Origin of the sequence: Bifidobacterium simiarum, assembly GCF_002802905.1 — a bacterium.
Classification (GTDB): domain Bacteria; phylum Actinomycetota; class Actinomycetes; order Actinomycetales; family Bifidobacteriaceae; genus Galliscardovia; species Galliscardovia simiarum.
The window spans coordinates 1-200,952 of the sequence record NZ_PEBK01000006.1 but is presented as its reverse complement, the minus strand read 5'-3'; the positions used below and the strand labels follow the sequence as shown (position 1 = coordinate 200,952).

Annotated in this window: 173 protein-coding genes, 3 tRNA genes and 6 pseudogenes; 73 read left to right on the top strand and 109 right to left on the bottom strand. The window is 63.5% G+C overall.

Annotated features, from left to right (window positions below; translation table 11 throughout):
* Window positions 1–126: 126 nt before the first annotated feature.
* Window positions 127–384: a type II toxin-antitoxin system RelB/DinJ family antitoxin gene (locus tag CSQ87_RS07630; protein ID WP_100513273.1), complete on the top strand. Its 258-nt coding sequence runs from the start codon at window positions 127–129 to the stop codon at window positions 382–384.
* A 493-nt stretch (window positions 385–877) separates the two neighbouring features.
* Here the strand turns inward: CSQ87_RS07630 and CSQ87_RS07625 are convergent, their stop codons facing one another.
* The 3 genes from CSQ87_RS07625 to CSQ87_RS07615 all read right to left on the bottom strand — a co-directional run bounded on the left by CSQ87_RS07625 (window position 878) and on the right by CSQ87_RS07615 (window position 2,598).
* Window positions 878–1,204 carry a pyrophosphohydrolase domain-containing protein gene (locus tag CSQ87_RS07625; RefSeq protein WP_100513272.1) on the bottom strand — a complete coding sequence of 109 codons (327 nt, stop codon included), beginning with the start codon at window positions 1,202–1,204 and terminating at the stop codon, window positions 878–880.
* Window positions 1,205–1,206: 2 nt separating this feature from the next.
* Window positions 1,207–2,055 (bottom strand): hypothetical protein, encoded by an 849-nt coding sequence (locus tag CSQ87_RS07620; protein WP_133122372.1) that lies wholly within the window; start codon window positions 2,053–2,055, stop codon window positions 1,207–1,209.
* Between the two features lie 96 nt (window positions 2,056–2,151).
* Window positions 2,152–2,598, bottom strand: a complete 447-nt coding sequence (locus tag CSQ87_RS07615) for a hypothetical protein (RefSeq protein WP_100513270.1) — start codon at window positions 2,596–2,598, stop codon at window positions 2,152–2,154.
* 255 nt (window positions 2,599–2,853) lie between these two features.
* Here CSQ87_RS07615 and CSQ87_RS07610 point away from each other — a divergent pair, with 255 nt between their 5' ends.
* Entirely contained in the window at window positions 2,854–4,050 is a 1,197-nt protein-coding gene (locus CSQ87_RS07610) for an MvaI/BcnI family restriction endonuclease (protein WP_100513269.1), read from the top strand.
* Here the strand turns inward: CSQ87_RS07610 and CSQ87_RS07605 are convergent.
* A complete protein-coding gene (locus tag CSQ87_RS07605) occupies window positions 4,047–5,600 on the bottom strand; it encodes a DNA cytosine methyltransferase (protein WP_165776794.1) in 1,554 nt (517 codons plus the stop codon). The genes CSQ87_RS07610 and CSQ87_RS07605 overlap by 4 nt on opposite strands.
* Window positions 5,601–5,913: 313 nt before the next feature.
* Between CSQ87_RS07605 and CSQ87_RS07595 the strand changes: the two genes are divergently transcribed.
* On the top strand, window positions 5,914–7,176 hold the full coding sequence (locus CSQ87_RS07595) for a type II restriction endonuclease (protein ID WP_100513266.1): 1,263 nt from the start codon (window positions 5,914–5,916) through the stop codon (window positions 7,174–7,176).
* Window positions 7,177–7,238: 62 nt separating this feature from the next.
* On the opposite strand, the gene CSQ87_RS07590 is transcribed toward CSQ87_RS07595, so the two are convergent.
* The 5 genes from CSQ87_RS07590 to CSQ87_RS07580 all read right to left on the bottom strand — a co-directional run bounded on the left by CSQ87_RS07590 (window position 7,239) and on the right by CSQ87_RS07580 (window position 9,496).
* Window positions 7,239–7,526 carry a hypothetical protein gene (locus CSQ87_RS07590; protein ID WP_100513265.1) on the bottom strand — a complete coding sequence of 96 codons (288 nt, stop codon included), beginning with the start codon at window positions 7,524–7,526 and terminating at the stop codon, window positions 7,239–7,241.
* 82 nt (window positions 7,527–7,608) lie between these two features.
* Window positions 7,609–8,373, bottom strand: a complete 765-nt coding sequence (locus CSQ87_RS07585; RefSeq protein WP_243388881.1) for a LysM peptidoglycan-binding domain-containing protein — start codon at window positions 8,371–8,373, stop codon at window positions 7,609–7,611.
* 173 nt (window positions 8,374–8,546) lie between these two features.
* Window positions 8,547–8,693, bottom strand: a complete 147-nt coding sequence (locus CSQ87_RS10940; RefSeq protein WP_165776793.1) for a CynX/NimT family MFS transporter — start codon at window positions 8,691–8,693, stop codon at window positions 8,547–8,549.
* A gap of 15 nt (window positions 8,694–8,708) precedes the next feature.
* Entirely contained in the window at window positions 8,709–8,882 is a 174-nt protein-coding gene (locus CSQ87_RS10935; RefSeq protein WP_165776792.1) for a hypothetical protein, read from the bottom strand.
* A gap of 68 nt (window positions 8,883–8,950) precedes the next feature.
* On the bottom strand, window positions 8,951–9,496 hold the full coding sequence (locus CSQ87_RS07580; RefSeq protein ID WP_100513264.1) for a TetR/AcrR family transcriptional regulator: 546 nt from the start codon (window positions 9,494–9,496) through the stop codon (window positions 8,951–8,953).
* A 185-nt stretch (window positions 9,497–9,681) separates the two neighbouring features.
* Here CSQ87_RS07580 and CSQ87_RS07575 point away from each other — a divergent pair, with 185 nt between their 5' ends.
* On the top strand, window positions 9,682–11,094 hold the full coding sequence (locus CSQ87_RS07575; RefSeq protein ID WP_133122371.1) for a DHA2 family efflux MFS transporter permease subunit: 1,413 nt from the start codon (window positions 9,682–9,684) through the stop codon (window positions 11,092–11,094).
* A gap of 51 nt (window positions 11,095–11,145) precedes the next feature.
* Complete coding sequence (locus tag CSQ87_RS07570; protein WP_100513262.1) at window positions 11,146–12,165, top strand: lipocalin family protein; 1,020 nt, start codon at window positions 11,146–11,148, stop codon at window positions 12,163–12,165.
* 404 nt (window positions 12,166–12,569) lie between these two features.
* Here the strand turns inward: CSQ87_RS07570 and CSQ87_RS11330 are convergent.
* Both CSQ87_RS11330 and CSQ87_RS07565 read right to left on the bottom strand, forming a co-directional pair.
* Window positions 12,570–12,686, bottom strand: a pseudogene (locus CSQ87_RS11330) (hypothetical protein); the annotation flags it as partial.
* A gap of 27 nt (window positions 12,687–12,713) precedes the next feature.
* On the bottom strand, window positions 12,714–12,920 hold the full coding sequence (locus tag CSQ87_RS07565) for a hypothetical protein (protein ID WP_100513261.1): 207 nt from the start codon (window positions 12,918–12,920) through the stop codon (window positions 12,714–12,716).
* A 333-nt stretch (window positions 12,921–13,253) separates the two neighbouring features.
* On the opposite strand from CSQ87_RS07565, the pseudogene CSQ87_RS11230 reads away from it, so the two are divergent.
* Both CSQ87_RS11230 and CSQ87_RS07555 read left to right on the top strand, forming a co-directional pair.
* Window positions 13,254–13,451, top strand: a pseudogene (locus CSQ87_RS11230) (DUF2442 domain-containing protein); the annotation flags it as partial.
* A gap of 42 nt (window positions 13,452–13,493) precedes the next feature.
* The gene (locus CSQ87_RS07555) at window positions 13,494–13,706 is read left to right on the top strand and encodes a hypothetical protein (protein ID WP_100513289.1); all 213 of its coding nucleotides are present in this window, start codon (window positions 13,494–13,496) and stop codon (window positions 13,704–13,706) included.
* A 137-nt stretch (window positions 13,707–13,843) separates the two neighbouring features.
* On the opposite strand, the gene CSQ87_RS07550 is transcribed toward CSQ87_RS07555, so the two are convergent.
* Window positions 13,844–14,458: a hypothetical protein gene (locus CSQ87_RS07550; RefSeq protein WP_133122370.1), complete on the bottom strand. Its 615-nt coding sequence runs from the start codon at window positions 14,456–14,458 to the stop codon at window positions 13,844–13,846.
* Window positions 14,459–14,585: 127 nt separating this feature from the next.
* Between CSQ87_RS07550 and CSQ87_RS10805 the strand changes: the two genes are divergently transcribed.
* Window positions 14,586–15,464 (top strand): hypothetical protein, encoded by an 879-nt coding sequence (locus CSQ87_RS10805; protein WP_133122369.1) that lies wholly within the window; start codon window positions 14,586–14,588, stop codon window positions 15,462–15,464.
* Here CSQ87_RS10805 and CSQ87_RS07540 read toward each other — a convergent pair.
* The 8 genes from CSQ87_RS07540 to CSQ87_RS07505 all read right to left on the bottom strand — a co-directional run bounded on the left by CSQ87_RS07540 (window position 15,363) and on the right by CSQ87_RS07505 (window position 25,241).
* Window positions 15,363–18,008, bottom strand: a complete 2,646-nt coding sequence (locus CSQ87_RS07540; RefSeq protein WP_100513258.1) for a hypothetical protein — start codon at window positions 18,006–18,008, stop codon at window positions 15,363–15,365. The two genes, CSQ87_RS10805 and CSQ87_RS07540, sit on opposite strands and share 102 nt — an antisense overlap.
* A 218-nt stretch (window positions 18,009–18,226) precedes the next feature.
* Window positions 18,227–18,559 carry a hypothetical protein gene (locus CSQ87_RS07535; RefSeq protein ID WP_133122367.1) on the bottom strand — a complete coding sequence of 111 codons (333 nt, stop codon included), beginning with the start codon at window positions 18,557–18,559 and terminating at the stop codon, window positions 18,227–18,229.
* Between the two features lie 437 nt (window positions 18,560–18,996).
* The gene (locus CSQ87_RS07530) at window positions 18,997–19,689 is read right to left on the bottom strand and encodes an L-ribulose-5-phosphate 4-epimerase (RefSeq protein WP_100513256.1); all 693 of its coding nucleotides are present in this window, start codon (window positions 19,687–19,689) and stop codon (window positions 18,997–18,999) included.
* Between the two features lie 180 nt (window positions 19,690–19,869).
* Window positions 19,870–20,757 carry an L-ribulose-5-phosphate 3-epimerase gene (locus CSQ87_RS07525; protein ID WP_100513255.1) on the bottom strand — a complete coding sequence of 296 codons (888 nt, stop codon included), beginning with the start codon at window positions 20,755–20,757 and terminating at the stop codon, window positions 19,870–19,872.
* A 214-nt stretch (window positions 20,758–20,971) separates the two neighbouring features.
* Window positions 20,972–22,333, bottom strand: a complete 1,362-nt coding sequence (locus CSQ87_RS07520) for an MFS transporter (RefSeq protein WP_100513254.1) — start codon at window positions 22,331–22,333, stop codon at window positions 20,972–20,974.
* A 19-nt stretch (window positions 22,334–22,352) separates the two neighbouring features.
* A complete protein-coding gene (locus CSQ87_RS07515) occupies window positions 22,353–23,315 on the bottom strand; it encodes a sugar kinase (RefSeq protein WP_100513253.1) in 963 nt (320 codons plus the stop codon).
* Between the two features lie 252 nt (window positions 23,316–23,567).
* Window positions 23,568–24,245, bottom strand: a complete 678-nt coding sequence (locus tag CSQ87_RS07510) for a 3-dehydro-L-gulonate-6-phosphate decarboxylase (protein WP_100513252.1) — start codon at window positions 24,243–24,245, stop codon at window positions 23,568–23,570.
* Window positions 24,246–24,251: 6 nt separating this feature from the next.
* Window positions 24,252–25,241, bottom strand: a complete 990-nt coding sequence (locus CSQ87_RS07505; protein WP_100513251.1) for a phosphotriesterase family protein — start codon at window positions 25,239–25,241, stop codon at window positions 24,252–24,254.
* Between the two features lie 225 nt (window positions 25,242–25,466).
* Between CSQ87_RS07505 and CSQ87_RS07500 the strand changes: the two genes are divergently transcribed.
* From CSQ87_RS07500 to CSQ87_RS07485, 4 genes are all read left to right on the top strand, one after another.
* Window positions 25,467–26,435, top strand: coding sequence for a sugar-binding transcriptional regulator (locus CSQ87_RS07500; RefSeq protein ID WP_100513250.1), 969 nt, complete (start codon window positions 25,467–25,469; stop codon window positions 26,433–26,435).
* A 107-nt stretch (window positions 26,436–26,542) separates the two neighbouring features.
* A complete protein-coding gene (locus tag CSQ87_RS07495) occupies window positions 26,543–27,124 on the top strand; it encodes a xanthine phosphoribosyltransferase (protein WP_100513249.1) in 582 nt (193 codons plus the stop codon).
* 173 nt (window positions 27,125–27,297) lie between these two features.
* Window positions 27,298–28,692: a nucleobase:cation symporter-2 family protein gene (locus tag CSQ87_RS07490; RefSeq protein ID WP_100513248.1), complete on the top strand. Its 1,395-nt coding sequence runs from the start codon at window positions 27,298–27,300 to the stop codon at window positions 28,690–28,692.
* Window positions 28,693–28,984: 292 nt separating this feature from the next.
* Window positions 28,985–29,923, top strand: coding sequence for a 3-hydroxyacyl-CoA dehydrogenase (locus tag CSQ87_RS07485; protein ID WP_100513247.1), 939 nt, complete (start codon window positions 28,985–28,987; stop codon window positions 29,921–29,923).
* A gap of 51 nt (window positions 29,924–29,974) precedes the next feature.
* On the opposite strand, the gene CSQ87_RS07480 is transcribed toward CSQ87_RS07485, so the two are convergent.
* From CSQ87_RS07480 to CSQ87_RS07470, 3 genes are all read right to left on the bottom strand, one after another.
* A complete protein-coding gene (locus CSQ87_RS07480) occupies window positions 29,975–30,763 on the bottom strand; it encodes an SDR family NAD(P)-dependent oxidoreductase (protein ID WP_165776791.1) in 789 nt (262 codons plus the stop codon).
* Window positions 30,764–30,955: 192 nt separating this feature from the next.
* Window positions 30,956–32,653 (bottom strand): phosphate acetyltransferase, encoded by a 1,698-nt coding sequence (gene pta / locus CSQ87_RS07475; RefSeq protein WP_165776790.1) that lies wholly within the window; start codon window positions 32,651–32,653, stop codon window positions 30,956–30,958.
* Between the two features lie 250 nt (window positions 32,654–32,903).
* Window positions 32,904–35,381 (bottom strand): phosphoketolase, encoded by a 2,478-nt coding sequence (locus CSQ87_RS07470; protein ID WP_100513244.1) that lies wholly within the window; start codon window positions 35,379–35,381, stop codon window positions 32,904–32,906.
* A gap of 533 nt (window positions 35,382–35,914) precedes the next feature.
* Here CSQ87_RS07470 and guaA point away from each other — a divergent pair.
* The 6 genes from guaA (at window position 35,915) to CSQ87_RS07440 (ending at window position 45,632) form a co-directional block, all read left to right on the top strand.
* The gene (gene guaA / locus CSQ87_RS07465) at window positions 35,915–37,477 is read left to right on the top strand and encodes a glutamine-hydrolyzing GMP synthase (protein WP_100513243.1); all 1,563 of its coding nucleotides are present in this window, start codon (window positions 35,915–35,917) and stop codon (window positions 37,475–37,477) included.
* 498 nt (window positions 37,478–37,975) lie between these two features.
* A complete protein-coding gene (locus CSQ87_RS07460) occupies window positions 37,976–38,599 on the top strand; it encodes a PadR family transcriptional regulator (protein WP_100513242.1) in 624 nt (207 codons plus the stop codon).
* A gap of 79 nt (window positions 38,600–38,678) precedes the next feature.
* Window positions 38,679–39,530: an ABC transporter ATP-binding protein gene (locus CSQ87_RS07455; protein WP_243388879.1), complete on the top strand. Its 852-nt coding sequence runs from the start codon at window positions 38,679–38,681 to the stop codon at window positions 39,528–39,530.
* Window positions 39,531–39,571: 41 nt separating this feature from the next.
* Window positions 39,572–42,532, top strand: a complete 2,961-nt coding sequence (locus CSQ87_RS07450) for an ABC transporter permease (protein ID WP_165776789.1) — start codon at window positions 39,572–39,574, stop codon at window positions 42,530–42,532.
* A gap of 163 nt (window positions 42,533–42,695) precedes the next feature.
* Entirely contained in the window at window positions 42,696–44,177 is a 1,482-nt protein-coding gene (locus CSQ87_RS07445; RefSeq protein ID WP_100513239.1) for a DUF1846 domain-containing protein, read from the top strand.
* A gap of 210 nt (window positions 44,178–44,387) precedes the next feature.
* On the top strand, window positions 44,388–45,632 hold the full coding sequence (locus tag CSQ87_RS07440; RefSeq protein ID WP_100513238.1) for an acetate/propionate family kinase: 1,245 nt from the start codon (window positions 44,388–44,390) through the stop codon (window positions 45,630–45,632).
* 155 nt (window positions 45,633–45,787) lie between these two features.
* Here the strand turns inward: CSQ87_RS07440 and aroA are convergent, their stop codons facing one another.
* On the bottom strand, window positions 45,788–47,140 hold the full coding sequence (gene aroA / locus CSQ87_RS07435; protein WP_100513288.1) for a 3-phosphoshikimate 1-carboxyvinyltransferase: 1,353 nt from the start codon (window positions 47,138–47,140) through the stop codon (window positions 45,788–45,790).
* A 178-nt stretch (window positions 47,141–47,318) separates the two neighbouring features.
* On the opposite strand from aroA, the gene glgX reads away from it, so the two are divergent.
* Window positions 47,319–49,457 (top strand): glycogen debranching protein GlgX, encoded by a 2,139-nt coding sequence (gene glgX, locus CSQ87_RS07430; RefSeq protein WP_207761117.1) that lies wholly within the window; start codon window positions 47,319–47,321, stop codon window positions 49,455–49,457.
* A 133-nt stretch (window positions 49,458–49,590) separates the two neighbouring features.
* Here the strand turns inward: glgX and CSQ87_RS07425 are convergent, their stop codons facing one another.
* Entirely contained in the window at window positions 49,591–50,751 is a 1,161-nt protein-coding gene (locus CSQ87_RS07425; protein WP_100513236.1) for an ABC transporter permease, read from the bottom strand.
* Between the two features lie 206 nt (window positions 50,752–50,957).
* On the opposite strand from CSQ87_RS07425, the gene CSQ87_RS07420 reads away from it, so the two are divergent.
* Window positions 50,958–51,034, top strand: a tRNA-Pro gene (locus CSQ87_RS07420).
* Window positions 51,035–51,193: 159 nt separating this feature from the next.
* Here CSQ87_RS07420 and CSQ87_RS10930 read toward each other — a convergent pair.
* From CSQ87_RS10930 to CSQ87_RS11160, 7 genes are all read right to left on the bottom strand, one after another.
* The gene (locus tag CSQ87_RS10930; protein ID WP_165776788.1) at window positions 51,194–51,352 is read right to left on the bottom strand and encodes a hypothetical protein; all 159 of its coding nucleotides are present in this window, start codon (window positions 51,350–51,352) and stop codon (window positions 51,194–51,196) included.
* A 10-nt stretch (window positions 51,353–51,362) separates the two neighbouring features.
* Window positions 51,363–51,941 (bottom strand): phage major capsid protein, encoded by a 579-nt coding sequence (locus tag CSQ87_RS07415; protein ID WP_100513235.1) that lies wholly within the window; start codon window positions 51,939–51,941, stop codon window positions 51,363–51,365.
* A 57-nt stretch (window positions 51,942–51,998) separates the two neighbouring features.
* A complete protein-coding gene (locus CSQ87_RS07410; protein ID WP_100513234.1) occupies window positions 51,999–52,310 on the bottom strand; it encodes a hypothetical protein in 312 nt (103 codons plus the stop codon).
* Between the two features lie 281 nt (window positions 52,311–52,591).
* Window positions 52,592–52,954 carry a DUF2513 domain-containing protein gene (locus CSQ87_RS07405; protein ID WP_100513233.1) on the bottom strand — a complete coding sequence of 121 codons (363 nt, stop codon included), beginning with the start codon at window positions 52,952–52,954 and terminating at the stop codon, window positions 52,592–52,594.
* Between the two features lie 14 nt (window positions 52,955–52,968).
* Window positions 52,969–53,238: a hypothetical protein gene (locus CSQ87_RS07400; RefSeq protein WP_100513232.1), complete on the bottom strand. Its 270-nt coding sequence runs from the start codon at window positions 53,236–53,238 to the stop codon at window positions 52,969–52,971.
* A 14-nt stretch (window positions 53,239–53,252) separates the two neighbouring features.
* The gene (locus tag CSQ87_RS11355; protein WP_243388886.1) at window positions 53,253–54,491 is read right to left on the bottom strand and encodes a VG15 protein; all 1,239 of its coding nucleotides are present in this window, start codon (window positions 54,489–54,491) and stop codon (window positions 53,253–53,255) included.
* Window positions 54,418–54,930: a hypothetical protein gene (locus tag CSQ87_RS11160; RefSeq protein ID WP_100513230.1), complete on the bottom strand. Its 513-nt coding sequence runs from the start codon at window positions 54,928–54,930 to the stop codon at window positions 54,418–54,420. The genes CSQ87_RS11355 and CSQ87_RS11160 overlap by 74 nt, the downstream gene beginning before the upstream one ends.
* Before the next feature lie 376 nt (window positions 54,931–55,306).
* On the opposite strand from CSQ87_RS11160, the gene CSQ87_RS07385 reads away from it, so the two are divergent.
* Window positions 55,307–55,525 carry a hypothetical protein gene (locus CSQ87_RS07385; protein ID WP_100513229.1) on the top strand — a complete coding sequence of 73 codons (219 nt, stop codon included), beginning with the start codon at window positions 55,307–55,309 and terminating at the stop codon, window positions 55,523–55,525.
* Window positions 55,526–55,637: 112 nt separating this feature from the next.
* A complete protein-coding gene (locus tag CSQ87_RS10800) occupies window positions 55,638–56,057 on the top strand; it encodes a hypothetical protein (protein ID WP_133122365.1) in 420 nt (139 codons plus the stop codon).
* Here CSQ87_RS10800 and CSQ87_RS07380 read toward each other — a convergent pair.
* From CSQ87_RS07380 to CSQ87_RS07365, 4 genes are all read right to left on the bottom strand, one after another.
* Window positions 55,988–56,566, bottom strand: a complete 579-nt coding sequence (locus tag CSQ87_RS07380) for an RNA 2'-phosphotransferase (protein WP_100513228.1) — start codon at window positions 56,564–56,566, stop codon at window positions 55,988–55,990. The genes CSQ87_RS10800 and CSQ87_RS07380 overlap by 70 nt on opposite strands.
* Before the next feature lie 347 nt (window positions 56,567–56,913).
* On the bottom strand, window positions 56,914–57,195 hold the full coding sequence (locus CSQ87_RS07375; RefSeq protein ID WP_100513227.1) for a DUF4160 domain-containing protein: 282 nt from the start codon (window positions 57,193–57,195) through the stop codon (window positions 56,914–56,916).
* Complete coding sequence (locus CSQ87_RS07370; protein ID WP_100513226.1) at window positions 57,188–57,421, bottom strand: DUF7723 family protein; 234 nt, start codon at window positions 57,419–57,421, stop codon at window positions 57,188–57,190. The genes CSQ87_RS07375 and CSQ87_RS07370 overlap by 8 nt, the downstream gene beginning before the upstream one ends.
* Window positions 57,414–57,719 (bottom strand): DUF7724 family protein, encoded by a 306-nt coding sequence (locus CSQ87_RS07365; RefSeq protein WP_100513225.1) that lies wholly within the window; start codon window positions 57,717–57,719, stop codon window positions 57,414–57,416. The genes CSQ87_RS07370 and CSQ87_RS07365 overlap by 8 nt, the downstream gene beginning before the upstream one ends.
* 412 nt (window positions 57,720–58,131) lie before the next feature.
* Here CSQ87_RS07365 and CSQ87_RS07360 point away from each other — a divergent pair, with 412 nt between their 5' ends.
* The 3 genes from CSQ87_RS07360 to CSQ87_RS10925 all read left to right on the top strand — a co-directional run bounded on the left by CSQ87_RS07360 (window position 58,132) and on the right by CSQ87_RS10925 (window position 60,569).
* On the top strand, window positions 58,132–59,478 hold the full coding sequence (locus CSQ87_RS07360; RefSeq protein WP_100513224.1) for a Fic family protein: 1,347 nt from the start codon (window positions 58,132–58,134) through the stop codon (window positions 59,476–59,478).
* 131 nt (window positions 59,479–59,609) lie between these two features.
* Window positions 59,610–60,257, top strand: a complete 648-nt coding sequence (locus tag CSQ87_RS07355; protein WP_100513223.1) for a hypothetical protein — start codon at window positions 59,610–59,612, stop codon at window positions 60,255–60,257.
* 147 nt (window positions 60,258–60,404) lie between these two features.
* Window positions 60,405–60,569, top strand: a complete 165-nt coding sequence (locus CSQ87_RS10925; protein ID WP_165776786.1) for a hypothetical protein — start codon at window positions 60,405–60,407, stop codon at window positions 60,567–60,569.
* A 54-nt stretch (window positions 60,570–60,623) separates the two neighbouring features.
* Here CSQ87_RS10925 and CSQ87_RS07350 read toward each other — a convergent pair whose 3' ends face one another.
* Together CSQ87_RS07350 and CSQ87_RS07345 are read right to left on the bottom strand one after the other, a co-directional pair.
* Window positions 60,624–61,658, bottom strand: a complete 1,035-nt coding sequence (locus CSQ87_RS07350) for an NADAR domain-containing protein (RefSeq protein ID WP_100513222.1) — start codon at window positions 61,656–61,658, stop codon at window positions 60,624–60,626.
* Between the two features lie 72 nt (window positions 61,659–61,730).
* Window positions 61,731–62,687, bottom strand: a complete 957-nt coding sequence (locus tag CSQ87_RS07345) for a LysR family transcriptional regulator (RefSeq protein ID WP_243388878.1) — start codon at window positions 62,685–62,687, stop codon at window positions 61,731–61,733.
* Window positions 62,688–62,966: 279 nt separating this feature from the next.
* Here CSQ87_RS07345 and CSQ87_RS07340 point away from each other — a divergent pair, with 279 nt between their 5' ends.
* Window positions 62,967–64,430, top strand: a complete 1,464-nt coding sequence (locus CSQ87_RS07340) for an aspartate ammonia-lyase (protein WP_100513286.1) — start codon at window positions 62,967–62,969, stop codon at window positions 64,428–64,430.
* Window positions 64,431–64,475: 45 nt separating this feature from the next.
* Here the strand turns inward: CSQ87_RS07340 and CSQ87_RS07335 are convergent, their stop codons facing one another.
* From CSQ87_RS07335 to CSQ87_RS07285, 11 genes are all read right to left on the bottom strand, one after another.
* Window positions 64,476–65,396, bottom strand: coding sequence for a Nif3-like dinuclear metal center hexameric protein (locus CSQ87_RS07335; RefSeq protein WP_100513221.1), 921 nt, complete (start codon window positions 65,394–65,396; stop codon window positions 64,476–64,478).
* Between the two features lie 75 nt (window positions 65,397–65,471).
* Window positions 65,472–68,369, bottom strand: coding sequence for a DNA polymerase I (polA, locus tag CSQ87_RS07330; protein WP_100513220.1), 2,898 nt, complete (start codon window positions 68,367–68,369; stop codon window positions 65,472–65,474).
* 5 nt (window positions 68,370–68,374) lie between these two features.
* Window positions 68,375–68,986, bottom strand: a complete 612-nt coding sequence (locus CSQ87_RS07325) for an ANTAR domain-containing response regulator (RefSeq protein ID WP_100513219.1) — start codon at window positions 68,984–68,986, stop codon at window positions 68,375–68,377.
* 128 nt (window positions 68,987–69,114) lie between these two features.
* Window positions 69,115–69,188 (bottom strand) — tRNA-Leu (locus CSQ87_RS07320).
* A 167-nt stretch (window positions 69,189–69,355) separates the two neighbouring features.
* A complete protein-coding gene (pyk, locus tag CSQ87_RS07315) occupies window positions 69,356–70,798 on the bottom strand; it encodes a pyruvate kinase (protein WP_100513218.1) in 1,443 nt (480 codons plus the stop codon).
* Between the two features lie 179 nt (window positions 70,799–70,977).
* A complete protein-coding gene (locus CSQ87_RS07310; protein WP_100513217.1) occupies window positions 70,978–71,964 on the bottom strand; it encodes a TerC family protein in 987 nt (328 codons plus the stop codon).
* Window positions 71,965–72,055: 91 nt separating this feature from the next.
* Window positions 72,056–72,493: an ABC transporter ATP-binding protein gene (locus tag CSQ87_RS07305; RefSeq protein ID WP_100513216.1), complete on the bottom strand. Its 438-nt coding sequence runs from the start codon at window positions 72,491–72,493 to the stop codon at window positions 72,056–72,058.
* A 60-nt stretch (window positions 72,494–72,553) separates the two neighbouring features.
* On the bottom strand, window positions 72,554–74,665 hold the full coding sequence (gene uvrB / locus CSQ87_RS07300) for an excinuclease ABC subunit UvrB (RefSeq protein ID WP_100513215.1): 2,112 nt from the start codon (window positions 74,663–74,665) through the stop codon (window positions 72,554–72,556).
* 30 nt (window positions 74,666–74,695) lie between these two features.
* Window positions 74,696–75,322, bottom strand: coding sequence for a dephospho-CoA kinase (gene coaE / locus CSQ87_RS07295; protein ID WP_100513214.1), 627 nt, complete (start codon window positions 75,320–75,322; stop codon window positions 74,696–74,698).
* A gap of 306 nt (window positions 75,323–75,628) precedes the next feature.
* On the bottom strand, window positions 75,629–77,107 hold the full coding sequence (gene rpsA / locus CSQ87_RS07290; protein ID WP_100513213.1) for a 30S ribosomal protein S1: 1,479 nt from the start codon (window positions 77,105–77,107) through the stop codon (window positions 75,629–75,631).
* Between the two features lie 259 nt (window positions 77,108–77,366).
* The gene (locus tag CSQ87_RS07285; protein ID WP_100513212.1) at window positions 77,367–78,248 is read right to left on the bottom strand and encodes a bifunctional methylenetetrahydrofolate dehydrogenase/methenyltetrahydrofolate cyclohydrolase; all 882 of its coding nucleotides are present in this window, start codon (window positions 78,246–78,248) and stop codon (window positions 77,367–77,369) included.
* A gap of 119 nt (window positions 78,249–78,367) precedes the next feature.
* Between CSQ87_RS07285 and CSQ87_RS07280 the strand changes: the two genes are divergently transcribed.
* The 3 genes from CSQ87_RS07280 to CSQ87_RS07270 all read left to right on the top strand — a co-directional run bounded on the left by CSQ87_RS07280 (window position 78,368) and on the right by CSQ87_RS07270 (window position 81,154).
* The gene (locus tag CSQ87_RS07280; protein ID WP_165776785.1) at window positions 78,368–79,303 is read left to right on the top strand and encodes a metal ABC transporter solute-binding protein, Zn/Mn family; all 936 of its coding nucleotides are present in this window, start codon (window positions 78,368–78,370) and stop codon (window positions 79,301–79,303) included.
* A 121-nt stretch (window positions 79,304–79,424) separates the two neighbouring features.
* Window positions 79,425–80,327, top strand: a complete 903-nt coding sequence (locus CSQ87_RS07275; RefSeq protein ID WP_100513210.1) for an ABC transporter ATP-binding protein — start codon at window positions 79,425–79,427, stop codon at window positions 80,325–80,327.
* Window positions 80,324–81,154: a metal ABC transporter permease gene (locus CSQ87_RS07270; protein WP_100513209.1), complete on the top strand. Its 831-nt coding sequence runs from the start codon at window positions 80,324–80,326 to the stop codon at window positions 81,152–81,154. The genes CSQ87_RS07275 and CSQ87_RS07270 overlap by 4 nt, the downstream gene beginning before the upstream one ends.
* A gap of 74 nt (window positions 81,155–81,228) precedes the next feature.
* Here CSQ87_RS07270 and CSQ87_RS07265 read toward each other — a convergent pair whose 3' ends face one another.
* Together CSQ87_RS07265 and CSQ87_RS07260 are read right to left on the bottom strand one after the other, a co-directional pair.
* Window positions 81,229–81,726, bottom strand: coding sequence for a 2-C-methyl-D-erythritol 2,4-cyclodiphosphate synthase (locus CSQ87_RS07265; protein ID WP_100513285.1), 498 nt, complete (start codon window positions 81,724–81,726; stop codon window positions 81,229–81,231).
* Window positions 81,727–81,800: 74 nt separating this feature from the next.
* Complete coding sequence (locus CSQ87_RS07260; protein WP_100513208.1) at window positions 81,801–82,418, bottom strand: CarD family transcriptional regulator; 618 nt, start codon at window positions 82,416–82,418, stop codon at window positions 81,801–81,803.
* A 286-nt stretch (window positions 82,419–82,704) separates the two neighbouring features.
* Between CSQ87_RS07260 and glgB the strand changes: the two genes are divergently transcribed.
* The 3 genes from glgB to CSQ87_RS07245 all read left to right on the top strand — a co-directional run bounded on the left by glgB (window position 82,705) and on the right by CSQ87_RS07245 (window position 86,956).
* On the top strand, window positions 82,705–84,963 hold the full coding sequence (gene glgB / locus CSQ87_RS07255; RefSeq protein WP_100513207.1) for a 1,4-alpha-glucan branching protein GlgB: 2,259 nt from the start codon (window positions 82,705–82,707) through the stop codon (window positions 84,961–84,963).
* A 141-nt stretch (window positions 84,964–85,104) separates the two neighbouring features.
* Window positions 85,105–85,824 (top strand): response regulator transcription factor, encoded by a 720-nt coding sequence (locus tag CSQ87_RS07250; RefSeq protein ID WP_100513206.1) that lies wholly within the window; start codon window positions 85,105–85,107, stop codon window positions 85,822–85,824.
* A gap of 97 nt (window positions 85,825–85,921) precedes the next feature.
* Window positions 85,922–86,956 carry a sensor histidine kinase gene (locus CSQ87_RS07245; RefSeq protein ID WP_100513205.1) on the top strand — a complete coding sequence of 345 codons (1,035 nt, stop codon included), beginning with the start codon at window positions 85,922–85,924 and terminating at the stop codon, window positions 86,954–86,956.
* 26 nt (window positions 86,957–86,982) lie between these two features.
* On the opposite strand, the gene CSQ87_RS07240 is transcribed toward CSQ87_RS07245, so the two are convergent.
* Window positions 86,983–87,750: a ComF family protein gene (locus CSQ87_RS07240; RefSeq protein WP_100513204.1), complete on the bottom strand. Its 768-nt coding sequence runs from the start codon at window positions 87,748–87,750 to the stop codon at window positions 86,983–86,985.
* Window positions 87,747–88,571, bottom strand: coding sequence for an HAD-IIB family hydrolase (locus tag CSQ87_RS07235; RefSeq protein ID WP_100513203.1), 825 nt, complete (start codon window positions 88,569–88,571; stop codon window positions 87,747–87,749). Before CSQ87_RS07235 ends, CSQ87_RS07240 begins: the two co-directional genes overlap by 4 nt.
* A 107-nt stretch (window positions 88,572–88,678) precedes the next feature.
* On the opposite strand from CSQ87_RS07235, the gene CSQ87_RS07230 reads away from it, so the two are divergent.
* The gene (locus CSQ87_RS07230) at window positions 88,679–89,149 is read left to right on the top strand and encodes a metallopeptidase family protein (RefSeq protein ID WP_100513202.1); all 471 of its coding nucleotides are present in this window, start codon (window positions 88,679–88,681) and stop codon (window positions 89,147–89,149) included.
* Window positions 89,150–89,162: 13 nt separating this feature from the next.
* Here CSQ87_RS07230 and CSQ87_RS07225 read toward each other — a convergent pair whose 3' ends face one another.
* The 3 genes from CSQ87_RS07225 to CSQ87_RS07215 form a co-directional block, all read right to left on the bottom strand.
* On the bottom strand, window positions 89,163–90,713 hold the full coding sequence (locus CSQ87_RS07225) for a DUF5719 family protein (protein WP_100513201.1): 1,551 nt from the start codon (window positions 90,711–90,713) through the stop codon (window positions 89,163–89,165).
* Window positions 90,710–93,856 (bottom strand): glycosyltransferase family 2 protein, encoded by a 3,147-nt coding sequence (locus CSQ87_RS07220; RefSeq protein WP_100513200.1) that lies wholly within the window; start codon window positions 93,854–93,856, stop codon window positions 90,710–90,712. The genes CSQ87_RS07225 and CSQ87_RS07220 overlap by 4 nt, the downstream gene beginning before the upstream one ends.
* A 72-nt stretch (window positions 93,857–93,928) precedes the next feature.
* A complete protein-coding gene (locus tag CSQ87_RS07215; RefSeq protein WP_100513199.1) occupies window positions 93,929–94,282 on the bottom strand; it encodes a WhiB family transcriptional regulator in 354 nt (117 codons plus the stop codon).
* A 292-nt stretch (window positions 94,283–94,574) separates the two neighbouring features.
* Between CSQ87_RS07215 and CSQ87_RS07210 the strand changes: the two genes are divergently transcribed.
* The 3 genes from CSQ87_RS07210 (at window position 94,575) to CSQ87_RS07200 (ending at window position 98,402) form a co-directional block, all read left to right on the top strand.
* On the top strand, window positions 94,575–95,945 hold the full coding sequence (locus CSQ87_RS07210; protein WP_100513198.1) for an LCP family protein: 1,371 nt from the start codon (window positions 94,575–94,577) through the stop codon (window positions 95,943–95,945).
* Between the two features lie 98 nt (window positions 95,946–96,043).
* Window positions 96,044–98,035: an FtsK/SpoIIIE domain-containing protein gene (locus CSQ87_RS07205; RefSeq protein WP_243388876.1), complete on the top strand. Its 1,992-nt coding sequence runs from the start codon at window positions 96,044–96,046 to the stop codon at window positions 98,033–98,035.
* A gap of 88 nt (window positions 98,036–98,123) precedes the next feature.
* Window positions 98,124–98,402 (top strand): WhiB family transcriptional regulator, encoded by a 279-nt coding sequence (locus CSQ87_RS07200; RefSeq protein WP_093961469.1) that lies wholly within the window; start codon window positions 98,124–98,126, stop codon window positions 98,400–98,402.
* Window positions 98,403–98,576: 174 nt separating this feature from the next.
* On the opposite strand, the gene CSQ87_RS07195 is transcribed toward CSQ87_RS07200, so the two are convergent.
* Window positions 98,577–100,058, bottom strand: coding sequence for a sensor histidine kinase (locus CSQ87_RS07195; protein WP_100513197.1), 1,482 nt, complete (start codon window positions 100,056–100,058; stop codon window positions 98,577–98,579).
* A gap of 202 nt (window positions 100,059–100,260) precedes the next feature.
* Here CSQ87_RS07195 and trhA point away from each other — a divergent pair, with 202 nt between their 5' ends.
* A complete protein-coding gene (gene trhA, locus CSQ87_RS07190; protein ID WP_100513196.1) occupies window positions 100,261–101,163 on the top strand; it encodes a PAQR family membrane homeostasis protein TrhA in 903 nt (300 codons plus the stop codon).
* A 162-nt stretch (window positions 101,164–101,325) separates the two neighbouring features.
* Here the strand turns inward: trhA and CSQ87_RS07185 are convergent, their stop codons facing one another.
* The 14 genes from CSQ87_RS07185 to CSQ87_RS07120 form a co-directional block, all read right to left on the bottom strand.
* Window positions 101,326–101,808, bottom strand: coding sequence for a GreA/GreB family elongation factor (locus CSQ87_RS07185; RefSeq protein ID WP_100513195.1), 483 nt, complete (start codon window positions 101,806–101,808; stop codon window positions 101,326–101,328).
* A gap of 180 nt (window positions 101,809–101,988) precedes the next feature.
* A complete protein-coding gene (locus tag CSQ87_RS07180) occupies window positions 101,989–102,399 on the bottom strand; it encodes an FKBP-type peptidyl-prolyl cis-trans isomerase (RefSeq protein WP_100513194.1) in 411 nt (136 codons plus the stop codon).
* Window positions 102,400–102,526: 127 nt separating this feature from the next.
* A complete protein-coding gene (locus tag CSQ87_RS07175; RefSeq protein WP_133122364.1) occupies window positions 102,527–103,123 on the bottom strand; it encodes a 4-hydroxybenzoate polyprenyltransferase in 597 nt (198 codons plus the stop codon).
* A 74-nt stretch (window positions 103,124–103,197) separates the two neighbouring features.
* Window positions 103,198–103,277, bottom strand: a tRNA-Leu gene (locus CSQ87_RS07170).
* A gap of 113 nt (window positions 103,278–103,390) precedes the next feature.
* Window positions 103,391–104,398 (bottom strand): Ppx/GppA phosphatase family protein, encoded by a 1,008-nt coding sequence (locus CSQ87_RS07165; protein ID WP_100513192.1) that lies wholly within the window; start codon window positions 104,396–104,398, stop codon window positions 103,391–103,393.
* A gap of 70 nt (window positions 104,399–104,468) precedes the next feature.
* The gene (locus CSQ87_RS07160; RefSeq protein ID WP_100513283.1) at window positions 104,469–105,110 is read right to left on the bottom strand and encodes a DUF501 domain-containing protein; all 642 of its coding nucleotides are present in this window, start codon (window positions 105,108–105,110) and stop codon (window positions 104,469–104,471) included.
* An 80-nt stretch (window positions 105,111–105,190) separates the two neighbouring features.
* A complete protein-coding gene (locus CSQ87_RS07155; protein ID WP_243388875.1) occupies window positions 105,191–105,718 on the bottom strand; it encodes an FtsB family cell division protein in 528 nt (175 codons plus the stop codon).
* Window positions 105,719–105,928: 210 nt separating this feature from the next.
* Window positions 105,929–107,224: a phosphopyruvate hydratase gene (eno, locus tag CSQ87_RS07150; protein WP_100513190.1), complete on the bottom strand. Its 1,296-nt coding sequence runs from the start codon at window positions 107,222–107,224 to the stop codon at window positions 105,929–105,931.
* A 236-nt stretch (window positions 107,225–107,460) separates the two neighbouring features.
* Entirely contained in the window at window positions 107,461–107,979 is a 519-nt protein-coding gene (locus CSQ87_RS07145) for a GNAT family N-acetyltransferase (RefSeq protein WP_100513189.1), read from the bottom strand.
* A gap of 57 nt (window positions 107,980–108,036) precedes the next feature.
* Window positions 108,037–111,669 (bottom strand): transcription-repair coupling factor, encoded by a 3,633-nt coding sequence (gene mfd / locus CSQ87_RS07140; protein WP_100513188.1) that lies wholly within the window; start codon window positions 111,667–111,669, stop codon window positions 108,037–108,039.
* Window positions 111,659–112,258 (bottom strand): aminoacyl-tRNA hydrolase, encoded by a 600-nt coding sequence (pth, locus tag CSQ87_RS07135; RefSeq protein WP_100513187.1) that lies wholly within the window; start codon window positions 112,256–112,258, stop codon window positions 111,659–111,661. Before pth ends, mfd begins: the two co-directional genes overlap by 11 nt.
* Window positions 112,259–112,341: 83 nt before the next feature.
* Entirely contained in the window at window positions 112,342–112,878 is a 537-nt protein-coding gene (locus CSQ87_RS07130) for a GNAT family N-acetyltransferase (protein WP_217624134.1), read from the bottom strand.
* A gap of 166 nt (window positions 112,879–113,044) precedes the next feature.
* Window positions 113,045–116,272 (bottom strand): UPF0182 family membrane protein, encoded by a 3,228-nt coding sequence (locus CSQ87_RS07125; RefSeq protein ID WP_100513186.1) that lies wholly within the window; start codon window positions 116,270–116,272, stop codon window positions 113,045–113,047.
* Window positions 116,273–116,350: 78 nt separating this feature from the next.
* Window positions 116,351–117,124, bottom strand: a complete 774-nt coding sequence (locus CSQ87_RS07120) for a L,D-transpeptidase (protein ID WP_100513185.1) — start codon at window positions 117,122–117,124, stop codon at window positions 116,351–116,353.
* 193 nt (window positions 117,125–117,317) lie between these two features.
* On the opposite strand from CSQ87_RS07120, the gene CSQ87_RS07115 reads away from it, so the two are divergent.
* The 5 genes from CSQ87_RS07115 to CSQ87_RS07095 all read left to right on the top strand — a co-directional run bounded on the left by CSQ87_RS07115 (window position 117,318) and on the right by CSQ87_RS07095 (window position 121,896).
* On the top strand, window positions 117,318–118,616 hold the full coding sequence (locus tag CSQ87_RS07115) for a glycoside hydrolase family 3 N-terminal domain-containing protein (RefSeq protein ID WP_243388874.1): 1,299 nt from the start codon (window positions 117,318–117,320) through the stop codon (window positions 118,614–118,616).
* Window positions 118,617–118,741: 125 nt separating this feature from the next.
* Window positions 118,742–119,014 carry a hypothetical protein gene (locus CSQ87_RS07110; protein WP_100513184.1) on the top strand — a complete coding sequence of 91 codons (273 nt, stop codon included), beginning with the start codon at window positions 118,742–118,744 and terminating at the stop codon, window positions 119,012–119,014.
* 95 nt (window positions 119,015–119,109) lie between these two features.
* Window positions 119,110–119,877: a Fic/DOC family protein gene (locus tag CSQ87_RS07105; RefSeq protein WP_207761116.1), complete on the top strand. Its 768-nt coding sequence runs from the start codon at window positions 119,110–119,112 to the stop codon at window positions 119,875–119,877.
* A 169-nt stretch (window positions 119,878–120,046) separates the two neighbouring features.
* Window positions 120,047–121,318: an alpha-amylase family protein gene (locus CSQ87_RS07100; RefSeq protein ID WP_243388885.1), complete on the top strand. Its 1,272-nt coding sequence runs from the start codon at window positions 120,047–120,049 to the stop codon at window positions 121,316–121,318.
* A gap of 56 nt (window positions 121,319–121,374) precedes the next feature.
* Entirely contained in the window at window positions 121,375–121,896 is a 522-nt protein-coding gene (locus tag CSQ87_RS07095; RefSeq protein WP_100513181.1) for an NAD(P)H-dependent oxidoreductase, read from the top strand.
* 163 nt (window positions 121,897–122,059) lie between these two features.
* Here CSQ87_RS07095 and CSQ87_RS07090 read toward each other — a convergent pair.
* The 4 genes and pseudogenes from CSQ87_RS07090 to CSQ87_RS07075 form a co-directional block, all read right to left on the bottom strand.
* A pseudogene (locus CSQ87_RS07090) lies at window positions 122,060–123,568 on the bottom strand (DEAD/DEAH box helicase); the annotation flags it as partial.
* Between the two features lie 358 nt (window positions 123,569–123,926).
* On the bottom strand, window positions 123,927–124,631 hold the full coding sequence (locus CSQ87_RS07085) for an SDR family oxidoreductase (protein WP_100513180.1): 705 nt from the start codon (window positions 124,629–124,631) through the stop codon (window positions 123,927–123,929).
* A 105-nt stretch (window positions 124,632–124,736) separates the two neighbouring features.
* Entirely contained in the window at window positions 124,737–125,564 is an 828-nt protein-coding gene (locus CSQ87_RS07080; protein WP_100513179.1) for a histidine phosphatase family protein, read from the bottom strand.
* Window positions 125,565–125,824: 260 nt separating this feature from the next.
* Window positions 125,825–126,802 carry an AEC family transporter gene (locus CSQ87_RS07075; protein WP_100513178.1) on the bottom strand — a complete coding sequence of 326 codons (978 nt, stop codon included), beginning with the start codon at window positions 126,800–126,802 and terminating at the stop codon, window positions 125,825–125,827.
* 207 nt (window positions 126,803–127,009) lie between these two features.
* Between CSQ87_RS07075 and CSQ87_RS07070 the strand changes: the two genes are divergently transcribed.
* Window positions 127,010–127,489: a hypothetical protein gene (locus tag CSQ87_RS07070; protein ID WP_100513177.1), complete on the top strand. Its 480-nt coding sequence runs from the start codon at window positions 127,010–127,012 to the stop codon at window positions 127,487–127,489.
* On the opposite strand, the gene CSQ87_RS07065 is transcribed toward CSQ87_RS07070, so the two are convergent.
* Window positions 127,467–128,396 (bottom strand): DMT family transporter, encoded by a 930-nt coding sequence (locus CSQ87_RS07065; protein WP_243388872.1) that lies wholly within the window; start codon window positions 128,394–128,396, stop codon window positions 127,467–127,469. The genes CSQ87_RS07070 and CSQ87_RS07065 overlap by 23 nt on opposite strands.
* Window positions 128,397–128,503: 107 nt before the next feature.
* Between CSQ87_RS07065 and CSQ87_RS07060 the strand changes: the two genes are divergently transcribed.
* Window positions 128,504–129,301 carry an SDR family NAD(P)-dependent oxidoreductase gene (locus tag CSQ87_RS07060; protein ID WP_100513175.1) on the top strand — a complete coding sequence of 266 codons (798 nt, stop codon included), beginning with the start codon at window positions 128,504–128,506 and terminating at the stop codon, window positions 129,299–129,301.
* A gap of 16 nt (window positions 129,302–129,317) precedes the next feature.
* On the opposite strand, the gene CSQ87_RS07055 is transcribed toward CSQ87_RS07060, so the two are convergent.
* From CSQ87_RS07055 to CSQ87_RS07040, 4 genes are all read right to left on the bottom strand, one after another.
* A complete protein-coding gene (locus tag CSQ87_RS07055) occupies window positions 129,318–132,797 on the bottom strand; it encodes an ATP-binding protein (RefSeq protein WP_100513174.1) in 3,480 nt (1,159 codons plus the stop codon).
* On the bottom strand, window positions 132,794–133,543 hold the full coding sequence (locus CSQ87_RS07050; RefSeq protein WP_100513279.1) for a DUF4194 domain-containing protein: 750 nt from the start codon (window positions 133,541–133,543) through the stop codon (window positions 132,794–132,796). The genes CSQ87_RS07055 and CSQ87_RS07050 overlap by 4 nt, the downstream gene beginning before the upstream one ends.
* Window positions 133,544–133,554: 11 nt before the next feature.
* Entirely contained in the window at window positions 133,555–135,123 is a 1,569-nt protein-coding gene (locus tag CSQ87_RS07045; protein ID WP_207761115.1) for a DUF3375 domain-containing protein, read from the bottom strand.
* Between the two features lie 196 nt (window positions 135,124–135,319).
* The gene (locus CSQ87_RS07040) at window positions 135,320–135,637 is read right to left on the bottom strand and encodes a DUF2316 family protein (protein WP_100513173.1); all 318 of its coding nucleotides are present in this window, start codon (window positions 135,635–135,637) and stop codon (window positions 135,320–135,322) included.
* Window positions 135,638–135,744: 107 nt separating this feature from the next.
* Here CSQ87_RS07040 and CSQ87_RS07035 point away from each other — a divergent pair, with 107 nt between their 5' ends.
* Together CSQ87_RS07035 and CSQ87_RS07030 are read left to right on the top strand one after the other, a co-directional pair.
* A complete protein-coding gene (locus CSQ87_RS07035; protein ID WP_100513172.1) occupies window positions 135,745–136,110 on the top strand; it encodes a phage holin family protein in 366 nt (121 codons plus the stop codon).
* A gap of 59 nt (window positions 136,111–136,169) precedes the next feature.
* A complete protein-coding gene (locus CSQ87_RS07030) occupies window positions 136,170–136,952 on the top strand; it encodes an SOS response-associated peptidase (protein ID WP_100513171.1) in 783 nt (260 codons plus the stop codon).
* Between the two features lie 80 nt (window positions 136,953–137,032).
* On the opposite strand, the gene CSQ87_RS07025 is transcribed toward CSQ87_RS07030, so the two are convergent.
* The 8 genes and pseudogenes from CSQ87_RS07025 to CSQ87_RS06995 form a co-directional block, all read right to left on the bottom strand.
* A complete protein-coding gene (locus CSQ87_RS07025) occupies window positions 137,033–140,476 on the bottom strand; it encodes a Swt1 family HEPN domain-containing protein (RefSeq protein WP_100513170.1) in 3,444 nt (1,147 codons plus the stop codon).
* 27 nt (window positions 140,477–140,503) lie between these two features.
* Window positions 140,504–143,263, bottom strand: coding sequence for a DUF1156 domain-containing protein (locus CSQ87_RS07020; RefSeq protein ID WP_243388871.1), 2,760 nt, complete (start codon window positions 143,261–143,263; stop codon window positions 140,504–140,506).
* Window positions 143,264–143,306: 43 nt separating this feature from the next.
* A complete protein-coding gene (locus tag CSQ87_RS11320) occupies window positions 143,307–143,627 on the bottom strand; it encodes a type II toxin-antitoxin system YafQ family toxin (RefSeq protein ID WP_100513169.1) in 321 nt (106 codons plus the stop codon).
* The gene (locus CSQ87_RS07010) at window positions 143,620–143,856 is read right to left on the bottom strand and encodes a hypothetical protein (RefSeq protein ID WP_100513168.1); all 237 of its coding nucleotides are present in this window, start codon (window positions 143,854–143,856) and stop codon (window positions 143,620–143,622) included. The genes CSQ87_RS11320 and CSQ87_RS07010 overlap by 8 nt, the downstream gene beginning before the upstream one ends.
* Window positions 143,857–143,921: 65 nt before the next feature.
* Complete coding sequence (locus tag CSQ87_RS07005) at window positions 143,922–147,491, bottom strand: helicase-related protein (RefSeq protein ID WP_100513167.1); 3,570 nt, start codon at window positions 147,489–147,491, stop codon at window positions 143,922–143,924.
* Between the two features lie 19 nt (window positions 147,492–147,510).
* Window positions 147,511–148,428 (bottom strand): annotated as a pseudogene (locus tag CSQ87_RS11155) (glycosyltransferase family A protein); the annotation flags it as partial.
* A gap of 213 nt (window positions 148,429–148,641) precedes the next feature.
* Window positions 148,642–149,490: pseudogene (locus tag CSQ87_RS11150) on the bottom strand (nucleoside triphosphate pyrophosphohydrolase); the annotation flags it as partial.
* A 27-nt stretch (window positions 149,491–149,517) separates the two neighbouring features.
* Entirely contained in the window at window positions 149,518–149,934 is a 417-nt protein-coding gene (locus tag CSQ87_RS06995; protein WP_100513166.1) for a peptide deformylase, read from the bottom strand.
* A 264-nt stretch (window positions 149,935–150,198) separates the two neighbouring features.
* On the opposite strand from CSQ87_RS06995, the gene mmuM reads away from it, so the two are divergent.
* Entirely contained in the window at window positions 150,199–151,152 is a 954-nt protein-coding gene (gene mmuM / locus CSQ87_RS06990) for a homocysteine S-methyltransferase (protein WP_100513276.1), read from the top strand.
* 82 nt (window positions 151,153–151,234) lie between these two features.
* On the opposite strand, the gene CSQ87_RS06985 is transcribed toward mmuM, so the two are convergent.
* Together CSQ87_RS06985 and CSQ87_RS06980 are read right to left on the bottom strand one after the other, a co-directional pair.
* On the bottom strand, window positions 151,235–152,413 hold the full coding sequence (locus CSQ87_RS06985) for an MFS transporter (protein ID WP_100513165.1): 1,179 nt from the start codon (window positions 152,411–152,413) through the stop codon (window positions 151,235–151,237).
* A gap of 113 nt (window positions 152,414–152,526) precedes the next feature.
* Window positions 152,527–153,234 (bottom strand): nitroreductase family protein, encoded by a 708-nt coding sequence (locus CSQ87_RS06980; protein WP_207761114.1) that lies wholly within the window; start codon window positions 153,232–153,234, stop codon window positions 152,527–152,529.
* A gap of 120 nt (window positions 153,235–153,354) precedes the next feature.
* On the opposite strand from CSQ87_RS06980, the gene CSQ87_RS06975 reads away from it, so the two are divergent.
* Window positions 153,355–153,906 carry a DUF3592 domain-containing protein gene (locus tag CSQ87_RS06975; protein WP_165776783.1) on the top strand — a complete coding sequence of 184 codons (552 nt, stop codon included), beginning with the start codon at window positions 153,355–153,357 and terminating at the stop codon, window positions 153,904–153,906.
* Between the two features lie 93 nt (window positions 153,907–153,999).
* Here CSQ87_RS06975 and CSQ87_RS06970 read toward each other — a convergent pair whose 3' ends face one another.
* Window positions 154,000–154,620: a helix-turn-helix domain-containing protein gene (locus CSQ87_RS06970; RefSeq protein ID WP_100513163.1), complete on the bottom strand. Its 621-nt coding sequence runs from the start codon at window positions 154,618–154,620 to the stop codon at window positions 154,000–154,002.
* Between the two features lie 145 nt (window positions 154,621–154,765).
* Between CSQ87_RS06970 and CSQ87_RS06965 the strand changes: the two genes are divergently transcribed.
* Window positions 154,766–156,313 (top strand): MFS transporter, encoded by a 1,548-nt coding sequence (locus CSQ87_RS06965; protein WP_165776782.1) that lies wholly within the window; start codon window positions 154,766–154,768, stop codon window positions 156,311–156,313.
* A gap of 36 nt (window positions 156,314–156,349) precedes the next feature.
* On the opposite strand, the gene CSQ87_RS06960 is transcribed toward CSQ87_RS06965, so the two are convergent.
* The gene (locus CSQ87_RS06960) at window positions 156,350–157,300 is read right to left on the bottom strand and encodes a hypothetical protein (protein WP_133122363.1); all 951 of its coding nucleotides are present in this window, start codon (window positions 157,298–157,300) and stop codon (window positions 156,350–156,352) included.
* Between the two features lie 406 nt (window positions 157,301–157,706).
* Between CSQ87_RS06960 and CSQ87_RS06955 the strand changes: the two genes are divergently transcribed.
* Window positions 157,707–159,740, top strand: a complete 2,034-nt coding sequence (locus CSQ87_RS06955; RefSeq protein ID WP_100513160.1) for a hypothetical protein — start codon at window positions 157,707–157,709, stop codon at window positions 159,738–159,740.
* A 178-nt stretch (window positions 159,741–159,918) separates the two neighbouring features.
* Here the strand turns inward: CSQ87_RS06955 and CSQ87_RS06950 are convergent, their stop codons facing one another.
* Window positions 159,919–160,467 (bottom strand): hypothetical protein, encoded by a 549-nt coding sequence (locus CSQ87_RS06950; protein WP_100513159.1) that lies wholly within the window; start codon window positions 160,465–160,467, stop codon window positions 159,919–159,921.
* 58 nt (window positions 160,468–160,525) lie between these two features.
* The gene (locus tag CSQ87_RS06945; protein WP_100513158.1) at window positions 160,526–162,025 is read right to left on the bottom strand and encodes a hypothetical protein; all 1,500 of its coding nucleotides are present in this window, start codon (window positions 162,023–162,025) and stop codon (window positions 160,526–160,528) included.
* 248 nt (window positions 162,026–162,273) lie between these two features.
* Between CSQ87_RS06945 and CSQ87_RS10915 the strand changes: the two genes are divergently transcribed.
* From CSQ87_RS10915 to CSQ87_RS06930, 4 genes are all read left to right on the top strand, one after another.
* Window positions 162,274–162,429, top strand: a complete 156-nt coding sequence (locus tag CSQ87_RS10915; protein ID WP_165776781.1) for a hypothetical protein — start codon at window positions 162,274–162,276, stop codon at window positions 162,427–162,429.
* A gap of 182 nt (window positions 162,430–162,611) precedes the next feature.
* Entirely contained in the window at window positions 162,612–162,971 is a 360-nt protein-coding gene (locus CSQ87_RS06940; protein ID WP_100513157.1) for a hypothetical protein, read from the top strand.
* Window positions 162,972–163,012: 41 nt separating this feature from the next.
* On the top strand, window positions 163,013–164,557 hold the full coding sequence (locus CSQ87_RS06935; RefSeq protein WP_100513156.1) for a hypothetical protein: 1,545 nt from the start codon (window positions 163,013–163,015) through the stop codon (window positions 164,555–164,557).
* 246 nt (window positions 164,558–164,803) lie between these two features.
* Complete coding sequence (locus CSQ87_RS06930) at window positions 164,804–166,006, top strand: caspase family protein (RefSeq protein WP_165776780.1); 1,203 nt, start codon at window positions 164,804–164,806, stop codon at window positions 166,004–166,006.
* A gap of 19 nt (window positions 166,007–166,025) precedes the next feature.
* On the opposite strand, the gene CSQ87_RS06925 is transcribed toward CSQ87_RS06930, so the two are convergent.
* From CSQ87_RS06925 to CSQ87_RS06905, 5 genes are all read right to left on the bottom strand, one after another.
* Entirely contained in the window at window positions 166,026–166,727 is a 702-nt protein-coding gene (locus CSQ87_RS06925; RefSeq protein ID WP_100513154.1) for a hypothetical protein, read from the bottom strand.
* Window positions 166,727–169,258, bottom strand: a complete 2,532-nt coding sequence (locus tag CSQ87_RS06920; RefSeq protein ID WP_100513153.1) for a hypothetical protein — start codon at window positions 169,256–169,258, stop codon at window positions 166,727–166,729. Before CSQ87_RS06920 ends, CSQ87_RS06925 begins: the two co-directional genes overlap by 1 nt.
* A complete protein-coding gene (locus tag CSQ87_RS06915; protein WP_207761113.1) occupies window positions 169,258–169,740 on the bottom strand; it encodes a hypothetical protein in 483 nt (160 codons plus the stop codon). The genes CSQ87_RS06920 and CSQ87_RS06915 overlap by 1 nt, the downstream gene beginning before the upstream one ends.
* 153 nt (window positions 169,741–169,893) lie before the next feature.
* Window positions 169,894–170,982 carry a hypothetical protein gene (locus tag CSQ87_RS06910; RefSeq protein ID WP_133122362.1) on the bottom strand — a complete coding sequence of 363 codons (1,089 nt, stop codon included), beginning with the start codon at window positions 170,980–170,982 and terminating at the stop codon, window positions 169,894–169,896.
* A 127-nt stretch (window positions 170,983–171,109) separates the two neighbouring features.
* Entirely contained in the window at window positions 171,110–172,240 is a 1,131-nt protein-coding gene (locus CSQ87_RS06905; protein ID WP_100513150.1) for a hypothetical protein, read from the bottom strand.
* 303 nt (window positions 172,241–172,543) lie between these two features.
* Between CSQ87_RS06905 and CSQ87_RS06900 the strand changes: the two genes are divergently transcribed.
* Window positions 172,544–172,816 carry a hypothetical protein gene (locus CSQ87_RS06900; protein ID WP_100513149.1) on the top strand — a complete coding sequence of 91 codons (273 nt, stop codon included), beginning with the start codon at window positions 172,544–172,546 and terminating at the stop codon, window positions 172,814–172,816.
* A gap of 183 nt (window positions 172,817–172,999) precedes the next feature.
* Window positions 173,000–173,569 (top strand): hypothetical protein, encoded by a 570-nt coding sequence (locus tag CSQ87_RS06895; protein WP_133122361.1) that lies wholly within the window; start codon window positions 173,000–173,002, stop codon window positions 173,567–173,569.
* Window positions 173,570–173,776: 207 nt separating this feature from the next.
* Here the strand turns inward: CSQ87_RS06895 and CSQ87_RS06890 are convergent, their stop codons facing one another.
* The 4 genes from CSQ87_RS06890 to CSQ87_RS10795 all read right to left on the bottom strand — a co-directional run bounded on the left by CSQ87_RS06890 (window position 173,777) and on the right by CSQ87_RS10795 (window position 176,386).
* Window positions 173,777–173,959, bottom strand: coding sequence for a hypothetical protein (locus CSQ87_RS06890; RefSeq protein ID WP_100513147.1), 183 nt, complete (start codon window positions 173,957–173,959; stop codon window positions 173,777–173,779).
* Window positions 173,946–174,191 (bottom strand): type II toxin-antitoxin system RelB/DinJ family antitoxin, encoded by a 246-nt coding sequence (locus tag CSQ87_RS06885; RefSeq protein ID WP_100513146.1) that lies wholly within the window; start codon window positions 174,189–174,191, stop codon window positions 173,946–173,948. Before CSQ87_RS06885 ends, CSQ87_RS06890 begins: the two co-directional genes overlap by 14 nt.
* Before the next feature lie 149 nt (window positions 174,192–174,340).
* On the bottom strand, window positions 174,341–175,603 hold the full coding sequence (locus CSQ87_RS06880; protein ID WP_100513145.1) for a HipA family kinase: 1,263 nt from the start codon (window positions 175,601–175,603) through the stop codon (window positions 174,341–174,343).
* 252 nt (window positions 175,604–175,855) lie between these two features.
* On the bottom strand, window positions 175,856–176,386 hold the full coding sequence (locus CSQ87_RS10795; protein ID WP_133122360.1) for a TetR/AcrR family transcriptional regulator: 531 nt from the start codon (window positions 176,384–176,386) through the stop codon (window positions 175,856–175,858).
* A 211-nt stretch (window positions 176,387–176,597) separates the two neighbouring features.
* On the opposite strand from CSQ87_RS10795, the pseudogene CSQ87_RS11145 reads away from it, so the two are divergent.
* The 5 genes and pseudogenes from CSQ87_RS11145 to CSQ87_RS06855 form a co-directional block, all read left to right on the top strand.
* Window positions 176,598–177,302: pseudogene (locus CSQ87_RS11145) on the top strand (MFS transporter); the annotation flags it as partial.
* A 118-nt stretch (window positions 177,303–177,420) separates the two neighbouring features.
* A complete protein-coding gene (locus CSQ87_RS11140; RefSeq protein WP_341476083.1) occupies window positions 177,421–177,993 on the top strand; it encodes an MFS transporter in 573 nt (190 codons plus the stop codon).
* Window positions 177,994–178,560: 567 nt separating this feature from the next.
* The gene (locus tag CSQ87_RS11315) at window positions 178,561–178,683 is read left to right on the top strand and encodes a CocE/NonD family hydrolase (protein ID WP_423734782.1); all 123 of its coding nucleotides are present in this window, start codon (window positions 178,561–178,563) and stop codon (window positions 178,681–178,683) included.
* 78 nt (window positions 178,684–178,761) lie between these two features.
* Window positions 178,762–179,397, top strand: coding sequence for a CocE/NonD family hydrolase C-terminal non-catalytic domain-containing protein (locus CSQ87_RS06860; protein ID WP_100513142.1), 636 nt, complete (start codon window positions 178,762–178,764; stop codon window positions 179,395–179,397).
* Window positions 179,398–179,643, top strand: a complete 246-nt coding sequence (locus tag CSQ87_RS06855; protein ID WP_100513141.1) for a hypothetical protein — start codon at window positions 179,398–179,400, stop codon at window positions 179,641–179,643.
* A 13-nt stretch (window positions 179,644–179,656) separates the two neighbouring features.
* Here CSQ87_RS06855 and CSQ87_RS06850 read toward each other — a convergent pair whose 3' ends face one another.
* The gene (locus CSQ87_RS06850; protein WP_100513140.1) at window positions 179,657–180,472 is read right to left on the bottom strand and encodes an HAD family hydrolase; all 816 of its coding nucleotides are present in this window, start codon (window positions 180,470–180,472) and stop codon (window positions 179,657–179,659) included.
* A 90-nt stretch (window positions 180,473–180,562) separates the two neighbouring features.
* Here CSQ87_RS06850 and CSQ87_RS06845 point away from each other — a divergent pair, with 90 nt between their 5' ends.
* From CSQ87_RS06845 to CSQ87_RS10900, 9 genes are all read left to right on the top strand, one after another.
* Entirely contained in the window at window positions 180,563–181,777 is a 1,215-nt protein-coding gene (locus CSQ87_RS06845) for an MFS transporter (RefSeq protein ID WP_100513139.1), read from the top strand.
* A 236-nt stretch (window positions 181,778–182,013) separates the two neighbouring features.
* Window positions 182,014–182,712, top strand: coding sequence for a GntR family transcriptional regulator (locus CSQ87_RS06840; RefSeq protein WP_100513138.1), 699 nt, complete (start codon window positions 182,014–182,016; stop codon window positions 182,710–182,712).
* A 235-nt stretch (window positions 182,713–182,947) separates the two neighbouring features.
* Window positions 182,948–184,309, top strand: coding sequence for a PTS sugar transporter subunit IIC (locus CSQ87_RS06835; RefSeq protein ID WP_100513137.1), 1,362 nt, complete (start codon window positions 182,948–182,950; stop codon window positions 184,307–184,309).
* 162 nt (window positions 184,310–184,471) lie between these two features.
* Window positions 184,472–184,771 (top strand): PTS sugar transporter subunit IIB, encoded by a 300-nt coding sequence (locus tag CSQ87_RS06830; protein WP_100496667.1) that lies wholly within the window; start codon window positions 184,472–184,474, stop codon window positions 184,769–184,771.
* Between the two features lie 46 nt (window positions 184,772–184,817).
* A complete protein-coding gene (locus CSQ87_RS06825; protein ID WP_100513136.1) occupies window positions 184,818–185,144 on the top strand; it encodes a PTS sugar transporter subunit IIA in 327 nt (108 codons plus the stop codon).
* A gap of 32 nt (window positions 185,145–185,176) precedes the next feature.
* The gene (locus tag CSQ87_RS06820) at window positions 185,177–186,613 is read left to right on the top strand and encodes a 6-phospho-beta-glucosidase (RefSeq protein WP_100513135.1); all 1,437 of its coding nucleotides are present in this window, start codon (window positions 185,177–185,179) and stop codon (window positions 186,611–186,613) included.
* A gap of 60 nt (window positions 186,614–186,673) precedes the next feature.
* Window positions 186,674–186,934, top strand: a complete 261-nt coding sequence (locus CSQ87_RS06815) for an HPr family phosphocarrier protein (RefSeq protein WP_100513134.1) — start codon at window positions 186,674–186,676, stop codon at window positions 186,932–186,934.
* Window positions 186,934–188,559, top strand: coding sequence for a phosphoenolpyruvate--protein phosphotransferase (ptsP, locus tag CSQ87_RS06810; protein WP_100513133.1), 1,626 nt, complete (start codon window positions 186,934–186,936; stop codon window positions 188,557–188,559). Before CSQ87_RS06815 ends, ptsP begins: the two co-directional genes overlap by 1 nt.
* A 271-nt stretch (window positions 188,560–188,830) precedes the next feature.
* Window positions 188,831–188,992, top strand: a complete 162-nt coding sequence (locus CSQ87_RS10900) for a hypothetical protein (protein WP_165776778.1) — start codon at window positions 188,831–188,833, stop codon at window positions 188,990–188,992.
* Between the two features lie 91 nt (window positions 188,993–189,083).
* Here CSQ87_RS10900 and ychF read toward each other — a convergent pair whose 3' ends face one another.
* The gene (gene ychF, locus CSQ87_RS06805; protein ID WP_100513132.1) at window positions 189,084–190,178 is read right to left on the bottom strand and encodes a redox-regulated ATPase YchF; all 1,095 of its coding nucleotides are present in this window, start codon (window positions 190,176–190,178) and stop codon (window positions 189,084–189,086) included.
* A gap of 97 nt (window positions 190,179–190,275) precedes the next feature.
* Window positions 190,276–191,739, bottom strand: coding sequence for an alpha/beta fold hydrolase (locus CSQ87_RS06800; RefSeq protein WP_100513131.1), 1,464 nt, complete (start codon window positions 191,737–191,739; stop codon window positions 190,276–190,278).
* 64 nt (window positions 191,740–191,803) lie between these two features.
* Here CSQ87_RS06800 and CSQ87_RS06795 point away from each other — a divergent pair, with 64 nt between their 5' ends.
* Together CSQ87_RS06795 and CSQ87_RS06790 are read left to right on the top strand one after the other, a co-directional pair.
* Window positions 191,804–194,605: a sensor histidine kinase gene (locus CSQ87_RS06795; RefSeq protein WP_133122358.1), complete on the top strand. Its 2,802-nt coding sequence runs from the start codon at window positions 191,804–191,806 to the stop codon at window positions 194,603–194,605.
* Window positions 194,606–194,691: 86 nt separating this feature from the next.
* Window positions 194,692–195,408, top strand: coding sequence for a response regulator (locus tag CSQ87_RS06790; RefSeq protein WP_100513129.1), 717 nt, complete (start codon window positions 194,692–194,694; stop codon window positions 195,406–195,408).
* Window positions 195,409–195,553: 145 nt separating this feature from the next.
* Here CSQ87_RS06790 and CSQ87_RS06785 read toward each other — a convergent pair whose 3' ends face one another.
* The 3 genes from CSQ87_RS06785 to CSQ87_RS06775 form a co-directional block, all read right to left on the bottom strand.
* The gene (locus tag CSQ87_RS06785) at window positions 195,554–198,220 is read right to left on the bottom strand and encodes an ABC transporter permease (RefSeq protein ID WP_100513128.1); all 2,667 of its coding nucleotides are present in this window, start codon (window positions 198,218–198,220) and stop codon (window positions 195,554–195,556) included.
* A 69-nt stretch (window positions 198,221–198,289) separates the two neighbouring features.
* Window positions 198,290–199,243 (bottom strand): ABC transporter ATP-binding protein, encoded by a 954-nt coding sequence (locus tag CSQ87_RS06780; RefSeq protein WP_243388869.1) that lies wholly within the window; start codon window positions 199,241–199,243, stop codon window positions 198,290–198,292.
* Window positions 199,244–199,473: 230 nt separating this feature from the next.
* Window positions 199,474–200,370, bottom strand: a complete 897-nt coding sequence (locus tag CSQ87_RS06775) for an aldo/keto reductase (RefSeq protein WP_100513127.1) — start codon at window positions 200,368–200,370, stop codon at window positions 199,474–199,476.
* Window positions 200,371–200,521: 151 nt separating this feature from the next.
* Here CSQ87_RS06775 and CSQ87_RS06770 point away from each other — a divergent pair, with 151 nt between their 5' ends.
* Window positions 200,522–200,824: a YhbY family RNA-binding protein gene (locus CSQ87_RS06770; RefSeq protein ID WP_100513126.1), complete on the top strand. Its 303-nt coding sequence runs from the start codon at window positions 200,522–200,524 to the stop codon at window positions 200,822–200,824.
* Window positions 200,825–200,952: the final 128 nt, after the last annotated feature.

Genomic DNA, 200,952 nt, shown 5'->3' with positions numbered 1-200,952 from the left:
GGCTGGATGAGTCCGGTGCAATACCGCAAACACCTTGGACTGGCCGCCTAGCCATCCAAAAAAACATCCGCACCCCCAAAGCATTACAAAGTAATTACATTGTTGATTCATGTGGAAGGATCGAATATGGCCGACACCACGATCACTTTCCGTACCGATGCGGAGCTCAAGAACAGGGCACGCGAATTGTATGAGTCCATGGGACTGGATCTATCCACCGCACTCAACATGTTCCTCCGCCAGTCGATAGTGGACGACGGGATGCCGTTCCACGCCACACGTCAGAGTCCCACCTCAGCACAGGCCCGCCGCGAAGCCGAAAACCATGTCCGAACCACCCAGTTCATCCTCGCCAGAACCGGAACCCACGATCAGCTCTATTGACCCCACTAGAACCCGCCAATCCTTTTACGGCTTCCCTCCCCTTAGGCTGAGCCCATTAAGAAAACGCTGTGGGCGTTTTTAGGACTCAGGCAAGCCGGCATGCGAGCTGACGTGCGACCGCCGGCCGTCCACTCTTGCTGATGAAGTCGTCTGCCGCAGGCAGGCTGATGAGATATTGGACGAAGCAACCGAGCTATGAACTGCTCTGACCTGCTCTGACCTGACAACAATTCATCGATCAGATTACCCAATGACTGAGTAACCCCTTGTTATTTTGAAGGGTCGCTTCGCTGATTATCGTGAGCTTCGTCAGTTGCGTTTTCGTTGTAATAACGCCGGTTCTATTACCTTCATCAGATTCGTTGATTGCCCCTGATTTCACTGTTCTCAGGGGTCATCGTGTCTGAATCGTGTATGAGCTACAGACACGACGATGAGCATCATTCCAACTGCTGAAGCTACCGGATGACTGAGTATCAGTAATCCAACCTTTTCAGTCAGTGGAGCGCGGTGTCATGCGACCGCGTGCGTCATTCCGCGCCCGGCAATCCTCGATGGCCTGATGAATCTCATCGTCGGTGAACTCCATCGCGGCCATGAGATTGACCGTCGCTTGAATCACGTCAGCACACTCGTCAATCAGATCATGGCGCTGCTCTGCGGTCTGTCCGTGCTTGTTCCAATCTTTGAACGCTTCCACCACCTCCGCGGCTTCTTCAAGCACCTTCAACGCCTGCGGCTTGTCCCGATGCAGCAGATCAGCGCGGAACGGTTCCACGGCTCCGATATGTAGCTGTCCACTTTTAGCCATATGCGCCATACCTAATTCTCCTTCTCTATACAGTCTCTCAATGCGGCTACTGACGCGTTAAAGCGTTTCGCCAATTCACTTTTAGTCTTGACGATCTCTATTCCTTCAATACTGAAGTTATCTTGTATGAATCTCTTCCAAAGTAGCTCAGATTCATCCCAGTTCTTTTCATCAGCTCTCTCCTCAAGCACCTTTTGCCAAATATGGCCATCATAGTTAGTAAGAATGGTTTTCACATACGGAGAGACTCTTGTTGCACCAAAGAAATCTAACTGGGGCGGCACTTCATCGGGAAAGAAATTAGCGCAACTGAATACTTCTTGAATTTCTTTCGAAAACGTTCGATACATGATAAGGCCGGCATCTCGTTTTTGTATTAGGTCATACCGAGTCTTGGAGGAACTGCTTCTGATGTTTTCAACGGCTCCGTTCAATCTAGAAACGGCATCGACGAAATGCTGGTCAAAAGGAACCTCTTTTTCTGCATAAGCATCCATATACGAGAGCTGTTTCGCAAGGTACTCGCCAATCCGCAGGTTGGTATTGAATACCTTCGTCGCCAGAATCGTATATGACTTGAAAAACGTGGCGAAGTCAGAGAGTTCTTTGTTGCGGATTGCATCAGTCTCACGCCGCTCGGCAGCAACAGCGCGTCTCTCAGCTGCATCAGCGCGTTTCTCGGCGTTATCAGCCCTTTCTTCAGCTCGTTCTGCTCTTTTGCTATTGCCTGAAGCAATACACCATTGTCCGACAATACCGATCAAGGAGACTACGGCAGTAATCAAAGCTGCCTTAAAAACATCCGACAGATTGCCGAACCAAGATGCGATGCCGGAAAAGAAGGCCCACAGATTCATCATATTCCCTCGAACTCTTGTGTCGGGATGGCAGTGTCGAACAGGCAAAAAACTGCGTATCCTGCTCGTGCTTGTCAACCCTATTAAGCGTATTGTGCCTTAATCGACATCAGCCCATGTAATCGATTGCCTATAGCATTCAAGCATTTGACTCAATTCATCGTTGGCACGGATGAACTCCCGAAGATAATCTTCGCTGATCTCGAATTGTTCCTGTGTTTTCCTGTCCTTGGTTCCAAGAATCTGTTCCCCGGCCTTCGACGTAATACGGAAGCCATGAATAATACGATTACGGCGTACCACGATGTCCGAAAACTTCTTTTGAATGTCATCTCCCGCCACCTTGGTAATCGTAGCGGCGATAGCGGGCTTCAACTGCCCGGATTCCTTATCGATAAGGTCACGCCAAGATTGACTGGCATCAGTATGAATCACATTCTCGATGATGAACCCATTATTTGAGCTGAACACGCACATAGCAATGCCCAACAGACGGATGTATTCCTCCGACGGTAATGACTGATGTGTCAACGAGATGTCATACATGGCACATGCTCCAATCTTCACTCCGCATCCGACGATGGCCCGCAGCTGCCGATGCTCACGTTTGGGGATGACGGCAGCACACAGTTACGTCGCCTAATCCGAGCGAGCACCGCATCAGACACCCTGCGCTATCCTGCCTCCGGCTAAGCGCCTCCCATGATACCAACGCCATAGCTGCGTCATTCCGGTCTCTTACGGGCTGAAGCTCGTATGATGGGAACAACACCGCGTCAATGAAGCAAGCGAGGTCCCTAAATGCTCAGCATGTCAGACACCCCAATCGAGCGGTTCGCGCCGGTATTCGCTCGGCTCAACACCCCCGTAGCGTTCCTTGTTCCCACGCCGACCGGATACAAGAAGTCCATCATGGACGCCATCGCCCCGGTCCGAGAGCTCCTATACGACGCGCACGTACATGATTACCAGCAGCAGGCTCAAGGGACCGAGAACAAGCACGTCGTCCCGGCGTTTCTGGTGAAGGGCGATGGGTTGGTGGAAACGCAGGCCTCGCTGTACCGGCCGACGACAAAGCACGGAGACCCACGCATCTGGTTCTATGATCTCAAAAAACACTGCCGCCCGTGCAACCTACTGGCGCTCACGGTCATCGACGAGGCAATCTACGTCTTCAACCTTTCTGATCCGGAAGTCGCTGAATCGCTGCTGCAACAGGACTACGCGTACAGCATCCTGCAGCGCGGTGATAAGAGCAGCGTCATCGAGCAGCAGCTCCTAGCCCTCATCCGTAAGATCAACGCTGACGGTCCGCAGCGTTCAATCACGCCCGGCGACCCCGGTGTTGGAGATACGTTGGAGCACGCTCTGGGCATTCAGCGCAACAATTCCAAGAACCCTGACTACATGGGCATCGAGCTCAAGGCCACGCGACTGAGCCGCAACGGCAAGATGCGCACGCCCACCCGCTCGACGCTGTTCTCGCAGGTGCCCGATGTCGGCATGAAGTACAGGGAGATTGTGGAAAAGTACGGAAAGGTGCAGGTGCCTCGCGGGTCCAGCGAAGCCCGTCTCCAACTGTACGAGACCTTCCGAGTCTCCCGCCCCAATGCCTATGGTCTGGTTCTGGACGTCAACGAGAACGCCGACCGTCTTGATATGGAGTATCAGGACGGCGACAAGCGCAGCTATGTCGCTTCGTGGACGATGAAGCTGCTAAAGGAACGACTGCGCACCAAGCACCCTGAAACCTTCTGGGTGGGAGCCACCTCCGAAATGATTGATGGAGTGGAGTACTTCCGCTATGTCCGTGTGATGCACACCAAGAACCCGAACGCCTCCCTGCTGGGGCCGCTGCTCGAAGCCGACAAGGTGACGCTGGATCTCGCCGCTCACTTCGACGCTGACGGCAAGTGGCGAGATCACGGCGTCCTGTTCAAGATGGACAAGAAGAACTTCCCGTTGCTCTTCTCGGATCCTGAGGAGTTCGTCTTCTAAAGCGAAGACAGTATCGAAGAAACCACCTTCCCCAATGCGCGCCCCAGCAGCGGCGGTACGGCGTTGCCGATCTGCGTGTATTGGGGAACCTGATACCTTCTGCGCGCGCCGCCCGTGGTGGCGATGCCTCGGAACTCGAACGAATCCGGGAACGACTGGATGCGCGCCATCTCCCTGACCGACAGCGTGCGCGGCTCGGAGTAATGGGCCACGTCATCCGGAATCGACAAAGCCGCCGGTGCCGGCAACGTACTGACCAGTGCCCGTTGCGAGAACTTGCGCGTCTTCATACCGGCAAGATAATCGACCATTGATCCATGGTCGGTCGGCAGACCGTTCCCGTACTCCAGAAGGTCACGCTTCAGTAGCGCCTGATAGGTAGCGTCCGAGATGTCGGTCTTCTGCCCGCGCATAATCTTCTTGATTTCATCACCCACTTGCTTGGGCGAGTTGGCGATGACCTGATACACGCGGAACCGAGCCTGCACCTTGGGTGTACTGTTCGGATGACGAAGGTTCTGCATCTTCGGGTTCCCGCCCTCAAGGTAGTCGCCCAGCACGGAGTTGAGTTCCTTGACGTATTTACTGCGCGCCGGAGCATCCACGTCCTGAAGGTCGCGGATGGCATCGTATACCGTATGCTGCTTGGCTGGATCCCTGAACGCGACCAGCGGAGCGAACACGGAAACTTCCGCTCTGGAGGCGTCAGCTTCGTCAGTCAGGTCCCAATACCGCCACTCGTTCTTGTCGTATGCGGGATCCTCGCTCTTGACTGCTTCAATCAGCCGCACTCCCTGAGCGAACCATGGGGCGATGTCCTCGCTGAGGTTGGAGACAAGGTCTTCGCGAATCGCAAGCATGATGAAACGCGGACGGTTCTGAGCCACGCCGGCGAGGCGTGCGTTCACCAGCATCGGGCAGGTGGCGTATCCGATGTTCGCGAAGGCCTTGCACACCTCGAACCATGCATAATAGGTGGTACTGTCCAGCTTGAAAGGACGAAGGATTCCTTCGACGTTCTCAAGCAGTACCATGCGGGGGCGCTGCACATCGACGAATTTGGCGAACTCCCACGGCAGCTGGTTGCGCTGGTTGCCGAACTCACGGCGACCGGCAAGAGAGAAGCTTTGGCATGGCGGACCACCTGACACCAAATCCACCTCGCCGTGCACCAGAGCGCTGCCACGGTCCTCGATGAATGCGTTCAGGCGACGGATGTCGCCGACAATCAGGCGGCCCTCGAAGTCGTCAATGCCTGACAATTCCGCCATGTTGGTTTCGGGACGCTCGAACGGATTGTCCACAAGTCGTTCCGAAACGTCATCCGAAGACGAGTCAATCCACAGGACCTTGCGATCCTTCGGCTCGGTTTGCTGGAACTCGGAGGAACGCATATCGACGTTCATCAGGTTCAAAGCGAAGGTCTCGGCGGGCATGGAGGAAAGCTCGTTCGCCATCACTTCCCGGAAACCGGCCGAGCGCAGGCCAAGGCTCAGGCCGCCGCATCCCGCGAACAGCTCGATGAAGGTGGGGCTGTTGCCTTGCGTCACCTTAGTGTCTCCTTTGCTTGAATTTGCACGATGGGTCATCTTACAGCCTCCAGCCCCTATTTCTCAGAAAGAAGCCGCAGGAGCGCCTCTTCTAGAACGCTCTGCATGGTCATGTCATGCTCGGCGGCATAGATTTTCACGGCCCGTCGAGTACTCCGCCGCATCTTCAGAGATGTGGTCTCCCACGGGTCGTCGCTGGCGTCTTCATGCGAATGTCGGGGTTCCGTCATGGTCAGACTCCTTACAGTAGTAATACTATACTACTTTACTACTAACAATCGACGTCGACGCACCCGTTGGGTAAAATGAGCCCATGTCTAACTATGGGTTGCTCGGGGACTACATCGAAAAGGTCGCATCCAAGGAGCTTCAGCGCGTGGATGTTGATCCAGAGCGCAGCAATCAGCATGAGATAGGCGGCGTCACCAAGGCCATGCTGCCGGTCTTGGGAGACGTCGATCGAAAGGCTTCGGATGGCAACGGCATTCCCACCGTCGCCATGTATCTGTCCGACGACGATGATCCTGTTACGGAAGACATCTTTACGAGCTGGTATGACACCAGACGTAATAATCCGACCCGAAGCGCGGAATGGCGCTTGTACTATCAGGCTTGTGTGCCGATGAGACTGGCTTCAGCCGGCGACACACTGTACTGCGGGTATATGAAGGACGGACGTCTGCTATTGGCGATTGCGGCTGCCAGCAGCAGCGTTGATGCGGAGATGCGCTGGCTCTTCGGCATTAAGAATCTTGACGGCAGGTTCAGTGTATACGACCAGACGAAGGCATCCGTGGATGTCTTTGCGATTCAATTGCTGACGTTGCTTGGTTTCGAGCCGCAGCAGAAGGATGCTCTTCTTCTGGAAGACATGCTCCACAGATGGAACTACAGCTTCCCAACGGGACGCGAGTTCGCACAGTACGCGGAGGATTCCTTGACGGATGTAGACCCGAAAACCGATAACCCGGATGAAGTCGTATTGGCCTATTACGAGCGCGAATACCACTTGTTCAGTGTGCTGGAGGAAGCCATCATCCAGCACGAGTACGAGGCGACGCCTTTCGTTTCCAAGGATGGGAAGATAGACGTGCCTCAGTTCACCAAGTTCTACAAGCATGCCCGAAATCGACGTGTCAGTCGTGCCGGCACCAGCCTTGAACAGCATGTGCAGCGCATTCTTAACGAGCGAGGCATCCGTTTTACGCCGCAAGCGGTGACTGAAGAGAGCAAAAAGCCGGACTTCCTTTTCCCTGGCGTTGAAGAATATGCTGATGGCCGATACCCCTCTTCCAACCTTCGTATGCTTGCCCTCAAAACAAGCACCAAGGACCGGTGGCGTCAGGTATTGGACGAGGCCGACAGGATTAGTGAGAAGCACCTCTTCACCATTACGCCTTCTGGAATCTCATCCAAACAGAACAAGCAGATGATGGACAAGAATTTGCGCCTTGTCATGCCAAAGAGCATCCGAGATACACACTCCGAAGATGTCCAGAGGAACACGATCCTTTTCGCCGACTTCATCACAGAGGTAAAAGATCTTCCAACGTTAAAGAATCTGGGCCTCGATTAGCGAAGCAAGAAGTAAGGGGCTGACAGACGCTCTAAACTGTGTCCGACAGCCCCTTACTCTTCTTACTCAGACGGCAGCTCATCCTTGCTGAGCTTGCCGCTGAGCGCTTGGTTCACGAGCGTGTAGACGGCTTGTGCGACGCCGATGACGCCGGTCAGGATGATGCCCCAGCCGTAGCCGTGGAAGCCGTTGGTGGCGGAGATGGCGATGACGCCGAGCAGGATGCTCACGCCGAGGCTGGTCAGCCCCACGTAGTCGGCGGGGATGTACTTCTTGAACGCCTGCACCAAGGCGGGAGCGACGAGGGCGACGATGCCGGCGGCGAGGGTGGTCGCTGCGGAAATATCCATGAATCTTCTCCTTAGGTTGGTTTGGGTATGGAAGCGGCGGCCTCCGGCGCGGTGCCGAAGGCCGCAGACGGACAGTACGCGTCTAGTAGCGCAGCTGCTGTCCGGGGTAGATCAAGTTCGGATTCCGTAATCCGTTAAGCTGTGCGACGCGCTGCCATCCGGAAGCGCCGAAGATCCCGCTCAGCGTCTCGCCGCTTCTCACGACGTGGATCCGCGTGCCGGTGCCAGCGCTCGCGGTTGGCGTGCCGTTGCCGCGGTAGGTGACGGTCTGGCCGGGCCAGATGCGGTGGATGTTGCCAGAAGGCACGCTCCATGCGGTCACGGGCCACAAGCCGGTTCGTGCGGCGATGCCGCTGATGGTGTCGCCGGAACGCACCACCACGCTGTACCCGCTGCCCGTGTTCGGCCGAGACGGTTGCGGCGCGGGCTGCGGTTGCGGCGTCGGCGCGGGCGTGACTGTGGTGTTGCCGGGATTGGCGTACTTGTTCCACTGCGCGGTGGTGCCGCGGAAGTAGTTCAGATCCAGCGGCCCCGCATAACCTGCAATGCGGCCGTTGCTGGTGTACTGGCGCATGGCCTCGCCATATCGCCCGTAGTTCCACGGCCGCGTCTGGTAGCCGGTGGCGTTGTTGTTGGCGTACTGGGCGACCCACAATCCGCAATGGCTGCGCACGTCGGCCGGGATCTGGTACAGGTAGGCGGCGGATGTGTAGACGAGCGGCCATACGCCGGTCCTCTCGTGGACCCTGTTGACGAAGACGCGCTCCCAGTTGGAGTTGCCCCATGTGGCGTTATGGTAGCCTTCCCAATCGAGCACGAGGATCGCACGGCCGATGTAGGGGCGCACGGTGCATCGGACAGGGGCAATGTCACAGCCGAGGCGAACGCGGCCATGCCGGTCATGTATGCGGAGTACATGCCGGTGGCAAGTGATGCGTGACCGGGGTAATCGCGTTTGACTATGGCCGGCACCAGAACGTTGCCCACCGCGATCGAGCAACCGATGACGAACGTGCCGGCCTACAGTCCGATGGTGCCGCATGCCGAACGGATCACAATGCCGAGCGTCAGGAACACCATCGCGGCCAGCACGGTGCGTTCGATGCCGATGCGTCCGGCGACCCGGTGCGCCATCGGGGAGACGGCGGCGAACGCGAGGATAGGCAACGAGCCGAGCAGACCCTACATCGTCGCGTTGAGATGTTCGGACGCCCCTATCCGTGGCAGCAGCGGGCCGACGGATGTGAGCGGGGCTCGCAGATTCAGCGCGACGACGAAGACCAGCGCGGTCAGTATCGATGCGGCGAATCGCGATGCCGACGAGGGGATGAGATGACGTTCTGTTATCTGTTCCATGATGATCGACTAGATGATTAAAGAGTATCCGTGTGATGATGCCGTTGATTCGTATAGGGGGGTGTTCGTTATCGTCCGTCGGGGATCCGAGCGGCGATGGCGTTGAGGTTTTCGACGACCGCCGCGATGATCTCGTCGTCGCTTTGTCCGCCTTCCAGCTTGAGCAGGCCAAGCGAGTGGAGGGCCCCGGCGATGGAGAAGACGGCGGCGATGCGCTCGCGCTCGTTCGATGCTCGGGCGGAGTAACGTTCGACGAGCGTCGATTCGATTTTGCGGAACATGGCTTCGGGGCGGCCTGCGAACAGGACGCGCAGATCGTCGATCTGGCTGTCGATGGCCGGTCTCCAGCCATTGAGGAATGCGGGCGGATCGGACAGGATCTTGTCCTTGTCGGGGTAATGCTCCAGCATCGCGTCGATGGTTTCGTCCTCAAGCTTGTCGTTGAGGTCGTATACGTCGAGGTAATGCTTGTAGAACGTGCTCGGGTTGACGAGCGCAAGGTCGCAGATGTCCTTGACCTTGACCTTCGAGACCGGAACTCCCGATGCCCGTAGGCGCAGGAACGCCTCGCGGATTGCCTTGCGGGTTTTGATGATGCGCAGATCGGTCACCATGCTCCTTTCGTTCTGCCGGTAGCGTCATTCCCTCTCCGTCCCATAAGCCGTGGGTTGTTCGACGATTCAGGCGAATCGTCGAATAAGCGAGAAATGTCGCATATCGGTGGTTGCCGTCCGTTGCATTTCGATAATAATTGATGCTCGTTGAATAATCAATAACTATTGTTTATCGGAGTGTTATTGTGAAACTTGGCATCAACAGAAAACAATGGATCATGGTCATCGTGCTGCTCATGGGCACATTGCTGGCCGTACTCAACATGTCGGTGGTCACGCCGGCGCTGCCGTCCATCATGAAGGACCTCGGGGTGGATTCCACCACCGTTCAGTGGCTGTCCAGCGGCTATTCTCTGGTCGAGGCGATGGTCATCCCGCTCGCCGCGTTCCTCATGGGGCGCTTCTCCACCCGCAGGCTGTTCATCGGCTGCATCTCATTGTTCGCGGCCGGCAGTCTCGTCGCCGCATTCGCGTCGACCTTCCCCCTGCTCATGGTCGGCCGGGTACTGCAGGCCCTGTGCACCGGCGCGATCATGCCGATGGTCACCGCGGTGATCCTGCTCGTGTTCCCCAAGGAAAGCCGCGGTACGGCAATGGGCATCACAGGACTCGTCGTCGGCTTCGCCCCGGCGCTCGGCCCGTCCGTCTCCGGCGTGATCATCGACTCGTTCGGCTGGCGCACGCTGTTCGTCATCATGGCGGCAGTCTCGCTGATCGTCATCGCGTTGGCCGCCGTCTACCTGCGTAACTTCGACGGCTTCCAACCGGGTGCGTTCGACCCCGTCTCCGTGCTGCTCTCCTCGGTCGGCCTGGCATGCCTGTTGTACGGGCTGTCCACGTTCACGTCCACCGGCAACATGATGCTCACCGTCTCGCTGATCGTCGTCGGCGTGCTGCTCGTGGCCGTGTTCGTGCGCCGACAGCTCAAGGCGAAGGAACCGATGCTGCGCGTCGGAATCCTCGCCAACCGCACCTACGCGCATTCGGTGATCATCGTGGCATGCATGCAGGCGGCCCTCATGGGTTGCAACGTCATGGTGCCGATGTTCATCCAGACCGTGCTCGGCGCATCCGCCACCGCCAGCGGGCTCGCCATGCTTCCCGGCGCCCTCATCGGCGCATGCTGCGGCATCGTCTCGGGCCGCATGTTCGACAAATACGGCATCCGCAAGGTCGCCCTGCCCGGCCTGACGGTCATGACCATCGGCGGCGTGCTCATGGCTCTGCTCGGCGCGGACGCCTCGGTCATCCTCACGGCATGCGCCTACACCGTGCTCTACACGGGACTCATGTTCGCCATGACCCCGGTGAACACCTGGGGCATCAACGCGCTCGACAACGAAAACATCGGACACGCGCAAAGCGTGACCAACACCGTCGGACAGATCGCCTCCTCGATGGGCACAGCCCTCATCGTATCCATCTCCGCGCTGTCCACCACCCTCGCGCCCACCGCCACCGGACACGCGCAATCCATACTCGGCTCGACGCTGGCATTCGCCGCCATCGCGGTCATCCTCGCGGCCGCCCTCATCACGGCGCTTCTGGCGACTCGAACGCACCGAGGCACGACGAAACGGACTCTCGTCGGACAGTGACCGAAACGACAACGCATCAACAGACAACACAGAACCAAAACGAAACGAGACATGATGAACACCACGAACAACTCGCTGACCCACAACATCCGCACCTTCCACCACGGCACCGAACCGCTGGTGGATCCCATCCAAGACACATTCATACGCACCGACAAAGCCGGCAACTCATGGTTCTGGGTCGGTCATTTCGAGACGGGCGGCCACACCCTTGACTTCATGTACCACGTCAGCGTCCTGCAGTTCTCCAAATACCTGCCGGTACGCATGATCAACAGCGTGCTGTCCATCACCGACGAGACCGGGCACATCTACCGCCACGAAGACCGCTTCTACAAGGTCAGGCGAGGACAGGTCGCAGGGCAGGGACTGCACATCCACACCGACAAGGACGTCATCGAAGGCGACCTCGACGACATGCGCATCGCATCGGCCATGACGAACGGATCCATCCATCTCGACCTGCACGGCACCGGATACCCGCTTTACAGCCTCGGCACCGGCTACTTCCAGATCGCCGGAGTGCCCAACTACCAATACTCGTTCCCGCACATGGCAGCCAAAGGCGTCATCACTCTCGACGGCCAGCGCCACGAGGTGGAGGGCATGGTATGGATGGACCGTCAGTTCGCCGGCATGCCCAAAGGCAGAAGCCTCAAGGACGGCTACAACTGCAAATGGCTGTGGATGAACCTCTGCTTCGACAACGACCCCGACGTAATCAGCCTGTGGGGCGTAACCGAACTGGCCACCGGCAACGAACACTGCTGGGCCAGCGTCCTGCACCAAGACGGCACCCAATCCTTTACCGGCGTGGATCCGATGGTCGACGACTCCTTCAACGTGTGGGAAAGTCCCACGACAGGCATGAAATATCCGACCGGATGGACCGTCTCCATCCCCGAATGGGAAGCGAAACTCACCGTCACGTCCATCATGGACGAACAGGAAATCGCCTCGCCGAACCCCTCCGGCCGCAAATACGAAGGCGCGAGCAAGGTGGTCGGCACCTACCGGGGGCGCCCGGTGACGGGCCACTGCTGCCTCGAACTCGTCGGCGGATGGAACTGACAACACCAGCTTGCCTTCCTGAATCAACCAGCATCGGACCAACTCCGTCGACCCGCCGAAGAAAAACCGATGATCCTGTGAACAAGGGATTCGGGATGGATACTAAATAACCTTCAGGTTGGTTCCCACACAAGAAAAAGCCCGTCTCGTGCATGGCAACACGAGACGGGCTTAAATCATTGAGTGTATTCGGCTTCACTGTCTTTGCTGAGCTTGCCGCCGAACGCTTGATTCACCAAGGTGTAGACGGCTTGTGCGACGCCCCGATGACGCCGAGCAGGATGCTCACGCCGAGGCTGGTCAGGCCCACGTAGTCGGCGGGGATGCACTTCAGCTTCCAAAATCGTATCTGCCTGCTCTTCGTATCTTCTTATAAAGGTTTTCGAGTCTTCGACGAATAGAGTTCATCGTGCATACCAGTGCGGGACAGGACGAGCATCAACCGGTCTTCGTCGATGAATGTAGACGAACGCCCAATCGCCGTCGATATGTCGTTCCCGGAATCCGCTCCACTGCCCGGTTAGTGAATGATCTCAATGCCCAACAGTTCAGAGCGCATCGAAATACTCGTCCATGTCATCGACGGACTTAAAGGAATGCGTGTATTCTCCGTTCAACGTCTGACGTCGAGCATCCGCATTGCGCAGCTCCTTGGCCTCATCCTCCAATTCACGGAAATGGCGGTAATCGTGTTCGTTGATGATGGAATACACGGGCTCGTTGTTGCGCAGCACGGTGACGGTCAGCGTAGACATATCAAAGCCTCCATGCTCTAAACCATGTACATCCGCATGCTATCGCAACCTACCGCCCGCATAGTCTCTTCTCGTTCACCGGGATTTCTCGAGAACAGGGCCAGTGAACTTTCTCCAGATGAGACTATGACTTGACTGCGAGCGCGATTGGAATGCTTTGGAATTATCCACGACCAGTATGCGAATCGGGTATTAATGATTGTCTGGTCTAGATGGTTTCGGCGTTCTGACTATCATTGTCATTATCCATTCTTTTGCGATATGTGGTCAGTATGAGACTGCTCGTCTCCGTAAAAGTTTTTCTTGATAAAGGAGTTTCGTTTGAGTGATGACGTGATTCTTGTCACTGACGCCGTGCCTCTTGATCATTATCATGTGGCGGTTCGGTTCAGTGATGGATTTTCTGGTCTGCTTGATATGGCCAAGTATTTTCAGTATCCGGCCTATGCGTGTCTTAGGGATCCAAAGGTGTTCGCTACGGCGCGGGCCGAAGACGGTACTGTTGTATGGGGCGACGGGGACGTCGATGTCGCTCCCGAAGTGGCGTGGGAGGAAGCCACATCGTTTCAGGATCTGTCTCACAAGAAGTTTCTCAGTCTCAAGGAAATCGGCGAGCGCCTTGGTATCGTCAATCCCGCGTCGAAGGGATATCGGCTGCCTGAGCCTGATGCGCTGATTGGCAGGACTCGTGGCTGGTTGCCGGAGACCATTGACGCGTGGAACGCGTCTCGTCCTGGTCGTGGTGTGGGCGGTGGTCGTCCGCGCAAGCATCAGGTGGACGAGTAGTCATTGGGGAGGGAAAAGGTTAATGAATTTCCCTTACCCTGATTGATGCGGTCAAACCGAGAGAGAAAATCAGCTCGAAAGAAAAGGAGCGGCCCAGATACCGGTGACATAGCCCCGGTAGGAATCCGCTCCGTTTGTTAGTTGTAACCGATGAGCATACCGGCCAGTCGTCGGATCACTGAAAGCGGATGGTCCGGGAATGCGTCGTCGAATTGATCGTCTTCGGAGAGGTTCATGAGTATGCCTCTGCGGTAATCGTCATCGTACGGGTCTCGCGTCCAGCCTCTTCCCTGTTCGTCGACCCGTCCCCGTTTCCGTGCAAGCTCGTAGATCTGTGCGTCACGCATGCCGGTGATTCCGGTTTCGTTGGCGAATGCCTGTACCTGCAGCACGGATTCCGGATAGGCCAGATGCAGCGTCAGCCCGTATTGTGCGCCTTCGGTCCGAGAGACTGTTTTGACGATGCTCCAGATGACGTTGCGCTTGGCGTCGGTGGTGCCACTGACGACCTCGATCAGACCCTGATCATCGGCCAGACTCTGATGGATCCCGTTGATGACCGCTCGTTCGTCATTGAATGGCATGGCGTGTTCCGCTGGTATCGGCTGGAGGAACATCACGCAGTCAGCCTGTTCCGTCTGTGTTGCGTAAGCCACCATTTGCGGTGGATCATCGGGCATGCGGTTCAGTCGAGCATATTCCACCGGAATCGAAACGGTCAGGTTCCCTACTTCAATATTTTGCATATCCATCTGATTTCCCTTGGCTCCTTCATCGCAGCGATTACCGTAATGAGCATATCGGAGTCACCCCCCCGGCGCAAATCCGCCCAATATGCTATGTCGCCACGCTCTCCTTTTTGCCGATACACTGATTCCTATGGGGAATGGGAATATCGATGATGATCGGCCTTTCGAGACGACTGAGCGGGTGCGGTGGCGTAACCGGCAGGCGCGGGAGGATGCCGTCAACGGCCGGTATCACTCCGATAAGGGGATTCGTGATGAGTATGGTCGTCTGATCAGGCAGCCTGACATCCTGTTCGGGGAAGCTGAGGAGGAGCCGGCGGATGCGGATGTTCCGCCGGTTCGGCCGTCCGTCGGAGGAGATCGGTATATGCATGCCGATGAGTACGTCGACGGACGAGACGATCAGAGGAATGTTCGGGACGAGCCGCATCCCATGGCCGAGGCGATTGGCATGATGATCGGAGAGGTTTTCGTACAGATCCTGAATGATCCGCGGGTGCGGGCCTCTCTGCGTCGGACCGTTCGTCATGCGGGAGAACGACTGATCGGGTTCGCGGGCAAGGCAAAGTCGTACGTCAGCAATGTCTGGGTTGCCCGTAGGACGGAAACGGACTCGCGTGACGGTGAATCGACGGTTATGACGAAGACTTCAGCCGATGGTTCGGATACCGATGGGGAGATCATCGAAGGTGAGATCGTGCCAGATGAGTCGGTGACCATGACCAGTGACGAGTTCGCGGCCAAGCAGGAGGAGGCGCGACGTCTCGAGATGTTCATGCAGGCTGCGAAGAAGCGGCTTGCCCGGGTGCAGCACGATCTCGATCATGCGATCATCACGCCGGAGGAGGCTGGTGAGGAGACGACGCAAATCGTGCAACAGCTTATGAGGGAGCTGCCTCCGTCGCAATCACTGGCATTGGAGAACGGCTTGAGGAGCAAACCGTTCCCGCAGTCGGCGGTGGGCTTGGCGAAGCAGGTGCAGGAGGAGGTTGATGGTGTCGGACAGTGACTCCTGCTCGGCATAGTCGTCGTTCGCATCGTTGTCGTTGCGGGCTTGGATCAGCGTGGCGTGGGTTTCCTCGATGCTGTTCATGAGTGCCGATACGAGTCTGGGGCATGGGAGCGGGGTGTCGTCGAAGAGCGGGATCACACGGTCCGGCATGCTGGCGGCGAGGATCGTCAGGCCCAGGATGATGCGCTTCCCCTCCTCGCTTGGCTGTTCCTCGGGCAGGTCTTCGGCTTGGTTTTCGGTTTCGAAACCGTCAAGGTCTCCGAATTCGAGCATGCTGTCCATCACATATTGCTCGGCTTGGTCGAGGTCGTCGACGCGGGGCGCTTGGAAACCGGGGTTGAGGTGTTCCAGAAGACCGGACAGGGTCTTCAGGGCGATGCGACGGTCCGGACGGATACGGCAGTCGTTCTCGTCCGACGTATCCGACTCCCCCTCCTCACCCGATACGGTTCCCGTGGGATCCTGACGGTCGGGAGCCTGTTCCCGCAGCATTCGCAGACTCTCCCCTATCGCATTGTCAACGGCACGGTCAGCCGCACCATCGACCGTGGGATCGTCGCCGGCCCGGTCATCCGGTCCGCCAGGCATGGTCCTCGCCTCGAGCATGTCGGCGAGCACGTCGCCGATTGCCGTGGCCAGTCTCTTGTTCGCCAGGCTCTTCGACAGTTGGGCTGTCAGCTGTGGGTCGTGGCATTCCCGGTGGAGGAGGACGGTGGCTGCGGCGCATACGCCGATCTGTCCAATGGTCAGGCTTCGCCATTTCGTGCGCTGTCCGACGGTGACGGGTTCGTCGAAGAGGCCGTTCACGTCGATGGCGGTGCCGTCCAGTGTGTATCGGCTGCCGTATAGGGTTTGCAGTCTGTGGTTGAGTCGCTGTCGGAGTCGTTCGATGTCGGCTTTCTCGCTCCCCTCGCTTCCGTTGGGTTCGCTTCCGTTGGGTTCGCTTCCGTGATGTTGTGCGTGGATTCGGGATGCGATGCCGTTGGCGTGGGCTTGTGTCTTGCGTTGTTCGTTCTGTTCGATGAGGTGTTGGCGTATGGCGTTGTGGTCGGTGTCGTAGTCGCCGGTGAGCGTTACCGTGTCGATTTCGCTTAGGCATTGCAGTGCTTCGCGGAAGTCCTGCGGCTGTTCCCGTTGCAGGGTCGCGTCGTCCAGTGGTGGGGTGATGAGTCGTACGTCGTCTTCGGTGAAGAACGTTGTGGCGATGGGGTTGGTGTGTGGGGCGATGCCGTCGTAGGTGCGGCGGAGGATGGCGCTGAGTTCCCTGTCGAGGTCGTCCATGGTGAGGGTGTTTCGGACGGCTTCGATGAGGTCCCGGCAGATGGTGGCTCGTGCCGTGTCGTGGAATCGTTTCCTCAGGGTGATTCTGAAGGCGGCTTTTGACCCGCGTGCGGAGGCGGTCATGAGTGTGGTGCAGTCGTCGATGATGGGGTCGTGGTATCCGTTGGCGAAGAGGGCCGGCGCGATTTTTTCCGCCCTGTAGGTGAAATGTGCAATGTCGTAGTCGAGCCTGCTGTCGTAGCGTTGTTTCCAGTCGTTGGCGATCCGGCGCAGTGACCCGGCGTATTCGGGGTGGTCGAGGCTGATGGTCGCTTCGAGCCGTTGGATGCAGTGGCGGTCGACGTCGTGGATGGCGTTGCAGTAGGTGACGGCGTCGTCGGAGCGTTCGAAGACTCTGAGGAGATGCTCGTACGCGGGATTGGGAATGGGCCGGCGTTGGTTGTCTTCCCGTGGCTGGTAGTGCCGGGTGATGTCGTCGATGAGGGTGTTCAGTTGCGCTTCCCGCTCGCGGTTGCCGGAGAGCATCCAGCGTAGCCGGTCGACGTAGCGGCAGTCGGTGGGGTCCTTGCCTTGGATGAGGTACAGGGCGTAGAGGCGTATGAGATGCCTGGTGTCGCGGAGGCGTTCGTAGGCGGCTTCGAGCAGGGTGAGCCATCCGTGCGGGAGCGTGGCGTCAAGGTCGGGGGCATCCGGGTTGGGCCATGATTCGGTGGTGATGTCGGTGCTTTCCTCGACGGTGGGCATGCAGTTGCCGAGGAGCGTGTGGAAATGACGGTTGCCCAGCCATACGTCCCAGTTGTCGTCCCTGAAGTCCGTGAGGATTTCCAGTCCGTCCGCCATGGTGCGTACGGCATCGGTGTCGTATGGGATTTGGGAATTCAGCCGTTTCGACAGATACCATTCGACGATCGACGTGGTTTCACGGGGAATGGTGATGTCGTCTGATGACGACCGGTATCGGTGCCGGTAGAACAGCATGAAGCACAGGGCGCAGACGTGGACGCACCGGGAAGGCCGGGATTGCTTTCGCAGCGGGTCGGCGCAGGTGCAGGACATGGCGGTGATGGTTTCGCCGTCGGATCGGACCGTGACCGAGTATCGGGGTTTCCCGTTGACGGGGTCGACGATGTCGGCGGTCCATAGGCCGTTGCGGTTGATGATGTTGCGTAGTTCCGCGCATTCGTAGAGCCGTCGGCCGTCGCGAAGCAGCTGGCGATATGTTGCGGAGTCGGGCAGGTACAGCAATGTGCTGAATTCCATGACGGGTGTCGGTTCCACTGCGAACGTGCTCATGGTCATCAGCGTAATCCGAGGGGTGGAGCCTCCCGGCGTAGGGGAATTCGTCAAAGAAAAAGGGCGGCCCAGACACCAGTGAGTTAACCCAGGTAGGAATCCGCCCCTTGCTTAAGGGTGACAGATGATCGATTTGCGCGCCAGTATGACGTTGAGGAACACGTTGGTGTCGATCATCGGCCGGACTATCTATTCGGATCGTCGTCCGACGTGCGCGGCCAGATGCGGTCGAACATGCGATCGCAGGCGTCCATGGCGGACTCGACCGGATCGGCGCACTTCCCCAGTGCCGCATATCGTTCGAATTTCGCGGGATCCTCCTGCCGCATGCACTCCAGCCAGTCGCGGTAGCGTTCGGTCATGTAGTCGGAGGCCATGTCCCGTGCGGTGCGACCCGGATGATGGATCGCATGGTATGGGTGCCCCTCCGCGGCATCCTCCCAGTATCCGACGATGTATCCGGTGACGTCGTCCATCAGTTCGCGGCAGGCGCGGGTTCGCTCATTGACGGAAAGCATGGCCTCAGTGTACGCCGAGACACCGAAACAGATATCGAACATTTGTTCGATATCACCCTCGGTTTTCGGGCAAGAAAGGACGGCCGGCGGCCACGTTCCGTGAGCTCGCCTGTCGGCTCGCCTGAGCCCTAAAAACGCCACCAGCGTTTTCTTAACGGGCTCAGCCTAAGGGGAAGCTGTCGGCGGCAGCCGACTGATGAGGTGACCGGACGACACGTCGCTCATCACCTCATCCGACCGGCAAAGCCGGCCACCTTCCCCTCAAAGGGGAAGGCAGAACCTTCGCACCAGCGACGCATCAGCGCTGACGTGATGCGTGTGTCATCAAGCCAGCGACGCATCAGCGCTGATCTGACGCGTGCGGCCGCAAGGCGCAGGCAACGAAGGCGTACGAAGGTACGTCGAGTTGCCTGCAACGCCGCGGACGCTCCGTCAGATCAGTGCTGGCCGTAGACGTTCTGGTAGCGGTCGTTGAGCTTATCGATGTCGGACTGGTCGATCTCGATGATGTCGCCCAGCTGACGCGCCGCCCACATCGTGTGCGCGACCTCCTCGGTCATGGCCGCGGCCTTGACCGCACCCTCCGCGTCCTTGCCGATCGTGAACGGACCATGGTTCTGCATCAGCACCGCAGGCGACTTCGGATACCTCTTCAGCGTCTCCACCACGCCCTTGCCGATCGCCTCGGAGCCGATCAGACGGAACGGACCCACCGGCACCGGGCCGCCGAACTCGTCGCCCATCATCGTCAGACCGCACGGGATGTTCTGGCCCGTCGCCGCCCACGCGGTCGCGTACGTCGAATGCGTGTGCACCACGCCGTACACGTCCGGCATGTTCCGGTAGATGTACGCGTGCGACGCGGTATCCGAGGACGGGGCCTCGGCGCCGTCGACCACGTTGCCGTCCAGATCCACCACGACCATGCTCGACGGGGTCAGGTACTCGTAGCGCAGACCCGACGGCTTGATCACGAACAGATCCGCCGTATGCAGACGCTGCGACACATTGCCCGCCGTCCACACGACCAGATTCCACTTGATCAGCTGCTGATGCAGGTTCGAGACGACCTCACGAACCTGCTTGACCTCCGCACGGACCTCGGGACCGTAATCAGCGAGAGTAGCCATGTTTGCTTCCTTTCCATCGGTGTTTCATGAAATTTCGTGGGTTGCATGTGGAGTTCGTTTCATGACGCGGCGAACTCCCGTGCGTGATCGCATGATGCGTGCGTCCGCAAGGCGCGGAGGACGAAGGCGTGCGAGGGCACGTCGAGTCCTCCGCAACGCCGCGGACGCTCCATCATGCGATCACGCCGCGCGGCTCAGGATGGGTTCCTGGACGATGCCGACCCGTTCGAACAGACCGTCGAAGTAGGCCTTGGCCTTCTTCACTTCGGCGATGGGGTCCTCGGCCTTGCTGGTCCACATCTCCACGGTGTAGCTGCCGTTGTATCCGAGTCGGTGGAAGAGGCGGAGCACGGCCTCGAAGTCGACGGTGCCGTCGCCGAAGGGGACTTCCTTGAACTGTCCGGGGAAGTCTGGGGTGACGGGCTTGGTGTCCTTGAGGTGCACGGCGACGATGCTGTCGATGTTGGATTCGATCTCGTGCGCCACGTCGTTTTCGGGCCATGCGGTGAGGTTGCCGACGTCGGGGTAGGCCTGGAGGAACGGGCTGTGGATCTGAGTCTTGAGGTAGTCGACCTTGCTCAGGGAGTTGAGGAAGGGGTCGTCCATGGTTTCGATGGAGAGCATGACCATTTTCTTGGCGGCCATCTCCACGCAGGTCTTGAGGTTTTCGATGAACCATTCGCGGCTGGATTCGGTTTTCGGCTCGTAGTAGACGTCGTAGCCGGCCATCTGGATGTTGCGTACGCCGAGGTCGACGGCGAGGTCGATGGCCTTGGCCATCATGTCGAGGGCCTTGGCTCGGATGGCGGGGTCGGCGGAGCCGAGGGGGAAGCGGCGGTGGCCGGAGAGCATGAGGGTGTTGATGCGGCTGCCGGTCTTCCACATGGCGTTGCGGAAGTCGGCGCGTTCCCGTTCGGTCCAGTCGAGGCGGGCGAGGCGTTCGTCGCTTTCGTCGACGGAGAATTCGAGGAAGTTGAAGCCGAGTTCGTGGACGAGGTCGAAGGTCTCCTCCCAGCTCAGTCCGGTGGGGAGTGCCTTTTCGTAGATGCCGACGGCGTTGACGGTCATGATGGGGTCCTTTGGGTGTGGTGTGCGGTGGCGGTCCGGACGGTTGGCGAATCGTCCGGCCGTCCGGGATGGTTCCGGATGGTTTGGGGTTTCCGGGTGTTTTGGGTATGCGGGGCCGGACCGGCGCGGCCCGCTGGAGGTTGCGGGAGCCGCGCCGGCCGGCCGGTCTGGGTGATTGAGACGGTCTCGATGGTCGAGTCGGTCTCGATCCGGGTCAGAGGCTTTCGAGGTCCTTGCCCTTGGTCTCCTGGGCGAACAGGTAGGTGATCGCGCCGATGATCAGGCAGACGCCGAAGAAGGTGAAGGCGGTGGTGATCACGGTGATGTCGATGTTCTGGGAGACGAAGTCGCCGCCGACGAGCATGCCCATGAAGGCGGGGCCGATGATCTTGGCGGTGGCGCCGATGCCGTAGCCGAGGCCGAGGCCGGTGGAGCGCACGTCGTTGGGGAACTGTTCGCCGCCGAAGGCGTTGAGGATGCCGAACACGCCGTCCGCGAAGGTCATGATGACGAGCACGGCGATGTAGAACTGCCAGCCGGAGTCGTGGAAGAACGCGGCGTAGAAGCAGCCGGCGGCGCCGATGATGCCGAAGATGAACATGGTCCAGCGCCGGCCGATCACGTCGGCGAGCCAGGCGGAGCCGAAGCGGCCGATGCAGTCGGCGACGGAGACGCCCATGAACAGGTAGGCGACCATCTGGGTGGAGAAGCCGAAGGCGTCCTTCATGAGGGTCTGGCCCCAGGACTGGATGGCGAAGCTGCCCATGATGAAGCAGAACGAGCCGATGCTGACGATAAGCAGGGACTTGAGGTGACGGCTGAACAGCACGGAGTAGCTGACCTTCTGCTGCCGTTCGACGACGGGCAGAGCGCCGACCTGGTCGACGGGGATCTCCATGGCCCAGGCGAGGGCTTCGCGGGCCTTGTCATCCTGGCCCTTGGTCTGGTAGAAGCGCGGGGATTCGGGTACGGCGTGCAGCCAGATGAGCAGGAGCACGGGCACGGCGCCGAGGGCGAGGAGGATGCGCCAATGCTCGCCGATGGCGCTCTGGGCGACGGAGCCGAGCAGCAGGCCGAGCGGGATGAACACGGAGGCGAGGCCGGAGAGCATGCCGCGGTGCTTGGTGGGCACGAACTCCTGGACGTACGGGATGGAGGTGATGTTGAGTCCGCCGACGCCGATGCCCACGCCGACCCTCAGCAGGGCGAGCAGCACCCAGGCACGGTCGGGCAGGAACACGGAGAGGATGGTGAACACGACGAAGCAGATCACGCACCACTGGAAGGCGTGCTTGCGGCCGAACCGGTCGGCGAGACGGCCCCACATGATCGATCCGATCACGGTGCCGAGGCCGGAGCAGGCGAGGATCACGCCGGCCTCCATGCCGGTCAGCTGCCATGCGCTGGTGAGCAGGGAGACGACGAATCCGACGAGGAACATGTCGAAGAACTCGGAGATGTTGCCGGCGATCACCAGGCCGATGATGCTTTTCTGGTGGCCGCTCAGGGGCCTGGAGTCGATCTGCTCGTAGGCGGTCAGGCTCCGGGCCTGCGCGGCGTCGTTTGCGTTGGACATGCTATGTTCCCCTTCCGGCTCAGCGGTCGATGTCGGTGCCGAGCGGGATGTTCAGCTCGCCGGGGCGGACTCGGGTCAGATCGCCCTTGTGGGTGAGCGCCACCTTGGAGGCGTACTGGCCCCACTTGACGCCGTCGCGGATGCTGCCAGACAGGTAGCCGTGGATGGTGGCGGAGACGAAGGAGTCGCCGGCGCCGGGACGGTCGATGACGTTCACCGGCGTGGTGTGGTACGGGTAGAAGCCCTCGTCGCCGCGCAGGTAGGGGCCTTCGGTGTGGTTGGTGGAGACGATGTACTTGCAGCCGAACCGGTTCTTCAGCTCGGCGGTCACCTCCTCGGGACTGCCGGTGATGCCGAACACCTTCTCCGCGTCGGCGATGGAGCAGAACAGCACGGTTGCCTCCTTGGCGATGGGTTCGAGCACCTCCCGAGCCTTTTCGCCGCTCCACAGCTTACGCCGGAAGTTCACGTCGAGGATCACCTCCACCCCTCGGCGAACGGCCTCGTCGGCGGCGTAGCGCACCACTTCGGCGGTGGTGTCGGTCAGGGCGGCGGTGATGCCGGTGAGGAAGATGACCTTGGCGTTGAGGATCTCGTCCCAGTCGTAGTCGTCGATGCCGGTGGCGCGGAAGGTGGTCCATTCGCGGTCGTAGATCACGTTGGCGGGCATCGGGTATTCGCCGGGCTCCATGAAGTACAGGGCGGTGCGGCCGCCGGGGCGACGGACCATGGTGTCCATGTGCACGCCGACGGAACGGTATTCGGCGAGGATGTAGTCGCCGAGGTCGCCCTCGGGCAGGGAGCTGGTCCACAGGGTCTGGCGGCCGAGCTGGCTGAGCAGGCCGGCGACGTTGGCTTCGGAGCAGGCGGGGTTCATGTGGACGGATCGGGTGAACATCAGGCGCTCGCCGCGTTCGACGGTGAAGCGGATCTGGCCTTCGCCGATGGTGGACAGGTCGTACTTGGGTTCGGAGGCATTCATGGCGCACTTCCTTGTGACTATAATCGTCGTTGAGAATTCTTATTGGATGAGGATTTTCGTCGTGGGCGTTCCCGGGCAGGGGAACGCCCACGTTGCGTTTCGGATGGGTTGGGTTTTCGGATGGGGCTGATGGATCCCGGTGGTCATGTGGATCGCATGAGATGGGATCGGGAGTCCGCCGGCACTCCCCCGTTGGCCTGCCGGCGGACTCGGACTCCGCGGTCCCGTTCGGGCCGGACTACTCAGGCCGGACTACTCAGGCCAGACGGTCCTGATGGTGTTCTTCAGTTCGGTGGCCGCGGCCAGTGGGTCGTCCGCCTTGACGATGCCGCGTCCCGAGATGATCACGCCGACCGGGGCACCTTCGAAGAACGGGATGTCCCTGACGTTCACGCCGCCGGTGACGGTGACGGTGAAGCCCATGGCATGCAGCTCCCTGATGCGCTCGACGTCGTCCTCGCCCCACTTGAGGGTTCCGGCGGCCTCGGCGTCGCGCGAGCGGTGGACGATGACGTGCTTGGCGCCGAGTTCCTTCCACTTGCGGGCCTTGTCGGCGTCGTAGTCCTCGCCGAGCTCGATCTGCACCTCGCCGCCGAACTCGTCGGCGACCTTGACGACCTGCTCCACGGTGGTCAGGGAGGCGCCGGCCACGACGGACACCCAGTTGGCGCCGGCCTCGAAGCAGTTGCGGGCGATGAGGGCGCCGGCCTCGGCGATGCGCACGTCGGCCAGGATCGTCTTGTCCGGGTACAGGGCGCGGATCTCACGCACGGCCCTGAGGCCTTCGGCGATGATGAGGATGGTGCCGCATTCGATCACGTCGATCTGGTCGATCGCGGCGTTGAGGGGGCGCAGGGCGCTCGGCATGTCGGTGGTGTCGAGCGCGATCTGGAGCCTGGGCTGCGCGAGCTTCTCGGTTGCTTCCGCCATCTTGGATCAGCCCTCCTTCTTGAAGGTGAAGAACTCCTGGGCGTTTTTCATGAGCAGCTTGTCGATGTATTCGCGGTCGAAGCCCTCGTCGACCATGCGCGGGCCGTCGACGGCCGGGTTGTAGTCCACGCCGGAGGTGGCGCCGTAGGCCTTCTGGTAGCCGCGCTTGCCGGAGTCGGTGCCCAGCAGAATGCGGTCGGCGAAGCCGTCCTCGTAGAAGGCGCGCAGCTCCATCATGCGGTTGGAGTCGGGCTGGTACTTGATGCGGTTGGTGCCGTCGATCTCGAGGTACACGCCGAGCTTGAGGATCTGCTCGAGGTAGTAGACGTCGGCGTTGCGCTGGATGTGGCCGATGGCGATCTGGTCGGCGGGCACGCCCAGCTCGAGGAAGCCCTCGACCTGCTCGAGGCCGCAGGTGCCGTACGTGGTGTGCGTGTTGATCGGGCAGCCGGTCTCGATGGCGGCGATGGCGGCGGCCTCCATGCACTTGCGCTCGAACTTGGTGATCTTGCCGTACGCGGTGCCGACCTTGATCACGCCGGCCTTGTACGGGGTGCGCTCGACGATCGGGCCGGAGTAGTCGTTCTTGTCGATGCCTTCGCGGATGTCGGCGATGACCAGTTCGGCGACCTTGTCGACGCTGTAGCGGTTGATCCAGTGGGACTGGGTCTCGAGGTAGACGTGCTCGCGGTGGAAGCCGGTGGCGGCGATGACCTGCAGACCGTCGACGGCCTTGGTGACCTCGGCCAGCTTGTTGAGGTCGCGGCCGCAGTTGATCGGGCACATGTCGACCACGGTGCCGCCGTTGGGGCTCCACTTCTTGGAGGCCTCGGCGAAGTAGCCGCCCTCCTCGATGGCCTTCTCGACGGAGTCGAGCTGGTGGTCGCCGTCGATGTAGACCTCGCCGGCGCCGACGCGGATCAGGTGGTCGTGGCAGTCGACCACGCCGAGGGTGCTGGGATCGACGTCGCCGAAGATGGTGCGTGCGAATGACATGGTGGTACTCCTTTGTCCTTGGTGTGTTTGCCCTTGGTGATGTCCTTGGCTTTGACAATTCATAATCTACGGACGACACGCCGCGGATTCCACCCACCCCATGAACACATGTTCACCTGAACCGTCGTTCACGACGTTAATATTCCATAAACCCTTACTCTTCACTGAAGATCAGGCCGCAAAACACCATTGCCAAACACCACGAAAGAGCGGTAGCATGAACATATGTTCAACGACGACACTTCTCTGGCCACGTCCAGCTCCCGCAGGCACATCGATCTGATCCTCAAGGTGGCCCGCGACTACTATCTCGACAACATGACGCAGGCCGAGATCGCCCGCGACATCGGCTACTCCCGTCCCACCGTCTCCCGCCTGCTCAAGGAGTCGCGCGAACTCGGCGTCGTGCACATCACCATCGGACACGCGCTGGAACGCATGAGGGTGCTCGAGGACCGCCTCAGAAAGCGCTACGGCCTCAGGTACGCCCGCGTGGCCGAAGTGGCCCCCGGCGAGGATCCGAAGCAGATCGTCCCGCGGTATGCGGCGGCGCTGTTCGCCGAGAACTGCGCGCCCGATTCGCTGATCACCGTCTCCAACGGCGGCGCCGTGGCCGCGACGGTGCGCGAGGTGCCGGTGTGCGACTGGCCGAAGGCGAACGTGGCGCAGATGATCGGCACGCTCAGCCCGGAGAACACGATGACCGACTCCCCCGACATCTGCCGCATGCTCGCCCAGCGCATCGGCGGCACGTTCACCACGCTGCCGGTGCCGATGATCCTGTCGAACCCCGAACTGGCGGACGCCATGCGCCGGGAGCCGCAGATCGCCACGGCGCTGGCGCTCGGCGACGGCGCGGACGTGGCCATCGTCGGCGTGGGCGCGGTCACCAAGGTGCGCTCCGGCCACATCTTCGACGCCTACATCGACCAGCGCAAGGCCGCCGAACTGCTCGAACACGGCGTGGTGGGCCATATCTGTGGCCACCACATCGACCGAGACGGCAACCACGTGCGCACCGAGCTGTGCCGGCGGACGATCTCCATCGACATCGAACGGCTCAAGCGCATCCCCCTGGTGATCGGCGTGGCGTGGGGGCCGCTCAAGGTGCCCGCCATCCGCGCCTGTCTGGTCGGCGGGCTGATCTCCGCGATGGTGACCGATCAGGCCACCGCCGAGGCGCTGCTGGAGTGAGCGGGACGGCGACCGAAGCCGATCCCGCACGCCGATCCCTTGCGACGCGTAAGCTACGTAGTCATACAGGCGAACAGCCCATCCGTTTTCCCTACAGCGAGGTGAACATGAAAGAACTCGAAGACCGAATCCGCGAAGAAGGCACCGTCAAGGCGGGTGACGTGCTCAAGGTGGACACGTTTCTCAACCATCAGTGCGACGTGGCCCTGTTCGACCGCATGGGCGCCGAATGGGCCGAGCATTTCAGGGACCGTCCGATCAACAAGATCCTCACGATCGAGGCCTCCGGCATCGGTATCGCCTGTTCGGCCGCCCGTCACTTCGGCGACGTGCCGGTGGTGTTCGCCAAGAAGGCGCAGTCGATCAACCTCGAGGGCGAGCAGTACGTGACCACCATCTACTCGTTCACCAAGCAGCGTGAGTTCCCGGTGATCGTGGCGAAGAAGTTCCTGTCCGCGGACGATCACGTGCTGATCATCGACGACTTCCTCGCCAACGGCAAGGCGCTGGGTGGTCTGCTCGACATCTGCGACAAGGCCGGCGCCACCGTCGAGGGCATCGGCATTGCCGTGGAGAAGGGCTACATGGGCGGTGGCGACCGGCTACGCGAACGCGGCTACGACGTCGATTCGCTGGCGATCGTCGAATCGATGGACCCGGACACCGGCGACATCGAATTCCGCGCCTGAGCCACGCAACCGGCCATGCCGGTATGATTAGGGTCCTGTCCGACGGTTTGAGAGACGTCGGGCGGGACCTTCGTGCGTCCGCGGCGGATACGGGCCGATACGGCCGATGACCGCCCATGCCGTACGCACGGGGAACGACAGATCAAGGAAGCAACGCGAAAAAGGGAATCGCATTGGAAACTGAGAAGCAGAAGAAGTCAACAACCGGCATTTCGGTCGAGGCACTGACCTCGCTGGACGCGCCGGTATCGTTCTGGAGGGGCATCCCGTTCGGCCTGCAGCATGTGATGGCCATGTTCGTGGCGAATCTCGCCCCGATCTTCATCGTCGCCTCCGCGGCGAAGATGAGCGCCGAGCAGTCGGCGGCCGTGATCCAGGCCGGCCTGCTGGTGGCGGGCCTCGGCACCTGCCTGCAGCTGTACGGCGCATGGCGCATCGGCTCGCGACTGCCGATGGTCACCGGCATCTCGTTCACCTACGTGGCGGCCGCCGTCGCGATCTGCGCCGACAAGGGCTACGGCGCCGTGGTGGGCGCGGTCATGGTCGGCGGCCTGCTCGAGCTGGCGCTGGGCCTGACGGCCCGGTACTGGCGCCGGTTCGTCCCGCCGATCGTCTCGGCCATCGTGGTCACGTCGATCGGCTTCTCCCTGCTCACCGTGGGCGCCACCAGCTTCGGCGGCGGCAGCGGCGCCAAGGACTTCGGCAGCTGGCAGAACCTCACGCTCGGTCTGGTCTCGCTGGTCGCCTGCCTCGCGTTCCAGCTGCTGATGAAGGGCACCGCCAAGCAGCTGTCCGTGCTGTTCGGCCTCGTCGTCGGCTACGTGACCGCCATCGCCATGGGCAAGGTCGACTTCTCCGGCTTCAGCCATCTCGCCATCGTCTCCGTGCCGCAGTTCATGCCGTTCCGTCCCGAGTTCGACTGGGGCGCGATCATCTCGATCGGCCTGCTGTACGTGGTCTCCTCCGTGGAGGTGCTCGGCGACACCGCGGCCCTCACCAAGGTCGGCCTCGACCGTCTGCCCACCGAACGCGAGACCGCGGGCGCCATCGCCGGCGACGGCCTGATCTCCTCGGTCTCCGGCCTGTTCGGCTGCCTGCCGCTGACCAGCTTCGCGCAGAACATCGGCCTAGTGGCCATGACCAAGGTCGTCAACCGCAAGGTGATCCTCTCCGGCGGCGTAATCCTGATCCTCGCCAGCTTCGTGCCGGCCATCGCCGAGGTGTTCAACTCGCTGCCGCAGGCCGTACTCGGCGGATGCACGATCATGATGTTCGGCAACATCATCCTCTCCGGCTTCCAGATGATCTCCGAGGCGGGCTACTCGCAGCGCAACATCACCATCGCGGCGCTCAGCCTCACCATCGGCATCGGCTTCACCCAGGTGAGCGACATCTTCGTGCACTTCCCGGCCCTGTTCCAGCAGATCTTCGCCTCGAACTGCATCGCCGTGGCCTTCGTGGTGGCCGTGATCCTCAACGCCGTGCTGCCGAGCGAGGACCACTTCCTCTCCGCGCCCAGGGAATCCGACGGCGACGGGCAGACCGCGGACGACGCCGAAAGCAAGTGACGGCCAGGAACATGTGACACCCGGGCATCAGTGACGGAAATCCACGTCGCACCCCGTCATCCGATCCCCCGTCATACGATCCCCTCCGGCACGGTTCCGGAGGGGATTTTTCATGCCCTCGGACGGTTTCGCGGACCCATGTCGCGCGGATCATGCCAAATACCGGCAACCGGTTCCCGCCGTTCGGGGTCCGACCGGTTACTATGGGCGTTGTAACGCTTCGGGCGGATCCGCGCGATCATCGATGACCGCTCCCGGCCGGAGCCCATCCACACACAAAGGAGTTATGGATATGGACGTCAGGAAGGTCGTCGTCGCCGGAGGCGGCGTGCTGGGAAGCCAGATCGCCTATCAGTGCGCCTACAAGGGGTTCGACGTGACGGTATGGCTCAGAAGCGAGGCCTCGATCGGCCGCGCGAAGCCGAAGTTCGATCGTCTGCTCGGCATCTACCAGGGCACGCTCGAGGCGATGAAGACGAACCCCGCCGCCTACTGCCGCGGACTCGCCCCAAAGGACGCGACGCCGGAGCAGCTCGACGGGCTCAAGGCCCGGGCGCAGCAGGCCCATGACGGCATCGTATACACGACGAGCTACGAGGAGGCTGCAGCCGACGCCGATCTGGTGATCGAATCGATCTCCGAGAACCCGCAAGACAAGATCGCCTTCTACACCGAGATGGCGAAGCATCTGCCCGAGAAGACCGTGATCGTCACGAACTCCTCCACGATGCTGCCCAGCGCGTTCGCCGAGTACACCGGGCGCCCCGAACGGTATCTGGCGCTGCATTTCGCCAACGAGATCTGGCGCAACAACACGGCCGAGATCATGGGACACCCCGGCACCGACCCCGTCGTATACGATGCCGTGGTCGAGTTCGCGGAGCGGATCGGCATGATCCCGCTCAAGCTGCACAAGGAGCAGCCGGGCTACATCCTCAACAGCCTGCTCGTGCCGTTCCTCAGCGCGGCCGAGGCGCTGCTGGCCACCGACGTGGCCGACGTGGAGACCATCGACAAGACGTGGATGCTGGCCACCGGAGCACCCCTCGGCCCGTTCCGCATCCTCGACGTCGTAGGACTGACCACCGCCTACAACATCGGCATGCTGGATCCGCGCGCCAAGGATCCGGACAGCGTGCAGGGCAAGGTGGCCGCACTGCTCAAGCGGTACATCGACGAAGGCAAGACCGGCATCAACGCCGGCGAGGGCTTCTACAAGTACGGCAAGTGACCGGCAAGTGACCGTCGATGGCAAGTGACGTCGACGGTCCAGGTCAGTCCGTCAGTCCAACGAGGCGCCGCCGTCGACGTCGATGGTCTCACCGGTGATGAAGCCGGCCTCGGGGGCGGCGAGGAACAGCACCGCGCGGGCGATCTCCTCCGGCTCGGCCGCGCGCTTGATCCGCATGCCCGAGATGATCGCCGCACGCTTCTCGTCGCTCATCGAGTCGGTCATCGGCGTGTGGGTGAGGCCGGGCATGATCGCGTTGACGGTGATGCCCTGCGGCGCGTATTCACGGGCCGCACCGCGGGTGAGCGTGGCGACGCCGGCCTTGGAGGCGCCGTAGGCCACGTTGCCGAGGTATCCGCCGCCGTGCTTCGCCGCGATCGACGAGATGTTGACGATGCGGCCGTATCCGTTGTCGGCCATGTGCGGCGCCGCGTGGATGATGTTGAGGAACTGGGCCCTGAGGTTCACCGCAAGGATGCGGTCCCACTGCTCCGGGGTGACCTCCTGCAGCGGCTGGGTGAGGATGATGCCCGCGTTGTTGACGAGGATGTCCGCACCTCCCCATCGGTCGGCGATGACCTGATGGATGCCGGCCACCACCTCGTCGTCGGCGACGTCGCCGACGACCGGCATCGCCTCTCCCCCACGCTCGGCGATCACGGAGACGGTGTCGCGTGCGGTGTCGGCGTTGATGTCGTTCACCGCGACGCGTACGCCCTTGCCGGCCAGGGCGAGGGCGATGGCACGTCCGATACCCTGACCGGCGCCGGTCACCAGCGCCGTCTGCTCCTCCCACTGCCGTATGCTCTGCCGCGTGTTCCGTTCGTCATCCGTCATCATTCGCTCCTTACGGACATGGATCATACCGGTCCGGCTCATGCCATCATCGTGCGCCGATCGCCGTATATGCCGATCGCCATATGTCATCACCATTGAACCACCCGGGAACAGAAAAAGGGCCACGGCTTTCACACCGTGGCCCTTTCGCGTGTGACTCTTCGCGTCACACGGCGATGGCGGACGATCGGATCATCACTGGGCGGTGACGGCGGTCAGTGCCACGGTGTTGATGATGTCCTCGACGTTGGCGCCGCGGGACAGATCGTTCACCGGCTTGTTCAGGCCCTGCAGCACCGGGCCGATGGCCAGGGCGCCGGAGGAGCGCTGGACGGCCTTGTAGCCGATGTTGCCGGCGCACAGGTCGGGGAACACGAACACGTTGACGTGACCGGCGACGTCGTTGCCCTTGGCCTTGGTGGCCGCCACGACCGGCGACCAGGCGGCGTCGAACTGGATGGAGCCGACGACGTCAAGGTCGGGGGCGTTCTGCTTGACGATGGAGGTGGCCTCCTCGACCAGATCCACGTCCGGGCCCTTGCCGGAGCCGAGGGTGGAGTAGGACAGCATGCCGACCTTCGGGTCGATGCCGAAGGCCTTGGCGGTCTCGGCGGACTGGATGGCGATCTCGGCCAGCTGCTCGGCGTTCGGGTTGAGGTTGATGGCGCAGTCGGCGAACACGGCCACGTGATCCTTGAAGCACATGAGGAACGCGCCGGAGACGAGCTTCTGGCCGGGCTTGGTCTTGATGACCTGCAGGGCCGGACGCACGGTGTTGGCGGTGGAGTTGATGGAGCCGGAGACGAGGCCGTCGGCCTTGCCGAGCACCACGAGCATGGTGCCGAAGTAGCTGGCGTCGGTCAGCTGCTTGCGGGCCTGCTCCGGAGTCATGCCCTTCTTGGCGCGAAGCTCGCAGAGCTTTTCGGTCATCGGGGCGAGGACCTCCTCGTCGTTCATGGACTGGAAGCTGGCTTTCTCGAGGGAGTTGAGGCCGAGCTCCTTGCCGCGGGCGAGGATCTGATCCTTCTCGCCGACGATGATCAGGTTGACGATGTCGCGCTCGAGCAGGTAGTCGGCGGCCTTGATGATGCGGTCCTCCTCGCCCTCGGGCAGGACGATGGTCTTCTTGGCGGCCTTGGCCTTGTTGAGCAGGTCGGTCTGGAAGGCGTACGGGGTGACGGGCTGCTCGAAGCTCTGGTTCAGGGCGGCCAGCACCTGGGCGGCGGGGGCGTGGGATTCGAAGTCGGCGAGGGCGGCGTCGGCCTCCTCCTTGGTGCCGCAGTCGTGGGCCGGGACGGTCCACACCGGGGCGGGGTACTCGGAGAGCGCCTCCTTGACGGCTTCGGCCTTGTCATCGGCGGTGCCGGTGACGAACACGCCGGCGACGGTCTGTCCGGCGTCCTTGACGCTCTTGGTGCAGGCCTCGACGGTGGCCTGCACCTGCTTGGCGTCGCGGGACAGACCGCAGACGGCGAGGAAGACGGGGGCCTTGAGATCGGCGGCGACGGCGGCGTTGAAGGAGAAGGCCTCGGGATCGAACACGCTGGACTTGTCGGTGCCGACCACGACGACGGCTTCCGGATCGACTTCGGCGACGGCGGCGGAGTACTTACGGACGATGTCACCGCGGGCGCCTTCCTTGTCCTCGCGGGCGGCGCACGGACACACGCCCACGGCCTGCTCACGGCTCTGGCCGGCGTTGGCGGCCTCGAGCAGCACGTCGGTGAAGGTGTCCTTCTTGCAGACGGCCGGGCGGAACACGCCGGTCTTGTACTGGGAGGCAAGGGCGGAGATCACGCCATAGGCGACGACGTTGCGGCCATTGGCGGCTTCCGGGCTAGCGATGTACACACTGGTAAGACTCACGGTCAAACTCCTTATGCATGTGGTCATCAGTCGGTGGGACTGAGGTGCGGCAACATTGCATTGCAACCATTGATCATTCTAAGTTCGCGCATTGACCTCGCACGGTTGTTGACCATTGTTGCCGTCATTTGCCCGAAGCCGTGCAATCGATGGCATCGACGACGGAAAACCCTTGGAACGACTGGAATGACAACGAAAAGGCCCCTTCCCAAAACTCGGGAAGGGGCCTTTTCAGGCTCTGATCAGAGCCTAGTAACGAATCAGATTGTGATCAATCTCACTCGTTGTCGCCGGCGGTGGCGGCGGTGGCGGAGATGGCGCCAGCCTTGTTGGCGTCAACGCCGTGCCACACCCAGTCGGTGTAGTCCGGGTGATCGTAGCCGTTGTCGACCGCGAAGTTGAAGGCTTCGATGCGGAAGTCCTCGAGCTTCTTGATCTCGTCGGCGTACTTCTCAGCATCGACCATGCGCAGGGCCTCGGCGGTCAGCTCGTAGCGGTCGATGTTGTTCACGCGAACCATGTCGTACGGGGTGGTGGTGGAGCCCTGCTCCTCGTAGCCGTGGACGTTGAAGTTGTCGTGGTTCGGGCGATCGTAGATCAGACCACGCACGTCGTGGGCGTAGGAGTGGTAGGCGAACAGGACGGGCTTGTCGGCGGTGAAGAGCTCGGAGAACTCCTCGTCGGACAGGGCCTCGTCGTTGTCCTTGGCGGACTGCAGGCTCAGCAGATCAACCACGTTGACGACCTTGAACTTGATGCCCAGATCGGCCAGCTTGTCGGCGGCGGCCATGATCTCCTGGGTCGGGACGTCGCCGGCGGAGGCCAGCACGACATCGACATCGTCGTTGGAGTCCACGTTGGAGGCCCACTTCCACTCGGCGGCACCCTTCTCGAGCTCGGCGCGAGCCTCGTCGAGGGTCAGCCAGGTGGCGGCCGGCTGCTTGCCGGCGATGATGGCGTTGATCTTGTTGGTGGACTTGTAGCACTTCTCGCCCACGGCCAGCAGCATGTTGGCGTCGGCGGCGAAGTAGATGCCGATCACGTGATCGTTGTTGTAGCACTTGTTCAGCAGCAGGGAGGTCACACCCGGATCCTGGTGGGAGAAGCCGTTGTGATCCTGACGCCACACGTGGGAGGTGACGAGCAGGTTCAGGGAGGCGATCGGCTTGCGCCACGGGATCTCGCGCACGGTGGCCTCGAGCCACTTGGCGTGCTGGTTGAGCATGGAGTCGATCACGTGCACGAAGGACTCGTAGGAGCTCCAGATGCCGTGACGACCGGTGAGCAGGTAGCCCTCCAGGAAGCCTTCCATCTGGTGCTCGGAGAGCTGCTCGACGACCTGACCGGTGACGGCCATGTGCTCATCGACCTGCTCCGACAGGTAGCCGGCGTCCCACTGCTTGTTGGTGACCTCGTAGGAGGCCTGCAGACGGTTGGACGCGGTCTCGTCCGGTCCGAAGATGCGGAAGGAGTCCGGGTTGTTCTTGATGACGTCGCGGGTGTACACGCCGAGACGACGGGTGGCCTCGAGCTGGCCCCAGCCGTGGCCGTACTTGGCGACTTCCTTGACCTCGTAGTCCTCGAGCTTCGGCAGCTTCAGGTCCTCGCGGATGCGGCCGCCGTTGGCGTTCGGGTTCTCGCCGATGCGCAGTTCGCCCTGCGGCATGAACTTGGTGACCTCGGGGCGGATGGCGCCCTTGTCGTCGAACAGCTCCTCGGGCTTGTAGGACTGCAGCCACTTCTTGAGCACGTTGAAGTGCTCCTCGGTGTCGCGGGCGGAGGCCAGCGGCACCTGGTGGGAACGCCAGGAGCCCTCGGTCTTCTTGCCGTCGATGAACTTCGGGCAGGTCCAGCCCTTCGGGGTGCGGAAGATGATCATCGGGTAGAACGGACGGTGCACGTCGTCGGTGTTGGCCGTGGCCTTGATGTCGCAGATCTCGTCGAAGACGGTCTCGAACAGCTCGGCGAAGCGGCGGTGGATCGACAGGTGGTCCTCGTCGTCGAAGCCGGCGACGAACTCGTACGGCTCGTAGCCCATGCCGTGGAAGAACTCGTGCAGCTCCTCGTCGGAGATGCGGGAGAGGATCGTCGGGTTGGCGATCTTGTAGCCGTTGAGGTGCAGGATCGGCAGCACGATGCCGTCGGTGCGCGGGTTGACGAGCTTGTTGGACTGCCAGCCGGTGGCCAGCGGGCCGGTCTCGGCCTCGCCGTCGCCGACGATGCAGGGCACGAACAGGCTCGGGTTGTTCATCACGGCGCCGTAGGCGTGGGACAGGGCGTAACCCAGCTCGCCACCCTCATGGATGGAGCCCGGGGTCTCCGGAGCGTAGTGGGAGGGGATGCCGCCCGGGTAGGAGAACTGGCGGAAGAACTTCTGCAGGCCAGCTTCGTCCTTGGTGATCTTCGGGAAGTATTCGGTGTAGGTGCCGTCGATGTAGGACTGGGAGGTGCCGGCGGGGCCACCGTGGCCCGGTCCCATGATGATGACCGTGTTCTGCTGGTGGTCAGCGATCAGACGGTTGATGTGGCCGATGAGGAAGTTCAGGCCCGGGGTGGTGCCCCAGTGGCCGACCAGGCGGTGCTTCACATCCTCACGGGTGAAGGGCTCCTTCATCAGCGGGTTGCTGCGGAGGTAGATCTGGCCGATGGAAAGGTAGTTGGCGACTCGCCAATACTTGTCAACGGCTTCCAGGGTGTCCTCGGAAACGGGAGCGTTGAGCTTCTTCCAGGGGGTGCCAATAACAGGACTCGTCATGTGTACTCCTGTACTTCTGCACAGTATGTGCGATCGGTTATTTTCTCGGGACCGAATCCCTTGTGCCCGTTGAATTGGAACGTGCAATAGGAACTCATTCCCAATTGCCTTCCACAGTAGGGGAACGATCGGACTTTATCCGCGGACGATGTTCGTTTCGATGTTCTGTTTTGTTGGAAAACTTTTCATAGCAGAGCGGTATTTGTGAAGTCGGATCGGCTGTGAAAAAGCTGGGAGACATTGGGAAATGAACGGTTTCCGGTTGCCGTCATTTGCATTGAAATCGAAAAAATGATCACGCGAATCTGCGCAAGCGCTGTTACGAATCGTCTGGCGTGTCGTTAACGAAGCGGACACAATGAAGTGGGGAGATGTGCCCGCAACCGTACCGGATCAGCGACCGGCGACGCCGCCGGAAACATGCGCCAACGTTGTTTTCATATTGTTATGCGACGCCCAGATGTCGCCATCGGCGGACATAATCGACACATCCAATACATCCCCGCAAATCCAATCAATCGGGAGGATTATCCATGGCCAAAGGTCCGGTTCTCGTCGTCGACTTCGGCGCACAGTACGCCCAGCTGATCGCACGCCGCGTGCGCGAGGCACACGTCTATTCCGAGCTGGTCCCCCACTCCATGCCCGTCGACGAGATCCTCGCCAAGGATCCGCAGGCGATCATCCTGTCCGGAGGCCCCGCCTCCGTATTCGAGCCGGGCGCCCCCGGCATCGACAGGAAGATCTTCGACGCCGGCGTCCCCGTGCTCGGCATCTGCTACGGCTTCCAGGTGATGGCCCACGAGCTCGGCGGCGACGTCGACAAGGCCGCCCTCGGCGAATACGGCAAGACCCCGGCCGTCATCACCGACGCCGAAGGCATCCTCGAAGGCTCCCCCGCCGACCAGAACACCTGGATGAGCCACGGCGTCGCCGTCAACACCGCCCCCGAAGGCTTCAAGGTGCTCGCCCACACCGCCGGCGCCCCCGTCGCCGCCATGGCCGACGAATCCCGCAAGCTCTATGGCGTGCAGTGGCACCCCGAGGTCAAGCACACCCCGCTCGGCCAGAACCTCATCGAAAACTTCCTCCACCACTGCGCCGGACTGCCGAACAACTGGGACTCCGCCGGCATCATCGACGAGCAGGTCAGGAAGATCCGCGAACAGGTCGGCGACGCCGAAGTGATCTGCGGCCTGTCCGGCGGCGTCGACTCCGCCGTCGCCGCGGCCCTCGTCCACAAGGCCATCGGCGACCAGCTCACCTGCGTCTTCGTCGACCACGGCCTGCTCCGCAAGGGCGAAGTCGAACAGGTCAAGCACGACTTCGTCGCCGCCACCGGCATCCGACTCATCACCGTCGACGCCGTCGACGACTTCCTCACCGCCCTCAAGGGCGTCTCCGAACCCGAACGCAAGCGCAAGATCATCGGCGAAAAGTTCATCCGCACCTTCGAAAAGGCCCAGCGCCAGGTGCTCGAAGAAGCCGGCGCCCGCGGCAAGGAAGTCAAGTTCCTCGTCCAAGGCACCCTCTACCCCGACGTCGTCGAATCCGGCGGCGGCGACGGCGCAGCCAACATCAAGAGCCACCACAACGTCGGCGGCCTGCCCAAGGACCTCAAGTTCCAGCTCATCGAGCCCCTGCGCACCCTCTTCAAGGACGAGGTCCGCGCCATCGGCACCGAACTCGGCCTCCCCGACGAAATCGTCTGGCGCCAGCCCTTCCCCGGCCCCGGCCTCGGCATCCGCATCATCGGCGAAATCACCAAGGACCGCCTCGACCTCCTCCGCGAAGCCGACGCCATCGCCCGCGAGGAACTCACCAAGGCCGGCCTCGACCGCGACATCTGGCAGTGCCCCGTCGTCCTCCTCGCCGACGTCCACTCCGTCGGCGTCCAAGGCGACGAACGCACCTACGGCTCCCCCATCGTCCTCCGCCCCGTCTCCTCCGAAGACGCCATGACCGCCGACTGGTCCCGCCTCCCCTACGATGTCCTCGCCTCCATCTCCACCCGCATCACCAACGAATGCCGCCAGATCAACCGCGTGGTGCTGGATTGTACTTCCAAGCCCCCGGCAACCATCGAATGGGAGTGATGTGATGACGGAGCGTTAGCCGCGTTGCGGGAGACTCGACGTACCTTTGTACGCCTTCGTCTCCCGCGCCTTGCTACCGCACGCGTCATCACATCACTCCTTGGCGACGAACATTCCTATTCGTTACTCCTCGGTCGACGTACCTTTGTACGCCTTCATGTCCCACGCCTTGCTACCGCACGCATCAGGACATTTCATCTCAATCGGTTCAACATGCATCGCCGAATTTCATGAAGCGTACAGTGATGGTGTATCGAGACTGAAATGAAGATAAGGACCTGCTTGCCATCGCGGCGGCGGGTCCTTTTTGTATGCCCATGCGTTGAACGCCGCGATCCGCGACAGTCCATCCCCGATCCCCCGGCATGTCATCCCTCCGAACGATTGGGTCATCGGATGGTTACCGGGTAACCTGTAGGCAAGAGGTTACCGAGTAACCACTATCAGGTAACCACTACCGAATACCCGCCTGCATCCGCCAATCGATCGGAGAACGCGATGGCCATCAAGGAAGCATTGCTGGCGCTGCTGCAACGAAGCCCCGCCAGCGCCTACCAGCTCAAGAAGGAATTCGACGCCACCACCAGCGAGACCTGGCCGCTCAACATCGGCCAGGTCTCCACCACCCTGCAACGACTGCACCGGGACGGCCTGATCGAGCAATGCCCGGACGAAGCGTCCGACGCCATCAAAGAAGCCGCGGCCACGACGACGGCCGTCGACCCGCATGCGACAGGCCACGTCACGGCACCGTCCCGCACCGCGACGACCAGCCGCGTCAGAACCCAGCCGACCGCGGTATGGCGGCTGACCGACACCGGCCGCGAGGCCGTGTCGCAATGGTGGAGCACGCCGGTCACCATCGAGCAGCGGGGCCGCGACGAACTGGTCATGAAACTGGCGTTCGCCGTGTCCACGCCGGGCGTGAACGTCACAGCACTCATCCAACGCCAGCGCTCAGCGCTGCAACGACTGCTGCACGACGTCACCCTCGCCCGCCGGGCCCTGCCCCAAAACGACATCGCCGGCCTGCTGGTGCTCGACCACCACATCTTCGCCACCGAAGCCGAACTGCGCTGGCTCGACACCATCGACGAACACCGCCTGCGAGCGCGCATATAGCCGGACGGCGGCTCCCCCGCTCCCGGTCATTCCCTCTGCTCCCGGTCATCCCCTCCACTTGGATAGAAACGAGACGATCATGGTCACTTCACGATTCGGGCAGCCGCACGATGTCTCCTCCGCACCTGCCCCGTCCTTTTCCTCCTCTTCTCAATCGTCGCCTCATCAATCGTCGTCTTCGCAGTCGTCGTCCGGTTCCTCCGTACGGCCGGTTCTTGTCATGCAGGACGTTTCCCGCGTCCATGGCGAGGGTGCCAGACGGGTCGAGGCGCTGCTACATGCGAATCTCGTACTGCATCCGGGCGAGTTCGTGGCGATCATGGGTCCCAGCGGTTCGGGCAAGTCGACGCTGCTGAATCTTGCCGGCGGATTGGATACGCCCACCGGTGGCCGGGTGCTTGTCGAGGGACGTGATCTGGCCACGCTGAACGCTGCGGGGCGCGCGGCGGAGCGGCGTCGTTCCATCGGCTATGTGTTTCAGGATTTCAATCTGCTGCCCGGTCTGACGGCTCGGGAGAACGTGCAGTTTCCCTTGGAGTTGGATGGGTGGGGCGCGCGCCGGGCCGCGGCCTCGGCGTTGCGTGCCCTTGACGAGGTGGGTGTGGCCGAGTTGGCGGATCGGCTTCCCGAGGATATGTCCGGCGGTCAGGCGCAGCGAGTGGCCATTGCCCGGGCGTTGGTGGGTGAGCGTCGTCTGCTGCTGGCCGATGAGCCGACCGGCGCGTTGGATTCCCATGCCGGCACTGCGATCCTCGAGGTGTTGCGTCGTCGGGCCGATGACGGCGCCGCCGTGCTGTTGGTCACGCATGAACCACGGTTTGCGGCGTGGGCCGATCGTACGGTGTTCCTGCGTGATGGCCGTATCGTCGACGATACGGGTCCGTCGGACGTGGACATGCTGTTGGATGCATCGTCGATCGGGGGTGCGTGATGGCACGGGTACGTCAGAGTCATGGATTCGCAGGCGGGCCCGTGGCCGTCATCATCACGGTTCTGCGCCGCTGGCGTCCCGTCCTTTGCATGGGGTGGCGTGATGCCGTGCGCCATAGGGCCCGTACGGTTTTCTCCGTGCTGCTGATCATGCTGCCGGTGACCGCGTTGATCGCGGGGATCGCCATGACCACGGCGGTGGCGGCCAATCGCGAGCGCACGTTGGAGACCATTCCGGCCGGTGCTCAGGCCGTGATCACCGCCACGGCGGTCACGCGGTCGAATCAGCCGTTCCCACAGCTTCCCGAGGGTGCGTCGGGCGTGTGGATCGATGATGTCGGTCAGGTGCCGGCGACGGCGGATGAGATGCTTCGATGTCTGCCTGAGGGTACCGTGCTGCTGCCGTTCTATCAGTCGCGGAGGCTGCTGGCGACCACTGGTACGTCCATGCGGCCCGGGGAGCAGAGCGAGGCCGGCGCCCGGGTGGCCGTTTCGGGTCGGACCATTGCCTCCACCACCACGGTCACGATGACCGAGGCCGGCGGCGAGGCGTTGCGTCGGCTGATGCCCGCGACGTCGTCGGGTAGGATGCCGCGGAATGGTGCCGAGATCGTGGTGTCCACGGCGCTGGCTGATCGGCTGCGTCTTGCGGTGGGCGATACGGTGACGTTCACCGCTCCCCCGTTTCAGGGGTACATGGATACCAGCGGGCGCATCGATGACGTGATCGAGGATTCCCAGCGTGCGTGGCGTGTTTCGGGTCTGGTCCGTGACGATGACAGTCGCGCATGGGGTCTTGCCGGTTGGATGTCGACGATGGTGGAGCGGGACCATGCGGGTGTTGACGGGCATTATCTGGCGGTGGGCGCCCGTCCGATCACGTGGGGTCAGGTCAGAAGGCTCAACGCCCTGCAGGCGTTCGCCGTGTCGCGTCATGTGCTGACGGACGGGTATCCGGCTGCGGGCGACCGATATCCGGTGAGGCTCGATCCGAGGGTGGTGCTGGACCGGACCGTGTCTTTGGGCATTGCGGCGCTGCTGGGTGCCGCGACGATGCTGTGTCTGGTCACGCCGGCGTTTTCGGTGTCCGCCGACCAGCAGCGGCGGACGCTCGGTCTGGCGGCGGCCTCCGGTGCCGGGCCTCGTGATCTTAGGCGCATCGTCACTTCGCAGGGTATCGTCATCGGCCTGATCGGCGGCGTATTGGGCACGCTGCTGGGTGTTGCCGTCATGATGCTGGTGGTTCCGCGGTATCGGTCGATCAGCGTCGGAGAGACCCTGGGGTCGTTTCCGTGGCCGATGCTCGGTCTGACGCTGCTGATGGCCGTGGCGATCGGCTATGTGGCCACGCTGTTGCCGGCTCGGAGGGTCGGCCGGCTGAATCCGGTGGATGCGTTGAAGGACAATCCGTCCGAATCCTTTCGTTCGCCCCGTCGGCGTCGGGTGGCGACGATCGCCCTGCACGCTTCCGGCCCTGTGCTGATCGTCGGAGCCGTGGCCTGCGGCGCGGCCAGTCTGACGCTGCCGATCCCCCATCTTGATCGTGGTGGGTCTGCGACGGTGCCGATGCTGCTGTTGGCCGCCTGCGTCACGCTGACGGTCGTCGGCCTGATCCAACTGGTACGCTCTCTTGCCGCCGCGTCGTCCGTTCTGGGCGGGAACGCGCCGCTGTCGCTGCGGCTGGCGTTGCGTGACGCGTCCCGGCATCATCACCGATTCGTGCCGGCCGCCACTGCGGTGCTCGTTACGGTGACCATGGCGTCGTATTCCCTGACCTTGGTGGGATCGACCTTCGCCAACGCCCGCGACAACACCGGTGAGGCGGTCGTCGGCGACCATGCCATGATCGTGAGCGCCAGCGTGCCGATCAGCAACGACTATGATCGGATGGTCGTCGCCGATGCCGTCGACGCGCTCGCACGGCAATATCCGGTCAGCGCGCATCAGCCTCTGTATGCGGCGGCCATGCCCAAGGCCGACTACGGTGCCGACCGGCAGGGGATGCGGCGGAACGAATCACGGCGGCTGCCCGTCGCCCGGGCGCTGCTGCCCCGATCGGCGCCGGAGTGCTCCGACGATCAGGGGCAGGACACCGCTTCCGTCATCTATCCGGGCGCCCCGGTACGCTGCGTGGATTTCTCCGCGGCGAACCCCCGTTCCATGCACGGCATCAGCATGATCAACGCCGACACCGAGATGCTGGTCGTCAGCGGCGACGCCATGCGCCTGTCCGGCTATCCGGATGCGGAACGGATGGCCAGGACGATCGAGGCCGGCGGCGTGGTGGTGAACGATGCGGCGCAGGTGGTCGACGGCAGGGTCGAGCTGGCCGTCGCGCCATGGTCGTCCGGACTGCCAGACCGAAACAATGCGACCCGCATCGTATCCAAGCGGGCCGTGTTCGTCCGCGGATTCTATCCGCTGGCCATGAGCGAGCGGACGGCACGGGGACTGGGATTCACCGAGTTCCGGTATATCGGCGAATACGTGGATTTCGCACCCCGATCAGGATTCATGTCCGGATTCATGACGATGGACGGGGCGATCGCCTCCGTGCGATCCGACCATCCGCTGGTGCAGACGACCGAGTATCGCGGGCTGCGGGACGCTCCGATCGCGCTGCTGCCTACGGCGCTGCTGGCGGCGTTCGCCCTGGTGGCGACCACGGTCTCGCTGCTGCTGGCCCGCACGCAGACCCGGCGGGACATGGCCACCATGCATGCGGTGGGCGCCTCACCCGGGTTCCTCAGACGTCTGGGATTCGCCCAGTCCGGTCTGATCCTGCTGACCGGCATACCGGCCGGCATGGCGGCGGGACTGGCGCTCGGATGGTTCCATGTGGCGTGGAACCGGCGTATCGGCCTCGACGGGGCGTGGCTGCACACCGATCCGGTCTGGCCGGTGCAGGCGATGCTCGTCACGGGCATCGTCGCGCTCGCCCTGCCTCTGGCGGCCGCGGTGACCGGACCGCCGCGCGACCTGACCAGACGGATGATCGACTGACCGGAGGACGGGACCGTCTGTCAGACAGAAGTCCGCCCGACCGGCAGGCAGACACCGGAACGGCCGGCGGAACCGGCAATCCCCGGCCCCTTCCGCGTGGAGGATCGGGGATTTCGCTATAATCCGTAGATCACCACGAGCCGTTCGAGAAGGGACCCCGCCCATGCGACAGGGATTTGACAACGACAAGTACATCGAGCTGCAGGCCGACAACATCCGCCGGCGCATCGCGCAGTTCGGCGGCAAACTGTATCTGGAATTCGGCGGCAAGCTCTTCGACGACTACCATGCCTCGCGCGTGCTGCCCGGGTTCGAGCCCGACGTCAAGTTCCGCATGCTCCGCAGTCTCGCCGACGACGTGGAGATCGTCATCGCCGTCAACGCCAACCACATCGAGAAGGCCAAGGTCCGCGGCGATCTCGGCATCACCTACGACGAGGACGTGCTGCGTCTGATCGACGTGTTCCGCTCCCACGGGTTCCTCGTCGGCTCGGTGGTGCTCACCCAGTACGCCGGCCAGAGCGCCGCCGACGCCTACCGCCGCCGTCTCGAAGGCCTCGGCATCACCTGCCGTCTGCACTATCCGATCGCCGGATACCCGCACGACATCGAGCACATCGTGTCCGACGACGGCTACGGCCGCAACGACTACATCGAAACCAGCCGGCCGCTCGTCGTCGTCACCGCCCCCGGCCCCGGCTCCGGCAAGCTCGCCACCTGCCTCTCCCAGCTCTACCATGAGCACCGTCGCGGCATCAGGGCCGGATACGCCAAATACGAGACCTTCCCCGTGTGGAACCTGCCGCTGAACCATCCGGTGAACATCGCGTACGAGGCCGCGACCGTGGACCTCGACGACGCCAACATCATCGACCCGTTCCACCTCGAGGCGTATGGCGAGACCACCGTCAACTACAACCGCGACGTCGAGGCGTTCCCCGTGCTGAAGGCCATGATGGAGCGGATCATGGGGTCCAGCCCCTACGCCAGCCCCACCGACATGGGCGTCAACATGGTCGGCTTCGCGATCAGTGACGATGAGGCCTGCCGCGAGGCGTCCCGCATGGAGATCGTGCGCCGCTACTTCGCCGCCGCCGACGCCTTCAAACGCACCGGCGACGGGCTGGAGCAGGTGGAGCGGCTCCGGTCCATCATGAAGAAGGCCGGTGTGGACGAGGATCTCTCCCCGGCGCGCGGGGCCGCGCTCGACAAGGAACGGGCCACCGGGGCCCCGGCCGGAGCCATGGTGCTGCCGGACGGCCGCGTGGTCACCGGAAAGACCGGGGACCTGCTGGGAGCCGCCAGCGCCCTGCTGATGAACGCCCTCAAGGCGGTGACCGGCACCGACGACGAACTGACCGTGATCGACGACGCGGCCATCGAGCCGATCTGCCGGCTCAAGACGGATCACCTCAACAGCGCGAACCGGCGACTGCACTCCGACGAGACCCTGATCGCCCTGTCGATCACCAGCGCGACCAGTCCGGTCGCCTCCCGGGTGATCAACGGGCTGGAGCGCCTTCGCGGCTGCGACGCGTTCTTCTCGGTCATCATCTCCCCCACCGACATCGACCTGTACCGCAGGCTGGGCATCAACGTGTGCTGCGAGCCGAAGTACGAGCGCACGGGCCTCTACCACCGGTAGTCCCGCCTGCGCAGGATCGTGACGGCCGCCGCAACGGTTTGTGACCTTGATCACAAACCGTCCCCACAGCCGCCCGCAATCCGTCCATGAACCATCCGACGCGATGAAAATCCCGGTCCATGATTGGCGGAATGTAGCCACCGACGAGTAATCTCTACCAAGGAAGTGGAGCACGACGCTCCCCAAACACAACAATGGAGGAAGCCCACAATGGCGAAAACCGTCCTTGTCATCAATTCCGGTTCCAGCTCGATCAAGTACCAGCTGGTGGATCTCGAAACCGGCGAAGGCATCGCGTCCGGTCTGGTCGAGAAGATCGGCGAGCCGATCGACGGCAACTACAAGCACGAGTACAAGGGTGAGAAGCACAAGCTCACCGAGCCGATCCACGACCACGAGCAGGGTCTGAAGCGCGTCCTCGGCTTCTTCAAGGAGTACGGCCCGGACCTCGACGAGTCCGGCATCATCGCCGTCGGCCACCGCGTGGTGCAGGGCGGCTCCATCTTCCCGAACCCGGCCCTCGTCAACGACAAGACCATCGGCAAGGTCAAGGACCTCGCCGTGCTCGCCCCGCTGCACAACGGCCCCGAGGCCAAGGGCGCCGAGGTCATGCGCTCCCTGCTGCCCGACGTGCCGCAGGTCTTCGTGTTCGACTCCTCCTTCTTCTTCCAGCTGCCCAAGGAGGCCAGCACCTACGCGCTGAACAAGGAGATCGCCGACCGCTACCAGATCCGCCGCTACGGCGCCCACGGCACCTCCCACGAGTTCGTCGGCTCCGTCGTGCCCGAGCTCATCGGCAAGCCGGCCGAGGGCCTCAAGCAGATCGTGCTGCACATCGGCAACGGCGCCTCCGCCTCCGCCCAGATCTCCGGCAAGCCCATCGACACCTCCATGGGTCTCACCCCGCTCGAGGGTCTGGTCATGGGCGGCCGCACCGGCGACATCGACCCGGCCGTCGTGTTCCACCTGATCCGCAACGCCCACATGAACGTGGACGAGCTGGACGCCCTGTTCAACAAGCGCTCCGGCCTGACCGGCATGACCGGCTACGGCGACATGCGCGAGGTCATGCGTCTTGCCGACGAGGGCAACGAGGACGCCAAGCTGGCCCTCGACGTGTACGTGCACCGCATCGTGGCCTACATCGGCAACTACACCGCCCAGATGGGCGGCGTGGACGTGATCACCTTCACCGCCGGCGTCGGCGAGAACGCCTCCACGATCCGCAAGATGGTCATCGACCGCCTCGCCCCGTTCGGCGTCAAGCTCGACGAGGAGAAGAACAACGTCCACACCTCCGAGCCGCGCGTCATCTCCACGCCCGACAGCTCCGTGATCGTCGCCGTCTACCCGACCAACGAGGAGCTGGCCATCGCCCGCAAGTCCGCGAAGATCGCCGCCGCCGGCAAGGACTCCTACGGCAACGTGTTCGAGCCTGCCGACTACAGCGAGTGATCGCCGAGTGATCGCCTATTACATCGGGTGATCGCACGCTCACGGCCGTAAGACCGTAACGTAACGGAAAATCCCCTTTCGGATTCCAGACGGAACCTGAAAGGGGATTTTTCATGTCTCACCGGCCCGGCGGTCTCACCGACCCGGCATGGCGTTTACCGCCCCAGCATCGCGGTCCACAGTCCCGTGAAATCGGGGATGGTCTTCCTCGTCGTGGCCACGTTCACCACCTCGATGCCGGCGATGCGCAGTCCCAGCATCGCCGCGAACGTCGCCATGCGGTGGTCGGCGTACGTCTCCATCACCGCGCCGTGCAGATCCTCGGCCGGCACCGGGTCGAACGCCAGACCGTCCTCCAGTTCGCGGGCACGGCCGCCGACCCGGCCGATCTCGGTGACCAATGCGGCCAGACGGTTCGTCTCATGGCCGCGCAGATGCCCGATGCCGGTCAGTTCGGTGGGCGAATCGGCGAACACCAGCAGTGCGGCCAGCGACGGGGCGATCTCCCCCGCCGCCGACAGGTCGAAGTCGCCCAGTCCGTGGATCACGCCGTTGCCGCTCACCGACAGCGTCCGCACGTCGTCGGACTCGTCCACCGCGACCTTCGCGCCCATCCGCTCCAGATACCCGGGCAGAAGGCCGCCGGGCTGCGTGGTGGATTCGGGCCAGTTCGGCACCCGCACCGTGCCGCCGGCGATCAGGGCCGCGCCGAGGAACGGCGCCGCATTGGACAGATCGGGCTCCACCACCACGCGTCCGGGCAGCTGCAGGCCGCCGTGCGCGACCGTCCACGTATGGCCGTCCATGCCCACCTGCGCGCCCGCCGACGTCAGATCGGCCATGGTCATGCGGATATGCGGCAGACTGGGCAGGTGCTCGCCCGTGTGGGTCAGCGTCAGTCCGGCCGCGAGCCTCGGGGCGGCGAGCAGCAGGCCGGAGATGAACTGGCTGGATCCGGAGGAGTCGATGGCCACGAATCCGCCCTGGGGCGAATCCGGCGGGGTCAGGGTGAACGGCAGATACCCCCGCTCCCCCTCGTAGTCGATGCGGGCGCCCAGCTGCTCCAGACCGTCCAGCAGCGGGCCCATGGGACGCTGGTACGCCTGACGGTCGCCGTCGAACCGCACCGGGCCGTCCGCGTACAGCGCCAGCGCCGGCACGAACCGCATCACCGTGCCCGCCAGACCGCAGAACACCGTGACGTTGCCGGAGAAGACCCCATTCTCCGGCGGGATCACGGTCACGGTGGTCCCGTCGTGCCCGTCGGCCACGCAGCGCACGCCCAGCGCCTCGAGGGCGCCCATCATCAGCTCGGTGTCCCGGGATCGCAGCAGTCCTACCAGCGTGACCGGCTTCGAGCCCATGGCCGCGAGGATCAGATACCGGTTCGACAGCGACTTGCTGCCCGGGATGGTGACCGTGGCGTCCAGGGGGCCGGAAGCCACCGGCGCCGGCCACGGATCCGCGGGCGCCTGCGATGTATTGTGATGTTCCTGTGTAGCGTTCATGGTGTCATCGTAGCGCAGCGCGGGCGGGCCGGTCCGCATCATTCCACCGAGATCCGCCGTGATCCGCCTCGATCCGCTATACGGGGTCGGTCCGGGGGTTCACCTTCGGCACATCGACGGTTCACGTTCCGGCAACCGGCCGTCGGTGGATGGCGAGACAAGGTGCGATACTGGAGATATGCAGATCAGACCAGGTTCCATGTATCCGCTGGGTGCCCGCTACGATGGCGCGGGCGTTAACTTCGCGCTGTTCTCCGAAGCCGCACAGAAAGTGGAGCTCTGTCTTTTCGATGCGGACGACCACGAGACCCGCATCGAGATGACCGAACAGAACTCATACGTGTGGCACAACTACCTGCCCGGAATCCAGCCCGGACAACGCTACGGATACCGCGTATACGGACCGTACGATCCGGCGAACGGCCACCGATGCAACCCGTCGAAGCTCCTGCTCGACCCGTACGCGCAGGCCATCCAGGGCCACGTCGACGGCGACGAAAGCCTGTACTCCTACCGGTTCAGCGATCCGGACAACGTCAACGACATCAACACCATGGACTCCGCGCCCCACACCATGAAGTCCGTGGTCGTCAACCCGTTCTTCGACTGGGGCAACGACAAGCATCCGAACATCCCCTACCACGATTCGGTGATCTACGAGGCCCATGTGCGCGGCATGACGAACCTGCGCAAGGACGTGCCCGCCGAGATCCGCGGCACCTACGCCGGCCTCGCCTACCCCACGGTGGTGAGCTATCTCAAGGATCTGGGCATCACGGCGCTGGAGCTCATGCCGATCCACCAGTTCGTCAACGACTCGTTCCTCATCGAAAAGGGGCTGAGCAACTACTGGGGCTACAACACCATCGGCTTCTTCGCCCCGCACAACGCCTACTCCAGCTCGGGCGAATACGGCGAGCAGGTCAACGAGTTCAAGTCGATGGTCAAGGCCTACCACGAGGCCGGCATCGAGGTGATCCTCGACGTGGTGTACAACCACACCGCCGAAGGCAACCACCGCGGCCCGACCCTGAGCTTCCGCGGCATCGACAACCGCAACTACTACCGTCTGGTCGGCGGCGACTTCGCCCACTACTTCGACACCACCGGCACCGGCAACTCGCTGCTCATGCGTTCGCCGCACGCCCTGCAGCTCATCACCGACTCGCTGCGCTACTGGGTGACCGAAATGCACGTGGACGGCTTCCGCTTCGATCTGGCGGCCACGCTGGCGAGGCAGTTCCAGGAGGTCGACAAGCTCTCCGCGTTCTTCGACATCGTCGAACAGGATCCGGTGCTCTCCCACATCAAGCTGATCGCCGAACCGTGGGATCTCGGCTCCGGCGGATACCAGGTGGGCGGCTTCCCCTCCAGCTGGTCCGAATGGAACGGCCGGTACCGCGACTGCGTGCGCGACTTCTGGCGCTCGCAGCCCTCCACCCTGCCCGAGTTCGCCAGCCGCCTCATGGGCAGCTCTGACCTGTATCAGGCCAACGGACGCCGACCCGTCGCCTCGGTGAACTTCATCACCGCGCACGACGGCTTCACGCTCAACGATCTGGTGACCTACAACGACAAGCACAACGAGGCCAACGGCGAGGACAACCGCGACGGCGAATCGCACAACCGTTCGTGGAACTGCGGCGTCGAGGGTCCCAGCGACATCCGCGACGTGAACTGTCTGCGCCAGCGCCAGCGCCGCAACTTCATCGCCACGCTGCTCGTCAGCCAGGGCATTCCGATGATCTGCGGCGGCGACGAGGTGGGGCGCACCCAGCAGGGCAACAACAACGCGTACTGTCAGGACAACGAGATCTCGTGGACCGACTGGGAGCTCGATCAGGACCGGCGCGACCTGCTCGAGTTCACGCAGAAGTTCATCCACCTCAGGCTCAACCACCCGGTGCTGCACCGTCGTCGGTTCTTCACCGGCCGGGCCGCGGGCGACACGTCGGACCGCATCCCGCAGGCGGAATGGTTCGACCATACCGGCGAGATCATGGACCGCGAGGACTGGACCAACACGCACGCGCTGTCGGTGATGGTGTTCCTCAACGGCAAGGACATCCCCGAAACCGACTGGTACGGCTCGCCCATGACCGACAACAACTTCCTGCTCATCTTCAACGCGCACTACGAGCCGATCGTGTTCAAGCTGCCCGAGGAGAAGTACGGCTCCACGTGGACGCTGGTCGCCGACACGTTCAATCCGAAGGGACCGGAGCTGACCTATGAGGCCGGGTTCGTGATCACCGCGCAGCCGCGCAGCTTCCTGCTGCTGATGAGCGCGAAACGATCCCGCCGCATCATGGACTGACGGCCCAGCCTCATGGCATGAGGCGCGTCACTCTCCTTGCCTTCCCCCTCGGGGGAAGGTGTCCGACGCCGTCGGACGGATGAGGGGCCTGTGATCCGAGGGGTCTTGATCTGAAGGCCCTACGCCCCCACCCCTACTTCTCCGGCGACAGCCGCGATTCCGGGGCCGCGGCCGCCGGATGGGTGGCGGTCAGCTGCGCGTAGACACGGTCCGCCTCCATGGCCGCGATCTGCCGGGAGAAGACGATGAACCACCCCATGAACAGAATGCAGGCCAGCGCCTCGACGTTGGTCAGGGTGTTGCCGCCGTGCAGCCAGTGCACCCCGGCCGCGGCGATCACCGCGACGATCAGATCGGACACCACGTAGATGGCCCGGGACAGCTGGGGAGCCAGCCACGGCAGGGCGATCATCAGGATGCCCATCGGCACGCTCAGCCCCCGGGCGAACACGTTGTGCAGGATCGGATGCGGCGTGTACCGGAACATGCCCACGCCGGCGAAGCAGATGCCGGACAGCGTCAGCAGCACGGCCAGACACAGGGTCCTCGCCCAGAACCGAGGGATTTCCACTTCGGCGGAGTCCGACGCCCAGCGAAGACGCATTCGATACGTGGTGACGAGTTCGGAGACGGCGAAGTAGCTGAGGATCACCACGCAGATTCCGGCGAGGATCAGCGTGGAGTTGAACATGCGGGCCGCGAAGGTGGTGCGGTCGCCCAGCTGGGAGAAGTTGTTGCGCCACCAGTACGGATCGTCGGTGGTGAAGCCGGCGGTGGCGACGCCGGAGACCACGAAGAACGGCAGCAGCGAGGCGATGGTCTTGGCGTTGAGCAGGTCGGCCTGCACGAAGGTGACGTAGCCGGCCACGCCGGCCAGGCAGGCGGCGCAGGCAGGCAGATATGATCTGAGCGTTTCGATGCCCACCGCCCCGTTGGCGACGCGCAGCAGCGCGTACATGCACAGGAACACGGTGGCGGCGTAGACTACGGACAACGACAGGATCTCGATTCCGCGACGGACCGGCACCCACCATCCCCGTCTGAGGTTCCACGAGGAGGATCGACGCGCATACCCCACGACGAACGAGGACACCGCACAGACGGCCACCACGGCCGAACAGGCGACGAACATGCGGCCGGACACCAGCCAGATGGCCGAGGCGTAATGCACGTACACGTCCATGGCCACGCCGGAGACCACCGCGCAGCACAGGCAGGAAAGCAGTCCCATCGTCTCCGCCTGTTGGTGCCGTCCCTGCACCGTCGAACGCCCCTGCACCGACGAGTCGATCATGCGCTGCCTCCTCCCCCGTTGCGGACCGGCTCGATACGCATGCGATCGTCCGGGCCCGGTCCCACTTCCACCATATGGCCCGACGCTGATATTCACCGGAAATTCGACCCGGATTTTCCTCCATGCGCCGATGTCGGCGAGTCTCGGTTATACTGTTATCTTGTTCTGCGAAGGTGTGCCCGGTGGATGGTGCACGTTCGCCGAACCGGGCCGTAGCGCAGCTTGGTAGCGCGCCTGCTTTGGGAGCAGGATGTCGCGGGTTCGAATCCCGCCGGCCCGACCAAGGTCCCTTGAAACCATTGACGTTTCGGGTTTTTGCTTTATCGCCGGGAAACGTCTCGGACACGATTCGACACGATGACGAAATATCGGAAACAAGGGAATGCCCCCACGCGCGCATGTTGTGTAAGAGAGGGTTGCTGTAGGTCAGTCCGATGGACACCTAGCCGACGGACTGGCTGGCCTGCGTCACGTCGGCTCCCCCGTAGTCGGGGGCGCTCATGGCGCGTCTGACCATGGCGCAGGTGACGCGACGCAGCGTGACCGGGCTGGCCGACGACGTGAATCCCGGATCCACGTCGTCGGTATCGTCGTCGGCCATGACGGTCTCCTTACGCGGTGGCGGCGGTCACGGTGATCGCGGCCGCAGTGAGCTTGGCGTACGTCACGCTCGCGTCGGCGAGCATGGCGGTGGTGATGCTGCCGTCGGCGTCGGTGACCTTGTCGTCCGCGTCGTTCAGGCTCTTCCACACGGTCTTGCCGAGCTGCACCTGCGGCGCGGCGGCGAGCGTGTCGAAGTCGGCTCCCGGCACGTCGCCCAAGCCCATGATGGTCTGGTCGATCTTGCGGGCGATGGCGCCGGGCCCCTTGGCGACGATCTGCGCGTACAGGGCGTCGAAGTCGCGGCGGAACTGGTTGCTGAACGGCAGGATCACGGCGATCGTGTACGGCACCATGTCCTTCCTGCTGAAGCCGACGCCGCTCTTGGGCTTCTCGGCTCCCTCCTGCACCCAGTCGGCCTCGGGGTCGCCGGTGATGATCGGGACGCGCACGCCCTTGCCGGGCAGGTTGATCTGCGGGACGAGCTGCATGAACGCGCTCTGGTAGGCGGCGGTCTGCCAGATCTCCGCCTGGGTCTCCGGGGTCAGGTCCAGTCCGCCGGACTGTCGGTTCATGGTCGGGTCTGCCATGATTGGTCGCTCCTTTCGAGCTTGGATGATTGATGTGGTTGGTTATGGGGGGCATGGCTAGAAGTTGATGCGCTCGAACGCGTGACGCAGGTCGTCCGCGCCCTTGGAACGCGGGTCCTGCGGCAGGACGGTGCCGTCCGTGGGCGCAGGGATGCCGTTCTTGGGCATTCTGGACTCCACGTACTCGCCGATGGCCTTCGCGTGCGCCTGCATGGATTCCAGCGAATCGCCGACGATGAGGCTCACGGGCAGGCCGGTCTCATCGGCCACCTGCGTGCGCCACGCGTTCGCCTGCTTCTCGGCCTTGAGCTGGTCGAGCTCCTTCTGGAGCTTCGCCGTGCGTGCTTCGGCCTTCTGCGCTTCGCTCATCCGCGATTCCTTGAGCTGTTGCAGCTCGTCGGCCGCGGCCTTGTTGTCCTTCGCACGCTTCTCCCACTCGCGCGAATGGGAGACGGCCTCCCGGTACTTCGCCTCCCAGTCCGTGGACTTTGCTCGCCGTGCGGCTCCTGAGCGTCCTGCGACTGGTTCTGGTCGGCGTTGTCGGCGTTCTCGGCCATGAATTCCTCCTTGATGGTTGGTACGGGGCCCGTTCCGGGCATAAAAAAACCACCCATGCGGGTGGTTAAAGACATGAGAAATGGTTATAGAGGCTATAGGCCCAAAGCCTGGGAGGCGAATCCGGTCGCCACGGTCTTGACCAGCTCGAACGCCACGCTACCAACCGTCGTGGCTATCTTCTGTTTGGTTTTCGACCATATCGTGTCCGAGCGGACCGCGTCCAGAAAATCGTTGCCCTCCCAAGTCAGGGACAGGATGTCGGCCTGAACGATGTTCCCGTCAGAGGCACGGATAAGTCTCGCTTCGATGAGTCCGGCATCCTGCATGATCTTCGCATGATAGGCGACCAGCGGGAACGGGTGCGCGTCATCGACGAACGCACTGGCACTGACCGGCTGCGTGGAATCGGCACACGTCTTCAGGATCGTGCGTACCAAATCAAGATCACGACGCATAGTCGTTCCCCCTTCTAAAGATTTTTCAGACCTTCATATACATTCAGGTCTGTGTCATCAAAACCGAGACCATCATCGGCGGAGTCTCTGGCGAACAGGCCGTAGGCTCTCAAAACATCTTGGTTCGGCTTGATACCACGTTCAAGTAGTACGCTGGCACAGAAGCCGATTCCAGCGTCCTCCTCGCCATGATTCCAACAGTCAACGGCGTCGTTCGCGACTGATTCGAGTCCATGCTGCCGTAATAGCGTGATCAGCGAGTTAAATAGGGCTTCGTCATCCATAGGATTCCATTCGGCTAGGCATGGACGGGATATGCGGTGGCAATTTTACTATCACGGATTATGACTTTCACGCTGATTCCCTGATAGATGCCCGTGATCATGCTGTTTGGCCCATACTGCGTTGTCTGCAAAACACCTTTGATGGAGTCGAGAATATCGTCCGGTGTCCATTCTACGGGAAACTCGGTGCTCTTTGACGCATCCCACCACCCGTAGCCATGCATGTGCCCGCTCTGATAGGGACTACCTCGCTCTCTTTTCTTGTATTCGCCGTAGATGATGTGGTTCCACCGGGCGGAGGTGAGCAAAGGCAGGTCGTCGGGCCAGTCCCTAGGCGCTTCGAGCGGGGTGTCGGGCGGGATCCTGCCGTGATCGGGTTTCTCCGCAGCGAAGCGCGACATGAAGCGTTTGCGCTGGGAACGCCATTTGGCGTAGCTGACCGAGCCGATGCCTCGCGGGCCGGAGCCACGGGTCTGTTTGTTGTCGTCCGGATAGACGCCGTCGACGTACAGATCGGGGTGCTGGCGGCGCATGACGAACGCGACGGCGTCACCCGACGGCGAGGACGGGTCAAGGGCGACGCCGGAACGTCTGGCGTCCTTGCGCCACCGCTCCTCGAGCCGTCCCTCTCTGATGGCGTCGGCGGCCTCGACGACCCGCTCGCGCATGGCGTCGGGGTCGTAGCCGGACAGGTAGGCGTCGCGCGCCCGTTTGCCGCCTTTGGCGTCCCATTCCGGCACGATCTGGCAGTCGCAGTCGTTGTGGAACCGCCGGCCCGCGGAACCGGCTGTCTGTTTGCTGGTGTAGTCGAAGCCGCGGGATGCGAGCATCTCGCAGAACGAGCAGGTGAACACGCCCTGGGGAACTCGAGCCCAGCGCGGCCGTGCGGGATCGCATCTGATGTTGCCGAGGACCGTGGATCGTGAGGAGTAGCGGATCCACCGGTCCATGGCGTCGGCGGCGAACCGGTACATGCCGGCTTCGTCCCCCTCGAACAGCGCGCCCGCACGCCATTTCACGCTGGCACGGACGGCGTCGTCGGGGAACGCGTCGGCGAGCACGGCGTCATAGGATCCCGGCACGTATTCGCCGCGAGTGGCCTCGTACCAATCAGCCGCAGCGGCCGCGGCCATGCCGCCGTACCTGCCGACCAATGCGGGCAGGTAGTCGAGCAGCAAGTCACGCTGTGTCTCCGGCTCCAGCGGGCGGATCCTCCGCCACAGCGCCGCGAGCTCCTCCCTCGCCAGTTCCACCGCCCTCGCCTGGCTGGCCACCAGACGGTCGAGTTCCTCCCTGCCGGTCACCTGTCGCCCCTCCTCTCAGCAGTCCGTCGAGGGCATTGGTGGCCTCCGCACGTCGCTTGTCGCTCAGCAATCGGGTGATGTCCGTATCCGTGTAGCCCAATTGCTCGAGGATCACACGCGAATTGGCGAGCCACGGGATGGCCTGCACCTGCTTCAACACGGCGTCGGCCATCGCGGCCTGGCTGGGCCGCTCCGGGTTCCGCCAGTTGGCCTTCAGGTGCCGCAGCGCCTCGTCGTCAGGGCTCGTGCCGTTCAACACGGCCATGTCCTGCGCGGCGCGGCGCAGCTGGCCGCCGAACGCGTCGCACGTGTTGCGCGCCTCGATGACCAGTTCCGTCTCGGAGGCGGCGATCGCCTCCGCGCTGGACGGCCCGGAGTCGGTGAGCACGCCGGCATATTACGGACCGGGCTCTCCAACTGGCGGAACTCCATCGAGAATGGGCCCACCGATAAACAGATCCTTACGCGAATGGGGGGGGGGAGGAGAGGGAAGGTCCATGTTGGAATGGCTGAAACAGATGCCGCCATGGATGACATGATCTTCGCCTAATATGACGGATACAAGGGCTGGGTCTGGCATCCTCCACGAAACCAGAGGACCCTCTTTGAGGAGAAATACTTCAAATACGGGGAAATGAGGGCGGCCGAGGCATGGGCCGAGATGCTGGCATCGCGGATCGCCAACCCGCAGGCATGGGCGCACATTCAGCGATGGTTCCCGCACTCGGCTAGACTGTTGGACAAGATGATACAGGAGGCGCTTAGTGGATGATGACACGCTCTTCAAGGAATTCTGCGAAGAAGGCGAAAGCATGTCCTTGGGCGATCTTCTCGAAGAGTATGCCAATGTATTCCATGCGGCGTTTTTCATCATGGGGGAAGACGGCCCATACGTCAGCGATAAGGAATTACGAGACTGGCTGAACTGGTGCGTCTTCTATGGCAAGCCGCGTGACGAGTATCCGCTCACGAATCAGGATTGACCAGTCCGTTTGATTTTTAAGCCACCTTCGGGTGGCTTTTCTGTTACCAACCACCCGCACGGGTGGTTTTTATGCCCGGAACGGGCCCCATCAACATCCATAGGAGGAACACATGGCAGAGGAAGCCAACACCGCCAACCAGCGGCAGAATGCGGGCGAGCCGCACGGCGAACCGCAGTCCACGGACTGGGAGGCGAAGTACCGTGAGCCCGTCGCGCACTCGCGCGAGTGGGAGAAGCGCACGAAGGACAACAAGGCCGCGGCCGACGAGCTGCAACAGCTCAAGGAGTCGCAGATGTCCGAAGCGCAGAAGGCCGCCATCAGGGCCGAGGACATGGTCCGCGAGCGCCGGCGATGTGTTGCCGCATGTCCCGTCGCATCTTCGGTCAGCGGATCACTAACGTTGGGAACGACGAGGGCAAGAAGGCAATCGATGTCCACAACTGGTAATGCCCCGATCGTTCACTGCAACCGATGGAGATACCGGGCGGGAACGGTTTTGGTCAGCCATACGCCGTTGACGGATCGGTAGAAGACGTGACCGGCACGTCGCATCCGTGCGGCGTCGACCAGATAGATTGCGGGTTTTCCGTGCCGGCTGCCCACTTTCCGTGCCGTCCGTTCATCGGCGGAGAGATGGACGTATAAACGGCTCTGAGGAAGCAGCCCATTCGCTTCGATGGACGCGGTGAAGCGCTGAGCGGTACCGTGATAGAGCGTCTGGGGCGGTTCGGTTTGGGGCAATTCCACGTCCACCGGGATGGAGTGGCCTTGGTTCGCCCTGATTTTCGTTCCGTCCTCGTTGAAGGAGTACCGCTGCTTGTTGTCGGTGCGGACGATCTCTTCCAGCATGGCGCGGTCCAGCACCGGATATTCCTTGCCGATGCCGGCGATCAGCGCGTCCACGTCGGCCCATCCGTGTCGGTCCAGCGTAATGCCGATGACCTCGGGCCTGTGCCGCAGGATCAGGCTGATGTATTTGCTGATCTGCGTGAGGCCAGACGCGGTGCCCTGTCTGTCGTCCTGTGCGTCATGTCGCATGCCATGCCCTCTTTCCGGTTTTCGCCATCGAATGATTCACTGCTGGCTGCCATCGGATTGGTATCCGATGACCGAATGCCCCATCGTCTTTTCGTCTTTCTCCGCTTTTTCGCATCACACTCGAGATTCTCTCATCGCATCGATGCACCGCATCAACGGCATCTACGAACCGAATTTTCACAGCACAGGGTGTGACCGACGCAGCCCCGGATGTCGTCGCTCTTGTTCATAGCAATACATTCCACGCCGAAACGGCGATCGTTAAAGACGATCGACCCCAATACCCCAGAAAAGGAGCGCTCTCAAGGTCCATGAATCTAATATGCGATCAGACTAATTGAAACTCGCTAGTTCCGTCCGTAAAAGTTTTCGGTGCTGTACTCTTTCCACTTGAGGTACATCTCCCGATAGTTCTTCTTGATGAATTTCTGAATGATCGCGACTTCCTTCGCAGTGAGTCTTCCCTGACGTTCGAGCGTGGTATCGCCATTGGCTTTGACGAAAAACTTCGCGGAACCCGATTCGGTGAGCTTGGTGTCGCTGGCGTGCACATGCATGCATTCAATGACACAGAACGACGTGAAATACAGGTAATACCCGGCTACCATGAACTGGAAGTATTTAGGCATGACTTACCTCCATAAACTCCCTGTTATTCCGGTAGTAGTCCTGCACAATTCCCACTTCCATATCGTCCATGCTGGTTTCCAGTACACGACCTGTACTGTCGAGCACCACGGCTGACTTCGGAGCGTTAAGGTTCAATACTTTGACATGCCCATCAATGGTGTTAGTGAACGCGTAACCATTTACAATCATTGTCGCAGCGTTGGCGATCGCTTCAATATCAGGCATGAGCTATCTCCACTTTCTTGATCGGCTTCAGGAATTTGTCTGCATCGATGTACAGATCCGTGAGTATCGGAGCCAGGTCGATGTACTCCTCTTCGGGGGCATCATTGTGCTGGTATTGCGCGTCTACGACGAGGTATCCAGTCCCGTCCCAATGCTTGATCGCAGTGTAATGTTCCAACGAATAAGGGGCCCGGAATCGTATACGCGTTCCCTCGTGCTCGAACACGGTGAAACCGTTCTCCGCACTCAGATATGCAATGCCGTCGCCCGGTTCCCGGGCAGTCGGAAGCACGGCCATGATTCGTTCTCCTTTGGGCATTATCGCGGGTGATCAAAACCCGCATTGGCTTTGATTATAAGCGTGGGAAGTCCCATCATCCCAAATATTTGCAGTGCGATGCCTTGCCGTTGCTCTGGCTTACCGTCACATAATTGAAACGGTTCTCACTTTCCTCGGACTGGCTAGGATTCGCGGTGTTTGATGACGTCCACGTTATGGTTGAGGGATGATATCGTCCATGCTGCTCCTTTTCCACAGCATCCCCTGCCATCTGCGGACATTTCGGAGATGAACTGCGACGAATGGGGCGCATATTGGCCGCTGCGGTATTGATATGAGTCGTGCTTTAGAGGCACCTATCTAGCTTATCTCGCTTTCTATCTTATAGTTTCTATAATTAAAGGCGGAGGCAGGAAAGTGAGTCGGGACAATGAACATGAAATATAGAAGTTTGGCGAGGACATTCCACGCCGACAAGACGAACGACGCCTTCGACAATCATGCGAGACTCGCCCGGCAACGGCTCGAGGCGGACTCCACGTTCAGGACCGGGGTCGTCACACCGTTGGGTGAACTGTTCACCGCCACGCCACGAGAGACATCCATGCTCACGGAAAGCATACTCCTCGCGGAACGGCGGGTGTCCCGGCTATGGAACCAGATCCCCGGTGTCATGCGCTGGGACTACATACGGCATGCCATCAGCGAAGAACTGTTCGCCACCAACGAGATGGAAGGCGTGCGCAGCACCCGCAAGGAAACCCAGAACGCCGTGGATGCGGCCGAACGGGCTCGGAAGGAAGGCAACGAATCCAAGGCTCGGTTCAGCGAATTCGCCAGGCTGTACTTGAATCTCACCGACAGGGACTCCGCATTGCCTTCGGGAATCTCGGACATCCGTGATATCTACGACAAGGTCGTGCTCGACGAAATCATCGAGAACGACAAGCCGGACGGCGAGCTGTTCCGGAAAGGCGACGTGGAGATACAAGGTCCGCACGGTCTCGCGATCCACAACGGCGTCAGGGGCGAAGGCAACATCGGTGCGCTCCTCGCCGACATGATCCATCTTGCGGTCTCCGATGAGATTCCCCGCCTGCAATCGGCCATCATGTCGCACTTCCTGTTCGAATACGTTCACCCGTTCTACGACGGCAACGGCAGAACCGGCCGGTACCTTTTGGCACTCTACCTGAACCATGACCTGACCATGCCCACGGTGCTATCACTGTCCCGCACCATCGCGGAGAACAAGAACGCCTACTACAGGGCGTTCATGGAGGCGGAGGACAAGCTGAACTGCGGCGAGCTCACGTTTTTCGTGAACACCGTCCTCGGGTTCATCGGGAACGCCCAGAGCGAGCTGATCGACGAACTCGAGACCAGAGTCGACCAACTCGACAAGGGCCGGGCGGTCTGCGACCGGCTCGAACGGAAGCACGGCCTTTCCCCGAAAGCGGCCTCGATACTATACGGCGTGATTCAGGAGGAGATATTCGACTCGTCCAAGTCCATGACATTGGACGATGCCGCATACCAGATCGGACTATCCAAGCAAAGCGCAAGAAAGTACGTGGGAGAGCTCCTGAACGCCGGTCTTGCCGTCCAAGTCGGGAAACGCCCTCTGAGGATACGGGCATCGGAATCGTTGAGGGGACCCCTTGAAACCAGAATCATCGAACGGAGAAAAGCCCCCGAGTCGCAGCCAGCCTCATTCGATCTCTCTGGCGACCCACCAAAAAACGGTAAAGTTGAAAAGCCGGGAGACTCCACGTGACCAGCTTTCTAGACTGGAACATAAATCGAGGGGTATCTTCCGGCTTTCTTATTTCAAGCCCAACCACCTTCTGCCCGCGTCTGGCTGATCGCAGGTCCCGTAATTCCAAAGGCATAGCTAGGATTGAGTGCATGTCCACCACGCTTGTCGTGTATCCGACGACGGATTACCTGCCCTTGGTCGAAGAAACACAAAGCCGCACGCAGGAGCTCTATCAGCAGCTGCTCGACCGGTACGGCATCGACAGCACCGTGGAAGTGAAGGCGTTCTACTTCTGCAATCCTGACGAGGAATCGCATCGCGTGGATTCATCTACACGGTGGCATGTGGAAATGGATCTTTACTTCGCGTATGCGATTAACGGCGAATGGCGTTCAGGCTCGTTCCCGACTCTGATGGAACGCGCTCTGATTGATCAATGCGATATTGATGACTTTGTGAAGTCCGATGGACAAGAGGGTTATGCCCCATCACGGATGGGTGAATGCGAGCCTCTCGATGTCAATGAATTTGACGTGCCATTATCAGAGGAAACACTGGGGCTGATGAACACGCAACGTCATTTCTGGTATGACCTTCGATATTCTTGCAGTCCCGCCGTCCCCTCTGTGGGCTATGGGCTTGTCGCCGCAGCATTGGCCGAGGAAACCAATGGACGTATATCATCCCTCGATGACACTTTGAGCTTCAGAGGCCACAACGGAGAGACTGCCGAACAATTCCTCGCATGGTGGGGAGACAAGCAAATGGCCTTCTACGGGAAGGAACCCTTCCGGTGATAGGAATGGGTTGCATCGAGAGGAAGAGTCTCCGGTGATTGCCGGTGACTTTCGATACGTAAAATCGAGCCATAACCAAAAACGGATTCCGGCTAAACCAACTAGCCGGAATCCGCTCCATCCATCCTAGATCATCGGGGAAGCATCATGAAGCGAGCAACGACATTCGGAATCATCGCCGCACTGTTCGGCGCGATCTCACTGAGCGGCGCCATCGGCGGCCACCTGATCACGGCTGGCGGATTCGGTCTGGCGGCAGGCCTCATGGGGCTGACCGCAGGACTGGCCGGCAAACAGCATAGCGGCCGCTGAGGTCCTAATCCATTAATTCGCGAGAAGTCCTGCGAGCGCAGACTCGACCGATCGTCAATCCGCTGAGCTTCGCAGTTCGCGCAGTCGTCGGAGCAGGTTGAGGATCCAACCTTTGTCCAAGGCCTCGGCGATGAGCCCGTCACAGAACCGTTCGGCTTGTGTCAGCCATGTCATCAACGCCTGGATCTGCACGGCATCGAATACGGAGTAGTCCGCGGAACGTAGGGCCTCGTTCGGATCGACATCGGCATGTTCCAATACCGTGTGGTAGTCCTCCCACCCGTGGGTCGTATAGATAAGATGCCACCACTGGTCTACCGCGGGCCCGTAAGCGTAACATCCCATGGAGATTACGTCTTTTTCACGAGACTCGGGACGAACCCACTTGTACAGTTCGTGCGAAGGTCTGTCGAATTGCGGGATCAGTTCGATGAAGGGACCGTATTTGAACTCGAACGGCGTCCGGTCAGCCCTCAGCACGTCGCGTACGTCCATGAGCAGGAAACCGAGCAGGTTTCTGCCGCGCCAGTTGCGCGAATCCTTCCACCGGCTGTCGGTCTGACCGTCCTTCGTCTGCTTGCCGAGGCCCACGCCCCAGATGACGTCGAACGGCGAGCATTCGACCAGCACTTGGTCTCCGGTCTCCAGTAGTCGTTTGGCAAGATCGGGATTTTGAGTGAACTTGAACATCAGGGCCTCGAACATGTAGCCGGATGATTCCTCGTTCCATACGCTCTCGTCGAAGTTCCGCACACCGCGGCCGATCTTCTTGTACTGGTACGGTTTCAGTTCCGGCTGGAGTACGGCGTCCATTGCGGAACGGTCATGGAAGCGCCATGCCTTGCGGAACATGAACCACTGCTCGCTGCATGAGAATCGCAGTTCCCTCACCGATTCGTCGTCATCCTTCCATTCGACGACGAACGGTGCCGGGTGGAAGTTGGAGGCCCAGTCCTCCCCATTCCAGAAGCCGAAATAGGGTCTTCTCGATTCGTCCCGTCCACCGTCTTCGAAGAGGTCGGGATCGTTTCTTCCCATTGCGGCGTCATGCCATGCGGTCGCCTCGGCCACGGTCCTGATCGGCTTCATCACTCACCTGCCAATTCCCTGAACGTCGGTGCTCCAATTATAGGGTTCTCCGTCTTCATCATCACTTCCTCGTCAATCCCGCCTTTCGGTCTTGGTGAGGTCCACGTCTTCGGGGGTGGCGGTGGAGAGCAGCATGGAGACGGCGAGGTCGGCGATGTAGGAGGCCATCGGCGACAGTTCCCAGTCCTTGCGGGTCACCAGGGCGAACGTGTCGTAGATCGGGTCCGCGAACGACGTGGTGTGGACGGTGGGTGGAAAGTCCTTGTCCATGGCCACGGCCTTCGGCAGGATCGTGTCGCCCAGTCCGTGGGCCACCAGGTCGACGGCCGCGCCTACCGTTTCGATTTCGATGATCGGTTCCAGCGTGATGCCGTGCATCTGCGCCTGCTGGGCGAGCTGCCGGCGTGACGGATCATGCCAGCCGTGGTGGGCGTCGTAGAGGATCAGCGGCTCGTCGGGAATGTCCTCGACGCGCATCGGCTGGGCGCAGCGTTCGGGTTTGGAGCTGGCCCATACGATCTCCTGACGCATCAGCGGCGTGATCTCCAATCCCTCCGACGGCACGGGCAGACACAGCAGTCCAGCCTCCAGTTCGCCGTCGCGCACGGCGTCGGCCACTTCAAACGAGTTCTGGCCGACGAGCCGCAGATGCACGTTCGGATGGGCTTCGCAGAACACCGCGGCCAGCCCGGAAAGCCCGTAGTATCCGGCGTTGCGCAGAATGCCGAACGACACCGTGCCGCCCCGGCCGGTGAGCAGTGAGGTCAGGGCGTTCTGTGCGACGAGGGCGCCGTCGAGCAGTCGCTTCGCCCATGGCAGCAGCGTGCGCCCGGCCGTGGTGAGGACCAGTCGACGCCCCCCTCTCACGAACAGCGGCAGCCCGTAGCTGGTTTCGATCTTGCGCACCAGTTCGCTCACCGTGGGCTGGGTCATGCCCATGTAGTCGGCGGCGGCGGTGAACGATCCCAGGGTGGCGGCGTAGTAGAACGCCTGCACCTGCGTCAGCGTCATCGAAGCGGCGGCCATCATGCACCTCCTTGGCTTGGTCTGTGCCCGTTGGTATGCGGTCACGCTACATCCCATAGGTTTTCCCTGTGTTAATTCAAGGAAGTGGTGCTCTTGTGCGATAGATCGCGGGTGCGTATGGTCGGGAACTGTTGATTTCGAAGGCGGATCCCCAACCGGGATCGGAAACCCACGCCACGGAAACCGACATCCATCGTCCCGGAGACACCGGGCTCCGATCGAACAACCGGGAGGCTATCAATGACCGCTGCGACCCTGACCGATGTGGACACCACCAAGACCATGCATCCGCGGAACGCCGGAGCGACCGCCGCCGCACGCACCACGGCCGACGCCGGATCCAACGGCGCCGACGACGTCAGGATCGAGCACGACTGCATCGGCTCCCTGCCCGTGCCGGCGAAGGCCTACTGGGGCATCCACACGCAGCGCGCCATCGAGAACTTCCCGATCTCCGGCATCCCGGTCAGCCACCACCCCGAACTGATCCGCGCCTACGCGCTGGTCAAGCAGGCATGCGCCCGCGCCAACGCCGATCTGGGCGGCATCACCCATACGCAGTGCCGGCTCATCGACGCGGCCTGCCGCGACCTGTACGACGGCCGTCTCGACGACCAGTTCCCCGTGGACGTGCTGCAGGGCGGCGCGGGCACCAGCACCAACATGAACGTGAACGAGGTGATCGCCAACCGGGCGCTGGAGATCGCCGGCCGTCCGCGCGGCGACTACCGGTTCATCCACCCCAACGACACCGTCAACAAGTCCCAGTCCACCAACGACACGTATCCGGCGGCCTGTCGGCTCGCCCTGATCTTCGCACTGCGCAAGCTCATCCGCAGCGGCGAGGCACTGGCCATGTCGTTCATGGCGCTGTCCCACCGCACCGCCCACGTCGTCAAGCTGGGCCGCACCCAGCTGCAGGACGCCGTGCCGATGACGTTCGGCCAGGAGTTCGGCGCGTTCCATTCCGTGCTGTGCGACGACGTGCGCGGCCTCAACGCCGAGATCGGCCGGCTTTCCACGGTGAACCTCGGCGGCACGGCCATCGGCACCGGCATCTGCGCCGACCCGCGGTTCCGCGAAACCGTGATCAGGCACCTGCGGTACGTGTCCGGCATCGGCGTGGAAGCGGCTCGGGATTCCATCGCCGCCACCAGCGACATGGGCGACTTCGTCGACACGTCGAGTGCGATGAAGCGCATGGCCGTACACCTGGGCAAGATCGCCAACGACATCCGTCTGCTCACCAGCGGACCGCAGGCCGGGCTCGTGGAGATCCACATCCCGGCGCGTCAGGCGGGCTCCTCGATCATGCCGGGCAAGATCAACCCGGTGATCCCCGAAAGCGTGAACCAGAGCGTGTTCACGGTGATGGGCATGGACACCACCGTGGCGTTCGCCGCCGAAGCCGGACAGCTGCAGCTCAACGCCTTCGAACCGGTGGTCGTGCACGCGCTGCTCGACGGCATGACGATTCTCGCCCACGCGATGGATACGCTGCGCGCCAACTGTGTGGACGGCATCACGGTCAATGCGGCGGTCGGCCGTCAGCGCGCCGAGCACAGCGCCTCGCTGGCCACGTCGCTCAACGGGTACGTGGGCTATGAGGAGGCGGTGAGGCTGGCGAAGAAGGCGCTGGCCGAAGGCCGCAGCGTGCATGACGTGGCCGTGGACGAGGGTCGGATCCGCAGGGAGATCCTCGACGACGTGCTCGACCCGCTCAAGCTCTCCCGCCTGCACGAGTAGGTTCCACGACGAGATCCCGGCCCACAAGGCCGGCCGGCGTTGGCCCTACAGCCGGAACGTCCAGGGATCGGTGTTCGTCCGCGACAGTTCGATCCGCAGACGGACGCCGGTCTCCCGTTCGATGGCGTCAGCCACGTCGCCGACGAGATAGTGGAACAGCGACCGTTCGATCGCCGAATGCGGCGTGTTGATCAGCATCGGCCGGGCGATCGCATCGGCCGGGCCCGACATGGCCGAATCCGACAGACCCGGACCGGGCATGAGTCCGCGGGCACGCAGATCGGCCTCGTATACTGCCTGCTGACGGGCGTCGGTGGCCGGATGATGACGCAGATCGCTGGTGATGTACACGTCGGCGCCGCTCGCCCTCACCTCGTCGAACAGGGAGTCGCCCGACCCGGGCAGGGTGGCCACCGTACGGACCGTGGCGTCCGGGTCCCCGGCCACCTGAATCCCCATCTGCGTGGCGGGCAGCAGATCGGCGACCCGATGGGCGAGATCGGCCAGACTCATGGGTTCGGCAAGACGGCCGATGCGGCCGAGCCCCACGGAATGCTCGCTCTTCGGATCGTCGATGGGCACCAGCGGGGTCTGGTCGATGAGCCCCAGACGGTCGGCGAAGGCGTGGGCCGTGCCGCGATGCGCCGAATCGGCGTTGGTATGCCCCACCCACAGCGCGCAGCCGGCGCCGATCAGCCGGTTGACGATGTCGCCGCGGAAGCCCAGACCGGAGACCGCGTGCACCGACCGGAAGAACAGCGGATGATGGGTGATCATGAGATCGGCGCCGAAGTCGATCGCCTCGCGGACGGTCGCCATCGTCGGATCGACCGCGCAGTACACGCGGCGTACCGGATGAGCGAGATCGCCGACGATCAGTCCCGGCTCATCCCAGCTTTCCGCGTATCGCAGCGGATACAGCGTTTCCAGTACGTCAACGACCTGCCTCACCGTGGGGTCACCCATACGTCCTCCTTATCGCGACCTTCATCGAGACCTTCGTTCGCTCCGCCGTGCCGATGATCCTCGCCGTACCGCCGGTCAGTGCGCGGCCAGCTGCCAGTCGTCGCCGATGCCGGTGGAGACGTCCAGCGGCACGTCGAGCCGCACGGCGTCCTCCATGGCCCGGCTCACCAGTTCGGAGACCCGGTCGGCCTCTCCCCCGGCGATCTCCAGCACCAGTTCGTCGTGGATCTGCAGGATGATCCGGCTCCTCACCCCGGCGTCGCGCAACGCCCGGTCGGCCTTGATCATCGCCAGCTTCATGATGTCCGCGGCGGTACCCTGGATCGGCGCGTTGAGCGCGCCACGCTCGGCCGCGTCACGGACGCGACGGTTCGTGGACCGCAGTCCGGGGAAATACCGGCGACGGCCGAACATCGTCTCGGTGTAGCCCTTCTCGCGCGCCTGGGAGACCAGGGTCTCCAGATACTCGTGCACCTTGCCGAACGTGGCGAAGTACTTGTCCTTGAGCACGTCGGCCTCGGCCGGCGAGATCTTCAGCTGCTGGGCCAGTCCGTAGGTGCTCAGCCCGTAGGCCAGACCGTAGCTCATCGCCTTCACGTGGGAGCGCTGGTCGCCGGTGATCTCGTCCATCGGAATGCCGTAGACCAGCGACGCCACGTAGCGGTGGAAGTCGGCGCCCGACCTGAACGCCTCGATCAGCGCCTCGTCGCCGGAACAGTGCGCCATGATGCGCAGCTCCACCTGCGAGTAGTCGCAGCTCATCAGCGACACGTAGCCGTCCCCGGGCACGAACGCGCCGCGGATCTCCCTGCCGGCCACGTTCCGGTTGGGGATGTTCTGCAGGTTCGGTGCCACGGAGCTCAGTCGGCCGGTGGCGGCCACAGTCTGCTCGAACGTGGTGTGGATCCGGCCGTCGTGCTCGTTCACCTCGTCGAGCAGGCTCTGCACGATCTGCTTGAGCTTGTTGGTCTCGCGGAACCTCAGCAGCGAGACGAGGAACATGCTCGCCCGCTCGTTGTTGACGTTGCGGATCGCCATGTCCTGCAGGGCCGAGGCGTCGGTGGTGTATCCGCCGCTCTTGGTCTTGCGGGTGCCGCGCAGCTTCATGTCGTCGAACAGCACGGCCTGCAGCTGCTTGGGGCTCTGCAGGTTGATGCGCTTGTTGGCCGCATCCCACGCCTGCTCCTGCGCCTCGCGGGCCTCGGCGGCGAACCGGTCGCGCATGTCGATCAGACGGGCCCTGTCCACGGCGGCGCCGCGCAGCTCCATGCCCGCCAGGATCTCGGAAACCGGCAGTTCGATGGTGTGCATCAGCTCGTACTGGTGCCGCTGGACCATCATCGGTACCAGTCTGCGGGTCAGCGCGGCCACGCATGCCGCACGACGGGCCGTCAGGTTCGGGTCCAGATCGCCGGCGTCCCGCTGCGACTCGGTGTCGTCCAGCAGCAGCTCCCCCTGTGCGGAGGACTGTCCGTCCTCGGCCTGCACCTGCACGTCGAGGAAATGGGCGACCGCGGCGTCCAGGGAATCGGGATGATAGTCGGATTCGACCAGATATCCGGCAAGCTGGGTGTCGAACCACGGGTGGACAGGGGTGATGCCCAGGGCGCGCAGCAGATGGATCTGCTCCTTGTAGCCGTGCACCGCACAGAAGCCTCCGCGGGTCGCCAGCAATCCGGAGATCGACTCATGGCATTCCCGCGCCAATGACGGGGCGAGCACCGCCGCATGGTGGTCCGGTGCGAGGATCGTCAGCGAGGTCGGCTTGCTTTCCCCGTGGCGCAGGGTGCCTTCGGCGTGGAGGGTCCAGAAACCCTGCACGCTTTGCAAGGGATCGTCCAGCGCCGAGACGTCGGCATCCGCCGCCTGTTCGGCCGGCTTCGCATGCCCGATCGGCATCGGATGCCCGATCGACATCGTGCGCTCGGCCACCGTCGAGATGAGATGCTCGGAGATCCAGCCGTCCAGATCCGCACGCGACGCGATAGCGTCGATCGTCGGATTCTCGATGGTGCATTCCTCGGCATCCTCGACGGGTTCGTCCGTCGTATGCTCCCCTCCCGGGAACGCCTTGAGCAGACGCTGCTTGGTCCGCGGACCGAACTCCAGTTGGGCGAACAGCTTGTCCACCGCGGACAGATCCGGTCCCGCGAATACCAGATCATGCACTTCGGTATCTAGGTCGAGATCGCGCACCAGCGCGTTGACCTTGCGGTTGAGCCTGACCTGATCGAGATTCTCGCGCAGGGCCTCGCCCTTCTTGCCCCCGATCTCGTCCGCATGTTCGATGATGGCGTCGAGGGAACCGAACTGGTTGATCCACTTTGCGGCGAATCCGTCGCCCACGCCGGGCACGCCGGGGATGTTGTCCGCGGTCTCGCCGCGCAACGCCGCCAGATCCGGGTATCGCTGCGGCGGCACCTTGTACTTGGCCTCCACCGCCTCCGGAGTCATGTGCTTGAGATCCTTGAAATGATGGCCGGGATACAGCACCGTGATCTTGTCGTCGATCAGCTGGAAGGCGTCACGGTCCCCGGAAAGCACCAGAGTGTCGAATCCGGCGTCCTCGCCCATCGTGGCGAGGGTGGCGATGACGTCATCACCTTCGAAACCCGGCTTCTCGATATACGTCACGCCTAGAGCCTTCAGCATGTCCTGAATGAGCGGCAGCTGCGCGAGCAGATCCTCGGGGGCGGCGTCACGGGTGCCCTTGTACTGCGGCAGCAGCTGATTGCGGAACGTGCCGCCTTTCACGTCGAACGCCACGGCGATATGCGTGGGGTGCTCATCCAGAATCACCCTCGACAGCATGGAGGCGAAGCCCCACACCGCGTTCGTGGCCACGCCGTCCGACGTGGTGAAATTCTCCACCGGCAGGGCGAAATAGGCCCTGAATGCCAGTGAATGGCCGTCAACGACCAGCAGACGCCTGTCTGCGATCGCTGGTTTCAGACTGGTCGCAGACAGTGCCATCGACCTCAGCCCTGCACCTGATCGATGACGGCGTCCGCGACCTCCTGCATGGTCAGACGACGATCCATCGAGGTCTTCTGGATCCAGCGGAACGCCTCGGATTCGCTCAGGCCCATCTTCTCCATGAGCAGGCCCTTGGCACGGTCCACGCGCTTGCGGGCCTCGAAACGGGCCTTCATGTCGGAGACTTCGTCACGCAGGGCGTTCATCTGATCGAAGCGGCTGATGGCCACCTCGAGGGCCGGGAACAGCTTTTCGGGTACGAACGGCTTGACCACATACGCCATGGCGCCGGCATCGGCGGCCTTCTCCACCAGATTCTGCTGCGAGAACGCCGTCAGCATCACCACGGGGGCCAGATTGTCCTGGGCGATCTCCTTGGCGGCCGTGATGCCATCCTTCACCGGCATCTTGACGTCCATCACCACGACGTCCGGTTCAAGCTCCTTGACCAGATCGACGGCCTCCTGACCGCTGGCGGCCTCACCGACCACGTCGTATCCGGCGGCGCGAAGGGATTCCACGATATCGAGACGAATCAAGGCTTCGTCCTCGGCCACCACCACGGTACGACCCTTGGGATCATCGACCAGATCTTCAACATCCACATCAGCCATGTGAGAAGCCCCTTTCGTTATCACAAATCTCGTGGCTAGCCGCCGACTTCTTTGTAAGCAGGGGCGCGCCGTCAGGCCTGGCGAATTCAGAGCCAAACAAAGAAAAAGCAGCCGAAGCCGCCCGACCGTGCCCCGGGTGGGACTCGAACCCACACTGTACAGATTTTGAGGCTGTCTCCTCTACCAATTGGGATACCGGGGCGTTTTCCTCCTTGTGAGAGAGTACACCATTTGATTCCCCCACACAAAGATTTAGGCCCGCCCGCGTGTCTTATGACTGCACGCGAACGGGCCCGACGATCATCCGGTCCGCGGGATCATCCCGAGGACCGTCACGATCATGCCATCAACGGCTCACTCGATATCGGCTCACTCGCCGGCACCGACGGTGTGCACGTAGATGGAGTCGGTGCTGCCCGGCTTGTGGTCGCCCTGGGAGCAGCTCAGCACCACGATGTGGTCGCCGTCCTCCACCTTGCCGGCGGCCTTCAGCGTGGAGTCGGCAAGGGCCATGACCTCCTTGCGGGTCATGTCATGGTAGTCCTTGTCGAGCAGGAAGGCCTCGGTGCCCCAGCTCAGGGCCAGCCAGTGCTGGGTGTGCTCGTTGGCGGTCAGGCCGTAGATCGGGGCGGCCGGACGCTCGCGGGCGATGCGGTGCACGGTGTCACCGGTCTGGGTGAAGGCCACGATGGCCTTGGCGTTGAGCTTGTCGGCCAGATCCACGGCGGCGGAGGACACGGCGCCGGACTTGGACATGTCCAGGTTCTTGAGCTCCGGGATGCGGTCGAAGCCGTGGGAAGTGGCGTACTCGGAGATGCGGGACATGGTGGCCACGGTCTCGGTCGGGTACTTGCCGACGGCGGTCTCGTTGGAGGTCATGGTGGCGTCGGCGCCGTCAAGCACGGCGTTGGCGCAGTCGGAGGCCTCGGCGCGGGACGGCACCGGGGAGTTGACCATGGAGCCGAGCACCTCGGTGGCCACGATCACGGGCTTGGCGTACTTGCGGGCCAGCTCGATGATGCGCTTGGTGGCCAGCGGGACCTCTTCCAGCGGGCACTCGACGGCCATGTCGCCACGGGCGGCCATGATGCCGTCGAAGGCCTTGACGATATCCTCGAGGTTCTCGAGGGCCTGCGGCTTCTCGATCTTGGCGACGATCGGGATGCGACGGCCTTCCTCGTCCATGATCTCGTGGGCGCGGTCGATGTCGGTGGCGAAGCGCACGAAGGACATGGCGATGATGTCGGCGCCGGTGCGGATGGCCCAGCGCAGATCGGCCTCGTCCTTCTCGGTCAGGGCGGGCAGGCTCACGGCCACGCCGGGCAGGTTGATGCCCTTGTGGGAGGAGACGGGGCCGGCCACGACGACCTTGGTGTGCACGTTGTTGCCCTCGACGCTGGTGACCTCGAGACGGACCTTGCCGTCATCGATGAGGATCGGGTCTCCCGGGTGGCAGTCGCCGGGCAGGCCCTTGAAGGTGGTGGAGGTGATGGTCTCGTCGCCCTCGATGTCGTCGGTGGTGATGGTGAATTCCTGACCGACCTTCAGGAAGACCTTGTCCTCGCCGTCGGCGTTCTTCTTGAACCAGCCACAGCGGATCTTCGGACCCTGCAGATCAACCAGAGCGGCGACATTACGACCAACGGTCTTGCCGGCTTCGCGAAGATTGTTGTAGACCTTCAGATGATCTTCGGGCGTGCCGTGGGAACGATTCAGACGAGCGACGTCCATTCCGGCCTCGACGAGCTTGGTGATGTTCTCCAGAGACTCGGTAGCCGGTCCGATGGTATCTACGATCTTGGCTTTACGCATATTGCCTGCCTATTCCTTCTAGACGGTGGGGGCATGGAAATCCCATACCCCGCTGTTGCCGTGGATTAGTTTACTAGCTGTTCCAGACCGGAGCGCCAAGCGAGGCGGCGTGTTGTGTGAGCGCTCACCCCGCCGCATCCCCCGACGACCGGCCCCGGCCGCGGAAATCAAGGGGATTCTCAGTCCTGCTCGCGCTTCTCCATCGCCTTCATCTTCGCCACGCTGGCGACGGCCGCCGTGCCGATCGACACCACGATCACGGCCAGCGACAGCCAGGTCGGGATCTCCGGCACGGCGTGGATCGGCTGGCCGCCGTTGATGAACGGCAGCGTGTTGGCGTGCAGGGCCTCCATGATGAGCTTGACGCCGATGAAGCCGAGCACCACGGACAGGCCGATCGGCAGGTACACCAACTTGTCGATCAGGGCGCCCAGCAGGAAGTAGAGCTGCTGAAGGCCGAGCAGCGCGAACACGTTGGACGTGAACACGATGAACGGATCCTTGGTCAGACCGAAGATGGCGGGGATCGAATCGAAGGCGAACATCACGTCGGTGGTGCCGATGGCGAGGAACACCACGAGCAGCGGGGTCCAGTGACGGACGCCGTTCTTCGTGGTGCGCAGCTTCTCGCCGTCGTACTCGTCGCTGATGCGGATGACCTTGCGCAACGTGCCGATCAGCGCGTTCTCGTGGTATTCCTCGTCATCGTCCTTGCCGAAGGCCAGATTGAAGGCGGTATACAGCAGGAACGCGCCGAAGAGGAAGAACACCCAGGTGAACCGGGTGATGATCGCGGCGCCAAGCAAGATGAAGATGCCTCGGAAGACCAGGGCGATCGTGATGCCCACGGACAGCACGTACTTCTGGATCTGCTTGGGGACGGCGAAGTTCGACATGATGATGACGAACACGAACAGGTTGTCGATGCTCAGCGAGTATTCGGTGAGCCATCCGGAGTAGAACTCGATGGCCGGCTGGTGACCGGCGAAATACCAGATGCAGCCACCGAAGATCAGCGCCATGACGACGAAGAAGGCGATGTGCCGCACGCATTCCGCGGTGGACGGCACATGCGGTCGTCTTCCGATGATCACCAGATCGACGATGAAGAAAACTGCCAGAACCACAAACGTGGCAACCATGAACCATAGGGGTGTCTCAGCCATGTGACACCACTATACGGAAAGAAGATGACGGATGGTAGCGCTTGCGCGTTCACCGCCGTTCGCGACGGCCGCAAAAGCCGCTCTCCCCCACTCACATACGGGGTGAGTTGGCATCATCACCCTGCGGATCGGCCACCTTCGGATCGGTTCGGCCGCCAGCGAACGGCCTGAGCAGCGTCGAGGCGTCCGTAATGCCGAAGGCGCTGCGTCCGCCGGTCCGTTCCGGATGCCGGTGGATCACGACGGTCGCCAATACGGCCGGCACCATCATGACGATCAGCAGCAGGGCCAGTCTCCAGTCGTACAGCAGTCCGGCGGCCAGCACCAGTCCCACGGCCAGCACCAGCGCGAAGACGATCTGGGCGACCGCCTGCCGGCGCCGCCGGGCAGTCGTCCCCGCGTCCGCGACTCGGTCCGGACGGTCGGATGCGATATCGTATTCGATACCGGAACCGGTCTCGGTAACGCTGGTATCACCGGTACCGCTGATCTCACCGGTGCCGTCGGTGCCGTTGGTGTCGTTGGCCATTCGGTCCTCCCTGTCCATTGCCGACCGTCATCTGCCAGACCTGTCATTTTCCGGCTTCGGTCATTTCCCGGCTTCGGTCATCTGACGCAGTTCCTTCTTCAGATCCCGGATCTCGTCGCGAAGACGCGCCGCAAGCTCGAACTGCAGCTGCTCGGCGGCGGTGTGCATCTGCTCGGAAAGCTGCCGGATGAGGTCCACCAGATCCTGTGCAGGCAGTCCCGCCTCGAGGATCTCCCGGTGCCGCCGCTGCGCCTCGTCGGCGTCGAGGGACGGCACGCCGAGGTGCGAGTTGCCCGCCTTGTTGGCATTGCGGTAGCCTCCCTCCAGCAGGGTCTGGGTGTCCACGTCCTCCTTGGCCAGCATGTCGTTGACGTCGCTGATCTTCTTGATCAGCGGCTTGGGATCGATGCCGTGCTCGCGATTGTATTCGATCTGCTTCGTCCGTCGGCGGTTCGTCTCCTCGATGGCCTTACGCATGGCGTCGGTGCGATGATCGGCGTACATGATCACCGTGCCGTCCACGTTGCGCGCCGCGCGGCCGATCGTCTGGATCAGCGAACGGTAGGAGCGCAGGAAGCCCTCCTTGTCCGCGTCGAGGATCGCCACGAGCGAGACCTCGGGAAGGTCGAGGCCCTCCCTGAGCAGGTTGATGCCCACGATCACGTCGATCTTGCCTTCGCGCAGCTCGCGCAGCAGCTCCACGCGGCGAAGCGTGTCCACGTCGGAATGCAGGTACTCCACCTTGATGTCCCGCTCCAGCAGGTAGTCGGTGAGGTCCTCGGCCATCTTCTTGGTCAGCGTGGTAACCAGCACGCGCTCGTTGCGCGCCACGCGGGCCTTGATCTCGGCGAGCAGATCGTCCACCTGCCCCTTCACCGGCCGGACGTCGATCTTCGGGTCCACCAATCCGGTGGGACGGATGATCTGCTCGACCACGCCGTCGGACAGTCCCAGCTCGTAGTCGCCGGGCGTGGCCGAAAGATACACGGTCTGGCCGATGCGCTGAAGGAACTCGTCCCACTTGAGAGGCCGGTTGTCCATCGCGCTGGGCAGGCGGAAGCCGTGCTCCACCAGCGTGCGCTTGCGGCTGGCGTCGCCTTCGTACATGGCGCCGATCTGCGGGATCGTGACATGCGATTCGTCGATCACTAGCAGGAAGTCGTCGGGAAAGAAGTCCAGCAGGGTGTGCGGCGGGGTCCCCGGCTCGCGGCCGTCGAAGTGCCGCGAATAGTTCTCCACGCCCTGACACACGCCGACCTGGGTGAGCATCTCCAGATCGTAGGTGGTGCGCTGGGTCAGTCGCTGCGCCTCCAGATCCTTGCCCTGCTTCTTCAGCTCCGCCACGCGCTCCTCGAGCTCCTGACGAATGGTCTTCAGCGCCCGTTCCATGCGGGCCGGACCGGCCACGTAATGGGATGCCGGGAAGATGTGCACCTGGCTTTCGTGGGCGATCTCGTCGCCGGTAATCGGGTGCAGGGTGGAGATGCGGTCGATCTCATCGCCGAAGAACTCGATGCGGATGGCCAGCTCCTCGTACACCGGGATGATCTCGACGGTGTCGCCGCGGACGCGGAACGTGCCGCGGGTGAAGGCGATGTCGTTGCGCTTGTACTGCATGTCGACGAATTTGCGCAGCAGGTCGTCGCGGTTGATCTCCTGCCCCTCCTTGAGGAACAGCATGCGTCCGGCGTACTCCTCCGGGGTGCCCAATCCGTAGATGCAGCTGACGGTGGCCACCACCACGCAGTCGCGCCGGGTCAGCAGGTTCGCCGTGGCCGCGTGCCTGAGCCGCTCCACGTCGTCGTTGATGTTCGAGTCCTTCTCGATGTATGTGTCCGTCTGCGGAATGTAGGCTTCGGGCTGGTAGTAGTCGTAGTAGCTGACGAAGTAGCTCACGGCGTTGTCGGGCATCAGCTCGCGGAACTCCGCGCACAGCTGGGCCGCCAGTGTCTTGTTCGGCTCGAGGATCAGCGTGGGCCGCTGCAGCCGTTCGATCAGCCATGCGGTGGTGGCGGTCTTGCCCGTGCCCGTGGCGCCCATCAGCACCACGTCGTTCTCGCCGTTCTCGATGCGGCGGGCGAGCTCGTCGATGGCCTGCGGCTGGTCGCCGCTCGGCCGGTACGGGGACTTGACCACGAACGGCTTGTCGATGCGCTGAATCTCGAATCCCATGTCCGAACGACCACCAATCCCTCTCACCGGTCAGTATGCCGGATGCGTCAGAACACGGTACAGTCTATCCACATCCTCGTACATCTGTTCGAGAGGCTTGGTGGAGTCGATCACATAGTCCGCGATGTCGAACCGCTGCTGCTGGGTGGCCTGATTGCTGATCCGCGCGATCGCGTCGCTGCGCTTCATGCCTCGATTGCGCACCATGCGGCGGATGCGCACGTCCTCCGGGGCCTCCACGGTGATGATCGCGTCGAAGTAATCCCATCGGGCCGTCTCCACCAGCAGGGGGATGTCGTGGATCACCAGCCGGCAGGTGCCGTCCTTCGGGTCGGGATGCGCGTCGATCCACCGGTATTCCAGTTTGCCCGCCTCACGAAACACCAGAGGGTGCACGATGCCGTTGAGCACCCGGAGCCTGTCCGGATCGTTGAACACGTTGGCCGACAGCCAGGGTCGGTTGAGCTCGCCGTCACGGCCGCGGGCCCGGCGGCCGAACGCCCGGATGATCCGGTCGAAGCCCTCGGTGCCGTTCGCCGTGACCTGTCTGGCCAGTTCGTCGTAATCGATCACATAGGCGCCGAGACTTCTGAAACGGTCGGAGACGGTGCTTTTCCCCGCCGCGATGCCTCCGGTAAGACCGACTCGAGTAAACATCCTCGCTCCTCATCTGATCCGCATCTGATCCGCAGTATGGCTCGATGGCGTATCGGGCGACGACGCCCGACGCGCATATCCGCAAACGATGTTCAGTCTACCCTCGTCGGCGTGCCGATGGGGGTACCGACGTGGCCGATCACGGCAAATCGGGAGCGTGACGGGTCGGAACGTAACGTGACGGGTCGGGAGCGTACGGGACTGAGAGACCCGGATATGCAAATGCGGCCGTCGACGATGGTCGACGGCCGCATCCGGTATGTCATTTAGCGGTAATGATCAATTACTGCCGATCGAGGAAGCGATTCACTTCTTCTCGTTGAGCAGCTGCTCGCGCAGGGCAGCCAGCTGGTCGGAGTCGGCGAGGGTACCCTCGGAAGTGCTCTCGGAGGAGTAGTTGGACACCTCTTCGACCTTCTCTTCCTTCGGGGCCTGACCGTCTTCCGCAGCGGAAGCCTCGGCGTTCGCCAGCTCCTTGGCGACGAACTCCTTGTGCTGCTCCCACAGATCGTGGGCGGCCGCGTACTGGGACTCCCACTCCTCGCGCTGCTTCTCGTAGCCGGGGATCCACTCGTTGGTCTCCGGGTCGAAACCCTCGGGGTACTTGTAGTTGCCGTTCTCGTCGTACTCGGCCGGCATGCCGTACAGCGCCGGATCGAAGTCCTCGGAGGCGGAATCCACGGAGTCGTTGGCCTGCTTGAGGGACAGGGAGATACGACGACGCTCGAGATCGACGTCGATCACCTTGACGAACACCTCTTCGCCCGGCTTGACGACGGTCTCCGGGTTCTCCACGTGGCGGTTGGCCAGCTCGGAGATGTGCACCAGACCCTCGATGCCGTCATCCACGGAGATGAACACACCGAACTGCACGATCTTGGTGACCTTGCCCTTGACGATCTGTCCGGGGATGTGGGTGCGGGCGAAGCGCTGCCACGGATCCTCCTGGGTCGCCTTGAGCGACAGGGAGATACGCTCGCGATCGAGATCGACGTCGAGCACCTCGACGGTGACCTTGTCACCGACCTTGACGACCTCGGACGGGTGGTCGATGTGCTTCCAGGACAGCTCGGAGACGTGGATCAGGCCGTCAACGCCGCCCAGATCAACGAATGCACCGAAGTTGACGATGGAGCTGATGACGCCCTCGCGGATCTGGCCCTTCTTGAGCTGCGAGAGGAAGGTCTCGCGCACTTCGGACTGGGTCTCCTCGAGGTACTGGCGACGGGACAGCACCACGTTGTTGCGGTTCTTGTCGAGCTCCAGGATCTTGGCCTGGATCTTCTGGCCGATGTACGGGGCCAGATCGCGCACGCGGCGCATCTCGACGAGGGAGGCGGGCAGGAAGCCGCGCAGACCGATATCGACGATAAGACCACCCTTGACAGCTTCGATGACGGTACCTTCGACCACGCCATCGGCTTCCTTGATCTTCTCGACATCGCCCCAGGCGCGCTCGTACTGGGCACGCTTCTTAGACAGAATCAGACGGCCTTCCTTGTCTTCCTTGGTGATGACAAGGGCCTCGACGGTGTCGCCGACCTCGACGACGTCATCGGGATCGACGTCCTTCTTGATGGAAAGCTCGCGGGAGGGGATCACACCCTCGGTCTTGTAGCCGATATCCAGGAGGACCTCGTCGCGATCGATCTTGACGACGGTGCCTTCGACCAGATCACCATCATCGAAGTTCTTGATGGTGGAATCGACTGCCTTGATGAAGTCCTCTTCGGTGCCGATGTCGTTGATGGCGACCTTGGTGACTTCTGCGTTGTTCTCTGCCATGTAAATGTACTGGTTTTCTAATAGATGGATGGATAATACTCGATTTTCAGTTATACGGGCGCCTTATGGACGCACAAATTGATAGTCTAGCCGAATCCATGGCCAAATATCACGTCAGGAATTCGGGCGTGTCGCGCGGGACTCCCGCCCGACGTCACACCCTTGGTCACCGTCCGGAAACCGGATCCCGGACGGGGACTATGCGAATGGGTACCACGCGGACGAGGACTATGCAAATAGAGACCACGCAGACGAGAGGCTATGCGCGCAGCGAACGCTCGGCGATGTCGACGACGTTGCTCACCAGCATGGCGCGGGTCATCGGGCCCACTCCCCCGGGGTTCGGCGTGTAGGCGTAGCACACCTCCCGCGCGGCCGGATCCACGTCGCCGAGGATCCGGGACTTCCCGGTTTCGGGATCGGTGACGCGGCTGACGCCGACGTCCACGAGCACGGCGTCGGGGCGCACGTCCTCGGGCTTGACGAAATGCGCGCTGCCCATGGCGGCCACGATCACGTCGGCCTGCCGCATCAGCTCATGGATGTTCCTCGTGCCGGTATGGCAGCAGGTCACCGTGGCGTTGATCTCCTTGCGGCCGATCAGCAGGCCGATGGTGCGGCCGATGGTGATGCCGCGGCCCAGCACCACCACATGCTTGCCGTTCAGGTCGATGCCGTTCATCGCCAGCAGTTCGACGACACCGTGGGGCGTGCACGGCAGCGGGGTGGTCAGCTCGCCGCGGGGATGCAGCACCAACTCGCCGAGATTGTAGGGGTGCATGCCGTCGGCGTCCTTGGCGGGATCGATCTCGTCGATCACCGCGTTCTCGTCGATGCCCTTCGGCAGCGGAAGCTGCACGATGAATCCGGTGCAGGCGGGGTTCTCGTTCAGCCGGTGGACGGCGTCGACGATCTCGTCGAACGACGCCGTCTCGGGAAGTTCCTCGGCGATCGACGCGATGCCCACTTCGGCGCAGTCGCGATGCTTGCCGGCCACGTACTTCACCGAGCCGGGGTCACGGCCCACCAGCAGCGTGCCGAGGCCGGGATTGACCCCCTGCTCCTTGAGGCGCTCCACCCGGGCTGCGAGATCCGCCTTGATCGAGGCCGCGGCCGCCTTGCCATCCAAACGCAGTGCCATATGCTTCTTCCGTCCCTTTCATCCGGTCGATGCCCGTCGCCGTTCCCTCATGCCGATGGCCGGCGCTCCGCATCGTAGGCTATCGTGAAAACAAATCAACCATAACCAAGGCGGTAACGATGTCGTCCATGTTGTCTCGAATGGTAAGGTCCGTCACGGCCGCGATCACCTGCACGGCGCTGATGGCGCTCGGCGCGTGCTCCGGGGGCTCCGGCGGCGCGTCAGCATCGTCCTCGGGCCCCTCCGACGGTCCGATCGCCGTGACCGCGTCGATCAACCAGTGGGGGCTGCTGGCCCGTCAGATCGGCGGCGATCAGGTGAACGTCGATTCCATTCTGGGCAGCACGAACGTGGACGCCCATGACTTCGAGCCGCAGACCAGCGACATCGCAAAGATCTCGAAGTCGGACATTCTCGTGGTCAACGGCGCCGGATACGACGAGTGGGCCGTCAAGGCGGCGGCCGGATCCGTGACCACGGTCAACGCGGCCGAGGCCGTGGGCGCCGCGGACGGGGACAACCCCCACCTGTGGTTCTCGAAGGACGCGCGCAAGGCCATGGCCCGGGAGCTGTGCGAGGCCTTCGCCAAGGAACGTCCGGCGAAGAAGGACTACTTCGACAGCCGGCTGAGCACCTGGTCGAAGAGCGAAAGCGAGCTCGAACGCACCATGGACACGTTCGCGAGCAAGCATCCGAAGGCGACCTACGCGGCCACGGAGTCGGTGGCCTACTACCTGATGAGCGATCTGCGGCTCACCGACGTGACACCGAAGGCCTACCTTCAGGCGACGGCCAACGAAAGCGAGCCGGCGCCCGCCGACGTGCAGCGGTTCCAGTCGCTACTGGAGGGCCGCAAGGTCTCGCTGCTGGTGAACAACACCCAGGAGGCCTCGGACATGACGAATCTCATCACCGGCACCGCGCACAAGTCCGACGTCCCCGTGATCGACGTGAGCGAGCAGGTCCCCGAAGGCCAGACCAGTCTGGTGAGCTGGATGAACTCCCTGATCTCCTCATGCGAGCAGGCGCTCGAAAGCTCGGAGACCGCCGAATAGCCGCCGCCCGGTCGAAGCCATGCCGCCCCCGGTGACACGGCGGATATGCGGATCAATGGAAAATTGATTACTATTCTCAATTAGTCCATCGATCCGCATTCCTCATGACTGGGGCAAACGCATGACAACATCTCAGGACGCGACCGCAAGCGTGGTGCTCCGCGACGCCGAGGTGCGCCGCGGCGGCCGCGTCATCTGGTCCAGAGGCAACTTCGCCATTCCCCTCGGCACGGTCACCGCCGTGGTCGGCACCAACGGCACCGGCAAGACCACGCTGCTGGACGCCGAACTCGGTCTCGTGCCCACGTCGCGCGGATCCATCACCGTGCTCGGTCGACCGGCCGGACAGAGCAACGCCGAGATCGGCTACGTGCCGCAGAGCTACATCTCCGGTCTCGATTCCAACATCACCGCCCGGCAGTCGGTATTGCTGGGCCTGACCGGCACGAAATTCGGACTGCACCGGGTCACGAAGGAGGAGAAGGACCGCGTCGCGCAGGTGCTTCGGTTCGTCGGACTCGAACACAAGGAGGACTATCGACTCAACGAACTGTCCGGAGGACTGCGGCAGCGCGCGGCCATCGCCCAGGCGCTGGTCGGCGAGCCCCGTCTGCTGCTGCTCGACGAGCCGCTGGCCAACCTCGACATCGCCAGCCAGCGATCCATGGTGGAGCTGCTGGCCCGTCTGAACCGCGAATGGCACATGAGCATCCAGATCGTCTCGCACGATCTCAACATGCTGCTGCCCATCCTCACCGGCGCCATCTACCTGCTGGACGGACACCCCCATTACTCGCCGATGAGCTCCGTACTGGATTCGGACCTGCTGACCCATCTGTACGGCACGCGCGTGGAGGTGGTGACCACCCCGCAGGGCGACATGTTCGTCACGCCGAACCGCCGTCTGGAGCCGGAGGGCCGCAGCCAGGACACGCATGACGTACACGAGGCCGCCGTCTTCCACTCGCATGATCATTCCCACCAGCCCGACCAGCCTCGCCGGCAGGAGGAGCCGCAACGATGAACGTACAATTCGCCTTCGATCCCGAATGGATGTCGGTGCTCACCGCCCCGTTCATGGTCAACGCCGTCGAGGCCGGTCTGCTGATCTCGGTGGCCGCGGGCATCATGGGATACTTCACCATCACCCGCCGCTCCACGTTCGCCGCCCACGCCCTCGCCCACATCGGGCTTCCCGGCGCCACCGGCGCGGTGCTGCTCGGTCTGCCGGTGTCGATGGGCCTTGGCGCATTCGCGCTAGCGGGGGCGTTGATCATCGGTGCCCTGGGTAAGAAGGTCTCCGAACGGGAGATCGCCACCGGTACGGTGCTGGCCTTCGCCACCGGCCTCGGCCTGTTCTTCGCGAGGCTCTCCTCCAGCGCCTCGCAGCAGATGCAGTCGATTCTGTTCGGCTCCATCCTCACCATCACCGATGCGCAGATCGTCGGTTTCGCCGTATTCGACGTGGTGCTGCTGCTCGTGCTGGCCGTCGTCTATCGTCCGCTGCTCTTTAGCTCGCTTGACGAGCAGGTCGCCCGGGCCAAGGGCGTGCCGATCACCCTGATGAACGTGCTGTTCATGGCGATCATGGCCGGCGTGATCACCGTGGCCGTCCCCGCCGTGGGCACCCTGCTGATCTTCGCCCTGGTGGTGACCCCCGCGGCCACCGCGTCGATGATCACCAGATCGCCGTTCGCCGCGATCGTGGTGAGCTGCCTGCTGTGCCTGATCAGCATCTGGGGCGGGCTCGTGATCTCTTCGATGTTCCCCACTCCCCCGAGCTTCGTCATCGTCACGCTCAGCACGGTGATGTGGGCGATCGCCCGGGCAGCGAAGACGAAGCGTGGCTAGACTGACGGCCTAGGGATTGACGGCCAGGGCTGACGGCTGACGGCTACCGGCCCATCCGCTACAGGTCGGCTTCTCTACCGGTCGGCCGGTATGCACAGCGCCCCAGCGATGGCGGCGACGCCCTGTCCCTCGCCGGTGAACCCCATGCCGTCCGTGGTGGTGGCGGTGATCGACACCGGGGCCCCCAACGCCCGGGACATCGCGCGCACCGCCTCATCGCGATGGGCGCTCATCCTCGGCGCATTGCCAACCACCGTCACGGAGGCGTTGACGATCCGCCAGCCCCTTCCGCCGACGTATTCGCCCAGCATGCGCAGCATCTCGTCACCGTGCCTGCCGGCGCCCGACGAATCGGATCCGACGCCGAACAGCGTGCCGATGTCGCCCAGCCCGCACGCGGACATCACGGCGTCGATCACCGCATGGGCGGCCACGTCCCCGTCGGAATCCCCCTCCAGACCGCGGACGCCGCGGGCCTCGTCGTCGGTCCATCGCATGCAGGCCAGCCACAGTTCGCGGTCCGAATCGGCCGCGGCGAACCGGTGGGCGTCGAAGCCCTGTCCCAGACGCATCGCGGGGACGCCCGCGGGAGCGCTCGTCATATTCTCATCGGTCACGTTCTCGCCGATCACGCCGTTCGGATCGTTCACTTCCTGCGGGAGGCCTTCTTCTTCTCCTTGGCCGCCTTCGCCTCGGCCTCGATGCGGTTCAGCGTCTCGCTGGCGGCCTCCTTGGGGGCCTTGGTGTGGTGCTTGTCGTCCCCCGGCTTCGGCTCCTCGTATCCCAGATTCACGTCGAGCAGGCGCTGAGTCTCCTCCTCACTGAGTTTTTCGCTCAGCGAAATCTCGGAGACCAGAATGTTGCGCGCCTTGGTGAGCATGCGCTTCTCACCGGCGGAAAGACCATGCTCGTCATCGTCGCGCTGGGCGAGATCGCGAACCACCTCGGCGACCTTGTTCACGTCACCGGTGGCGATCTTCTCGACGTTGAGCTTGTACCGACGGGACCAGTTGGTCTTCTCCTCGACGATCGGGGTGCGCAGGATCTCGAACACCTTGGCGACGGCCTTGGCGTCCACGATGTCGCGCACGCCCACCTTCTGCACGTTCTCCGCGGGAATCTGAATGACGAGACCATCGGACGACAGCACGGACAGCTTGAGATAGGTGCGCTTGACACCGCCCATCTCACGCTCGGTGATCTCCTCGACGCGAGCCGCGCCATGGCGCGGGTAGACAACGGTATCGCCAACCTGATAAGTCATGAAAGAAGCCCCTCCAATGATAGAAAAAGACAACTTATCCTTGCATATGGGATGGACATCGGCCCCGCGTTTTCACCGGGCGAAAAGGCAGTGTTCCGCCCCCCCGACGGACTCGGTCACAAGCCGACGCCCGACGACGGGAATGCGCCGACATGCCGCCACACCCGGGGACATGACGGCGGAACACGACGGAAAACCAACGGAAGACACGCGGAAAACACGGGATTTTCCGATATTCGGCACGCCGTTGGACGGTTTTTGACCGTTCAATACGTAAACTCGTTATATGGCTACAACAACAGAGAAGAGCATCCCCCAGCCGATCAGCGTCGATCACTCCGCTTTGGATGCCGCAAGCAATGGCGTTTACTACGATCCGCACACCGTTCTCGGTGGGCATCTTCACCCCGCGCCGGACGATGGCTACGTCACCGTCCGCGTCCTCAAGCCGCTGGCACGCACCGTGACCATCATCACCCCCGACGGCTCGTTCTCCTCCCAGCACGAATGGAACGGGGTATTCACCTCGGTCATCCCGGCCGCGCAGACCGCCGACGGCCCCGCCGTGCCCTCCTACCGCGTGCTCACCGAATACGAGGACGGCAAGGAGGTCCTCGAGGACGATCCCTACCGCTACCTGCCCACCGTGGGAGAGATGGACATGTATCTCTTCGGCGAGGGACGCCACGAGCGCCTGTGGGAGGTCCTCGGCGCCCATGTGCACACCTACGACGACGTGATGGGAGAGCCCGACGGCTCGTCGAAGAACACGATCAGCGGCACCTCGTTCGCCGTATGGGCCCCCAATGCGCGCGCCGTGCGCGTGGTCGGCGACTTCGACTCCTGGGGCGGCCGTCAGTACGCGATGCGCGAACTAGGCTCCTCCGGCATCTGGGAGATCTTCATCCCCGGCGTGGGCGCGGGCGAACGCTACAAGTACGAGATCCTCAACGCCAACGGCGAATGGAAGCAGAAGGCCGACCCCATGGAGCGCCTGCACCAGATCCCGCCGGAGACCGCCTCCATCGTGGTCGATTCCAAGCACGAGTGGCATGACGAGGAGTGGATGGACCACCGACGCTCCACCGATCCGCACGAAGGCCCGATCAGCATCTACGAGGTCCACGCCGGCAGCTGGAAGCTCGGCATGGACTACGCCAAGCTCGCCGAGGAGCTCGTGCCGTACGTCAAGAAGATGGGCTTCACCCATGTGGAGTTCATGCCGCTGGCCGAGCACCCCTTCACCGGTTCCTGGGGCTATCAGGTGACCGGCTACTACGCCCCGCAGTCCCGACTGGGCAAGCCGGACGACCTCAAGGTCCTCATCGACGCCTTCCATCAGGCCGGCATCGGCGTGATCATGGACTGGGTGCCCGCCCACTTCCCGAAGGACGACTTCGCCCTCGCCCGGTTCGACGGCACCCCGCTGTACGAGGATCCCGATCCGCTGCGCGGCGAGCACCCCGACTGGGGCACCTACGTGTTCAACTTCGGCCGCAACGAGGTGCGCAACTTCCTCGTCGCCAACGCCTGCTACTGGCTGGACGAGTTCCACGTCGACGGCCTGCGCGTCGACGCCGTCTCCTCGATGCTCTACCTCGACTACAGCCGCGAGAACGGCCAGTGGCGTCCGAACAAGTACGGCGGCCGTGAGAACCTCGAGGCCATCGACTTCCTCAAGGAGGCCACCTCCACCGCCTACCGCCGCAACCCCGGCATCATGATGATCGCCGAGGAGTCCACCGCATGGCCGGGAGTCACCGCCCCCACCGACGGCGGCGGACTCGGATTCGGCCTCAAGTGGAACATGGGCTGGATGCACGACACCCTCGAGTACCTGCATGAGGCGCCCATCAACCGCAAGTGGCATCACGGCGAGATCACGTTCTCGATGATGTACGCCTACTCCGAGCACTACGTGCTGCCCATCAGCCACGACGAGGTCGTCTACGGCAAGGGCGCGCTGTTCGGCAAGATGCCGGGCGACGACTGGCAGCGCTATGCCGGCGTGCGCAACCTGTTCGCCTACCAGTGGAGCCACCCGGGCAAGAAGCTCACCTTCATGGGCAACGAGATCGCCCAGTACGGCGAATGGAACTACAGCTCCTCCGTCGACTGGGATGCGTTGAACTGGCCCGACCATCAGGGCGTGCAGAAGCTCGTGCGCGACCTCAACAAGGTGTACCGCGAGAACCCCGCGCTGTGGAGCCTCGACTTCGATCCCGCGGGCTTCCAGTGGCTCACCAGCGACGACGCCGACCACAACGTGCTGGCGTACATGCGTCTGGACAAGGAAGGCAACCCGATCGTCGTGGTGGTCAACTTCTCCGGCTCCGCCTGGCAGGACTATCAGGTGCCGCTGCCGTCCGGCGGCCGGTGGACCGAGATCCTCAACACCGACGCCGAGGAGTACGGCGGCTCCGGCATCGCCAACACCGACATCGTGGCCGAGGAGGGCGAATACCACTCCCGCCCGTACTCGGTGAAGATCACGGTTCCGGCTCTGGGCGCCATCTACCTCAAGCCCGAGAAGCCCGCGAAGTAAAGCCCGCGAAGTAGTGAAGTCCCTTCATCACTGAACCGTAAGGCCCCGGATCATTCCGGGGCCTTACGTATGATGAATGGGATATTTGAGATATCATGGGATATTTGAGATATTGACGACTAGGCAAAGGCACATATCGGTATGAACAGCATGGATTCACGGACCGCGCAGCGCACTATTCTCGTCGTGGAGGACGAGCCCACGCTCGCCACGGCCATCGCCCAGCGACTCACCGCGGAAGGATGGAACGCCAGGGTGGCGGGCGACGGAGCCAGCGCCGTGCAGGCCGCCGCACAACTCAAACCGGATCTGGTGATCATGGACATCATGCTTCCCGTGATGGATGGCCTGGAGGCCACCAAGCGCATCGTGGCGGCCCGTCCCGTCCCGGTGATGATCCTCACCGCCCGTGACGACGAGGCCGACAAGGTGATCGGGCTCGGTGCCGGCGCCGACGACTACATGACCAAGCCGTTCTCCATGCGCGAGCTCATCGCGCGGTGCAAGGCGCTGCTGCGGCGCGTGGAACGGGCGAAGGTGATCGCCAAGAACTCGGAGAACGAGAAGCTCCTCGACTTCGGCTCGCTGGTGATCGATCCGGCGCAGCGCATCGTCACGCTGGACGGCACCGAAGTGCATCTGACCCCCACCGAATTCGATCTGCTGGCCACGCTGGCGCGGCGTCCCAAGTCCGTACTCACCCGCGAGAAGCTGCTCGAGGAGGTCTGGGACTGGGTCGACGCCTCGGGCACCCGCACCGTGGACTCCCACGTCAAGGCGCTGCGGCACAAGCTCGGCCCGGCACTGATCCGCACCGTGCACGGCGTCGGCTATGCGTTCGAGCCGCCGGAATCCAAGTGACATCGCCATGCAGCCTTCGAAGCAATCCGGCAAGCCGAGGAAAAGCACGACGAAAGCCAAACTGGCAACGAACGCCTTCGCCAGACACCATCAGGCCATGAAGGACAGCCGGCCGATCGGCGTGTTCTCCTCGCTGAAGGCCGAGCTGAGCGTGCTGATCGTCGTGGCGTCGTCCATCGCCTTCATCCTCGCATGGCAGTTCCTCAAATGGGGATGGAGCGGCTGGCTGGCGATGCCATTGTCGATGATCGTGGCGCTGGGGTTCACCTACCTGTTCTCCCACGGGCTCACCGCCCCATTGCGGCAGATGAGGGATGCCGCCAAGGCCATGGCCGACGGCGACTACACCGTTCGGGTGAAGACCGCCACGGATTCGCGCGATGAGATCGGCCAGCTGGCGCGATCCTTCAACGAGATGGCCGAAGAGCTCGAGCACGCCGACCAGATGCGCCGCGACATGGTGGCCAATGTCAGCCACGAGCTGCGCACGCCGGTTTCGGCGCTGCAGGCGCTGGTGGAGAACATGGCCGACGGCGTCGTGGAGCCCACGCCGGCGAATCTGGAAGGCATTCTGGATCAGACGCACAAGCTTTCCGACCTCATCGCGTTCCTGCTCGACATGTCGCGCGTGGAGGCCGGCGCCGCCAGCCTGGAGATCGAGATCTTCGACTTCGCCGACTTCATGGACGAGACGGTCAAGCCGCTGGAGCTCGCCGACGGTGGACATGCCCACGACATCCACGTCAACGTGCCGAAGGATCTGCGCATGGAAGGCGATCCCAACCGGCTGCGGCAACTGTTCACGAACATCATCGCCAACGCGCTCAAGCACTCCCCCGACGGCACTTCGGTACTGATCGAGACCCATGAGGACGAGGCGAACGGCACCGTGGTGACCAACGTGGTGAACTACGGCTCGCAGATCCCCGAGGAGGCCAGAAGCCTGATCTTCCGCCGGTACGTCAAGGGCACCGGACGGCCGGGAACCGGCTCGGGAGGCACCGGCCTCGGATTGTCCATCGCCCGCTGGGCCGCCGGATTGCATGGCGGCACCGTCAGGGTGGTTCCCGACGAGCGGGGTGCGAACTTCGAGATCACGCTGCCCAAGTATCACATCACCGAGGACGAATGACCCCCGTTCCCGAACGATCAGAGTCGTCAGTCCGGCACCTGCGCGAGGGAGAACGCCGTGGCCACGGGCAGCCCGACGGCCTTCAGCACCTTCGCGCACTGCCGCAGCGTGGAGCCGGTGGTGACGATGTCGTCGACGAGGATCACCGCAGTCGTTCCCGAGACAGTCGTCCCCACGGCATCCGTTCCCGAATCGGCGGCGTAGGCGTACCGGGAACGGACCTCGAGATGATCGGCAAGTCGTCCCGAACGCTGCGCGGCGCCGATCTGCTGCACGGACTTCGACCGCACTCCCCGGATGTTCAGTGCCGACTCGACTTCGGCGTTCACGCCGTCGGCCACCAGCTGCTCCGATACGGCCGTGGCCAGCGGCAGCGTATGCCGGCGGCCGCGCCGTCTCATCGACGCCGGGGATGACGGCACCGGCACCACCAGCACACGGTCACAGGATCCCAGCGCCCGGCCGACGCCGCTGTTTCGCACGCAGGCGCGCAACGCCGCGCACAGGTCACGGGTGATCTCCTCGTCGCCATGGTCCTTCCACTGCAGGATCGCCCGCCGCACCGGACCGCGATACGTCGCGCATGCGCAGATGCCACGAAGTGCGAACAGGGAGGCCGGCATCGGCCTGACCACGCATTGGGAGAACAGTCCGCGGCATGACGGGCACAGGGTCTCGTCCGGCATGTCACATCCCGCGCATCCCCGCGGCAGCATGACGTCGCGTATCCCCCGGCACAGCGAGGCCACGGGACGCGGCACATGCCGCACGACGGAGGACGCGGATCCGTTCATGCTCCGAGACCAGTCGAAAACGCGTCAAGCAGTCCATGGATCACGTTCAGCGTGTCCTGCGGTCGAGTGACATGTACCGCGAACGTGCCCGCCGCCGCGGCGGGATAATCATTGCCATCCGGATCCATCCGGTCCCCCACGAACCCGATCCTCGCCACCGGAACATCCAGCAATCCGGAGAGCCTGCGGATGGCATAGGACTTGTCGATGCCCTTGGCCACCACGTCCACGCTGGTGGAGCCTCCTGACCGGACCGTCAGCTGCGGCAGGTCGGCGGCCACCGCGGCGGCGAGGGCGTTCTTCTTCCTGCGGTCCGGATCCCACGCCTCCTTGGCCGCGGGAGTGGCCATCTGGCCGAGGGCGGAGAAGGTGATCTGGCTGCCGCGATCCTCAATCCGCTCCCCCCGGACCTGATCGTCGGCCAGCCACAGGCCGAGCTCCTTGGCGTGTCTGGTCAGGGAGGCGATCGCGGCGTCACGGTCGGCGGGATCGAGGTCATGCGCATACCGGCACCGCCATGCCGTACCGTCCCACGCATAATAGCGGGTGCCGCTGGTGGGCATGAGATGCAGATTGGTCCGATCGGCCATGTCCCCGATCCGGGAGAGGATCTGCCGCTCGAACAGCTGGTATTTGCCTCCGGACACCACCGCGCACGGCATTCGTCTGGTGAGGGCGGAGAACGCCTCGGCCATCTCATCGGTCATCGGCTGCTTGGAGATCGCCAAGGTGGTATCGAGATCGAAGCCGATCGCGTCGATCCGCGTGATCAGCTCCCGCCAGTCCACGGAATCCCACTGATGAATGATGACGGGGTCCATTCACAACTCCTTATGACACGTGCGCTGTCCTTGCATTATCGCACATGCCACAACCGGTTTCGCCGTGGAACACCCGTCGTGTCTTCCCCTGCGTTACTCTGGAAGGCATGACCCGAGAATCCCACAACGCCAACCTCGTTTTTTCCAAGCCCTCGGCACTGCCCTGGGAGCGCAAGGTCTACCGCAACAAGCACGGCCGCGGCCTGCGTCAGGCCACATTCGGCATCAGGCTGCCCCGATACCGGACCAAGTCGGGCGCCTTCGACGGCATGGTGGTGGCCCAGCTCAAGCGGCTCAACGCGGCATGGCCGGAACTGCTCAGGGACGTGCAGTGCGCGGTGGAGGACGTCCCCGCGTCGGCGCCGGTGTCGTGGGAGTCCCGCAGGGTCGCGCTGTCGCAGAGCTTCCCCGCCAACCACGGCATTCCCGCGCGAATCGTGCTGTACCGCAAGCCGATCGAGCAGCGCGCCCGCGACCGCATCGACATGCAGTTCATCATCCGCGACGAGATCGTCGCCCGGCTCGCCGACCTGACCGGCAAGCATCCCGAAGATATTGACCCGGACTGGGGCTTCTAACCGAATGCGCTGATCAGCGAACGACGTTGAGGGACTGGGTGGTACGGACGGTGGCCTGCACCGGCATGAGGCTGGTCGGTTCAAGGAACGCGATGCCCCTCACCTTGGCATTGTCCACATCGGCGACGTGGACGAGTCCGCCCCATGCCACGCTGCCGCTCGCATCGCTCATCGTCATGGCGGCGATCGATGAGGCCACGTCCGACGGCTGGAGCCAGATGCCGGACCGTGCGGGAACGGTAAGGTCCTTTTCGCCGGCGCGGGAGCCGTCCTCCTTGTACCCCACGAGCGTGACGGCGGCGTCCTTGTCGGCGGTGTTGACCAGATTCAGCGTGGCCTTCACACCCTGCGGGAAAACGAGTCCGCTGATCCTGGTCGAGGTCACGCCGTTGATCAGGGAGAAGTCCGACTGCGAATCGCCCGAACCATTGAGGTCACAGATCGCCGCGGCGCGGATGGCGTCATCCGATTCGACCAGGACGCCCACGGTGTTCGCCGGGACCTCGCCCAGGGAAACCCTCCCAACGGTGTTGGCCTTGATCGTGGTCTTCTTGGCTTCCTTCAGCCCGCCGCGGGTGATCCACGACAGCGTCGCGGAGGCGTCCTTCCCGGAGAACAGGTCGACGGTCGCGGTCGCCCCGGACTGCATGCCGGGCAGGATGATCCGCCTGTCGGCGTCGGCCAGCGGCGTGGCGAAGTCGGAGCCCTTCGACGTCAGGCCGTCCATATGGACCGTCCTGACGACCGCGGCCACGGCCGTAGTCTCGCTGACGACCGACACGTAGACCGCACGCTCATCCGGCGCCGCCGCGGAGAGATTCACCATCGTCTCGGACTGGCCGGCCACGGTCACCGTGCTGTCGGTGGCCAGTGCGATGCTCCTGCCGTTGCTCGCGCCCCATGCGGAGATCCTCACCGATGTGGACTTGTCCGAAGGATTGGCCAGCACCATCTGATGGGTCCATCCCGTCTGCGTGGAAGGCAGCAGGAACGACTGCGACAGCTGCGGGGTGACGCAGCGCGTCGCCGACACCCCCTTGAGATCGCCTTCGGTGGCCCATGACACCGTCGAGGCGGCGGATCCGGAGCCCTGGCTCATGTCCAGCATGCGCGTGGTCTGGACCAGCGCCTGATCGGTGGAATTGCTGGCATGGACGAACGCCTTGGTCGTATCGGTAAGATCCACCGACTGCGTCTTCTGGGCATGGCTGCCGTCAAGACGGGCGATGTCGGAATCGTAGACCGATCCGAAGGCCGCGAACATCGTCCGACCGGTGTTGTTGCCTTCGGAGACCTGATACTCGGAATCCCCGTAGGAGCCGGTGTCGGCCAGTCGCATACGGGCCGGGCAGTACGACTGCAGCACGGTCTGACCGACCTTCGCCGAATGACCGCCTTCGATCGAACCCCGATCAGTGGATGCGGGCAGCAGGTCGGTTCCCAGCAATGCGAAGGCGCCGACGAGTCCGATGACGGTGACCGCCGACATCACGATCTTGCCTGCGGAGCGAACGCGGGATCCGGAGCCGTTCGCCCGATGTTCGCGACGTGTACCTGTGCTCATGCTCCCACCTCGTATCTATGGAATCTCGGGAAGGCGACGATGCAGTACAGGACGATCACCACCGCCATGCACGCCACCCACGCCCTGCGCCAGGGGTTCCCCAACGCCGTTCGTCGCACGCCGTCGTCGAATCCCTGATCGTTGGCGTCGGCGACGGTCAGACGCACATAGGTCCCCGAATCATTGCTGACCACGCTCTGGGTGCCGCTGCTGGCCAGAATGTTCGACACCAGCGTGCTGGTCGCGGAATCCTCGGCGTACGGCACGTAGATTCCGCCGATACCCAGCTTGGTCAATGCGGAAATGGCCTCGTCGTCGTTGTTGAGCAGCAGCCGGGCGCTGCTGTCGGCAAGGGTCTTCTCGTTCTTGCTCATCGGCTCGACGGTACGCATCACGTTGATCGCCGGGGATGCGTCGATCAGATCCCCTCGCGCGGTGCGCATCACGGCATAGTCGACGGAGGTCGACGACCGTGCGCTCAGGGCCAGAATGCGGTGTCGCGGACTCGCCGAGAGGAAGTCCTGCGCGATCAGCGGCAGTTCGACCTGCTGGGTGTCGAGGTGTTCGCCACGCTGGGCACGCACGCCGCAGACGGCGCCCCACAGCGCGATGCACGACACCAGCAGCAGCACCAGCAGGGCGCGTGCCACGATGATCAGGTTGCGTCGGGCGTAGTGACGACGCTGACGCTGCTCGATCCGGGCGGAGGTATCGCCCTGCGACCTTCTGACGAGCGGGCTGAACGGGTGTGCGGCGCGGCCGGCCACCACGCAGGTGCAGGCCAGCAGACCAAGCATCATGAAGGCGACGCCGGGGAGCACGGTGCCCGCCACCGACGCCGTGGATCCCGGCGCGATCGCCACGCGGGATGCGATGACGGCCACGGCCGCACCCGAAACCACGATGACCCACATCATGCGCGAGACGCGCAGCGCGAACGGCAGGAACAGGGCGGCGACCGCGAAGACGAGCAGCACCGCGACGCTCGCTTCCAGCAGCCATGTCATCGGATCCGCCGCCACGGCGGCGAAGCCCACACCGGAAAGGCCGGAGGAGGAGCCCAGACCGATGGCACGCCGGATCACGTCGAACAGATTCGCGGCGGAGACGGTGCCGTTCACCTGAGCATCGGGGATCATGACGTCGCCGAACAGTTGACGGTACGACCCGTTGCCGGGGTTCGTCACGATGTTCATCAGCGTGGGCGCCAGCATGAACGCGCCCGGCACCGGGATGAGCAGCAGCATGAGCCGATGGGACCGTACGAGGATCATGAACGCGACGAACACCACCAGCAGCGGCAGGACCAGCTGCGGCTCCGAAGCGCAGACCACGGCCAGGCACAGCGAGGAGAGCGCGGCCGACTGCACGGAGGCCCGCGGGGAGATCACGTCCTCGGTCTGGTACATGCCCACCGCACGGAAGACGAACGCCATGCCGGCCGGCAGGAACACCATGACCATGAGCATGGGAAGATTGCCCTGCGCGTACAGACCCATCAGGCCGCCCAGCACGCACCACAGCAGGCCGCACGCCACGCGCACGGGATTCGATCGGGTGAAGATGCCGGCCAGGGCCCAGAACGACAGCGCGGACAGCGGCGCCGCAAGGAACACGATCAGCGCGATGGCCTGGGCGACGTGCCCGGCGGTCAGTGCGCACGCCGCGAGCAGCACCAGCAGGAACGGCGCCGGCGGCGCCCACGCGCCGAGTCCGTTGCCGTAGGAGTACAGGCTCGTCGCCGACTCGAACACCTGACGCAGCGACGCGGAGGACGGCGCCAACGTGGCGGAATGCAGTCCCGCGCCGGAGAACGCCGCACGCAGCACCGTGAAATTCGACGCCAGTCCGGCGGCCAGCGCGAGCAACGCCATCGCCAGCGCCCACATCAGACGACGTCGGCGCTGCACACGCAGGTGTTCCACGGCAAGCGGGCTGAGCAGCGGCACGTCCTTGGCGTTGGAGAACGCCTCCGATCGTTCGCGCCAGCGCGAGATCTGATCGCGCCGGGCCACCAGCACCGACAGCTGCCGCAACGTCGTCTTCGTCTGCTTCGTCACGCGTCGACGCGCGCCGAAGGCCGACGGAAGCCATACCAGCGCACGCCATGGCGCCCCGAGCTCGCACGCCCCCTCATAGGGACGCTTTCCGGCAAGCAGGGCGAAGAACAGCACCACGGAGACCAGCAGGCGCCACAGCCACAGCGGAAGCCAGAGAGCGCCGGGGATGTCGGTGATCCGGTACCGTTCGCGGGCATCCACCTTCGCCGCGTAATGATTCGCCGGACCGAGCCCCTCCCCTACGGGATGGCCGTTGCGGGTACGCAGCCCCTCGAACCGGGCGCGCCGATGGGCCATGACGCTGCGGGGAACCACCACCACCCTGCCGCCGGAGAGGCAGACCCTGCGGCAGAAGTCGGCGGACTGCCCGAACGTTCCCATGGACCGGGTGATGCCGCCGAGCTCGCGCCACGTCTGCAACGAAACCACAGCCCCGGCGAGATCGACCATGAACACGTCCTGCCGGGAATCGTACTGCTCCTGATCCGGTTCCCCATCGACGACCAGCGAGGCGACGCCGTGACGCATCGTGGCATAGCGGCCGACGTCATGCAGGGCGTCGCCGGACCATGCACGCTGCTTGCATCCCAGCACCGACGCCGTCGGCGCGTTCCTCCACGCCTCCAGCAGATTCTCCAGGCATCGGGCGTCGGCGGGCCGCGAATCGTCATGCAGCAGCCACAGCGCACGCGTGCGGGCGGGAAGACTCACCTGATCCAAGGCGCGATGGATGGCGTCGCCGAACGACGAGGACCCCTTGGCCCTCACCACCTGAACGTCGATGCTGCTGCCCGCATCCGGGTTGACGCGAACCCAGTCATCCGTTCCCAGAACACCCGAGGCGGGAAGCTCGATCACGCCGTGGACCGGAGACTGCGTGGCATCGGTGCAATCTGCAACCACGATGATGCCGGGCACCACGGTCTGGTCGAGGACCGCCGACAGCGTGGCGGGGAAAAACCGGAGATCGTCCTCGACGCTGATCAGTGCGACCACCGTCGGCTCCACCGTCTGCCCCGGGGACATCCGATGGCCACGGATCGCGGCGGAGACCATCTCCTGTACGTTCTGGGTCTCATTCATGACAGGTATAACGGAATTCATCCTTTCCACTGTAAGACAATGGGGTCGATCACGGATCGCGCCGCGCCTCGTCTACGCCTGTTCTTTACCATGCTCCTTCTTGTAGCGCCGCCGTTCGCGCTCGCTCATGCCTCCCCAAATGCCGAAACGCTCATCATGGTCGATCGCCCACTGCAGGCACTGCTCGCGCACCTCGCACCGGGCGCACACCTTCTTGGCCTCGCGGGTGGAACCGCCCTTCTCCGGAAAGAACGCCTCGGGATCGGTCTGCGCGCACAGCGCCTTATGCTGCCAGGAAAGGTCCTCATCGGGATCGAACAGCCCCCACAGCTCCAGCAGGGCCTCACCGCTGCTTTTGGCGCTTTTGCCGTCGTGGGAGGAATTCGTCCGTCCGTCCGTTCGGGACTCGTCGAACACTCCCCACATGCCGCAACCTCCCAAACGACTAGATCCATGGCCGAGCCAACCCGGCCTGCTAAATTACACACTTGTTGTTCAATATTTGTCAAGTCTCTTGGGTGTCGCTACCGTATTTTTGAGACGGCGGTGATAAAGTTCACCTCCTCGCTTGGCGAACGCCACGGAACATGAGGGATTTCCCCCTCGAGGGAATCCCAACTGTGCTGTTCCTGAGAAGGAATGGACGGATTCGGCATCGATTCCGCAAAAATGCGTCATAGTCTACTGAAGCAAGGACCGAACGACAAGGAGGGGCAGTATGGCTCAGGAGCCTCTTGACGGCATGTCAGGGAGCAATCCACCGAGTTTCATCCCCTCAGGCGCACCGCGACGCCGCCCATCGGCGCCGAAGCCGGCGGCGGGCGCGCAGCCGATTCCCCAGACCTTTGAACCGAAGGGCGCTCCGGCCAGGCGGTCCTCCGCCCGCACGCCGCAGGAATCCTTCGGCACCCAGCCTCCGAGCTTCTCCCCCGCCTCCGCAGGCCAGTCCGCCGCCCGCACCACTGCGGGACGGCACCATACCACGATCGGCGAGCCACGCTCCGAAAGCCTGCGGACGGCCAGCGTCCCGTCCTCCGGCATGGGCGGCCACCGTCCCGCATCCTTCTCCCAGCACGCCTTCGGCGCCTCCGGCCCGTCCCCGCGTCCTTCCCGATCCGGCAGGCGCGGCGCCATCGCCGTATCGCCGAAGCGGATCAGGCATCGTCTGCTGGCGGTGCTCGCGGCCATCGTGGCCGTGCTCATCCTGCTGACCTTCAGTCTGGTCAGCTGGGTCAATGGACAGCTGACCCACAAGAACATGCTGACCTCCATGGCCGATACCCCCGCCTCGACGTGGCTGATCCTCGGCTCCGACCAGCGTGACGGCACCGCCGGCACCGGCTCCTCCAAGGACATCCCCGGCTCCCGAACCGACTCCATCCTCGTACTGACCAAGCCGAAGACCGGCCATAGCTCGCTGATCTCGATCCCGCGCGACTCCTTCGTGAACATCAACGGCCAGGACATGAAGATCAACGCGGTGGCCTCGCAGATCGGATACAAGGCCCTGACCTCTCAGGTGGAGAGCATCACCGGCATGAAGATCGACCATGTGGTACAGGTCGGCTTCGGCGGCGTGGAAAAGGTGGTCGACGCGATCGACGGCGTGGAGCTGTGCTATGACCGCACCGTCAACGACGTGCTCTCCGGGCTGAACTGGAAGGCCGGATGCCATCAGGCCGACGGCGCCACCGCACTGGCGTTCTCCCGCATGCGCTATTCCGACCCCACCGGCGACATCGGCCGTGCGAAGCGCCAGCGTCAGGTGCTGGCCGCCGTCGCCAAGAAGGCCACGTCCCCGCAGGTGCTGCTCAACCCCGCGAAGACCAAGAAGCTCGCCGAGGCCGGTCTGTCCACGCTGACCGTGGACGAGAAGACCGGGGCCTTCGACATCGCCCAGATGGCCTTGGCGTTCAAGGCAGCCTCCGGCTCCTCCGGCGTGACCGGCACCCTGTACTACACGGACATCGACTATCGTCCCGCCTCCGGCATCGGTTCGTGCATTCTGCTTGACGGCACCCGCAACACCACTCTGTTCCAGCAGCTGCAGAGCGGCACCCACGATCCCGGCACCGTCGGCGGTCTGTGAGACCGAAGAGCCCGCTCACGGCTGTGGACGGCCGCTGACTTATCCACATTCGCCGGATCGGCTTGACCGGACGGGTCGGTTGATCGCACACTCGAGACATGACCTCAGTATTCAGACCGTCGCGCCGCCGTGGACATGACCCCGGCAACCGTCGCGGCAACGGCAATCATGCGGAAGGTCCGGTCGGATCGGATCCGGAGCGGGCCCGTCCACGGCATGCCTCCGGCGCCTCGCTGTTCGTCATCGCCATGATCGCCCCGGCAGTGGGACAGCTGATGCTGCTGGCCATGATGGCGGTCGAGGGCCGATGGACGTTCGCGGGGCTCATCATCCCCGGATTCATCGGATGCGTGGCCTCGGCACTCGCCATGCTGCTGTCGCAGCGTCACGCCCCCGATTACGGGCACCCCGCCGCGGACTCCCCAGACTCCCCCGCTTCCGCAGCCGCAAGCCAATCCCGGGAGGACTCGGCCGACCACCATGCGGCAGAGATCCCCACCGCCGATCTCGAATCATTGCTCGGTCTCAACACGGCGACCGCGACCGACGTCTGGCGCGGTATCGTCCGACGCTGGCATGACGCGGACGACGCATCGTCGTGCTGGACGGTTCCCATCGGCATGACCGATCGGGAACGCTACGACGTCGATCTGCCGGGATCGGGACCGCACGCCCTGGTCGCCGGCACCACCGGTTCCGGCAAATCCGTGCTGCTGGAATCCTGGTGTCTGTCGATGGCCTGCCGCGTGCCGCCGAACAGGCTGAACTTCGTGTTTCTGGACTTCAAGGGAGGATCGGCGTTCCGCGTGCTGCACCGTCTGCCGCATACGGTCGGGTTCGTCTCCGATCTCGACATCTCCCATGCCGTCAGGGCGCTGCGTGTCATCGAAACGGAGCTCAAACGCCGTGAGCATCTGGCCGCGGCACGGCACGCGGCCTCCGTCGACGAGCTTGAGGATCCTCCGGCTCGGCTGATGGTGGTGATCGACGAATTCCACGCGCTGCGCAACCAGCTGCCGGATTACATGGACCGGCTGGTGTCGTTGGCCTCGCTGGGCCGATCGCTCGGCATGCATCTGGTGGTGTGCACGCAGAATCCGATGGGGCAGGTCACCACCGACATGAAGGCGAACATCGGGCTGAACATCTGTCTGCGGGTAAGGGATCCGCTGCAGTCGGCCGAGCTGATCGGCGACTCCCGCGCGGCGCTGATCAGTCCGCAACAGCCCGGCGTGGCCTACTCCTTCGACGGCGAACGACGTGTGAGGTTCCGCTGCGCCTCGCCCCGTCGCGCCGAAGCGCTGGTGACCGGGTGCGCGAGGGCCACGCGGTTTCTCGGGCTGGAACCGCCCCCTCCGCTGTTCTCCGCGCCGCTGCCGAGAACGCTGCCTCCCGATCGGGCTCCCGTCGTCCGTATCGCGTCCGGAACGCCGGAAGCCCTGTGCATCGGCCTGGAGGATACCGGAGTGCGTCTGTCGCCCTGCCTGTTGCCATTGGATCAGGGCAATATCGCCGTCGTCGGCGCCGACGGACGGGGTAAGAGCACGCTGCTCGGCGTCATCGCGGATCGTCTCGCCCGGTCCGGACTGCCGTTCCGCGCCACCGGCAGGACACCGTCCGGACCGTTCGACCGGCCGGCCCCGGACGTTCGGAACACCGAACCGTCGGTCGGTTCGCGGGAGACCACGTCACAGGGACCCGTGTCGCAAGGATCCGTGTCACCGGGAAGGATCCGCAGACGGTTCTGGCTGGTCGATGACGCCGATGCGCTGATCGACCCGCTGAGCACCGGGAATTGTGCCGACGAGTTCCGTTCGGCGCTGAGGGATCCGCATCACGTCGTGGTCTTCTCGCTCGGGTCGTGCCGTCATCTGCGGTTCCCCGAACACTGCGGGGTGAGGATCATCTTCCCCACCGGCGACCGTGCGATCGACATGATGGCCGGCATACCGATGACGATCCTCGCCTCGCTCACCGACACCGACATCGCCACGGCGGGCCGCGCCGTACTGCTTTCGCGGGGCCGGTCCATGATCATCCAGTGCGTCCGGGGAGAGCCGATATGGCGAATCCAGCATCTAAAAGCGTAATAACCCACAATAACCCTTGAAATGTCGAGCCATTCATGGTTTGCTCATAGTTGAGATATCTGTAGCCAACATCGGATCGAGGAATACCATGAGCAGTGCATACGATTGGCGTGCCAAGGCGGCCTGTCGAGACAAGGACCCCGAGCTGTTTTTCCCCGTGGGCAACACCGGCGCCGCATACCAGCAGATCGAAGAGGCCAAGGCCGTATGCCGCACCTGCAAGGTCATCGATGCGTGCCTCAAGTGCGCGATGGACACCAATCAGGACTATGGCGTCTGGGGAGGCCTGAGCGAGGATGAGCGTCGCGCCCTGAAGCGTCGCGCGATGCGCGCCCGCCGCTCCGCCGCCCTGCAGATGCAGGCCTGATCTCGCATACACCTGATCTCGCATACATCAGCGCGCTAGGCATCAGGCACGCAGTAGGAGTCCGTACGGAAAGGCTCCGGGACGATCACTCGATCATCCCGGAGCCTTTTTCATCGGCCTGTTCTATTGACCTGGTCCGGCGGCCACGGCCGGCTCCGCCGCTTCACCGCTTCGCTACTTCGCCGCGCGAAGCTTCATGTCAAGCACCACGCGCGTGCCGCCGTCGCGTCGGGGCTCCCAGCGCACGGATCCGCCGAAGTCGTTGGTCACGAAGGTGTTGATGATCTGCGTGCCCAGTCCCGAACCGCTGGAACGGGCCATGCCCTGATCGGATTCCGACGTGTAGCCGATGCCGTCGTCCTCCACGACCACGTTGAGGTTGTTGCCGCCACGGCCCACGGAGATCCACACGTTGCCTTCGGTACGGCCCTGGAAGCCATGCTCCACCGCATTGGTGACCAGCTCGGTGAGCACCAGCGACAGCGGCGTGGCGTCCTGGGCGGGCATCATGCCGAACTTGCCCAGGTACGAGATGTGGATGTGCTGTTCCTTGCTGGTGGCCAGATCGACGCTCATGCGCAGCAGGTCGGAGATCACCTTGTCGAAGTCCACGATCTCGTCGGCGGTCTGGCTCAGGCCCTCGTGCACCACGGCGATGGTCTCCACGCGCCGCATGGCCTCCTCCAGCTCGCTTTTGACCTCGGGGGACTTGGTCCTGCGGGCCTGCAGCCTCAGCAGGGCGGAGACCGCCTGCAGATTGTTCTTCACGCGGTGGTGGATCTCGGCGATGGCCGCGTCCTTGGTCTCCAGTTCCTTTTCGCGGCGACGGACCTCGGTCACGTCGCGGCACAGCACCACGGCGCCCGACCGGCCGCGTCCGTCGAAGAACGGCAGGGACCGCATCGACACCGTGGAACGGTTGGCGTTGATCTCGGAGTCCACGGCGGCCTTGCCGGACAATACGAGGGGCAGTGTCTCGGACAGCATGTCGCGCTCGTGGATCAGGGCGGTGCCGATCTCGGAGAGGTACTGGCCCTCCATGACCTCGACGGAGCCCAGACGGCGGAAACAGCTGATCGCGTTGGGCGAGGCGTATTCGACGACGCCGTCCTCGGACAGGACGATGAAGCCGTCGGAGACGCGGGCGTTATGACGCTGGTTGAGGATGGCGTCATGGTACGGGAACGTGCCCGCCGGAATCATTTCGAACAGCTTCTTGCCGGCGGCGATGGATTCGGACTCATACCGGCCGTTGAGCATGCGCGTGGCCATGTTCGTCTCGCGGACCACCACGCCGAGGACCTTGCCTTCGCGGCGAACCGGCGCGTACACGTCGCACACTGTGGTGTTGCCCACCGCCCGGTAGTGGTCCAGACGGGAGATCTTCTGCTCCCCCATGGCCTTGGAGATGGCCCGGACGTCCTCCCCTTCGATGAGCTTGCCGACCATGTCGTCCAGACGGACCGACATCACCGTGGAGGGGCGGCACTGTCCCGCCACGATGTATTCCCCGGATGGGGTGGGCAGCACCAGCAGCAGGTCCGCGAAGCTCAGGTCCGCGATCACCTGCCAGTCCGCCACCAGATGATGGAGCCATTCACGATCCAGATCCGTGAAATCCGGATTATTCGCCACGAGATGAGAAAAATCAACCATGCTTTTATGCTAATGGGTGAAGTGGAAAAACCATCGGACAACACGGGTGTCGCCCGGTCGGAACGCCGATCGGAGCGAGGCACGAGGCGGCTTTGGCGCATCCGTTGACATCCAACCTACGGTAGCGTAAGTTACGGTAGCGTAGGTTAGGTGTCGTTCGTCGGAAAAGAGGCAAGTGATGGGGCACGAGGAAACACCGGACATGGCACATGACGACGAATCGCTGATCGGCGTGGACCCCTCCACGCTCGGCCCCGAGGATCGTGCGAGGCAGCTCGATCAGGCGCGGGCCGCGGTGCGCCGGGCGTTCCTCGAGGATCAGCAGGCCAAGGCCCGGGAGATCCGCGCCAGGGCCAAGGCCCGAGCGGACAGGATCATCGCCCGCGGCGAGCTCAGGGCGCGGCGGGTCGAGGACCGAGCCATCGGCATCCGCAAGGTGCGCCTCGACGTCCACGGACGGCCGAAGCCCCTGATGCGCGGATGGATCCACGCCGTCGCCACCCCGCTGGCCCTGGCCGCGGGCATCGTGCTGATCTGCATCTCCCCCACCGTGCTGCTCAAATGGGCGTGCGCGGTGTTCATGACATGCTCGCTGATCCTGTTCGGCAATTCCGCCGCCTACCATCTGGGCGACTGGTCGCCGAAAGTCACCGACGTGCTGCGCAGAATCGACCACGTCAACATCTTCCTACTGATCGCCGGCACCTATACGCCGGTCTCCTTCGCCCTGAACCCGTTCTGGCGAGACTTCATCCTGACGAGCATCTGGGTGTGCACCACCATCGCGCTGATCATCCACGTCGTGTGGATCAACGCCCCCCGATGGCTGTACACCATCGTCTACATCATCTTCGGCGTCTCCGGCGTGGCCTATCTCGGCCTGTTTTGGACCTCCCCCTATGCCGGACCGGTCGTCGTGATCCTGCTGGGGGCCGGTGGCGCCTGCTACATCGCCGGCGCCATCGTCTATGCGCTGCGCCGGCCCGATCCGTGGCCGAAGGTGTTCGGCTTCCACGAGATCTTCCACTGCGGCACCGTCGCCGGGTACGCCTGCCACATGGTCGCGATCTACTTCGTCGCGGTCGCACTGATGCAGACCGTCTAGCATTCCCCCACCGGCACGATTGCGGCCGATACGGTCCGACACGGTCCGGTATACGGTCCGACACGTACGCGAGGGGCTCCCGTCATGACGGCGGGAGCCCCTCGATGCATGGCACCACCCGATACGTGATGCGTTACGCCATGCGACGCGTCACGTCGCCGATCAGGCGGTCAGCGGCTTCGAATCCTTGATCGTGACCTGAATCTCGCGACCGTTGGGAGCCTTGTAGCTCACGGAGTCGCCGGCGTTGGCGCCCATGATGGCGGCGCCGATCGGGGATTCGGGGCTGATGATGTCGTAGTCGGTCGCCACGGAAAGATCGCGGGAGCCCAGCACGTACACCATCTCGTTGCCCATGACGTCCAGGGTCACCACGGAGCCGTTGCCGACCTTGCCGGCATCGGGGGCGCTCAGGATCTTGGCGGAGCGCAGCTTCACGGTCAGCTCGTCGATACGGCCCTGGTTCTTGCGCTGGGCCTCGCGGGCGGCCTGATATCCGCCGTTCTCGCTCAGATCGCCTTCGGCACGGGCGGCGGCCACCTTCTCGATGATCTCGTCGCGGTATTCGCCCTCACGCCACTTCAGCTCCGCCTGGAGCTTGTCGTATGCTTCCTGCGTGAGCAGCAGGGCCTTCTCTTCGGCCATGGTAGACCTCCTCATCGTCGGGCCCGCACGGCCCGAACACATTGCTAATGGTTGTGAACTTGCTGGTTTGCGCAACTGACGGTTACAGCGAGACCGGCGGCACATGCCCGTCACAGAACGGTGCTCATGCCGCCGGTCCCACATCATACGTCATGACGGTTCCCGGATTCCCGGGATCGCTCAGCGCGTGGAGATGATGTCGATGACGAACACCAGCGTATCGCCGCCGCCGATGCCGGCCTGCGGAACGCCGCGCGAACCGTAGCCGTACTCCGGCGGGATCGAGACGACGAGACGGGAGCCGACGTTATGGCCGGGGACGGTCTGGTCCCAACCCTTGATGACCTGTCCCACGCCGATGCCGAAGCTGGCGGGCTGGTGGCGCTCGAAGCTGGAGTCGAACGGCGTCTGCTTGCCCCAGACCACGCCGTGGTAGTTCACGGTCACCGTGTCGCCCTTGCGGACCACCGGGCCGTCGCCCTCCACAATTTCCACGCTCTTGAGACCGGCGGGTGCGGTTTCGGTCGGAAACTCGATCGCCGGAGTCGCGCCGAATTCGGCATTCACGCTGGGCATCGTAGATTCGCTCATCGTCACTCCTTGTATTGTCGTTGCGTTGAGACCATGGGCCTCATTGGCACATATAACGGTTAAAACTAGCGCGTGCCGCGGACAGGAACAGTCCGATCCGGGTCAGTACGGATGATCAGTACAGGGGTCAGTACAGACGGGCGTAGAACTGCCAGAGGAAGAACGCCCCAAGCAGCGCAGCCGCCACGACGACCACGCCGATGGCGATCACGCCGCCGCGCTTCTTCGCCATCGACGGGGCGAAGATGTAGGCCAGAGAGTAGGAGACCATGCCGATGATCAGGCAGTTGAGGGTAATCATCCAATTGCCCATGCCGGAGATCTCGGTCAGTCCGGCCGGCCTGAGGATCGAATTGATGATCGCAGGGAAGACCAGACCGCCCCAGATGCCATAGGAGATCATGCCCACGAGACCGTAGCACACCGGCGTCGCCCTGCCGGAGAAGTTGCGCGAAAGACTTTCGGCCAGCCACAGGAAGGCGAAGCCGAGAATGAGCACGAACGCCACGGACAGCAGACAGGCCACGCTGGCCCACGGCAGCAGGGTGAACGCCCCGCCGGCCAGCGAATTGACGAGCGGGGCCGACACCAGTTCGCACAGGCACATCACGCCGGCGACCAGCACGCCGCGCGTGACCGCGAGGAACCGTTCGGCATTGTCCGCCCGCACGGCCGCGGCCACGGTGTTCTTGGAATCCTTGGTATGTTCGATGTTCTCAGTCATGCGCCACATCTTCGCACACCTTTGCAACGAACAGGTAAGCCGTCCACCAGTCGAAAGACATCGGCAGATCAGTGTGCCTCCAGCGGGACTCGAACCCGCAAGCCGAAGCGGCCGATTTTAAGTCGGATGCGTATACCAATTTCGCCATGGAGGCCCGTCACGGCAGCGCGGCCGCGACATGACAGACAATAATTATGCCATGCCCGTGGACCAAAGGCCTCCGGACATGGCATGGATTGGACGGCTGAACGTCAGCCGTACGGACGACTAGCCGAGCAGACGGCGGCCCAGATCCAGCACGATGCCGTCGAGCAGGCCGTGCTCGCTGGTGATGTACGAATCCAGTACGCGCCCCTCCCGCTCGAGCACCGCCTGACCGATGCGCCTGAGTACGCGGTTCCACACCAGCGCGCCGCCGCCGATCACATCGATGCGGCCGGGGTGGATCACGGGGTATTCCCGACGCTGCTCGCGGGTCATGGTGAGCACTCGATCGCAGGTCTCGCACGCCTCATCGAATCCGATCCGCGCGCCGTCGACGGCCTCACGGTCGTATTCCTTCAGTCCGAGCGCGATGCCGCTCATCGTGGTCACGGTGCCGGAGACGCCGATCAGCGTGCCCGTATGCCATGCCGGTACGTGGGAGAACGCTTCGTCGATATGCTCGTCGATGTCCTCGACGGCGGCGCGGATCTCCTCGTCGGTGGGCGGATCGGACACCAGATGCCGCTCGCTCATGCGCACCGATCCGATGTTCATCGAGAACGCGGCGGTCACCCGGTCGATCGGGGCGTCCTTCCCGTCGCCACCGATCACCATCTCGGTGGATCCCCCGCCCAGATCGATCACCGTGTATGGCGCCTGTGGCAGCTCGTCGGCCGTGTGACCGGCCTCCATCACCGAGGTCGCACCAAGGAAGCTCAGCGCGGCCTCCTCGGAGCCGGGGATGACGTCGGGACGGACACCGAGCCTGGCGAACACGGCGTCCTCGAACTCGTCACGGTTCTCGGCGTCCCTAGTGGCCGACGTAGCCACGAACCGCAGGGCGTCCACCGGATGCTCCGCCAGCACCTCGGCGAACTCGTCGATGGCGGCGTAGGTGCGGGCCAGCGCCGCATCGTCGAACCGATGGGTCTTGTCCACGTCCTGTCCAAGCCGTACCACGCGCATGATGCGCGGCACCTCCACATGCATGCCACGATCGTCAACCGTGGCGATCATCAGACGGATCGAATTGGTGCCGCAGTCAATGCCCGCCACCTTCACGCCAGCCATCGTCTCTCCTTCGTCGCTGTCATAGTTGTCTCGGTTATTGTCGTCAACATCGCTCAGTCCGCAGTGCCGTTCAGTCCGTCGTACCGCGGCGGATCGCGCAGCGGCAGACGGTCGGATCGAATTCGTCGCGGATTCGCTCGAGCACTTCGTCGCCGATGGGATTCACACCCCGGCCCATGACCAGCGTCTGGCCGAGCAGAGCATGCAGGCACTTGACACGTACCGGCATGCCGCCGGCGCTGGTGCCGAGGATGTGGCTTTCGTCGTCGCCGAGTCGGGCGGCCAGACGATGCCGGAACTCGAGGTACAGGGCGTGGGCCCTCGCATAGGCGGCGCCCACCTGATCGTCCTCCTGCACCTGCTTCGTGTACATGGCCATGTCTCCCGCCGCCTCGACGTGGGAGACCGCCTTCACCGCCTCCGGGCTGGTCAGGTAGCAGGTGGTGGGGAAGGGGATGCGGCCCTCCACCAGCGGACGGGTGATCACCGCGAGCGGGGTACCGCACACGCACCGCGCGCCGACCGCCACCATGCCACGCGGGAACCTGCCGAGCTGGCGCTGGACCAAGGCCACGTCCTCGGGATCCAGCTCCTCGGACAGCCGCCGCTCCAGTACCTCGGCGATCAGCGCACGGTCGTCGTCGGTAAGCGTATGGCTGCGCTCCGGTGCGGGCGCACCGGCGGCCAAAGTCGTCTCGTTGCCGGATGTCATGTCGTTCTCGCTCATTGCCTTCCTTGGTTCTTGGTTCATGGGGTCGGGTATCGCATCGATCACCGATCAATCACGATCGATCATTTCGTCTGGGTCGTTCCACCGGTCTGGCCGGTTCCGTCGGTCTGATTCGAGTCATCGGTCTGGCTCGCGGACGTCTGACCGTCTGACTTCGCGGTCTGCTCGTCCGCCTTCTCGAACGAGGCCAGCATGTCCTTGTACCAGGGCAGGTTCTGGTTGTTCTCCGCCGATACCGTGGACCGGTCATTGGTCTTGGCCGAGGTTCCCCCCACCACTTCCGGGTGCAACACCCTGACCGACCTCTCCCCGGGGAAGACGAATCCCAGTCGTTCCCGGGCCTGCGCGGTGACGTAGGCGTCGTCATCCCAGCGGGCGATGTCGTTTTCCAGCTGCGCCTTCTTGGCCACCAGTGCGGCCTCCTGATTGCGCAGGGAATTCAGTTCCGCCAGATTCAACGCATAGGTGTGGAAGGTGGAGACCAGCTGGATGGTGCCGAGGGCCACGATGATCAGTGCGAGGAAGAACGTGACCGGGGCGAACGAAGACGATCGGCGGGACGATTTCACCCCCGGCTTCGTTCCCGCCACAGCGCCGTTCCGCTCCCCCGTGCGAACGCCGTCCCGGCCCTGACCGGTCCGCCCGGCGCGGGATGATCCGCCGCCGAATCGGCTTCCCGCATTCTGCTTGACTCCGCCTGTTTTGACCATAGACACGAAAATACCCGCCGCGGACGACTGAAACGACCGCGGCGGGTACCATACACACCGATTCAGGCCGAGTGCCTCGGCCGACGAATCTTACTTGGTGTACTTCTTGCAGGCCTTGAAGGCGCTGTAGCCGGCGTACTGGGCGGTGGAGCCGAGCTCCTCCTCGATCTCCAGCAGGCGGTTGTACTTGGCGATGCGCTCGCCACGGGCCGGGGCACCGGTCTTGATCTGGCCGGTGTTCTTGGCGACGGCGAGATCGGCGATGGTGGTGTCCTCGGTCTCACCGGAGCGGTGGGAAACCATGGAGGTGAAGCCGTTCTTGGTGGCCAGCTCGATGGCGTCCAGGGTCTCGGTGACGGAACCGATCTGGTTGAGCTTGACCAGCAGGGAGTTGGCGGCGCCGAGCTCGATGCCCTTGGCCAGACGCTTCGGGTTGGTCACCAGCAGGTCGTCGCCGACGAACTGCAGGCGATCGCCGAGGCGACGGGTGATCTCCGCCCAGTCGTCCCAGCCCTCTTCCTGGAACGGATCCTCGATGGAGACGATCGGGTATTCGTTGATGAGGTTCTCGTAGTAGTCCAGCATGTAGGCGGACTCGCGGTCCTCGCCATCGAAGTGGTACTTGCCGGTCTCCTTGTTGTAGAACTCGGAGGAGGCCACGTCGAGGCAGATGCCAATCTGCTTGCCGGGCTCGTAGCCGGCGGCGGAGATGGCGTCGATGATGTACTTCAGGGAGTCCTCGTTGGACTTCATCTTCGGAGCGAAGCCACCCTCGTCGCCGAGGCCGGTGTTCAGGCCTTCCTTCTTCAGGACGCTCTTCAGGGTGTGGTAGACCTCGACGCCGGCGCGCAGGGCCTCGCTGTAGGAGTCGAAGCCGTACGGGGAGATCATGTACTCCTGGATGTCGGTGGCGAAGTCGGCGTGGGCGCCGCCGTTCATGATGTTCATGTTCGGCACCGGCAGGATGTGGCCGTTGGTGCCGCCGATGTAGCGGTACAGCGGCTGGTCGGTGGACTCGGCGGAAGCGTACAGAGCGGCCAGGGAGACGCCCAGGATGGCGTTGGCGCCCAGCTTGCCCTTGTTCGGAGTGCCGTCGAGCTCGATCATGGTCTCGTCGAGAGCGCGCTGATCGGCGGCGTCCATGCCGATGACCTTCGGGGCGATGACTTCGTTGACGGCCTTGACGGCGTCGAGAACGCCCTTGCCGCCGTAGACGGACTTGTCGCCGTCACGACGCTCCCAGGCTTCGGCCTCACCGGTGGAGGCGCCGGACGGAACCAGGCCCTTGCCCAGAGCGCCGTCTTCGGTCTCCAGGTAGACCAGGACGGTGGGGTTGCCACGGGAATCAAGAATCTGGCGTGCGTACACGCTTTCAATTGCTGCCACAACTACTCCTTTTGCAAAATGTTGTGCTGACAAAGTAAAGAGTAATGCGTTTTATGGACGTTGCCCGGACCTTCGCTCAAAGTGTCGTCCAATTCCGTATGACGAACGGCTGAATTTCTTGGGAATTCCTCGGGAAAACGGAGGCCGGAAGGCGTCGTCGGGTAGCCCCGCCGCATGGACGCTCCTACGTAGTCGACTCACAGCGGGGCGTCACGGCAGGACGTTACGGCAGAACGTCACAGCAGGGCCTCCATCCCCACCTTGTACGGGCGCAGCCCCATGTGCTCATAGAACGCCATGGCCTGCGGATTGCACGACCAGACATTGAGCGTGACGTTGTGGCATCCGCTCTCGCGCGCGAAGCCGATCACATGGCGGTACAGCGCCGAGCCGACGTGCGTGCCCCGCGCGGCCTCGTCCACGCACAGGTCGTCGACGTACAGGGTGGTGATGTCGGTGAGGATGTGGTCGTCGGGATGCCGCTGGAAGACGCAGAACGCGTATCCGGCCACCGGCAGACCGGGGACGTCGGCCACGAAGATCGGCCGGTCGTCGTCGGCGATGATCGCCCGGAGCTGGTCGTCGTCGTACTTGCGGGCGTGGGCCCTGAACAGATCGGGCCGACCGGCGTGATGGACGTCCAGCACCTGGCCGAGGAGCACGTCGATTCTGGGGATGTCCGACTCCTCGGCCCTGCGGATCGTCACGGTGGTCTGTGCTGCGGTGTCTGCGGTCTGCTGTTCGGCGATGTTCATGGCAGACAGTGTCGCCGCCGGACTGGACGTTGCCGGACCGGGTCAGCCGGCGTGAGGTCAGCCGGCGTGGCCCTTGCGCGGCTTCGGCGTCCAGGTCAGGTCGTCGAGCAGCTGGTTCACCCAGGCCAGCACCTCCTCGCCGCTCATCGGCCCGGAGCCCATCGAGCCCTGGAAGGGCGTGGGGATCAGGTACTGGTGGGTGACGGGCCGGTATTGCACGCCCTTGTAGATCCGGGCGATGCGCATCTGCACGGATTCGCGGGGGTCGAACCGTCCGACGCGCAGGTTGCGCCCCTGCATCACCAATTCGCTCAGGCCGATCGCACGGGCCCGGGCCCGCAGCCTCGCCACCTCGAACAGCATGTCGAGCTGTTCGGGAGGCCTGCCGTAGCGGTCGGTGAGCTCCTCGCGAATCTCCCGGAAGTCGTCCTCGGTGCGGGCCGCGGCGAGCTTGCGATACGCCTCCAGACGCAGCTTGTCGGAGTCGATGTAGCGTTCGGGGATCGAGGCGTTCACCGGGATGTCGATGGTGACCGACACCGGCTCCGCCTGCCGGTCGGGCTCCTTGACCTGCTCCACGGCCTCGGAGACCATACGCACGTAAAGATCGAAGCCCACGCCCTCGATGTGTCCGGACTGTTCGCCGCCGAGCAGATTGCCGGTGCCGCGCAGCTCCAGATCCTTCATGGCCACGTCGTAGCCGGAGCCGAGCGCCGTGTTCTGCGCGATGGTGGCCAGACGATCGTGCGCGGTCTGCGTCATCGTCTTCGTCGGATCGTACAGGAAGTAGGCATAGGCGCGTTCCCTGCCGCGGCCGACGCGGCCTCGCAGCTGGTGCAGCTGGGAGAGGCCGAACTTGTCGGCGTGGTCGACGATCAGCGTGTTCGCGTTGGAGATATCGAGTCCCGTCTCGATGATCGTGGTGCACAGCAGCACGTCGATGTCGCGATGCCAGAAGTCGCGGATCACGGAGTCGAGCTGCTTCTCCCCCATCTTGCCGTGGGCCACGCCGATGTTCGCCTCGGGGACCAGTTCCTTGAGGTGCGCGGCGAGCTTGTCGATGCCGGAGACGCGGTTGTGCACGTAGAACACCTGTCCGCCGCGCAACAGCTCGCGGCGGATGGCCGCGGTGACCTGCGCGTCCTCGTAGGCGCCCACGTAGGTGAGCACGGGAAGACGGTCCTCGGGCGGGGTGGCCAAGGTGCTCATCTCGCGGATGCCGGTGATCGCCATCTCCAGCGTACGCGGGATCGGCGTGGCGGAGAGGGACAGCACGTCGACGTTGGTGCGCAGCGCCTTGAGCGTCTCCTTGTGCTCGACGCCGAATCGCTGCTCCTCGTCGATGATGACCAGACCGAGGTCCTTGAACTTGATCTTCGGGTTGAGCAGCTTGTGCGTGCCGATGACCACGTCCACGGTGCCGTCGGCCAGTGCCTTGATGGTCTCGTTGATCTGCTTGGTCGTCTGGAACCGACTCATCGCCGCCACGTTGACGGGGAAACCCTCGAACCGTTCGGTGAACGTCTCGTAGTGCTGCTGGACCAGCAGGGTCGTCGGCACGAGCACAGCCACCTGCTTGGAGTCCTGCACGGCCTTGAACGCGGCCCTCACCGCGATCTCGGTCTTGCCGAAGCCCACGTCGCCGCAGATCAGACGATCCATCGGCACGGGCTTCTCCATGTCGGCCTTCACCTCGTCGATGGTGGTGAGCTGGTCGGCGGTCTCCTGATACGGGAACGCGTCCTCGAGCTCCTTCTGCCACGGGGTGTCCGGGCTGAACGCGAAGCCCTTCGCGCTCTGCCGGGCCGAGTAGAGCCTGACCAGATCCTGGGCGATCTCCTTGACGTGCTTGCGCGCCTTGGCCTTGGTCGCCGCCCAGTCGGAGCCACCGAGCTTGTTGAGCTTCGGCACGTCGGCGCCGATGTACTTGCTGACCTTGTCGAGCTGGTCGGTGGGGATGTACAGGCGGTCCGGCGGCGCCCCGCGCTTGCTCGGCGCATATTCCACCACCAGATACTCGCGCTTCGACTTCGCCGCGCCGGCGCCGACCATGCGCTGCTGCATGGCGACGAACCGGCCGATGCCATGCTGCTCGTGGACGATGTAGTCGCCCTCCTTCAGCTCCATCAGGTCGATGGCCTTGCGTCGGCGCTTCGGCGTCTTGGCCTGCGCTGCGACGCCGGCCCTGCCGGTCAGGTCGCGCTCGGTGAGCAGCGCCACGCCGGCCGATTCGTCGACGAAGCCGTCCGCCGCCCGGGACAGCGCGTAATGCACGCCGGTCACGGTGGCGGTCTCCAGCACGCGGCGCAGACGGGAGAGCGTGCCCTTCGCCGCGGCGGTGACGGTGACGTTCAGTCCGCGGTCGAGCAGCCCGTCGATGCCCCGAGACGCCCGCTCCTCGGAACCGCGGAACTCCTCGGGCGGCACGGCGCCGAGCTGCACATGGCCGTCCCGTTCGGGATCCACGCCGAAGGAGGTGAGGTTCCATACCGTCCGACCGGAGGCGACGAGAGCGCGCACCGCATCGTCGTAGTCGAGGAAGCTGGCCCGGTCGAAGCTGATCGGCGCGCCGGCGCCGTGGCCGGATGCGGCGACATGCCAGCTAGCCGCGAGGAATTCGTCGGCGGTCTTGTTGAGATCCTCCGCGGCCCGCTGCAGCCGCTGCGGGTCGCACAGCAGGATCCGCGCGTCCTTGGGCAGCAGCGAGCCGACCGACACGAGATCGTCCACCAACGCGGGCATGAGGGATTCCATGCCCTCCACGGCGATGGCCCCGGCGATGGATTCGAGCATGTCGTCGGCGTTGGGGATGCGACCGATCAGCGACCGGGCGCGTTCGCGCACCGCATCGGTGAACTGGAGCTCGCGGCAGGGCGTGGCCCAGATGCCGTCCAGCCCGTCGCCGTACGTGCGCTGGTCGGAGGCGTGGAATTCGTGGATGGAGTCGATCTCGTCGCCGAAGAACTCGATGCGCACCGGGTGCGCGGCCGTCGGCGGAAACACGTCGAGGATGCCGCCGCGCACGGCGAACTCACCACGGTCCATCACCAGTTCCGTCCGGGTGTAGGCGCCTTCCACCAGTCGGGAGGCCGCGACGTCCAGCGCGATCTCCTCGCCGACACGCAGCACCAGCGGCTCCACGTCGCCGAGTCCGGCGGCCACCGGCTGGATCAGCGAGCGGATCGGCATGACCAGCAGGCGGATCGGGCCGAACATCGCGCTGCCGGCTTCGGGATGCGCAAGACGGCGGAACACGGCCATGCGGCTCGCCACGGTGTCGCTGCGCGGGGAGAGCCGCTCGTGCGGCAGCGTCTCCCAGGCCTTGAGCACGGCGATGTCCGCGGGATCGCCGTCATACCATGAGGCCAATGCCCCGGCGATCTCCTCGGCGTCGCGACCGGAGGGCACGACGAGCGTCACCATGCCGCCGGATGCACCGGCCGTTTCTGTACGGTCCGTATCGGCGTCGCCGGCCAAGGCCGCGGCCAGAGCCGGCCGGATGCCCTCCACCGCCCCCACGGTGAGCTGCGGCTCCGTCGTGGACGAGGAGCGGACGGCCGAACCGTCCAGCAGCGAGGCGAACGCCGGGTCACGGCTCAGCCGCCTTCTGATGTCGCCGAGCGTGACGTCCTCCACGTCGGCCGATCCGCGTTCCCGCACGCGGCCATCGGCTATCGAGTTATCGGCCATTGAACCGCTCCTGGGCCTTGGCCAGCCCGTCGAAGATCACGGTTTCCGCGGCGTCCGCGCCATCGGCCAGGAACGTCGGCAGCTCCTTGCGCTGGGCCGGGGAGAATCCGCCGAGCACCCAGTTGATCGTGTTGTCGTGGGCGTGGGCTCCGCGCTGGGCATGGCCGACGCCGAGCCGCACACGCGCGTACTTCGGCGTGCCCAGGGACCGGTCGATGGACTTGATGCCGTTGTGACCGCCCGCGGAGCCGCCGGCCTTGACCTTGATCCTGCCGAATTCGAGGTCCATGTCGTCATGGATCACCACGATGTGCTCGGCCGGGATGTCGTAGTAGGCGCTGATCGAGGCGACGGCGTTGCCGGAGGCGTTCATGTACGTCAGCGGCTTGGCGAGGAAGAACTTCACCCGCTGCCCGCCCAGCGACATCACGCCCTTGCCGAGCTTCGCCAGTCCCTTGTGGTCGGAGAACGAGACCGACCACCGTTCGGCGAGCACGTCGGCGCACATGAAGCCCATGTTGTGCCGCGTGCCCTCGTATTTCGCCCCGGGGTTGCCCAGTCCCGCCACCAGCCAGAAGTCAGATGCCATGGTTGTCTCCTCCTGCGTCCTCTTTGCCTGTCGTCTGATTGCCTGTTGTATGCCTGCTGTATGCCCGGTCGCCGCCGGGATGTCTAGTCGAGATCCTTGTACCAGTACGCCACGTCGAGGAACCGGTCGCCGTTGCGGCATGCCCGGGGCAGGTACCCGTAGCGTTCGAAGCCGAACCGGTTCATCAGCGCGGTGGAGCCGGCGTTGTCGGCGAACACCACGCATACCGCGATGCGGAATCCGATGCGCTTGGCGGCGTCCAGCAGCCAGCGCACCAGCCGGGTGCCCAGACCCTGACGGGCGTAGGCCTTGTCCACGTAGTAGCTGAACTCGGTGATCTCGGAGTATCCGGCCCTCGAGTGGTATTTCGACAGCGAGGCGAATCCCGCCACCTTGCCGTCCACTTCGATGACCACCACCGGGTACTGGTTCCTCGGATTGTGCGAATACACCCATTCGCGACGCTGATCGAGGTTGCGCGGCGTCAGGTCCGCGGTGCTGCCGCCGACGACCACCGCCATGTTGTAGATGCGCGTGATGTCGAGCAGGTCGTCGTCCTGCGCGTCGCGGATGACGATGGTGCGGCCCTCGTACCGCTCGGTGGAATACGTTTCGTTCAATAACTGCACGGGAACAGTGTAATACCACGTCGGTAACACCTGACCGCGCTCCCCCGGGAACGGCCGAGGGCCGACGCCCCGCCCATAGACGGATGGCGTCGGCCCTCGTGACCGGCGGAACCGACGGGACCGGAAGACCGGCCCGTCCGGCTGGCATGGCTGCGGATCAGTTGGATCCCTCGAGCTCCATGGCCTTGTTGATGGCGTCCTGCAGCTTCTTCTGCGCTTCGCCGTAGGCGGTCCAGTCGCCGTTCTTCATGGCCGTGTCGGAGTCCTTCATGGCCTGTCCGGCGTCCTTGAGCGCCTGACTCAGCTGCGGGTTCGAGGCCGCCGAACCCGAGGAGGACTGCGACTGCGACTTGTTCGAGCCCGAGGCGTTCGACGAATCGGACTTGCCCGCCGTACCGGACTGCCCGGAGGAGCCGTTGTCGGCCGCGTCGCCGGCCGAGGCGCCCGAATCGCCGCCGAACACCTGGTCCAGCGCCTCGTCGAGCGTATCGGCGAAACCGACCTGATCGCCGAAGGCCACGAGCACCTTCTTCAGCAGCGGGTAGCTGGTGGCGCCCGACGACTTGACGTACACGGGCTGCACGTACACCAGACCGCCGCCGATGGGCAGGGTGAGCAGATTGCCTCGCTCCACGTTGGTGCTGCCGGATTCGAGCAGGTTGAGCTCCTTGGAGACGTCGGCGTTCGCGTTGAAGTTGTTCTGCGCCTGGCCGGGGCCGGGCACGTTGGTGTTCTTCGGCAGCTCCAGCAGTCGTATCGTACCGTAGTTCGGCCCGATCTTGCCCTTGGTGCTGCCCGCGTCGGAGTCGACGGAGAGGAAGCCGGTGAGGATCTCTCGGGTCACCGAACCGGCGGGGATGTACGACGAGGTGAGCGAGAAGGTCGGCTCGTCGGTGCCGGGCGTCTGCATCGTCAGGTAGTACGGCGGCTGCTTGATGCCCTGCTCCTTCTGGGAGCTGGATTCGGTGGGGTCGGTCGGCGTCTGCCAGAAGTCCTCGCCGGAGAAGAACTGGTTCGCCTTGGTCACGTGGTACTGGCCGAGCAGCGAACGCTGCACCTTGAACAGGCTTTCGGGGTAGCGCATGTGGCTCATCAGGTCGCCGGAGATCTCGGAGATCGGCTTGTACTGGTTCGGGAAGATCTGCTCCCACGCCTTGAGCACCGGATCGTTCGGATCCCATGCGTACAGGTCGACGGAGCCGTCGTAGGCGTCCACGGTGGCCTTCACCGAATTGCGGATGTAGTTGGCCTCCTGGCTGCCCAGACCCTTGACGGTGTTGGAGCTGACGGTCAGGGAGTCGGTGGTGGCCGATCCGAGGTCGGTCTTCTGGGAGTACGGGTAGGCGTCGGAGGTGGTGTAGCCGTCGACGATCCACTTCACGCGGCCGTCCACCACGGCCGGGTAGACGCGGCCGTCGAGTGTCAGGTACGGGGCGACCTTGCTCACGCGGGTCTGCGGATCACGATCGTAGAGGATCTGGGATTCGCCGTTGACGCGGTCGGAGAACAGGATCTGGTCGGAGGCGAAGCGGATGGCGTACAGGATCCTCGTGAACAGGTTGCCCAGACGGGGGCCGCCGTCGCCGGTGAACGTGTTGGTGGCGCCCTGGGATCCGGTCGGGTAGTCGAACTCCCATGCCGCCGTGCCCTTGGGCGCGCCGACGATGGAGTAGTCGGGCGAGTTCGGCGAGAAGTAGATGCGCGGCTCGTAGTGCTGCGAATCGGTGAGGGCTCCGGAGGTCGGGATGTCCTTCTCGAAGAACTGCGGCTGGCCGTCGGCGGTCACCTTGTTGCCGTAGGCGGCGACCACGCCGTAACCGTGCGTGTACACCGTGTGGTCGTTCACCCAGTTGCGGTTGTCGTTGCCGGCGAGGTTGATGTCGCGCACGCCGATCACCGTGTCCTGGCTGACGCCGTTGATCTCGTACTTGTCGACGGCGAGCGTGTCGGCGAAGGTGTAGTACTGCTTGGACTGCTGCAGCTGCTTGAACGTGGGCGAGACGACCTGAGGGTCGAGCAGTCGGATCTGCGCGGTGGTCTCGGCGTCGGATTCCAGTGCGCCGGACTTGGCGGCGGTGGTGGCGTCGTATTCCTCGGTCTTGACGTTGGTCAGGCCGTAGGCGGCGACGGTGGCGTCGATGTTGCGCTGGATGTAGGTGGATTCCAGTTCCTGCGCGTTCGGGTTGACCTTGAAGCGCTGCAGCAGCGCCGGGTAGACGACGGTGAGCAGCATGGAGGCGATCACCACGACGGCGACGGCCACGACCGGGGTCCGCCATGCGCGCAGGGCCTCGGCGGCCGAGGACGCGGGGGTGCCGGAGTTGAGCGCCTTGCTGGTCATGATCCATACGCCGAGCACCACGCCGAGCACGGCGATGAGCGCAGCCATGGCGAAGGTGACGGGGATGGTGGCGTGCACCGAGGAGTAGGCGGCGCCGGTGATGCGGTCACCGGTCTCGGTGAGCGTGGCGAACACGCCCAGTCCGATGCGCACGGCCCAGATGAGGAAGAACAGGATCAGCCACACGCCGATCTGACGGCGGGCGGGACGGGTCATGTCGAACAGGGACTGGCCGCGCACCGGCATGGTCAGTCGGATGCCGCCCATGAGGAAATGGGTGATGACGGAGAACGCGAGGCCCATGGCCAGCAGGGTGAACAGCGCGGCGACCACGAGTCGCAGGCCGGGCAGGACGAACACGTAGAAGCCGGTGTCGATGCCGAACTGCGGGTCCTTGGTGCCGAACGACTGGTTGTTGAACAGCAGCAGCACCTCGGACCAGTTGGCGTTGAACTGGAAGCCGAACACGAGTCCGACGAGCAGGGAGATGATCAGCGCGGCGCGGCGGGCGATCTTGGAGCTGACGCCGGAGTCGATCTCCATGACGCCGTCCTTGATGCGGATCTTGGAGCCGTCGGCGAAGTCGGGGCGCTTGCGGATGGCGAGGATGGCGGCGACGTAGGCGACCAGCGCGACCACGATCGCGTAGGCGGCCCACAGGCCGATGCGCACGCCGACGGTGGTCCAGATCACCTTGGAGAAGCCCAGCTGCGCATACCACATGACCTCGGTGATGAAGTTGGCGAGGCCGAAGATCAGCGCGGCGACGATCACCAGCGCCACGACGACGCCGATGAAGATCTTGTTGCCGCGGCCCATCGGGGCGCCGCCCTGCGCCGCGCGCGGGATGCGGGGGAAGTTCGGGGGACGGTGGCCGCCGCCGTTCGGGGTGTGCGAGCCGCCGCCGTGCTCATCACCGTCGGTGGTGATGTTGAGGATCACGGGATCGTCGTCGTTGCCGGTACCGTTCCGCCGGGCACCCCTGTTGCGGGGGTCCCGGGGATCACCATCGGGGAATATGCTGAATATATCGAAGAAAGACATGCCTCCAGCCTACAGTAAGGGTCCCGATCGGCCGGGATATACGCGATCCGCGTGATTCGGCGACAACGGCGACGCCCGTCAGGCGATGGTGACGTGGGTGCCGCGCGGCAGCTGCTCGTAGAGCCAGCGGGCGTCGGCGACGGTGAGCCGTACGCATCCGTGGGAGGCGGGCCTGCCGAGCTTCTCGGCCTCGGGGACGATGTAATGGCCGGCGCGGTCGGTGGGCACGGTATGGAAGAGGTATTCGCCGTAGTTGGCCCACGACACCCAGTAGTTCGCGCCCATGTCCTCATGCTCGTTGAAGAAGTCCTCGCCGCGGTTCTGGATGGTGAATTCGCCGCGGGGCGTGGAATTGTCCATGCCGGTCGAGCAGATCATGGTGTACACCACGTCGTCGTCGCTCATCACATAGACCTTCTGGTCGGCGATCGAGACCCGGACGTGCAGGTCGCGCACCTCGGCGAGATCGATGTGGGAACCTCCGCTTGGCTCCCGCCACTTGCGGAAGACGTTCGCCGCGGGCGGGGAGACGACATGTTTGACGCCCCGCGCCGGCGTGCCGTCCGCGGTCGGACCGGCGCCGGCGGAGTCCTGCGCGCCCCCAAGTGCCGCCGGGCGCGTCCCGCCATCGTAGACGATCTGCTGGGTGGCGGCCGAATACATGAGTTCGTCGGATCCCTTGGGCACGATCACGCACAGCGCAATCACGATCACGATCAGGCAGGAGACGATGAGTGCGCGGGTCGGCCTGTTGAACAGCCTGAGAAATGATCCGAACAGCGTCAGTCCCCTCCTCGCCTTGCGCGGCGAGAGACGGGGCTCACGCCCACGTTCGTCCTGCGATGACGCCATACCGATGCCCGCGTCCTTTCCGTTGTGCCATGGTTCCCTGACGAACCACCCCACAAGGGTACCATCGGCGCGGGCGGCCGCGGCCGGCGGTTTTCTCAGGGCCGACCCTCACCCGGATCCGGCCCCGTCGCCTCGACCCCGTCATGGCCCATCGGCCGGCCCATATGCCATGGCCCGTGCTATCACGGACCATATGCACGATTTGGATACGATGCGTTCGGGAACCCTCCGCAGGATCGTTCGCACGATGGCGGCCACCGTCATGGGTATGGCGCTGGTCATGGTTTCGGCCGGATGCGGGGAGGCCTCCCCGTCGGCGCGAGGGTCCGCCTCCCCGTCCCCCTCCCCCTCGAGTTCGGCTGCCTCCCCGTCGCGGTCGCCCGCCGTCCGTCCGTCGGCGAGCGCGGCCCCGACGGCGTCCGCCGAGGCCGGCGGATCGTCGGATTCCGCGGAGCGTCGTGCCGAGCGGACGTTGGCGGGCATGAGCGTCGAGGAGAAGGTGGGGCAGCTGATGATGGTGCCGCTGTTCTCCGGGGACGATCCGTCGTCGATCCGGTCGATGATCGCCGACGACCATGTCGGGTCGGTGCTGCTGATCGGCAATTGGTCGGATGGGGTCGCCGGCGTGTCGAAGGCCTCCTCCGCCCTGCAGGGCTACTCGCCGAAGGGCCGTGGTCTGCTGATCTGCGCGGATCAGGAGGGCGGTCAGGTCCAGCATCTGAAGGGACCGGGGTTCTCGGACATTCCCAGCGCCGTGGAGCAGGGGCGGATGACGGTCGATGCTCTGCGCGGGTCGGCGCGGACGTGGGGCGGTCAGTTGAAGGCGGCGGGCGTGAACGTCGATCTGGCTCCGGTGGCCGATACGGTGGCCTCCGCATCGAGGAAGTGGAACGCTCCGATCGGGGCGTTGGATCGCGACTTCGGTCTGTCGGCCGTGGATAACGGCCGGCATGCCGCGGCGTTCGTCAATGGCATGCATGACGCGGGGGTCATGGCCGTGGTGAAGCATTTCCCCGGTCTGGGCGCGGTGAGCGGCAACACCGATTTCACGGCGGACGGCATCACGGACCGGACGACCACGCTGGACGCCGGTGCGGGCGGGCAGGTCGAGGGGTTCCGTCAGGCGCTGGTCGCCGGGCCGGATATGGTGATGATGTCGCTGGCCACGTATGACGCGATCGACGGCACGCAGCCGGCGGCGTTCTCCTCGAGGATCGTGAACGGGTATCTGCGTTCGACGTTGCGGTATCGGGGCGTGGTGACGTCGGATTCGATGTCGGCCGAGGCGGTGGGGAGCGTTCCCACCGATCAGCTGGGCGTCCGGTTCGTGTCGGCGGGCGGCGATCTGATCTGCATCGGCGACGGGAATGACGTCGATCCGATTCTGCGGGGTCTGCTCGAGCGGGCGGAGAGGGATCCGTCGTTCGCCAGACAGGTGGATCAGGCCGCGCTGCGGGTGCTGACGCTGAAGGCGCGGGCCGGTCTGGTCTGAGGTTCCGGTCTGGTCTGAGGTTCCGCCCCGGTCTACGGTTCCGGTTTGTTGTGATCGCACGATAGGATGAAGGGGTTTCACATCGGCCTGCGGATGCGGGCCCCGTCAAGTGAGAGGAGGCCTTCATGGCATCTGCTGAGGAACTGTTTCTGGTCGTCAAGGTCGTGGACAAGGCCACCGGCGCCAAGTCGCTGGTCGGCGTCACCTCGAACGTGGGGGATGCGGCTCTGATGATCGGCAAGGATCATCCGGAGTTCAAGGACGCCAACATCAACTTCATCGGCGAGCGCGAGGAGTTCGGCGCCAAGCGTCAGCTGTTCAACCTGCCGTTCGACGACACGTATCTGATCTACAAGGTCGAGGCCGGCGCCGTGCTCGATCCTCTGCTGACCAAGTAGCGTCCGGGGTTCCGGTCGTTGTCTTAGGGCCCGTGGTGTGCGACACCGCGGGCCCTTTTTCGTGGTCGCTGCGCTGATCGGCGCGCGGACCGTCTATGATCGGAACTATGTTGCCAGCGGAACGGATGAGCGCAGTCGCCTTCGCCGCCAAGAACTGCGCGCTTGAATCAATGATGATCGGCGATCATGCCTCGGGACTTGCCCGGGATTACGAGTCGGGTCGCATCGGCGTCGACGATGTCGTCGGGTCGTGCGCCGGCGAGGACGGCGGCCTGTTGGATACGTCCGCGGATGTGGTGTTCGCCAGGAACATCCTGCTTGCGGAGCGGCCGGTCTCCCCCACCGGTGATCTGCGGGAGCTGCAGGGGATCCATCGGATGCTGTTCGACGGGGTGTACGCCCATGCGGGGCAGTTGCGTACGCGCGACACCGCCGCCGACGTGCAGGGGTCGAACACGGATGGGCTTGCGGGCAATTCGCAGGCGTTCTTCCCCGCGTCGCTGCTGGAGACGGGTGCCGCCAACATCGCCGCCGAGCTGGCGGACGAGCGGAATCTCAAGTGTCTTGATCGTCCGGTGTTCGTGCGCCGGCTTGCGCATTTCTATGACGAGCTGGGGTATCTGCACCCGTTCGGCAGGGGCAATGCGATGACGCTGCGCGTATTCGCCTCCCGGCTCGCCCATGATGCCGGCTGGGATCTCGACTGGGGTCCGGTCGATGCGGACGAGTATCGCGCGGCGAAGCGTCTCGCCTACCGGGGCGACGTCTCCGGGTTCGTCGGATTGTTCGACCGGATCGTCCGTCCGGCGAATCCGACGCGGATCTTCCTGATCGCCGGCTGGGATCAGGGTCCGGCCCACTGACTTGTCGGCCCTGCCCGCCGGTTTCGTCCGCCGGAGCTGATCCGGATTCCGTCATCGTCACGTTCACAGGGAGGCTGTCATGAACGCATCGTCAGACATCACGTCGCAGGTTCCGGACGGAGGCATCCGGCATGACGGAGGAACGGCACCGTACCCGTCGTATGACGATCTGCCGCTGTGGGTCCGTCACGGGGTGTGGTGGCAGGTGTATCCGCTCGGGTTCGTCGGCGCCGACATCCGTCCCTCCGGCCCGCGCCGGTTCGGCGACCGGGGGCTTGACTCGCTGATCGACTGGCTGGACTACGTGCGTGATCTGGGGGCGTCCGGCCTGTTGCTGGGACCGATCTTCGAATCCTCCACGCACGGCTATGACACGCTTGACTACCGGCATGTGGATGTGCGGCTGGGTGGTGACGGCGCGTTCGACCGGCTCGCCGAGGCGTGCCGGAACAAGGGCATGCAGCTGATTCTCGACGGCGTGTTCAACCATGTGGGCCGGGATCATCCGGCGGTCGCCGCGGCGCTGCATGAGGCGCAGGGGGATCTTCGTCCCGAGGACGATCCGTGGCGTGGCCTGGTCCGCGCCGGCCGGGACGATCAGGGCCGTCCGACGCTCGACGTGTTCGAAGGCCATGACCGTCTGGTCGATCTCGACCATGACAGTCCGGCGACGGTGCGCTACGTGGCCGGGGTGATGAACGACTGGCTCGACCGCGGCGCCTCCGGCTGGCGGCTCGACGCCGCGTACAGCGTGCCTCCGCGCTTCTGGTCCGAGGTGCTGCCGCAGGTGCGTGCCCGCCATCCGCATACGTGGATCTTCGGCGAGGTGATCCACGGCGACTATCCAGCGATCGTCGAGGAGTCCGGCATGGATTCGCTCACCCAGTACGAGCTGTGGAAGTCGATACGCCACAGCATGCAGACCGCGAACTTCTTCGAGCTCGACTGGAATCTGAACCGGCACAACGAGTTTCTGCGCCATTTCGTCCCGCAGACGTTCATCGGCAACCATGACGTGACCCGCATCGCTTCCGAGATCGGCCCGGACATGGCGGTGCTCGCCCTGGCCGTGCTGATGACGGTGGGCGGCACGCCCAGCATCTACTACGGCGACGAGCAGGGGTACGTGGGGGTCAAGCGCGAATGCCTGGGCGGCGACGACGACATCCGGCCGAAGTTCCCCGACTCGCCCGATCGGCTGTCCCGGATCGGCGAGCCGATCTACCGGGCGCATCAGGATCTCATCGGGCTGCGCCGCCGCCACCCGTGGCTGGTCTGCGCGCACACCGAGCACACGGTGCTGGAGAACACGCGGTACCGGTACCGGTCGATCAGCGCGGACGGCACGCATGAGATCGCCGTGGACCTGACCCTGAAGCCCTCGCCGAGGGTCGTCGTCACCGACGGACACGGCGGCAGACTGTACGCGTTTCCCGCATGATCCGCCGGATGCGGCGATAGACTGTGCATGTCATATCCCGCAACGAAAGGTTCGTCATGTCAACGCTGGTATTGGTGTTCCACCCGCATCTCGAGGACGCCTCACGCATCAATCGTCGTCTCGTCGAGGAGGCCCGCCGTCACGCCGAGACGATCACCGTGGTGGACGAGTACGCCGCCTACCCCGATTTCCATGTGGACAAGGACCACGAGCAGCAGCTCGTGGACGCCGCCGACCGTCTGGTGTTCGAATTCCCGTTCTACTGGTATTCCGCGCCCGCGCTGCTCAAGCAATGGGAGGACGCCGTGCTCACCAGCGACTGGGCGTACGGCAACGCGCATGCGCTGGCCGGCAAGGAGATTCAGGTGGTGACCACCACCGGTTCCCCCGCCGACACCTACACGCCCGAAGGCCGCCACCATCACACCATGGACGAGCTGCTCAGCCCGTTCGAAACCATGGCCGACCACATTCAGGCCACATGGGTCAAGCCGTTCGTCGTCTCCGGCGTGGCCGATCTGACCGACGCCGATCTGGATCGGATCGCCGCCGACTACGTGAAGGCCATCACCGCCTGATCACCGTCATGTGATCATCACCGCATGGCCGTCACCGCATAATCCACGGGGCCGGACCGACTGATGACGTCGGTCCGGCCCCGTGACATTTCCGCTCCTGCCGTATCCGGCCGGTGCCGCGTCAGCGTCCCATGCGGAACGGCACGGAACGCTTGCGGCTCTTGTTGCGACGGTGCTGCATGGGGTTGCGCTCGCCGCGCGAACGTTCGGCACCGGAGTTCCGGCGGGCGTTCATCCGACGTTCGTGACGCTTGGCGTCCTCACCGCGCTCGTCGCTGACCACACGGATCGGCTTGCGATGGATCCGCTTGCCGCCCTGGCCTTGACGGGAATCGTGGCGTCCGGCGTCATGACGGTCGGCACGGCCCCGTCCGCGGCCACGTCCCTCGCCCACGGCATGGGAACGCTTCGGCTTCAGCGGGGACAGCTCCCAGTGATCGACCTTCTCGGCGCGCTGGCCCACCAGCTCCAGCACCTCGGGCGAATCGTGGGTCACCTCCACCGGCTTCGCCTTGATGCCCGCCCGGCGCAGCATGGTGCGCGTCTCGCGCCGCTGCTCGGGCAGCACGAGCGTCACCACGTCGCCGGCGTGACCGGCGCGGGCGGTACGTCCGGAACGATGCAGGAACGACTTGGGGTCGGCCGGGGGCTCCACTTGCACCACCAGCTCCACGCCGGACACGTCGATGCCTCGCGCGGCCACGTCGGTGGCCACCATCACGCGCACCTCGCCCGACTCGAACGCCGCGAGATTGCGGTCACGCTGGTTCTGGCTGAGGTTGCCGTGCAGCTCGGCGGCGGGGATGCCGTTCTTCGTGAGGTTCTTGGCGAGCTTCTTCGCCTGGAACTTGGTGCGGGTGAACAGGATCCGCTTGCCGGTGCCGGAGGCCAGCGTACGCACCAGCTCATGCTTGTCGGCATGGGTGGTCTCGAACACATGGTGGGTCATCTCGTCCACGCTGGCGGTGGCCGAATCGACGGCATGCTCCTTGGGATCGTCGAGGAACTTCTCGACCAGCGCGTCGACGCCGTGGTCGAGCGTGGCCGAGAACAGCATGCACTGGGAGTCGAACGCGATCTGGGCGAGCAGACGGTCCACCGCGGGCAGGAAGCCCATGTCGGCCATCTCGTCGGCCTCGTCGAGCACCGCGATCTCCACGGATTCGAGGGACAGCACATGCTGGCCGAGCAGGTCCTCCAGTCGTCCGGGGCATGCCACGATGATCTCGGCGCCGGCGCGCAGCTCGCGCTCCTGACGGCTCTGCTTGACGCCGCCGTAGATGGTGGCCGTCGTCATGCCGTAGGCCTGCGCCAGCGGGGCGAGCACCTCGTTGATCTGGTTGGCCAGCTCGCGCGTGGGGGCCAGCACCATGCCGCGCGGATGCGGGATGCGTTCGGCGCTCACCCGCCTGCGGGATTGGGCGAGGCGGGCCACCAGCGGAATCGAGAACGCGAGGGTCTTGCCGGAGCCGGTGCGGCCGCGGCCCAGCACGTCGCGGCCGGCCAGCGAATCGGGCAGGGTGTCGGCCTGGATCGGGAAGGCCTCCCGCTTGCCGTCCCGGGCGAGCACGCGGACCAGCGGCCCGGGCACGCCCAGCTGCGCGAAGGTGGGGGCCGGCCGCTCGTCGTCATGCGAATCGTTCCGCGAATCGTCATACGGGGATCCGGTCATGTCGGCACCGGTCATGATCGGCTCATCGGCCACGCCGAGTCCGGTCACGTTCGTCTTCGTTCTCTCGTTCCGCCCGGCCCTGTCGCGCTGTCCGGACCTGCGGCCCTTGCCGCCTGCATTCGTCCTGCCGTCGTTCTTCCTGGCGTTGTTCGTCTTGCTGTTGTTCGTCTTGGTATGGTTCGTCTTATTCGGGGACACAGTGATCTTTCGTCTCATCGGCATCGCGTGATCTACGCAAACCTGACCACTATACCCCATCACGGGAACAGACGGCCCCGTCCCCTTGACGGGCAAGAGGGACGGGGCCGATCACGCGGGACCGGCCACACGTCGCCGGACCGTGTCCCGCCGCCGGGCCTCACGAATTGCGTTCGATGCGGATGTCGGAGACCGTGAGGTTCGCGTCGTTGACGAGGTTGAACAGGATCACCCGCGCCAGCTCGTCGGGACGCATGAAGGAATGCTGCTTCTCCAGCGACACGTAGTCGCGGCTCTCGCGGTAGAAGTCCGTGTCGATGCCGCCCGGATACACGCCGACGATCTTCACGTCGGTGCCCTTGTACGCGGCCTGCAGGCTCTTCGTGTATCCCTTCTCGCCCCATTTCGCCGCGCAGTACACCGACTCGTTGGCGTTGCCCCTCGTGGCCGCGGTGCTCATCACGTTGGCGATCTTCACGGCCCGCTCCCCCGTGGCCTTCAGCGTCTCGACCGACCACAGGATCATGCCCCTGAGCCCCTTGAGGCACTTGTCCACGTCGGCGGCCTCGTAGGCGGTCGGCGTCTTGAACGAGGGCTGTCCGGCGTTGTTGATCAGCAGGTCGATGTGCCCCTCGGCGGCGACGCGGCCGACCGATTCGCGGGTGAACGCCTCGTCCGTCACGTCGCCGACGAAGCCGAGATACCCCTCGCCGAACCGGCCGTCCAGATCGGCCATGGCCTCGGCGTTGAAGTCGATGTTGGCCACGAGCCATCCGGCGTCGTGCAGCTGCCGGACGAATTCGAGTCCGAGGCCGGAGGCGCCTCCGGTCACGATGGCGATGCGCCTGCCCTGCGAATCGGTCATGATGGGTCCTTTCCCTGCGTGTTCCCGCGACTATGCGGCTATGCGACGTCCCCATTGTCCGTCAAACGCCATGGTCCGTCAAACGTTCGACCCAAGCGTTCAACGTCAGCGGGCGAACTGGGTGAGGTGCGGGTCCACGGAGTGCACCACGTCCACCAGATCGCCGTTGCTCAGCATCGGCCGCTGGAACTCGCGCCACTCGTCCACCTTGACCTCCCAGCGGCCGGTCTGCGCGTTGAGCACCGGACGCGCGGTCTGCTCCCAGCGCACGCGCTGCGAGGTCCTGCCGGTGTTCGGGTCGCGTCGCGAATAGTGGAAGCAGGTGCAGTTGGTGATCTTCCATTCGTCCGAATCGGAGCGACGCAGGAACTCCTCGTCGGAGATGTCCTCCAGGGTGAGCATGAGCGCCAGCATGAAGTCGCCGTGGGAGACGGCCACCACCGACTCGGCCTCGGCACGGCGGTTGAGCGAGGTGAGCAGGTTGTGCACGCGATCCTCGGCCACGTCGGCGATCGACTCGCCTGCCGGCGGCCGCCAGTAGAGCGGGTCGGTGCGCTTGAACATCCAGTTGCGCGGATAGTTGTCGCGGAACACCTGCTGGGTGACGGTGCTGATCTCGCCCCACGAGCGTTCGCGCAGCACGCGCGTCTCCTCCCACTTGGCCTTGGGCAGCGCCATCGTGGCGGCGGTCTCGCGGGTGCGCACGTACGGCGAGACCAGATACCGGTCGAACAGCTGCTGCTGGGAGACCAGCCAACGGCCGATGCAGTCGGCCTGCTTGCGTCCGGTGGCAGTGAGCCTCCACGACCGGTCCGGCACGGTCACGTTGTCCTGCGTGTACAGCGAGTCGTCGCCCTGCTGCCCGGCTTCGACGATCACGTTCGCCTCCGATTCGCCGTGTCGGATCACATACAGGTCCAAAGGCATTCCCATAAGCGCTGCTCCTCGTTTCGTTGTTCGGTACGCTCACTGCGACGGCCGCCGGTCGTCCGATGCGGTCCTTCGACGCGGTCGTTCGGTACGATCGGTCGGCACGGTCGCCCTGCGGAGCCTCCTGCGGCCCCGGCGTCGCATTCGCATGGTTCCACGGTACCGGCATCCGCGGCCCGATCGCGGCCACGACCCGGCCGATCGCAAGAATTCACCTGACGGCAAAGCCGGATTCACCGCGGTCACGGGCAGCACGGCCGCGGTCAGAACACCACGTACGAAACAGCGGTGAGCGTGAACAGGCTGGCCAGCGTGGTGATCAGCACGAGGCCGATGGCGTATTCGGGCATGTTGCGCTCACGCTCGGCGAACATCACCAGGGCCGACATCGTCGGCAGACCGGACATCAGGGTCATCATGTGCACCATGTCCGGGGCGATCCGGCCCAGCCCCAGCATCGGCGGCACCAGCGTGAACAGGTAGTAGAACATGATCGGGAAGGCCAGCATCTTCACCGCGATGCCGACGTAGAGCTCGTATTTGCGCAGGATGGGCGTCCAGTCGCGCAGCGCGAACAGGCCGCCGATGTAGATCATCGACAGCGGCGTGGAGACCGCGCCGACGGTGTGCAGCGGGCTGAGCACCTGCTGCGGGACGGGGATGCCCGCGATGATGATCGCCAGCGCCAGGAACACCGCGACCAGCGCGGGACTGACGAAGCTGAGCAGACGCTGCCCCCACGAGGTCGCGGGCCGTTCGTCGGCGCGGCTGGACCGGTTCGCGAGGGGCTTGGTGATCCACACGCCGTACGTCCACAGCAGACACTGGTCGACCACCGACATCAGGGCGAAGTACAGGGCGCCGCGGCCGGGGAACAGCGCCAGAGCGAGCGGTAGGCCGATGAATCCCGCGTTGCCGAAGATGAAGCCGCCCTGAAAGATCCGGCCCCGCTCCCCCGGCAGGCGCAGGACGACGGCCAGCAGGCGGAACAGGCCGATGAGCAGCGCGTACATGACGACGGTCATGACGATGACGGCGAACGAGGCGACCAGATCGTCGCGGGTGGTGCCCGACACCGCGTTGGCGAACACCAGCGTGGGGATGCCGACCTTGAGGATCAGCTGGCACATGCCGTCCAGCGCCTTCTGCCCGTAGACGTGGGCCTTGATGCAGATGAACCCGATCACCAGCATGACGGCGAAGCCGATGAGCTGATCAAGCACGATGAAGAACTGCTGCAACGAATCTCCCTTCCTCCGTTCGTCCCCGTAGCACTCTACTCCTCGGATCCGCCGGCATGTGACGCGGCGGATCCGGAGCCGACATGCGACGCGGCGGGTGCGGAGCCGACATGGCGGATACGTCCGTCGCTCAAGCGGTCGACGGCGTCGTGCGGGAGCCGGTATGGTGGGAAGGGTACGGATATCACCAAGCCAAAGGGGGATGACATGGGACTGTTCGATTTCGCCAGGGATGCGCTGGCCGGAGCCCTTTCGGGGGCCACGGACATGGCGCAGGAGCATCTGTCGCAGGTGACGGACGCGGTGCCGCAGATTCAGGATCTGGTGGATCAGGTGACCGGCGGCGCGGCGGACTCCCTGCAAGGCGGGCTTCAGAGCCTGCAGGATCAGTCGGGCGAGGTAGGCGCACAGGCGGGAGACGCGGCCCAGCAGCTGGCCGACGGCGCGCAGCAGTTCACCGACGGTGCGCAGCAGTTCACCGACACGGCGGCGCAGACGGCGGGCGACGCCGCTGGGTCACTGACGGATGCCGCCGGATCGCTGACGGATACCGCTGCGGGTCTTTCCGATGCCCTGCCTCAGGTCGGCGACGCCCTGCCGCAGGCGGCCGAGGCCCTGAACGGGCTGGGCAATTCGGGCGATCTGGGCGGCCTCGCCGACCACGTCAGGAATCTGTTCGGGAACTGACCGCGTGCCGCTTCGGCAATTGTAGTTCGGACAGGAGGATCGCGCCGAAGATCAGCGCGAAGCCGACCATCGTGTGGGAGGTCAGCCGCTCGCCGTAGAACACCATCGAGGCGAGCACGCCGAAGATGCATTCGGTACTCAGGATGATCGACGCCTGCGAGGTAGGGACCTTCTGCACGGCGATGGTCTGGAACATCTGGCCGATGATCGTCGAGCCGATCACCAGATACGCGAATCCGCCGATGATCTCGGGGGTGGCCCACGACGCCTGCGGCATGCCCTCGGTGAGGAACGCGCCGCCGACGAACAGCACCGTGCAGAACGCGAATTCGAGGAAGATCAGGCCCACGGCGTCGTAGCTGCGGCCGAGCATGCCGATGATCACCAGGTTCAGCGCGTAGAACACCGCGGACATGATGGTGATGCCGTCGAAGAAGCTGACGTGGAACAGTTCGGCGCCGCCGGTGCCGCTGAGCGAAACGAAGCCGAGGCCGACGATGCACACGAACGCAGCCACGATATGCTGCCAGCCGGGACGCCGGCGGGTGATGGCCCAGATCAGGAACGGCACCATCACGCAGTAGGTGTCCACGAGGAACGAATTGCGGCCCGGGGGCATGCCCTCGAGGCCCTTGAGCTGGAACATGAAGCCCAGCCAGTAGGTGACAGCCAGCGCGATGCACGGGATGATGTACCGGCGCAGGTGGATGCGGCGAAGCTTCGGCAGGGAGATCAGGCCGAGCAGCAGCGCCGCGAAGAACATGCGGATGCCCATCATCCACTGCGTGGTGATGGACGCCTGAATGAATTTGAGGATCGTATAGCCGGATCCCCATACCGCCGCGTTCACCACCAGCATCGCCCGCGCCACGCCGGGCGTGATCTGAAAGCCTTTCTTCTCACTCACAGCGCACTACGCTATCGCAGTCGGACGGTAAGCCACGCCGAAAACCGATCATTTCATCCGCCGTACACATCCACGGCGTGTCGCCATGCGACGCGTACAGTGGGATCATGGCTTACGCATTGATCACGGGTGCCTCGAGCGGCATCGGGTACGAACTGGCGGAACTGTTCGCTCGGCATGGACACGATGTCGTGCTCACGGCCCGCAACGAGACGAAGCTTAGGCGGCTGGCGGCACGGCTCGGCGACAAATACGGCGTACACGCGATATCGTATGCGATAGACCTCGGCGGGACCGACGCGGCCGCGAAACTGCACGCCTTCACGACGCAGCGCGGCCTTGACGTGCGGTATCTGGTCAACAACGCCGGGTTCGCCGAATGGTCGACGTTCCTCGACATGCCGATCGAACGCGTCGACGAAATGCTGCGGGTAAACGTGACGGCGCTCACCGAACTGGCCCACCGCTACGGCCGCGACATGCGCCGGGCGGGCGGCGGGCGGATCCTCAACGTCTCGTCGGTCGCCTCGATGATGGCCGGCCCGTACATGGCCACCTACTTCGCCTCCAAGGCGTACGTGCGCTCGTTCTCCGAGGCGCTCGCCTACGAGCTGAAGGGTTCGGGAGTGAGCGTCACCTGCGTGTGCCCCGGACCCACGACCACCGGCTTCGCCGCCGCCGCGCACATGGCCGGCATCAACTTCTTCACCCTGACCCGCCCGGCCACGGCCCGGCAGCTCGCCGAATACGCCTACCGGTCGATGATGCGGGGCCGCACACTCGCCTACCACGGTCCGACCACCATGGCCGGCGCCCTCGCCGAACGGCTGCTGCCCCGGGCCGTGACCCGCCGGATCGCCGCGGTCATGAACGGCGGCGACCCCTCGCGGGCTCACAGGCGCTAGGCAGGGTTCGCGAACGCTAGGCGGCTGCGTCGTCGGCCGTCTCCAGCGACGCCTCCTGCAGGTAGGAGCGGCCCGTGTCGAGATCCCGGTAGGCCACGTACGCCCTGTCGGCCACGCCGAGGATCTCCGCGGTCTTGCTTTCCGGCGCGGAGACGATGACCTGGAACCCGAGCCTCGGCAGCACCGACAGCGCGCGCTGCGTGTACCGTCCGTCGGCCTTGATCAGCGCCTCGTCGAGAAACAGCGTGGCGTAGGTGGGCTGGCCGCTCATGCCGCCGCCGAGCAGATAGATCAGCGCCGCACCGTAGACGAACGAAGTCAGCTCCTGCAGGGCGCCGCCGGAGCGTCCGCCCGTGGAGGAGATGCGTTCGTCCGGGCCGTCCTCGTGATGCACGATCGCATGGAACGACGACCGGCAGCGCGGATCGAGGTTCCTCGCCCCGTAGCTCCTGATGCCGTTCGCGTCACGCACCTGATCGAGCTCCTGACGGAGCCGTTCGATCATCGGGGCGCAGGAGGCGAACAGCCGGCGGACGTCGCCGTCATCGCCCGCACCGTCGGTCTCATCGGCACCCCGGCGACGGGCCTCGAGCCGGTTCATCACACGCCTGAGCTGCCCGGTGAACGTCGGATCGGGACGACGCACGTCGGCATGCAGCGACAGGCTGCCATGCCTCGGACCGAACCGCTGGCCGACCAGCATCGCGTTGATGCGCTCCAGCTGATCGTCGATGTCCCTGGCATCGGTGTCGATCGCACGGTTGAGCTGGGTGAAGTCCATGAGCAGCTTGTCCAGGCAGTTGGCGTACTCCCCGTCCGTGGCATCCGTGGCCGCCAGGGCCTCCAGACCGTTCAGCTCATCAAGGTAGAACCGGTAGTCCCCGATGTCGTCGGTCAGCGCATCGTCGTCCGGCGCATACCGTTCCCGATAGGAGGCCATGCGCAGCTCCACCGACGCCCTCGCCTCGTCGGCGCCCCGCCGCAGCGAGGCGATCCGCCCGCGCACGTCATCGGCGATACCGGCGACGAGCCTGACGCCGAACGTCTCCCCCGTGCCGCCGACGCCGACGATGACGTGCGCGCGGTCCTCGGACCGCAGCACGCCGGAAAGACCGCGCTCATACGCCTCCGCCATCGTCCCGACGATCTCCTCGGACAGTCCGGCATCGCCGGTCTTGTCCCCATCCGGACCGGCCCCATGGGATTCCATCCACCGCCGGGCCGCCTCCAGGGCCGCGTCCGTGGCGTCGAGGTCGGATTCGACGCGGGTGACCCGCCGGCTCGCCTCGTCACGCCGGCGAACCAGCCGGTCCCGCTGTTCGGCGAGCCGCGACATCTCGGGATCCTCCCGACGCTCGTCGATCCGTTCGGCGAGCTCGGCGACGCGACGGCGGGCACCGTCCTCGTCCACCTTGTCCCACGTCGTGTACGCCAGCCGATCGGCCAGCTCATGCCGCGCCCGGAGCGCACCGATCCGTTCCCTGACGTCGCGATACCGGCCGTCGGCCTCATGCAGCCCGTCCTCGACCTCGTCGATCCGCCGCTGCAGCTGATCGAGATACGACTCGTTCACGAACCCGATGATCGCGTGCATGCCCTTCGTACCGTGGTAGCCGCGATCCGACGACTTGATCTGCCCGTCACGCTGCACCTGCCGTTCGTCACGGTTCGCATCGTCGATGGCCTCCACGCACCGGGCGTCGAACCGCGCGGACCGGGTACGCGTCCGCACCCAGTCGCGGAACGGGGAGTCCTCGCGATACCGCAGCCGGTCGGACAGCCATCCGCCGTCCTCATCGGCCTCATGCCCGTCCCCGACGTCGACCGCATCCGCATCCTCAAAACCAGCCGTCCCGGTGTCCACGAACGTCCACGTCCGCCGTGGCATCAGCGACGGATCGATGCCGCTCACCTTCGCGGCGAACCCCTCCTCATGCCGGCGATCCACCAGAATCGTCCTGGCGATCTGCCCGTACGCCACGTTCATGGCGGTACGCCACTGCTCGTCCTCCTCGCGCACGTCCATGAGCTCGGCCACATACGGCAGCTCCTCGGCGGGCAGCCCCACCGCCTTGGCCAGCAGGGCGCGGGACTCGTCCATCGACTGGGTGATGCGCGTACGCCGAGACCGCTGACGGTCCCGGTCCCGCCTCAGCGACGCGAGCCGGTCCTCGATCCGACCGCGCTCGCCGATGACGCCGTCGCGCTCATGTTCGAGCCGCTCCATCTCGTCGGCGTATCGTTCCTCGGACCCGGCCAGCTCCCGCCTTGTCCGATCCCAGGATTCGCCGTCCTGCGGCATGTCCAGCCCGGCGGCACGGAACCGGTCCCCGAGCCGACCGCGCAGGGCCTGCGCCTCGGCGGCCGCGTCCTTCGCCTGATCGAGCTCGGTCTCCAGCCGGTGCAGGTCGCCACCGTCAAGGCCGCGCATCCGCACGCCGATCTCGTCGATTCGGTCCTGCAGTTCCTTCGCCTCGCGCCTCGCCAGCTCGAGTTCGCGGGCATGTTCGTCACGGTCCCGCTCATCCACGGGGATCCGCTCCCTGACCTCTCCGGCCATGCGCCGCCGCGTCCACTCCCGTATGGCCGCCAAGCCCGTCTCTGAGTCCGGGTCCACGCGAGCCCATGCCCCGGCGTCATCGTCGGCCCGTTCGTAGCGCCCGTAGGCGTCCTTCACGTCGCGCAGCAGCGCCATGCGGCGCATCTTGTCCTCGATGCTGTGGAAGTTCTCGTCGTAGCGTTCGTAGTCGTCGACGGCGGCGCGCGCGAGGGTCAGGGCTTCGGGCACGCCGAGCACGCCCTGCTTGAAGATGTCGTCCAGCCGGGAGGGGGCGTCGGAGGATTGGATGCGGTGCAGCATGCGGCAGGCCTCGGCGCTGAGCCCCATGATGCGCCAGATGTGGGCATGGAAGGCCTCGGCGTTGGGGAAGGTGAGGCATCCCGGGTAGGTGGCCCTGATCTGCGCGGCGGTGAACGGGGTGTCGCGATGGGCGTCCATGAGCCTGGGATCGATGGGCTCGGACGAGACGACGTACTGCCGACGCAGGTCGTTGCGGGCGTCCCCGGCGGCGCAGTAGAGGAACTTGCCGCAGGAGAGGCGTTCGCCGCCGTTGCGGTTCACGTAGGTGTCCACGATGGCGCCCCATACGGCCTGCGGGGAGCCGTCGGCGGCGCGGCCGCGCAGATAGATCGGCCGGTCCGCGTCCCCGCCGTCGCTGACGCCCAGCATGCCGCGCAGATACGTGTAGTCGTTGCGTTCGGACCGTCCGGTGTTGGAGGCCTTGTTGAACGGGGTGCCCGTGGGGTACAGCAGCGAGATCTGGGCGTCGACGAGCGTGGACTTGCCGGATTCGCTGGCGCCGGTGAGCAGGGTGACGGGGTTGGCGTCGGCGGTGGAGGGGCGGAATTCGTGGTAGCCGTCATAGGAGCCCCAGTTGACGATCCGCCGGCTTTCCAGCATCCAGCGGTCGGCGACGATCTGCATGTCCTGTCTCATCGGTCGGTGTCCTCCTGCCGTCGTGCGGGCTGCCCCTGTGTCGTCTGCTGCGGTGTCATCGTCTGCTGTGGTGCCGCATCGGCGGCTCCCCCGCCCGGCGTACGATCGGCCTCGCCGAGCCACAGGTCGGCCAGTTCGCGGTCCAGCACGACCGGCACCAGCGGGGTGATGCGGTACATGCCGTCCTGGTCGTCCAGCCGTTCGAGGTACCCGTAGGTGATCATCGTGGAGACGGTGATCGAGAGCTTGCGCATCACGCCCTCCTCGTCGTTGCGGCCGGCGAGGTATCCGGCCCCCGTGGTCAGGGCGGCGCGGATCTCCTCGAAGCTGACCAGCCACTGGTCGGCCTCGGTACGCACATTGTCGTATTCGAGGACGCGGATGCGCAGGAACGCCAGCAGGGAGGCCTCCTCGCGGGTGAGGCTGACGCGGGTCTTGAGCGCGCGCATCGTCAGTCCTGGCTCGTTGACGGGCGTGGCGTACATGATGCGGTAGCGGGTGTCGGTCACGGGGACGAGCAGGTCGTCGTTGAGCGATCGGGTGACGGCATCGATGTTGTCGCGGGCGATGTCGTACAGGTCCCCGCTGATGTAGCGGTCTCGTTTGAGGGCGATGGCGGCCATGCGGGCGTCGGCGGGCATGTCGCTGGTGTCGCCTTCGAACAGGGCTTCGGGGTTGGAGGCCCCTGCGGCGTCGGATTCGGTCTGTTCGGCTGATTCGACCCGTTCAGCTGATTCGGTGGTCATGATGGGGTTCGTCATCCTTCCTGTTCGATGGCGGCGAGGGTTTCGGGCGTGGCGAGGATCGGCCGGGTACGCCACAGGCGCGGGGTGCCGTCAATCGAGACGCAGTGCCATATGACGGTGTCGGCGGCGGCTCTTCCGGCATCGCCGCAGTCGGTATCAGCACGTTCGGCATCGGCACGGCTGGCGTGCAGTGCACCGAGGAAGCCGATGATCTCGCTTTCCCGACGTTCCATCTCGGGCAGCCGGTTGAAGCTGGCCGCCACGTCCACGGCGCCGTCGTCGGTGCGCACGGCGTATGGGTCGCGGCCGATCAGCGCGGTCATATGCTTCAGTCTCGGTCCGCCGATCTCGATCATGGCCGTAAGGTCCGGGGCCTTGCCGACGGGGGCGTCCTGCTCCGTCAGGCCGGGTGTCGCACTGCGAGTCATGGCGCGTGCGGGCCGCGTGGGCAGTCCGGCGAGACGGACCGACCCCACGTCGGTATGGTATGGCGTGGCCGGATCGTCGGGGGTGTTTCTGGCTTCGGTGTTGAGGGTGACGAACAGCCGGTTGAGGCGGCTGAGCATCGTACGGTACCGGGTGTCGGTCTGCTGGCGGACGAGCCGGCTGACGGCTTCGTCGGAGACGCGCATCTGCCGGCGCACGTCCTCGATGCCGTCGTAGATGCGGGCGAGTTCGGCCTTGACCTGATTGAGCAACGTCCTCGATTCGCCCGCAAGATACGGGGTCTTCGCGATGGACCGCATGGCGTCGTCGATCTGCCGGCGCCCCTCGTCGGTGACGATCACCTGGAAGGCGTCCTCGAAACGCCGGCCGCTGTCGGACTCGCGGAAGGATCGGCGGTATTCGTCGTGGTAGGTGGTGAGGATCTCGTCCACGGTCATGGTGCCCGACTGCATGCGGCGGCGCAGCATGTCGCCGTTGTCACGCTCGGTCAGGGCGAGTTCGCGCAGGTCGATGGGCACGCCGCGCAGGGTGTTGTGCACCACGGCGATGATGTCCTCCACCTGCTGACCGTCCAGCTGCGGATGGGTTTCGCCGCTGCGGATGCGCTCGATCTGGCGTTGGCGGTCCTCGATCTCCCGGGTGAGCAGGTCGATGCGTTCGGCCGGGTCGGCGGTCAGCTTCATGCGGGCGTGCTCGATCTCCATGATGATGCTGTTGGCCTGCGCGCCGGACAGCGTACGGGTGTCGTCCTCGAGCCGGTCGAGCGCCTCGATCGCCCGGTGGGCGCGTGCGGTGAGCCGATAGAGGAAGCGGTGCGAGGCGACGTCCAACGAATTGGCCAGCCACGCGTAGTCGCCGTCGCCTTCGCGGGTGAGTTCGGCGAGGATCCGGCTCGCGGCGTCGGTCGTGGTCTCGTCGTCCCTGAGCGTGACGTCACCGGACTCGATCAGGGCGTCCAGCCCCTGGACGAACCGGTCCTCGAGGATCTCCCTCGGCAGCTCACCGGTGAGCGGGTCGAAGGCGGAGCGCAGCAACGCCACGTAGATCATCGAATTCGGCCGCAGGAGCAGACGGAGTACCCCCGTTTCGTAGACCGGTCTGAGCCGCTCCATCTCCCGTCTGATCTCACCCAACGGCAGTCCTCTTTCCCGTTCCGTTCCGCCCGATTCCATGACCGTCGGCGGGGTGTAAGCCTCCACGGCCACCGACGTCGGTATAGAACCTAGCATACGTCGGCATGGCCTGCGGGACCGGAACCGACAGACCCTGCAAAACCGACAGGCCCTGCGGAACCGACAGACCCGGGCGAGGCGTCAATGCCGAACGGAGTCAGCGTCCGACGGAGTCGGCGTCGATCACGGCGGCGTCGATCACCCTGCCGTCGAGGAACCAATAGTCGTGCGGGTCGCCGCGCAATGCGGTGAACGGCGTGAGCTCGACGTCCTGCTCGGCGGCCCGGTCGAGCAGGTATCCGCGGATGATCCACGGGTATTCCAGTACGCCCGATTCCAGATTGACGATGGTCTCGATGACGGTGCCGGGGACGTGGAACGCACGGCCGATGTCGTCGGCGTCCAGTCCCAGACGACGCATATTCTCCCGGAATTCGCGGATGGTGGCGGCACGTTGCGCCGTGGTCAGTGACATATGCGGATCCTCCCTGTGACTCTGGCAGCCGTGGTTCCGGCAGCCGGCCTTATCCTACCGCCACTCCTGATCGGGAGCGGTGTGATCGACGGTGGCATAATCGGGATATGAGTCGATTTCTTTCCCGATGGCTGGTATTGACGATCGCGGCGGGCGTGATGGTGGCGCTGCTGCCCGGCATGGAGGCGGTCGGCAAGCCGCCGATTCTCGGCATCGCCGCGTTCGCCCTGTTTCTGGCGCTCATCAACGCGTCGATCAAACCGATCGTGCATCTGATCGCCCTGCCGATCTCCCTGCTGAGCTTCGGCCTGTTCGCGCTGGTGCTCAACTGGCTGCTCATGGAACTCGCCTCATGGCTGGCGATGACGCTGTTCGACGTGGGCGTGATCATCCACGGGTTCCTGTGGGCGGTGCTCGGCTCGCTGATCATGTCGATCGTCTCCGGCATCGTCAACGCCGTGATCGGCGACTAGGCGGCTACCAGCAGGTTCCGTTGGACGATGACACAGCCGAACGATGACTGAGGTGGAGCATGTGCCGACGATTCGCCCTTGATCTGGACTGGGACGCCGCCGCCCGGCTCTTCGACGTGGACGACGATGGGATCGACGCCGCCGCCCTGCCGGCGCCATCGTATGATTTCGCGCCGAGGCAACGCATCGCGCTCGTGGCGCAGGGACGGGACGGCCGGCGGTACCTGACCGGAGCGCACTGGTCGCTCATCCCCCGCCACAGCATGACCTTCGAACTGCCCTACCCCACATACAACGCCCGCGTGGAGTCGGCGGGAAGCAAACCCACGTTCGCCGAATCCACACGCCATATGCGGGCGATCATCCCCGCCACCGGATACTACGAGTGGCATGGACGCCGCCCGTTCTACTTCCACGCGCCCGACTTCCATGCACACGATGGCACTGATGCGTCCGGCGACTCGCCTGACAACGGATCCCATGACGGCACGTTGACGATGGCAGGCACGCTGGCGATGGCAGGACTGTATTCGTGGTGGCGGGATCCCGCCGGCGGCCCGTGGAGGCTCACCGCCACGATCGTCACCTGCCCGGCCGTCGACGGGCCGTCCACCGTGCACGACCGCATGCCCATGCTGGTGCCGGCGGACATGACCGCCGCATGGCTGAACCCCACGATCGACGGCAACACCCTGCTGGAACCGGTCCGCGAGCGCGGCACCGACCTCTCCCGCCGCCTTCGCTTCCACGAGGTCGCACCCCTGCCCGAGCCGGAGGCCAGCCCGCACGACCGCAGTCTCATCGCCCCGCTCATCCGCCCGGAACAGCCGAGACTGTTCTAGGCGGTCGCAGTCTAGGCGGTTACGGTCTAGGCGGTTGCCGTTGCGGCCGGCCGTACCATGATGCCGGCCGCAGCGTACTGTCAGTCCTCTTCGAATCCGGAGTTGCCGAAGTTGAGGTTTCCGGCGTTGCCGTCGATGATGCGGATGGCGTTCTTGTCGAAGCCGTTGGGTTCCTCGGCGAGGATCTCCAGACTGAGGGAGATTGTGGCGCCGGCGAGCCGCAGCTGGTCGAGGATTCCCTCGTTGATGCGGGCGAGGTCACGGTTGAGCGAATCCGGATCGAGGCTGACGGTGCCGTAGTAGCGGGTCTTTTTGGCCACCGTTGGCATCACGCAACCTGACGGTTCCGAAGGCTCTTCCGTTCGATTCCCCTGTTCACCCGGCCTGACATGTTTCGGGCGGCGGCCGGTCAGTCGCTCGTGTTCGGAACCGGGGTCGGTGAGCTCGTTCGTCTGGGTTTCGACGTGGGAGTTTCGGCTCTCTTCCTCTTCCGCACGAGTTGCCTCCAGATCGGCCATCGCCGTATCCCAGTCCACGATGAGCGTGGAGTCGGTGACATGCACCGCCTTCTGCGAGGTGTTGGTCACGCCGGGAACGACGAGGTTCTGGAAGTGGCCGGATCCTTCGTAACGGCCGGAGGCGACGGCGAACCGGTCATCGGCGGTCATCGCAGCACTGGTCACGTCCTCGATGGCGTGATCGAACACCTCGCGGTCGGCCAGACGCTGCATGTACGGGAACCGGGTGATGCAGTCCCATACCGTCTTTGCCGGCAGCACGCCGTCGACGAATGCGGACGCCAGATACTGGTGGATATCGTAGCCGAGCGTGCCGGGCGCATAGTGGTCGCTAAGCGCGTCCTCTTCCTGTAGACGGCTGCCGGTGCGTTCGGCCATCGAGTCGCCGCCGCTGTCGGAAATGCGCATGTCGGCCAGTCGGTAGGCGCTTCTGGGGTCGAGCTGTTCGGGGTAGAGGCACCAGCAGTAGGCGTTGCGTACGCGTTCGCTCAACGTCCTGTCGAAGCCTGCCACGGCGTTTCTGGCCTGTTCGACCTGCTGACGGGTGAGGTTGAGCCGCACCTCGTCCTCGGTCACGCGCTTCCAACCGAGGTAGGATCTGGCTGCGTCCTCGGCGAAGCCGAGCAGATTGCGGTCGGCGGCGAGGAACACGAGCATGTTGCGGTTGGCGCGTTGGGCCGATCCGCGATGTTCGATCGCGTCGCGCACCCACTGCTTGGCTTCGGACGATTCGCCTTCGCCCTTGGCGACGGCCCATTTCGGGTGCATGATGACGAGGGTGACCTGATCGACGTCCGGGATGCCGTCGGTGCCATCCGGTGCGACGCAGACTCGGCGGAACTTGCCGCGATGGCCCGATGCGCCCTCCGACTGGAGTCGGGAGACGATTTCGTTGTAGACGCTGGCCGGGTCCTCGCGCAGACGGTCGGCGTAGTCGCGCGCGGTCTTGGTGATGGACGGCTGGAGGCTGTACCGGTAGGTGGCGCCTTCCACGAAGAAGTACGTGGATCGCTGTTCGAGCTGGCTGACGGCGGTGCCGAAGTTGCCGTACACGTCGCCGGGCATGGCGGTGCCCAGCCACACGTTCTGCACGCCGATCCCCCGGTTGGGCAGGCCGGCGCGTGGCGCGGAGCCCATGAACACGGTGCGGGAGATGCGCTGGGTGAGCGCGCGCTGGCCGAGCGCCGGCCGGTCGTTGTCGATCTGCGCGGCCGTGGACTGCGAACCGGATACGTCCGTGTCGATGATGGCCTTCCACGAGTCCGGCAGGTACTGGGCGAGGTTCGAGTAGATGGTTTCGGAGTCCAACGGCACGTTGCCGGGCAGGATCAGCGGACTGGAGTCGTTCGACGCCCACAGCTCGTGGATGATGGACGACACCAGCGTCAGCACGCCGCGTGTGCGCTGGAAGCTCTCCAGACTCGACCAGTCCTCGTACAGGCGGTCCAGCAGCTCCGGATGCAGTGGGTACGAGGCGCGGATGCGTTTGTCGTAGTCCGTGCCGGTCGCATCGGTCGGATACGACTTCGGGTCGGCGCGATACATGTCCACGAACCGCTTGGCCGTGAGCGCGATCTGCGCCTGCGCTTCCGCATCAGGTTCCTCGAACAGGCGCTTGCGCACGATTTCGAACGATTCGTCGCGCGTGGAGGGCCGCCACTGGTCGGCCTTGCGGCGCACGATCATCTGCAGCCGTTTCAACGCCTCCTGACCGTTTTCGCCGCCGACTTCCAGGTTGGAGGCCTTGCCGCCGTTCTCGGATGCGGGAATGGAGACCACGAGCATGCAGTGCGGCACCGAGGCCGCGGCCTCGGTCAACGTCTGGGCAAAGGTGAACTGGTCGTCGAACGTGCCGGCGGGCAGATCGTCACGGCCCACGAGCTGACGTGCATACGACACCCATTCGTCGATGAGGATGAGGCATGGGCTGTACCGGCGCAGCAGCTGATTGAGGGAATCGGCCGGCGGTTTGCCCGCCCGGTCGTTTTCGGCGACCATCGCGTAGCCTTCCGCACCGCCGAGCTGCCATGCGAGCTCGCCCCAGATGGTATGCACCTGCGTGCCGTCAGGCTTGACGCTGGGTTTGGCGACGTTGAGCTTGTCGCCCACGATGGCGGCACGTCGAACCGTACCCGGATCCCACGCCGATACGCCGAGTCCGGCGACGAGGTTCTGCACGTCGGACGACAGGTTCACGACCGATCGCTCCCCGAACAGGTGATACAGCGCGAGCAGCGAGTGGGTCTTGCCGCCGCCGAAGTTGGTCTGCAGGTTCACCACGGGCGAGCCGCTGTTGTCGCCTGTGAGACGGCGGATGGCACGGGTGAGCAGGTCACGCAGGCCTTCGGTCAGGTAGGTGCGGTTGTAGAATTCGACCGGGTCGCCGTACGCGTTGCCCGGTTCGCACGCGGTCTTCGAGATCGCCACATCGTACAGGTTCGCGGCGAATTCGGATGTGGTGAACCGGCCCGTGGCCACGTCCGTATGCGGGGTGATGACCTCGCGCCACGGCTTCATGCCCTGCGTGGGGTCCACGGAGATGATCTTGCGCTGGCTGGCCTTGCGCGTGTGGTCCTCGTACACGGTGCGCTGCAGGGTGTCGCGCAGACCGCGCACGTCGTCGGCCGAGTCCGGCGCGTCCACGGCCCGCAGCAGCAGTTCGATGGTGCTCAGGGCTCGGATGGTCTCGTCCGACGTGAACGGCTGGCTGTGCGCCCACTGGTTACGGGTTTCGCGCAGCTCGGAGGCATACGACTGCTGAGCGCGTGAGAGGATGCCGTTGAACTCGCGCCCGTATTCGGTGATGGCGCGCAGCTGCACCTGCACGTCGTTCTTGCTCAGCGTACGCAACGGCGTACCGTACTTGTGCTGGTCGGCGAGCGCCCATGCGCCGGTCCAATCCGGCGTGCGGTACACGCGCTGCATCACGTCGTCGACCGGGTCCAGCAGTCCTTCGGAAAGGAAGTCGAACGCCTTGCCGACGCGATCCCTGTTGTTCATTGCCATGATGGAACTCCTTTGATCCCGAAACGATCACATGTCCAGTTCGCCCTGCACGCCGGGGCGGACGACGGTTTCCTTGGACGACATCTGGTCTAGGTCGTCCCACATGGAGACGAGGTTGTTGAAGCGGATGGCGCCTTCGGTGTCCTTGCGCTTCTCGGCCTCGTGATACATGCGGAATCCGAGTGCGCGGATGTTGTCCAGCGGCATGATCTCTCCGGCTTCGGCCATGACCGGGGCGACGGCGTCCACGCCCTTGGCGTCGAGGATGCCGGCCATGCGGATGCATGCCTCCCACAGGCTCACACGGTCGTCCCGCAGCGGATGCCAGTGCTCGTCGTTCAGCTCCTCGGGGGTGAGCAGACGGGACTTGCCGCCGGAGGCCTCGAACATGCCTCCGCGGACCAGCGCATCGGGGGACGTGCCGCAGGAGCGGGCCAGCTGGTCGGCCATGCCCGTGTTCTCCTGCGCCCAGCCGTACGACTGGTACCATTTCACGGCGAAACGGGTGTCCGCGTCGTAATCGGCATCCGCGTCACCCATGACCTCGTCGACGGTGCGGTTGATGATCTCCAACGCCTTCTGCACCGGCATGTCGATGCCGTCCGCCTCGCGGATGCGCGAATAGCGCGAGTACACGCTGATGCCGGGGCCGATGGCCGCCTGATTCAGATCCACCGGATCGATGCCCGAAGCCATCAGGGTCCTGAGCTCCTCGGTCAACTCGGAACGCAGCACGCTGTTGAAGATGCGCATTGTCACCGAAGGGGCGTCGACAGGACGCGGGCGGCAGGCAAGGACGATAGAAGAGGCTAACGCATTACTACCATTGGCGATCAAACGATTACTAAGTTCGCTGCGTACCGGCCATGTAGCCGTAATCTCCCAACCAGCCTTGATGAGACCGTCAAGCAGCGCATACCAGCCGGTGGAACCACCGTTCTTCGTGTCCCGCTGTTTGTAGGCGTAGTACACGGTCATCGGCACGTCAAGATTCGCGGTGTCGCGGATATGCGCGAACACATGATTGAACCCGTCCACGAAGAACTCGGCCGCGCCTTCCTTCCCGCCATGACGGTATGGGTTGGCGACCAGTTCCTGCGCCTTCGGCGTGAGCATGGTACGCACCGTAGACGGCAATACATCCTTCAGCATGCGACGAAGCCACACATAGAAGTAGTCGGACAGGTCGGAGTACCCGATGTTGTCATAATATGGCGGGTCCGTGGATACCACCACGTTCGCATAGTCTCGCGTAGCTGCATCCGCCTGCTGCGCCTCTCCTTGAGGTTGGGCAGGAACATTCTGAATGGCCTCGGCCACCCAATTGACTTGTCCTAGATAATTACCAGATCTAATTGAAAACGGATTAGCCTCCGTATAATCCCATGCCATTGGAATGGCTTGACGAGTGAAAACATGATTGATTTTCTCTCCAGTTGTATGCCAACTGCAAAGATTAGAACAATAATCGGTCTGCTTACTGACGGCGAGGGACAAGTACACGCTGATGGCGTCCGCATACGCCTGTGCGCCGGTGCCGCCCGCATCCAGCGGCTCGCCCTGCGGCATGCCCTTGGCCAGCGAGTCCCTGAGCACCTGCTCGCGCACCTCGGCCACAGTGTCCGCCAGCGTCGTCAGCACCGTCAACTGCCGATTCGTAAACAGGTCGGCAAATTCAGTCATGCCGTATCGGAAAACGTTGATGCGTCCCGGCCAATCGAAAATGTCGCCATTGGGATAATCGGCCGGCTTATCGCATGCCGCAACCGCAATCTGCTGAGCGTCCGGAGATAGATACAAGCGTCCGCGCCCACCATCGGCGACCACGCCGATGAGCTGTGCACCCATACGTCCGGCGCGACTTTCTTCACGAATATAAGGGAAATCAATCGGCGTACCATCGGCTATGGAGATGCCACCCTTACGATTGACGGTACCTTCTTCATTCCCCTTAGGCCCGTCAGCGTTGTGCTGAACCTCGTAGCGGATCTTCCCGTCTTCGATGATGGGCTTAACCCACGCCTCGTGACCCTTCTTCTTGCTGAGCCACCACGAGCGCACGAGCGGCACCTGTACCGGGTTGGCCGGGTTCGGGTTGGTGACGGTGCGTGCCCAGATCCATGCGATGACGGTGTGCTCGGTCCCGTGTTCGTCCTTGACCTTGGGGTACAGGTGGCCGACCTTGGCGAATGCCTTGTCGCGCAGGAGCTTGCCGTAGTAGCGGATGTCGTCGGCCATGCCGGCGGCGTCGGAGCCGATATCGCCTTTGTAATTGGGGTTGACGGCCGGCCTATCGTGGAATCGTGCCGGAAAATCGATCAGTGCCTTGTTGAGGATGACCGGCAGCGGATTCAGATCAGAGGCATGCGATTCCAATCCGAGTCGCTGCGCTTCGAGCGGGATCGAACCGCCGCCCGCGAACGGGTCGAGTACCGCAATCCCCCCCCCCGTGGAATCCATGATGGCCTGATGCGCCTGACGGTACAGGTTGGTGTCGTTGACGTTCTCCCAGTGGGCGAGCCGCTCCATCAGCTCATGAAGACGGCCGCGCTCCTCGTCCTGCGCCTCGACCGTGGGGAACCTATCCGGATGCGCGGACGGATCATCGACCAGCTGGGCGAACAGGATCGACCGCGTGGTGGCCAGAGGACGTCGGGCCCAGTAGAGGTGAAGCGTGGACGGCAATCCATGACGAAGCGACTTCTCGCGGGCGGATTCCTTATTAATGGTCTTCAACGGAATCCCCGTCTCGATCAGCTTCTTCCTACGCGGCGTCTCCGTCACCATATGTCTCTGTACCTTTCTTCTTTTGATGCGATTCCATACATGATCAGAATCGCGGCCATTCCGCCCCGAATACACCATCGTGAAGTTCTCTATGTGTGCACACCCGCTGAATCCTCACAAATCCGTTCGGAAAGGGAGAATAATACAATACCAGCACGTCATCGAACGCATGGAATTCCATGTATCCGGAATAATGCCCATTCGGGTTATTCAGAACATGCGGTGCATACACGTCCGACACGAAACCGTTCACTCGCAATTCCTCGCGGATGATACGCAAGACTTCCGAAGCATAGTCTCGCCGGTATCGTGCAAGTCTTTTCAGATCAGACTTGGCCAATGCGGAATAGGCGACGTCAAGCATCGCCTAGCACCTCATGTTCGAACGCGTCGAAATCCTCGTCCGTGTGCAGCACAGTGTCGGTCGGTAACGTATGCGGCACCCTGCCCTTGATGTCGTCACGCTGGGCGAACGTATCAATCACATGACGCAGATACTCGTCGAAATCGATGCCCGCCGCACGAGCGGCGTTCGCAGCATCGACATATCGCGCCGTATCCACATTGGGAATGTTCAATGTCATGGTGGACATGCTTTCCCTCCAATCCGCATCCGCAAAAGCATTCAATGAAATTATTGTACGTGCAACCTCACCTATCAGCGGATTCCCGTAACCGCCACGACTGGAACGTCGCCCCGATCCCAGTAGTCGGCCCATCGTTCGTTGAACGAGCGGGTGGACTGTGCTGGACTGATGTGGTCAAATGCGTGAGACACATATCGGACGGCATCATGCTCCGGCCCGTCGGGGCTGACCCGGACGAGCGCGAGCCGATGCCGCTCCCCCTGCGTCTGGGCGAATGCCACTTCGTTGGCCGTCACAGTGAACGTGTCGGCCTCCGGCAGGTCGATACGCCCCTTGACCTCGATGAAATGCACGTACCCCTGCGCATCGACGGAACGAATGTCAAATCCCTTGTTGTTGTGCGGCATCTCCATGGGCGTATGGCCCAGCAGCCGTTCCGTGCGCATGGTCAGGGCGACGGCACGGCGATCCACTTCCTCGGTGTCCTTGGCGAACTGCCGGGACTGCGTCATCGGCGACGAGTGCGAGACGAGCCGTTCGGGAACGATAAGCGCCATGCCACGGATGACGGCGGGTCTGGCGCGTAGTCGCACATCCTCGGTGAGTTCACGTTCCCGCTGGCTGAGCCGTTCCTCCATTTCCCCGGCACGCTTCATGGCGAGACCGGCGGTCATGCGCCGGTTCTTCTTGCCATGCAGTTCGTCGTCATGAAGCTTGTTGCATTCGCCATACCAGTACTCGATCTCCGCATTGAGACGGCTCCTGACCTGCGCGAGCACATGCTCGTTCTCCGCGCTCTTGCGGGCCTGCAATTCGGAGAGGCGCGGCTTGGTGCCCTGTTCGTACACCATGCGACGCATCGCATCGGCGTGGGATTCGTGCAGCCACGACGAATCCAGCAGCTGGTCGACGGCACCTCGTTCCTCATCTCGCGGCCGGTCGTAGTCCAGATACGGCGGCGCCTGCGAAAACGCCGGTTCGCCATGCTCTCCGAGCTGGAGGTAATCGAAGTGCCGGGATACGGCATCGCCGTTCGAATCCGTGATGGTCTGTTCCGCGGCAACCATCAGCGTCGGCTCGTCGGGCTGCGTATCGGTGCGATCCACGTACACGGTGCCGCGATCCAATGCCTCGCCGTACCGGTCGATGATGAGATCGGTGACGGCATCCAGCAACGGCACTCCCGGCGCGATCAGCAGTGCGTCCGGTCTGCCGTGTCCAATGCGCACTCGCCCGGACTCGAACGTGATGCGTTCATAGGCGTCCGCGACCATACGATGACGGTCGAGCCGCTCCGCACGCCTTCGGATGACGGATGGCACATGGGTCAGCTCCCAACGGTTCGTCTCACGCTGACGTGCCGTGCCGCCAAGCCGCTGGAACGCCGGCAGGAAGAACGCGGCGACATACCCCGGCTGGAGCTTGCGTTCGCGAGTCCTTTCCATGAGCTCGCGCACCTCGCGCACGTCGAGTCCAGGGTACATCTCCGGATGGGCGGACCGTTCGCTGACCAGCTCATCCAATCCCTGCCGCACGCTGCTGTCGATGACCTGATCGAGCTGGGCCTGCACCCGCGGGTCGTCGCCATACCGGATGGCCCGGATCATCAGATCCTTGAGCGGCTTGCCGTCGAACGCCCTGCCTTCTCCCAGCACGTTGAACAGGCGACCGCCATACGCCCGGCCCATCGTCTCGATCTTGTCCAGCAGTCTGCCGTACACCTCGCCTTCGCGGGTGTTCTTCGCCACGAGATTCCACAGGAAGCAGGTGCGCCGCTGACCGATGCGGTGGATGCGTCCGAACCGCTGTTCGATGCGGTTCGGATTCCACGGCAGATCGTAGTTGACCATCAGATCGGCCCGCTGGAGGTTCAGTCCTTCGCCGGCGGCGTCCGTGGCCACCAGAATACGGACTTCGGGATTGCTGACGAACCGCTCCTGCACGGCCTTGCGTTCGTCACGACCCATGCCGCCGTGGATCACCGTCACCGCCTCCGGCCGACCCAGCAGCGAGGCGACGCGGTTCTCCAGATAAGAGAGCGTATCCCGATGCTCGGTGAAGATGATCATCTTATGCGGCGACTCGGCCGTACCGGAGTCCAGCACATGATGCTGGAGAATGTCGGCGAGCTGCGACCACTTCGCGTCCACACCGGCCATGCGCACGGTCTTGGCCTTGGCCACGAGATCGTCGAGCACGTCGATCTCGTCGGAGAGCTCCTGCTCGGTACGGGCTGCCGTGGCGGAATCCACCACCTGATCAAGCTCGAGCTCAAGCCGGCCCTGAGCGCCCTCGTCGGTCTCCTCCCACATGTCGTCATATTCGTCGAGGTCAACCGGAGCGTCGCCCGCCGGCTCGAACATGGTCGCGATGGCCTCGGGATTCTCCTGGATGCGACGCCGCAGCTCCGAAAGCCGGCTACGACGGCGGATCAGCGACCGGAGGATCGCCTCGGGGCTGGAAGCCAACCGACGTTGCAGAATCGTCAGAGCGAAGCCAATGCTGTTGGCCCGTCGGCCATCGGCCTGCAGCAGCCGGTTCGCCGCGTTCATCCCCGAACGCACGTAGTTCGTCACATCCCGATACAGGCTCGCCTCGCCCGCCGACAGCTCATAGGCCACGGTTTCCGCGCGACGCCGGAGAAACAACGGTCTGCCGTCAAAGGTGAGCAGGTCCTCCTTGACCATACGGCGCATCAATCCCCTGGTGTCGGTGCGGCGATGACGCGCGGGCTTGTACCGTCCGGCGAACCGGTCCCGGTCCAGCAGCGACATGAACAGCTGGAAATCCTGTTCCTTGCCGGAGTGCGGCGTGGCCGTCATCAGCAACAGGTTTTCTGATGTTTCGGCCAGTCGCTCGCCCAGACGGAAACGATTGGTGCGATCCACCTCCCCATACTGGTTCTTGAAGTGGGCGCTCATGCGATGCGCCTCGTCCACGATGGCGATGTCCCAACGCACCTCGCCGATCATGCCCATCAGCCTGCCGTTGCGAGCCACCTGATCCATGCGGATGATAAGCCGGTCATGGTCCCGGAACGGATTGCCCGACGGTGATGAGAACCGCATCGCCGGGTCGAACACCTCGAAATCAAGCGAGAACTTCTGCGCGAGTTCGTCCCTCCACTGCTCCGCCAATCCTCCCGGGCAGACGATGGCCACGCGTTCGGCCGCCGAACGCAACAGCATCTCCTTGACGTACAGGCCTGCCATGATGGTCTTGCCCGCGCCCGGGTCGTCCGCCAGCAGGAACCGCAGCGGCACCTTCGGCAGCATGTCCTCATACACGGCGCGAATCTGATGCGGCAGCGGATCGATGTCCGAGGAGTATACCGCCGCCATCGGGTCATACAGCGCGGCGTACCTGATGCGCAACGCCTCGGCGGCCAAACGGAATTCGTCCGGGTCGGCGTCGAATCGGGGCCCGTCATGCTCCGACTGCACGATACGGAGTCGCTCGACCGTATCGGCGTCGATGATCTCCCGGCCCGTACCGCCGTCGGCCGTCGTATAGAACAGGTCGATGGCGTCATCGCCGACCGGCATGGTCGCCACCACCGTCACGATCTGGCCGGGGACCAGACCTGCGACGGCCATGCCCTGTCTGAGATCCTCGAGCGTCAACGCATCCGACTCGCTCATGCGGCTCCCCTTTCCCGGATCAGAAGACCTTGCCCGACGGCACGTCGGCGGCATAGTACGGGACGGAGCAGCGGGCGCGGTTGATGCGGGCGGCGGCCTCCACGCCTCCGTCGCCGTAGCCGGGATGTTCGAGGCATTCCCGGGTGAGCATGGAGTGCTGGCGCAGTTCGGGATGGGTCTGCACGGCGTTCTCCCACAGGTGCAGGCGTTCGCCGGCCAGAGCGTCGAGATCGGCCACGACGCGGTCCGCGTTCTCGGCGTAGGATTCGCGGTGCCGTTCGACGATGTGCTTCAGCGCGGCGGTGCGGCTACGGGCGTATGCCGCATATGATTCGCCGGGCAGCACCTCGTGGTCGATCAGCGGTCGTTCCGCCACGGCGACATGCGCGTGGGGTCCGCCGTGTTCGAGCAGCCGGAGATGGAACTCCCAGCCTTCGAATCCCCCGCTGCTGGCATTGGTTTCGCTGGACTCCATGCCGTCGTCGTAGCCGCCGCAGCGCAGCCAGTCGTCCCACCTGATCAGGCAGGTCCCGGGGCAGCGGTCATAGGCCAGAAAGTCGGCGAGCGCTCCGCCGGCCGGACGCAGTTCGCCGTCCATCAGACCGAAGCAGGAGATCCAGCCCGACGCGGCGACCGCGGTGTCGTCGTCGCACAGCAGGGGCAGGGTGCTGGCCAGAAAATCCGGTCTCAGCAGGTCATGACCGTCGAGGACCAGCACGAACGGGGTTGTGGCGGCGGCGATGCCCGCGTTGAGTGCGGCGGCGACGTTGGCGTCGGTTCGGCGGATGATCCGAATGTCCGTTTCCCCACGACGGGAGAGCTCGTTTATCGCGTCCGTCGTTTCCCGACCGATCGTTTCCGGGTCGGCTGATCCGTCGTCCGTCACGATGACCGCTTCGGGGCGGATCGTCTGTCGCAGCGCCGATTCCACGGCACTGACCAGTGCGGAGCCGTGGGACCGACCGTCATGACCGTCAGCACCATTAGCACCGTTCCCGGCCTTGTCCTCGACGGATCGAGTCGCGATCACCACGGTTACGGCTTCGCGAGCGTCATGCCCGCCCGCATTCCCGGTCCGACCCGAACCGGTCCGACCCGTCGCCGTCTCCCCGTATCCGTCACGATGTCCGTCGCGCTCCGACCATGTCAGCTCCGTCTCGGTGATCGCCGCTTCGACGTCACGCAGACGGTTGCGCAATGCGGACTCCACGTCGACGCCGTCATGCTGCGCGCGGCGTACCGCGGCGATGATCTCGTCCGCGTAGGCGTCGGACTTCGTCGTGGCTGCCGCCTCCGTCATGCCGTCGGTCATCCGATCGACCACGGCGAACAGATCCTCCGCATGCTTCGATTTCGCGATGCGAGACATGATCTTGGCCGTCCGCGGCAACGCCCCCTGTGCCCGGGAAATGCCGTCAAGCACGGAACGGCGGTGCTTCTCCCGCTGTTTCATCCGCTCCCACAGAGCGAGCACCTCCTGCGGCGAATCGGTACGAGACGATTCGGACGCGCCGTCGACGCCGGTTCCATCGGCTCCGGTTCCGCCGGCTTCCGTCCCATCATCTGGCGCAAAGACGTGCGGATGCCGGGTGATGAGCTTGTCCACCAGACGGTCGGCCACCTCGTCAATATCGAACGGGTCGTCGGCGTCCGACTCGCACACCCGCGCCTGGAACACGGACTGCAGGAGCATGTCGCCCAGCTCCTCGCGCATGTTGTCGCGATCGCCCGTCTCCACGGCGTCGACGTACTCGTAGGTCTCCTCCAGCAGGGGCTTGAGCAGCGAGCGGTTCGTCTGCTCGCCGTCCCACGGGCAGCCGCCCGGGGAGTAGAGGATGTCGACGATGGCGCGCACCCGGTCGAGCGCGGTCCTCGCCGCGGTCACCGGCCGCAGTTTCGAACAGCGCTCGAATCCCTCGGGGAGCCGGTAGTCCGAGGACCCGCCCGCTCCGCCGATGCCCGATTCGCCGATGCCTGTCTCACTGATGTCATGCGCCATGACCACACCCCCGTATCTTGGTATCCGTCAGATCATTATGCCGTCGCAATGGTCGATCTCATGCTGGATGATCTGCGCGGTGAATCCCTCGAACCTTGCCGTGCGCTCGCGCCACCGGCGATCCCGGTAGGAGACGGTGATGCGCCGGTACCGGGTGGCTTCGCGTTCCCCCTTGAGCGACAGGCATCCCTCGCTCGCCGCATACGGCTCCGCCTTGGCGACGATCCCGGGATTGAACATGACCATGTTCCGCCCGGTCAGCTCGTCGGCGAAGACGATGATGCGCTTGGACACGCCGATCATGTTGGCCGCCATGCCGACGCATTCGCGCGCATGGGCCTCGAGCGTATCCCGCAGATCCTCCCCCGTCGGCAGATCGTTCTGCGTCGCCGGCTCGGACGGCATGCGCAGAAACGCCTCGTTCGTCATGATCGGTCGCCGCATGGGTTCATCTCCTCCGCTCCCGGCCGCGCCGTCGCATTGCGGCCGAATCACCCTCCAATGTACCAATCGGCCGCCGATAATTGCCTCATATGTTCCCGTTATGCGAGTTGTGAGGCTTTGAAATCCGACAACGTCCCAAAATAGGCCTAAAACCCCGCAAAAACCGTCGAAATCAATCGAAATCCGTCAAGTGCGCAACAGCAAAGCCTCACAACTCGATATCAGTCCCATCATCGAACCACCTCGGCGCCTACGATGGCATTCATGAACGGTATTCTCGGGAACGCACTGGCCACGCATCCGACGCTCGTCGCGGACGGCGCGATGGCCACCGAATTGGAGAAACGCGGCGTGGACACGGCGAACGCGCTGTGGTCGGCGACCGCGCTGCTCGACCGACCAGGCGCCATACGCGACGTGCATCGCAGCTATTTCGAAGCGGGCTCGGACATCGCCACCACCGATACGTATCAGGCGAATGTCCCGGCGTTCGAAAGGCTGGGACTGTCGACCAAGGAGTCCGAACGGCTGATAGGGATCGCCGTCACGGAAGCCATCGCCGCGCGTGAGGAATACCGAACGGCGCATGCCGGCGAGCCGGACTCGGACAGGCCGCTGATCGTCGCCGGCAGCGTCGGCCCGTACGGGGCGTTTCTGGCGGACGGCAGTGAATACACGGGCGACTACGCGCTGGCCGACGCCGAATACCGGGATTTTCATCGGCCGCGCATGCGGGCGCTGGCCGACGCCGGCGTGGACGTGTTCGCCTTCGAGACGATGCCGAACCTCGGCGAGGTGCGGGCACTGGCCGGGCTACTGGCCGACGAGTTTCCGGACCATGAGGCTTGGGTGTCGTTCAGCCTGCGCGATGCCGGACATCTGTGCGACGGCACCGCGATCGAGCGTGCCGTCGCCAAGCTGGAGGAAAATCCCCGGATCGCCGCGATCGGGGTGAACTGCGTGCCGCCGGAACTGGTCTCCCCCGCCATCGAACGTCTTCGTGCCGCGACGACGAAGCCGATCATCGTCTATCCGAACAACGGCGACGTCTACCATCCCGACACCAAGACGTGGACGCCGAATCCGGACGGAGCGGATCTCGCCCGGCTGGCCCCGGAGTGGGTCGCCGCCGGCGCCTCGATCATCGGAGGATGCTGCCGCACCACGCCGGACAACATCCGGGCGCTGGCGACGGCCGTGCGACGTGGCCGACCGTAGCTCACCCGGCCATAACGCATCCGGTCACAGCCACACCCGGCCATCGAAACATGGCCACCGAAATACGACCACCGAAGCATGGCTACCGAAGCGTCTGCCCGGCAAGCCGCTCCCTGCGCTCGAACCGCAGGGCGAACGCCACCAGCAGCAGCACCGCGGCCACGGTGAACGGCAGACCGGCCAGACCGGTGACGTGGTAGTTCATGCCGGATGCGTTCAGCGCCATGCCGCCGATCAGCGAACCGACGGCGTTGCCGCCGTTGAAGCCGATCTGCACGGCGGCGCCGCCGATCAGTTCGCCGCCGCCCCTGCCCGCGTCGGCCATGAGCAGCATCTGCGGTCCGTTGATGAAGAACAGGCCGAACGCGATCCAGAACGTCAGGATGGCGCAGGTGACGAGATTGCCGGGAACGAGGAACACCATGAGCAGGCCGGCCGCGGAGATCGCCTGGCCGACAGCCGCGGTGACGGAGTGCAGCCATCGGTCGGCCAGATGACCGCCGGCGAGTCCGCCGACGACCATGCCGAAGCCGGCGAGCATCATCAGCAGCGGCACGAACCGCGAATCGTAGCCGCCGGTCTTCTGCAGCCACGGCGAGACGTAGCTCCACCAGCAGAACACGCCGGAGTTGCCGACGAACACGGCGCCGAGCACCAGCCACGGACCGGGCTTGGCAAGGAACCGGAACTGGCCGGCGAGACCGGCGTCCGGCACGGCGGGGATGCGCGGCATCCATGCCAGGGTGAGGACGATGGTGAGGCCCGCGCCGAGGGCGAGGATCACGAAGGCGAGACGCCAATCGAGGTATTCGGCGAGCAGCGTGCCGGCGGGGACGCCGAACATGTTGGCGATGGTCTGGCCGGTGACCATGACGGATACGGCCTTGCCTTCCTGCCCCTTGTCGGCGAGCGCCTTCGCGATGACCGTGCCGGTGCCGAAGAACGCGCCGTGCGGCAGGCCGGCGATGAATCGGGCGATGACGAGCACCGTGGCGTTCGGCGCGGCCGCGCTCATGGCATTGCCGATCAGGGCGAGGGCCATGAACAGGATCACCAGATGCTTCGGACTGGTCTTGCGGCCGAACACGAGCATGGTCACGCCCACGCATACGCCGATCGCATACGCGGAGATGAAGTGTCCGGCGGTCGGGATGGAGACGTGGGTGGCGGACGCGGCCTCGGGCAGGATGCCCATCATCACGAATTCGGCGGCACCGAGCACGAAGGCTCCGGCGGCGATGGCCAGCAGACTTTTCTTCAATGGACGTATTCCCTCTGTGGTGAGCGCGGCCGTTTCACCGCCGCGAAGATTGGACAACCTTAGGATAGCGCCCGATGTGAGCGCTCACCAACCCGGCTCGCCATTCGGGAACGTCAGTCCGCCCAGTCGAAGTTGTCGATGCCGGCCGCGAGTTCGAACTGGTACGAGGCGATGCCCAGATCGATGTTCGTGCCGTATCCGGAACCAGGCGCACGCCGGACCGTGCGCTCGTCCGCGAGCGTGAACGTGAACGCCTGCTGGTTCATCGCGGTCGGCGCGAGCAGGGCCGCGTCCACGCCGTCCAGGAACCATTGCGGCGCCGTCAGCCCCTCGGCCACCTTCATGACCCTGTCGCGCGACTTCGAACGATGCGGCCTGCCCGGATTCGCGCCGTAGCCAAGGGCGATCACCAGCAGCAGCCGCTCCCCCGCGTCCACCCGCCATGCCTCCGGCACCTTTTTGTAGGTGGCGGCCACCCAGCGGCTGTTCAGGCCGAGCTGCTGGGCCCGCAGCACCACATGCTGGCCCCAGTATCCCGCGTCGAATTCCAGATGGTCGGTGTCGGGGCCGATCACCGCCAGATAGTTGTTCGCGTTGGAGAAGCCGGATGTTCTGCCGACCAGTCCGCCGAACGTCCGAGGCTCGTCCAGCACCAGTTGGAGGTGGAGTCCGCTCTTTCGGTTGCATGCGTCGATCGTCTCGTTCAGCGCGTCGGCCACGTCCCGTTCGATCGGTCGGGGCAGGTACTTCCGCACCGCGTGCCGCGCCCTCATCGCCTCGATCAGCGTCATGGTGTCCTGATGATCCGCAGTCATCGTCATCCGATCCTTCCCGTCCCGGCCGTCGATGCCCTGTCTGATACGCTTGGCATCAACCGTTCCTTTCACCACGGTACCGTCCCCTGCATGCAGTATCGCAGAAGATCTCGGAAAGCAGGAATCATGGCATCAGACAATACGGACACTCATGGGACTTCCGACGTATCCGAATCGGCCGAAGGCACGGTCCTCGGTACGGACCGCCCCCGCCACGGCGGCGGAGACGACCGTGGTTTCTGGGCCCGATGGTCGTGGGCCATCATCTGCGGATGGTTCAGCGTGATCGGCGCGATCCTGCTGATGGCCAGTGCCGGGACGCTGGTCGGCGAACTGCGGCTGCGTGCGGACTGCACCGAGATCACCGACGGGATCGTGACGCAGATGATCCTCAATCCGGCCGACCCGGACGAAGAGGATTCCTCGGATACCTGGACGCCGGTGTTCCGATATGGCGTCGACGGACGGTCCTACGAGCAACGGGCCTCGGTGGCGTCGTCCCCGCCGCGATACGAGGTGGGACAGGCCGTGACGGTACGGTATGATCCGGCGGATCCGAGCCGGTACGTGGTGGAAGGCGATAACGCCGCCCTGATACTGTATACCGCCATCACCGTTATGTGTCTCGGATTCACGGCCGTACTGCCCGTGGCGCTGGCGGTCAGAAGACGCCGATGATCCGGCATGGTTTTCGGCCGGAGTGGTTTCGACCGCAGCAGCACCGACCGCAATGGCTTCCGACTGCGATGCCAGCCGATACCCCCCGACGCGTTACCGGTCGCCGGTGGCCCGCGCCAGACGCTCGTAATGGTCGACGAGAGGAAGGAACAGCTCGTCGACCGTGGCGATGATATCCGCTTCGGATAGGGGCCTCATGTCACGAAGGATGATCGCGCGGCCGAGCTCCCCGGGCATGCGCAGCAGCGATTCCGGCAGCTCGCAGGTGATGTCGCCGCGCGTCCGGGCGTTTTCGATGGCCATCATGATGCTGGGCCGGTCGCTCATCATGGTCCGTTCGTACAGTTCGTGCGCGCTGACGCCGAGCCAGTCGGCATAGACGCCGAACTTGGCCAGTACCATCACCGCGTCGGCTTGTTTGCTGTTGAGCTGCAGGAGAATGGAGATGACGTCGCCTCTGAGCGTGCCGGTGTCCGGCCTCTCGATGGCGGCGCGGCCACGATGCCGCCTTACGGCCGCCACGAACAGTTCCGTACGGTTCGGCCATCGACGGTACAGCACCGGCTTGCTGGTGTGCGCTCTGGCGGCCACGTTGTCGAAGGTGAATTCCTCGGCGCTGCATGCGGACAGCTGCTCCCACGCGGCGTCCAGAATGGCCTCTTCCAGGACCTTGCCGCGGCGGCGTTTCCGCTTCGGTGCGCTGTGCTCTTCCATGGGTCATCTCCATACGCGGCATGTGCTGTGTTCAGATGATCTGATGATGCCGCTTTTTACAAGATACCACGGCGTTTCTTATCCACGTCTCTCTATAATCATATGCGGCTATAAGAAACTTATTGGTATCTTAGGTGGTTGGCTTATGCATGATGCGAAGGAAAGGACCCTCAACCGCTCCCTGATCTGCCTGTGCGCGGCCGAACTGGTGATGATGATCAACACCACGGCGTTCAACGTGGCGCTGCCGAACATCGCCGAATCGCTCGGGGCGAGCATGGCGGAGCAGCAGTGGATCGTCTCCAGCTACAATCTCGTGTTCGCGGCCGTGGTGCTGCTGGCCGGATTCATGGGCGACCGGCTCGGTCATCTGAAGACCATGCTCGTCGGACTGGGCCTGTTCGTCGCCGCCTCCGTGATCGGTCTCATGTCCGGCAACGTGCCGGTGCTGCTCGTCTCCCGGTCGATCATGGGAGCCGGAGCCGGCGTGGTCATCCCGATGGGGCAGGCGCTGCTTGGCATTCTGTTCCGCGGCCCCGGACTGTCCCGCGCCATGACCGCGTGGGCGATAGCCGGCACGCTGGGAGTGCCGTTCGGGCCGCTCGTCGGCGGAGTGCTCACCGCGACGCTGGGATGGCGCGGCATCTTCGGGTTCGACGGGGTGGTGTTCCTCGCCGTGATCATGGTCATCCGCATGAACGTTCCGCCGACGAACGGATCGGGCGAATCGGACGGGTCGGACGGGTCGGACGGGTCGGGCAAATCCCGGCCGCTGCATATACCGTGGACGTCGGTGGCGATGATGTTCGCCGGATTCACCCTGTTCTCCGCCGGTCTGGTCAACGCCCAGCACGGCGTACTGGCCGCGAACGCGTGGATTCCGATGACGATCGGCGGCATGCTGATCACGGGATTCGTGCTGCATGACCGGACGTCCCGCAACCCGCTGATGGAACTCGGCCTGATGAGGGACCCCTCGTTCGCGGCATGCGCCCCGGCGCTGATGATGCTGAACTTCTCGATGTACGGCATCATCTTCATCATGCCCGCCTATCTGGAAACGGTGCTGCGTCATGGGGCGCTGGTCGGCGGCATGCTGCTGATGCCGCTGGTCGTCGCCTCCATTGCGGGAGCGCGGGCGAACGACCGGATCGTCTCCCGGATCGGCTCGCGCGGCACGAGCATGCTGGCTCTGGGATGCCTGGCCGCCGGCATGCTGACGATCGGCGCCGCCATGTGCTGGCCCGGCGAAGCGGCGGAACAATCGACGATGCTGATCGGCCAGATCGTGGCCGGACTCGGACTGGGGGCCGGCCAGCCGACGATGCTGACCTGGGCCATGGGCCGGGTGCCGATCGAACGGTCCGGCGCCGGCTCCAGTCTGCTGACCGTGTTCCGCCAATTCGGATCCATCATCGGCGTGGGGATCTTCGGCAGCGTCCAAAGCGGACTGTATGCGACGGGGTTCCGCGATCTCGCACGATCCGCCGGACTGAACCCGCAAACCGCCGGTTCCGTGACGCTGGACTTCCGGCGGGCGGCCGACCTCGCCGGCGCGGCGGGAGACCTGATGCGGCAGACGGCCTCCCGCGCCTATGAATCCGCGATGACCGGCAGCTTCGCCGTCGCGGCCGCGGTCATCGTCGTCACCCTCGGCATCGTCGCACTGATCTCCCGCAGGACGTCGCGGTGAGTGCCGTCCGCGGGCGCGGGGATGCCGGCGTTCCCGTCATTTCAGGGAACTCAGCCGTCGCAGGGTATCAGCGACGTTGATCAGCGCGTCCTTCATCATGAGATTCGTGAGCAGCATGCGGGAAACATGCTCATTGGGCAGGAACAGACGCGGCGGCGAGTCGGGATCATTCCATTTCACGCCGGCGGGAAACACACGGCCGGCATCGCCGAACACCCAGGCATGGCGGGGAATGCGCCGCTTGAATTCGGCGACCGATTCATCGGAACGCAGCACCGCAACCAGAGCGAGATCATGCAGTACGTTGGAGATCAGATCGACGTCGACGAACGGATTCGGCCGTTGATCAGACTGGGCTACGACGACAATCGGCATCATGCGCTTCTTCGACAGCAGCACTCCTATCAGTTCTCGCGTCTGGTCCGCGTTGCGGATGATGTGTGCGGGATAGCGGTTCTCTCCCTCCGCCACGTTGGCGTATCGGTTTCGTTCATTGAATCCCTGAGCCACTTGTGCAACAAGGTCGGGACGGGGCTTGCTGTCGAGCAGACCGGCGTAGACGAGTCTACCGGTCAGATCGTCGATGGCATGTTCGCGATGCGGTTTCGTATCGACGAAATACAAAGGCGCCTCGGGCAGCACGTCGACGGTTTGCGCATGATCGGCATCTTCGGAGAACGTCGGGTAGAAACGAACCGCGCCATTATAGACGCCGTAGGCCGCGCGGCCGCGTTTCGCCAACGCATCGTTGAACGCATCGATTCCACCGACATTGGCATTGGACCCGAACACGGCGATGTCAAGTACGTCGCCGGTCAGTGCGAACACGAGATCGGGATCGATTTCCGGTTTGGACACGCCCTTGGGGCATGTGATGACCAGCAGTGGTCTGGAGCGCTTATCCGACAGCGCATAATCCGCAAGCCATCGTGCTTCCTCGTCGTCGGACACCCGTTGAGGATGGGGTGAGGGGAAGAAAGTAGACATTATTATCCTTCCTCAGCGCACGATGCCATCGCGCGCCGTTCGCGATATCCGTCAACGGGGGATATGTCGCAAAACGGGCGCATACGGATACGAAAAACTGAATGCGGTGTGGTATGCAACAGAAGAAGGGGGAGGCAACTGCCTCAGACAAAGCGGTATCGTAGCACGATCATGGCGACGTATGCCGCGTTCGGAACGTCCCATCTCGTAGAAGCCCGCACGCCCGGCACCTGACTGCCGGCGACGACCGCACGTTCATACCGCGCTTCCCATTCGACCTCATACGTCAAGCACGTGCGTTGACCGTCAATCCGGCCATCGGAGACCCTGACGCCCCGAGCATGTATGGGACAATTGATCATGAATCGTCGATCGGACCGCCATATGGTCCGGATGGGAGCGACGCATGGCCGTCATCGTATTGTTGCTCATCGTCGCATTCGTACATGCGATAACCACCACAGGGTCGGCCAGCAGCCGCGAACACCGTCGGTATCGCGTCCGTGGCGGCGAGCCGTACCACGCCGTAATCGCATCCGCGGCCGAACACGGACTGCAAGGCGTCGATGCCGGACGCGCGGAACGTATCTTCCCGTTCATGCGGGCGACCACGATGCTGCGCATACTACTGCCGTTCGCCGTCATACCGGCGCTGGGACTGATGCTGCTGCTGCCGGGAGTTCCGGCATGGACGCCAGCTCTCATAGGGGCGCTTGCGCTGCCGTGGATCACGAACGTCGGCATGGATGCGGTGGCCCGGCATACATTGACGGGAGCCTTCCGCCCCGTCAGGACCCCCGTCCAGCAGGCCATCCACATCCTATCCCGACTGTTGGCGTCGGCGCCGATGTTCGTGGCGCTGCTGCCATGCTATCTGTCATCGGACGGCCTGCGCACAGTCGCGGTAGCCACGGCAGGCCGTTCCAACGCATCCACAATGATTGGGAGGCTGGACGACGTCCCCCTGACCGTCATCGCGGGCGCCCTGATGTGGCTGGCAACGGGACTGGCCTACGCGATCATGCGAATAGGCGCACGCGCCGAGGAATGGTTCGCCACCAAACAATTCAACATGCAGGCGAACGAATCCACGGTGCTGTATCTGCGCTCCTTCAAGGACGATCGGCTGTCCATGCCATCCCCGTACGTCGATTCCGGGCTTCGTCTGCTGCTGTGGCCGAGAGCCCCGTTCGAGGAGATGATCACGCTTATGCTGCTCGGCCGAGGCAACGTGATTACCGTAGGCCGTCCCGGTGAGCAACTGCCACGGGCCGGGGCCGTGCGAAACTACTTCAACATGGACGACTGGCAGGACTCGATCCGTCTGACGGCCCACCGGGCGTCCCGCATCATCATGACCGTGGGCGAAACGGAATCCCTGTCATGGGAGATCAGCCATCTGCGCGAATGGAACCTGCTGGGCAAATGCGTTTTTCTGCTGCCCCCGGTGGACGCACAACGGTCCCGCAAACGCATCACGATCCTGCTGGACGTGCTGGGCGTGCGCGATCGCAACATGGCCGCCCTCGACACACTGCCGTATGACACGATCGTGGCGATGCACATGCTGGACGACGGATCGGTCGGATGGATCGTCTCCCCGGGCCGGGACTGGATGGGATATCTGGCGGCCCTGTCCATGCCGTCCGACCGCGTCGGCAACCCGTTCACCGTGCAGGACGCCGAACGGGAGCGCGAAGAGAATGCGCGTGCGAAAAACCATGCCAGAAGTCAGGCGGTGCCTCTCACCGTTCCGCCATCGGTGAATCGAGCCAATGCCATCGCCACCGAGCTGCTGCGACAGTCCGATTCAAACCCCGGGGCAGCTTCGCGGGCCATGTTCCGCAAGGCGCTCGCCCTGCGCGACGACGGTCAATTGGATGCGTACGGCGTGTCCCGGCTGCTGTTCGAAGCGGCGGCGCAGGCCGTTCAGGCAAAGGACACCGTGCAGCTGGAACGTACGCTGGCAGAAGCGCTGCCGACGATACGTACGATCGACCACGTGTGGGTGCGGCCGACCAAGGACCTGCGCTCCATCGTAGCCGAATGCCGCATTCACGAGCTGCTGGCCATGGGCCGCGCCGAAGCGGGGGACGAAGCCGGTGCCTATCAGCAGGCCCTGCAATGGCAGGCATGCGCACGGAAGGCGGACGAGCCCGCGGAACGCATCAACGCCGCTCTTGCGATCGCGGAGCATGCGGACGATGCGGATGAGGCCCTGTCGCTCGCACGAAGCGCGCTGGCCGAGGCAACCCGGCTGTCGAATCTTCCGTTGCAGGCGCGAGCGGCCGGCCAGCTGGCGCTGATACTGCATGAATCGGCTCCGCAAGGCGATGAGTGGCGCATCCTGGCCCTCCGTGCCGCGGACATCCGAGAAAGCCTGGGCGAATCGGAACAGGCCGGAACCATCCGCGTCTGGGTGCGTGATGCTTCGCGGTAACGATAAGGCGTCATCTTCGTCCTGATCTTCATAGCGTCCGCGTTCGCGGTCTACAAAGCCGGCACCAAACACGAATCATCATCAGGAGACAATCCGGACACCACCACCCCGAGGACCGTTGCCTCGGCCGGAATCTCCGCATCGCTATGCAGGCGCAACACCCGCCCGTCGCATCACTTCATAGCGTGTTCGGATACTCGTAGGTGACGCAGGGATTCCCCTGCAGCGCGGCCTCAATCAGCGCCTCCGCCTTGGCCTTGTCGAAATCGCAGATCTTGGCGAGGTAATAGGCGAACCTGTCTGCGTCGACCCGCTTGTGGCCTATGTAGCAGCTGTCATCCGGGGCGATCACGGCGCTGAACTGCACGTCGATGTTGTACTGCGGGAGATTCCGGTTGCTCTGGTAATACACGACGGTGTGGAAGTCGCCCCACTCCCTGACCACCTTCTTGAAGATTCGTCCGGAGATCTCCTGCTGTGTGGGCCACGGAATGTCATCAGCGCGGAACACGCCGAGGTCGCCCACCGTCAGACGTTCCCGCTTCAGCCCACGGGCGTCCGCCTCGGCGTTGAACCCCCGCACCAGCTGCAGGCAGCGGGCGATGCAGTCCGCCTTGGCCTGCTCCGGGTCTTGTGCGGGTTGTGTCGCAGGTTGCGATGTGGGTTGCTGTGCCTTTCGTTCCATTCCCAGCTGCCTACGCAGCTCGTCGATGTCGAATGCTCCCATGACAAACTTCCTTTCGTTTCAATCCTGTTTGTTCCCAATCCGACCTGTCTCGGTCGTCTCAATCCAGCGGTGCGTTGCGCAGCATCGACCTGAAGCCCGGATAGTCGCACATCCACAGCATCGCGGGGATGCCGAAGTTGATGTATCCGCGGAGTTCCCCCTCGGGTGTCGAGAAGCGGTCCAACGCCAGATTCATGAGGTTTCTGGCGGTGACGATTTCGTGCCGGTGGAGCAGAAGGAGGATGCTGGCGTCTTCCAGAAGCAGGATGCCTGCGTTGAGATCCCCGATGCCATCGAGATGATCCGGCGTCAGCCCGTTCGATTTCATGAAGCCGAACCATTGGTCGACGGCGTCGAAGTCTATGGGAGTCTTGGTCAATCCGTTCATGATGATCTGGCTGCCCTGAACGAGCAGAGGGTTGATATCCTGCTGATCGGGAATGTGCCTCAGCATGCCGACCGTCTGTGCGAGGGCTTTGCCGAGATCCTTCTGTTCGGTGCCGCTTCTGCCCACGATGTCGCCTTTCCTGCCGATGATGGCGTAGTTCCTCAGCAGTTCCATCTTGGCCGCGGCGTATTGCTTGTCGCCGGGCATGGACGTCGGGTCCATCGAGGGACTGCGCCATGATTCCCAGCGGAGCAGGTCGTCGGCGAACTGCTGGCTGAGTTCGTCCAGATCGTTGGAGGAGGCGTCTGGCGGGTACGACCGGACGACCACGCCTATGTTGTTGATCAACAGAGTGCTGTATGGGCCGAGCATGCACATGCCGCTGTAGGCGTTGGAGATGCCGTCCTCATTAAAGCCTTCGCCGGTGGCCGAGCACAGCACCGGATCGTCGGCGTAGTCGAGTCCGAACTGGGTCACGGAGATGATGAACGACCGATCCGGATGGTCGGTCACGGTGAAGGATTTGCGGTACAGCTCGAAGTCGAGACGCTCCCATCCGCCATCGTTCAGCGCCTTGCGCTGACCGGACGTCATGCAGCAGTCGATGGAACGCTTGCCGGCCAGCGGCGATATGCGTTTCGTGGCTTCGAACCCCGGGTAGTTCCACGGGTTGACGAGATCCGCGGCGGACAGTATGTCGACCACGCCGGAGAACATCTCGCCGTCCTTGAGAATGCAGTGCTGGATCGGCACCCCGGCCTTGTTCGGCCAGTTGCCGGTCGGTGCGAGCAGGCCGCGGTCGTTGGTCGGGTCGTCGAGCGCCGACGTGCTGATCGTGATGAACAGGATGGAACCGAGCGGGCCGTCGACCAGCGCCCACATGTTGTATTTCGCCGACCCGGCGGAGCCGAATCCCATGGAACCGTCGCCGCTCCAATAGGATTTCGTCAGTTCCAGTTCCGGCATGGATTCGTTGGCGGCATGCAGCAGTTGGCCCGCATCGGCCTTCGAATAGAACACGGACGTCGCGACCCCGAGATCCGGGAACTTCCTGATGATCGACAGCTTGGGGTCCGGATCATAGGATTTGGCCGCGGCAATGTCGGCGTACCGGATATCCGCCTCGGCCCATCCCATCGCGCCGATGATGTCATTGATGCTGTCCGACATGTTCGCCTCACCTTCCTTGTGTGGCTATGCGACCACGGGTGGGCCATACGTCCACACGCGCAATCGGATACGAAAACGAGAAGGGGGCAAGAACTGCTTGGAACGGAATCATTATAGAACGGGAAATACACGACGCAACTTTTTCGTGTATGGTGGGATTCAGTTTGAGGCATTCGCCTCCCTCCGTCTGATTCATTGTCGAAACAATATGTCCGGGCATGTTCCCGGACCGAATGGAGGAAACCATCATGGCCATGTACACCTACTACAAGCCGGGCGAATACGGTGCCGACAGCAGCATGGTCCGAGACTGCCCCTACTGCGGCTCCCGCTGCTACAGCAGCTACTCACTCAACAGCCACACGAGCACTGCCGCCTGCCCCTACTGCGGACGCGAATTCTAACGGAGATCCAATCCAATACGGCATCGGCAAGATGGATTGAGCCTCTCCCGCCAATCATCATGCCGGTGCCGTTCTGCGCTTGACTGATTCGCGGGCTTCCTGAGGGAGACAACGCGGATCGGCCAATACAACCAATACAACAGCCCGCAATGACGACGGTTTGAGAAAAGTGAGCGATAACCATGCCTTATTCATTGGGCAAATCCATCGGTGGATACAACATTAAAGCGGTTGATCAGCTTCTGAACGACATGGACAGCCAGCTGTATCTGCTGGAAAAAGAGCAGCAGGATAAAGCGACTGAGCATGATCGGGCAACAGAGCGCCTTCAGCAGGTCCGGCAGGAACTCGATAGCGGCAAAACGCCGTTCGTGAAATCAAGGGACATCAAGTCGGAGGTCGACAGGATCGACGCTCGTATTGATTCGCTCCGCAGAGAGACCGATCAAGAGGCCCGCAATGCCTTACTTCAGGCTGCGCGCAACGTCGATTATTCCACACTGCCGCAATCGATCAAGGACCTCGACCTAACCATCGAATAATACGACTTGCCAGGCAATCAACTCTGAACAATGGGGTCAACATGACTATTGAAACAGCTATCTGGGGCTACAATCGCAATGATGTCGACGTCCTCCTTCGGGATTTATCGGAAAAGATAGAACAGGCGCGGCGGCGCAATCGACAGCTGCAGCAGGGGATCACGCAGGCCGACCAGACGATCCGCGACCTGCATGCGGCATATCCCCAACGAAGGCTCGGCTTCGATCAGGATATTCTGGAGCAGGACATTCTGGACCATGCCATGGAACAAACGAACGAACAATCTCGGCAGGCGGATCGATCACTGAAAACACTCATGGATCTCCGCTCCGGGATCGTGCATGACGAGGCAGAAGCCATGTATGCGCTGGGTGATGGATTGTGGAAATCGGATCGTCCCGCCGAAAGCCGCAACGCCGTCATATTATTCCATGCAGCCGCCGTTCGGGGGAACGCGGACGCTCAATACCGTCTGGGGCAGCTGTATTTCAGACTTGCCTCGGATTGCGATCGGCAACAGCGAGAGATTCTCGATTCGTTCGATAGCGGTTTTCGCAATATCTACGAGGAATACAATATGCCCGCATACGGGCATCGCTCCGAAGCGGAATGGAATGCCTTCTTCGATAGGCACGGGGATGACGTGCGCCGGCTCGAATCGGAATCGAAGCATTACGCCGATATCGCCTGGGAATGGAACGAAAAAGCCGAGCGGCAATATCATGTACAGGCGCTATTGCAGCACATCGTCGGCGGACCGACCGCCGGCGACCCCAACGGTACGGTGCCGGGCCTTCATATGAAGCACATTTCCCTGTATCGGGAAGCGGCGAAACGCAGCGGCGACAAGACCATACAGTTCATATTGTCACAACTTCTGGCCGGGGAATTCTCTCCGGGAGAGAACGACATCTATCAGCCTGCGGAGAGCGAATTCAGCGAATCGATTCACTGGCTCTGCGAAGCCGCCAGACAAGGGCAGCGTGACGCCCGCAAAAGAGCCGTCGCCCTTTATCTGTACGGTCATCATGATCTGGTGGACAAGCGGACGCTGGAACAGACCGATCGGGATTACCGGGACATTGCCGAAGATATTCTATGCCACTTCGTCTATCGTCAAGCCACGAATCCAAGGATCTGGATTCTGCGGAAGTTCGGGGAATATCCGCCGATATTCACATGGTATGAGCAGCAGATCGAGGACAAGCACACGAATCCGGTGGTTCAGGAGTTCGATGCCCTTCGCGATGAAGACTGGTTCACATACCATCAGGGCTTACTGCGGCATATGGCCCGGTACCCCGAATATGGTCGTGATTTCGCATTCCAGGAGACACTCGCCCATGCTCTGGCAGAGGGTGAGCCCGCCGACGTAAATCGCATCTGCGAGGACTGCGTCAGCAGTCAGCCGATTCCGTGTCTAAGTGGTGATCTCGACACCGCGACCATGCTTTTCCACCGGTTTGTCAAGCATCGTGGCAGGGTCGCCGGCCAATACCAAACGATCTGGGACGATATCGATGTTCCGGTGCTGACGGACGCGCTCGTCGAGCTCGCGCAACAGTATCAGATGGGATCCCGCTGATCAGCGATCCAACTGATCAGCGAAGTATGGTCAATCAGCGGAGTATGACCTGAGTTCCACTGCCGCTTCGACAGGCTGGGCCATACTCCCCTGCACCATTTTCCCACTCATATGCGGGACCGATTGATCGAGGACGCAAGGGCGATGCGGATGCCGAGGCCGGCCTTCGATGCCGATATGATGGCATCGAAGGCTTTCGCATGCCCGGGCATGCGGCGGGACACGGGGAAAACGAGGAGATCCGAGATGGCGCAGCGACTGGCATTGTTCATCGGCGTGGGACGGTATGCAAGCGCGGCGTACGACAGCCGGCAGCCGCGGTGCTGCTGCACCGACGCACACGCGTTCGCGCAGATGATCCGCGAGAACAGTCCGCGCACGCCCCAGCCGAACTTCCGACTGCTCGGCGGCAGGGTGTATGCGACGCCCGACCCGTTCGACCCCACGGATCCCGAGATGACCGCGGACGCACTGACCGACCGCGTACATGATCTGTTCCGCATGGTCCGACGTGGCGATGCGCTGCTGTACTTTACCGGTCACGCGATTCCCGTCGATGACGGCACGGATCTGCTGCTGCTCACCCCGGATGACGATCAGACCGCCGGTCCCATCCAGGGAACGGATGAAACCGAAACCGTGCGCCGAGGCATCCGTGTGAGCGACATCCGCAACGCGGCGAGCTCCTCGCAGGCAAGCAGCATGACCATCATCCTCGACTGCTGCCATGCAGGTGTCGCCGCCACGATGGAATGGCCTCGCAATACGACCATTCTCGCCAGTACCGACGAGCACACGGCCTCGCAATCCCTGTTCGGCACGCATCTCATGTACACGAGCGCGCTCATGGCCGCGATGCAGGGTGCCGCCGCGGACGTGCAGGGCATCATCACGCCGCTTTCGCTGCATTCGACGGTATGCGCGCTGCTCAATCTCGGCGAAGACGGCCAGCAGCCGGTGCTGCGCACGTGGAACGACACCACGACCGTATTGCGTCAGGTGGAGGCAAGCCGGCAGATCACCGAGGAGGAGCTGGCACGCATCGCCCCGGACGATGCAATGACGACACGCCGCCGAGCCTCCACCCGTACATTCGACGGCATGCCACTGCCGGCTTTCGAAGGATTCCCTACGAAGGATGCCGCGTTCGCCGTGCATCCCGAACACGAGTCGCCCACAGCGCGCGACGGAGTGATGCGCTCCGGCGACGAAACATGGGAACAGCTGGATGGGCTTCAGCGAGACATGGAATTGTTCAAGCACCTGCGCAATGCGAAACTGTTGGAGGCGTTCATCCACGAGACCGACGGTTCGACGCATGAGGCGGACCTGTTCTGGGCGTGCATGGCCGAATGGGACATCGAGCGGAAGGAACCCAGCGGACGACAGGGCTTCGTGCGCCTGACCGATCTTGGCCGTTTGTACTGGGAGATCCAGCACAAACGCTGACGGCTCACGGTCAGCCTCATCATTTCACCGTAGCGGAGATGGGCAATCCAACGCCGTCCGCAGGCACGCCTCCGCGCCTCCATGTGCCACGACGCACATCAACGCTCAACGTCATTTCACTGCCGTCCGCGAATCGGAGCGTAAGCGTGTGACGGCCATCGCCTTCGGGCATGTCAACGCGCAGGGTGAGCGCACCCGCATCATCGCGACGCACCAGCACTCGACACCGCCGAGAGACGAAGGTCACGTCCCAATGCTCCTCCGTACCGCCGCGCTCGTCGCCCTCGGCTCCCCCATCGCCGAGCAGGACCGGAGCAAACAGATCGGCGTATGACGGACCCGCGTCGACCGGACCCATCGTCAGACCGCCATCCCACCAATCGATATCTCCCTGAAGCTCATCGAACATCGCATCGGGCACACCATAGCCCACGGCGAGGGCGACGGCGAGATCCGCATCACCTTCCGGCGTCGATTCTCGGCATTCACGTTCCACGCGGCTCTCATACGGATACGGCAGATGCCCGGCAAGCGCAAGATACCTGGTCAGATACCGGTTCGCGAAGGCGAGCGTCTGCGGGTCATCGAGTACCCGGAAGGCAAGGTCAGGATCGAATCCGCCCGTGAGCCCGGCAATGACGTCCCGTGGCGTATACGTGCGACGCACGCCGTCCGACCATGGGGATGTCGCGGAAGCGCCGCCGCTTGTTTTGCCTGTCATCATTCCTCCTTGCCGTTTGCCCCGTCGCCGCCGTTACCGTCGTTACTGGCATGGAACACGCATACGCCATCCGATTCCGGATCGATGAGTGAACCCACACAGTCGATCGGGCCAATACGAATAGCGGCCCAGCGGCGGTCCGCAACGCGCAGCCGTGCGAACGCCGATAGGACGGTGTCCCGCACCATGTGTTCGGCGGAGTCGACCATCCGGGCAAGACCGCGCCAATCCATCTCCTCGACGGTGAGCGAATCCGTCCCGGTCTCGAGTGCCCGTCGGAGATTCGCGATCTTGAATTCGCGTTCCGCCTCGGCGAGACGTTCCGGATCGGACAATACCAACTCCATGAGTCTGGCGCCCACATGCCGGCCATGTGCGCCGGTTACGGTAAGTCGTAGCCTTTTCGCCTTGGCGATGCGGATCAGCGTCCAGCAGGATTTGCGGAAGCGCTCGCCGCCGCCCTTGTCGCACGCGTCGATGAGTCGGGCGAACACCTCCACCGTCTCGGTTTTCGTGAGCATCATACCAAGCCCCGTAACGGCTGCGAGATACTGGACGGCATCGAAGGCACCGCGTGCGCTCGCCGCATAATCCCGGATGGAACGATCGATGGCTTTGCCACCGCTTTTGCTCAGATGCCCGCGATCCCGGTACAGATCGGCGAGCCGCCTGCCGCTGCCCCACACAACGCTGCCCTCGTATCGTTCCAAGGCTTCGCCCAGCCGCCACGCATTGACATCCTGATAGGCGGCCACGGGGTTCGTGGACCGGTAGGCGAGCGCATGGCCGTGACCATCGACGGCGAGCGCATGAACGGTCTCCCCTCCCAGCCACCGACTGACCGCCTTGTCGGCCACCGCATGGAACCGCCACCATGATTCCGGTATGTCGGAGCCGCCGGAGAACGACTCCGACATGTCCAACCCCGCGGCCATGGCCTCACGGATCCGCGCGGACATCTCCCCACGCACCGAGTCGTAGCGGTCGGCCATGCCGGGGAACACCCAGACGGCACGCCTGCCGGATTCGCTGGCGTCACTCGACGATCGGGGCCGACCGGACGGGGAGCCCGACGAGACGAGAGCCAGGTAATCGCGATACTCATCCGGGGCGAGCGTACGACGCACTCCCCCGTAGCCGGCATATCCGAGGATGGCGTTACGCAGGCCCACATACGTGTATTCGCCGACCGCCCCGTCGCCGTCCGTCTTCATGGCGCCCGTTCCCGGGCCGTCTGCGTCGGCTCCGGCATCGGAAGAGGCCCCCATGTTCACCACGCGACCCACGCAGGCGTAGGCAAGCAGCATACGCATCGCACCACGCGCGTCGGACGGCGTTTCACGGTCGCCGCGGGTGAGTGTGTTGCAAGCGGCGGCCAGCACACGCTCCAGAAAGACGGGGTCATCGGCGATGGCCCGCACGGACAGGAGGATCATCGCCGTGTCACGTTCATCAGGCATCATGTCACACCACTGTGCGTATCCGCGCGACACGCGTCGGTGGACGGTCATCATGCGCCTCAACAGCGTGTTCCACGCCGCCCCGTCCAATGCGGATGGCCCGATGGTCTCAACCGCGGATCGGGCCTCATCGAACCGTTGTGGATCACGTTCCGGACGCGGAACGTCCGCCCACCGCGCGTCATAAGCCGCCTCGTCGGCACGCCACACGGTCTCCAGCACCGTATGCCAGACGCACCATGTCTCGACGTCACGACGCGCACGCGGGATGTGGCGTCTTGAATCGGCTACGCAGCGCATCCAATGGTCACGCGCCCGTTCGAGTGCGGCGACGGGATTTGCAGAGCCGTCGTGCGGAGGCGACGTGGGATCATCATTCGTAAAACCCCATGACATGAGGCGCGCCTGTGCCACGCGGTCCCACGCATCGGCGCTGCCGCCATCGGAAGCGTTGCGAACCACGGAATCATCGTCGCCGAGGACGGAGGCGCCCGCCCACGCTCTCAGCCGCTCGGACGCCATCCGTTTCGCGGTACGTGCGGCGAGCACGGCGAGGAAGTCCGCCGAATCGATGTCGCCCTCATACCCGTAGGCGCCACTCAATGCGGCGACGAATCCTCTTCGGTCAAGACGCGGGTCGAGCCCGGCGATGAAATCCACGAACCGGTCGAATTCAAGATGCAGCATCAGTCCCGTTTCCATGGCCGTCTCCTCGTCAGGTTCGTAAACGCCATCGGAAAGGTTGCGCTCGCCGATCGGAAAGGTGTGCTCCTGATCGATGATGAGGCACAGGTTGAGGAAGGTGACGTCATACGGGTGACGAACGATTCCCCCGCCGATGCCGTTGTCATCCGAGGAGACTCCTCCGGATGCGACCGTGCCATCGTCCGGGACACCCTGGGCACGCAGGTACGCGGCCATGCGTCGCGACATGCCGCTTATGTAGCGTTCGAGAAACGGTCCGATGATGTCCGGTTCAACCGGTTCCAGCCATTCGCCCGGATACCATTCGTCCGACAGCCGTCGTGTCCGGTCGTCGGCGGACGGCCGTTTCCACTGCGAGGTCGCCATCAGTGTCTCACCCCCGTGGGCCACACGACATGTACCGGCCTGCCGGACTGCCGTGCATACGCCACAACATCGCCGGTGCCGCCGAGGCCTGCCGCCGGATATCCGTCCCAGAGCGCCAGCAGTTCATCGCAATCGTCGACGAGCCGTAGGCCTGCGGCCATGTATGCTTCCTCGCACGGCCGGTCGAAATCAAGGGTGACCGTCTCATCGGCTCTCGCAAGCAGACTCCGGTACCCGGACAATCCGTCGACGTCGAATGTGGAATCGTAGTGGCGCGACGGGATCATCGCCCTGAGCCGATACCCGAGTTCCAATGCGGTCGAGGCCACCAATTGATCCGCTCCGGTGGCGAGACAGCTGATCAGCGTCGCGTCGGACTGCGATGTTTCCAGACGGGAGACAAGATAGGAGCGCATGCCGGCGCACACGAATGGCAAGGCCTCTTCGGGAATCCGCTGATGTCCGGTCACTGCAATGATCATGATGTCTCCCCCCTAGACCGACAACGTGTCAGGCCGCGGCCGTTGCATTTTCGCCGTCTTCATTGTACGTATCGATACGAAGCCGACGGCCGCGTCGCAGATGGAAAAGCGAAGACCCCGAACGAAACAGGTTCAGGGTCTTGGAACGCGGGATCAGATACCAGCGGTCTTGGCCAAGATGTAGTAGTCCGGCCCAGAGCCGGCGTTCTCCGCCCGCTCCAGGTTGGCGCCGGCGTTGTACGGCGTCTGGGCGTATCCCTCCTTGATCATGTACAGGCTCGCCCAGCCGTCAGGATGGCGTAGGGTGTCGATCATCTGATCGGAAACCGTCTGTTCGATGGTCAACGAGCCTCCGCAGGACTGGCCCTCGTTCAGACAGCTATCGCCTTCGGTGGATTCGTCCACGTCGAACTGGTGGGCCTCCACGACGGGGCTATCCTCCTCGGCTCTGATGGGAACCGTTGCCTGAGGAGGGATCCAGTACTGCTTGCCGCCGATGATGTAGGATTCGCACTCCCCGTCATCACCCGCATCGCCACACGGATTCTTGGAATACAGCGGCTCCACGCTGCCGAAGTTCCCGGTGAGGCTGTCATCCTTGTCCTCCCAGTTGAGAGGCGCCTTCTTCCCCGCCGTCGTGTTGGTGATGGTGAAGTGCGTGACGCCGGAGTCCCGGTAGGCTACCGCCACTTTGCCGGGTTCCCCCTTGGTGGTGTCGACCGACGCGGACATGTTCAGGCCGGCGATCTTGATGTCGTACGTGTAGCCCTCGTTGCTGGTGACGGTGTACGACATGGCGGGCAACTTCGTGCGGTAAGTGGCAATCGCTTCAGTCAGGGCAGTGGTCTGATTGGTGAGTGTGGTTGTGGCCTTGTTCAGTTTGTCCGTGGCCGACTGGTATGCCGCGGCGCTGCTGTCGGGTCGATCACTGTCCACCGACGTGGACGAGTAGATCTCCTGTGTCTTGTCAATCGCCGACTGAAGTGTGGCGGAATCGTCTGTGGATGCGGCGTCCTTGATCATGCTCTTGGCATTTTTCAGAGTCGACGACAGCTCGTTTCGAGCCTCCCCTGCCGTTTCCAGCGCCTTTTCCCAGTCGTCGCGCATCTGGTCGGTTGCGGCCTGTGTGCTCTGTGAGGCTTCCGCACCGGACTTCGAATCGGTTGACTGTCCACAGCCGGCCATCGCGAAGATCGTCATGGCACAGATGAGCGTGGCGATCATTCGGTTCGTTCTCTTCATTGTTTTCTCCGTTTCTCATCATCGAAATTGAACACGATCAATCATCGTGCAGAAGGGTGGGCGAATGCCCGGATGTGAAGCGGCAATACCTCGCGCATCACCGTCATCGTCGTCTTGCGAACGCCGGTCAGAGGCCTTTGGTCTTGGCCAGAATGTAGTAGTCGTCATCCCCCCACAGGTCATGTTTGACCGCCCGTTCCAGATTGGCACCGGCATTGTATGGCGTGTTGGCAGAGCCGCCTTCGACGCTCAATATGAAAGCCCAGCCGACGGGCTTTCGAATGGAGTCCGCCACCTGCTCGGAGACGTCCTGTTTGGAGGTCTTCGTGAGTTTGCCTGTCTTCTCGTTGGGGTTGTAGATAACGTCAAGCACCAGCATCCCGGAGACGGACTCGCCCACCGAGAATTTCGCCGTGGATCTGACCGTGCTATTCTGTCCCGCAATAACCATGAAAAGGGAATCGTAGTAGTCCCAATAGGTTTTGCCCCCGATACTGTACGAACGGCAGGTGGCATCGGTGATCAGGGGGTTGGTCTGTCCCATTGTGGTGCACAGATTCGTGTCATACAGCGGAACCAAATTGCCAAAACTTATTGCGCCATTCGACGAGTCGGGGTTTCTCCAATCGACAGGTGCTTCCTTGCCCGGCGTGGTATTGGCGATGGTGATGTCCAGGGTGTCCGCGACCCAGCTGTCGATCGTCACCGTTCCCGGCTTTCCCTGCTCCGTGTCGATGGAGGCGCGCATGTCGAGACCGTTGATCGACACATCGTAGGTGTAGCCCTCATTGCTGGTGATGGTGTACGACAGGCTTGGCAGTGACTTCCTATACGCTTCGACAGCGGCATTCAACGACGTGGTCCGCTTCTCGAGATCGTCGGCGATCTTGTCGAGCTCTTCGGCGGCCGTCGTGTACGCTTCTGCGTCAGAGGACTCGCTGCCAGAGGGCTCGCTGCTGTCGATGGTGGTGTCGGTATAGACCTTATACGCCGCATTGATCGTCGACTGTAGTTCGGACACGCTGCTGTCGAGTGCGTATCGGGTCAGATCGTTGGCGTCGGTGATCGCCGTTTTCAGATCATTCTGACTGTCGGTGGCCTTATACAAGGCACTGCTCCATTGCGTCTTGGCCTTCTGGATCTGTTCTTCACTGGCCTGGGCAGACTGTGAGTCGTTGGACTGACCGCAGCCGGTCATGGTGAAAATCATAGTGACGCAGACCAGTGCCGCGATCCTGCTGCTGAGCCTCTTCATCATGCTCTCCTGTCTCTGATTGGTCGGCGGATCGGACACCAAAGCATCACATGGTGACGTACATACAGGTATGCCGATCATCATTGCAAAAAAATAGGAGACCTGTGCCTCAAAAGGGGAGACGTCGACGTCTCCGAAAAAGTGGTCTTAGTCTATAGTCCGCTCATGACAAGGAACGAAGCATCATCGCCACGGCGACGGCATCCATCATCCATAAAACCTATTTCATATCCGATTTGCTCGTACACGCGACATGTCATCAGCGACCGCAAACAACATTCCCGTAGATCCAACCGAAGGAGAAACATGACCAAAAGGTTGCGTATGGTTCTTGCCGTGATCGCCGGCACGACGATGATAGTTGCACTCAGCGCATGCGGCCAGACGAGAGCCGACCCGTGCGAAGCCTCCATGTCTTCGAGCATATCCGACACCGAGCGACAAGAATTGCTCAGCGAATGCAGTGATCAGATGTCCAAGGATCTTGGCATCGAGGGCATGCACTGCAGTACCGATAGCTCCCAGAAGGAGCTGCGCGAATGCGCTCAACAGGTCGGCAAGACTCTGGGCACCTTGTGATGGTGACATATCGGCTGCACAAAACACTCGCACATGCACCCAAGGAGCCAAACAATATGACTCCAAATCCCTCCGATAGCTAAGCCGCGACATGACTTTCGTTCCACGAGCGAAAGTCACCGGCAGGGCCAGCGAGGACTTATCGCTTCATACGGGTCAATGACACAGAAGGAGAATTCCACAATGAGCAATTACGATCAAACACAGTCGGCACCGAAGAACAACCGATCCCCGCAATCAAATGTCTCGACCCCCGCTGTCACCATGCCCAATATCCGGGTATCGATTGGTCATGATGGCAACGGAAATCATACGAGTGAGTCACATACCATGTCATCCACCGCCAATCGCAAGTCGAACGGATTCCGTAAAAGCCTCAAGCCCGGCGAAGTGACGGGAGAACAGTACAGTTGGGCGTCATTCCTGCCATACACGGTGAAAATCGGGGACGGCAAATGGGATACATGGGCACTGATGAGCGTGGGAATGTTCGCTCTGGCCGTTGTCTGCAGCCGCTTCTCATCGAGCGCCTACGCCTACCTCGCAATGGCACTGCTGATTGCATCGCTAGTCACTTCGTTTCTCGCCGTCAAGCAGATCAGAAACGCGCGTAACACCTATGGCGTTTCCTTGGAGAAAGCCAGACAGGCCGCTCCACGCGGTTGGGTGCTGTCGATAGCCGTGTTGGCATTGAGCATTCTCAACATCGTCGAAGCCGTAATCGTATTCATTCGCTACGCGGCTCTTCTCTGATCCATCTCTCTGACTGCCCAAGGAGAGAATGGGCCTGACATCGGTTTTGGCCAATGTCACGCACATCCCATACGGCCATCAGCCCTATACAACCGTAGGCCTTGGAATCACTGGAATTCCAAGGCCCTCAACGCCGTCACCATACGGTCTCAAGGGTGCATAAACGATGTAACAAGTAGATGCACGCCCGTCAGCCGTTCCAAAATGTCACAGCAAACCTAGAACCCGCATGAGCTGGCGTCCGATATTCGTCATGGATGCATCATCAACCACGCCGACTTTATATCCCAGCAGTTTGCGGTCGACGGTGTCGCTGTGCACGATGACAACCGGCCGAGGTTTACTGTCGTAGCCATCAGCCTGCAACGTCCAAATCTCACCTCGTTTCATCGGACATCCTCAAGGCGAGACGGCTAGCGTATTCGGTGGCCTCTCGTTCGGATGCGAACGGCTCCACGTCATTCCTTGGCAGTCGCACCTCATAGGGAAACCCACGGTAATCATTAAACGCGATGATAAACATACGCAAGGCATCAGCCGGGGTGGTGCCCAACTGTCGGGTGGTCTCCTTGAACAGTGCGGCCTGTTCGTCATCAACCCGTGTGGCAATCTGCATGCTCATAGCCACTCCTTGTTGCTATTTACTATCTTTTTGCACCGTTATTATATCAAATATTTGACTTCAGAGTGAAGCTGTCTTTGTTCTGGAATCGATGCGCAGAGTAAGGGGAATGACGGCATTCAGCAGCCATTGAACCTGGACTCGACCGATTATTCTTCCTCAAGCAGGCTGTTGTTGAGAATCACGGGCGCATGTTCGATAGCGGGCCGCAACGCGTCGAGCTGGGTGACGAGCTTCGACTCGTTCACCACGGGGATGTCGAGCAGCGTGCGGGCCGTGGCGTGCAGATAGTCGTTCAATGCCTCGATGCGGCCGTCCTCAAGCGGATACGTCGGATCGTTCTCCAACGTGACGTCCAATGCCTTGCGCAGCATCTCATGCTGCACGACTCCCATGATGGCCGCACACTGGTCTCGGAACGTCATGCGCGAATTCGACGGCTGACGTTCCTCCAGTACCTTCGGCGTCCACGCACCATGCTCCCAATCGGCACGCATGTCGTTCTTGAACAACGACATGTTGTGATCGAACAGGGGTGCCGGGCCGAGGATGCGTCCGGTATGGTTGTCACGTAGGAACCCGTGGTTGTTGGCATGACGATCCTGGTTGACGATGAGCGCGTCGAAAACGAGCATCGTGCGCATCGCCTCGAACGATGTTTCCGACACAGCACGGGCAGCCGCGAGAATCTCCGGGAACGATGCGAGCTGCGTGGCCGCGTAGAACGGCACGAACGACACGTCCTTTGTGTTCATCGATGGACACACCGATGCCAGCTTGCCTTTCCAACGGGCGATATGGTAATCGACCGCGTTCACTCCGAGCTTGTGCGCCAGTTGCGAGGCGAGATACTCGGAATATGGCTCCAGTCCGGCGTTCACATAGCCTTCGGAACCGGCCTTCCACAATTCCAATCCATTGCCTGTGTGCCGCCACGCCTTCGGGAACCGCCCGTCCGTCGTCCACTCGCTCGACAAACCGATCGCATGCTTCTCACTCGACGTGTAGCCTGTGTACGCCACGATGGCAAGCGTCTCATCCAGCGGATTGTCATACAGGTTGATGTTTGCGAACTTCAGATCCTCGTCGTCCCGTTCCACCCAGAACGAATCGTTGACCGACAGTCCCTTGCACAGGTCGATGATACCGAGTGTATCCGCGATGTTCAGTCCGGCCTGCGCGAGGATCTGAGCCGCGAACTCACGGTTCTTCGGAATGGTACGCCGCTCCAGCCAAGCGGTGAGCTTCGCATCGTCCGGTTCCGGCGCCAACGGGAACGGCAGCAGCGCCCGCTTCGACTCGTCGAACCAGCGGATACGGGCCTCGATCTTACCGGCCAACAGCCCTTCACCGTACGCGGCATCGAACCGGAGCAGCGGAACATCATACAGACGCAACACATAACCGGTCATATCCGCTCCTCCAATCAGACGCCCAATGCACCGTGTTCATCACGATGCGACTCCATACGACAACAACTGAATACAGTATAGACAAGGGCCTTGGAATCGCTTGGATTCCAAGGCCCTCGACGCTACCCAGCAATCACTTCGACACGTTGAACTTGAACTCGACCTTTTCGCCTCACTGTGGCAGAAAACCGATCATGTTCGGCGCGGCAGTTCGGGACGGAGGGAATCGCGTCGTCCGCCGAAAGGCGCGCCTCACTCCCGTTGTGCGAGCCTGCCGATGATGCGGGCCGAGACCTCGGTGACGGATTCCCGGCTGTACGGTCCTTCGGCCGCGAGCGCACGCATGGCGTACATCGCCCCTCCGATGACGAAGGTGAGGAGGATGTCCTCTTCCTCGGTGGCGTCTTCCATCAGATAGAACTGCCGCAGGTGTCGTTCTATTTTGTCGTACAGCACGTCCTGCCTGCCGCGGAACAGTATGTCTATGGCGTCTTTTCTCGTGTCCATGGCCGCCGGCACGTTTCCAAGGAAGACCAAAGGGTCGGCGAGCAGCTTGTCCTTGTATGGAAACGCCTCGAAGCATTCATCAAGGACCATGTCCTCAAGCTGGTCCGACAGGTCGAACACGTCGGTGTAGTGATGGTAGAACGTCGACTTGTTGATCAGAGCCTCCGCGCAGATGTCGCGCACCCTGACCCGCTCCAACGGCTGGGTTCGCCGCAATGTCAGGAAGGCCTCGCGGATCGCCTTTCGGGTTTTGACGATGCGTAGATCCTCCGCCATGCGTGACCCCCGTTTCCGTATCCATATGGGCGATGTCGTAAGCGACATTTTCACCCATCGGTCGCATATGCTCCCTGCGACGATTTCCGTCTGCTGAAGATATGCAACTTTAGTTGCTAAATAGACATTAAACCGATAATCAACCACGGTCAAATTGCAGCGGTACGGCCGAAACCAGTGCCGGACCATCGACGGAAAGGAACCTGCTCCTATGGGATTGACCCGAAAACAACGCATTACGGTCATCGTGCTGTTGACGGGCACGGTGCTCGCCATTCTCGACCTGTCGTTTCTGTCTCCGGCATTGCCGTCCATCATGGAGGACTTCAGCATCGACGCGACCACCGCCCAGTGGCTGTCGAGCGCGTATTCGCTGGTCGAAGCGTTGATCATCCCCCTGTCTGCATACCTGCTTGGACGTTTTTCGACCAAGCGCCTGTTCGTCGCCGCGATGAGCATATTCTCCGCAGGAAGCCTGCTGGCCGCGTGGGGGCCGAATTTCGCAGTCCTGCTCGTCGGCCGCGTCTGTCAGGCGGCATGTACGGGAATTCTGCTGCCCATGGTGATGACCGAGATCGTACTCATCTTCCCTCGCGAACGACGCGGGACGGCCATGGGCCTGATCGGCCTATTGGTGGGATTCGCGCCGGCGATCGGTCCGACGGTGTCCGGCCTGTTGATCGATTCCGTCGGCTGGCATGCACTGTTCCTTATCGTCGGCGTACTCGGCATCATCATTCTCTGCGTCGCGATGGTGGTGCTTGAAACCAGGGAGACGGCTGCCCGGACACCGTTCGACGCCTTGTCCGTGGCACTGTCGTCAATCGGACTGCTGTGCATACTGTACGGCTTGTCGACGTTCGCATCGACCAGCAATACCACCATTATCATCGTCCTCATCGCAATCGGCGTCGCTCTTATCGCGCTGTTCGTCGTTCGCCAGTTGAGGCTTGAGCAGCCCATGCTCGACATGCGCGTATTCCGCTCCCGCAGGTTTTCCCAGTTCCGTCGCCGTCATCGCACTCACGCAGGGCGTGTATCTCGGCATCGGCACCGTGCTGCCCTTGTTCGTTCAGATCGTCAAAGGCGAATCCGCCGTGATAAGCGGACTCGTCGTACTGCCCGGCGCTCTGCTCAGCGTGGCGATGGCGCTGGTATCCGGCAAACTGTACGACCGGTTCGGCGTGCATGTCCCGGCTCGGGCAGGCAGTGTGTGCACCCTCGCCGGCATCGCACTGCTTGCCACGATGCCGATGGACACCAGCATGCCGGTCGTCGCCATCGCTTATGCCCTGTGCTCGGTAAGCGTGCAGCTGATCATCACGCCCTGCAACACATGGGGCATCAATTCGTTGAGCAATAGTCTCGTGCGTCATGCGAATGCCGCCGCCCAGACCTCAAACCAGATCAGCAATTCCTTCATGGTCGCGCTGATCATATCGTTCTCCGCGCTATCCTCCGTGATCGCACCCAAGGCCACGGAACTCGAAGCGGCATACTACGGCGACAAAATCGCGTTCATCGCCGCCGCGGCGATTCTGCTGGCGCTGGCGGCATTCATCGCGATCTTCATACGCGACCGCGAAACCGACACTATCGTCGAATAGGAAATATCCGGCCAGTCGTCCAAAAGGACACACGCCAACCGAATCACATTAGCTGTCCTCCATTACAAATCCCATCACAGAAAGGAACACCATGACCGACACCACCAGCAGCGCACCGCTGCTTGATATCAACGGGAGCGACATCCGGTTCAAACCGGCGAACCCATTGAATCAGGCCAAACCTCCGATTCCTCCATTGGAGACGCGGACCGTCCTCTATCGGGAGGGAAGCGTCAACGCCAAGGGAGCCATGAAGCTGCCGATCGACATCGAATGTCTAGAGGACATCCCGATTGAACTGCGCGATGGCACGGTCATCTACGGCGACCTGTGGCGCAGGCAGGGCGACGCCCGTACCCCGGTCATTCTCGTCTATTCGCCCTACAGCAAGCGTGGAGGCCCGTTCAATGCCAACTACGATGTGACCAGCACCGGATTCCCCAAGGATCAGGTATCCGGTCTGCAGCGCTTCGAATCGCCCGACCCGGCCTATTGGTGCAGGTATGGATATATGGATATGCGATTTGTGTGGTGGACGAGCGGGGCATCGGCCACTCCGGCGGCGACATGTACTTCATGGGCACCCAGGCCGGACGGGACGTGCATGACACCATCGAATACATCGCGCGCCAGGACTGGTGCACCGGAAAGGTATGTATGATGGGCAATTCGCAGCTCGCCATGATCTAATGGGCCGCCGCAGCCGCCAAACCGGCTCATCTGGCCGCGATCGCCCCGTGGGAGGGTCTCACCGACGAGTACCGCGAAGTGGTGTGCCGCGGCGACATCCCCAACGGCACGTTCCATGACATCGATATCGTCGGCTTCCTGTACGGGCAGAGCCGATTCGAGGATGTGACCGGTATGCTCGAACAGCACCCGCTCGTGGACGACTACTGGACCGACAAGATCCCCGATCTCGAACACGTCACCGTCCCCGCCTATGTGGTGGCCAGTTGGACGCATCCGATCCATACCCGCAGCACGCTCTCCGGATTCAAACGACTCGGTTCGAAGGACAAATGGCTGCGCATCCACGACACCCACGAATGGGGAGATCTCGACACCCGGGAGAACTGCGACGACCTGCGTCGCTTCTTCGATCACTATCTCAAGGGCATCGACAACGGTTGGGAGCAGACTCCGCGCGTACGTTATTCACGGCTTGACGTGAGAGCCAAACACAACCTGTTCTCCACGTCCGACGACTACCCCTGTGTACGGACCGAAACGATGGAACTGCACCTGAACGCCTCGGACGGCACCATGAACGAGCAACAGGCCGCACTGGAATCCAGCGCCGAATACGATGCCGTCAGTCGTGACATGAGCGCCGTCGCGCGTTTCGAATACCGGATTCCCCGGGACATGGAAATCCATGGGCCGCTCAACGCCCGCCTATGAATGAGCACCGACACCGGCGACGACATGGATCTGTTCGCTCAGCTGTACAAGAAGGACGCGAAGGGCAAGGTGCTGTACCACGTGGTCTTCCCCGGCTTGGAGAAGAAACTGCGCATGATGATAGCCCTCACGCCGAAGGGCAAGCAGCTGCCCGGCGGACCGATCTACGTTGGCCCCAACGGCCGCGTTCCCACGCCGATGAAGGAGAGTATGTCGAACAGCCCCGCCTGGAGCATTCTCTCCTGAGGAGGGTGGCATGTTAGTGGAGTAGCCGGTGCAGTACCGCCGCGAGGCCGTTGTTGTCGACGTTTGGCGCGATCATGTCGGCGACTGATTTGACGGCCGCAGTGCCGTTGCCCATCGCCACGCCGATGCCGGCGGTCTGGATCATCTCAAGGTCATTGTCACTGTCGCCGATGGCGATCGTGTCGGACAGTGGAACTCCAAGCCGTTGAGAGACTTTCATGAGTGCCGTGCCCTTGTCCACTCCGGGGATGAGGATCTCGCCGTTGTCATCGCTGGAGGAGTTGATGGATCCGTGGATGATGGTCGCGTAGCCGGAGAGTTCTCGTCGTACGTCCTCCACGGTGAGGCTTCCGTCCTCGGGAATGTAGAACGTGCCTTTGCGAACTAATGGCAGAGGGGCGGAATGGTCAGTGATGGTGTGCCAGGAACCGCGCATCTGCGGATGCCGCAGCAGTTTGCGCCAGATGCCAAGCCTGTACAGGTAGCGTTCGGTGGCGTGCATGCCGTCGGGGCAGTGCCAAGCATACGGCATGGAGCGTGTGGCAAAGAACGAGGTTGCCATGCGGACGGATTCGGCGGGCATGCGCTCGTCGATGATGGTTTCGCCATCGAGTTCGGCGCATGCGCCACCGTCGGATACGATGCCGTCGAACCCAAGTTCGAGCACCGGCGGATCGATGTCCAGCGCCGCACGGCCCGAACAGATGAACAGTCGGTGACCGGCCTGTTGTGCTCGGTGGCACTCCTCTCGCGCGGATTCGGGAATGCGGTGGCTGCTGTCCAGCAGCGTGCCGTCGATATCAATAAATACTAGTTTGGATATGCTCATGCGCGTGTTCTCCTGTGGGATGCCGACTGCGATGTCCTGACTATGTCCAGTCCCCACTCGAAGTATAATTCATTCGAATGAATTTGCACAATGGGTGTTGTGTCCGTGTCCTTGTGTCGGGGAGTGATCGTCGTGAAGCGTAGAGGGCATGGGGAATCGGTGTTTGGCCGCGATGTGCTGCTTATCATGCTGGCCGGGTTTTTCTATATGGGAGGCTCGATGCTGTCGACGCCTCTTGCCGTCGGCTATGCGAGGTCGATTGGCGCGAGTGCCGCGATGGCCGGACTCATCGTCGGGGCGATGAACATCGTGTCCCTGGTCCTTCGCCCCCTGACGGGTATGGTGGCTGATCGCGTGCCGTATCGCGGACTCGCAATCGCTGGCGCGGCGCTTTTGCTCGTCGCCAACCTCGGATACACGTTCTGTCCGATTCCGGCGTTCCTGCTTGCGTCGAGGATAATCAACGGGATTGGCTTTTCCCTCGTGTCCGTGTGCCTGTCCGCGTGGTTGTCCTCGTTGGTCCCGCTGGGGCATATCGGCAAGGTGATGGGATTGTACGGAGCCGTCAACGCACTGGCCATGGCGTTCGGACCCGCGGTGGGTATCCGGGTCCAGCGAAAGGCCGGATATGGGGCATCGTTCCTAGTCTCGACCGCGATGGTGGTGCTCATGGGAATCGCGGTGCTGATGACGCGCGGCGGAAAGGGGGCGCGGGCGCGCTCCGGTCGCCACACCTCGCCTGGCGACGACCGTGGCTCGTGCGCCAGGGTGATTCCCGTTGCCCTCGTGTTCATGCTGTTTGCCATCCCCTATTGCGCCACGCAGTCCTACATCGTCGTCTATGCCGACTCGTTACGGCTTCCGGTCGACGTGGGCCTGTTCTTCCCGGCGTATGCCGTGGCGTTGTTGTCAATGCGCGTACTGATGCGCGATCTGTTCGATCGTCTTCCCTTCATCTGGTTCCTTATTCTGTGTTCGGGCTGCATGCTCGGATCGCTCGCGGCGCTGACGTTGATGCATGGCATGCCGTCCATGTTGCTCGCCGCCGTGCTGATGGCCGGGGCGTATGGCCTGATGAGCTCGGCGTCCCAGATGTCCGCTGTGAAGATCGGTGGCCACGGTCATGAAGGGCGGTCCAATGCCCTGTACTATATGGGTCTTGATCTGGGGATGTCTCTCGGCCCGATGCTCGGCGGGGCATTGTGCGCGTATGTCGGCATCCGGTGGCTCTTCCTCGCGATGATGGTCTCCGTGCCGGCTGCCATCGTCGTGTATCTACTCGGGCGACGTGTGGGGCAATCGTGACTTCAGTGTCGGGTGGAGATGTGTCGTGGCGAATTCATTTCTCGCTACTGTTCGTCGTAGGGAATGACTATTTTTCGTCGTTTAAAATTCATGCGAATGAATTAAAGGGATATGGATTGAAGGGATATGGATTGAAGGAAAACGTTATATTCGAATGAATGCGAATCATGCGATAAAATGGCCATCATGTGTCGCGGCGATGTGGCGCGGCTGGATGATGTGATTTTGGAGGGTGCATGAAATACCGTGAACTGGCGAAGATTCTCAAGGTGGAGATCGACAAGGGCAAATATCGTGACACGGGAAAGCTGCCCACCGAGCCCGAGCTCATGGAGCAGTTCGGCGCGACCCGGTACTGCGTGCGTAACGCCATCTCTCTGCTGGCCGAGCTTGGCGATGTGTATCCGGTGCAGGGCAGCGGCATGTTCGTCCGGGAGAACAGGCGTGAGGGCTGCCTCAACATCAACGGCACGAGAGGCATGACCTCGGAGTTCCCCGGCCATTCCGTGTCCTCCAAGCTGATCAAGCTGGAGCAGCGCGAGGCGGGCGCGGATTCCGCGCGCCTCAAGTGCGCCGCCGACGCCAAGGTCTACAGCGTCTCGCGCCTGCGTCTGCTGGATGACGAGCCTTTCGCCATCGAGTACGCCCTGTATCTCAAGGAGTTCGTGCCGTACCTCAGCGAGGAGATCGCCAGCGGCTCCATCTATGCGTATATTCGCGAGGATCTGGGGCTGAGTACGGGCTTTGCGGACAAGCTGATATACGCGCGAGAGCTGGATCATGGCCGGGCCGACCTCCTTGGCCTGTCGACTGGGGATCCCGCCCTGGTGGTCGAGGACGACGCCTATCTGGCCAGCGGCCGCATGTTCAACGCCGGCACGGTCTATTACCACTATAAGAAGGCCACGTTTTTTAATTTCGCCGACCTGAAGTAAGGCCCTCGTGCGCGCGGGGCCGCGCAGTGCCCCGCGACGCCCTTTAGGAAGGCGACGCGCCGTATCTAAAAATCATTCGAATGAATTTGACGCAGCCGAATGAAACTCGTATATTGTAGTCAAGTCATTCGGATTATGCCTATTCATTCGAATGACTTGATACTGAACAAGAGGAATCGGGCCGACAACAGGGACGCCGGCCCGGGGACATCAACCAGCCCAAAGGAGGACGAGAATGAAGGAGTTCGGCAACAAACTGCTCAACGGCTTCATGAAATTCGCGACGACCAAGGCGGTCACCGCTCTGAAGGACGGCTTCGTGCTCACGATGCCGGCCACCCTGGTGGGATCGCTGTTCCTGCTGCTCGCGAACCTGCCGTTCGAGGGCTACACGGACTTCATGAACAACCTGCTCACCGATAAATGGAACATCGGCCTGAACCAGGTGTCCGCCGGCACGTTCAACATCCTGGCCATCATCATCGCGGTCGGCATCGGCTACGCCTACGCGCGCAACGAGAAGGAAGATGGCATCTCCTCCGGCCTGCTGGCCCTGGTCGCCTTCTTCATCCTCTCGCCGTCCTCGGTGAGCATCGACCACAGCACCGTCGACGCGATCAAGGAAGGCACTACCGCCTCCGTGTCCGGCGCGATCTCCACCTCGTGGACCGGCGGCAACGGCGTGATCACCGCCATCATCGTCGGCCTGCTGTCCGGCCTGGTGTTCGTCAAGTGCATGAAGCACAACCTCAAGATCAAGCTGCCCGACTCCGTGCCCGAAGGCGTGTCCAACGCGTTCTCCGCCATGATCCCCGGCTTCTTCGTGGTGCTCGGCTCCGCCGTCATCTACCACCTGTGCCAGCTGTTCGGCGGCGTGAGCTTCACCGAACTCATCTTCAAGATCCTGCAGACCCCGATGCAGAACCTCACCGACAACTGGGCCGGCGCGATCATCATCACCCTGCTCATCTCCATCCTCTTCTGGTGCGGCATCCACGGCCCGAACGTCGTCATGGGCATCATGGCCCCGCTGCTGACCGCCAACTCCGTGGCCAACCAGGCCCTCATGGATGCCGGCAAGGCCGTGACCACTGCCGACGGCGGCCATATCCTCACCCCGCAGATCGTCGACTGCTTCGTCAAGTTCGGCGGCACCGGCATCACCCTCGGCCTGCTCATCGCCGGCCTGATCGTGGCCAAGTCGAGCCAGATGAAGGAAATGTCGAAGCTGTCCATCGTGCCCGGCCTGTTCAACATCAACGAGCCGGTCATCTTCGGTCTTCCGATCGTATTCAACCCGTTCTTCCTGATCCCGTTCATCGTCGTCCCGCTGATCGCCATGATCATCACCTACGGCGCGATGTACATCGGTTTCATGCCTCCATTCGGTGCCGTCCAGGTGCCGTGGACCACCCCGGTGATCATCTCCGGCTTCCTGCTGGGCGGTTGGAAGGGTGCGCTCATCCAGCTCATCATCCTCGTGATCTCCGTGGTCGTCTACCTGCCGTTCGTCAAGAAGCAGGACCAGGCGTGGGTCGCCGAGCAGGCCGCCAACGACGCCGATCTCCAGACCGCCGCCGAGGCCGCTAAGGCCTGAGCTGCGGGCGGAACGGCTCCACTCTTCCGATTGACGACAATCGGATCATGGGAGCCCGGTATGAGCGACCACCCTTACCGGGCTCCCGCCTTATCAAAACTCAACGCATATAGAGAACCAATCGTCCCACAATCGATGTGGCCCATTGAAAGGAATAACACCATGAAGATCGTACTGTGCTGCAACGCCGGAATGTCCACCAGCATGCTGGTCAAGAAGATGCGTACCGCCGCCGAGACCAAGGGTATCGAGGCCGAAATCGACGCCTACCCGATCTCCGAGGTCGAGGAGAAGGCCGCGAACGCCGACGCCGTGCTGCTCGGCCCACAGGTGCGCTACGAGCTCGACCATGTCAAGAAGCTGCTGCCCGGCAAGCCAGTCGAGGCCATCAACCCGCAGGACTACGGCATGGTGCGCGGCGACAAGGTGCTCGAACACGCCATCGCCATCGCCTCCAAGTAACCCGACACCAACAGACAACCAAACGAACGAACCAAGGGTGGTAACAATGGCAGAAGACAACAAGGACTTCGACTGGGAGACCCTCTGCTTCCAGATGATCACGGCCGCGGGAAGCGCCAAATCCGACTACATCGAGGCATTGCAGGCGGCCAAGGCCGGCAAGTACGACAAGGCCGACGAGCTCATCAAGAGCGGCGACCAGAGCTTCGCGACAGGCCACGACCTGCACACCACCCTCGTGCAGCGCGAGGCGTCCGGCGAGAAGATCGAGGTCAGCCTGCTCATGACACACGTCGAGGACCAGATGATGGCCGCGGAGACCGTCAAACTGCTGGTCAACGAGCTCATCGCGCTGTACAAGAAGATCAACTGACCCACAGGGCTTATCAGGAAAAGGAACACAACATGGGTTTCCCAAGCAACTTTCTGTGGGGCGGCGCAGTGGCCGCCCACCAGCTCGAAGGTGCGTGGAACGAAGACGGCAAGGGCGTATCCATCGCCGACGTGATGACCGCGGGCGCGCACGGCGTGCCCCGGCAGATCACCAGCAGTGTCGAGACCGGCAAGATCTACCCGAACCACTGGGGCAACGACTACTACCACCGCTTCCGCGACGACGATTCGTTGTTCCAGGAGATGGGCTTCAAATGCTTCCGCACCTCCATCGCCTGGTCGCGCATCTTCCCTAACGGCGAGGAGGACGAGCCCAACGAGGCCGGACTGAAGTTCTACGACGACCTGTTCGACGACCTCAAGGCCAAGGGCATGGAACCGGTCGTGACGCTCTCGCACTTCGAGATGCCGCTCAACCTGAGCCTCAAATACGGAGGGTTCACCGACCGAAGGCTCATCGACCTGTTCGTCAAGTTCGCGCTCACCGTCATGGAACGCTACAAGACCAAGGTGAAGTACTGGCTGACCTTCAACGAGGTCAACAACCAGATGAACCTCGACAACCCGATCTTCGCCTACACCGACTCCGGTATCCGGTTCTCCGAGACGGACACGATCCACGAGCGCAAGCGCAAGGTCTGGCAGGCCGTGCACAACGAGTTCGTCGCCAGCGCCCTGGTCGTCAAGCGCGGCCACGAGATCAACCCCGACTTCCAGATCGGCTGCATGCTGGCCATCGTGCCGATCTACCCGGCCACCTGCAACCCCGACGACGTGATGCGCGCCGAAGTCGCCATGCGCGACCGGCTCGTATTCGGCGACGTGTACGTCAACGGCGAATACCCGAACTACGCGAGGAACATGTGGGCCCGCGAGGATGTCACCCCGCACATGGAGCCGGGAGACGAGACGGCCATCGCCGAAGGCACTGTCGACTTCATCTCCATCAGCTACTACATGTCGATGGCCCTGTCCGCCGACGACTCCACCCCCGGCGACTTCGACTCCGGCATCGCCGGCGTGGTGCGCAACACGTACATCCCCGCCACCAAGTGGGGCTGGCAGATCGACCCCGTCGGCCTGCGCTACGCGCTGAGCGTCCTGTACGAACGCTACCGCAAGCCGATCTTCATCGTGGAGAACGGCTACGGCGCATACGACACCATCAACCCGGACGGCACCATCGACGACGACGACCGCATCGACTACCTGCGCGCCCACATCGAACAGGTCGGCAAGGCCATCGACCTCGACGGCGTGGAGGTCATGGGCTACACCGTGTGGGGCTGCATCGACGTGGTCAGCTTCGGCACCGGCGAATTCAAGAAACGCTACGGCCTGATCTACGTCGACGCCGACGACGAAGGCCACGGCACCTTCGAACGCCGCCGCAAGAAATCCTTCGGCTGGTACCAGAAGGTCATCGCCACCAACGGCGAACAGCTGTAAACCACAGCACGTATACAAGGCGCTTCAAGCGCAACACATCAAACGCATAAAGGAATCATCATGTCTCAGGAATTCACGTTCACCGTATCCGACCCCGAGGGCATGCACGCCCGCCCCGCAGGCCTGCTGGTCGCCAAGGCCCAGGAATACCAGTCGAGCATCATCGTCACCCGCGACGGCAAATCCGTGGATGCCAAGCGCATCTTCGGAGTCATGGGACTCGGCGTCAAGCAGGGCGACGAGGTCACCGTCAAGGTGCAGGGCAACGACGAGGTCAAGGCCGCAGCCGAATTCGAGCAGTTCCTCAAGGAGAACCTGTGATGAGAACGATACAAGGCGTTGGAGTCTCCGCCGGCATCGCCATCGGCGCGATCCGCGTGCTCGACACCGTCGACCACGCCGTTGAACGCCGCGTGGTCGACGACCCGAAGGCCGAGGTGGAACGCTTCCGCGCGGCCCGTGATACGGCCGTCAACCAGCTCAAGCAGTTGCGCGACAGGACCGCCGCCGAATTCGGCGAAGGCAAGGCCGAACTGTTCGACACCCACCAGCTCATGCTCCAGGATCCGGACTACGTGGAAAGCATCGAGGACCTGATCGCATCGAGCAGGGTGAACGCCGAGTTCGCGGTCAACAGCACCGCCGAACAGTTCGCCGCCATGTTCGCAGCAATGGACAACTCCTACATGCAGGCGCGCGCCGCCGACGTCAAGGACGTCTCCCGCCGCGTGATCAACGTACTCGAAGGCAGGCGTGGCAGCGGGGCGCAGGACGGCGACGGCGACAGCCACATCATCCTCGCCGAGGACTTGGCCCCCAGCGAGACCGTGCAGCTCGACCGCGCCAAGGTGCTGGGATTCGTGACCGCCAAGGGCTCCGCGAACTCGCACACCGCGATCCTGGCCCGCACGATGGGCCTGCCCGCCATCATCGGCATCGGCGACGGCTTTGACCCAGCCGACGACGGCCACACCGCCGTGATCGACGGCACCAGCGGCATGGTGTTCGTCGACCCGGACGAGGCCACGCTGACCGAATACCAAGGCAAGAAGGCCCAGTACGAGGAACACCTGCGCCTGCTGCAGGAGCTCAAGGGCAAGCCCACCGAAACCAAGTCCGGCCAGCAGGTGCGCCTGTACGCCAACATCGGCCGCCCCTCCGACGTGACCGCCGTACTGGCCAACGACGCCGAAGGCATCGGCCTGTTCCGCAGCGAGTTCCTGTACCTGGAGAGCGAGGACTACCCGACCGAGGAATTCCAGTTCGAAGCCTACAAGGAAGTCGCGCAAAAGATGGGCGACCGCCTGGTCGTCATCCGCACGCTCGACATCGGCGCGGACAAGCAGGTCGGCTACTTCAACCTCGAACACGAGGACAACCCCGCGCTCGGCTACCGCGCCATCCGCATCTGCCTGACCCGGCCGGAGATCTTCAAGGTCCAATTGCGCGCCCTGCTGCGCGCCTCCGTGTACGGCAACATCGCCATCATGCTGCCCATGATCACCTCGGTCCAGGAGGTGCGCGACGCCAAGCAGATCCTCGATGAGGTCAAGACAGAGCTGCGCGGCGGGCACATCGACTTCAACGAACACATCCAGGTCGGCATCATGATCGAGACGCCCGCCTCGGTCATCATGGCCGACGAACTGGCCGCCGAGGTCGACTTCTTCTCCATCGGCACCAACGACCTGACCCAGTACACGCTGGCCTGCGACCGGCAGAACCCGAACCTCGGACGCTTCGCCGACCCGCACTCGCCCGCCGTGCTGCGCATGATCCGCATGGCCGTCGAGGCCGCGCATCGCCACGGCATCTGGTGCGGCATCTGCGGCGAACTCGGCGCGGACCTGGAACTGACCGACACGTTCCTCGAAATCGGACTCGACGAACTGTCCGTCTCGCCCACCAGCGTCCTACCCCTGCGCAACGCCATCCGCAACCACTGAGCATCAATACTGGTCAGCATACTAGGGCCGCCAAAGGAACGCGGGACGAGCGGACTATGTGCCGCCGCCCCGCGTTTTGCATATTAAGGAAATTCTGACAATGCGAACAACGACTGCGCGCATCGCACCGCGAACTCGATACGAAACGATCGACGCCGACCGAGCCGTACATGACCTACACGAACCCGCAGCCGGTTACCCCGTTCGTACCGGTGCAGGTCGATCTGGGATTGTGGCCGACCGATATGCTCCTGCATGAAGGAGAGCCCTGGTGCTGGAAATCGGCGGACACGCTTGCGGTCCGGTGGCCGAGGCCCGCGCCAGCGACGAGGCGCCGGACGCACAGCTGCCCACCGTCAATCAGGGCAGGCACACCGTGCATACGGGCGGCGTCTACGACAGCGTCCTGTTCATGCCGATTGTGAAACCGTGATATCGGACAACCTCTGAAAAGCTCCGCATGACGAAATAACCGAGGGTCTTGGAATCGCTTGGATTCCAAGACCCTCGACGCTACCCAGCAATCACTTCGACACGTTGAACTTGAACTCGACGATGTCGCCGTCCTGCATGACGTAGTCGCGGCCCTCCTGGCGGAGCTTGCCTTCCTCCTTGATCTTCGTCATGGAGCCTTCGGCGGCCACGAAGTCGTCGTAGGAGACGATGTCGGCCTTGATGAATCCCTTCTCGAAGTCGGTGTGGATGACGCCGGCGGCCTGCGGGGCGGTGTAGCCCTTGTGGATCTGCCAGGCGCGCACCTCCTTCTCGCCGGCGGTGAGGAAGGTGGACAGGCCGAGGATGTCGAAGCCGACGCGAGCCAGCTGGTCGAGGCCGGATTCGGTCAGTCCCGCATCCTCGAGCATCTCGCGGGCGTCCGCCTCGTCGAGTTCGGTGAGGTCGGCCTCGAACTGGGCGTTGAGGAACACGGCCGGGGCGGGGGCCACGGAATCGGTGAGCTTCTTCTTCAGGTCGTCGTTCTGCAGCTCGTCGTCGTCCACGTTGAACACGTAGATGAACGGCTTGGCGGTGAGCAGGTGCAGGTCGTAGACGTCGGCCTTGTCGATCTTGCCGGCCGCGGCCGCATGGTCGATGGTCTCTCCGGCCTCGAGGATCTCCTTGGCCTTCTTCACGGCCTCGAAGTATGACGGCTCGATCTTCTTGCCGCGCAGATCCTTCTCGAGCTTCGGCAGCGCGTTGTCGATGGTCTGCAGGTCGGCGAGGATCAGCTCGGTGTTGATGGTGTCGATGTCGTCGGCCGGATCGACCTTGCCGTTGACGTGCACGATGTCGTCGTCCTCGAAGGCGCGCACGACCTCGCAGATCGCGTCGGCCTCGCGGATGTTGGCGAGGAACTTGTTGCCCAGGCCCTCACCCTCCGAAGCACCCTTGACGATGCCGGCGATGTCGACGAACGTGACGGTGGCGGGCACGATCTTCTCGGTGTGCACCAGCTTGGCGAGCACGGGAAGACGCTTGTCCGGCAGCGGCACGATGCCGGTGTTCGGCTCGATGGTGGCGAACGGGTAGTTTTCGGCCAGCACGTTGTTGCGGGTCAGGGCATTGAACATGGTGGACTTGCCGACGTTCGGCAGTCCGACGATTCCGATAGTTAGAGACATGCCTTACAGCCTACAATCCCGGCACGTCATTCAACCACGTCATGCATCCGCACCGCCACCATATGCCACCCAGCACAGTCACCGTATCATCTCACCGTCACCGTCCGGCGAGCACATCCTCGAGGTCACCCCGCTCCAGCGCCTCGCGGTACAGCCGGCCGAACACCGTCGAACCGTGCACGCCGTCATGTTCGAACTCGTTGGTCACCCACGCGTGTGAGCGCCCGATGCGCGAGAGGGTGTCCAGCTGCATGCCGGAGTCCACGTACATGTCGTCGTAGTACACGGCGGCCTGCAGCGGCACTTCGTTGCGCGCCAGCTGCGCCTCGTCGTAGATCCTGCCGAAGCGGGTGTCCTGCATCATGAGCTCCACGGCCGGGCGGAACGGGCGCAGCGACGAATCCTCCTCGAACATCCAGGGGAACGCCGCCTCGCCGGTGAACATCAGGGGCCGGGCGTCGGTCGAGAATTCGGGGTGCCGTTCCAGTTCGTGCTGGGCGGACCAGTCGATCGGCCGGTCCATCTCGCCGTCCGCGTAGATGAACTCCTGCAGCGGCCAGTAGAGCGGACGCTCGTAGGAGGCGGTGCGTGCCAGCACGTTCATGGCGAATCCGGTGGACAGCGTCACCGGCGACGCGGCACCGTCTCCCGTATGTACGGCACCACCGGCGACGCCCGCAACGTCCGCGGTCTCCGAGCCGTCCCCCGCACACTCCGCGGCAACCGTGCCGTCGCCGCCGGTGAACGCCTGATCCACCAGCCAGTGCAGCCGTTCGAAACTGGGTTTCATGCCGAAGTCGCTGCCGAGCATCTGCAGGCGGCGCACGGAGAACGGATCCCCGTTGGGCAGCCTCACGTCGCCGGCGGCCAATCGGTCGGCGATCGCGGCCACGCGCGCCACGTCCTGCGGATAGCGTTCGTAGTAGCGCTTCGTCTTGGCGGCCATGCGCGGGAAGGTGTGCGCGTAGACTTCGGCCGCGTCGGCCGGCACATGCGGAATGCCGCCGGTGGTGAAGCTGGCGGCGAGGCCGCGCGGGAACAGCGACAGGTAGGTCAGGGTGAGGAATCCGCCGTAGCTCTGGCCGAGCGACACCCATCGGCGACCGCCGAACTCCTTGAGCCGCAGGTATTCGAAGTCCCTGACGATGGAGTCGGCCAGGAACCGTTTGAGGTAATCGGCGGCGGCGCGCGCGTCGGAGCCGAACCGGGCGATCGTCTGCGCGTCGATGCGCGAGGACCGGCCGGTGCCGCGCTGATCGGGCAGGATCACGCGGAAGTGACTGATCGCCTCGGCGATCCACCCGTCGTCGGTCGGGCTGACGGGGCGCGGGCACTGTCCGCCGGGTCCGCCCTGCAGGAAGACCAGCAGCGGCAGATCGTCGTGGGCGTGCTCCGGCGCGGTGACCACGCGGTAGAACACGCTGATCGTCTCGTCTTCCCCGCCGGGCAGTCCCCGTTCCAGCACGTCGGCGGGGTCGGCTCCCCGCCAGTCCAACGGCACACGGATCGCGTGATCCTCCACATACAGTCCCGGTACGTAGTTGCTGGCCAGCACGCTCATCGGCGTCTCCTTCCGATCGTCGTCATATTCCTTGTCGTATGCTGGCCGTCACTCTACCGCCCGCATGTGTCGCCGCGGTGACCGGCCGGCGGATCAGACCGTCCCCGCCCACCCCGACCAGGTCATTGCCCACCCCGGTCGGACCGCCGTTGCCGTCGAATCATCCCCGCGACGGAATGCGTCTCTCGCCGGTTTCCATTACGCTGTGCGTGTGCGAACAATAGGCGGCAATGCAATCGGATCCCTTGCGGCGTGGACGAAACGCCATGTGATGGTCGGCGACACCCTGCTGGCGCTGTTCCTCACCCTGCTGTGCTCCATGATGGCGGGCGGCACGATCCTCGACGACGGTCTGATCATCCCCTCGGGCAATCCGACGCCGATGATCATGACCGATGCGCAGTACGCGTGGTTCTCCGGCTTCTGGACGTGGAGCTTCGCCGTGCCGATGATGTTCCGCCGTCGGTTCCCGCGCGCCTCGGCCATGGCGTTCGTGGCCCTGTGCCTGCTGCAGATGCTGGCTGGCCCGTCGATCGTCTACGGGGACGTGTTCGCCCTGTTCCATCTGTATACGGTCATCGTCGTCTGCGAACGCCGGCAGGCCCGCGGGTTCATCGCCGTGGCGGCCGGCATGGACATGATCGCCAGCGCGGTCAACGCCATCGCCGCGGGGTTCGGCTCCCTTGCCGTCGACCCCGCCACCCGCATCGCGACGGGCAGCGCCCCCTGTCTGGCCTACGACGGCGGCATCGACTGGTCGCCGTGCGGCGACGTGCTGACCGGTCAGCTTGCCGCCTTCTGTCCGATGGTGTTCGCGCCGACGCTGGCCACCATCGTCATGGCCTACTGGCAGAAGGCGCGGCTGCGTACCGTGCGGCTCATGCGGGAGCGCAACGCCGCGCTGGCCGCGCGCCGGGAGGAGGAGTCCCGCATCGCCGCGCTGGCCGAACGCGCCCGGATCGCACGCGACATGCACGACGTGGTGGCGCATACCCTCTCCACGATCATCGTGCAGGCGGACGGGGGCCGGTTCGCCGGCGCGCACGACATCGATCTCGCCCGCAGCACCATGACGACCATCGGCCGGGAAAGCAACCGCGCACTGCATGACATGCGGCGTCTGCTGGGCAGTCTGGAGGATCCCGACGCCCCGACGTACGAGAACATCGACGCGCTGGTCCGTCAGGCGCAGGGCGCCTCCCCCACATGGCGTCTGACCCGCACGGTCTCGGGGGTTCCCCGCCCGGACGATCTGGGCGTCAACGGGTCCGCGACCGTATACCACATGGTGCAGGAGGCGCTGACGAACATCCGCAAATACGCGGGCCCCGACGTCACCGTCCGCATCGACGAGACATGGGACGATGCCGGCGTACGGATCGGCGTGACGGATGACGGCCGCGGCGCCTCGGCGGCGTCGGACGGTCACAAGCCCGGCTATGGGCTGATCGGCATGCGCGAACGACTGGACGCGCTGGGAGGCACCCTGCACGCCGGGCCGCGCCTCGGCGGAGGATTCGAGGTGACCGGTCGGGTGCCGTTCGTTTCGACTCGTGCCGACCGGCGGGAGTCCCCGTCCCCGATCGCGGCCGACACCCACCGCGAACGGACCGCATACGCTACGGGATCGGACGACACGGCGGCCGCACAGACGCAATCCAGACAGACACAATCCCCACAGGCCACACAGTCCCCACAGACGGCACAGTCCCCACGCACCGCCGAATCCGCATCCGCCGCAGGCTCCGTCACCGCCAGAGGATTCCGGCAGCTGGTGATCGAAACACTGGGCAGGATCCGGTCCTCGTTCCGCAGCCAGCGGCGGGATGGGGACCGTCCGGCGGATGACGGGTCCAACCCCGTGGAACGTCTGTCACGGTGGACGGAACGCCACTACACGGTGGTGGACGCCGTCTATGCGCTACTGTTGCTGCTGCTGGCCAATTCCGGCGCGGTATCGACCGTCTCCGAATATTCCGCCTTCCAGCAGACGCTGCTGATGCTGGCCGATGTCGCCGCCACGGCGCCGCTGATCTGGCGACGCCGGTTCCCCCAGGCCAGCGCCTTCACCTTCGGTCTGGTCATGATCATGGAATCATGGCTGCTGCCGTGGCTGTCCCCGCTCGCCATGGTCACCGTGTTCTCGCTGTACTCCGTATCGCTCTATGCCAGCCGGAGGGCCATCGTCTGGGTGGCGCCGATGGTGCTGTTCGGCACGCTCACGGTGGCGTTCAAGATGACGCTGATGACCGACGGCATCAACTATCCGCTGCAGGGGCTGGCGATGCTGGCCGGCCACTCCCCCGATCCCGCGACGTCCCTGTCCATGTCCCGCAACGCGTTCCTGATGGAGTTCTGCGTCTACGTCGCATTGATCGTGCTCATCTGTCTCGGCGCGCTGGCCGCCGGACGATGGTCGCGGTCGCGCGAATCGAATCTGCTGGTACTGCAGGCGAGGCAGGATGCGCTGCGTGAGGAGGAGGCCAAGCAGAAGATCCTGGCCGCGAACATGGAACGCAATCGCATCAGCGCGAACATCCAGAGCGAGGTGACCGACACGCTGCGCGCGGTGAGCGGCAAGACGGAATCCGGTTTGCGCATGCTGGACGAGGATCCATCCCCGGAACGCATCGCCAAGGCCTTCGAGGACATCGCCGCCGAGGGACGGGCCGCGCTCAAACATATGCGACAGCTGCTGGGCGTGCTGCGCGAGACCGGGTTCAGCGACGATCGTGCGAACGTCGCGGCCATGACGATGCCGCTCTCCCCCGCGGCGCCGATGGACCGTCAGCGGCTCGGATCGAAGAGCCCGCACGGTACGCGGGAAACGCCGACCGGGGAATCCACGGACCGGGACGCGGACTAATGCAGAGCGAACGGCGGACTGAGAATCAGGGAACAATCAGGGTGTTCCCCCATCGTCGCCCACGGGGAAATCGCTAAGGTGGATGTGTGAGCGAAAACAGGAAGAGCATTCGCGTCGGCATCGCCGACGATCAGGAATTGGTACGCGCCGGATTCGTCATGGTGATCGGATCCCAATCCGACCTGGAGGTCGTCGGTCAGGCCGCGGACGGCAATCAGGCCGTGGAGCTGGCCGAACGACTGCATCCGGACGTGATGCTGATGGACGTGCGCATGCCCGGCATGGACGGCATCGAGGCGACGAAGCGCATCACGGCGTCGAAGGAGAACCCGACCCGCGTCATCATCCTCACCACGTTCGATCTGGACGAATACGTGATGGCGGCGATCAACGCGGGAGCCTCCGGGTTCCTGCTCAAGGACACGGAGCCCGAAACCCTGCTCGGTTCGATCCGCACGGTGTATCAGGGCAATGCGATCATCGCACCCTCGGCCACGAAGCGGCTGATCGAGAAGATGAGCGGAGCCGCCGGCAACGGTGCCGTCGGCGTCGCATCCCCGTCCGCGGCGGGCGGAGACGGCGGTCAGCCGGCGTACACCGATCCCGAACTGGAGCTGCTCACCGAACGCGAGCGCGAGGTGCTGGTGGAGATCGCACACGGACTGTCCAATCAGGAGATCGCCGACCGCCTGTTCATCAGCCTGCCGACGGTGAAGACCCATGTGGCGCATATTCTGGCGAAGATCAACGCCCGCGACCGTGTGCAGGCCGTGGTGTTCGCCTACGAGAACCATCTGGTGTGACGGATGTCCGATCGGCGGCCGACGGGTGACTGACCGACGACCGCCGTACCGAGATGACATGAGATGACATGAATGGCGCCGGCCCGTGATCGACTGATCAACGGACCGGCGCCATTCGCATGCGTAGACTTCGGCGTTCGGCGCCCTACGCTTCGGCGAGCGCCTCGACCGGCGGCGTAGACACCGCTCGTCTGGCGGGCAGGACGCTGGCGGCCAGCGCGGCAAGCACTCCCGCGAGGAGGATCATCGCGTACATGCCCCAGTTGATCGGATACTGCACGGCGCCGAAACCGGAGAAGACGATGGCGGAGCCGATCCATCCGAACAGCGTGCCGACGATCAGACCGGCCACGCCGCTGCCCAGCGAGATCAGCAGGGCCTCCACGGCAAGCGAGCCGCGGAGCTGGCCGCGGGTCATGCCGATGGCGCGCAGGGTCGCCGATTCGCGGGTGCGTTCGATCACCGACAGCGACAGGGTGTTGGCCACGCCGATCAGCGCGATGACCACGGCCACGGCGAGCAGGGCGACGAGGATCATCATCGCCATGTCGATCATCCGCTCCCATTGCACGCGCTCGGCGACGGACCCGGTGACCTGGACGCCGGTCTTGTCGCTGACGGCGTCCTGCACGGCGGAGAACAGGTCGGCCGGGGTGACGCTGCCGTCGGCTTTCACCCAGATCTGGTTGGTGACGGCCACGCCGGATCGGTCGAGCACGGCGGGATCCACCAGTGCGGTGCCGGCGTAGTTCGAATCGAAGTGGAAGTCGGCGAGGTGGGCGGTGAGCGGCATCGTCGCTGTCGTCCTCATGGCGCCGTCACCGTTCGTGGTGCCGAAGGCGACGTTCACGGTACTGCCGTCGACGACCGGATTGGTCTGGCCGGCCATGGTGCGCATCATGACGATGCCGTTCGCGTCGAGGTCGAAGCCGCTGCCGGAAGCGTTGAGAACCTGGTTCTTCTGGTCCCGGGTGATGCCGACCACTTCCACGATCACCTTGTCGGAGCCCTTGGACGCGGAAGCATTGCCCGCGGAGACATTGCCCGCGGATTTCGGACGGTCCCACTGCGCCAACGCCGTGCCGACGAGCTGCGCGGATCGTACGCCCTTCACCTTGGCGACGCGGTCGACGACGGTCCGGTCGAGTCCGGGGCCGGTGACCTGCAGATCGACGCTGTACCGGGAGTCGAGGGCGGTGGCGGCGGTGGCCTTGGCGCTGGCGGCGCCGGTGCCGATGCAGGCCACGAGGGTGACGCCGATCAGCAGCGCGGTGCCGGTGGCGGCCACTCTGCGCGGGTTCTTGCCGATGTTGGCGGCGGCGATGGTCGATGCGGGACCGCAACGGCCGATGAGCCGGCCGAACAGGTTGAGCACGGCGGGCAGCCATCGGATCGCGGACAGCAGCAGACCCAAGAAGGTCAATGCCCCGCCCGCCATGGCGATGGTCAGGATCGTGGCGCCGGTGTCGATCATCGCATCGGCGTCATGGTCCAGCTGCCAGTTCTGCCAGACGGCGAACGCCGACAAGGCGATACCGACGAGGATCATGATCAGGCTGATCGCCAGACGCAGACGTCCGGCCCGTTTCGTGTCATTCGCCTCGATGGGCCGAAGCGCCTCGAGCGGCGAGACCCTGGTGGTCAGGCGGGCCGATCCGAGGGAGGCGAGCATGGTGACGGCCACGCCGAACAGGATCGGCACCCAGAACACCTCGGGCGTGGGGACCACGGCGAATCGGATGCCCTGCATGGTCACGCCGAAGGCCTGCAGGGCGCCCATCACGGCGAATGCGAGCCCCACGCCGAGCAGCGAGGCGATCAGTCCCAGCAGGGCGGCCTCGGTGAGCACCGACCGGTACAGCTGGCCCTTCTGGGCGCCGATGGTGCGCAGCAGGGCGAGGGTACGGCGACGCTGCGCCACCAGTACCTGGAAGGTGTTGCCGATCACCAGCGCGGCCACGAACATGGACAGTGCGCCGAAGGCGAGCATGAACGAGGTGATGATGCTGGTGTCGTTGCTGTTGAGCTGCTTCATCTGCTGGTCGGCGAACTCGTTAACGCTCATCGTCTTCATTCTGGCGGGCAGCGCCCGGTCGATGGCGTCGATCACCTGCTGGTCGGTGGTGCCGGCAGATGGCTCGACCAGCAGATACAGGACGTTCGCCGGCACCCGGTCGTATCCGTCGGCTCCCGTGCCGTACAGCACGGAGAAGTCCCGCTCGCTCAGCGTGCCCGCTCCCCCGTAGGCGGAGAACGCGCCGTTGGGGTCGTCGGACAGTCCGACCACCTTCTCCTTCACCGTGCCGACCGACGACGATCCGGCGTAGACGGGGGAATTGTCGACGGTGACGGAGTCGCCCACCTTCACGGCGAGACGCTTCGCCATATCCGCGGGGATGACGATCTCCCCGTCGTGCCGCGGCCAGGAGCCCTCGGTGAGCGAGACCGGCATCACGACCGCATTGTCGGCGGCAGGGAAGGCGAACGTGGTGGAATGGCTGCCGCCGTGACTGACCTGCACCGGCAGTCCGGTGTCCACGCGCAGACCCTTGACGCCGTCGATGCGGGAAAGCGCGTCGGCCCGGTAGTCGCCGACGGTGTGCATCGACGTGTAGTCCGCGCCATCGTCGGGGCTGACGGCGTAGTTCGCACCGCCGAAGCTCGCCGTGAGCATGTGCCGCATCGAATAGTTGAGGGTATTGCCGAACAGGAACGTGCAGGAGATGAACAGCGTGCCGATCAGCACGGCGATGCCAGCCGGAATCAGCATCTTCGCGCTGCGTTTCATGAGTTGGATGGTGACTGAAAGCATGATGGTCCTTATGCAGGGTGAATGGACCCGCAACTGATGCGGGGGGGGGCTGGTGTGAAACGGTCGTGCTCAGCGCACGGGGTACGGCGACTCGGCCGTCATGTCGACGAGGGACGTGGCCCGCTGGCGTTCCCGCATCAGCAGGTCGTTCATGCGTTCGGGATCGGGATTCGGCTCGTCGGCCACGATCCTGCCGTCGGCGAAGACGATGGCACGGTCGGCGTACGAGGCCGCCACGGCGTCATGCGTAACCATGATGATGGTCTGGCCCAGCTCCCGCACCGACCGTTTGAGAAAATCCAGGACCTCGGCGCTGGAGACGGAATCGAGGTTGCCGGTGGGTTCGTCGGCGAACACCAGATTCGGCCGGGTGATCAGCGCGCGGGCGATCGCCACGCGCTGCTGCTGGCCGCCGGACAGCTCGTTGGGCCGATGGTTCATACGCTCCTCAAGGCCCAGCGTGCGCACCAGCGTGCGCAGCCATGCGCGGTCCGGCTTGGCCCCGGCCAACGTCAGGGGCATGAGGATGTTCTGCTCGGCGGTGAACATGGGCAGCAGATTGAAGCTCTGGAAGATGAATCCGATCTTCCGACGGCGCAGCAGGGTGAGCTGCCGGTCGTTCATCTCGGTCAGATCGGTGCCGTCGAGCAGGATATGGCCGCTCGTGGCGGTATCCAGCCCGGCCATCGTATGCATAAGAGTGGATTTGCCCGAACCGGACGGACCCATGATGGCGGTGAACCGCCCCCTTTCGAAACTCACGTCCACCCCGCGCAGCGCGTGGACCACGTTCTCCCCCTCGCCGTAGTCCTTCACCAGATCGATGGCTTCGATGGCCACGGATCTGCCCGGCGCGTATCGCGAAGTCGGCGGGGCCGGTACGGAATCCGGGGTCGGTACCGAATTCGATGCGGGATCGTGACCGGCACCGCGGGTATGCCGTCCCCGCTCCGTCTCCCCGAGCTCCCCTCGGCCCGCTCCCCCGTGGTTCATACCTGCCGCGACCGCCATGTGCCTGCCCATGCGTTTCCTCTCCTTGGTCTCGTTTCCCCGGTCCTTCACCGGGCGATGTTGACACCAACGATACGGAAATCCGGATCGGCTCCCCATCGTGCGCAGGGGTGAAACGACAAGGCGGACGCGAGGGGAGATCATCCCTCGGGATGACCCTTGGTCCCACCGCATCCGCCTTCCGGATGGTGACTCCGCTCACATATGATCGGTCACACGGTCACATGCTGCCGATCGTATGGTCACACGTTGCCGCGGGCCTTCTGATCGGCCCACGACTGCGACTGCACGTAGGTGACCGGATCGGCGCTGATGCGACCCTCGTCACTGTGCAGCGCATCGATGGCGGTCAGCTCGGCCTCGGTCAGATCGAATCCAGCGCTGGCGAGATTCTGCCGCATACGCTCCACATGCTTAGACTTCGGGATCACGATCCTTCCCTCCTGCGTATGCCACCGCAGCACCACCTGGGCGGGGGTCACCCCGTGTGCCTCGGCCGCGTCCAGCACGGGCTGCGCGTTCATGTCGGAACCATGGCCGAGCGGACTATACGCCTCCACGGCGATGCCGTGCTCGGCGCAGTAGCGCAGGGTGTCGGGACGGGAGAACCGGGGATGGACCTCGATCTGGTTCACCGCCGGGGTCTCCCCCGAATCCTCGATCAGCGCCTCGATGTGTTCGGGAAGGAAGTTGCTGACCGCGGGAACGCGGACCAGTCCCTCGTCACGCAGACGGAGCAGCGAACGCCAGGTCTCCCGATACTTGTCGATGCGGGGCATCGGCCAGTGGATCAGATACATGTCGATCGCGTCCACGCCCAGCTTGCGCAACGACTCCTCGAACGCGAACCGGGAGGCGTCATACCCCTGATCGCAGTTGCGCAGCTTGGTGGTGACGAACATCTTCCCCGCCATGCCCGTGGCCTTGAGCGCCGCGCCGACGCCTTCCTCGTTGTAGTAGGCCGCCGCGGTGTCGATGTGCCGGTAGCCGATCTCCAAGGCCTCCTCCACGGCCCTCTGGGTGTCCTGGGCGGGAATCTGGAACGTTCCGAATCCGATCTGGGGTATCACCGTATGCGCGGCGTCGTGCAGGGTCAGTTCGGGAGAACGAATCCCGTCCCGTTCGATGTCATCGACCATGTCAGCATCCTTTCGCTTGACGATGTTGAATGTCGGTTCCAAGGGTAGTTCGGACGCATGATTTCCCCGGCATTCCAACGGATACGGTAAGCTGTTCAGCGTATTGAACGCGGGTATTCCCCGAAATCAAGGAAAACGAGGTTGTCACCGGATGGCATTGAACAAGGCCCAGATCAAGCAGTTGCGTACCTTGGGCATGCAGCTCAACCCCCTGATCATGATCGGCAAGAACGATATCACCGACACGTTGGTCAAGCAGGCCGACGAGACCATCGAAAAGCGTGAGATCATCAAATGCGCCGTGCAGGACGGTTCCGGACTCACCGCCAAGGAAGCCGGAGCACAGCTTGCCGAGCAACTGCACGCCGAACTGGTGCAGGTGATCGGTAACCGATTCGTCCTCTACCGTGAGACCAGCCGCGACGACGTGAAGAAGATCCGTCTGGTCCGATAATCAACGGACAGCGGACGGTGGTTTATCTGGGGCATGCGTTCCTGTTGGGGGTCGGGGCGGCATGCGGCTCCCGACACACTCATGGCCGTTCGGCCCCGCTCCGGCGTGTGATGGCGGAGCCTATCACA

Excerpts from the sequence above, each read along its gene's own strand:
- CSQ87_RS07630 (WP_100513273.1), top strand. The coding sequence starts at position 127 with ATGGCCGACACCACGATCACTTTCCGTACCGATGCGGAGCTCAAGAAC.
- CSQ87_RS07625 (WP_100513272.1), bottom strand. The coding sequence starts at position 1,204 with ATGGCGCATATGGCTAAAAGTGGACAGCTACATATCGGAGCCGTGGAA.
- CSQ87_RS07620 (WP_133122372.1), bottom strand. The coding sequence starts at position 2,055 with ATGATGAATCTGTGGGCCTTCTTTTCCGGCATCGCATCTTGGTTCGGC.
- CSQ87_RS07615 (WP_100513270.1), bottom strand. The coding sequence starts at position 2,598 with ATGTATGACATCTCGTTGACACATCAGTCATTACCGTCGGAGGAATAC.
- CSQ87_RS07610 (WP_100513269.1), top strand. The coding sequence starts at position 2,854 with ATGCTCAGCATGTCAGACACCCCAATCGAGCGGTTCGCGCCGGTATTC.
- CSQ87_RS07595 (WP_100513266.1), top strand. The coding sequence starts at position 5,914 with ATGTCTAACTATGGGTTGCTCGGGGACTACATCGAAAAGGTCGCATCC.
- CSQ87_RS07590 (WP_100513265.1), bottom strand. The coding sequence starts at position 7,526 with ATGGATATTTCCGCAGCGACCACCCTCGCCGCCGGCATCGTCGCCCTC.
- CSQ87_RS10935 (WP_165776792.1), bottom strand. The coding sequence starts at position 8,882 with ATGGAACAGATAACAGAACGTCATCTCATCCCCTCGTCGGCATCGCGA.
- CSQ87_RS07580 (WP_100513264.1), bottom strand. The coding sequence starts at position 9,496 with ATGGTGACCGATCTGCGCATCATCAAAACCCGCAAGGCAATCCGCGAG.
- CSQ87_RS07570 (WP_100513262.1), top strand. The coding sequence starts at position 11,146 with ATGATGAACACCACGAACAACTCGCTGACCCACAACATCCGCACCTTC.
- CSQ87_RS07565 (WP_100513261.1), bottom strand. The coding sequence starts at position 12,920 with ATGTCTACGCTGACCGTCACCGTGCTGCGCAACAACGAGCCCGTGTAT.
- CSQ87_RS07550 (WP_133122370.1), bottom strand. The coding sequence starts at position 14,458 with ATGGATATGCAAAATATTGAAGTAGGGAACCTGACCGTTTCGATTCCG.
- CSQ87_RS10805 (WP_133122369.1), top strand. The coding sequence starts at position 14,586 with ATGGGGAATGGGAATATCGATGATGATCGGCCTTTCGAGACGACTGAG.
- CSQ87_RS07540 (WP_100513258.1), bottom strand. The coding sequence starts at position 18,008 with ATGGAATTCAGCACATTGCTGTACCTGCCCGACTCCGCAACATATCGC.
- CSQ87_RS07535 (WP_133122367.1), bottom strand. The coding sequence starts at position 18,559 with ATGCTTTCCGTCAATGAGCGAACCCGCGCCTGCCGCGAACTGATGGAC.
- CSQ87_RS07530 (WP_100513256.1), bottom strand. The coding sequence starts at position 19,689 with ATGGCTACTCTCGCTGATTACGGTCCCGAGGTCCGTGCGGAGGTCAAG.
- CSQ87_RS07525 (WP_100513255.1), bottom strand. The coding sequence starts at position 20,757 with ATGACCGTCAACGCCGTCGGCATCTACGAAAAGGCACTCCCCACCGGA.
- CSQ87_RS07520 (WP_100513254.1), bottom strand. The coding sequence starts at position 22,333 with ATGTCCAACGCAAACGACGCCGCGCAGGCCCGGAGCCTGACCGCCTAC.
- CSQ87_RS07515 (WP_100513253.1), bottom strand. The coding sequence starts at position 23,315 with ATGAATGCCTCCGAACCCAAGTACGACCTGTCCACCATCGGCGAAGGC.
- CSQ87_RS07510 (WP_100513252.1), bottom strand. The coding sequence starts at position 24,245 with ATGGCGGAAGCAACCGAGAAGCTCGCGCAGCCCAGGCTCCAGATCGCG.
- CSQ87_RS07505 (WP_100513251.1), bottom strand. The coding sequence starts at position 25,241 with ATGTCATTCGCACGCACCATCTTCGGCGACGTCGATCCCAGCACCCTC.
- CSQ87_RS07500 (WP_100513250.1), top strand. The coding sequence starts at position 25,467 with ATGTTCAACGACGACACTTCTCTGGCCACGTCCAGCTCCCGCAGGCAC.
- CSQ87_RS07495 (WP_100513249.1), top strand. The coding sequence starts at position 26,543 with ATGAAAGAACTCGAAGACCGAATCCGCGAAGAAGGCACCGTCAAGGCG.
- CSQ87_RS07485 (WP_100513247.1), top strand. The coding sequence starts at position 28,985 with ATGGACGTCAGGAAGGTCGTCGTCGCCGGAGGCGGCGTGCTGGGAAGC.
- CSQ87_RS07480 (WP_165776791.1), bottom strand. The coding sequence starts at position 30,763 with ATGATGACGGATGACGAACGGAACACGCGGCAGAGCATACGGCAGTGG.
- pta (WP_165776790.1), bottom strand. The coding sequence starts at position 32,653 with ATGACCACATGCATAAGGAGTTTGACCGTGAGTCTTACCAGTGTGTAC.
- CSQ87_RS07470 (WP_100513244.1), bottom strand. The coding sequence starts at position 35,381 with ATGACGAGTCCTGTTATTGGCACCCCCTGGAAGAAGCTCAACGCTCCC.
- guaA (WP_100513243.1), top strand. The coding sequence starts at position 35,915 with ATGGCCAAAGGTCCGGTTCTCGTCGTCGACTTCGGCGCACAGTACGCC.
- CSQ87_RS07460 (WP_100513242.1), top strand. The coding sequence starts at position 37,976 with ATGGCCATCAAGGAAGCATTGCTGGCGCTGCTGCAACGAAGCCCCGCC.
- CSQ87_RS07455 (WP_243388879.1), top strand. The coding sequence starts at position 38,679 with ATGGTCACTTCACGATTCGGGCAGCCGCACGATGTCTCCTCCGCACCT.
- CSQ87_RS07445 (WP_100513239.1), top strand. The coding sequence starts at position 42,696 with ATGCGACAGGGATTTGACAACGACAAGTACATCGAGCTGCAGGCCGAC.
- CSQ87_RS07440 (WP_100513238.1), top strand. The coding sequence starts at position 44,388 with ATGGCGAAAACCGTCCTTGTCATCAATTCCGGTTCCAGCTCGATCAAG.
- aroA (WP_100513288.1), bottom strand. The coding sequence starts at position 47,140 with ATGAACGCTACACAGGAACATCACAATACATCGCAGGCGCCCGCGGAT.
- glgX (WP_207761117.1), top strand. The coding sequence starts at position 47,319 with ATGCAGATCAGACCAGGTTCCATGTATCCGCTGGGTGCCCGCTACGAT.
- CSQ87_RS07425 (WP_100513236.1), bottom strand. The coding sequence starts at position 50,751 with ATGATCGACTCGTCGGTGCAGGGGCGTTCGACGGTGCAGGGACGGCAC.
- CSQ87_RS10930 (WP_165776788.1), bottom strand. The coding sequence starts at position 51,352 with ATGGCCGACGACGATACCGACGACGTGGATCCGGGATTCACGTCGTCG.
- CSQ87_RS07415 (WP_100513235.1), bottom strand. The coding sequence starts at position 51,941 with ATGGCAGACCCGACCATGAACCGACAGTCCGGCGGACTGGACCTGACC.
- CSQ87_RS07410 (WP_100513234.1), bottom strand. The coding sequence starts at position 52,310 with ATGAGCGAAGCGCAGAAGGCCGAAGCACGCACGGCGAAGCTCCAGAAG.
- CSQ87_RS07405 (WP_100513233.1), bottom strand. The coding sequence starts at position 52,954 with ATGCGTCGTGATCTTGATTTGGTACGCACGATCCTGAAGACGTGTGCC.
- CSQ87_RS07400 (WP_100513232.1), bottom strand. The coding sequence starts at position 53,238 with ATGGATGACGAAGCCCTATTTAACTCGCTGATCACGCTATTACGGCAG.
- CSQ87_RS10800 (WP_133122365.1), top strand. The coding sequence starts at position 55,638 with ATGGCAGAGGAAGCCAACACCGCCAACCAGCGGCAGAATGCGGGCGAG.
- CSQ87_RS07380 (WP_100513228.1), bottom strand. The coding sequence starts at position 56,566 with ATGCGACATGACGCACAGGACGACAGACAGGGCACCGCGTCTGGCCTC.
- CSQ87_RS07375 (WP_100513227.1), bottom strand. The coding sequence starts at position 57,195 with ATGCCTAAATACTTCCAGTTCATGGTAGCCGGGTATTACCTGTATTTC.
- CSQ87_RS07370 (WP_100513226.1), bottom strand. The coding sequence starts at position 57,421 with ATGCCTGATATTGAAGCGATCGCCAACGCTGCGACAATGATTGTAAAT.
- CSQ87_RS07365 (WP_100513225.1), bottom strand. The coding sequence starts at position 57,719 with ATGGCCGTGCTTCCGACTGCCCGGGAACCGGGCGACGGCATTGCATAT.
- CSQ87_RS07360 (WP_100513224.1), top strand. The coding sequence starts at position 58,132 with ATGAACATGAAATATAGAAGTTTGGCGAGGACATTCCACGCCGACAAG.
- CSQ87_RS07355 (WP_100513223.1), top strand. The coding sequence starts at position 59,610 with ATGTCCACCACGCTTGTCGTGTATCCGACGACGGATTACCTGCCCTTG.
- CSQ87_RS10925 (WP_165776786.1), top strand. The coding sequence starts at position 60,405 with ATGAAGCGAGCAACGACATTCGGAATCATCGCCGCACTGTTCGGCGCG.
- CSQ87_RS07350 (WP_100513222.1), bottom strand. The coding sequence starts at position 61,658 with ATGAAGCCGATCAGGACCGTGGCCGAGGCGACCGCATGGCATGACGCC.
- CSQ87_RS07345 (WP_243388878.1), bottom strand. The coding sequence starts at position 62,687 with ATGATGGCCGCCGCTTCGATGACGCTGACGCAGGTGCAGGCGTTCTAC.
- CSQ87_RS07340 (WP_100513286.1), top strand. The coding sequence starts at position 62,967 with ATGCATCCGCGGAACGCCGGAGCGACCGCCGCCGCACGCACCACGGCC.
- CSQ87_RS07335 (WP_100513221.1), bottom strand. The coding sequence starts at position 65,396 with ATGGGTGACCCCACGGTGAGGCAGGTCGTTGACGTACTGGAAACGCTG.
- polA (WP_100513220.1), bottom strand. The coding sequence starts at position 68,369 with ATGGCACTGTCTGCGACCAGTCTGAAACCAGCGATCGCAGACAGGCGT.
- CSQ87_RS07325 (WP_100513219.1), bottom strand. The coding sequence starts at position 68,986 with ATGGCTGATGTGGATGTTGAAGATCTGGTCGATGATCCCAAGGGTCGT.
- pyk (WP_100513218.1), bottom strand. The coding sequence starts at position 70,798 with ATGCGTAAAGCCAAGATCGTAGATACCATCGGACCGGCTACCGAGTCT.
- CSQ87_RS07310 (WP_100513217.1), bottom strand. The coding sequence starts at position 71,964 with ATGGCTGAGACACCCCTATGGTTCATGGTTGCCACGTTTGTGGTTCTG.
- CSQ87_RS07305 (WP_100513216.1), bottom strand. The coding sequence starts at position 72,493 with ATGGCCAACGACACCAACGGCACCGACGGCACCGGTGAGATCAGCGGT.
- uvrB (WP_100513215.1), bottom strand. The coding sequence starts at position 74,665 with ATGGGATTCGAGATTCAGCGCATCGACAAGCCGTTCGTGGTCAAGTCC.
- coaE (WP_100513214.1), bottom strand. The coding sequence starts at position 75,322 with ATGTTTACTCGAGTCGGTCTTACCGGAGGCATCGCGGCGGGGAAAAGC.
- rpsA (WP_100513213.1), bottom strand. The coding sequence starts at position 77,107 with ATGGCAGAGAACAACGCAGAAGTCACCAAGGTCGCCATCAACGACATC.
- CSQ87_RS07285 (WP_100513212.1), bottom strand. The coding sequence starts at position 78,248 with ATGGCACTGCGTTTGGATGGCAAGGCGGCCGCGGCCTCGATCAAGGCG.
- CSQ87_RS07280 (WP_165776785.1), top strand. The coding sequence starts at position 78,368 with ATGTCGTCCATGTTGTCTCGAATGGTAAGGTCCGTCACGGCCGCGATC.
- CSQ87_RS07275 (WP_100513210.1), top strand. The coding sequence starts at position 79,425 with ATGACAACATCTCAGGACGCGACCGCAAGCGTGGTGCTCCGCGACGCC.
- CSQ87_RS07270 (WP_100513209.1), top strand. The coding sequence starts at position 80,324 with ATGAACGTACAATTCGCCTTCGATCCCGAATGGATGTCGGTGCTCACC.
- CSQ87_RS07265 (WP_100513285.1), bottom strand. The coding sequence starts at position 81,726 with ATGCGTCTGGGACAGGGCTTCGACGCCCACCGGTTCGCCGCGGCCGAT.
- CSQ87_RS07260 (WP_100513208.1), bottom strand. The coding sequence starts at position 82,418 with ATGACTTATCAGGTTGGCGATACCGTTGTCTACCCGCGCCATGGCGCG.
- glgB (WP_100513207.1), top strand. The coding sequence starts at position 82,705 with ATGGCTACAACAACAGAGAAGAGCATCCCCCAGCCGATCAGCGTCGAT.
- CSQ87_RS07250 (WP_100513206.1), top strand. The coding sequence starts at position 85,105 with ATGAACAGCATGGATTCACGGACCGCGCAGCGCACTATTCTCGTCGTG.
- CSQ87_RS07245 (WP_100513205.1), top strand. The coding sequence starts at position 85,922 with ATGAAGGACAGCCGGCCGATCGGCGTGTTCTCCTCGCTGAAGGCCGAG.
- CSQ87_RS07240 (WP_100513204.1), bottom strand. The coding sequence starts at position 87,750 with ATGAACGGATCCGCGTCCTCCGTCGTGCGGCATGTGCCGCGTCCCGTG.
- CSQ87_RS07235 (WP_100513203.1), bottom strand. The coding sequence starts at position 88,571 with ATGGACCCCGTCATCATTCATCAGTGGGATTCCGTGGACTGGCGGGAG.
- CSQ87_RS07230 (WP_100513202.1), top strand. The coding sequence starts at position 88,679 with ATGACCCGAGAATCCCACAACGCCAACCTCGTTTTTTCCAAGCCCTCG.
- CSQ87_RS07225 (WP_100513201.1), bottom strand. The coding sequence starts at position 90,713 with ATGAGCACAGGTACACGTCGCGAACATCGGGCGAACGGCTCCGGATCC.
- CSQ87_RS07220 (WP_100513200.1), bottom strand. The coding sequence starts at position 93,856 with ATGAATGAGACCCAGAACGTACAGGAGATGGTCTCCGCCGCGATCCGT.
- CSQ87_RS07215 (WP_100513199.1), bottom strand. The coding sequence starts at position 94,282 with ATGTGGGGAGTGTTCGACGAGTCCCGAACGGACGGACGGACGAATTCC.
- CSQ87_RS07210 (WP_100513198.1), top strand. The coding sequence starts at position 94,575 with ATGGCTCAGGAGCCTCTTGACGGCATGTCAGGGAGCAATCCACCGAGT.
- CSQ87_RS07205 (WP_243388876.1), top strand. The coding sequence starts at position 96,044 with ATGACCTCAGTATTCAGACCGTCGCGCCGCCGTGGACATGACCCCGGC.
- CSQ87_RS07200 (WP_093961469.1), top strand. The coding sequence starts at position 98,124 with ATGAGCAGTGCATACGATTGGCGTGCCAAGGCGGCCTGTCGAGACAAG.
- CSQ87_RS07195 (WP_100513197.1), bottom strand. The coding sequence starts at position 100,058 with ATGGTTGATTTTTCTCATCTCGTGGCGAATAATCCGGATTTCACGGAT.
- trhA (WP_100513196.1), top strand. The coding sequence starts at position 100,261 with ATGGCACATGACGACGAATCGCTGATCGGCGTGGACCCCTCCACGCTC.
- CSQ87_RS07185 (WP_100513195.1), bottom strand. The coding sequence starts at position 101,808 with ATGGCCGAAGAGAAGGCCCTGCTGCTCACGCAGGAAGCATACGACAAG.
- CSQ87_RS07180 (WP_100513194.1), bottom strand. The coding sequence starts at position 102,399 with ATGAGCGAATCTACGATGCCCAGCGTGAATGCCGAATTCGGCGCGACT.
- CSQ87_RS07175 (WP_133122364.1), bottom strand. The coding sequence starts at position 103,123 with ATGACTGAGAACATCGAACATACCAAGGATTCCAAGAACACCGTGGCC.
- CSQ87_RS07165 (WP_100513192.1), bottom strand. The coding sequence starts at position 104,398 with ATGGCTGGCGTGAAGGTGGCGGGCATTGACTGCGGCACCAATTCGATC.
- CSQ87_RS07160 (WP_100513283.1), bottom strand. The coding sequence starts at position 105,110 with ATGACATCCGGCAACGAGACGACTTTGGCCGCCGGTGCGCCCGCACCG.
- CSQ87_RS07145 (WP_100513189.1), bottom strand. The coding sequence starts at position 107,979 with ATGAACATCGCCGAACAGCAGACCGCAGACACCGCAGCACAGACCACC.
- mfd (WP_100513188.1), bottom strand. The coding sequence starts at position 111,669 with ATGGCCGATAACTCGATAGCCGATGGCCGCGTGCGGGAACGCGGATCG.
- pth (WP_100513187.1), bottom strand. The coding sequence starts at position 112,258 with ATGGCATCTGACTTCTGGCTGGTGGCGGGACTGGGCAACCCCGGGGCG.
- CSQ87_RS07125 (WP_100513186.1), bottom strand. The coding sequence starts at position 116,272 with ATGTCTTTCTTCGATATATTCAGCATATTCCCCGATGGTGATCCCCGG.
- CSQ87_RS07120 (WP_100513185.1), bottom strand. The coding sequence starts at position 117,124 with ATGGCGTCATCGCAGGACGAACGTGGGCGTGAGCCCCGTCTCTCGCCG.
- CSQ87_RS07115 (WP_243388874.1), top strand. The coding sequence starts at position 117,318 with ATGCACGATTTGGATACGATGCGTTCGGGAACCCTCCGCAGGATCGTT.
- CSQ87_RS07110 (WP_100513184.1), top strand. The coding sequence starts at position 118,742 with ATGGCATCTGCTGAGGAACTGTTTCTGGTCGTCAAGGTCGTGGACAAG.
- CSQ87_RS07105 (WP_207761116.1), top strand. The coding sequence starts at position 119,110 with ATGATCGGAACTATGTTGCCAGCGGAACGGATGAGCGCAGTCGCCTTC.
- CSQ87_RS07095 (WP_100513181.1), top strand. The coding sequence starts at position 121,375 with ATGTCAACGCTGGTATTGGTGTTCCACCCGCATCTCGAGGACGCCTCA.
- CSQ87_RS07085 (WP_100513180.1), bottom strand. The coding sequence starts at position 124,631 with ATGACCGATTCGCAGGGCAGGCGCATCGCCATCGTGACCGGAGGCGCC.
- CSQ87_RS07080 (WP_100513179.1), bottom strand. The coding sequence starts at position 125,564 with ATGGGAATGCCTTTGGACCTGTATGTGATCCGACACGGCGAATCGGAG.
- CSQ87_RS07070 (WP_100513177.1), top strand. The coding sequence starts at position 127,010 with ATGGGACTGTTCGATTTCGCCAGGGATGCGCTGGCCGGAGCCCTTTCG.
- CSQ87_RS07060 (WP_100513175.1), top strand. The coding sequence starts at position 128,504 with ATGGCTTACGCATTGATCACGGGTGCCTCGAGCGGCATCGGGTACGAA.
- CSQ87_RS07055 (WP_100513174.1), bottom strand. The coding sequence starts at position 132,797 with ATGAGACAGGACATGCAGATCGTCGCCGACCGCTGGATGCTGGAAAGC.
- CSQ87_RS07050 (WP_100513279.1), bottom strand. The coding sequence starts at position 133,543 with ATGACCACCGAATCAGCTGAACGGGTCGAATCAGCCGAACAGACCGAA.
- CSQ87_RS07040 (WP_100513173.1), bottom strand. The coding sequence starts at position 135,637 with ATGTCACTGACCACGGCGCAACGTGCCGCCACCATCCGCGAATTCCGG.
- CSQ87_RS07035 (WP_100513172.1), top strand. The coding sequence starts at position 135,745 with ATGAGTCGATTTCTTTCCCGATGGCTGGTATTGACGATCGCGGCGGGC.
- CSQ87_RS07030 (WP_100513171.1), top strand. The coding sequence starts at position 136,170 with ATGTGCCGACGATTCGCCCTTGATCTGGACTGGGACGCCGCCGCCCGG.
- CSQ87_RS07025 (WP_100513170.1), bottom strand. The coding sequence starts at position 140,476 with ATGGCAATGAACAACAGGGATCGCGTCGGCAAGGCGTTCGACTTCCTT.
- CSQ87_RS07020 (WP_243388871.1), bottom strand. The coding sequence starts at position 143,263 with ATGGTGACGGAGACGCCGCGTAGGAAGAAGCTGATCGAGACGGGGATT.
- CSQ87_RS11320 (WP_100513169.1), bottom strand. The coding sequence starts at position 143,627 with ATGCTTGACGTCGCCTATTCCGCATTGGCCAAGTCTGATCTGAAAAGA.
- CSQ87_RS07010 (WP_100513168.1), bottom strand. The coding sequence starts at position 143,856 with ATGTCCACCATGACATTGAACATTCCCAATGTGGATACGGCGCGATAT.
- CSQ87_RS07005 (WP_100513167.1), bottom strand. The coding sequence starts at position 147,491 with ATGAGCGAGTCGGATGCGTTGACGCTCGAGGATCTCAGACAGGGCATG.
- CSQ87_RS06995 (WP_100513166.1), bottom strand. The coding sequence starts at position 149,934 with ATGCGGCGACCGATCATGACGAACGAGGCGTTTCTGCGCATGCCGTCC.
- mmuM (WP_100513276.1), top strand. The coding sequence starts at position 150,199 with ATGAACGGTATTCTCGGGAACGCACTGGCCACGCATCCGACGCTCGTC.
- CSQ87_RS06980 (WP_207761114.1), bottom strand. The coding sequence starts at position 153,234 with ATGACGATGACTGCGGATCATCAGGACACCATGACGCTGATCGAGGCG.
- CSQ87_RS06975 (WP_165776783.1), top strand. The coding sequence starts at position 153,355 with ATGGCATCAGACAATACGGACACTCATGGGACTTCCGACGTATCCGAA.
- CSQ87_RS06970 (WP_100513163.1), bottom strand. The coding sequence starts at position 154,620 with ATGGAAGAGCACAGCGCACCGAAGCGGAAACGCCGCCGCGGCAAGGTC.
- CSQ87_RS06965 (WP_165776782.1), top strand. The coding sequence starts at position 154,766 with ATGCATGATGCGAAGGAAAGGACCCTCAACCGCTCCCTGATCTGCCTG.
- CSQ87_RS06960 (WP_133122363.1), bottom strand. The coding sequence starts at position 157,300 with ATGTCTACTTTCTTCCCCTCACCCCATCCTCAACGGGTGTCCGACGAC.
- CSQ87_RS06955 (WP_100513160.1), top strand. The coding sequence starts at position 157,707 with ATGGCCGTCATCGTATTGTTGCTCATCGTCGCATTCGTACATGCGATA.
- CSQ87_RS06950 (WP_100513159.1), bottom strand. The coding sequence starts at position 160,467 with ATGGGAGCATTCGACATCGACGAGCTGCGTAGGCAGCTGGGAATGGAA.
- CSQ87_RS06945 (WP_100513158.1), bottom strand. The coding sequence starts at position 162,025 with ATGTCGGACAGCATCAATGACATCATCGGCGCGATGGGATGGGCCGAG.
- CSQ87_RS10915 (WP_165776781.1), top strand. The coding sequence starts at position 162,274 with ATGGCCATGTACACCTACTACAAGCCGGGCGAATACGGTGCCGACAGC.
- CSQ87_RS06940 (WP_100513157.1), top strand. The coding sequence starts at position 162,612 with ATGCCTTATTCATTGGGCAAATCCATCGGTGGATACAACATTAAAGCG.
- CSQ87_RS06935 (WP_100513156.1), top strand. The coding sequence starts at position 163,013 with ATGACTATTGAAACAGCTATCTGGGGCTACAATCGCAATGATGTCGAC.
- CSQ87_RS06930 (WP_165776780.1), top strand. The coding sequence starts at position 164,804 with ATGGCGCAGCGACTGGCATTGTTCATCGGCGTGGGACGGTATGCAAGC.
- CSQ87_RS06925 (WP_100513154.1), bottom strand. The coding sequence starts at position 166,727 with ATGACAGGCAAAACAAGCGGCGGCGCTTCCGCGACATCCCCATGGTCG.
- CSQ87_RS06920 (WP_100513153.1), bottom strand. The coding sequence starts at position 169,258 with ATGGCGACCTCGCAGTGGAAACGGCCGTCCGCCGACGACCGGACACGA.
- CSQ87_RS06915 (WP_207761113.1), bottom strand. The coding sequence starts at position 169,740 with ATGATCATTGCAGTGACCGGACATCAGCGGATTCCCGAAGAGGCCTTG.
- CSQ87_RS06910 (WP_133122362.1), bottom strand. The coding sequence starts at position 170,982 with ATGAAGAGAACGAACCGAATGATCGCCACGCTCATCTGTGCCATGACG.
- CSQ87_RS06905 (WP_100513150.1), bottom strand. The coding sequence starts at position 172,240 with ATGATGAAGAGGCTCAGCAGCAGGATCGCGGCACTGGTCTGCGTCACT.
- CSQ87_RS06900 (WP_100513149.1), top strand. The coding sequence starts at position 172,544 with ATGACCAAAAGGTTGCGTATGGTTCTTGCCGTGATCGCCGGCACGACG.
- CSQ87_RS06895 (WP_133122361.1), top strand. The coding sequence starts at position 173,000 with ATGAGCAATTACGATCAAACACAGTCGGCACCGAAGAACAACCGATCC.
- CSQ87_RS06890 (WP_100513147.1), bottom strand. The coding sequence starts at position 173,959 with ATGAAACGAGGTGAGATTTGGACGTTGCAGGCTGATGGCTACGACAGT.
- CSQ87_RS06885 (WP_100513146.1), bottom strand. The coding sequence starts at position 174,191 with ATGAGCATGCAGATTGCCACACGGGTTGATGACGAACAGGCCGCACTG.
- CSQ87_RS06880 (WP_100513145.1), bottom strand. The coding sequence starts at position 175,603 with ATGACCGGTTATGTGTTGCGTCTGTATGATGTTCCGCTGCTCCGGTTC.
- CSQ87_RS10795 (WP_133122360.1), bottom strand. The coding sequence starts at position 176,386 with ATGGCGGAGGATCTACGCATCGTCAAAACCCGAAAGGCGATCCGCGAG.
- CSQ87_RS11315 (WP_423734782.1), top strand. The coding sequence starts at position 178,561 with ATGTACTTCATGGGCACCCAGGCCGGACGGGACGTGCATGACACCATC.
- CSQ87_RS06855 (WP_100513141.1), top strand. The coding sequence starts at position 179,398 with ATGAGCACCGACACCGGCGACGACATGGATCTGTTCGCTCAGCTGTAC.
- CSQ87_RS06850 (WP_100513140.1), bottom strand. The coding sequence starts at position 180,472 with ATGAGCATATCCAAACTAGTATTTATTGATATCGACGGCACGCTGCTG.
- CSQ87_RS06845 (WP_100513139.1), top strand. The coding sequence starts at position 180,563 with ATGGGTGTTGTGTCCGTGTCCTTGTGTCGGGGAGTGATCGTCGTGAAG.
- CSQ87_RS06840 (WP_100513138.1), top strand. The coding sequence starts at position 182,014 with ATGAAATACCGTGAACTGGCGAAGATTCTCAAGGTGGAGATCGACAAG.
- CSQ87_RS06835 (WP_100513137.1), top strand. The coding sequence starts at position 182,948 with ATGAAGGAGTTCGGCAACAAACTGCTCAACGGCTTCATGAAATTCGCG.
- CSQ87_RS06830 (WP_100496667.1), top strand. The coding sequence starts at position 184,472 with ATGAAGATCGTACTGTGCTGCAACGCCGGAATGTCCACCAGCATGCTG.
- CSQ87_RS06825 (WP_100513136.1), top strand. The coding sequence starts at position 184,818 with ATGGCAGAAGACAACAAGGACTTCGACTGGGAGACCCTCTGCTTCCAG.
- CSQ87_RS06820 (WP_100513135.1), top strand. The coding sequence starts at position 185,177 with ATGGGTTTCCCAAGCAACTTTCTGTGGGGCGGCGCAGTGGCCGCCCAC.
- CSQ87_RS06815 (WP_100513134.1), top strand. The coding sequence starts at position 186,674 with ATGTCTCAGGAATTCACGTTCACCGTATCCGACCCCGAGGGCATGCAC.
- ptsP (WP_100513133.1), top strand. The coding sequence starts at position 186,934 with ATGAGAACGATACAAGGCGTTGGAGTCTCCGCCGGCATCGCCATCGGC.
- ychF (WP_100513132.1), bottom strand. The coding sequence starts at position 190,178 with ATGTCTCTAACTATCGGAATCGTCGGACTGCCGAACGTCGGCAAGTCC.
- CSQ87_RS06800 (WP_100513131.1), bottom strand. The coding sequence starts at position 191,739 with ATGAGCGTGCTGGCCAGCAACTACGTACCGGGACTGTATGTGGAGGAT.
- CSQ87_RS06795 (WP_133122358.1), top strand. The coding sequence starts at position 191,804 with ATGTGTCGCCGCGGTGACCGGCCGGCGGATCAGACCGTCCCCGCCCAC.
- CSQ87_RS06785 (WP_100513128.1), bottom strand. The coding sequence starts at position 198,220 with ATGCTTTCAGTCACCATCCAACTCATGAAACGCAGCGCGAAGATGCTG.
- CSQ87_RS06780 (WP_243388869.1), bottom strand. The coding sequence starts at position 199,243 with ATGGGCAGGCACATGGCGGTCGCGGCAGGTATGAACCACGGGGGAGCG.
- CSQ87_RS06775 (WP_100513127.1), bottom strand. The coding sequence starts at position 200,370 with ATGGTCGATGACATCGAACGGGACGGGATTCGTTCTCCCGAACTGACC.
- CSQ87_RS06770 (WP_100513126.1), top strand. The coding sequence starts at position 200,522 with ATGGCATTGAACAAGGCCCAGATCAAGCAGTTGCGTACCTTGGGCATG.